Origin of the sequence: Phocaeicola sp. GP0067 (assembly GCF_031119655.1) — a bacterium.
GTDB classification, from domain to species: domain Bacteria; phylum Bacteroidota; class Bacteroidia; order Bacteroidales; family Bacteroidaceae; genus Phocaeicola; species Phocaeicola vulgatus.
The window spans coordinates 1-190,557 of record NZ_JAVHZY010000008.1; the positions used below are offsets into that span (position 1 = coordinate 1).

Annotated in this window: 163 protein-coding genes, 1 tRNA gene and 1 pseudogene; 86 read left to right on the forward strand and 79 right to left on the reverse strand. The window is 44.2% G+C overall.

Features of this window, described 5'->3' with window-relative positions:
• Positions 1–451 precede the first annotated feature (451 nt).
• Positions 452–524 (forward strand) — tRNA-Thr (locus RE317_RS08335).
• A 27-nt stretch (positions 525–551) separates the two neighbouring features.
• Here the strand turns inward: RE317_RS08335 and RE317_RS08340 are convergent.
• From RE317_RS08340 to gltB, 5 genes are all read right to left on the reverse strand, one after another.
• Positions 552–1,376 (reverse strand): carboxypeptidase-like regulatory domain-containing protein, encoded by an 825-nt coding sequence (locus RE317_RS08340; RefSeq protein ID WP_005851423.1) that lies wholly within the window; start codon positions 1,374–1,376, stop codon positions 552–554.
• A gap of 288 nt (positions 1,377–1,664) precedes the next feature.
• The gene (locus RE317_RS08345) at positions 1,665–1,907 is read right to left on the reverse strand and encodes an AAA family ATPase (protein WP_008671403.1); all 243 of its coding nucleotides are present in this window, start codon (positions 1,905–1,907) and stop codon (positions 1,665–1,667) included.
• A gap of 247 nt (positions 1,908–2,154) precedes the next feature.
• Positions 2,155–3,825 carry an asparagine synthase B gene (asnB, locus tag RE317_RS08350; RefSeq protein ID WP_008671402.1) on the reverse strand — a complete coding sequence of 557 codons (1,671 nt, stop codon included), beginning with the start codon at positions 3,823–3,825 and terminating at the stop codon, positions 2,155–2,157.
• A gap of 16 nt (positions 3,826–3,841) precedes the next feature.
• Positions 3,842–5,182, reverse strand: coding sequence for a glutamate synthase subunit beta (locus RE317_RS08355; protein WP_008671401.1), 1,341 nt, complete (start codon positions 5,180–5,182; stop codon positions 3,842–3,844).
• A gap of 24 nt (positions 5,183–5,206) precedes the next feature.
• On the reverse strand, positions 5,207–9,685 hold the full coding sequence (gltB, locus tag RE317_RS08360; protein ID WP_008671400.1) for a glutamate synthase large subunit: 4,479 nt from the start codon (positions 9,683–9,685) through the stop codon (positions 5,207–5,209).
• A 524-nt stretch (positions 9,686–10,209) separates the two neighbouring features.
• On the opposite strand from gltB, the gene dapF reads away from it, so the two are divergent.
• From dapF to RE317_RS08415, 11 genes are all read left to right on the forward strand, one after another.
• Entirely contained in the window at positions 10,210–11,052 is an 843-nt protein-coding gene (gene dapF, locus RE317_RS08365) for a diaminopimelate epimerase (RefSeq protein ID WP_008671398.1), read from the forward strand.
• 46 nt (positions 11,053–11,098) lie between these two features.
• Positions 11,099–12,328, forward strand: coding sequence for an LL-diaminopimelate aminotransferase (locus RE317_RS08370; protein ID WP_008671396.1), 1,230 nt, complete (start codon positions 11,099–11,101; stop codon positions 12,326–12,328).
• A 124-nt stretch (positions 12,329–12,452) separates the two neighbouring features.
• Positions 12,453–13,172: a hypothetical protein gene (locus RE317_RS08375; protein ID WP_008671394.1), complete on the forward strand. Its 720-nt coding sequence runs from the start codon at positions 12,453–12,455 to the stop codon at positions 13,170–13,172.
• Positions 13,173–13,289: 117 nt separating this feature from the next.
• On the forward strand, positions 13,290–13,646 hold the full coding sequence (locus RE317_RS08380; protein WP_005839640.1) for a P-II family nitrogen regulator: 357 nt from the start codon (positions 13,290–13,292) through the stop codon (positions 13,644–13,646).
• A gap of 75 nt (positions 13,647–13,721) precedes the next feature.
• Positions 13,722–15,080 carry an ammonium transporter gene (locus RE317_RS08385; RefSeq protein ID WP_008671393.1) on the forward strand — a complete coding sequence of 453 codons (1,359 nt, stop codon included), beginning with the start codon at positions 13,722–13,724 and terminating at the stop codon, positions 15,078–15,080.
• A 62-nt stretch (positions 15,081–15,142) separates the two neighbouring features.
• Complete coding sequence (locus tag RE317_RS08390) at positions 15,143–17,332, forward strand: glutamine synthetase III (protein ID WP_008671392.1); 2,190 nt, start codon at positions 15,143–15,145, stop codon at positions 17,330–17,332.
• A 313-nt stretch (positions 17,333–17,645) separates the two neighbouring features.
• Positions 17,646–19,490, forward strand: a complete 1,845-nt coding sequence (gene glmS / locus RE317_RS08395; RefSeq protein ID WP_008782209.1) for a glutamine--fructose-6-phosphate transaminase (isomerizing) — start codon at positions 17,646–17,648, stop codon at positions 19,488–19,490.
• A 162-nt stretch (positions 19,491–19,652) separates the two neighbouring features.
• Positions 19,653–21,536: an amidophosphoribosyltransferase gene (locus RE317_RS08400; protein WP_008671391.1), complete on the forward strand. Its 1,884-nt coding sequence runs from the start codon at positions 19,653–19,655 to the stop codon at positions 21,534–21,536.
• Positions 21,537–21,561: 25 nt separating this feature from the next.
• Positions 21,562–22,638: a glutamine-hydrolyzing carbamoyl-phosphate synthase small subunit gene (gene carA, locus RE317_RS08405; protein ID WP_008671390.1), complete on the forward strand. Its 1,077-nt coding sequence runs from the start codon at positions 21,562–21,564 to the stop codon at positions 22,636–22,638.
• Positions 22,639–22,661: 23 nt separating this feature from the next.
• Positions 22,662–25,886: a carbamoyl-phosphate synthase (glutamine-hydrolyzing) large subunit gene (gene carB / locus RE317_RS08410; RefSeq protein ID WP_008671389.1), complete on the forward strand. Its 3,225-nt coding sequence runs from the start codon at positions 22,662–22,664 to the stop codon at positions 25,884–25,886.
• Between the two features lie 214 nt (positions 25,887–26,100).
• The gene (locus RE317_RS08415) at positions 26,101–28,446 is read left to right on the forward strand and encodes a PAS domain-containing protein (RefSeq protein WP_008671387.1); all 2,346 of its coding nucleotides are present in this window, start codon (positions 26,101–26,103) and stop codon (positions 28,444–28,446) included.
• A gap of 217 nt (positions 28,447–28,663) precedes the next feature.
• Here the strand turns inward: RE317_RS08415 and RE317_RS08420 are convergent, their stop codons facing one another.
• From RE317_RS08420 to RE317_RS08430, 3 genes are all read right to left on the reverse strand, one after another.
• Complete coding sequence (locus RE317_RS08420; protein ID WP_005839658.1) at positions 28,664–29,107, reverse strand: Hsp20/alpha crystallin family protein; 444 nt, start codon at positions 29,105–29,107, stop codon at positions 28,664–28,666.
• Positions 29,108–29,371: 264 nt separating this feature from the next.
• A complete protein-coding gene (locus RE317_RS08425; RefSeq protein WP_008671383.1) occupies positions 29,372–29,830 on the reverse strand; it encodes a hypothetical protein in 459 nt (152 codons plus the stop codon).
• A gap of 234 nt (positions 29,831–30,064) precedes the next feature.
• Complete coding sequence (locus tag RE317_RS08430) at positions 30,065–31,123, reverse strand: linear amide C-N hydrolase (protein ID WP_008671381.1); 1,059 nt, start codon at positions 31,121–31,123, stop codon at positions 30,065–30,067.
• 500 nt (positions 31,124–31,623) lie between these two features.
• On the opposite strand from RE317_RS08430, the gene RE317_RS08435 reads away from it, so the two are divergent.
• Entirely contained in the window at positions 31,624–32,712 is a 1,089-nt protein-coding gene (locus RE317_RS08435; protein WP_008671379.1) for an HpaII family restriction endonuclease, read from the forward strand.
• 128 nt (positions 32,713–32,840) lie between these two features.
• Here the strand turns inward: RE317_RS08435 and RE317_RS08440 are convergent, their stop codons facing one another.
• The 4 genes from RE317_RS08440 to thiD all read right to left on the reverse strand — a co-directional run bounded on the left by RE317_RS08440 (position 32,841) and on the right by thiD (position 37,304).
• Entirely contained in the window at positions 32,841–34,538 is a 1,698-nt protein-coding gene (locus RE317_RS08440; protein WP_008671377.1) for an alpha-amylase family protein, read from the reverse strand.
• A 16-nt stretch (positions 34,539–34,554) separates the two neighbouring features.
• Complete coding sequence (locus RE317_RS08445) at positions 34,555–35,340, reverse strand: patatin-like phospholipase family protein (protein ID WP_005843112.1); 786 nt, start codon at positions 35,338–35,340, stop codon at positions 34,555–34,557.
• Positions 35,341–35,465: 125 nt separating this feature from the next.
• Positions 35,466–36,353, reverse strand: a complete 888-nt coding sequence (gene fabD / locus RE317_RS08450; protein WP_005843113.1) for an ACP S-malonyltransferase — start codon at positions 36,351–36,353, stop codon at positions 35,466–35,468.
• A 126-nt stretch (positions 36,354–36,479) separates the two neighbouring features.
• Positions 36,480–37,304 carry a bifunctional hydroxymethylpyrimidine kinase/phosphomethylpyrimidine kinase gene (gene thiD / locus RE317_RS08455; RefSeq protein WP_005843114.1) on the reverse strand — a complete coding sequence of 275 codons (825 nt, stop codon included), beginning with the start codon at positions 37,302–37,304 and terminating at the stop codon, positions 36,480–36,482.
• Positions 37,305–37,424: 120 nt separating this feature from the next.
• Here thiD and RE317_RS08460 point away from each other — a divergent pair, with 120 nt between their 5' ends.
• Together RE317_RS08460 and RE317_RS08465 are read left to right on the forward strand one after the other, a co-directional pair.
• Positions 37,425–38,363: a UDP-glucuronic acid decarboxylase family protein gene (locus RE317_RS08460; RefSeq protein ID WP_008671374.1), complete on the forward strand. Its 939-nt coding sequence runs from the start codon at positions 37,425–37,427 to the stop codon at positions 38,361–38,363.
• A gap of 9 nt (positions 38,364–38,372) precedes the next feature.
• Positions 38,373–39,512, forward strand: coding sequence for a response regulator (locus RE317_RS08465; RefSeq protein WP_008671373.1), 1,140 nt, complete (start codon positions 38,373–38,375; stop codon positions 39,510–39,512).
• A 4-nt stretch (positions 39,513–39,516) separates the two neighbouring features.
• On the opposite strand, the gene RE317_RS08470 is transcribed toward RE317_RS08465, so the two are convergent.
• Complete coding sequence (locus tag RE317_RS08470) at positions 39,517–40,578, reverse strand: endonuclease/exonuclease/phosphatase family protein (RefSeq protein WP_005843117.1); 1,062 nt, start codon at positions 40,576–40,578, stop codon at positions 39,517–39,519.
• 3 nt (positions 40,579–40,581) lie between these two features.
• Positions 40,582–42,432 carry an ATP-binding protein gene (locus tag RE317_RS08475; protein WP_008671372.1) on the reverse strand — a complete coding sequence of 617 codons (1,851 nt, stop codon included), beginning with the start codon at positions 42,430–42,432 and terminating at the stop codon, positions 40,582–40,584.
• Between the two features lie 143 nt (positions 42,433–42,575).
• Between RE317_RS08475 and RE317_RS08480 the strand changes: the two genes are divergently transcribed.
• Positions 42,576–42,932 carry a response regulator gene (locus tag RE317_RS08480; protein ID WP_005843119.1) on the forward strand — a complete coding sequence of 119 codons (357 nt, stop codon included), beginning with the start codon at positions 42,576–42,578 and terminating at the stop codon, positions 42,930–42,932.
• Positions 42,933–42,935: 3 nt separating this feature from the next.
• Here the strand turns inward: RE317_RS08480 and RE317_RS08485 are convergent, their stop codons facing one another.
• Genes RE317_RS08485 through RE317_RS08520 form a run of 8 tightly spaced genes read right to left on the reverse strand, consistent with a single transcriptional unit; the run spans position 42,936 to position 51,451 of the window.
• A complete protein-coding gene (locus RE317_RS08485) occupies positions 42,936–44,141 on the reverse strand; it encodes a glycosyltransferase family 2 protein (RefSeq protein ID WP_008671370.1) in 1,206 nt (401 codons plus the stop codon).
• The gene (locus tag RE317_RS08490) at positions 44,138–45,256 is read right to left on the reverse strand and encodes a glycosyltransferase family 1 protein (protein WP_008671368.1); all 1,119 of its coding nucleotides are present in this window, start codon (positions 45,254–45,256) and stop codon (positions 44,138–44,140) included. Before RE317_RS08490 ends, RE317_RS08485 begins: the two co-directional genes overlap by 4 nt.
• Positions 45,257–45,262: 6 nt before the next feature.
• Positions 45,263–46,105 (reverse strand): glycosyltransferase family 2 protein, encoded by an 843-nt coding sequence (locus RE317_RS08495; protein ID WP_008671367.1) that lies wholly within the window; start codon positions 46,103–46,105, stop codon positions 45,263–45,265.
• Positions 46,089–46,871, reverse strand: a complete 783-nt coding sequence (locus RE317_RS08500) for a class I SAM-dependent methyltransferase (protein WP_005843123.1) — start codon at positions 46,869–46,871, stop codon at positions 46,089–46,091. Before RE317_RS08500 ends, RE317_RS08495 begins: the two co-directional genes overlap by 17 nt.
• Positions 46,868–48,016 (reverse strand): glycosyltransferase family 4 protein, encoded by a 1,149-nt coding sequence (locus RE317_RS08505; RefSeq protein ID WP_008782216.1) that lies wholly within the window; start codon positions 48,014–48,016, stop codon positions 46,868–46,870. Before RE317_RS08505 ends, RE317_RS08500 begins: the two co-directional genes overlap by 4 nt.
• Before the next feature lie 11 nt (positions 48,017–48,027).
• The gene (locus RE317_RS08510; protein ID WP_117873285.1) at positions 48,028–49,161 is read right to left on the reverse strand and encodes a glycosyltransferase family 1 protein; all 1,134 of its coding nucleotides are present in this window, start codon (positions 49,159–49,161) and stop codon (positions 48,028–48,030) included.
• Positions 49,158–50,309, reverse strand: a complete 1,152-nt coding sequence (locus RE317_RS08515) for a glycosyltransferase family 4 protein (RefSeq protein WP_005843126.1) — start codon at positions 50,307–50,309, stop codon at positions 49,158–49,160. Before RE317_RS08515 ends, RE317_RS08510 begins: the two co-directional genes overlap by 4 nt.
• Positions 50,306–51,451 (reverse strand): glycosyltransferase family 4 protein, encoded by a 1,146-nt coding sequence (locus RE317_RS08520; protein ID WP_016270664.1) that lies wholly within the window; start codon positions 51,449–51,451, stop codon positions 50,306–50,308. The genes RE317_RS08515 and RE317_RS08520 overlap by 4 nt, the downstream gene beginning before the upstream one ends.
• Positions 51,452–51,679: 228 nt before the next feature.
• Here RE317_RS08520 and RE317_RS08525 point away from each other — a divergent pair, with 228 nt between their 5' ends.
• Positions 51,680–52,705 (forward strand): glycosyltransferase family 2 protein, encoded by a 1,026-nt coding sequence (locus RE317_RS08525; protein ID WP_012055968.1) that lies wholly within the window; start codon positions 51,680–51,682, stop codon positions 52,703–52,705.
• A 20-nt stretch (positions 52,706–52,725) separates the two neighbouring features.
• Here the strand turns inward: RE317_RS08525 and RE317_RS08530 are convergent, their stop codons facing one another.
• Complete coding sequence (locus tag RE317_RS08530) at positions 52,726–53,676, reverse strand: glycosyltransferase (protein WP_074783267.1); 951 nt, start codon at positions 53,674–53,676, stop codon at positions 52,726–52,728.
• A gap of 612 nt (positions 53,677–54,288) precedes the next feature.
• Here RE317_RS08530 and RE317_RS08535 point away from each other — a divergent pair.
• Genes RE317_RS08535 through RE317_RS08555 form a run of 5 tightly spaced genes read left to right on the forward strand, consistent with a single transcriptional unit; the run spans position 54,289 to position 59,374 of the window.
• Positions 54,289–55,470 (forward strand): glycosyltransferase, encoded by a 1,182-nt coding sequence (locus RE317_RS08535; protein WP_117889557.1) that lies wholly within the window; start codon positions 54,289–54,291, stop codon positions 55,468–55,470.
• Complete coding sequence (locus RE317_RS08540; protein WP_005843132.1) at positions 55,457–56,320, forward strand: ABC transporter permease; 864 nt, start codon at positions 55,457–55,459, stop codon at positions 56,318–56,320. The genes RE317_RS08535 and RE317_RS08540 overlap by 14 nt, the downstream gene beginning before the upstream one ends.
• Positions 56,321–56,333: 13 nt before the next feature.
• A complete protein-coding gene (locus tag RE317_RS08545) occupies positions 56,334–57,605 on the forward strand; it encodes an ABC transporter ATP-binding protein (protein ID WP_117873622.1) in 1,272 nt (423 codons plus the stop codon).
• 15 nt (positions 57,606–57,620) lie between these two features.
• A complete protein-coding gene (locus RE317_RS08550) occupies positions 57,621–58,538 on the forward strand; it encodes an O-fucosyltransferase family protein (protein ID WP_117873624.1) in 918 nt (305 codons plus the stop codon).
• A gap of 20 nt (positions 58,539–58,558) precedes the next feature.
• The gene (locus tag RE317_RS08555; RefSeq protein ID WP_117889569.1) at positions 58,559–59,374 is read left to right on the forward strand and encodes a glycosyltransferase family 2 protein; all 816 of its coding nucleotides are present in this window, start codon (positions 58,559–58,561) and stop codon (positions 59,372–59,374) included.
• Between the two features lie 17 nt (positions 59,375–59,391).
• On the opposite strand, the gene RE317_RS08560 is transcribed toward RE317_RS08555, so the two are convergent.
• Genes RE317_RS08560 through RE317_RS08610 form a run of 11 tightly spaced genes read right to left on the reverse strand, consistent with a single transcriptional unit; the run spans position 59,392 to position 71,007 of the window.
• Positions 59,392–60,339, reverse strand: a complete 948-nt coding sequence (locus RE317_RS08560; protein ID WP_005843136.1) for a glycosyltransferase — start codon at positions 60,337–60,339, stop codon at positions 59,392–59,394.
• 3 nt (positions 60,340–60,342) lie between these two features.
• Positions 60,343–61,167, reverse strand: a complete 825-nt coding sequence (locus RE317_RS08565) for a DUF4422 domain-containing protein (RefSeq protein WP_005843137.1) — start codon at positions 61,165–61,167, stop codon at positions 60,343–60,345.
• Complete coding sequence (locus RE317_RS08570) at positions 61,152–61,763, reverse strand: DapH/DapD/GlmU-related protein (protein ID WP_008671350.1); 612 nt, start codon at positions 61,761–61,763, stop codon at positions 61,152–61,154. The genes RE317_RS08565 and RE317_RS08570 overlap by 16 nt, the downstream gene beginning before the upstream one ends.
• A 4-nt stretch (positions 61,764–61,767) precedes the next feature.
• On the reverse strand, positions 61,768–62,928 hold the full coding sequence (locus RE317_RS08575; RefSeq protein WP_005843139.1) for a glycosyltransferase: 1,161 nt from the start codon (positions 62,926–62,928) through the stop codon (positions 61,768–61,770).
• A 7-nt stretch (positions 62,929–62,935) separates the two neighbouring features.
• Positions 62,936–64,060, reverse strand: coding sequence for a glycosyltransferase family 2 protein (locus RE317_RS08580; protein ID WP_005843140.1), 1,125 nt, complete (start codon positions 64,058–64,060; stop codon positions 62,936–62,938).
• Positions 64,057–64,962: a glycosyltransferase family 2 protein gene (locus RE317_RS08585; RefSeq protein ID WP_022508279.1), complete on the reverse strand. Its 906-nt coding sequence runs from the start codon at positions 64,960–64,962 to the stop codon at positions 64,057–64,059. Before RE317_RS08585 ends, RE317_RS08580 begins: the two co-directional genes overlap by 4 nt.
• The gene (locus tag RE317_RS08590; RefSeq protein ID WP_303266234.1) at positions 64,943–66,403 is read right to left on the reverse strand and encodes an O-antigen ligase; all 1,461 of its coding nucleotides are present in this window, start codon (positions 66,401–66,403) and stop codon (positions 64,943–64,945) included. Before RE317_RS08590 ends, RE317_RS08585 begins: the two co-directional genes overlap by 20 nt.
• A gap of 3 nt (positions 66,404–66,406) precedes the next feature.
• A complete protein-coding gene (locus tag RE317_RS08595) occupies positions 66,407–68,554 on the reverse strand; it encodes a hypothetical protein (protein ID WP_117873626.1) in 2,148 nt (715 codons plus the stop codon).
• Positions 68,555–68,559: 5 nt separating this feature from the next.
• Positions 68,560–69,423, reverse strand: a complete 864-nt coding sequence (locus tag RE317_RS08600; protein WP_005843145.1) for a TolC family protein — start codon at positions 69,421–69,423, stop codon at positions 68,560–68,562.
• 36 nt (positions 69,424–69,459) lie between these two features.
• Positions 69,460–70,635, reverse strand: a complete 1,176-nt coding sequence (locus tag RE317_RS08605; protein ID WP_005843146.1) for a sugar transferase — start codon at positions 70,633–70,635, stop codon at positions 69,460–69,462.
• Between the two features lie 6 nt (positions 70,636–70,641).
• Positions 70,642–71,007 (reverse strand): response regulator transcription factor, encoded by a 366-nt coding sequence (locus RE317_RS08610; RefSeq protein WP_005843147.1) that lies wholly within the window; start codon positions 71,005–71,007, stop codon positions 70,642–70,644.
• A gap of 355 nt (positions 71,008–71,362) precedes the next feature.
• On the opposite strand from RE317_RS08610, the gene RE317_RS08615 reads away from it, so the two are divergent.
• The 5 genes from RE317_RS08615 to RE317_RS08635 all read left to right on the forward strand — a co-directional run bounded on the left by RE317_RS08615 (position 71,363) and on the right by RE317_RS08635 (position 79,051).
• Complete coding sequence (locus RE317_RS08615; protein WP_005843148.1) at positions 71,363–72,097, forward strand: NUDIX domain-containing protein; 735 nt, start codon at positions 71,363–71,365, stop codon at positions 72,095–72,097.
• A 172-nt stretch (positions 72,098–72,269) separates the two neighbouring features.
• Positions 72,270–73,763 carry a xylulokinase gene (locus RE317_RS08620; RefSeq protein WP_005851484.1) on the forward strand — a complete coding sequence of 498 codons (1,494 nt, stop codon included), beginning with the start codon at positions 72,270–72,272 and terminating at the stop codon, positions 73,761–73,763.
• 91 nt (positions 73,764–73,854) lie between these two features.
• The gene (gene xylA, locus RE317_RS08625; protein ID WP_005851486.1) at positions 73,855–75,171 is read left to right on the forward strand and encodes a xylose isomerase; all 1,317 of its coding nucleotides are present in this window, start codon (positions 73,855–73,857) and stop codon (positions 75,169–75,171) included.
• A gap of 240 nt (positions 75,172–75,411) precedes the next feature.
• Positions 75,412–77,904 (forward strand): SLBB domain-containing protein, encoded by a 2,493-nt coding sequence (locus tag RE317_RS08630; protein WP_005851488.1) that lies wholly within the window; start codon positions 75,412–75,414, stop codon positions 77,902–77,904.
• A gap of 7 nt (positions 77,905–77,911) precedes the next feature.
• A complete protein-coding gene (locus RE317_RS08635; protein ID WP_117873630.1) occupies positions 77,912–79,051 on the forward strand; it encodes a Wzz/FepE/Etk N-terminal domain-containing protein in 1,140 nt (379 codons plus the stop codon).
• A 175-nt stretch (positions 79,052–79,226) separates the two neighbouring features.
• Here RE317_RS08635 and rfbC read toward each other — a convergent pair whose 3' ends face one another.
• From rfbC to RE317_RS08650, 3 genes are read right to left on the reverse strand one after another with little or no spacing between them, the layout of a single operon-like run.
• Complete coding sequence (rfbC, locus tag RE317_RS08640; protein ID WP_005851490.1) at positions 79,227–79,796, reverse strand: dTDP-4-dehydrorhamnose 3,5-epimerase; 570 nt, start codon at positions 79,794–79,796, stop codon at positions 79,227–79,229.
• Positions 79,796–80,683: a glucose-1-phosphate thymidylyltransferase RfbA gene (rfbA, locus tag RE317_RS08645; RefSeq protein ID WP_008671327.1), complete on the reverse strand. Its 888-nt coding sequence runs from the start codon at positions 80,681–80,683 to the stop codon at positions 79,796–79,798. The genes rfbC and rfbA overlap by 1 nt, the downstream gene beginning before the upstream one ends.
• 35 nt (positions 80,684–80,718) lie before the next feature.
• Positions 80,719–82,122 carry an undecaprenyl-phosphate glucose phosphotransferase gene (locus RE317_RS08650; RefSeq protein WP_005851494.1) on the reverse strand — a complete coding sequence of 468 codons (1,404 nt, stop codon included), beginning with the start codon at positions 82,120–82,122 and terminating at the stop codon, positions 80,719–80,721.
• A gap of 113 nt (positions 82,123–82,235) precedes the next feature.
• Here RE317_RS08650 and RE317_RS08655 point away from each other — a divergent pair, with 113 nt between their 5' ends.
• The 3 genes from RE317_RS08655 (at position 82,236) to RE317_RS08665 (ending at position 85,634) form a co-directional block, all read left to right on the forward strand.
• Positions 82,236–83,300, forward strand: coding sequence for a mannose-1-phosphate guanylyltransferase (locus RE317_RS08655; RefSeq protein WP_005851496.1), 1,065 nt, complete (start codon positions 82,236–82,238; stop codon positions 83,298–83,300).
• A 175-nt stretch (positions 83,301–83,475) separates the two neighbouring features.
• Positions 83,476–84,558, forward strand: coding sequence for a GDP-mannose 4,6-dehydratase (gene gmd, locus RE317_RS08660; RefSeq protein ID WP_005851498.1), 1,083 nt, complete (start codon positions 83,476–83,478; stop codon positions 84,556–84,558).
• Entirely contained in the window at positions 84,558–85,634 is a 1,077-nt protein-coding gene (locus tag RE317_RS08665) for a GDP-L-fucose synthase (RefSeq protein WP_005851500.1), read from the forward strand. Before gmd ends, RE317_RS08665 begins: the two co-directional genes overlap by 1 nt.
• A gap of 194 nt (positions 85,635–85,828) precedes the next feature.
• Here RE317_RS08665 and tpx read toward each other — a convergent pair whose 3' ends face one another.
• The 5 genes from tpx to RE317_RS08690 form a co-directional block, all read right to left on the reverse strand.
• Positions 85,829–86,332, reverse strand: coding sequence for a thiol peroxidase (tpx, locus tag RE317_RS08670; protein ID WP_005851502.1), 504 nt, complete (start codon positions 86,330–86,332; stop codon positions 85,829–85,831).
• Positions 86,333–86,400: 68 nt separating this feature from the next.
• Positions 86,401–87,027, reverse strand: coding sequence for a DedA family protein (locus RE317_RS08675; protein WP_005843160.1), 627 nt, complete (start codon positions 87,025–87,027; stop codon positions 86,401–86,403).
• A gap of 7 nt (positions 87,028–87,034) precedes the next feature.
• Positions 87,035–88,552 carry a lipopolysaccharide assembly protein LapB gene (locus RE317_RS08680; protein WP_012055959.1) on the reverse strand — a complete coding sequence of 506 codons (1,518 nt, stop codon included), beginning with the start codon at positions 88,550–88,552 and terminating at the stop codon, positions 87,035–87,037.
• A gap of 10 nt (positions 88,553–88,562) precedes the next feature.
• On the reverse strand, positions 88,563–90,302 hold the full coding sequence (locus RE317_RS08685) for a glutamine--tRNA ligase/YqeY domain fusion protein (protein ID WP_005843162.1): 1,740 nt from the start codon (positions 90,300–90,302) through the stop codon (positions 88,563–88,565).
• A 57-nt stretch (positions 90,303–90,359) separates the two neighbouring features.
• Complete coding sequence (locus RE317_RS08690) at positions 90,360–91,178, reverse strand: PstS family phosphate ABC transporter substrate-binding protein (protein ID WP_117873634.1); 819 nt, start codon at positions 91,176–91,178, stop codon at positions 90,360–90,362.
• A 267-nt stretch (positions 91,179–91,445) separates the two neighbouring features.
• Here RE317_RS08690 and pstC point away from each other — a divergent pair, with 267 nt between their 5' ends.
• The 22 genes and pseudogenes from pstC (at position 91,446) to RE317_RS08800 (ending at position 112,503) form a co-directional block, all read left to right on the forward strand.
• Positions 91,446–92,633 (forward strand): phosphate ABC transporter permease subunit PstC, encoded by a 1,188-nt coding sequence (gene pstC, locus RE317_RS08695; protein WP_005851512.1) that lies wholly within the window; start codon positions 91,446–91,448, stop codon positions 92,631–92,633.
• Positions 92,634–92,730: 97 nt separating this feature from the next.
• The gene (gene pstA, locus RE317_RS08700; RefSeq protein ID WP_117873636.1) at positions 92,731–93,618 is read left to right on the forward strand and encodes a phosphate ABC transporter permease PstA; all 888 of its coding nucleotides are present in this window, start codon (positions 92,731–92,733) and stop codon (positions 93,616–93,618) included.
• A 97-nt stretch (positions 93,619–93,715) separates the two neighbouring features.
• On the forward strand, positions 93,716–94,468 hold the full coding sequence (gene pstB / locus RE317_RS08705) for a phosphate ABC transporter ATP-binding protein PstB (RefSeq protein WP_005843167.1): 753 nt from the start codon (positions 93,716–93,718) through the stop codon (positions 94,466–94,468).
• A gap of 203 nt (positions 94,469–94,671) precedes the next feature.
• Positions 94,672–95,373 (forward strand): phosphate signaling complex protein PhoU, encoded by a 702-nt coding sequence (phoU, locus tag RE317_RS08710; RefSeq protein ID WP_008671309.1) that lies wholly within the window; start codon positions 94,672–94,674, stop codon positions 95,371–95,373.
• 401 nt (positions 95,374–95,774) lie between these two features.
• Positions 95,775–98,348 (forward strand): DUF5686 and carboxypeptidase-like regulatory domain-containing protein, encoded by a 2,574-nt coding sequence (locus RE317_RS08715; RefSeq protein ID WP_005851517.1) that lies wholly within the window; start codon positions 95,775–95,777, stop codon positions 98,346–98,348.
• Positions 98,349–98,456: 108 nt separating this feature from the next.
• A complete protein-coding gene (locus tag RE317_RS08720; protein WP_032938776.1) occupies positions 98,457–98,750 on the forward strand; it encodes a nucleotidyltransferase family protein in 294 nt (97 codons plus the stop codon).
• Positions 98,743–99,117 carry a DUF86 domain-containing protein gene (locus RE317_RS08725; RefSeq protein WP_005843171.1) on the forward strand — a complete coding sequence of 125 codons (375 nt, stop codon included), beginning with the start codon at positions 98,743–98,745 and terminating at the stop codon, positions 99,115–99,117. Before RE317_RS08720 ends, RE317_RS08725 begins: the two co-directional genes overlap by 8 nt.
• A gap of 359 nt (positions 99,118–99,476) precedes the next feature.
• Positions 99,477–100,574: a transcription termination/antitermination protein NusG gene (locus RE317_RS08730; protein ID WP_117889561.1), complete on the forward strand. Its 1,098-nt coding sequence runs from the start codon at positions 99,477–99,479 to the stop codon at positions 100,572–100,574.
• A 108-nt stretch (positions 100,575–100,682) separates the two neighbouring features.
• On the forward strand, positions 100,683–100,904 hold the full coding sequence (locus RE317_RS08735; protein WP_008671298.1) for a hypothetical protein: 222 nt from the start codon (positions 100,683–100,685) through the stop codon (positions 100,902–100,904).
• Complete coding sequence (locus RE317_RS08740) at positions 100,897–101,277, forward strand: putative toxin-antitoxin system toxin component, PIN family (RefSeq protein ID WP_181987486.1); 381 nt, start codon at positions 100,897–100,899, stop codon at positions 101,275–101,277. The genes RE317_RS08735 and RE317_RS08740 overlap by 8 nt, the downstream gene beginning before the upstream one ends.
• Positions 101,278–101,513: 236 nt before the next feature.
• Positions 101,514–102,959: a lipopolysaccharide biosynthesis protein gene (locus RE317_RS08745; protein WP_117873638.1), complete on the forward strand. Its 1,446-nt coding sequence runs from the start codon at positions 101,514–101,516 to the stop codon at positions 102,957–102,959.
• A gap of 40 nt (positions 102,960–102,999) precedes the next feature.
• Positions 103,000–103,815, forward strand: a pseudogene (locus tag RE317_RS08750) (family 6 glucosyltransferase); the annotation flags it as partial.
• Positions 103,816–103,850: 35 nt separating this feature from the next.
• A complete protein-coding gene (locus RE317_RS08755) occupies positions 103,851–104,750 on the forward strand; it encodes an alpha-1,2-fucosyltransferase (protein ID WP_117874113.1) in 900 nt (299 codons plus the stop codon).
• 11 nt (positions 104,751–104,761) lie between these two features.
• Positions 104,762–105,733: a glycosyltransferase family 2 protein gene (locus RE317_RS08760; protein WP_117874111.1), complete on the forward strand. Its 972-nt coding sequence runs from the start codon at positions 104,762–104,764 to the stop codon at positions 105,731–105,733.
• Positions 105,734–105,773: 40 nt separating this feature from the next.
• A complete protein-coding gene (locus tag RE317_RS08765; RefSeq protein ID WP_117889565.1) occupies positions 105,774–106,796 on the forward strand; it encodes a glycosyltransferase family 2 protein in 1,023 nt (340 codons plus the stop codon).
• Between the two features lie 55 nt (positions 106,797–106,851).
• Positions 106,852–108,072 (forward strand): hypothetical protein, encoded by a 1,221-nt coding sequence (locus tag RE317_RS08770; RefSeq protein WP_117889567.1) that lies wholly within the window; start codon positions 106,852–106,854, stop codon positions 108,070–108,072.
• 61 nt (positions 108,073–108,133) lie between these two features.
• Complete coding sequence (locus RE317_RS08775; RefSeq protein WP_005851553.1) at positions 108,134–109,153, forward strand: acyltransferase; 1,020 nt, start codon at positions 108,134–108,136, stop codon at positions 109,151–109,153.
• 293 nt (positions 109,154–109,446) lie between these two features.
• Entirely contained in the window at positions 109,447–110,577 is a 1,131-nt protein-coding gene (locus RE317_RS08780) for a DUF1972 domain-containing protein (RefSeq protein WP_117873439.1), read from the forward strand.
• A complete protein-coding gene (locus tag RE317_RS08785; protein WP_005851557.1) occupies positions 110,531–111,400 on the forward strand; it encodes a YjbH domain-containing protein in 870 nt (289 codons plus the stop codon). Before RE317_RS08780 ends, RE317_RS08785 begins: the two co-directional genes overlap by 47 nt.
• A 189-nt stretch (positions 111,401–111,589) precedes the next feature.
• A complete protein-coding gene (locus RE317_RS08790) occupies positions 111,590–111,805 on the forward strand; it encodes a hypothetical protein (RefSeq protein ID WP_005843196.1) in 216 nt (71 codons plus the stop codon).
• A 13-nt stretch (positions 111,806–111,818) separates the two neighbouring features.
• On the forward strand, positions 111,819–112,226 hold the full coding sequence (locus tag RE317_RS08795; RefSeq protein ID WP_032934818.1) for a putative toxin-antitoxin system toxin component, PIN family: 408 nt from the start codon (positions 111,819–111,821) through the stop codon (positions 112,224–112,226).
• A gap of 52 nt (positions 112,227–112,278) precedes the next feature.
• Positions 112,279–112,503 carry a hypothetical protein gene (locus RE317_RS08800; protein ID WP_258968769.1) on the forward strand — a complete coding sequence of 75 codons (225 nt, stop codon included), beginning with the start codon at positions 112,279–112,281 and terminating at the stop codon, positions 112,501–112,503.
• Positions 112,504–112,722: 219 nt separating this feature from the next.
• Here the strand turns inward: RE317_RS08800 and RE317_RS08805 are convergent, their stop codons facing one another.
• Positions 112,723–112,974: a hypothetical protein gene (locus RE317_RS08805; protein WP_117873443.1), complete on the reverse strand. Its 252-nt coding sequence runs from the start codon at positions 112,972–112,974 to the stop codon at positions 112,723–112,725.
• Positions 112,975–113,151: 177 nt separating this feature from the next.
• Between RE317_RS08805 and RE317_RS08810 the strand changes: the two genes are divergently transcribed.
• Positions 113,152–113,346, forward strand: a complete 195-nt coding sequence (locus RE317_RS08810) for a hypothetical protein (protein WP_258968768.1) — start codon at positions 113,152–113,154, stop codon at positions 113,344–113,346.
• Positions 113,347–113,513: 167 nt separating this feature from the next.
• Here the strand turns inward: RE317_RS08810 and RE317_RS08815 are convergent, their stop codons facing one another.
• A complete protein-coding gene (locus RE317_RS08815; RefSeq protein ID WP_008782394.1) occupies positions 113,514–113,693 on the reverse strand; it encodes a hypothetical protein in 180 nt (59 codons plus the stop codon).
• Positions 113,694–113,941: 248 nt separating this feature from the next.
• Between RE317_RS08815 and RE317_RS08820 the strand changes: the two genes are divergently transcribed.
• Both RE317_RS08820 and RE317_RS08825 read left to right on the forward strand, forming a co-directional pair.
• Positions 113,942–115,522, forward strand: a complete 1,581-nt coding sequence (locus tag RE317_RS08820) for a DUF4373 domain-containing protein (RefSeq protein WP_117889597.1) — start codon at positions 113,942–113,944, stop codon at positions 115,520–115,522.
• Positions 115,519–117,597 (forward strand): DnaB-like helicase C-terminal domain-containing protein, encoded by a 2,079-nt coding sequence (locus RE317_RS08825; RefSeq protein WP_181987487.1) that lies wholly within the window; start codon positions 115,519–115,521, stop codon positions 117,595–117,597. The genes RE317_RS08820 and RE317_RS08825 overlap by 4 nt, the downstream gene beginning before the upstream one ends.
• A gap of 381 nt (positions 117,598–117,978) precedes the next feature.
• Here the strand turns inward: RE317_RS08825 and RE317_RS08830 are convergent, their stop codons facing one another.
• Positions 117,979–118,293, reverse strand: a complete 315-nt coding sequence (locus tag RE317_RS08830; protein ID WP_005851565.1) for a hypothetical protein — start codon at positions 118,291–118,293, stop codon at positions 117,979–117,981.
• A gap of 32 nt (positions 118,294–118,325) precedes the next feature.
• Between RE317_RS08830 and RE317_RS08835 the strand changes: the two genes are divergently transcribed.
• Positions 118,326–118,481 (forward strand): hypothetical protein, encoded by a 156-nt coding sequence (locus RE317_RS08835; RefSeq protein ID WP_165859754.1) that lies wholly within the window; start codon positions 118,326–118,328, stop codon positions 118,479–118,481.
• Between the two features lie 140 nt (positions 118,482–118,621).
• Here the strand turns inward: RE317_RS08835 and RE317_RS08840 are convergent, their stop codons facing one another.
• The 3 genes from RE317_RS08840 to RE317_RS08845 form a co-directional block, all read right to left on the reverse strand.
• Positions 118,622–119,038, reverse strand: coding sequence for an N-acetylmuramoyl-L-alanine amidase (locus tag RE317_RS08840; RefSeq protein ID WP_007846495.1), 417 nt, complete (start codon positions 119,036–119,038; stop codon positions 118,622–118,624).
• Positions 119,038–119,142 carry a smalltalk protein gene (locus tag RE317_RS20975; protein ID WP_151848801.1) on the reverse strand — a complete coding sequence of 35 codons (105 nt, stop codon included), beginning with the start codon at positions 119,140–119,142 and terminating at the stop codon, positions 119,038–119,040. The genes RE317_RS08840 and RE317_RS20975 overlap by 1 nt, the downstream gene beginning before the upstream one ends.
• A 155-nt stretch (positions 119,143–119,297) precedes the next feature.
• Positions 119,298–119,786 (reverse strand): hypothetical protein, encoded by a 489-nt coding sequence (locus tag RE317_RS08845; protein WP_005851571.1) that lies wholly within the window; start codon positions 119,784–119,786, stop codon positions 119,298–119,300.
• A 351-nt stretch (positions 119,787–120,137) separates the two neighbouring features.
• Here RE317_RS08845 and RE317_RS08850 point away from each other — a divergent pair, with 351 nt between their 5' ends.
• Complete coding sequence (locus RE317_RS08850; RefSeq protein WP_032952811.1) at positions 120,138–120,356, forward strand: DUF4248 domain-containing protein; 219 nt, start codon at positions 120,138–120,140, stop codon at positions 120,354–120,356.
• Positions 120,357–120,579: 223 nt separating this feature from the next.
• Here the strand turns inward: RE317_RS08850 and RE317_RS08855 are convergent, their stop codons facing one another.
• Positions 120,580–121,656 (reverse strand): hypothetical protein, encoded by a 1,077-nt coding sequence (locus RE317_RS08855; RefSeq protein ID WP_005841454.1) that lies wholly within the window; start codon positions 121,654–121,656, stop codon positions 120,580–120,582.
• Between the two features lie 31 nt (positions 121,657–121,687).
• Positions 121,688–123,763, reverse strand: coding sequence for a hypothetical protein (locus RE317_RS08860; protein ID WP_120002700.1), 2,076 nt, complete (start codon positions 123,761–123,763; stop codon positions 121,688–121,690).
• A 239-nt stretch (positions 123,764–124,002) separates the two neighbouring features.
• Here RE317_RS08860 and RE317_RS08865 point away from each other — a divergent pair, with 239 nt between their 5' ends.
• The 8 genes from RE317_RS08865 (at position 124,003) to nhaA (ending at position 131,426) form a co-directional block, all read left to right on the forward strand.
• Positions 124,003–125,280 (forward strand): replication-associated recombination protein A, encoded by a 1,278-nt coding sequence (locus RE317_RS08865; RefSeq protein ID WP_005851579.1) that lies wholly within the window; start codon positions 124,003–124,005, stop codon positions 125,278–125,280.
• Between the two features lie 170 nt (positions 125,281–125,450).
• Positions 125,451–126,407 (forward strand): D-2-hydroxyacid dehydrogenase, encoded by a 957-nt coding sequence (locus RE317_RS08870; RefSeq protein WP_007846502.1) that lies wholly within the window; start codon positions 125,451–125,453, stop codon positions 126,405–126,407.
• 43 nt (positions 126,408–126,450) lie between these two features.
• Positions 126,451–126,945: a C-GCAxxG-C-C family protein gene (locus RE317_RS08875; protein WP_117694877.1), complete on the forward strand. Its 495-nt coding sequence runs from the start codon at positions 126,451–126,453 to the stop codon at positions 126,943–126,945.
• Between the two features lie 165 nt (positions 126,946–127,110).
• Positions 127,111–127,314 (forward strand): winged helix-turn-helix domain-containing protein, encoded by a 204-nt coding sequence (locus RE317_RS08880; RefSeq protein WP_005841464.1) that lies wholly within the window; start codon positions 127,111–127,113, stop codon positions 127,312–127,314.
• Between the two features lie 154 nt (positions 127,315–127,468).
• Positions 127,469–127,657 (forward strand): type II toxin-antitoxin system HicA family toxin, encoded by a 189-nt coding sequence (locus RE317_RS08885; protein WP_005851585.1) that lies wholly within the window; start codon positions 127,469–127,471, stop codon positions 127,655–127,657.
• 39 nt (positions 127,658–127,696) lie between these two features.
• Positions 127,697–128,089 (forward strand): type II toxin-antitoxin system HicB family antitoxin, encoded by a 393-nt coding sequence (locus RE317_RS08890; protein WP_005841468.1) that lies wholly within the window; start codon positions 127,697–127,699, stop codon positions 128,087–128,089.
• A gap of 83 nt (positions 128,090–128,172) precedes the next feature.
• Positions 128,173–129,954, forward strand: coding sequence for a translation elongation factor 4 (lepA, locus tag RE317_RS08895; RefSeq protein ID WP_005841470.1), 1,782 nt, complete (start codon positions 128,173–128,175; stop codon positions 129,952–129,954).
• A 131-nt stretch (positions 129,955–130,085) separates the two neighbouring features.
• Complete coding sequence (nhaA, locus tag RE317_RS08900; RefSeq protein WP_007846505.1) at positions 130,086–131,426, forward strand: Na+/H+ antiporter NhaA; 1,341 nt, start codon at positions 130,086–130,088, stop codon at positions 131,424–131,426.
• 2 nt (positions 131,427–131,428) lie between these two features.
• Here nhaA and RE317_RS08905 read toward each other — a convergent pair whose 3' ends face one another.
• Together RE317_RS08905 and gadC are read right to left on the reverse strand one after the other, a co-directional pair.
• Entirely contained in the window at positions 131,429–133,702 is a 2,274-nt protein-coding gene (locus RE317_RS08905; RefSeq protein ID WP_008671261.1) for a PAS domain-containing sensor histidine kinase, read from the reverse strand.
• 216 nt (positions 133,703–133,918) lie between these two features.
• Positions 133,919–135,496, reverse strand: coding sequence for a putative glutamine/gamma-aminobutyrate antiporter GadC (gene gadC, locus RE317_RS08910; protein ID WP_005841477.1), 1,578 nt, complete (start codon positions 135,494–135,496; stop codon positions 133,919–133,921).
• A gap of 166 nt (positions 135,497–135,662) precedes the next feature.
• Here gadC and RE317_RS08915 point away from each other — a divergent pair, with 166 nt between their 5' ends.
• Entirely contained in the window at positions 135,663–136,397 is a 735-nt protein-coding gene (locus tag RE317_RS08915) for a potassium channel family protein (RefSeq protein WP_005841479.1), read from the forward strand.
• An 81-nt stretch (positions 136,398–136,478) separates the two neighbouring features.
• Positions 136,479–139,142, forward strand: coding sequence for a transglutaminase domain-containing protein (locus RE317_RS08920; RefSeq protein WP_110506589.1), 2,664 nt, complete (start codon positions 136,479–136,481; stop codon positions 139,140–139,142).
• 94 nt (positions 139,143–139,236) lie between these two features.
• On the opposite strand, the gene RE317_RS08925 is transcribed toward RE317_RS08920, so the two are convergent.
• The 3 genes from RE317_RS08925 to RE317_RS08935 all read right to left on the reverse strand — a co-directional run bounded on the left by RE317_RS08925 (position 139,237) and on the right by RE317_RS08935 (position 142,877).
• Positions 139,237–140,100, reverse strand: coding sequence for a copper homeostasis protein CutC (locus RE317_RS08925; protein ID WP_005851598.1), 864 nt, complete (start codon positions 140,098–140,100; stop codon positions 139,237–139,239).
• 300 nt (positions 140,101–140,400) lie between these two features.
• Positions 140,401–141,363 carry a glutaminase A gene (gene glsA, locus RE317_RS08930; RefSeq protein ID WP_005841484.1) on the reverse strand — a complete coding sequence of 321 codons (963 nt, stop codon included), beginning with the start codon at positions 141,361–141,363 and terminating at the stop codon, positions 140,401–140,403.
• A gap of 65 nt (positions 141,364–141,428) precedes the next feature.
• Positions 141,429–142,877 (reverse strand): glutamate decarboxylase, encoded by a 1,449-nt coding sequence (locus RE317_RS08935; protein WP_005841486.1) that lies wholly within the window; start codon positions 142,875–142,877, stop codon positions 141,429–141,431.
• Between the two features lie 257 nt (positions 142,878–143,134).
• Between RE317_RS08935 and RE317_RS08940 the strand changes: the two genes are divergently transcribed.
• The 15 genes from RE317_RS08940 to RE317_RS09010 all read left to right on the forward strand — a co-directional run bounded on the left by RE317_RS08940 (position 143,135) and on the right by RE317_RS09010 (position 159,641).
• A complete protein-coding gene (locus RE317_RS08940) occupies positions 143,135–144,325 on the forward strand; it encodes an MFS transporter (protein ID WP_117873454.1) in 1,191 nt (396 codons plus the stop codon).
• 31 nt (positions 144,326–144,356) lie between these two features.
• The gene (locus RE317_RS08945; protein WP_008671251.1) at positions 144,357–145,271 is read left to right on the forward strand and encodes a DMT family transporter; all 915 of its coding nucleotides are present in this window, start codon (positions 144,357–144,359) and stop codon (positions 145,269–145,271) included.
• 196 nt (positions 145,272–145,467) lie between these two features.
• Positions 145,468–146,664: a threonine ammonia-lyase gene (ilvA, locus tag RE317_RS08950; protein ID WP_005841490.1), complete on the forward strand. Its 1,197-nt coding sequence runs from the start codon at positions 145,468–145,470 to the stop codon at positions 146,662–146,664.
• Positions 146,665–146,842: 178 nt separating this feature from the next.
• Positions 146,843–147,271, forward strand: coding sequence for a SoxR reducing system RseC family protein (locus RE317_RS08955; RefSeq protein WP_012055929.1), 429 nt, complete (start codon positions 146,843–146,845; stop codon positions 147,269–147,271).
• 20 nt (positions 147,272–147,291) lie between these two features.
• Complete coding sequence (locus tag RE317_RS08960) at positions 147,292–148,245, forward strand: Fe-S cluster domain-containing protein (protein WP_005841495.1); 954 nt, start codon at positions 147,292–147,294, stop codon at positions 148,243–148,245.
• Positions 148,246–148,284: 39 nt separating this feature from the next.
• Positions 148,285–149,622, forward strand: coding sequence for an electron transport complex subunit RsxC (rsxC, locus tag RE317_RS08965; protein ID WP_005841497.1), 1,338 nt, complete (start codon positions 148,285–148,287; stop codon positions 149,620–149,622).
• A gap of 14 nt (positions 149,623–149,636) precedes the next feature.
• Positions 149,637–150,626, forward strand: a complete 990-nt coding sequence (locus RE317_RS08970) for an RnfABCDGE type electron transport complex subunit D (protein ID WP_005841499.1) — start codon at positions 149,637–149,639, stop codon at positions 150,624–150,626.
• Positions 150,623–151,417, forward strand: coding sequence for an RnfABCDGE type electron transport complex subunit G (locus RE317_RS08975; RefSeq protein WP_117873456.1), 795 nt, complete (start codon positions 150,623–150,625; stop codon positions 151,415–151,417). Before RE317_RS08970 ends, RE317_RS08975 begins: the two co-directional genes overlap by 4 nt.
• A gap of 14 nt (positions 151,418–151,431) precedes the next feature.
• Positions 151,432–152,016 carry an RnfABCDGE type electron transport complex subunit E gene (locus RE317_RS08980; protein WP_005841504.1) on the forward strand — a complete coding sequence of 195 codons (585 nt, stop codon included), beginning with the start codon at positions 151,432–151,434 and terminating at the stop codon, positions 152,014–152,016.
• An 18-nt stretch (positions 152,017–152,034) separates the two neighbouring features.
• A complete protein-coding gene (rsxA, locus tag RE317_RS08985) occupies positions 152,035–152,637 on the forward strand; it encodes an electron transport complex subunit RsxA (protein ID WP_005841506.1) in 603 nt (200 codons plus the stop codon).
• A gap of 141 nt (positions 152,638–152,778) precedes the next feature.
• Entirely contained in the window at positions 152,779–153,675 is an 897-nt protein-coding gene (locus tag RE317_RS08990; RefSeq protein ID WP_005841508.1) for a hypothetical protein, read from the forward strand.
• 32 nt (positions 153,676–153,707) lie between these two features.
• A complete protein-coding gene (gene galE / locus RE317_RS08995; RefSeq protein ID WP_005841511.1) occupies positions 153,708–154,742 on the forward strand; it encodes a UDP-glucose 4-epimerase GalE in 1,035 nt (344 codons plus the stop codon).
• A gap of 293 nt (positions 154,743–155,035) precedes the next feature.
• On the forward strand, positions 155,036–156,913 hold the full coding sequence (locus tag RE317_RS09000; RefSeq protein WP_117889598.1) for an LruC domain-containing protein: 1,878 nt from the start codon (positions 155,036–155,038) through the stop codon (positions 156,911–156,913).
• A gap of 140 nt (positions 156,914–157,053) precedes the next feature.
• Entirely contained in the window at positions 157,054–157,944 is an 891-nt protein-coding gene (locus RE317_RS09005; protein WP_117873458.1) for a YitT family protein, read from the forward strand.
• Positions 157,945–158,207: 263 nt separating this feature from the next.
• Positions 158,208–159,641 carry an aspartate ammonia-lyase gene (locus RE317_RS09010; RefSeq protein WP_008671235.1) on the forward strand — a complete coding sequence of 478 codons (1,434 nt, stop codon included), beginning with the start codon at positions 158,208–158,210 and terminating at the stop codon, positions 159,639–159,641.
• A gap of 220 nt (positions 159,642–159,861) precedes the next feature.
• Here the strand turns inward: RE317_RS09010 and RE317_RS09015 are convergent, their stop codons facing one another.
• From RE317_RS09015 to RE317_RS09035, 5 genes are all read right to left on the reverse strand, one after another.
• Positions 159,862–160,242 carry a lipocalin-like domain-containing protein gene (locus tag RE317_RS09015; RefSeq protein WP_005851610.1) on the reverse strand — a complete coding sequence of 127 codons (381 nt, stop codon included), beginning with the start codon at positions 160,240–160,242 and terminating at the stop codon, positions 159,862–159,864.
• Between the two features lie 58 nt (positions 160,243–160,300).
• Positions 160,301–161,788 carry a capsule assembly Wzi family protein gene (locus RE317_RS09020; RefSeq protein WP_117873460.1) on the reverse strand — a complete coding sequence of 496 codons (1,488 nt, stop codon included), beginning with the start codon at positions 161,786–161,788 and terminating at the stop codon, positions 160,301–160,303.
• Positions 161,789–161,958: 170 nt separating this feature from the next.
• Positions 161,959–164,190, reverse strand: coding sequence for a S9 family peptidase (locus RE317_RS09025; protein ID WP_117873462.1), 2,232 nt, complete (start codon positions 164,188–164,190; stop codon positions 161,959–161,961).
• Positions 164,191–164,320: 130 nt separating this feature from the next.
• Positions 164,321–165,511 carry an aminopeptidase C gene (locus RE317_RS09030; RefSeq protein ID WP_005851616.1) on the reverse strand — a complete coding sequence of 397 codons (1,191 nt, stop codon included), beginning with the start codon at positions 165,509–165,511 and terminating at the stop codon, positions 164,321–164,323.
• 31 nt (positions 165,512–165,542) lie between these two features.
• Entirely contained in the window at positions 165,543–167,141 is a 1,599-nt protein-coding gene (locus RE317_RS09035; RefSeq protein ID WP_303266233.1) for a dipeptidase, read from the reverse strand.
• A gap of 142 nt (positions 167,142–167,283) precedes the next feature.
• Between RE317_RS09035 and RE317_RS09040 the strand changes: the two genes are divergently transcribed.
• A complete protein-coding gene (locus tag RE317_RS09040; protein WP_012055924.1) occupies positions 167,284–167,862 on the forward strand; it encodes a Crp/Fnr family transcriptional regulator in 579 nt (192 codons plus the stop codon).
• Here RE317_RS09040 and RE317_RS09045 read toward each other — a convergent pair.
• From RE317_RS09045 to RE317_RS09075, 7 genes are all read right to left on the reverse strand, one after another.
• Positions 167,859–169,331, reverse strand: a complete 1,473-nt coding sequence (locus RE317_RS09045) for a DUF3943 domain-containing protein (protein ID WP_117873464.1) — start codon at positions 169,329–169,331, stop codon at positions 167,859–167,861. The genes RE317_RS09040 and RE317_RS09045 overlap by 4 nt on opposite strands.
• A 38-nt stretch (positions 169,332–169,369) precedes the next feature.
• Positions 169,370–170,755 carry a hypothetical protein gene (locus tag RE317_RS09050; protein ID WP_005841530.1) on the reverse strand — a complete coding sequence of 462 codons (1,386 nt, stop codon included), beginning with the start codon at positions 170,753–170,755 and terminating at the stop codon, positions 169,370–169,372.
• Positions 170,756–171,008: 253 nt separating this feature from the next.
• Positions 171,009–172,667: an AMP-binding protein gene (locus RE317_RS09055; RefSeq protein WP_005851623.1), complete on the reverse strand. Its 1,659-nt coding sequence runs from the start codon at positions 172,665–172,667 to the stop codon at positions 171,009–171,011.
• A gap of 176 nt (positions 172,668–172,843) precedes the next feature.
• Positions 172,844–173,818, reverse strand: a complete 975-nt coding sequence (locus RE317_RS09060; RefSeq protein ID WP_057099291.1) for a dihydroorotate dehydrogenase-like protein — start codon at positions 173,816–173,818, stop codon at positions 172,844–172,846.
• A gap of 13 nt (positions 173,819–173,831) precedes the next feature.
• Entirely contained in the window at positions 173,832–174,500 is a 669-nt protein-coding gene (locus RE317_RS09065; protein WP_117873466.1) for a YggS family pyridoxal phosphate-dependent enzyme, read from the reverse strand.
• A 33-nt stretch (positions 174,501–174,533) separates the two neighbouring features.
• On the reverse strand, positions 174,534–175,016 hold the full coding sequence (locus tag RE317_RS09070) for a DUF4494 domain-containing protein (RefSeq protein WP_005841540.1): 483 nt from the start codon (positions 175,014–175,016) through the stop codon (positions 174,534–174,536).
• A 95-nt stretch (positions 175,017–175,111) separates the two neighbouring features.
• Positions 175,112–176,347: a fucose isomerase gene (locus RE317_RS09075; protein ID WP_005841541.1), complete on the reverse strand. Its 1,236-nt coding sequence runs from the start codon at positions 176,345–176,347 to the stop codon at positions 175,112–175,114.
• A 165-nt stretch (positions 176,348–176,512) separates the two neighbouring features.
• Here RE317_RS09075 and RE317_RS09080 point away from each other — a divergent pair, with 165 nt between their 5' ends.
• Together RE317_RS09080 and RE317_RS09085 are read left to right on the forward strand one after the other, a co-directional pair.
• Positions 176,513–177,715, forward strand: a complete 1,203-nt coding sequence (locus tag RE317_RS09080; protein WP_005851630.1) for a pyridoxal phosphate-dependent aminotransferase — start codon at positions 176,513–176,515, stop codon at positions 177,713–177,715.
• A gap of 1 nt (position 177,716) precedes the next feature.
• Entirely contained in the window at positions 177,717–178,961 is a 1,245-nt protein-coding gene (locus tag RE317_RS09085) for an ABC transporter permease (protein ID WP_117873467.1), read from the forward strand.
• A gap of 346 nt (positions 178,962–179,307) precedes the next feature.
• Here RE317_RS09085 and RE317_RS09090 read toward each other — a convergent pair whose 3' ends face one another.
• The 4 genes from RE317_RS09090 to RE317_RS09105 all read right to left on the reverse strand — a co-directional run bounded on the left by RE317_RS09090 (position 179,308) and on the right by RE317_RS09105 (position 182,243).
• The gene (locus RE317_RS09090) at positions 179,308–179,928 is read right to left on the reverse strand and encodes a lysine exporter LysO family protein (protein ID WP_008782404.1); all 621 of its coding nucleotides are present in this window, start codon (positions 179,926–179,928) and stop codon (positions 179,308–179,310) included.
• Positions 179,918–180,205: a LysO family transporter gene (locus tag RE317_RS09095; protein WP_008671218.1), complete on the reverse strand. Its 288-nt coding sequence runs from the start codon at positions 180,203–180,205 to the stop codon at positions 179,918–179,920. The genes RE317_RS09090 and RE317_RS09095 overlap by 11 nt, the downstream gene beginning before the upstream one ends.
• Before the next feature lie 556 nt (positions 180,206–180,761).
• Positions 180,762–181,037, reverse strand: a complete 276-nt coding sequence (locus tag RE317_RS09100) for a putative quinol monooxygenase (RefSeq protein ID WP_005851637.1) — start codon at positions 181,035–181,037, stop codon at positions 180,762–180,764.
• 48 nt (positions 181,038–181,085) lie between these two features.
• The gene (locus RE317_RS09105; protein ID WP_117873469.1) at positions 181,086–182,243 is read right to left on the reverse strand and encodes a glycosyltransferase; all 1,158 of its coding nucleotides are present in this window, start codon (positions 182,241–182,243) and stop codon (positions 181,086–181,088) included.
• Positions 182,244–182,447: 204 nt separating this feature from the next.
• On the opposite strand from RE317_RS09105, the gene RE317_RS09110 reads away from it, so the two are divergent.
• A complete protein-coding gene (locus RE317_RS09110) occupies positions 182,448–182,954 on the forward strand; it encodes a hypothetical protein (RefSeq protein WP_008671214.1) in 507 nt (168 codons plus the stop codon).
• Between the two features lie 66 nt (positions 182,955–183,020).
• Here the strand turns inward: RE317_RS09110 and lysA are convergent, their stop codons facing one another.
• The 8 genes from lysA to purU all read right to left on the reverse strand — a co-directional run bounded on the left by lysA (position 183,021) and on the right by purU (position 190,225).
• On the reverse strand, positions 183,021–184,181 hold the full coding sequence (lysA, locus tag RE317_RS09115) for a diaminopimelate decarboxylase (RefSeq protein ID WP_117873471.1): 1,161 nt from the start codon (positions 184,179–184,181) through the stop codon (positions 183,021–183,023).
• Positions 184,182–184,288: 107 nt separating this feature from the next.
• Entirely contained in the window at positions 184,289–185,608 is a 1,320-nt protein-coding gene (locus RE317_RS09120; protein ID WP_005841213.1) for an aspartate kinase, read from the reverse strand.
• Positions 185,609–185,715: 107 nt separating this feature from the next.
• On the reverse strand, positions 185,716–186,474 hold the full coding sequence (locus RE317_RS09125) for a cell division ATP-binding protein FtsE (protein WP_005841212.1): 759 nt from the start codon (positions 186,472–186,474) through the stop codon (positions 185,716–185,718).
• Position 186,475: 1 nt separating this feature from the next.
• The gene (gene hisIE / locus RE317_RS09130) at positions 186,476–187,087 is read right to left on the reverse strand and encodes a bifunctional phosphoribosyl-AMP cyclohydrolase/phosphoribosyl-ATP diphosphatase HisIE (RefSeq protein ID WP_007832614.1); all 612 of its coding nucleotides are present in this window, start codon (positions 187,085–187,087) and stop codon (positions 186,476–186,478) included.
• Between the two features lie 164 nt (positions 187,088–187,251).
• Positions 187,252–188,007 carry an imidazole glycerol phosphate synthase subunit HisF gene (gene hisF / locus RE317_RS09135; RefSeq protein WP_005841210.1) on the reverse strand — a complete coding sequence of 252 codons (756 nt, stop codon included), beginning with the start codon at positions 188,005–188,007 and terminating at the stop codon, positions 187,252–187,254.
• Between the two features lie 9 nt (positions 188,008–188,016).
• On the reverse strand, positions 188,017–188,736 hold the full coding sequence (hisA, locus tag RE317_RS09140) for a 1-(5-phosphoribosyl)-5-[(5-phosphoribosylamino)methylideneamino]imidazole-4-carboxamide isomerase (protein WP_005841209.1): 720 nt from the start codon (positions 188,734–188,736) through the stop codon (positions 188,017–188,019).
• A gap of 41 nt (positions 188,737–188,777) precedes the next feature.
• The gene (gene hisH, locus RE317_RS09145) at positions 188,778–189,368 is read right to left on the reverse strand and encodes an imidazole glycerol phosphate synthase subunit HisH (RefSeq protein WP_117829795.1); all 591 of its coding nucleotides are present in this window, start codon (positions 189,366–189,368) and stop codon (positions 188,778–188,780) included.
• The gene (purU, locus tag RE317_RS09150) at positions 189,368–190,225 is read right to left on the reverse strand and encodes a formyltetrahydrofolate deformylase (RefSeq protein ID WP_005841207.1); all 858 of its coding nucleotides are present in this window, start codon (positions 190,223–190,225) and stop codon (positions 189,368–189,370) included. The genes hisH and purU overlap by 1 nt, the downstream gene beginning before the upstream one ends.
• Positions 190,226–190,557: the final 332 nt, after the last annotated feature.

Genomic DNA, 190,557 nt, shown 5'->3' on the forward strand with positions numbered 1-190,557 from the left:
GAGGCCAGATATCAGAAGGTGGAGATAGAAAAGGATGGAACGGTGCATCTGACCATCATTCCGGGTAAGGTAAAGACTATCAAACTTTGACGGATATTGAATTGTTTGGGTATGGAGTGGGTAAATTTCAGTATATCACGGGTATTTGATGAGGAGAGCAATTAGTGTAAAATAGTTTTTACGCCTTGATGTTATAATCTTTACATAAAAGAAAACAATTCTATCGTTGAAGCTCTTACGTGGGATACCGCTTTCAAGAACATAAACGAACCAAGCGGATGGGCCATGAAAGGGATACATGAAGAAGCCTACCAATAAATCCGGCATCAATTGACATAACAAAATCGGATAACTGAAAAATTATCCGCTTTTAGTTTCTTTATTTCGAAAGAAAGATATATATTTGCAACGCTTTTTCAGAAAAGCACCCGATATTGCAGAAAAAACAGTTGCCGAAATGGCTCAGTTGGTAGAGCAATTCATTCGTAATGAATAGGTCCCGGGTTCGAGTCCCGGTTTCGGCTCAAGAAGCGGTAGAATACCGCTTCTTTTTATTTTATATAGTTCTCTTTTTCCATATAATAAAGCCCTTCTCCACGGTCACCATTCTCTAAATCAGTTAACTCTACTTTAAATATTCGGTAGGGGAGAATATTTTTTTGGTGTTTGGGCATATCCACGGTCAGCAGATAGGCATTGCCGTATTCGGTAGCATCGAAGTACTCTTTTATCTCTTGTTTCATCAGAACAGGTACTTCTTCTCCATCTATCCAAACGATAGCTTTTAGTTTGTCTGCCGATGGTGCCAGCAAAACGCCTTTGGCTTGTTTGCTTAAACCTGTTTGCTCAATCTTGCTAAGATCCTGTGCATGTACAAGTGAGGATTTTTCTTCTTTTTGCCATTGCAGGGTGCGGGTCAGACTCATGGGTCGAACATATATCTGATAGGTGGGCATGCCTCCAGGGATGTGGAAAATACGTAGTCCATAAACTTCCATACGATGATAGCGAATGTTGAGAGTGGTATCACGATCGGCAATGAAATTCCATGCCCAAAATTCGAGACGTTGGTCTTTTTCCGCTAGTCTGGGTTTTACGGTATGTGGGTAGGTAGACATATTGATAGCTCCCATACTTTGATATTTTCCTTTAGGAATACGGGTGGTGTAGTATCCGTTTTTGTCAGTGATGGCTTGTTTAATGTCATCAAAAGAAGGGCTCTGCCAAAAGATGGAACAACTGTCAATGGGTTGTCCGTTATAATCTGTTACTTGTCCGCGTATGGTTACTGAATCCCGTTGTTGTGCATATCCAGCAGAATAAAGAAAAAATAGGATAAAAAGGAGAATCAATTTAGGAATAAAAGGTGTTTTCATTATTTTATCTATTAATTGTGTTTTTAATGTGTATCTTTTTCACTTCTCACCACTTCCCATCCTTTGAACTGTATCAGGACTTTATGTAACGTGGTTCCTTGAGCCAGATACAGCACTTTTCTTCAAAATTATCATAATAAAAAGAAGCGTAATCCTTTATGAACACGTAGAGGACAACATTGCAATAAGTCTCAAAACATTTTTCCAGTCTTTCCAATGAAACCCCTGTCTTTGAGAAATCAAAATAAATCATCTGGAAACGGTTGCGCTGGTCGGTGGAATTCTTACCTATTCATAGTCCGCTGAATAACTTTCGAAACGGTCTTTTTGCAAAATGTCATAGTAGGCTTTCATTATGCTTAGGAAAAGGCTTTTTCCGAAACGGCGCGGATGTATCATAAAGATATAGCTGGCTGTATCTTCAATCAGGGGCAAATACATGGTCTTGTCCACATAATAATAATTTTCAGTCCGCATCCGCACAAAGTCCGAGATGCCGTAAGGGATTTGAGGCGCTTTTTTTGTTTCCATCTTTCTTCTTCTCTTTTTTATAGCTATACAAAGTTACACCATTTTTTTCTGATACCCGGCATGGAAAGGGCTGTTTTTTCCACTCTATTTCGAAAACGTTGGCAAAAGCACCGCGCAGCCTTCCTCTTTTCGAAGGCAAGGCCGCGCAAGATTTCGGGGTGCAAAGCATCTCTTCTTTGAATACATGCTGTAAGAGAAGCGGTAAAGATATGCATGAAATTGTTGGAATCAGACTCACGTTGCCATATTATGAATCATATGCTTCTTCGTGCACTCCCTTCACGGCCCGTCCGCTTGGTTCGTTCATGTTCTTGAAGGCGGCGTCCCACGCAAGGGCTTCGGCTGTAGAACATGCCACACTGGGCACGCTTGGCACGCTGCGGGCTGCGCTTTCACTGGGAAAGTGCTCCTGGAAGATGCTGCGATAGTAGTATTCTTCCTTGTTTTGCGGCGTATTGATAGGAAACCGTTCGGCTGCGTGCGCCATTTGCTCGTCACTGACGGCTTCGGCGGTAAGGGCTTTCAGTGTATCAATCCAACTATAGCCCACGCCGTCGCTGAACTGCTCTTTCTGTCGCCATGCTACACTGTCGGGCAACATGTCTGCAAAGGCTTTGCGGACGATTTTCTTTTCGATGGTGCTTCCGGGGCACATCTTTGCCTCGGGATTGAGGCGCATGGCTATGTCCAGAAAATCTTTGTCCAGGAAAGGCACTCGGCCTTCCACTCCCCATGCTGCGAGGGATTTATTGGCACGGAGGCAGTCATAGAGGTGGAGCTTGCCTAGTTTACGCACGGTCTCTTCATGAAAGGCTTGGGCCGTAGGAGCTTTGTGGAAATAGAGATAGCCGCCGAACACTTCATCAGCCCCTTCGCCACTCAGCACCATTTTGATTCCCATGCTTTTAATGACGCGTGCCAGCAAATACATCGGGGTAGAGGCGCGAACGGTGGTGACATCGTAAGTCTCGATATAGTAAATGACGTCGCGGATAGCGTCCAATCCTTCTTGGATGGTATAGTGGATTTCATGATGCACGGTTCCGATAAAGCGGGCCACTTCGCGGGCCTTTATCAGGTCGGGCGCACCTTCCAGACCGATGGCAAAGGAATGGAGCTGAGGCCACCAGGCATCTTTTTTATTGTCGGTTTCTACCCGTTTGCCTGCATATTTCTTGGCAATGGCAGAGATGACGGAACTGTCCAGACCGCCGGAAAGAAGTACGCCGTAGGGCACATCACTCATCAGTTGGCGTTTAACGGCCTCTTCCAGTCCGTCGTGTATGTCCTGGGAATAGGCATTGTTGTTTTTCACGGCTTCGTATTCAAACCAGTCGCGGACGTACCAACGGGTCATCTTGCCTTCTTTTCCCCAATAGTAATGGCCGGGAAGGAAGGGTTCGTATTCATCACAGAACCCTTCGAGGGCTTTCAACTCGCTGGCGCAGTATATTTTGCCGTCCTTATCCTTACCTATATATAAAGGTATGACTCCGATGGGGTCGCGGGCAATGAGGAAATCGTCTTTCTCCTCATCATAAAGGGCGAAGGCGAAGATGCCGTTCAGGTCTTCGAGGAAGTGAATACCTTTGTCACGGTAAAGGGCAAGGATGACTTCGCAGTCGCTTCCGGTTTGGAAATCATATTTTCCGGCGTACTTTGCACGAACATCCCGATGGTTGTAGATTTCTCCGTTCACGGCAAGGATTTGTTTCCGGTCGGGACTGTATAGGGGCTGCCCTCCGCTTTGAGGGTCTACGATGGAGAGGCGTTCATGGGCCAGGATGGCAGAGTCGCCTACGTAGATGCCGCTCCAGTCCGGCCCGCGGTGGCGGAGCTTTTGTGACATTTTCAATGCCTTCTGACGCAGTTCCTGCGTTTGTTGCTTTATCTTGAATATTCCTACGATTCCACACATAATTGTATTTGTTGATTTATTTATTGAGATAACTGTCTATGTCCGTTGCCGCTTTCCGTCCGCTGGCAATGGCGCGTACCACCAGGCTGGCTCCGCTTGCTGCATCGCCGGCTACGAATACGTTTTCGGCGAATTGGGGATGTTCGGGCTTTAGGAATCCCATTGCCAGAAGAACCAGGTCGGCTTCAATCACTTCCACCTTTCCGGTGGGCTTCATGACAGGGCGGCCGCCGTCAGGACCGGGAGTCCATTCCACCTGTTCCACTTCCACACCGCACACTTTACCGTTTTTGCCTAAAAACTTACGGGTGGCGAGAGACCATAGGCGGCTGCACCCTTCTTCGTGGGAAGAGGTGGTTTTCAGTACGATGGGGAATTGGGGCCATGGAGTGGCAGGATTCTGTCCTACGGGCGGCTGGGGCATGATTTCTATTTGGGTGACGCTTAGGGCACCTTGCCGGTTGCTGGTTCCTATGCAGTCGCTGCCGGTATCCCCTCCGCCGATGACCAGTACTTTTTTCCCTTTGGCAGTAACCAGTTGTTCTTTCGGGAACGTCATGCCGGCAAGGATACGGTTTTGTTGCGCCAGCATGTCCAGTGCCGGGTGGATGCCTTTCAGTTCGCGTCCGGGGACAGGGAGGTCACGGGCGGTCGGAGCTCCGGTGCAGATGCAGTAGGCGTCAAAACCTTCGGGGAGTTGCCGCACATCCATGTCGCTGTTCATTTTGAAGTGGATGCCTTCTTCTTCCATCACCCGGATACGGCGGTCGATGATGGGCTTGTGCAGCTTGAAGTTGGGGATGCCGTAACGTAGCAGGCCGCCGGGAGCCTCATTCTTGTCGAAGACGGTCACTGTGTACCCTTTTCCGTTGAGCTGGTTGGCGGCGGCCAGTCCGGCGGGCCCGGCGCCGATAATGGCTACTTTCCGTCCGTTGCGTTCAATGTTCCGGGGCTTGATGTAACCTTCGCGGAAGGCTGTTTCGGCAATGGCCGCTTCGTTCTCGCGGATGGTGACGGGAGAGTCCATGCTCAGTTTCAGCACGCAACTCTTTTCGCAGAGGGCGGGGCAGATGCGGCCGGTGAACTCAGGAAAATCGTTGGTTTCGTTCAATATCTTGTAGGCTTCCTCCCATTTGCCTTTGTAGAGGGCATCTTGAAATTCGGGCTGCTTGTTGCCCAGCGGACAAGCCCAGTGGCAGAAGGGAACGCCGCAGTCCATGCAGCGTGAGGCTTGAAGTTTCCGGTCACGGCTGTTCAGAGTCTGTTCTACCTCGCTATAATCTGATATCCGGTCGTGGATGGGACGGTAGCCCGCTTCCTGACGCGGTATAGTTAAAAATGCTTTTGGATTTCCCATATCTTTGTTGTATTTCTTTTGTCGTTAATAATCTCTTTGTACATCAGCTATTTTTTGCTGTAGCTTGCGCATTTGTTCTTCTTGCAATACTCGTTTATATTCGATAGGTACTATCTGGATAAATTCATCCACATAGTGATTCCAGTCATCTAACATTGTTCGTGCCAGTTTGGAACCGGTATAGAGGTAATGCTGACGGATCAGTTCATGCAGCTCCTTCCGGTAAGATGCCTCCTCGATAAGTGAGAGCTCCACCATCTCCATGTTGCAGAAATAATCGAAGTTGTGGTTCTTGTTCCACACGTAAGCCACGCCGCCACTCATTCCGGCAGCGAAATTCCGTCCGGTTTCCCCCAGTACCACGACCCGTCCTCCGGTCATGTATTCGCAACAGTGGTCGCCTACACCCTCTACCACGGCCGTCACACCGGAATTGCGGACGGCGAAGCGTTCGCCCACCCGTCCGTTGATATACACCTCGCCGTCAGTAGCGCCATACAGCAGGGTGTTTCCGGCGATGGTATTCTTTTCCGCATCGAAATTGCTGCGCACGGGGGGCAGTACCGCAATGCGTCCGCCGCTCAGTCCTTTTCCCAGATAGTCATTCGCTTCGCCTTCCAGCTTGAAACTGATGCCGTGGGTCAGGAACGCACCGAAACTTTGGCCTGCCGAACCTTTGAATTTGATGTGGATGGTCTGTTCCGGAAGTCCTGCCTGCCCGTATTTCTTGGCAACCGCTCCTGCCAGCATGGCGCCTACCGAACGGTCCGTATTGGCGATGGTGTATTCCAGGGAAATTTCTTTTCCGTTTTCTATGGCATCCCTGGCGGCGGCCAGTATGGTCACATCCTTCACATGGGCAATGTCGTGCTTCTGTTCCATGACATGGTGTATGGTAGCTCCGTTGTCCACCCGGTGTAGCAGTCTGCTGAAATCCAATAGTGAGGATTTCTTCTCACTTGGCGCTTGTTGTATTTCAATCAGGTCTGTCCGTCCAATGATATCCTCCAACCGGGTGAATCCCATTTCGGCCAAATATTCGCGTACTTCCTGTGCTAGGAAAGTGAAATAATTCACTACATATTCATAGTGTCCGCGGAAATGTTTGCGGAGTTCGGGGTCTTGGGTGGCCACGCCTACGGGACAGGTGTTGGTGTGGCACTTGCGCATCATGACGCATCCCAGTACAATCAATGCGGTGGTACCGAAACCGAATTCTTCCGCACCCAGCAAGGCCATGTTGATAATATCCCGTCCGGTTTTCAACTGTCCGTCCACTTGCAGTTTCACTTGTCCGCGGAGTCCGTTCAACACCAAGGTCTGTTGCGTCTCGCTCAGTCCTATTTCGGGCGAGATACCTGCATACCGCATACTCGATGCAGGCGACGCGCCGGTTCCTCCTTCCGCTCCCGAAATGACAATCAAGTCGGCTTTCGCTTTGGCCACTCCGGCGGCAATGGTTCCCACGCCGCTTTCGGCTACCAGTTTCACACTGATTCGTGCCTGTGGGTTTACGTTTTTCAGGTCGAATATCAACTGGGCCAAATCTTCGATGGAATAAATGTCATGGTGGGGTGGAGGGGAAATGAGCGAGATGCCCGGAATGGAGTGGCGGGTTTTGGCAATCACCTCATCTACCTTGAATCCCGGCAGTTGTCCTCCTTCTCCCGGCTTGGCGCCTTGGGCCACCTTTATCTGGATCTCTTCGGCATGGACCAGGTATTCGGCGGTGACTCCGAAGCGTCCCGATGCTATCTGCTTGGTCTTGCTGCAAAGTGAGATACCCTGGTAGGTGCCGGTAATGCGGTCGCTGTCCTCACCTCCTTCACCCGTATTGCTGCGTGCGCCCAGTTTGTTCATGGCCAGTGCCAGCGCCTCATGTGCCTCCTTGCTGATAGCGCCGAAGGACATGGCTCCTGTCACGAAATGTTTCACGATGTTTTCTACCGGCTCCACCTTTTCAATATCGATAGGGTTTCGTTTGTGCCCGAAGAAGTCGCGCAGGAAGAGGGGTGACTCTTTTCCATCTACCATGGAGGTGAATTCCTTGAACTTCTTATAGCTACCCAGCCGGGTGGCCAGTTGCAGGGTGGAGATGGTTTCCGGATTCCAAGCGTGCCGTTCTCCGTCTTTGCGGAAAGAGAACAGTCCGTTGTGCGGTAAAATGTCGCTCACTTCTTTTGCAGCGAATCCGGCATCGTGCAGGGCGATGGCGTCTCTGGCGACTTCTTCCAGACGGATGCCTCCGATGCTGGATGTCTGTGTGCCGAAATAGCTTCTCAACAATTCCTCGCTGACCCCTACGGCTTCAAAAATCTTTGCGCCCCGGTAGGAACGGATAGTCGAAATGCCCATCTTGCTCATAATCTTGAACAAGCCCTTGCGGATGGCCTTGATATAATTCTTCTCGGCCGTTTCGTAATTCATCTGCACATCGCCTTTCCTCACCAGTTCATCCAGTACGGCGAAGGCCATGTAGGGATTGATGGCACTGGCGCCATATCCCAGCAACAGGGCGGCGTGCATCACCTCGCGAATCTCGCCACTTTCTACAATCAATGCGGTTTGCACGCGTTTCTGAACGGAGATGAGGTGATGATGGACAGTGCTAACTGCCAGTAGCGACGGGATGGCGGCATGGGTGTCGTCCACGAAACGGTCGCTCAGAATGATATAGTTCACTCCGTCCGTAACGGATTGCTCGGCTTTTTTGCACAGGTCGTTCAGGGCCTCTTGCAATCCGGCTTTTCCCTTGCTCACCTCGAATACGATAGGGAGTTTCACGGTATTGAATCCTTTATACCGGATGTTGCAGAGGATGTCCAGTTGGGTGTTGTTCAGCACGGGATGGGGCAGGCGTACCATTTTGCAATGGCTTTCGCTGGGCACCAGTATATTCATTCCCACGGCCCCGATGTACTCGGTGAGCGACATGACTAACTCTTCACGGATAGGGTCGATGGCGGGATTGGTCACTTGGGCAAACTGTTGCCGGAAATAGTTGAACAGCAACTGCGGCCTGTCCGAAAGGACGGCCAGCGGCGTGTCGTTACCCATAGAGGCGATGGGCTCGGCCCCTGTGTTGCACATCGGCATGAGGGTGCGTTCTATATCCTCGCGCGAGAAGCCGAAAGTACGCAGCATACGGTCATAGCCGTCTATCCGGTTGTCTATCTTGCGTCCGCTTTTTAAGGTATCGAGCTCGATGCGGTTGGCAGACAGCCATGCGCGATAGGGGCGGGCCGACGCCAGTTGTTCTTTCAGTTCACCGTCATAATATATTTTACCTTGTTCGGTATCAATCATCAGTATTTTGCCCGGTTGCAGACGCCCTTTCTCTTTAATCTCTCCCGGTTCGAAATCCATCACGCCTACTTCACTGGCCACTACCATCATGTCATTATTGGTAATGAGGTAACGGGCAGGGCGCAGGCCGTTGCGGTCCAACATTCCTCCGGCAAACCGTCCGTCACTGAACAGCAGCGCGGCAGGCCCGTCCCAAGGTTCCATCAGGATGGAATGGTATTCGTAAAACGCTTTCAACTCTTCACTGATAGGGTTTTTGTCGTTGAACGATTCGGGTACCAGCATCGCCATGGCATGGGGCAGGCTCAGTCCCGACATTACAAAAAATTCCAGCACATTGTCCAGTGAGGCGCTGTCGCTCATGCCCGGCTGGATAATGGGACGGATGTCTTTGACATCCCCCAATGCCGGAGAGGAAAGGACACTTTCGCGCGCCTCCATCCAACCCCGGTTACCGCGGATGGTATTGATTTCGCCGTTGTGCGCTAACAAACGGAACGGTTGGGCGAGGCTCCATGTAGGAAATGTGTTGGTGCTGAAACGGGAGTGTACCAATGCCAATCCACTGGTAAAATAGGGTTGCGTCAGGTCCGGGAAGTACTCGCGCACTTGCATGGACGAGAGCATACCTTTATATATAATGTTTTTTGCCGATAGCGAAACGATGTAGAAGTCCGTGTGCCGCACGCGCTTTTCTATCTTCTTGCGGATGATGTAGAGGGTGCGTTCCAGGCTGTCCGCATCTGTCACTCCGGTGATGAATACCTGTTTGATGTCCGGTTCGGTGGCCCGTGCGTCCTTGCCCAGGCAGGCGGGGTTGGTGGGCACATTGCGCAGGTGCATCAAGGTAAGTCCTTCGCGTTCTATTTCTTCAATCATAATGCTCAGGATGCTGGCTTGCTCTTTTTCGTCTTTGGGCAGAAATACGAGTCCGGTTCCGTATTTTCCTTTTTCGGGTACGGGGATGCCTTGCAGGAGGATGAATTCGTGGGGAATCTGTAGCATGATTCCGGCTCCGTCGCCGGTTTTGTTATCGGCTCCTTCTGCGCCTCGGTGGCGCATGTTTTCCAATACCTTTAATGCGGAGTCTACCAATTCATGCGATTTGTTGCCATGAATGTTGACTACCATGCCTACGCCGCAAGCGTCATGTTCGTTGGTTGCGTCATAAAGACCTGTTTGCTCTGTTTTTGCCATTATTGCTGTCTTTGGTTTATAATAATGTTGGTTTGTATTTCATATTGTTCTGCAAAAGTAGGTAATTTATTTCTTTTTGATGAAGAGCTGATGCTTTCTTTTGATAAAAAGATGCAGTCTTGCGTCCTTGTCTTACAGTTTGTTGTGTATATGACGTGTTTATTTAATATTTGAAAGATATATTGTGAAAAATACTTTTAAATTGTAAGTTTGGGCATTTCTTTTATTCATATAGATTGTATTTAGGACGGCATCCCCCCTTTATAGTCAATCAACCGGAGTATAATAATAGGAATATTACATCCCTCAACCATATAACGACCTATTGACTTATAATTCAAAACTATCTTCCCTTGTTCTGATGTAATTTGAAAGATAAAACAAACATTTCGGTTTCTATTTGTTATTAGAGTGAAAATAAATAAGAAAATAGAAACGATTATATCTTATAAAATATCAAAAAGACATATATTTGCATATAATTAAAAGCAAAAGGAAACAACAATAAATAAGTATTAATCAAAATGGCAACAACTATCAAGTTCACCAAGATGCAAGGAACCGGCAATGATTATATCTATGTAAATACCTTGTCTTCTCCGCTGCAAGATCCGATAAAAGCCGCCAGAAAATGGAGCGCTTATCATACCGGTATCGGTGCAGACGGTCTGGTACTGATTGGAGTATCCGAAAAAGCGGATTTCAGTATGCGTATATTCAATGCAGACGGCTCCGAAGCCATGATGTGTGGAAACGCCTCGCGCTGCATAGGCAAATATGTATACGAGAAAGGATTGACGGATAAGGAGGTGATCACACTGGAAACCCTTTCGGGAATCAAAATCCTGAAACTTCATACAGGCAACGGGGTGGTGAAGGATGTAACCGTAGATATGGGTACGCCCCTGCTATCAAACCCCGGACAGATAGCTACGAAAACCGGCGGAATGCTGGCAGAAACTATCTTGGCCGATGGAAAAGAATACAAAGGAACATTCGTCTGCATGGGAAATCCGCATGTTGTCATTTTCGTAGATGATATAAAAGAGGTGGATTTGCCGGCGGTTGGTCCGAAACTGGAAAATCATCCGCTTTTTCCTGAGCGGACCAATGTGGAATTTGTAGAAATATTGCCGGACCAATCCTTACGGATGAGAGTGTGGGAAAGAGGTTCAGGCATCACAATGGCTTGTGGAACAGGGGCTTGCGCCACCGCCGTGGCGGCCGTACTGAACCATAAAGCCGGACGAAAATCGTGGGTAAGGATGGACGGAGGCGATCTCCACATCCACTGGGACGAGAAAGACGGACATGTATACATGACCGGTCCGGCCGGAAAGGTTTTCGAAGGCGAAATAGAGATGTGATAATGATTTTGAAAAACTTAAAACAACGATAAAAACAATAACAACGATGGCACTAGTAAACGAACATTTTTTAAAACTACCAAACAATTACTTGTTTTCGGACATTGCCAAAAAGGTAAATGCATTCAAAGTCTCTCATCCCAAAACGGACCTTATCCGCCTGGGTATCGGAGATGTAACCCGCCCGCTGCCTCAAGCTTCCATCGAAGCCATGCATAAGGCAGTAGACGAGCTGGCAAACAAAGAGACATTCCACGGTTACGGTCCCGAACAAGGTTATGATTTCCTGATAGATGCCGTCATCAGGAACGATTACGCTCCGCGCGGCGTCTATCTGGAACCCGGCGAAGTCTTTATCAGTGACGGCGCCAAGAGCGATACGGGAAATATCGGAGACATCCTTCGCCACGACAACAGCATCGGCGTGACAGACCCCATCTACCCCGTATACATCGATTCGAACGTAATGTGCGGCCGTGCCGGGATACTGGAAGACGGGCGATGGAGCAACGTGGTATACTTGCCTTGCCTGAGCGAGAATAATTTCGTGCCCGAAATTCCCGACCGCAGGATAGATATCCTATACCTCTGCTATCCCAATAACCCTACGGGGACGGTCATTAGCAAGGCCGAACTGAAAAAATGGGTGAACTATGCATTGGAAAATGATACCCTCATCCTTTACGATGCTGCCTACGAGGCCTACATACAAGACCCGGACATTCCTCACTCCATTTATGAGATAAAAGGAGCGAAGAAAGTAGCGATAGAATTTCGCAGTTTCTCGAAGACGGCCGGATTCACCGGGGTGCGTTGCGGATACACCGTCGTACCGAAAGAACTCACAGCCGCCACGCTGGAAGGAGAGCGCATTCCGCTGAACCGGATGTGGAACCGCCGCCAGTGCACCAAGTTCAACGGCACATCCTATATCACCCAGCGTGGTGCCGAAGCGATCTATACCCCCGAGGGCAAAAAGCAAGTGAAAGCCATCATACAGTATTATATGGCTAACGCCCGCATCATGAAAGAAGCGTTGGAAAGTACAGGACTCAAAGTTTTCGGCGGAGAGAACGCCCCCTACCTGTGGGTGAAGACACCGGGTGAGGTAAACTCGTGGAAATTCTTTGAACAGATGCTGTATGAAGCCAATGTAGTGGGCACGCCGGGAGTAGGCTTCGGCCCCAGTGGTGAAGGATATATCCGCTTGACCGCTTTCGGAGAGCGGGCGGATTGCGAAGAAGCCATGAAACGGATCAGAAAATGGTTGCTCTGAGCACAGTACATGACAACACCTTGAAGCACTTTGTGCTTGCATCGGACTTACATCAATCAAGCCAATAGGTATATAAAATATGACATACTCACTATTATTAATTAAAAGGTAAAAAGCTATGAAGATGAATTTTAAGGAAACGGCATTGCTATTAGGCCTGTCCATGACAGTGCCGGCAACGAGCATCGCTCAAGACAAGGTGGAAGCCAGCGTAGGAGCTGACTTGGTAAGCGGCTATATTTGGCGCGGACAGGATTTGGGAGGCGTAAGCATACAGCCGTCATTGTCCGTTGCCTACAAAGGATTTTCGCTCGGCGCATGGGGATCCGCAGGCATTGAGTCCGCTGATACGAAAGAACTGGACCTGACGCTGGGCTACAGCACCGGCGGTTTCAGCATTTCGGTGACAGACTACTGGTTCAATGGCGGCCCCGGCTATTTCCACTATGGCACGCACCATACCAGCCATGTATTCGAAGCGCAGATAGGTTACGATTTCGGTCCGCTGGCAGTGAACTGGTACACCAACTTTGCAGGTGCCGACGGGGTGAACAAGGACGGCGACCGGGCTTACTCCTCTTACATATCACTCGCCGCCCCCTTCAAACTGGCAGGCCTGGACTGGACGGCAGAAATAGGAGCCACGCCATGGGCCAATGACTTCTATAACGTGTCCGCAGATCCGGAATGCAGCGGTTCGGACGGGTTCGCCGTATGCGACATCAGCCTTGGGGTATCCAAGGAAATCAAGATTACAGACTCATTCTCAGTCCCCGCCTTCGCCAAGGTGACGGTGAATCCGCGCACCGAAGGGGCCTATTTCGTATTCGGACTGAGTTTCTGACAGGAAGTGCTGAAAATGCAGATACAATAACAAATTCAGACATAACGACAAAGTAGAGAGAGGTATCAGTTTTTAAAAAGGTAAAAAGATTGGAACATATAAATTACAAGTACAACAATGAAGAAAATTGAGGCTATTATCCGTAAGACCAAGTTCGAGGACGTAAAGGACGCGTTGCTCGAAGCCGACATCGAATGGTTTTCCTACTACGATGTAAGAGGCATTGGTAAAGCACGCCAGGGACGTATCTACCGTGGTGTGGTGTATGATACCAGTTCGATTGAAAGAATCCTGGTTTCCATCGTGGTGCGCGAAAAGAATGTGGAGAAAACAGTGCAAGCCATCATCAAGGCGGCGCACACCGGCGAGATAGGCGACGGACGTATTTTCGTCATCCCCATTGAAGACGCCGTCCGCATACGCACGGGCGAGCGGGGTGACATAGCCCTGTATAATGCAGAACAGGAAAAATAAGCGCAAGCTACTTCCCTTTACCGGCAAAAGTAAAGTCGGGAATAAAACAATACTACAACGTAAACGAGAAAAATTATGGATACTATACTCTTATTTATGCTCCCCGCCGGCCTTTGGGCGCAAGATGCAGGCGTGGCAGCCACCACCGCGGCGCCCGATGCAACCGCCGGGGCCCTAGGCGAACTTGCTACCGGACTCAACACCGTATGGATGCTACTTGCCGCCATGCTGGTATTCTTCATGCAACCGGGATTCGCACTGGTAGAAGCCGGGTTCATCCGTACCAAGAACACGGCCAACGTGCTGATGAAAAATCTGGTAGACTTCATGTTCGGCTCCATCCTGTTCTGGTTCATCGGCTTCGGGCTGATGTTCGGCATAGGCGGTTTTGTGGGTGCCCCCCATTTTTTCAACTTGGAGGCGATGGACAAAATCATCGACAACGGATTGCCCATCGAAGGCTTCCTGATTTTCCAGACTGTATTCTGCGCCACGGCGGCCACCATCGTGTCCGGAGCCATGGCGGAACGTACCAAGTTCTCCATGTATCTGGTCTATACTGTCTTTATCAGCGTACTCATTTATCCGGTTTCCGGCCACTGGACCTGGGGCGGCGGATGGCTGATGAACGGAGACGAAGGCTCCTTTATGATGAGGACGTTCGGCACTACTTTTCATGACTTTGCCGGTTCTACGGTGGTTCACTCCGTAGGCGGATGGATTGCCTTGGTGGGCGCCGCCATTCTGGGGCCGCGTATTGGCAAATACGGGAAAGACGGCAAATCAAGGGCCATCCCCGGTCATAGTTTGACGCTTGCCTGCCTGGGCGTGTTTATCCTTTGGTTCGGCTGGTTCGGGTTCAACCCCGGTTCGCAGTTGGCAGCGGCGACAAGTGGAGACCAGACGACCATTTCGCATGTGTTCCTCACCACCAACCTGGCAGCTTGTGCAGGAGGTTTCTTCGCACTGGTGGCGAGTTGGATGAAGTATGGCAAACCTTCCTTGTCCCTCACACTGAACGGTGTGCTGGCAGGACTGGTGGGCATCACGGCGGGATGTGACCTGGTATCGCCTTTCGGGTCTGTACTTATCGGTGCCATTTGCGGCGTGGTAATGATATTTGCAGTCGACTTTATCGACCATGTGCTGAAAATTGACGACCCCGTAGGCGCATCGTCCGTACACGGCGTTTGCGGTTGCCTGGGAACGATTCTTACAGGACTCTTCGCTACAGAAGAGGGGCTGTTCTATGGCGGCGGAAGCAGCTTCCTGCTGGCACAGCTCTTCGGCGCGGCCGTAGTAGGAGTGTGGGCGGCAGGCATGGGCTTCATTGTTTTTAAAGTGCTGGACAAGATACATGGCTTGCGTGTTCCGAAACGCATTGAAGAGGAAGGACTCGATATCTACGAGCATGGCGAGTCGGCATACAATTAAATTAATCACAAAAGTTTTTTCCATTCATTCTACTAATCAACAACTAAACAAATTTAGGTATTATGTCAAAATTAAGATTCAGAGTAGTCGAAACGGCTTTCAAGAAGAAAGCAGCAACGGTGGAGACACCAGCCGAAAGGCCCAGTGAATATTTCGCCAAATACGTTTTCAACCGCGAGAAAATGTTCAAGTATCTGCCCGGCGCCGTCTATGCCAAACTGACGGACGCCATGGACAACGGCGCCCCCCTGGAGCGTGCCATAGCCGACGAAGTGGCGGCAGGCATGAAACGCTGGGCAACCGAGCTAGGTGTAACCCACTACACCCACTGGTTCCAACCCCTGACGGAAGGCACAGCCGAAAAGCACGACGCCTTTGTGGAACACGACGGCAAGGGTGGAATGATGGAGGAATTTTCGGGCAAGCTCCTCGTACAGCAGGAGCCTGATGCTTCCAGCTTCCCCAACGGCGGCATCCGAAACACCTTCGAGGCACGCGGCTACAGTGCATGGGACCCCTCATCGCCTGTCTTCGTGGTGGACGACACCCTGTGCATCCCTACCGTTTTCATTGCTTACACCGGCGAGTCGCTGGACTACAAAACGCCACTGCTGAAAGCCTTGAGTGCTGTGGGCAAAGCCGCCGTGGACGTGTGCCGTTACTTCAACCCGGAAGTGAAGAAAGTGGTGGCCTACCTGGGCTGGGAACAGGAATACTTCTTGGTAGACGAAGGACTGTATGCCGCCCGTCCCGACCTGCTGCTGACCGGGCGCACCCTGATGGGACACGAAGCCAGCAAGAACCAGCAATTGGAAGACCATTACTTCGGAGCCATCCCCACGCGTGTGGCTGCCTTTATGAAAGACCTTGAAATACAGGCGCTGGAACTGGGCATACCCGTCAAGACCCGCCATAACGAAGTGGCTCCCAACCAATTTGAGCTGGCTCCCATTTTCGAAGAATGCAACCTGGCGGTAGACCATAACATGCTTCTCATGTCGCTCATGCGCAAGGTGGCGCGGAGCCACGGCTTCCGCCTGTTGCTGCACGAAAAACCCTTCAAAGGCGTCAACGGCTCGGGGAAGCATAACAACTGGTCACTGGGTACAGACACCGGCGTCCTGCTGATGGCTCCGGGCAAGACCGCCGAAGACAATCTGCGCTTCATTACCTTCATAGTCAACACCCTGATGGCGGTATACCACCACAACGGTTTGCTGAAAGCTTCTATCATGAGTGCCACCAACGCCCATCGCCTGGGAGCCAACGAAGCGCCGCCCGCCATCATTTCTTCTTTCCTGGGCAAACAGCTCACGCAAGTGCTGGACCATATAGAAGAAAGCGGTAACGACGACCTTGTCTCACTGGCAGGCAAACAGGGAATGAAGCTGGACATCCCGCAAATCCCCGAACTGCTGATTGACAATACCGACCGCAACCGCACCTCGCCGTTCGCCTTCACCGGCAATCGCTTCGAATTCCGCGCCGTAGGCTCGGAGGCAAACTGTGCCAGTGCCATGATTGCGCTCAACGCGGCCGTTGCCGAACAACTTGCCCGGTTCAAGCAGGACGTGGATGCGCTCATCGAAAAGGGTGAACCGAAAATCTCCGCCATCATTGAAATTATCCGCCGCTACATCAAGGAGTGCAAGCCTGTCCGTTTTGACGGCAACGGCTACTCGGACGAATGGAAGGCGGAGGCCGCCCACCGGGGTCTGGACTGCGAAACGAGCTGCCCGCTCATTTTCGACAACTACTTGAAGCCCGCGAGCATCGCCATGTTCGAATCCACCGGCGTGATGACCCGCAAGGAGCTGGAGGCGCGCAATGAAGTGAAATGGGAAACTTACACAAAGAAAATCCAGATCGAGGCGCGCGTGCTGGGCGACCTGGCGATGAACCACATCATCCCCGTAGCCACCGAATACCAAAGCAAGCTGATAGACAATGTGTATAAAATGAAAGAGCTCTTCCCGGCGGAAAAAGCATCCCAACTGTCGGCTGAGAACATGAAACTCATCGAAGAGATTGCCCGGCGAACCATTTTCATCACCGAGCATGTAAATGCCATGGTGGAGGCGCGAAAAGTGGCGAACAAAATAGAGAGCGAGCGCGAAAAGGCCATTGCCTATCACGATACCATCGCCCCGATGCTGGAAGAGATACGTTATCATATCGACAAGCTGGAGCTGATCGTAGACAACCAGATGTGGACATTACCTAAATATCGTGAATTGCTTTTTATTAGATAATCACTGCATAAAGGTTATCTATTTCTTTTGTTGGTTGTTTTAAGTTTGCGGAGAGGGGCGTCGGGATGACGGTCCTCTTTACACATTACCCTTCTTGCTTGCTTACTGTCTTTCAAATCGTAACTAAAACCACAACAGACAATATCATACTGTAAGTTTTCATATTTATTAAAAAAACGAATAAAATATTTCTTTTCGATTTTTATTCTTACTTTTTTATCGCTTTCGTCAATTATTTATGGTTTTTTATTGCATTTATGTTAATTGATATTTGTATCTTTGCAGTCGAATCAGAACATATACTTAGTAGATTATGTGTGGAATAGTAGGCTATATTGGAAAACGAGATGCTTACCCTGTTCTCATAAAAGGCCTGAAGCGGTTGGAATACCGGGGCTATGATAGCGCAGGAGTCGCATTGATAGACAAAAAAAGGAGGTTGAACGTTTATAAAACGAAAGGAAAGGTTTCAGACCTAGAGGCTTTTGTTTCCCAAAAAGACGTTTCCGGTACAATTGGTATTGCCCACACCCGATGGGCCACCCACGGAGAGCCTTGTCAGGCTAACGCTCATCCTCATTTTTCTTCTTCAAAGAATCTAGCTCTTATCCACAATGGTATTATTGAAAACTACGCTACCCTGAAAGAAAAGCTACAAAAAAAAGGGTTCATCTTTAAAAGTAGTACAGATACCGAAGTTCTCGTACAGTTAATTGAATTTTTCCAACTTTCCAACCATTTAGATTTACTTACTGCCGTTCAGTTGGCTCTGCATGAGGTGATTGGCGCATACGCTATAGCGGTGCTCGACAAGAATAATCCCGATGAGATTATTGCAGCACGCAAAAGCAGTCCGCTGGTGGTAGGGATAGGGAAGGATGAATTCTTTCTGGCTTCGGATGCTACTCCGATTGTAGAGTATACGGATAAAGTGGTGTATCTGCAAGATGGGGAGATAGCGGTGATTCGCAGAGACAAGACATTGGAAGTCGTCAATCTGGACAACGTGCTTCAAAATCCCGAAGTACGTACGGTGGAAATGAATCTGGGACAACTGGAGAAAGGGGGATACCCGCATTTCATGTTGAAGGAGATATTCGAACAACCCGATTGTATTAACGACTGTATGCGTGGACGCATCAATGCGGACGGTGATAAAGTAGTACTGTCGGCGGTTATTGATCATAAGGAACGTTTGCTCAAGGCCCGTCGCTTTGTAATTGTGGCTTGCGGAACTTCGTGGCATGCCGGATTGATAGGGAAACAACTGATAGAAAGTTTCTGCCGTATTCCGGTAGAAGTGGAATATGCCTCCGAGTTCCGCTATCGTGATCCGGTGATTCATGAAGACGATGTGGTAATAGCTATCTCGCAATCGGGTGAAACGGCCGATACATTGGCTGCCATAGAACTGGCGAAAGAGAAAGGAGCTTTTATCTATGGTATATGCAATGCGGTAGGTTCATCCATTCCGCGCATTACAGATACCGGTTCTTATATTCATGTAGGACCGGAGATAGGAGTGGCGTCCACCAAGGCATTTACCGGACAGGTAACCGTGCTTACCATGCTGGCGCTGACACTGGCAAAAGAGAAAGGGAGTATGGCAGATGAGAAATACCTGGAAGTGATCCGGGAATTGACTGTGATTCCGGCTAAAATAAAAAAGATATTGATCAGTAATCCTAAAATAGCGGAACTGTCGCGTATTTTCACCTATGCACATAATTTCCTCTATTTGGGGCGGGGGTACAGTTTCCCGGTAGCTTTGGAAGGCGCGTTAAAGTTGAAGGAGATATCTTATATTCACGCTGAAGGCTATCCCGCCGCTGAGATGAAACATGGACCTATCGCATTGATTGATGCCGAAATGCCTGTTGTGGTGGTAGCTACGCATAATGCGATGTATGAAAAGATAATGAGTAACATACAGGAAATCAAGGCGCGGAAGGGAAAAGTAATCGCTTTGGTCACAGAAGGAGATACGGTAATCAGTAAGTTGGCCGATGATTGCATTGAGTTGCCCGAAACATTAGAGTGCCTCGAACCGTTGATAGCTACGGTCCCCTTACAGTTATTGGCCTATCATGTAGCCATTTGCAAAGGGAAGAATGTGGATCAGCCACGAAATCTGGCGAAGTCGGTAACAGTAGAATAGAAGGCAATGCTGCCGGAGATTATGCAGGAAGTTTCCGGCATAATTCTTGAAAGATGTACCGTAAGTAAGTTTGGAAAAATGACAGAAGGTCTTGTCATACCTTTGGGATGTTTTTATAAGAATCTGAAAATGAACTATTAATTTAAGTAGTAAAGAGAGAGCATGGAACCGTTAAAGCATGAATGTGGAGTCGCTATGATACGACTGCTGAAACCGCTGGAATATTATCAGGAAAAGTATGGAACCTGGATGTATGGCTTGAACAAGCTGTATCTGCTGATGGAAAAACAACATAACCGCGGACAGGAAGGCGCCGGGCTGGCCTGTGTCAAACTGGAGGCCAATCCCGGTGAAGAATATATGTTCCGTGAAAGAGCTTTAGGTTCAGGGGCGATAACAGAGATATTCGGTACGGTGCAAAATCATTTCAAGGATTTGGCGCCTGAACAATTGCATGATGCCGGATACGCCAAGAAATGCCTTCCCTTTGCCGGAGAGGTATATATGGGGCATTTGCGTTATTCCACTACCGGAAAAAGCGGTATCTCCTACGTGCATCCGTTCTTGCGCCGTAACAACTGGCGTGCCAAGAATTTGGCGTTGTGCGGCAATTTCAACATGACCAATGTGGATGAGATTTTCGCACGTATCACTGCCGACGGCCAGCATCCGCGTAAATATGCCGACACATATATTATGCTGGAACAAGTGGGGCACCGTTTGGATCGCGAGGTGGAGCGCCTCTATGTGGAATGTGAGAAGGAAGGTCTGAAAGGCATGGATATCACTCACGCTATAGAAGACCGCATTGATCTGGGCAATGTCCTCAAGACTTCGAGCAAGGAGTGGGATGGAGGCTATGTGATCTGCGGTATGACCGGTAGCGGTGAGTCTTTTGCGGTGCGCGATCCGTGGGGCATTCGTCCGGCTTTCTGGTACATGGACGATGAAATCATGGTATTGGCATCCGAGCGCCCTGTCATTCAGACTGCCTTGAATGTATCTGCCGGAAGCATCAATGAATTGCAACCGGGACAGGCTATCCTTATAAGCAAGACTGGAAAGATGCGTCTGGCACAGATCAACCGGGCGAAAGAGAAGAAAGCCTGTTCCTTCGAACGTATCTATTTCAGCCGGGGAAGTGACATGGATATTTATAAGGAAAGAAAACAGCTGGGCGAAAAACTGGTGAATCCTATTTTGAAAGCGGTAGACTATGATGTGGAGCATACCGTATTCTCTTTTATACCCAATACGGCGGAAGTGGCTTTCTATGGACTGCTGGAAGGATTCGACAATTATCTGAATGAACTGAAAGTAAAGAAGATAGAGGCTTTGGGGCATCATCCCAATCACGAGGAACTGGAAAAAATCCTGTCCAGGCGTATCCGTAGCGAGAAAGTAGCCATCAAGGATATCAAGTTGCGTACCTTTATCGCCGAAGGCAACAGTCGGAATGATTTGGCTGCCCATGTGTATGATATCACTTATGGAAGCCTTGTGCCTCATGTGGATAATCTGGTGATTATTGATGACAGCATCGTCCGGGGAACTACGTTAAGACAGAGCATTATCGGCATCCTCGACCGCCTGCATCCGAAGAAAATCGTCATTGTTTCTTCTTCGCCACAGGTGCGTTATCCTGATTATTATGGTATTGATATGGCCAGTATGGATCAGTTTATCGCTTTCAAGGCTGCTATCGATTTATTGAAAGAACGGGATATGAAAGATGTGATAGCCCGTGCTTACAACAAATCGAAAGACCAGGTGGGGTTACCCAAAGAGCAGATGGTGAATTATGTGAAAGAAATTTATGCCCCTTTCACTAATGAGGAGATTGCGGCAAAAATGGTGGAACTTCTCACTCCGAAGGGTACGCAGGCGAAAGTGGAAATCGTTTATCAGACACTGGAAGGATTGCATGAAGCGTGTCCCAACCATACGGGCGACTGGTATTTCAGTGGGGATTATCCTACTCCGGGTGGAGTGAAGCTGGTGAACCAGGCGTTTATAGACTATATAGAAAAAGTTTATCAATTCTAAAGAACAACCATTCAAGATAGATTAGATGAGAAATGTAACATTGATCCTCGACGACGGGAGCCGTTTCCCGGGCAAGTCGTTCGGTTATGAGAAACCGGTAGCCGGCGAAGTGGTGTTTAATACCGCTATGACCGGTTATCCTGAGAGTTTGACAGACCCTTCATACGCGGGGCAGCTGATGACCTTAACTTATCCGTTGGTCGGTAACTACGGGGTACCTCCCTTTACTATCGAACCCAATGGCTTGGCTACTTTTATGGAAAGTGAACGTATCCATGCCGAAGCGATTATTGTAAGTGATTACAGTGAAGAATACAGTCACTGGAATGCGAAAGAAAGTCTGGCCGACTGGCTGAAGCGTGAGCAAGTGCCGGGCATTACAGGCATCGATACCCGTGAACTGACCAAAGTTCTTCGCGAACATGGGGTAATGATGGGGAAAATCGTATTTGATGATGAACCCGGCAATGTGCCCGAAGCAACGTATGCAGGTATCAATTATGTAGATAAAGTATCGTGTAAGGAAGTCATTCGTTATAATGAAGGTGCAGGTAAGAAAAAAGTGGTGTTGGTGGATTGTGGTGTAAAGACAAATATTATCCGTTGCTTACTGAAACGGGATGTGGAAGTGATCCGTGTTCCTTGGAACCATGACTTTACAGGGATGGAGTATGACGGATTGTTTATTTCGAACGGTCCGGGTGATCCGGATACTTGCGATGAGGCGGTACAGCATATCCGCAAGGCGATGAGCCTGAGCGACAAGCCTATCTTCGGCATTTGTATGGGGAATCAGTTGCTTTCCAAAGCAGGAGGCGCTACCATCTATAAATTGAAATACGGTCATCGCAGCCATAACCAACCGGTGCGCATGATAGGAACGGAACGTTGTTTCATTACCAGTCAGAACCACGGTTATGCGGTAGATAATAATACATTGGGAACCGATTGGGAACCGCTGTTCATCAATATGAATGACGGTTCCAACGAGGGTATCAGGCATAAAACCAAACCTTGGTTCTCGGCACAGTTCCATCCGGAAGCTGCATCGGGACCTACGGATACCGAGTTCCTGTTTGATGAGTTTGTGAAGTTGTTATAAACCGTGTATTAAAAAGAACAAGTATGAAAGACGAAATAAAGAAAGTATTGTTATTAGGTTCCGGTGCCTTGAAGATTGGCGAGGCCGGAGAGTTCGACTATTCGGGTTCGCAAGCATTGAAAGCCTTGAAGGAGGAAGGGATTGAAACGGTTCTGATCAACCCGAACATCGCTACCGTGCAGACCAGCGAAGGGGTGGCAGACCAGATTTATTTCCTGCCCGTTACTCCTTATTTTGTAGAGAAGGTGATAGAAAAGGAACGTCCGGACGGCGTGCTCCTGTCTTTCGGCGGACAGACTGCCTTGAACTGTGGGGTGGCACTGTACAAAGCAGGTATCTTCGAAAAATACAATGTCCGTGTGTTGGGTACTCCCGTGCAGGCCATCATGGATACTGAAGACCGTGAATTGTTTGTAGAAAAACTGAATGAAATCAATGTCAAGACCATCAAGAGCGAAGCGGTGGAAAATCTGGAAGATGCCCGTCGCGCCGCTAAAGAATTAGGTTATCCGGTCATTATCCGTGCCGCCTATGCATTGGGTGGTTTGGGCTCAGGTTTCTGTGACAATGAAGAGGAACTGAATGTTCTGGCTGAAAAGGCCTTCTCTTTCTCGCCGCAGGTATTGGTGGAAAAGAGTTTGAAAGGCTGGAAGGAGGTGGAGTATGAAGTGGTCCGTGACCGTTATGATAACTGCATCACTGTATGTAACATGGAGAACTTCGACCCGCTGGGTATCCATACCGGCGAGTCTATCGTGATCGCCCCTTCGCAGACACTGACCAATGCCGAGTATCATAAACTTCGTGAACTGGCTATCCGTATCATCCGCCATATCGGCATTGTGGGCGAATGCAATGTACAGTATGCCTTCGATCCCGAATCGGAAGATTACCGTGTCATTGAGGTCAACGCCCGTCTTTCGCGTTCGTCTGCATTGGCTTCCAAGGCTACCGGCTATCCGTTGGCTTTCGTTGCCGCCAAATTAGGCTTGGGATATGGGTTGTTCGACTTGAAAAACTCGGTGACAAAGACCACCAGTGCCTTCTTCGAGCCTGCACTGGACTATGTGGTGTGCAAGATTCCCCGTTGGGACTTGGGCAAGTTCCACGGTGTGGACTGTGAACTGGGCTCGTCCATGAAATCGGTGGGCGAGGTGATGGCTATCGGACGTACTTTCGAAGAAGCCATTCAGAAAGGTTTGCGCATGATTGGTCAGGGAATGCATGGTTTCGTAGAGAATAAGGAATTGGTTATAGAAGACGTGGACAAAGCCCTTCGTGAGCCGACGGACAAACGTATTTTCGTGATCAGCAAAGCCATGCGTGCAGGTTACACGGTAGACCAGATTCATGAGCTGACCAAGATTGACAAATGGTTCTTGCAGAAATTGCAGCACATCATGGACACTTCTAAAGAGATGCACGAATGGGGCAATAACCACAAGCAGATTACCGATATGCCGGACGAATTGCTCCGCAAGGCGAAAGTGCAGGGATTCTCCGATTTCCAGATAGCCCGTGCCATTGGCTACGAAGGAGATATGGAAGACGGTATTCTGTATGTGCGTAATCATCGCAAGCAGGTGGGAATCCTTCCGGTGGTGAAACAAATCGATACCTTGGCGGCCGAGTACCCTGCACAGACCAACTATCTGTATTTGACGTATAGCGGTGTGGCCAATGACGTAAAGTACTTAGGCGACCATAAATCCATCGTGGTACTGGGTTCAGGCGCTTACCGCATCGGTTCGTCGGTGGAATTTGACTGGTGTGGTGTGCAGGCTTTGCAGACTATCCGTAAGGAGGGTTACCGCAGTGTCATGATTAATTATAATCCCGAAACGGTTTCTACCGACTATGATATGTGCGACCGTCTGTACTTTGACGAGCTGACTTTCGAGCGTGTGATGGATATTCTCGAACTGGAGAATCCTCACGGAGTCATTGTATCTACCGGTGGCCAGATTCCTAACAATCTGGCTCTCCGTCTGGATGCGCAAAATGTAAATATCCTCGGTACCAGTGCCAAGAGCATTGACAATGCCGAAGACCGGGATAAATTCTCGGCCATGCTGGACCGCATCGGAGTGGATCAGCCCGAATGGAGCGCATTGACTTCTATGGAAGACATCCATGCCTTTATTGACAAGGTAGGCTTCCCTGTTTTGGTACGTCCCTCGTATGTGCTGAGTGGTGCGGCCATGAATGTCTGCTCCAATCAAGAAGAGTTGGAACGCTTCCTGAAACTGGCTGCCAATGTATCGAAAAAGCATCCGGTAGTGGTGAGCCAGTTCATCGAGCACGCCAAGGAAGTGGAAATGGACGCTGTGGCTCAGAATGGTGAGATTGTGGCATATGCTATCAGTGAGCACATTGAGTATGCCGGAGTGCATTCAGGCGATGCCACTATCCAGTTCCCACCGCAAAAGTTGTATGTGGAAACGGTGCGCCGCATCAAGCGCATCTCCCGTCAGATAGCCAAGGAATTGAATATCTCCGGTCCGTTCAATATCCAATATCTGGCAAAGGATAACGATATCAAGGTGATTGAATGTAACCTTCGTGCTTCACGCAGCTTCCCCTTTGTCAGCAAGGTGCTGAAAATCAATTTTATTGAACTGGCTACCAAAGTGATGCTCGGACTGCCGGTTGAGAAACCGAATAAGAATCTTTTCGAGTTGGATTATGTGGGTATTAAGGCCAGCCAGTTCTCTTTCAACCGTTTGCAGAAAGCCGATCCGGTATTGGGGGTAGACATGGCCTCTACCGGTGAAGTAGGCTGCATCGGTACGGATACTTCGTGTGCCGTATTGAAGGCGATGCTGTCTGTGGGGTATCGTATTCCGGAAAAGAGCGTGTTGCTTTCTACAGGTAATGCCAAGCAGAAAGCGGATACCTTGGAAGCGGCCCGTATGTTGCAGAAGAAAGGTTATAAACTTTATGCCACCGGAGGCTCATCCCACTTCCTGACCGAGAACGGGGTGGAAAATACCCGCGTGTATTGGCCCAGTGAGGAAGGGAAACCTCAGGCACTGGATATGTTGCACCGGAAAGAGATAGACATGGTAGTCAATATCCCGAAGAACCTGACAGCCGGGGAGTTGGACAATGGATACAAGATCCGTCGTGCCGCTATCGACCTGAATGTGCCCTTGATTACCAATGCTCGTCTGGCAAGTGCGTTTATCAATGCTTTCTGTACCATGACGATAAACGATATCGCTATCAAAAGCTGGTCGGAATACTAGTTATTAGATTAGTGGTTAGTGGTTAATGACCTTGCGGGATGATAGCGCAACTCATTAACTACTAACTATTAATCGCTAATCACTCATCATTCACTACTCACCACTAATCCCCCTCCTTCTTCTCATTATTAAAAAATAATTCACTATTCTTTCTTGATTCACAAAAAGTTTCTTAAATTTGTAAGATTAGGAATCCTAAAGATTTTCAATAAATATGGATTGTGAACACAAGCTTAAAATAGTGGAGCAAGAACTTGCCTCTTTGAGAGAGGAGAACAGGTTGTTGAAAGAAAAATTGTCCGCTTTGGAGCATGGCTCTGATAACATTAGTTTCAAAGAAAAATATGCAGTAAAGATCCTTGATTCGTTACCGGATATGTTGACGGTTTTCAATCATGAAGAAACGGGCATTGAGGTTGTTTCTAATGAGGAAACCAATCATGTAGGTGTTTCAAATGAAACCTTTAAAGGAATGTCCATGCGTGAGATGGTTCCTAAAGAGGCCTATCATAATATTCATAATAATCTTCTGAAAGTAATTACTACCGGTAGAGGATCTACGGCCCATCATGAACTGGATGTAAACGGAGAACATCATTATTATGAAAACCGTATTTTCCCATTGGATGATGAATATGTGCTGATAATGTGTCGTGATATTAGTGAAAGAGTTGCCACACAGCAGAACCTGGAAATATTTAAACGGGTACTGGATAAGGTCAGTGATAGTATTCTGGCTGTATCGGCTGACGGAACCTTAGTTTATGCCAACCGGCAGTTTATTGAGGAATATGGAGTGAAAGAGGAGCTGGGAACACAGAAGGTTTATGATTTATCTGTTTCTCTGAATACCAAAGAAATATTTGATAAACGTGTTCAAGAGATTCGTGATAATGGAGGTAATTTTGCTTATCGTGCCAAATATACCCGTGTGGGAGAAACAAAACTTCGTGTTCATCAGGTTTCGGCCTTTATGATTCAAAATCAGGGCGAGGAAATGATTTGGTTTTTTACACAGGATATAACGGATGTTATCAAGAACCGTGACGAATTGCGTGAACTGAATTATCTGATGGATGCCATACTGAATAATATTCCTGTTTATTTGTTTGTGAAGGACCCTGAAGATGATTTCCGATATCTTTATTGGAACAAGGCGTTTGCCAGCCACTCTAAAATTCCTGCTTCCAAAGCATTGGGCCATACTGATTTTGAAGTGTTTCCCGAACATGAGAATGCGGAGAAGTTTCATCGGGATGATTTGGAATTGATCCGTACCCGCGAGCGCATGGAAATGCAGGAAACGTATGTGACGGCTACAGGCGAGACCCGTATCGTGCAGACTTTAAAAACATTAGTTCCTCTGGAAGGGCGTGCACCGCTTATTATCGGCATTTCGTGGGATATTACCAATATGCAGAACATAGAGCAAGAACTGGTTCAGGCCCGTATCAAGGCTGAGCAGTCCGATAGGCTGAAAACAGCCTTTCTAGCCAATATGAGTCATGAAATCCGTACTCCTCTGAATGCAATAGTAGGTTTCTCCCGTTTGATGACTATAGCGGATAATGCAGAGGATGAAAAACTTTATTCGGACATCATCAACCAGAATTCGGAAATATTGTTGCAATTAATCAATGACATTCTTGATTTGGCAAAAATAGAGGCGGGTACATTGGAATACATCAGATATCCAATGGATTTGGGAGAATTGTGCCGTAATGTGTATGAGATGCATAAGGATCGGGTGCAGACTGGGGTTGTTTTGATATTAGACAATAAAGACACCAGTTTGATAATCAATGAAGATCAGAACCGAATTATGCAAGTTGTTACAAATTTGATAACCAATGCTATAAAATTTACTTTCAAAGGGGAAATCCGTTTTGGTTTTGAAGTGAGGGAGGAGTATATTGATTTTTATGTAAAAGATACGGGAATGGGTATCTCCGAGGAGAAGATTAAAATGATTTTTGAGCGTTTCGTGAAACTGAATACTTTTGTTCAGGGAACAGGTTTGGGGCTTGCGATTTGTAGGGTGATTGTAGAAAAATTAGGTGGAGAGATTACTGCGGAATCCAAACTGAATGAAGGTTCTACTTTTCGTTTTACGATTCCTTATAAGGCGGGTAAAAAATGTCCGGAATCCGAAAAGGCTACGAAGTGTCCGGAATCAGGGAGTACGGAACCGAGAAAAGTATTGCAAAGAAGAACAGTACTGGTGGCGGAAGATGTAGACAGCAACTTTTTGCTGTTAAAGACATTGTTAGGGAAAAGATGTAATCTGCTATGGGCTAAGAATGGAGAGGATGCGGTGAATCAATTTAAAGAACATCAGCCCGACTTGATTTTGATGGATATCAAGATGCCCCATATGGATGGGCTGGAGGCTACGCGCCTGATTCGTTCTTATTCAAAAGAAGTGCCTATTGTCGCTTTGACTGCCTTTGCTTTTGAGTCCGACAAAGACAGGGCTATAGAAGCCGGATGCGATGATTGCCTGACTAAGCCGGTTTCACAAAATGCCTTGGAAAAAGTGTTGGATAAATATGTTAAGTAGACATTGGCGAGGTATAGTGCGTAAAGAGAACAGGCAATATGGAACAGAACAGGGAAGGGAGGATGCAATGCGAAGATTATAGATCTTACAGGTGAAAGATTTATATCTTTGGGTTGTAAGATTACGATGAACTCATAGGGAATAGAAACGGACTTTTATAAAAACAAAAGAGGAACTGCCTCTGCGGCAATCCCTCTTTTCTGAATTTGAGAGCATGTTATTTAACTTCGATAACCTTGGCTGCTTTTTCTTTGTCTTCCGGCGTACGTTTCGGCAGCTCGATAGTTAATACACCATCGTTTACTTTTGCATCAATTTTATCTTTATCTACATCATCAGGCAGGATCAATGTCTGTTGGAATTTAGAATAAGAGAATTCGCGACGCAAGTAACGGCTTTCTTTCTTGCCTTCTTTATCACCTTCGGTACTTTCTGTTTTCTTTTCCATAGAGATAACCAAGTCGTTGTCTTCGTTGATATGAATCTTGAAGTCTTCTTTGGTCATTCCCGGAGCGGCGACTTCTACTTTGTAGTCTTTGTCACTTTCAATAACATTGATGGCGGGAGCTGTTGCATTGGCTTTTACCATCCAGTCGTTATCAAAGAAATCATTAAAAATACTTGGTAACCATGTTTGGTTTGATCTTCTTACTGGCATCATAATCTTAATCTCCTATAGGTTTTGGTTAAACATTTTGTTTATTTCTGAATTCCTTCACCTTTCGGCTTTGTCATTCACTATCCATAATGCAAACCGCATACCATTAGTTCGATGATATGCGGTTTATATTGCACTCTTTTAAACCTATAAAGGTTTTCTTAAAGATTAAAACCTTTGCATTAAAAGTTGGTAAGCCTCTTTAAACATTTGATTGTCAAGGCTACTGCCAATTTGTAATTTTAGGGGGACAGATTGACAGTTGTTCTATATCAGCTTGAACCGCATACGGAAGATTCCGTCTTTATAGTCGTGGCTTATAATTTTAAATGTACCTATTTCGGACGTATTTTCCACGTGTTGACCTATACAGAGGCATTCGTCGTAATCGCCGACTTTTACAATCCGTACGGTTTCGGAAGCTTTTTCCGGTAAACGTTTCATGTCAAAGCGCCCTATAGCTTCCTCTTGAGAGATAAATTCCATTGTAACGGGCAAATTTCTTCGCAATACTTCGTTTACGGTGTTTTCTATTCTTATAATATCCGCTTCTTCCGGACAGGTTTGCAGCGCAAAATCCAGCTTGCTTTTTTTGCGTTCTATATGGGCGGATATTGCCCGTCCGCATCCGAAAAGATTGACCATTGTCCTGTTTATGACATGCTCTGTAGTATGCATGGGAGGGTATTCCTGTTTATTATGGTCGTTGAGTGATGGTTGTTCCATAGTTATTTTATTTTTGTTCTGATTTTGATGGGATATTAAAATCCGTTCAAAGATAAATTATTCTTTTGTAATAAGGAAGCAGAGAGGAAATGATTGCTTTTGTATTATTATAAAACAACGAATTTTAAAAGATACTCAATGCCGGAAGGGAGTACTTTTGCAGAAAAGTATGACGTTCACGAGGCTCTTAACCGATTTTAATGAGGCATGAACGTCATATTGATTTTTACTGTTTTACATCACAGGGGTTTGGAATAAGAATACAAATGAGTCGCTGTCTTTTAAATCTTTTACAGCATCTCCTGCATAAATCTTTCCGTTGGTGAGGGTCAGTTTCTTGATTCCGGCTTTGGGACTGAAGTCGATTTTCTTCAAATCCAACCAAAACAGATTAGGAGTCATGACCGATTCAAAATAATATATTTTATTCTTCTGATCGGATACAGAACGCCAGCGGGTGGAAGATATATGAGGTTTGTCCGGTGTGGTAATTCCGAAAGGAACAGATACATTACGCATCACACTGAGCACACTGGGTACAGCTATTTTAGCATCCGGAGTCTGAGGGATTGCATGTATATAAAAAGAGGCACGCACAAAGCGGTCGCTGGAACGGTTCGTGCCCGGCAGCATTTGCAATCCTCCTACTTCTTTCCAGTAATTATTGATAGCCAACTGATAATCATATCGTGGAGAATTGGTCATCACTTGGAATTCTTTTCCTTCGTGTATGCTTAAATTCCCGTCCAGATATTCCAAAACCGCTGTATTTCCTGTTTCATCTGTAATAGCCAGGTGAAGAGTGGAAGCTGAACCGTTGGGCATGTGGGGAGCATCAATGCGGAATGATTCTTTTTTCAGCTCCTCGACAGCTTCATGTACGGTGGCAAAATTGTCCAGTACATATTGTGTCCATATGCTGATCCCCATGACAGGACGTGTATCTCCCGGGCGGTCAAAGACGGATTCTGGCAAAAATAACAGACTGGCAACCAATCCTTTTTCATTCATTCCGTCACACGTACCTATATCATATCCTGTTGCAATGACGCTGCCGTATTTTGAAGTCCATTTCACGGCATTTTCTTTATTATATCCTGCACGTTGTATTCCTCTGGGGAAAACATAGATATTACTCATAATATCTTCTTTCCAGTCCATTGTACGTCCGGTTACTACCATATGGTCCGGTCCGATATAGACGGCACGCGTGCATGCATCCGCTTTTTGTACGCTCATATAGAACATACCTGCCAATGTTAGTAATGCAATACTTCCTTTTTTTAATTTCATGATTCTATCATTTATAAAGATTGTCTTTGCCATTTAGAACAAACCGGATAAGGAACAGGTTTATGGAAATGCAGTGATTTGTGATACATTTGTTGATAAATGCTAATTCATCGGTTCGATTGGAACGTAAATCACATCCGCATTCCCTTCATAAATTTCTACCTGATTATCCTGTCGGAGGGATTCTGTTGAGAACGATTGAAGATAGGTCGAGGTTTCTGGATTAAAAGAAATACTTGTTTTATCGTAAAAGTAAGGGGGATAAAATAAAAAAGGAGCAACGCCTTGCTCCAACCTTTGTTAACCTTAAATCTAATACTATGAAAAACACATTGCAAAGGTACGGATTTTTTGGAAAATAGCAAATAATCAGACTTAAAAAGTATGCTATATAACATTGTTTAATATTTGCGTTTCTCGAAAACCTGTTTTTTAAGACTTCTTTTGCGTATCTTTGCAGCCGTTAAAAAATAGCAGACGATAGTAAAAAGAGAAAATATATGGCATTTGAAGCGACAAAGAGAGAGTGGGGCGAGCTTTACGCCTTTTTCCGCTTGTTAGCGGACGGATATGTGTATGCAGGTACGCCTGATGTGAAAAGGAATGAAGTGCAAAAGCTTCCTGTGGCGATGGTACAGCGTGAGGAACATGACGGGACACGCCGTTATATTCTGGAGGATGAGGCGACCGTACGTATTTGTGGGGAAAAGATAGATAAGCAGATACCTCGTGGGGATTTTGCGGCTGTGGCAGAGTTGGTTTTTGCTGCTGTCAAAGAGAGCCGAGAGAATGATGTGATGTCTCCCGACGGTGTGGAAGAATTTTTAGATGAAGTCGCCATTTATGACTTGGAAGCAAAGACGGATGACCGTACTGATTTCTATGTTGCTTTTTACAGTATAGAGGCCCCGTTGGTAGGTTTTTGCGTTCGTTCCCGTTTGGGAACTATGTTTCCGTTGTTGGATGGAGGGCGTGCCGCCAATTTGAAGTTCGAGCAGACTGGTGTTAAATTCGCTACTCCTACCGTAAACAAAATTAATGCTTTTGGTGAAGAAGATGATGTGGCAGGACGTATGTTGATGATAGAACGCTTGGGAGGAATCTTAAAATATAATGATGTGGCCGATAAGGTATTCCGTAGTAATCTTTGCATGATAGATCTTCATTTTCCCCGTATGTTGGGCGAGATGTTGCGTGTCATGCATTTGGATGGCATATCCAAAGTTAGTGACCTGACAGAAGCAATCAAACAAATCAATCCGTTGAAAATAAAGGATGAATTGATCCATAAGCATAGTTATTATGAATATAAGATGAAGCAGTTTCTTATGGCTTTGGCTTTAGGAATGCGTCCTGCCAAGATATTTAATGGGATAGATTCTGCCATATCCGGTTTTCTGTTTGTAAATGGTAATGGAGAGGTACTTTGTTATCAGAAGGCTGACCGTCAGGTATTTGCCGATTTCCTGTTTGTTAATTCCCGGTTTGAGAAAAGTTCTACTGAAAAAGATAAATACGGATATCTGGAACGTGAGAACGGAGTCTATTATTTTAAGCTGAACTTGAAAATCGGTCTGTTGAAGAGATAGGACAATGAAGGAATTTGTATTTTCCTAGAGTTAAAATGTTTTTTACCACAGATTACACAGATTGAAATACGATTTATTGCTTATTTCAATCTGTATCTGTGTTAATCTGAGTAATCTGTGGTGGGAAACTATAGCTTGAATTTCAGAATTTTTCCATTCATTCCATCTAGTAATACGGGAGTTGTTTTGTCCGGCATAAGAGTCAGCTTCTCTGTGTTTCCGGTCAGCAATTCGGTTGCCTCATATTCTCCATAACGATGGATGCCTAAATAATCAAACGCATGTTGCGGAATATTGACGGCTGAACGTGCCGGTATGGAGTCAAAGTTAACCATAATTAATATCAGTTCATCATCCTGTTTTCGTAAAAAGGCGTATTGTTTATGTTCGTTAAATACCCATCCGGCCAGATTGGCATAGGTTAAGTCAAAGAACACACCTTCCCGTATGGCTTTTTCACTGTTGCATATATTCAGCAGACGGGTATAGAATTGTTTCAATTGCTTTTCATCCTCATTCAGGAATTTATTGTCAAACTTGCCTCCATTGCGCCAGCGGCGTATGCTGTCCACACTCCAGTAATCAAAGATGGTAGTTCTTCCGTCACGCCCGCTGAAACCTTCCGTATCCATGCCATGTTCTCCCAATTCCTGCCCGAAGTAAATCATGACCGGATTGGTATTCATGCAAGCCGATACAATCATTGCGGGGATGGCTTTTGAGCCGTTTCCGGCAAAATAATCGGAAGCTATGCGCTGCTCGTCATGATTCTCCAGGAAATTGAGCATTCGTTTTTCAATACCTCCCAAGCTTTGCCAGCGTTGTGGAATAGCAGTTGCCGATTCCCATCCGCAGGTAATGGCACGTAGCGTATCATACAGACCTACTTTGTCATATAAATAGTCGAATTTGCCATTGAACAGATAATTCCTGTATTCTCCCGGATTATAGACCTCGGCGATAAAGATCAGTTTCGGATGTTCAGCTTTGATTTGCGGAATCACCCATCCCCAGAATTCTACAGGAACCATTTCTGCCATATCACAGCGGAATCCGTCAATGCCTTTGGCAGACCAGAACAGTAGGATGTCACGCATCTTCACCCATGTGTCCGGAATCGGTTCGAAGTGGCGGCTATGACCGTTCAAGTAGTCTATACCATAATTCAGTTTTACAGTTTCATACCAGTCATTGGAGTTGGGCCATGCGTCAAAACGGTCATTACCGGTTGCTTTTGCCGGAAACTCTATGTAAGGTTCCGCTGCGCCACGGTGCAGGTCAATATTGCCTTCCAGCTTTGTATCGGGAATATAATAGAAATTATTGTTGGGGCTGAAAGCTTTTGTCACATCATCTTTCTCACCCAAATCGGTTACTCCTTCAGGCTTGGCGTCTGAACCATATTGGCGGGCTACATGGTTGGGGACAAAATCAATGATGACCTTCAATCCGGCTTTGTGGCTTCGTGTTACCAGATTCTCGAACTCTTTCATACGGTCCGGGATACTGGTTGCCAAATCAGGGTCTACATCATAATAATCTTTGATGGCATACGGTGATCCGGCCTTTCCTTTTACTACTGCGGGATGATCGGGTTTGATGCCATAGCGGGTATAATTGGTTTGGGTAGCATGTTCAATGATACCTGTATACCAAATATGTGTGGCACCCAGTGTTCTGATCTCGTTTAAAGCCTTTGTCGTGAAATCGGCCATTTTTCCGCAACCGTTTTCCTCCAAAGAACCATTAGGCTTACAACGCAGGCTGTTGTTCCCGAATAAACGGGTGAATACCTGATAGATAATAATTTTTTCTTGTGTATCCATTTTATTCTTTTTTTGTTTATCTCCAAATTGTTCCATTCTCCAGGAGTAGTCTGTCCAGGAGTTCCGTTGCCGTATTGTATCCTTTTTCGAATATCTCTTCGGCTCTTTCCAGTTCTCTGTTGCTGTATTCTTCCAGTCCGTATGATTCGATCAGCAAATCTGCAATCCCTTTTTGAGGCAGTGTATTGGCTTGGAAAATAAAATGATAGGCTCTGAGTGCGATGCTTACCACATTCTTGCTATATTCATCTGCTACCAGCGGATCTACATTGAGTGCTATCACTTTCTCGCATTCTTTGCGAATGGGGCTGACCGGCAGGTTCATCAAGATTCCTCCATCTACATAATATGTATTGTTGATGCGTATGGGGGCAAACAAGATAGGCATACAGCAGGAAGCAGCCAGTCTTTCGGCTATTTTCCCTTTTTTAAAAGAAACGATGCGTCCGTGATCCAAATCGGTGGCGGTAATAATAGTGGGAATTTTTAGTTCTTCTATCGTTTTTGACTCCAAGTTGCTGTTTAAGAAATCGATAAAACTATCCAGTTTCAGCAGACCTTGTTTGTTGATAGAAAAAGTGGTCAGTTCTTTGAATGAATGGTGCTCAAAAAGTTCAACAATATGATAAGGCTCTTTGCCGTCGGCATAGAAGACAGCGGCAAGAGCACCTGCACTTACTCCGGAAAGTATTTCCGGCCTGATGCCATGTTCATGCAAAGCCTGCATAATCCCCAAATGGGCAAATCCTTTTATAAATCCTCCACTCAGGGCATAACCAATGTTATATTTAAATTCATTCATAGTCTGATCTCGTTTAGATACCGACAAACTTACGAATATTTTTGTGAAATGCCATAAAAAAAATACGGATTACTCAGCATATTCCGGTAATCCGTATGAAATTTATGATAACTGAATTTTGTTTATCAAGCAATACCGTGTGCGTTGACCGATCCATCAATTTTCTTGATCAGTCCTTGCAGTACAGCACCCGGTCCGCATTCGGTAAAGTCATCGGCACCATCGGCAACCATATTCTTCACTGTCTGGGTCCAGCGTACGGAAGCGGTGAGCTGAGCTACCAGGTTTGCCTTGATTTCAGCGGGATCTGTGTGAGGCAAAGCGTCCACGTTCTGATATACCGGGCATTTCGGAGTATGAATTTCAGTAGCGTTGATAGCAGCTTCCAGTTCCACTTTGGCGGGGTTCATCAGCGGAGAGTGGAAGGCGCCTCCCACTTTCAGCGGCAGGGCGCGTTTAGCACCGGCAGCTTTCATTTGCTCGCAAGCCTTGTTGATTCCTTCGATAGAACCTGAGATGACAATTTGTCCCGGGCAGTTATAATTGGCAGCCACTACCACTTCTCCTTCTTTAGAAATCGCTTCACAGATTTCCTCTACTTTTTCGTCAGGCAATGCTATGATGGCAGCCATCGTAGAGGGTTGTGCCTCACAAGCTTTCTGCATAGCCATAGCACGTGCATAAACCAGTTTCAGACCATCTTCGAAAGACAATGCTCCGGCTGCAACCAATGCGGAAAATTCGCCCAGCGAGTGTCCGGCAGTCATTTCAGGTTTGAAATCATCACCCATGCAAAGAGCGGAAATTACCGAGTGCAGAAAAACGGCAGGCTGAGTTACTTTAGTCTGGCGCAAGTCTTCGTCAGTACCTTCAAACATGATGTCTGTGATACGGTATCCTAAAATGTCGTTTGCTTTTTCAAAAAGTTCTTTGGCTAAAGCCGAGTTTTCGTACAGGTCTTTACCCATACCTACAAACTGTGCTCCCTGTCCGGGGAATACAAATGCTTTCATATTTTTCCTATTTTGGTTTAAAAACGTTGCAAAGTTAATTATTTCTTTCGGAACTACGGAATAATAATGAGGCAATTTGCTAATATGCTGCATTATGTACAGCATGGTAATTAGCATATTGACAAATTATTTCATTGTTTTCATCGGAACAGGTGCGTAAAAGTGATTCAGCGGACCGTGTCCTTCGCCTATATGCACGTCTTTCCCGGCGTGGATGCCTTTGGTGACATATGCTTTTGCATGTTCTACGGCCTGCGGCATATCATATCCCAGTGCCAGAAAAGTAGCAATGGCGGAAGAAAGAGTACATCCTGTTCCGTGTGTGTTTTTGCTTTCTATCTTATCTGAGATAAAGAGATGAGGCTTGTCTTCTCCAGCTGTTTGTAATACATCGCACATCTTGTCGCCCTCCAAATGTCCTCCTTTCAGTAAAACGGATCCGCAACCGAATTTTAATAATTCCGATGCGGCAGCTTTCATTGTGTCCACATTGCTTATGCAGTGTTCCGTCAATACTTCCGCCTCACTCAGATTGGGCGTAATCAGACTGGCCAGAGGCATCAGTTCCCGGGTCAGTGCACTGATGGCGTCCTCTTCTATCAGCCGGTGTCCGCTAGTCGATACCATGACCGGATCGAACACAACGAAACGGGGCCGGTATGTACGAAGGCAGGAGGCTATGGCCTCGACTATTTCCACATCATTAATCATACCTATTTTAACAGCATCCGGACGGATATCTTCCATTACGGCTTCTATCTGCCCACGTACATATACCGGTGGTACGGGATGTATGGCACGTACTCCCAAAGTGTTCTGTACGGTGATTGCAGTAATGGCTGTCGCAGCATAACCACCCAAGGCGGAGATGGTCTTCAGGTCAGCCTGTATGCCGGCTCCTCCGCTGCAATCGGATCCTGCTATACTTAATACACAAGGATATTTCTTCATATAAATCTCATTTTGACAAAGTATTTGCAAAGATAACGAATAATCTTGTTTTAAATGTTTGCACAAGTGAAGGGAATCAATTATTTTTGCTAAACATAAAATAAAGTAAAAATAAGGGGAATGAAAAGAATCCTAGTAACGGGAGGCGCAGGATTTATAGGGTCACATCTATGCACTCGTCTGATAGAGGAAGGTAATATTGTTATATGTTTAGACAACTTTTTCACGGGGAGTAAAGAGAATATAAGTTACCTGATCGGGCATCCGCGCTTTGAACTGATAGAACACGATATAATTAATCCGTTTTGGACGGATGTGAACGAGATATACAATCTGGCATGTCCCGCTTCTCCTATACATTATCAGCATGATGCTATCAAAACGGCGAAGACGGCTGTCTTCGGCACGTTTAATATGTTGGGACTGGCGAAGCGTAACAAAGCAAAAATACTTCAGGCTTCTACCAGTGAGGTGTATGGTGATCCGTTGTCGCATCCCCAAAGGGAGGGAGATTGGGGAAATGTGAATCCCATAGGCTACCGGTCTTGTTATGATGAAGGAAAACGTTGTGCCGAGACTTTGTGCATGGATTATTACCGTCAACATGGCGTCTTGGTAAAAATAATCCGCATATTCAATACGTATGGTCCTAATATGCTGACCGATGACGGACGTGTAATTTCCAATTTTGTGGTACAGGCATTGCTAGATAAAGATATAACCATTTATGGAGACGGAAAGCAGACACGTAGTTTTCAGTACATAGATGATCTGGTGGAAGGGATGATACGTATGATGGCTACGGAAGATCACTTCACAGGACCGGTGAATATCGGTAACCCTTGCGAATTTTCCATATTCGAACTGGCTCAGAAGATATTGGAACTGACCTGTTCTCATTCTAACATTATTTTCGAACCTTTACCTCATGATGACCCTCGTCAGCGCAGGCCGGATATTACTCTGGCAAGAGAAAAGCTGGATTGGGAGCCTCACATTCATCTGGAAGAGGGGCTGATGAAAGTGATTGATTATTTTAAAAGTGTTCTGGCTAAATAATATATACCTATGACACCGGATGTAAATGTTGTAATAAGTCATTCTGAGTACACTGTTTTGGTTGTGGATGATGTGGTTTCTAATGTCTTGTTGTTAAAAGTGTTGTTAACAAACGAGAAGTTTAAGGTGATAACTGCCGGTAATGGAAAGGAGGCATTATCCCAGGCGGTCAATGCCCGTCCCGATTTGATTTTGTTGGATGTCATGATGCCCGAGATGAATGGTTTTGAAGTTGCCGAACGATTGAAAGCCGATCCGGAAACACAACATATTCCTATTATATTTCTGACAGCTTTGAATACCACTGCCGATATAGTGAAGGGTTTCAAGGTAGGTGCGAATGATTTTATATCCAAACCTTTTAATAAGGAAGAGCTTGTGATCCGTGTTACCCATCAGATATCCCTGATTGCCGCCAAACGGATCATCATGAAGCAAACGGAAGAATTGCGTAAGATTATTATGGGGCGCGACAAGTTATATTCTGTTATCGCACATGACCTGCGTTCACCCATGGGATCCATTAAAATGGTGCTCAATATGTTGATACTCAGTCTTCCGTCCGAACAGATCGGTAAGGAAATGTTTGATATGCTGAGCATGGCCAATCAAAGTACGGAGGATGTTTTCTCTTTGCTGGATAATTTATTGAAATGGACTAAAAGCCAGATAGGCAAGCTGAATGTAGTTTATCAGGACTTTGATATTGTGGGGAATATTGCTTCGGTTATCGAAATTTTCAATCTGGTAGCCGGTATGAAGAATATAAAGGTGAACTTCCCGGTGCATGGAAAGATTGAGGTACATGCCGATATGGATATGATGAAAACCATCTTGCGTAATCTTCTCAGCAATGCAATTAAGTTCAGTTATAATGATTCCGAAATTCTGGTTAATGCCGAAATAGAGGGTGATAAAGTCATAGTCAGTGTAAAAGACACCGGAAAAGGCATGAGTGAGGAAGACCAAAAGAAATTGTTGAACACGGAAACTCATTTCAGCAAATACGGAACGAATAATGAGGAAGGTTCCGGATTAGGCTTGTTATTATGTCAGGATTTTGCTGTTAAGAATGGTGGGCATTTATGGTTTGAGTCTGAAGAGGGAAAAGGTTCCACTTTCTTCTTTTCGGTAGCTTTGAAGAAGTGATTTATCAAAGTCCCACCTCCAGATATACCGGGTTATGGTCACTCATATCATAAGGAATCACCTTATACTTTATACCTTCCAATAAGGTGGAATGGAACAAGTAGTCTATCCGTAGTAAATGGTGAAACCCCCGATAAGTGGCTCCGTACCCTTCTCCAGCGGTTTGAAATCCGTCTTTCAAGCCGTTTTTCAGAGTTTCATAAGTAAAAGTTCCCGGAGGGTCATTGAAGTCACCGCATACAATCAAGGGATATTCCGTGGCATTGATCAGCGAACTGATTTGTTCAGCCTGTCCGGCACGTCTGACAGTATTTTCCCGGAAGTTGTCAGAATAGCCCAGATAAATGCCTCTTTCCTGTTCCTCATCTTGTTCTCCCCGAGCCTGTGCTGCTTTGGAACGCATTCTGTCAAAGCTGGTAGTCTGCATGTGCACGTTGATGATGCGTATCGTCATACCTTTTACATCCAGGTCGGCCCAGATGGCTCCGTTGTTGGTATTCGGAAATTCTATTGTTTGTGACTGTCTGATGGGGTAGCGGCTGTAAATGGCCTGACTCAATCCTTCGGGGATAAACGAGTAAGGGAATATTTTAGCATACGTATTCTGTAAGTCTTGTTCCGTAAAGTCGCCATTGCCTCTATATTCCTGAAAACAAAGTACATCCGTTTCCTCCTTGTTCATCATCTCGGCAAACTCCTTGGCGGAGAATCCCGTAATTTCATTTCCAAATGAGTGGACATTGTAAGTCACTACTTTCAATCTGTTCTCGTTAGCATATTTGGTAGGGTTATAAATTTGGTACATGGAAGTGATGTATTCGTAATTTACTATCAGACCCGTCAATGGAATCCATAACCAATACCGTAGTCTGATGAGCCAGTAAATAAATAATATCGTATTGACAACCACCAGTATAGGTTTGCTTAAGGCAACGTATGCGGCGAACATATTCTCCACCGGATTTATTTTACCTGAAAAGTAAGCGAAGATGGAAAGTCCCAGAATGAAGATTGTGAACAGGATAGATAAAAAATAGGCAAATTTGTATACGGCTAATCTTCCCATAAATTACTTTTGTTTTAGATACTTGTTTATAGTCATTTTCAATAAGTCGGCAGATACCGGTTTGGTTAAAAACTCATTGCATCCGCTTTCTATGGCAGCTATTTTGTCTTTTTCATATGCGTATGCGCTTACAGCGATGACAGGTACGCTGGCAGACATTTCCCGGATGGCTTTGGTGGCGTCCAGACCATTGATGTTAGGCATTTTTATATCCATCAAAATCAAGTCGGGTTTGTATTGTTCATAGAATATGATAGCCTCCATACCGTCATGAGCATGCACCAGTTTGTACATTTTTCCGAGCATAGCCTCTATCAAGTCATAATTGCTTTGATAGTCTTCCGCCACTAGGATGGTCATTTCCTGGTGGGAAGTTCTATTGTTGTCTTTAATGGAAGCCGGTGTAAGTTTTTCCTCCCATTTCATATCTCCGTTTGCCGAAATGTAAGGCAATGTAAAAGTGAATGTGGTTCCGGTTTCCATTTTGGATTGTACAGCTATTTTTCCTCCTAACTTTTCTACAATGATTTTGCTGATGGAAAGCCCCAGTCCTGTGCCTTGCACTTGGTTGTTGGCCATGATGAAACGATCGAATATCTTGTCTATCTTGTCATCGGAAATACCGCTTCCGGTATCGGCTACATGAAAAACAATCTCTTTTTCCTTTAATTTATACCCGAAGCTGATAGAACCTTTGGCGGTGAATTTCGTAGCATTACCTATCAGATTGGAGAAAACCTGAAACAAGCGGTTCCTGTCTGTCGAGATAACCAGTGACGGATCGGACTCTTCGAAAACAAGCTCCACTCCGGGTTGACACCGGAAACTATACGTGTTTTTTACATCTTCACATAAAATATAAAGGGATACAGGCGCATAGTTGAACTCCATCATGCCCGATTCAATCTTCGACAGGTCCAAAATCTCGTTGATAAGTTCCTGCAGGCGCATGTTGTTTTTTTCTACAATATCGTAATACTGCAATCTTTCCTCGGCGTTTTCCGTTTCGGCTATAATGCGTGAGAATCCCAGAATGGCATTCAACGGCGTACGGATTTCATGGCTCATATTGGCAAGGAAGGCAGATTTCAGCTGGTTGGAGCGTTCTGCTTTCCAAACAATTTCGGATGTGTTCTGTATATATCCTTCCAATACGGTTCTTTGCATATATACCTCTTTGTGGTATGTTTTTATTCTCATATTGACGGTCTTTCCGTCAATAAGGAGTCTATAGTTTACGGTATTGGAAGCATCTTTCTCCTTCAGGTTTTCTTCCAGCCATTGACAGAAACGGTCCTTGTCATCAAGGTGCATATAGTTCATGTATTCATCTATGGAAATCTGTTTCTGTTCCTCATCGTTACAGAATATCCGGGTGTATCCCGAGTAAGTGAAGAGCCGTGTGGACGAATCGTATGCCCATAATCCTATTCTTGCGGCTTTTTCTACTTCGCACAAATCTTTTTGCTTTTTTTCCAGTTTCAGCCTGACGACACTCCGGCCTGTGATATCCCTGTATTGAAAAAGAAAATGCTCCTCATCATACTTGCTGATAATACATTTGTAGTATTTCACGTCATCTTCCAATATTAATTTGTAATTCCGTGCGGAAGGTTTGTCTCCTGCCCGTACTTTGATGAATTCCGCATACATCTCCCGTGCCGTTTCTACGGGGAAATAAGAGAATATATTTCTCCCTATAATATCTTGTTCTTTTATAAAGAAGTCCGTCGTATTAGCCTTGAAGTCTAAACAGGTGCCGTCTTTATATACGAAAAACATAGTATCAGCCGTAATTTCCAGAATTTTGTCTGCATACTGCTTATCGTGCAATATATTACTCGGAATTTTCATATTAATAGTATGATTCTCAATATACTGTTTCTCTTAGCGAATTTAGATGCGTGATATTTGTTACTGACAGCAAATATACAAAAAAAATATTGTTTATATCATTTTATATCGTAATTTTGCAAGGTAATCAATGAAAAGAAGAAATGAAAAAGATTTTGGTAGCTGAAGATACGGAAAGTAATTATCTCTTATTATCTATAATTTTAAGAAAGGAGTATGAAGTTCACCGTGCCCATGATGGGCAGGAGGCTATTGAGAAATTTGAGAGTTGCCGGCCCGATATGATTTTGATGGATATAAAGATGCCTGTTATGGACGGTTTGGAAGCTACCAGAAGAATTCGTCTGAAGGGAGGGACACTTCCCATCATAGCTCTTACCGCCAATGCATACGACAGTGACCGTGACAAGGCTTTTGAAGCCGGATGTGACGATTATATGGCCAAGCCGATCATGGCTCCCGCTTTGCGTGAGATGATAAAAAAGTATTTTGGTGAGTAAATATTATGCCCTGCGGGACTTTTCCCATGTTCCGCCGGCATGTCTCTTCAAATAGAAGAAACCTTTTATCACATTGATGTTCATGAACAGGAAATAGTAGGGAATATAAAGGAATTTGTTCTTTACGGACTTGGCAGACAAGAGGCTGCCATAAACTCCCCCGAGGTAGAATGCGGATTGCAGCAGAAGAAAAAGAAAATAAACCGGGAGGCTTTCACTACAGACAACCAGCAGGATATTCAAGGGAAAGAGCAGAAACAAGGCGACCGGGGTTACCGACCATCTCAGTACGCGATGGGAAACATATTGAAAACTGAGGATTCCATAACGTAGCGGATTCAGCAGTTCTTTCAAACGATAGACAGACTGCAATCCTCCTGCCGCGATACGTACTTTTCTTTTTTCCTCTTCTTTCATATCGGCCGATCCGCTTTCCAAGGCATATGCCGTATCACAATATGCTATCGTATACTGCTTCATGGCAATACGCAGGGACAACATAAAATCATCCAGTAGGGTATCTTCAGGCATTTCCTCATATAACGGGGTGCGGATGGCGAATAATTCTCCGGCAGCACCTATGGCGGAATAGAGCTGATAATCCATTTTTTTCAGCCATGATTCATATTTCCAGTACAATCCTTCTCCTCCGGAAACCGCTCCTTCGGTACTGTACATGTCCACCCGTTTTTCTCCTGCCACACATCCCACCTGCGGATGGTTAAAACATTTTACTATCTCGCGAACGGCCTGCGGATTAATAAATGTATTGGCGTCTGTGAATATGACCAAAGGTGTGGTGACAAATCCCATGCCCCGGTTCATAGCGGCTGTTTTTCCTTTTCTTTCGGGGACGAACAATAGGGTGACATCGGGATACGCTTTTAATTTTTCATTGGTTCGGTCATTGCTGCCGTCCGTTACCCATACGGTATGCAGTTTCTCTTTGGGATAATCCAGTTCTTGGCAGTTTTTCATCTTTCCGTCTACTACCTGTTCCTCATTATAGGCGGTGATGAACAGGGTGATTTCGGGTAGGTCGGTGTTGTTGCCGTTCCGGCAGGTTTCTTGCTTCGGTTCGTCCGTATCGTAGAAGGAAATAAAACTTTGTTTTATTTTTACCAATATCCACAACAGGATTCCGTATCCCACATAGGTGTAGAATACAATGAACAGGAGAACGAAGAAGAGGATTTCAAGAGTGTTCATGCTAGTATTTCTTTATATATATTCAATATTTCTCTGGCTGTGTTCTCCCATGAGAACCGACGGACTCTTTCTAGTCCATATGCAGTTTGTGACTGATAGAATTCTGCATTTTCTTCTAAATGAAGGAGGGCGGAAGCAATTTCCTCCGGTTCGAACGGATTGACCAGAATACCCTCCGGTCCTGCGATTTCGGGCATGGCGGAAGTGGTTGAGGTGATGACGGGAGTTCCACAGGCCATCGCCTCCAGAATGGGGATGCCGAAACTTTCGCGTAAAGACGTGTATATAAAGACGGATGCTCCACTATAAACAGCGGGTAGTTCTGTGTTTGGAATGTATCCGGGATGATACAGCATTTTTTTTATTTCTTGTAATCCTTCCCGGTTCAGATATTCGTCTATGATCTCTTCTTTCAGGTCGGCGATAAGCAAGGGAAGGGGCTGACTGGATTTTTTTAAATAAATGCGGTATGCCTGCAATACCCTTGCCGTATTCTTCTTGGGATCGGTATTTCCTAAAAAGAACAGGTAAGGATGGTTCTTTATGTATCGGGCAGTGATGGCCTGTGCGTTCCATATGGGTATGAAATGTTGTGAATAGCCGTTGTATACGGCGACAAGCAGTTGTTTGTCAATGTGCAGGAAATGACTGATGCGGTTGCATTCAAAATGAGAAACGGTAATGATTCTTTTGCATTTGGTAAGGATTTGGGGAACAATGATTTTTCGGTAGAAACGTCCCAGTCTTTGGTACATGGACTGGTTCTTGCCTTGTTTTTTTTCTAGAAAGATAATGTCGTGCAGTGTAAGCACCAGTGGAATGTTTCCATACACAGGGGCAGTGTTGCTTGTGCAGTGCAGCAGGTCGGGTTTGATTTTTTTTAAAGCCAACGGTAGTCCTATCTGTTCCCAAAGCGGATAGGATGGCCAATTAACGGTCACGATATGCATGTTGGCGGATTCCTGCAAACAAACATCATCTCCCGGGCTGACCAGTATGAAGTATTCGTTCTGTTGGTCTATCTTTTGCAGTTCCCGGATGGTTTCCAGAGCTACATAGTCCATGCCATGTTTCTCTTTTCTGAAGATGCGCTGGGCTTCTATTGCTATTTTCATCTGTCGTTACTTTATCAAGTTAGAATCTTCGTCCTCGTAATTGTTTTTGCTATAGAAAAGAGCCGTGAAGCTTCTTAAACCTTTTATGGCTCGTTTTTTGAAACTGCTGAACAGGGATCCGTCGGCCGAAATAGTGCCATAGCCGGTAAGGACACGGGCTTTGCGGGCGGTGACGAATCTTAATTTTCCGTATTTTTTCAATGCCAGTGCCAGGGAGCCGTCTTCTCCGCGGAGTATGTCTGTCCGGAATCCTTCTTTCCGGGCTGTCTCCGTGTGGAAGGCAAAAGCCATTCCACGTACATTGAGCTCCGGTCTGTTCAGATTTTGTATTTTCAAATAGAGATCACGTAGTGTCTCATAGAAGAAAAGTCCTAAATGATGTTCATTAGGAAGAAAACTCCACAGGGCGTATGCACCTGCCACTTCTTTGTCCTGTAAGACCTTTATCATGGTACTGATGTACTGGGGCGGATAAAGTGTATCGGCGTCTATGCAGAGATGATACTTCCCCCGGGCATGGTTCAGTCCGCATTGCCGGGCAAAACCGGGACCTTTCTGGTATTCATTGAAGTAGGTGACTCCTAATTCTTTTAGTACCTCTTCGGTGTGGTCGGTAGAATGATTATTGATGACTAGTATTTCTACAGGATAGTTATGTTGGTTTTCACATAAAGACCACAGGCAGCTCAATATCCTCTTTTCTTCATTATGGGCGATGGCGACCACCGAAACCAGCGGAGCATGAGTTGCAAGCTGCCGGATCTTGTCTTTCACTTGGTTGATAACCGCTTGTGGGGCTTGGGTGAAAGGCTTGTCATAGATGGATAAATAGTCAGCGTACCACTTCATGCGTTTTTATATATTCGGACAGTGTGACCGGATTCCGGTGATTACTGAATCGTGATTTGAATTTGTTTTTGAGGATATAGAACAGGGCTTGAATCATCTTCTTCATTTCCGTCAGGGCGGAACGGCGGGGATATAGTTTCTCCACCATTTCCCGGTTCCATTTGTTGAGGAAGAAAGAGGAGTAGTATTCATCTTCGGGATTGACTAGTATCTCCACTTCATCTTTCCACTCATAACGGTTCAAGGTTATATCTCCTTCCGTCAGCCACAGCAGTTTGTAGGGGAGGGATTGGAAAGGCAGATAATTCAGGAATAATTCTCCATAGTCGTTTTCATAGTTTCCCGGCATCTTGTTCTTTTCATAGAAGACCAGTTTGTTGTCTATATCCAATATAACCCATTTATGTGATTTTTTGGGAAACAAGTATTCGCCCAGCAGACTGGGAGTTTCTATGTATCCCCGTCGGGCTACCCTGCATAATTCCTTGACAAAAGCTTCGGGATGTTCCACGTGTTCCAATACCTGATTGCATATTACGTAGTCAAACTCCTTGTCTTTGAATGGCAGTTTTTCTCCATCGGCATGTACAAAGGTCTGATGCGGGTATATTTTCACGTCACCGCAGCGGTGGTAATTGGTGTCAATAAATTTTTCGACTATCACGTTGGAGCGATATGTCGGATTATGGCCCGGACCTATCTCCAGCACTTTGTCATTTTTATTTATATGGATGTCTCCTCTGTCGTAGGGGGAATCTGTTTTCATTGTTTTGTTCCGTTTAATAAGTTGTTGAATAGCTGAATCCACTGTTGCATTATTACATCTTCAGCAAAACGTTGTACATTGATGCGGGCTTTTTTCCCCATTTCTTTTCTTATTTGTTCGTTCTCAATCAGATAATTTATTTTTTCGGCCAGTTCTTCTGTTTTTCCATTTTCGACCAATAGTCCGTCTTCCCCGTCCCGGATGATGTCTTTAGGTCCGCACGGACAGGCGAATGACACGGCAGGTACTCCGCACGCCATTGCTTCCGCTATGACCATTCCGAATCCCTCAAATCTGGAACTTGATACAAAGATAGAACTTTCATGGTATTTACAGAGCATATCCGGGGTTGCATTTTCAAGAAAAAGGTTCTTTAATTTCCATTTTCCGGCCAGTACTTGATATGTAGTCTTGTCTCCTTTGCCATATATATGTAATTCCCAGTCCGGATGCCGGTTACAGACTTTGCTCCATGCTTCCAGTAACAAATCGAATCCTTTTTGATAAGTATATCTTCCGGCTGCGGTTATCCGTTTATTGTTCAAGTCGCTGAATGTTCCGGATTGAAAGGGTAGAGGGTTGCTGATAACTTTTACATTTTGCAGTTCGGGCCAGTTTGCTCTGTCTTCCTCACTCAGTACAACGAACTTGTCCAGCTTTTTTAAATGCCTCACCAGACTTTTCATCCATAATTTGGCAAAAAGTTCCTTGATGAAGTTGCTTTCGTTCTTTTCAAAGTTACGATAGTTTTTCCGGTTTACGTGTAGCTCCCCTATCTTTTTGCTTCCATCTTTGAGGGAAGTGATAAAGTTTATTTCCCGTCGTAGCAAAGAAACTGTGATGTCCGGTTTGAGGTGAGACAAGGCGGCAGAGAGCTTGCGTCGGTATATTCTTTGTTTTTTCAAATAAACCGGCACTTTTTTCCAAAGAGGGAGTTCCCATAATTCTTCAAAATCTATATCCAGTTGGATGATTTTTACTTTAGGCGATAAAGTATAGCAGGGAGGCTTGCCTTTTCCGTCAGTCAGCAAAATATATATGTCATAATTACCATTCTCCGCCAGATAATTGGCTTTGGTGGTCAGTACCCTTTCCACTCCTCCGGGGATATGGAGAGAGGGGGTACAATAGGCGATTCGGATCATAGGCGGGAGTATTACAGGTTGTTTATTACTTTCATCATCTGTTCTTTCCATGACAGGTTTTTAATGGAATCCCTTATTTTACGAGGAGACAGATCCAGTTCCATATAGAACCGGATAAGCCGGTGGATATCTATGGGACTTTCGTCGGCCGGAACTTTCAGTATATAAGGCATCTTGTCAAAGTCTTCATCTGTTTCTGAATATGCAAAAGGTATTCCCCGTGCTGCATATTCTCTGTTTTTTAATGTTTTGATTTTGTCGATGCCGCTGCGGTGGCGTGCCAGACTGCCGATGGCAAAGTCTGCTTCGTTGAATAATTCGTCTAGTTCCTCGTTCATTTTTTGTCCGTGGAAGATGACATATTTTTCTATATGATATTTGTTGATAAGTTCATAAAATCCGGGAGCGTGTTGTGAGTCATGCATTTCGGATTTCCATATACCTCCGGCGATGTGGAAAAATACGGTTGTGTTTGCCGGGTCTTGGTAATATTTGCCCAAACCCTCTATCAGGCGGTCGTAACCGTGCCAATAATGTACTTCGGCCACTCCTAGTAGATGAATGACGGAGGTATTTTTAGCAACCGTCTTTTTCAGCGGAATGGAATCAAAGTCAACTCCATTGGATATCTGAATGGTACGTTGGCCGAATATACAGTGATAGTCTGAGAAAGTGACGATGGCGTTCACGTGTTTTGCCAATGTCTTTCGGAATACTTTATCCACTTGTATCCCCAGGCGTGTGACCAGTGGGAAACCGGCGTATTCGCTGTCGTAAGGATAGGTAGGTATTTCCATCGCTATTTTAATTCCGGCTTTCCTCAGTTTGCTGAACAGCCGGATGGTGAACGGATTTGCATTATGGAAAGAGCGTACATAGATTAATTCCACTTGATGTGTTACAGCATAGCGGTATATGCATTGGTAGGAAACTCTTCTTTTCGCCGCAGCCGGTTTGCCTGTTCCGTAGTCTTCTATTATTTCATTGTTTATCATCCTTACCCGGTGGCCGTTGTCCGCTATGCTGTATGTGCATAAACTTACCCGGTGTCCACATGCTTCAAAGCCTTTAACCTGATGCAAGATCTTTTTACTGATGCCGCTGTAAGGGGATAGTCCGTGGAAAAGGAGGTAGATGATATTCATGGTCGGGCAGTTGTTAAGGTGTTGAATAGTTCATCCCACAGTTTCATCACTTCTTCGCGTGAATAACGTTGGATATTCTTTTGGGCCTGCTTTCCCATCCGTATGCGTTTGTCCGTATCCTCTATCAGCCGGCATATCGCGTCAGCCAGTTCGTCCGTGTTTCCGTTCTTCACCAGTATTCCGTCTTCTTCCGGAGTGATAATCTCGGCAGGTCCGTACGGGCAGTCGAATGAAATGCAGGGAACACCACATGCCATCGCTTCCAGAAGTGCCATCGGTAATCCTTCAAATCGTGAACTCATGACGTATATGGAACTTTCCAGATATTTTTCTTGAATGCTTTTTGTCGGAGGGCATAGTGAAAAACTGTTTTCTATATGATGCTTTTCAATAAGCTCTTGCAGGCTGTTCCTATCCTGTCCTTCTCCGTAAATGCGGATATGCCAGTCGGGATGCTTCCGATTGACTTTGATCCAGGCTTCAATCAGGCGGTCATACCCCTTCTGTTCGCTGTATCTTCCTATGCTGATGATTCTTTTCTCCAGGCAGGAACTCCCTTTTTCGGGTGAGAAAGGTAAGAAGTTCGGTATGACACAAGCCTTCTTCACTTCTTTCCAATTATCCGCATCATGTTGTGTCAGAACAACCAGCGCATCCAGTTTTTTTACAGCCTCCTCCTGTTTCTTTCTCCAATGCCGTGCGATTTGCTTGTATGGGAATCCCCGTTGTTCCATCAGATGCAGGTTACGAGTGTATGGTTTGGCTATATGGGATTCTCCTATTTTTACGCTTCCATCATCCAGTTGTGTCAGAAAATCCAATTCTCGGCCCAATGTGCTGATGACAATATCCGGTTTCAAGGTTTTCAGCCAATACTCCAGCTTCTTTCTGTACAGGTGCATCAGGGTAAAATAATAATATCCTCTTACTAACAGGTTGTGATGATATTGTCTGTCAAAATCAATTCCTATGTCAATGTGCCTGATTCTGGGAGATATCGGGAAAACGGGCGGGCGTTCTTTTTGTGAATCTGTGATAATAAATACATCCTGATGCATTTCGTCAGCCAGATAGTTCGCTTTTTGGATGATGCTCCGGTCTGCGCCTCCCACGGTGCATAGTGCTGTGTATAGATAAACGATGGTCATTTTTCAGTCAGTTTATGAAACAACATTTCCCATTGCGGCATGATGTTTCGGAGTGAGTAGCGTGTTATATTTTGTTTAGCTCTTTTGCCAAAAGCTTTTCTTTCTGCTTCATGTTCTATCAAGTGGCAAAGAGCGTTGGCAAATCCTTGTATATCTCCGTTTTTGACGAGGAGTCCGTCTTCCTGGTTTCTGATGATTTCCGATGGACCGAAAGGACAGTCGAAAGAAACACAAGGAACACCCAGACTCATGGCTTCGATCAAGACCAGTCCAAAACCTTCGTAATTGGAGCTTAGGGCCAGAATGGAACTGTTCAGGTATTCTTGCGTTATGTTTTGTGTAAAAGGATGAATTGTGATGGAGTGTTCCAGCTTTCTGTCTTTAATCTGCCGGGTTAAGCTATCCTTATAAAATCCTTCACCAAATATATCCAGTATCCAGTCGGGGTGGCGTTTCTGCACGATATTCCATGCGTTAATCAGTCTGTCGAATCCTTTTTGCCAGGTCAGTCTGCCTGCCGCTATTACACGGGGAGCCTCACAGGAGCTGATTGTTTGTATATCAATAGAGGTGGTGTTCGGAATGATATGTATATTCGGATGTTGTCCCCACATGGCGGCATCTCCTTGTGTCAGTGTGACTATGACATCGCTGTATCGTTTTACATCACGGAAACATTGGTAACTGACGTATCTGTCTTTTATATCTTTAAAAAAACTCTTTTTGCGGTTTGCAGGTATCCGGGTGTATATTTTGGCGCAATGCGATTCAATGATTTTCTTTGCCTTGCAGTCTAATTTACAGATCAAATCCGCTTTGAAACTGGTATTTCCTGATATGATATCGGGATTGATGAGCCTAATCTCTTTTTTAAATTTTTGTTCGAATTTATGGTTCAAAGTCCATCCCACTCTCAATTGTTCCAGAAGCGGATGCTGGTATTGCAAATGAAACTTTGTATCCAGATCGATATGTTCCACTTTGTGGGATAACGGGAAAGAAAAAGGATGATTGCCTTGGGAAGAAGTGATAAGATAGACCTCGTGCCCATAAATTTCGGCCAAGTAATTCATCTTATCCGTTAAAATCCGTTCCATGCCTCCTATACGGGCTATGGAGTCGTATACATATACTATTTTCATTCCCCTGGTTTGTTTTTCCGTAAAAATAGTGTATTCTTTTTATATATCCAATAAGAAGTTGTTGAAATTCCTGTCCATATCCGTTTTTTTATGGAATGTCGGCTGTATTCGGAGTAAAAAGTGGGTTTCAATGGATGAAGATGGGGCTATTTAGTAATTAAAGTCTTTGGAATGTTGTGAGTATCATTTGTTTTTGCGAATATTGCATTTTATAATGATTAGCAGATAATGATGAAAGAGATAACGGTGGTGATGCCGGTTTACAAGGTGGAAAAATACGTATCAGAATGTCTTGATTCCATAATCAACCAAACTTTTGATTGTTTTGAGTGTATCATCATTGATGATTGCTCTCCGGATAACAGTATGCGCCTGATAGAGGAAAAGCTGGCCGGATATAAAGGGAACATCAGTTTTAGGATCGTGAGAAATGAGAGGAATGAAGGAGTCTCTGCGGCAAGGAACAAGGGAATAGAACTATCCCGGGGTGGTTATCTTTTTTTTATAGATTCGGATGATATGCTTTATGAGAATTGTCTGGAGAAATTATGGGAGGAAACGAAAAGATATCCGGGGATTGACTTGGTGCAGGGGGATTCTTATTCAGAAGGGATGGAAAACAAAAACAGTGATTTGCAAAGATATACGGAAGGACGGATACGTATCAACAAGCTGTTTCTGGATTCGAAAATAACATCCACTCCGGTCAACAGATTGATCAGAAAGGAGGTGCTGACAGAGAATGCCATTTATTTCAGGACGGGCATTTTGTTTGAGGACTTTTTGTGGTGCTATTTTCTGTATAAAAAGGTGGAAACGTTTGCTTCCGTCAATTCTTTTACTTATTTCTACAGGCGTTCAAATCCTTTCTCAACCATGAATAAGGCGAAAACGGACTTTGACAAGCCGGCAAAGGATTTTATTTTTATCTTGACTGTTTTTAATGAGCACATGGAACAGGAATTGTATGCTGAAAATATCTGTTTCATTTTGAACAAGTTGATGCCGGTGGTGTATAATGCTGCTGTAATAGGGGTTACAAGGGAAAGTAATGATGCGATAGATAAGTTTAAAAGAAATCTGATAAGGAAGCATTGCAGAGAGTTCCGGCCTATGGAGGTTTTGTACGAATTGAATTTGTTCTATCCTTTTTCTCTGCTTTTGAATTGGGGGATTTACAGACATCACATATTGTATAAATACGCTAATCTGATCAAATTGTATTATAAGATATGGGGAAGGTTGTACCGTTGAATCTTCTTGTGTAATGAATATTATTCCCTTAGGTTGGTAGTCTTCTTGTTACATTGGTTGTCGGTTTCTTTTGTGGCCGGCTCATTCATATGTGACAGGATAGCGGAAAAAGCATAATATAATTCTTTGAATGCTTGCAGGCGGAAGAAAAACAGGTATTCAAAAAAGTATTTGGCGGGGAGCCATTCTTTTGTTTTTGCCGAAGGGATACACCACGGAAGTGGTGACAGGTAATAGTGGATTTTTTCTTGTCGCAACAGTCTGTTGCATTTCATGCTTGCGTTAAACCGTATGATTAAACTCTCGCGGTCTTGTTTGGACATAGCAAGGGACTGGCCGGATTCGGTACAATAATAAATGATTCTTCTGTCTGTGGTTGCTTTGGGGGCATATATACCGACAAGGCATGAAAAATACACATCGTTGGCTATTCTTGTTTCATCGAATTGAATGTGGAATGTTGACAGGAAGCTGCGCCTTATCATTTTGCCCCAAGGAACTTGAGATTGGTATCGCAGTTTGTTTTCCGGGTTTACATCATTGAAGAAGTTGGTATAGTAAGTTCCGCGTCGGCTTTCTTGGGACGGATTGTCGGACATGACAAAACGTACATTGAAATAGATGACTTCATGGGGGCTGTCCATGTATTCGTTTAAGATAGTAAAACAATCGGCTGTAAAGAAATCGTCTGCATCTGCAAAGATAATCCATTTGCCACGGGCGTGGGAGAGTCCTATGTTCCGTGCGTATCCTGCCCCTTTTCCCTCTTTAGTGAACAGGATTTCCGTATTTTTTCTGCCGTTTCCCGGAAAATGAGAAAAATCGACAGATTCGGAATTGCTGTTGTCATCAATGATAATGATTTGAATTTCATCCCAAGTGGGAATTGAGCACAGACAGCGTTCCAGAAGACGGGGGGTATTCTTGTGCGGAATAATGATGCTGTAATGGTAACTTGTGTTCTTTGTCATTCTTCTTCTTTTTGCAAAGATATTGATTTATATTCAGCATCATGCATTATCTTGATAATATCTCGATGAGTATGAGAATCTTTCACTGGAAATTCGGGGTGATAATGCCCTCATGCCCTCATTGTGTGCACAACTGGTTGTTTATGAACTATTTGTATAGTGATGGTAAAAAATGTAACTCTCACTTATGCTCTCATGCCCTCACTGTTTTTTGGAGCAGAATTTCATATAATCTATTTGTTATCAGTAATATATCCTTTTTTATAAGTTGTTCCGATTTAATATGAAGTAGGATGTTCTCAGGCTTTTTCTTTGCAAAAAGTGTGTCTGAAGGGGGGGGACCTCTATGGAATATGGCAAATTTCCGGTGGCAGTAAAAAGATCAGGAGGTTTTTAAAAAAGCTCGCCATCTTTTTAAAAAAGAACAAGGTCTTTTTTTTATTTGACCTGTTGTTTTTGGGGGAGCAGGATTTCACATATGTACGTGCCGCTCTATACGTATGTACGTGCCGCAGATACCTGCTTTGTATTATATGATATTCTTTCTTCATTCCGCATTTATTTTCATTTCTTTATTGTATCTTTGCGAAGAAAGAGTGTAATCTAAATTCCATGAGAATATTATTTTATTGTGATACTGTCTTCAGTTTCGGCGGAGTACAGCGTGTGTTGGCTGAAATAGCCAAGGCTTTGTCCGGAAAACATGAAGTCACGATACTGACCACGGATACTTGTACGGACTTGTCGATGTACGGATATGCCGAAAGTACCGTGCGGTTTGATTCTTTCTCTTATTCCGCCTCCTCTTTCATCGAGCGTTTGTTATGTAAAGGCTATAGTTTTTTATATAAACATGGGTTGCCTCATACCCGGCTGACTTCAGAATGGTATGCTGCCAGTTTTTTCCCTTCTTCTTATAAACGGACATTGGCAAGGAAAATAAATGCCCGGCAATGTGATGTAGTCATCGGGGTACATGCTTTTATGGCTCTGCACCTCTCTGCAGTAAAGAGCCGGATCCGGACAAAGACTGTTGGGTGGCTGCATAATTCTTATGAAGCATTCTTTGAGAAAGAAACTCCCTATTTGCCTGGATTGGATTGCTTTTTTCAAGTCCAGATGGGGAAATTGGACGAGAGGGTGGTTTTAAGTCATGCAGATGCCGGTTGTTTCTTTCGGAAAATGAACCTGTGCTGCGAGGTGATATACAATCCTCTGACTGTACTGCCTAAAGGTCGGGGAAAGAAGGAATATAGAAGGATTTTGGCGGTCGGTCGTTTTTCATTCGGACATAAAGGATTTGATATTTTAATAAAAGCTTTTTCTGTTTTTGTGAAAACTCATCCGGACTGGACACTGGAAATTGTGGGGGAGGGTCCTGAGGAAGCGCTTTACCGTTCATTGATCAATGAATATGAATTGGAAAAGAGCATCGCGCTGCATCCTTTCACGAAAGAGGTGCAGGAGTATTATGCACATTCCAGTATGTATGTGCTGAGTTCCCGTTGGGAGGGATTCGGCCTGGTGATGATAGAGGCTATGGCGCACGGGTTACCTGTTATTGCATCTGATTTACCGATAACGCGCGAGTTGTTGAAAGACAAAGATATGGCCGTTCTTTTTGAAACAGGGAATATAGCTCAGCTGGTCGGTTGTATGTCGTATATGGCTGATCGGACGGATTGGGAATGGATGGGAAATAAGGCGGTGGAGTATGCTGATACATTTCATATAGAGAAGGTATGTGACAGTTGGAATAATTTACTAAAAAAAGTAGTGTATGGTACAAGATGAACAGGAAAAATGGGATATTGTGATCAAGCCTCGGTCCGGTTTGTTCCGGTTGGATCTGGAAGAGGTATGGCTGTATAGGGATTTGCTGGTAATGTATATCAGACGGGATATCGTCACTTTTTATAAACAGACTGTTTTAGGACCGTTATGGTTTGTTATCCAGCCACTGCTTACTACCGTCATGTTCATGTTTGTTTTTGGCGGTATTGCCGGTATTCCTACCGACGGACTTCCCCAACCGCTGTTTTATATGGCGGGCTTACTTTGCTGGAATTATTTCTCGGAGTGTTTAAGCCGCTGTTCGGATACGTTCAACGCCAATCAGAATGTATTTGGAAAAGTATATTTCCCTCGTCTGGTGGTACCCTTGTCCATCGTTATATCTTGCATGATAAAGATGGGCATTCAGTTCGGATTGTTCGTTTTAATTTATATTTACTATTTGTGCAACGGATATTCGTTGATGGTCAACGGATATGCTTGGTTGGCTCCCTTGCTGCTGCTCATGTTGGCAGGACTTGGTTTGGGGTTCGGATTATTGATATCCTCCTTGACGACCAAGTACCGTGACTTGCGTTTCTTGATTACTTTCGGGGTACAGTTGTGGATGTATGCCACTCCGGTTATTTACCCTTTGTCCGTGATGAGGCAGAGTCATGAGCAGTATATGTGGATCATTGTGGCGAACCCGCTGACTTCCCTTATCGAAACATTTAAATTCGGATTCTTGGGGGTGGGGACTTTCAGTTGGTTCCACTTAGGCTACACGTTGGTGTTTACAGTGGTGATAATGCTTTGGGGGATGGTGACTTTTAATAGAGTGCAACGTAGTTTCATGGATGTGATTTAAAAGAAGGGACAGAATGGGAAAAATAGCGATAGAGTTTCAGAATATCAGCAAGCAATATGCATTGGGAAGCATCGGAACCGGCACGCTGAGCCGTGATTTGAATCGTTGGTGGGCGCGGATCCGTGGAAAGGAGGATCCGTATCTCAGAATCGGGGAAGAGAATGACCGTTCCAAGAAAGCGACGGGAGATTTTGTATGGGCGTTGAAAGATATTAATTTCCATGTGGAGGAAGGTGAAGTGCTGGGTATTATAGGTAAGAACGGTGCGGGAAAGTCCACTTTGTTGAAAATCCTTTCGCGGGTGACTTCTCCTACTGCCGGTTGTATCCGTGCACGGGGGCGTATTGCCTCTTTGCTGGAAGTGGGTACAGGCTTTCATCCCGAAATGACAGGACGGGAGAATATTTATATGAATGGTTCCATCATGGGGATGACCAAGGCGGAGATTACCCGCAAGTTGGATGAGATTGTGGCTTTCGCCGGTGTGGAGAAATATATCGATACTCCAGTGAAACGTTATTCTTCGGGTATGACCGTGCGGTTGGGATTTGCTATCGCCGCCCATCTGGAGCCGGAAATTCTGGTGGTGGACGAGGTGTTGGCAGTGGGCGATGCGGAATTCCAAAAGAAGGCTATTGGCAAGATGCAGGATGTGTCGAAAGGAGAGGGAAGGACAGTCTTGTTTGTCAGTCATAACATGGCAGCGGTAAGAAGTTTGTGTACAAAAGGAATATGCTTGGAAAATGGTACCGCGGTTTATCAGGGGACGGTTCATTCTGCCATCGATTATTACTTGAAAGAGAAAGGGACGGTCCGGAAAAGTAAAATTATAGATTATGTGGGTTGGACGAAAAATACGCTTCATATAGATTGCATTGAGATAAACGGAACGGAATGTGCCTCTTCCACTATTCATGGAGGTCAGAATTTTCTGACTGTGAAAATACAGGGATATTCTGAAGAGGATATAATGTATGATGTAATGCTGGTTTTGAAGAGCAGGACGGAAGTGCCTTATGCTACTTATGCTCCGGGACATTATTACGGGAGTATCAGTCATTTACCTAAAGGGGATTTTTGCATCGAGAGGCGTATAGGGCTTCCGCCTGTGCTGAGTAAAGGTGTCCTGCAGGCAGATTTGTTTATACATCATCCTATGGTGGAATATTATTTGAAAGCAGTTCGTTGCTGTTTGCTGGAATGTGAGGGGTTTCAAAGTGGATTCGGGCATGCACTGACACAAACTTCCAACGGCTTTATCGGATTGGAGGATATAAAAGTTTGATCATTATGTTCTACTATGGAGATGAAGAAAAAAAGAATCGTATATAGTTTGACTGGAAGAGGGTTGTTCTCAGAGTTGTCTAACCTTGCTTTGGCATTGGTCTATGCGGACTATAATCAGGAAGAGCTGACTGTCAATACAAGGAACTGGAATGCAAGGGTAGAGAAAGGCTGGAGTGATTATTTCGAATCGGTCTTGCCAGACTGTAACGGGGTGATGTGTTCGCAATATATTGTTTATAAAAAGGGGAAACCTTGGTGGGGAAATATCTATTATAATCCGTCCGCTTTTTTCCGGTATTATATTTTCTATATAATGAATAGGATATATCTGTTATTTCATCCGGAAACGGAACTAGGGAATGAGGTCTTTCTAAAAATGAGATCGGAGGATTTTCTGGAGAAACTGGAAGATATCAGAAATGATTATGGCTCTGCCTTGCGGAAAATATTAAAATTTAATGAAAAGACAACCGGCTATATAGAAAAAAGGAAAAGCGAGATGAATTTGCCGGTAGATTACATAGCGGTACATATAAGGCGGGGAGATAAGATAGTTTCCCGTGAGATGAAGGAACTTGGTTTGTCTCTTTATATTGATGCTGTTAAAGGGAAGAAGCATATCAGCCGTAATGTGTTTATAGCTACGGATGATGGTTCTGTGACGGATAAGTTGAAATCCGCACTGGTTGCCGAAGGATTTAATGTTTACTGGAACACAGCTGTGACACAAACAGGATTTGACGAGTCTTTGTTTAATACAAAGGATAAAAAAAGTAGATATATAGATACGTTGAATATGCTGTTGGATATGGATATTCTGATCCATTCTTCATTTTTTATCGGTACTTATACTTCGAATGTCAGCCGGATTGTGCCTTTGTATGTCGGATTCGAAAAATCGCTCAGTCTGGATGACGAATGGAAACTTTAGATTGTAAAAAGCGGAAAATTATGTCACAAAGAAAATTTTCGATTATAACCATTAATTATAATAATAAAGAAGGGTTGAGGAAAACCATAGGAAGTGTGGTCGGCCAGTCTTTTAGGGATTTTGAGTATATTATTATTGACGGAGGGTCTACGGATGGAAGTATTGAAGTGATAAAAGAGTATGCCGGTAAAGTGGACTATTGGGTATCGGAGCCGGACAAGGGTATTTATCATGCCATGAATAAAGGAGTTTTACAGGCGCATGGAGAGTATTTGAACTTTATGAATTCCGGTGATGAATTTTATAACAATGGTGTGTTGCAGGAGGTGGCACCTTCATTGGACAGCGATATTGTTGTTGGAAAAATAGTGCATGGCACAGAGGTGTGGGGATTTCATAAGGAGGATATAACGCTGATGGATTTGATTCGGGGAACTGTATTGCATCAGGCTTCATTCTTCCGTAAAGAACTTTTTGATGAAAACAGGTATGACGAGAGTTATAAGATTGTATCCGATTGGAAATTTTATATTCAGACCTTGATATTCAACAATGCGACGTTCCGCAATATTCGTTCCATCGTTTGTAGGTTTGTACCCGGAGGGGTCAGTGAAACGGATGCCGGAACAAGAGATATGGAAAGAAAGCGGGTGTATAAGGAACTGTTTCCGGATAGAATGATGAAGGATTATATAAGACTGGAAAAGGTGGAATCTCCTTTATTGGAACTGATTCCCGAACTGAATAAAACTGCGGGCCTTCATCAGATGGCATACAAATTGGTCTGTGCCTTGTTGTGGGTGCATGGAAAGATAAAACGGGTGCGTGTTAAGTAAGCAGTAAATTGGTCTTTTCACTTGAGCCATGCCCGCAGGATAAGTCTGATGCCATATAGCGCATACTTTATTTTTAGAGAAAGTGGAAGATGTATATAATTGTTTTTTCTGATTCTTAGCATTCTGTCCCATAATTCATTGAAGGGGATTTCCCGTGAGTGTTGGGTATAGAACAAGAACGAACTTTTTATGTAATCGGCCGACAAAGCACGTAGAATATAGGTGGGGAATGTAGCCGAAAGTGAAGTCATCAGGTCGAATGCATCCATGAAAGTGCACAGTTTGGGGGTGTAGTTTTTTTGCGACAGGTTCATGGCGCTTGATTTTCTTGTGACATAGTGATAATAGGGGGAAGTGGTGTATGCGGCTGATTGGCAGTGGCTCAGGTATTGAAAAATAAAGAGCCTGTCTTCATTATAATAAATATGTTCATTGAATTTTAGGTGATGTTTGTCAATGATTTCTTTATGATATAATTTATCCCATAAGTTTCCTTTGTATTTGTAATGCCTGTCGTTAAACAGGGAGTGAATGGCCTCCCACTGGGTTAATTTGCCGGATTTCACTTCGTTGATGTGGTAAATCGGACGACCATCTTCATTTTCAATGATATATCCGCAAGTAGCCAGACCGGCTTCGTTTGTCCGGATAAGTTGATAAAGAGTGGCTATCATATCCGTTTCTATCCAGTCATCGCTATCCATGAAAGCTATATATTCTCCTTTTGCGGTTTCCAGTCCTTGGTTTCGTGCATGGCTGACTCCTTGGTTCAGAGTGTGTATTACCTGTATTCGTTGGTCCTTGCAGGCGTATTCGTCACATATTTTCCCGCTTCCGTCCGTACTTCCGTCATTAACCAGCAGTACTTCAATGTCTGTCAGTGTCTGGTTTAAGACGCTGTTGATACACAAAGGCAGGAATTTTTCTGTATTGTATATAGGGATGATGACAGAAACCAACGGCATAACTTATAATTCTGTGAGTTTATAAATAAGATCATTCTTTAGTCGGCGAAGCGTATAAAGCAGGTTGCTCGGATTCTGAAACGTTTCTTCCAAGGGCATGATGACGGGAACATACTTTATCTTTAACCGGTGCCTTATGCAATAGACATTGATCAATCTTTCTGATAAATAGCCGAACAGACGTGCCTGATCCGGATAGGCGGACAGTTTTACCCGTTTTTCCAATTCAAACAATACGCTGAATAGCCACTGGGAGTATTCGTCAAAATGTTTCCGTCCGGTGATAAACATATTATATCCGGAATAGGCATTGCAGTGATACATGAATGTATGAAAAGCTTCAGCATATTCGGGTGTGAGGTGTTGAATGACTTCTTTCAGCAAATTGAGGTCATTGACTAGATGGAATATGGCGTATTGTGTAGCGACGTTATAGGGATAATGACGCTTGGGAGAGAGGATGATGTCATAATCATTTAATAAGGTTTCTAAATCAGGAAATCGGTAAGTTTCTTTTAGAAATGAATCTATGTTAATGAAACTCCTGTCTGGTGAAAAAGCCGGAAACGGGCGATGAAAATCAAAGAAGCGCCTGTAATGATTGAGCCCTATAATGTCACACTTTAGATTTTTCCAAGCCCAATAATGGGCGGTTAGTTCACAAAAGTGAGGATTCCTGTCGGATATATTATCTCCTGTGTTATCTAGTACAGGGAAGAATCGGGCACTGGTTAGGGAGGCCCCCACCTGTATGGGACAGAAGTACTCATGCTGTGGTAGCCGGCTGTCCTTATGGGCACATACTAATATTTTTATATTTTTTCCCATGTTTGTGATTGAGGGTTATAGCGTTTGATAATGCGTGCGGGATTTCCTACCGTGACACAATAGTCGGGTATGTTTTGGGTAACCACACACCCGGCACCGATAAAACAATGTTTGCCGATGGTGATTCCGGGCAGTACAATCACGTTGGCTCCTATGATGGTATGTTCTCCGATGTGGATAGGAGAAGTGGTGATACCTTGTTCGATGATGCCTTGAGTGATATCCTGGTAATTGTGATCTAATCCTATCAGGACTACGTTTTGTGAAATATTGACCCCGTTGTCTATCCGGATGGGACCGATGACCGTATTGCCGAGTCCTATCCGGCAATAATCACCGATTACGATGTCGCCTACGGCATTGTTCAAGCAGGAGAAATCTTCCACTACCGAATATTTTCCCATCTGGAACAGGTGGAACGGTGGAAGGTCTTTCCGTACACTGGAATAAATGACTGAGCCCCGGCCTTTTTTTATGTAGAAAGGCTGCCATACGCGTATCCACCAATAGGGGCGTGTCTTTACCGGATGCATGATGAAACCGTGTATCCGTTTTTTCCATTGCGGGTGTTGCTGTAAGTACTCTTTTATATTCATAATTCTATCCATGCTGTGTATGGTTGAACTTCTGTGCCATTCCTTTCAAGTGAAACAAGTTGAGAAGCATAATGATTACAAAATAAGGTGTCTGCCTGAGGATTCTGCTCATGTATTTATATCTCATATTGGACGGAATGGCCAGGTATAACGCACCGTTCAGCAAGATAAGCAAAATCCACCACTTTATGGAAGAAGCCGGAGAGAAAATGCAGAGAACACATGAAAAGAATCCGATGAGCGCCAACAGAATGCTGCGGGGGGCGATAAAGGCTTGGAGGGTTTTCAGCAGATAATCTCCGTTTCCGTTCAGTAAGGCTGTGGGGAGGTTACGTCCCATTTTTAATGCAAGGAAAAGCTGGGTGGCTATCCAGCGGCGGCGCTGGTTACGCAAGGCATCCGGTTGCCGGACTTTTTCGTCCAATGTTTCTAGGGTGTCTATATATTCAATGTGAATGCCTTGACGGAGCAGGAGTTCTTCCAGTTCTTTGTCTTCGCCCGTACTATGGGTATGGATGATGTTCCGGACAAACCATCGGAAATCGAAAGCCATTCCGGAGCCGGTAAGGGCAGATGAAAATCCCAGCCGGATGTGTCCCTTGCGGAAGATGGAATTGTTCATCTCTTCGATGGCGGCATCCAATAGGGCTATGTCTGTATTCATATTTTTGGCTTTGCGGTGTGTCTGTATGGCTTTTATACCCTGTGAAACTGCCTTATTCAGTTCTTGAAGATAACAGGGTGAGATCAGATTATCGGCATCCAGTATGAGGACATAATCGTATGGCTGGTCTGTGATGGTCTCTGCTGCAATGCGCAGGGCTTTTGCCTTGGAACTTTCCTTTTCATGCAGTTCTATCAAGCCGATGCGTTCTTTGCGCAGTGAGGCATTGGTTTCGGGACGCATGTGGTCGGATATGACTATCAGGTCGTAAAGCTCTGCCGGATAAGTTTGGCGCAGAACGGAAGTGACGCAGGCGTGAATGACCGCATCCTCTTTATAGGCGGGAACAAGGATGATAAAACGTTGCCGGACAGTAGTCGCGGGATATTTCTTTTGTTTGAAGAAATGAGAGGCGGCAGAAAACAGGACTATATACCCCACACTGACGGAAAGGTAGATATATAGCGTATATTCCATGATATGTATAATTTCCGATAGCATGGGGCTTTTATTTTTTCTTTCTTAAAAGCATATTGAATATCATGCCTGCCGCCAGAAAGGGGATAGCTTTCATGGCTTTGTTGAATTTGCTGTCCACCAAGTAGTTTGGAGTGGCTATTGCCATAGTCAATAAGAAAGTGAGTAATAATCCCCACCATTTTAGGCAGGCGCTCCAGTGGAAGTATACGGACAGGAAACTGAACAGGAGGAGGATACCTAGCAGGATGGTGCGAGGGAAAATGAACCATTGCAGAATACGGTCGGCATAATCAAATTTTCCACTTAAAATGGCGCCGGGCAGATTACCGATATTGGTGAACAGGGAATAATATTGGGTTTTAATCCAAGTGCTATGTTGGGTATAGAATTTTTTCTTTCCACTATTCTTCAAGGCATATACATGGGTATTATTTAAATATTCCACATATATCCGTTCGCGGAGCAGCAGGGATTCGATGACTTTTTCATCGTCATCGTCTTTTAAATGACGGATGTTTTCTTTGAACCAAGTGAAGTCTATTGCGGTTCCGGAGCCGTTCAGCGAAGCTGAAAGTCCCAAATTGACATGCCCCGCACGAAGAATGGAATTGTTTATCTCGTCGGTGATGGCATTCAATATGCTGACATTGCTGGGTCTTTCCTGATAGATGCGATGGGTTTGGATGGCATTGGAGCCGCTGGCATACGTATTGTTGACAACTTCAAGAAAGTTGGTGTCCACTACATTGTCCGCATTCATGATTAAAACGATATCGTATTGTCCTTCTTGTAATTGTGACATGGCAGCTTTGACAGATTTCATTTTTGAACTTTTCTTGAATCTGGCTTGCAACAGGGTGATGGGATATTGTGCCAGCTGTCTGTTTGTTTCCGGCTTCAGGTGGTCTGAAATGACGATAATGTCATAGCAGTCTATAGGATATTCTTGTTGCAGAAATGATTTGACGGTATAGGGTATGTAGTCATCGTCCTGATAGGCCGGTATCAGAATGGCGAAACGGTGTTTTACTCTTGATTCGGAATATTTGTCGGTGCGGTTGCCTGTTGCCGCTATGGCGTACACCAGCAGGTAAAAAACAGTAAAGGCACATATCGCGAAAAGTAGTAGTTCTATGTATGCTAGAAATATCATGGCTGTTTGTCTTTGTTTCTAAGTTTGAAAAATGCTTTTGTTCCCTCCCAATGTGCTTTGGCTATGGCTTTCTTTCCTTTTCCCAAGGCGGTCAGTATGTTTTTGGGACATACAATCATTGTCTGGTATAAGATGGAAACCGGAAGTTTCCAGTCAAAGAGATTGCGGTAGGCATATAATAATCTGTTTCTGCTCAGGTAATAGTATTTCAACGGACTTTCTTTTCCGGTGGAGTTGCTGTCCTTGTGCCATATTTCGCAAGCGGGATCGTACCATAGTTCGTAGCCTTCCCTATTGATATAGGTGCACCAGTCCAGTTCCTCATAATATAGAAAATATTCTTCGGGCATCAGGCTAAGCTTGTCTATTATTGTTTTTTTCAGTAACATGGCGGCACCATGCAGATAAGGCGTTTTTTGGGCGGGGTAGTGGTCTTTATTTATTTTCCCTTTGCCTATGGCTCTGTTTCTTAAGGTAATGGGCGAAAGTTGGGTGTATCCTGCAAATTGTATGGCGTGCGGTTCTGCATAATCACGGATTAACGGGGAGACACCTGCTATCTTGTCGGAGGACAGAAGGCGTTTTATCAACAAGGGTATGGCATCTTTGACCATACAAACATCATTGTTCAGCAAGAACAGGTATTTTCCTTTTGCAAGGTTTATACCCAGATTGTTACCTCCGGCGAATCCTAAGTTCCGCTCACTGCGTACGGCTTGGATAAAAGGATATGTTTTTTGTAGCAAGGCGGCTTCATTGGCAGTGGAACCATTGTCAATGACTATCATTTCATAACTGACAGAGAATACAGTGGCTGCCCACGAGTCAATGAATTCGCAGGTGTCGTGAAAACCGTTATAGTTCACGGTGATGACGGATAGGTCAGGCTGTCGGTAGTCCATGTATTTCTGAGTATTGTTTATCTAAATAAGGTCCTAAAAAAACAAAGGTGAAACAAGAATAAATCAAGATTCCGTTAGGAAACTGGAAATAAACCATATTGGCGTAAGAAGCTACCAGTATGCCTGCACAACCGCATAACATACCTGTCAGCGGTCCCCGGATTTCCGGATTTCGGATTTTGAATAAAAGGATGTAGGAGCCCGATAGAAATAGAATGGCATGCATACCCAAAAACACACACAGTCCCACTATTCCCATCTGTTTCCATACATCTACCAGACTGGAGTCTGAAGGACAGATGGAAACGAAATAATATTTGTTATGGGGAGGAACTACCCCGTCTATGGCTCCCATGCCTATGCCGAAGGGCATTTCATCCATGTAGGCATTCAGTGCTTTCTGGTTCTCGAAACGAGCCATCATCGATTGATCCTCTGTGTCAAAGACAGTACGCATACGACGGATCAACTTATTGTTCTCTCCGATCTTGGTGTATTTCAGCATTCCTATCCCTCCGGCAAGCAGGATAAAGGAGATGATGCCTATTTTCCAACTTTTAGACAGGAACAGAAAGAGCCCCAGCCCTGCAATGGGTACAGCTATGGCCGATCGGGTTCCCGATATTAACAGACCATAAAATCCTGCCATACCCACTATTAAATAGAAGAGTCTGAGAAATAGGTTCTTTGTATAGAAAAAAGTAAGCGTGAAAACAGTGCAGGATAATCCCATGCTGGCACCGAAAAGACCCGCGTCAGTGAAAAATGAGAAATAGCGGATGCCGGAATGGATAAAATGGGTACGTGCTCCGTAGGCCCACAACCAGCTTAGCTCGGTACTGTCAAAACCTTTGTTCTTTTGCCAATATCCTTTTGCGGCAGCCAGTAGGGTCATGATACCCCATAGTATTAAAAAGTAATGGATAAAAGTGTAGCGATTGCAGTGTATGGATAGAATAATACAGGTCAGAATAGGGTATAAGGCCCAGGGTCTTAAAATACGAAGCCATGCTTCCATGTAAAATTCACCGGTTATACCATTACCTATGTTGATGATACAATATAGCAGCCAGACCAATGTGATGCAGGTATAGACGTTTAGTATTTTCCTGAAATGATGATTGCTTTGCAACTGTTTCAGAAGAATAAGGGCCAACATGATGCCGTAGAGCAAATCAAAGATATTGGTAATGGCAATAGGGATGGAATGATATCTGTTAATTCCCATTATCAGGTAATTCAGCATAAAGGTGATGGCCAGCAGAATGACGGGTCTGTTTATGCATATGAAGATAAAAAGCGTGGCAAAAGGTATGAACCCTATTGCAACTCCTATGGAGGGCTTCATGTTGAGGGCTGTCCATAGGCATAAGCACAGTCCGATAATGAAGCTGGCCAGAATTAGACCTGTATGGGTTATATTTATTTCTTTTGCTATCATTATCTATTTTCCTTTGTATTCAATGGCGGTCAGTCCGAGTTGGAACAGCCTGTATTCCATATTCTTAAAGTTCGTGTAAGGAGGTAATTGTCCTGTAAAGTCTTCCACTGTATTTCTGTCTGCTTGTGTCAGATAGAAAAGGAGGGGTACTTCTTTTTGTTTAACTTGTAACAAATGCTCATACAGTGCCTGATCCGTATTTTTCCAAGTACGGTTGGCACGGACAACCAGCAGATTGATGGATGCTTCATTTAACAAAGTCGGAGGCAGAGGATTGCTTTTCAGGACCGGGTGTTCGATTAGAAGTATTTCATCCTTTTCCAGATCGGGACATAGTTCTTTCAAATTGTTTGCCTGTACATATTGGCTGTCTTCGCTTAGAAAATCTTCATCGTATGTAATGCGGCGGACGTTTAGGCCGATGCTGCTCCAATATTCCTCTATCAGGCGGGCGACATGGGTCTTTCCGTCTTTCTCTTCTGTACTTAACAGATTGATGACCCGCTGTTCCTGTGTATTTAGATGAGGCAGTAAAGCGGTGCTGAGTTGCCTGACGGCCATCTTGTTTATGGCTTTATTATAACGTCTGTATCTTAACTTGCTTTCTCTAGGATATGCGCCGATAACTGTTCCTCCGGTGATTCGTTCTGCACGTATTTTGTCTCTGAGGGTACGGTCCAGTATTTCTATAATCAGAAAATAGCCAATGATGAAAAGTAAAGTCCCCAGTATGGATGCAAGTATAATCATGCGTGCATTGGTGGGGGAGGAGGTCAGTGGAAACAGGGGCGGATTCATGATTTTTAATGAAGCTGAGGTCATTTCCAGGTTCTTTTGTCGCAAGATGGCTGCATTCAAGGCTCCCATGGTAGACATATAGTTGCTTTCCACAAAGCCGATATGCCTTTCTTTCCGGCCCAGGGTAGCGCCGATGGGGGAGAAATAAAGGAAATCTTTATTTAAATTCTCTCTCATTATATCTCGTGCTTCCATTTGGGCTTTAGTCTTTTCGGCAAGAACTACTTGGTCAAGCCATTGGCTGATGAGTGTCTCATAAGATACATTGTTTGTACTTGCGGCTTCGGCACTTAATTTCAGGGCAAGATTGTTGATGTTTTGTTCGGCACTACTTAACATGTTTTTTTGTTCTTCCAGCTTTTTCCGGTTCTTTTCGTCCGGAGTGATTTCCATGGTCGAGATCTGGGTGTTCAATTGGGACATTTGATGAAGTTTGTCCATAAACTCATTGTTGGTACGGATCAATTTGGCTACATCACCTAATTTATATTCATAGAAATCGATCAACGCCTTACTGGTGGAATAATTGACAAGCAAATCATTGTCCATCATCCGGTACGTAGCGTCCATGCTTGCCACCTGTTTGGTTTGTTCTCCATAGTTGATGATGCGGTTTTCTATATTGTACTCGATTAAAGAATCCTCGGCGGCAGTCAGCATTTTGCCCAATCTGGCCAGTTCTTCTTGAAAGAACTTGATCACATTGTTTGTTTCTCCATAGCGTAGTTCATGGTATTGTTTGACAAACTCTTCATTCAGAATCTCAAGTGTGTTATAAGCTATTCCCGGATCGTTGGCACTATAAGCAATCTCGATCATATCACTGTTTCCCAACCTGGCTACTTTTATATGTTGTGAGAGTAGAGGTACGCTGAAATAAGGGTGGGTATAATTGAGTAGTTGGTAGATGAAATTATTGATGGACGGGCGTTCAAAAGCTACCAGATTATGATAGGTCTTCTCTTCGTTTTGCTTGTCTATCAATGCCTGTAACTCTCGTGGAATACCGGAAACCAGCTGCTGGTAGTGTATGGCTGAAATATAACTGGTGTTTCTTTCGGCATCTCCATAGACCAGACAGCGGGCAAGCAGTTTCAGAGATACTATTTTCAGTGTGCGTTCCGTTGTAATGATATTCATTAAATTACTCATGTGCACGGTGGCGTTTCGGGTATCGGTGGCATCTACGTTGTATCCGGAGATGATTCCTGTAAAGATGGTGGTTTTCACATCATACGTTTTTTCCAGATTTCTGGTAAGAAACCATGCTATGATACCGGCTATACATGGAAATATAACCATCCACCAACGGATACGGTAGATAAACTTGACTATGTATTTAAATAATTCCATGCTTCTTATTCCTTTTTGTCTTTTTTCTTACTTTGCCTCTTGTTTTCTTCCTGTTCCTGTATCGTTGTTTCTTGAACGTCCTTTTCTCCTTGTATGGTCAGGATGGGGGTGTGGGAGATTATTTCAAGGGTCAGCAGCTGGTCGTTAATAGTAGAGCGTAGTAAGGCAAAGTCTTGATTAGCGGCAAATTCCTGTTCTTTAGTCTTGGCCACATCATGAATAGAGGTACGTCTGTTTCTATATTCCTGTTCTGCAACAGCCGATGCACCTTTATATAAAGCTATATTTTCAGCTGATCTTTGCAATGTTTCTATATTGGATAAAATCTGGACATATAAATGAGCTATTTGTATTTTAAGGGTTTCGTATGCTTCCTGTTTTCTTAACTCGGCAATATCCACCTGGATTCGCTGGCGCTTGATTCCTCCCCGGAGGTCGAACAGCTTTTCAAAAGGAATACTGATGCCGCCTCCCACATTCCACGAAGTCTGTTCTGTACCTACATACCTGTAAATAAGTGGGGTGTTGACATCCGTATTGCTGGCCACATTGTCTGCTATACCGTAAGAAGCACTTCCGCCGGCATGGATAAACCCCAGCCAGTTCCTTTTCTCTTTCGATAGTAGCTTTTTCTGTAACTGTTTCTCCTTCTCTAAAATCTGTAAGCTTGGAGTGCTGCGTGCATTCTCATAAAGGACACTTAACGGAGGCAGCTTTATCTTTGCATAATCCACATTCATATTCCCCAATATATCATCCTGTGTCACAAGAGGTTGTTGTACCGGTTGTGTTTGCTGCTCTTCCTGTTGTGCGCTTAAATGGTGGATAGAACAATACATACAGATGACAAAAAGACATACTTTACCCATATAATAAATCCCCTTTTTATTCCTAAAACAAATTATTTAAACATCTCCTTTTTGGACAAAAGCTGTCAAAGTCTTGAACAGGATTTTCATATCCAGGAAAAAGGAGAATTCTCTACCGTATTTCAAATCTAATTCTTTGCGTTCTTTAGCGGATAATTTTCCGGCATCCCCCCGTTTTTCCACCTGCCACAAGCCGGTCAGCCCGGCAGGCGCCATGAAGCGTTCGATACTTTCATCGTTTGTCAGGCGTTCGGCTTCATAGAGTGGAAGAGGACGGTTCCCCACCACAGACATGTCGCCTTTCAAGATGTTGACCAGTTGAGGTAACTCATCCAGACTGTATTTTCGTAAAACGCGTCCTACCTTGGTAACCCGCGGGTCTTTTTCTATTTTTATGAAAGGACTTTCATCCAGTGCGTTTTGTCTGGAAATAAACTCTTCTTCCGGAATGATGAAGTCATCGGAAACCAGCATTCCGCCATTATCTATAACACCGTCATCTCCAAACATCAGTCCTCCTAATTCTTCCATCGAGAAATCTTTGGCAATCTCCGGAGTGCCTTCCGGCTGGTACTGGTTCTGACCGGCAAGGTCTTTCAGCTTTTTATCGGCGTCCGTATACATGGAACGGAATTTCAGGAAATTAAAAATGGTATAATTCGTTCCTACCCGTTTGGATTTGTAAATAACAGGTCCTTTGCTTTCCATACGTATGGCTATGGCAATCAGCAGAAAGACTGGGGACAGGAAGACTAACGCTGCACCGGAGAAAAGGATATCGAAGCAGCGCTTCCATTGGGGAAGGATAAAATGCCTCACGTCTTTTTTCTTCCGGTTATGTGCATATAGCAGTTCCTGCCGTTTATTGATGATGTCTATTTTCTGCCTTAACCGGGCGGTGGTGATGTTCAAACTGACGGTATCGTTTATTCCGCTGTTCAGATAGACTTTGCTGGCTTCGGGAGTCAGCCTGTCCGTAATGAGTACGACATATGCCTGATAGAACTTTTTCCTGAAAGCACCGATCTGTTCAATATCTCCGTTCATCTCCCCTTGTTCGTGAAGGACAATGATGTTCTCACGTACTTTCAGTCTGATACAAATTGTAATGGCATCCTGGTAGTTTTGGGCATAAATCATCTGGACATTTTCGAGCTTGCTGAATTTGCGCAAAAAATCCTTGTTCTTTCCTATATAAAGCAGAAAGGTCATGCTGATTTACTCAATGATTTTCTTAATTCTTACTTTTAACTCCATGGGATTGAAAGGTTTGACAATATAGTCTTCCGCGCCTTCTTGTAACAGGCGGATGCGTTCTGTGGTACTGTCTTCGCTGCTTAGCATAACCACCGGAATGTGTTTGAATAACTGATTGGATTTTATCCATTCCAGAAACTCGTCTCCACGCATTTCGGGCATACGGATATCTGATATAATCAAATCTGGTATGTTACCTTCCTGAAGCCATTTTACCCCTTCGATGCCATTCGGTAACCAAATACAATCATAATCACTGGCCAGATAGATTGAAAGGACTTTTGCAATTGCTATTTTGTCGTCCAAGACCAAAATTTTCTTTCTCATAGAGTAATCTTTAGATTTTAATGGGCAAAAGTAAAGAAAATTATTGTGAATAAACAACTTTATTCTATTAATTTTTTGGCGTAAAGATTGCTTTTCCTTAACCAAGTGTCTGAAATAGGGGATTGAATGGAATAAAAGCCCTTTGGAAAAAGGGAAAAAAGAAGACGGGACAACTCCTGTACATTATATATTGTAGTGTATATGATAAGATTAAGATGTGATATTGTATGATAGATGATATTTATTATATTGAAAAATAGTGTTTTGGAACATAATAAAAATAAATATATTGTTTTGCGTAATTTGAAAAATAGTATTTATCTTTGCTGCCGGAAATGATAAAAGCCATATTACTATGTCGGAAATAAACCAGACGATTAATTTACATGTATCTGTGGACTGTGTGCTGATTGGGTTTGATGGAGAGCAGTTCCGTGTCCTGTTGGTAAGGCAGGTGGGGAAACAGTCCGAGGACGGATATAATAACATGAAGTTGCCGGGCAGCCTTATCTATGACGATGAGGATCTGGATGAGGCGGCCAAGCGGGTGTTGAATGAGTTGACGGGTCTGAAGAATGTGAAGCTTACCCAGTTTAAGGCGTATGGATCGAAAGACCGTACCCGTAATCCTAAGGATGTGCTGTGGCTGGAACGTTTTCATCGTTTGGACGAGAAGAAAATAGACCGCATTGTGACTATCGCTTACCTGACACTGGTGAAGATTGACAGACGGTTCGAACAGCTGTCTGATAAATACGATGCTTGCTGGACACCTGTGACGGAGGTGAAAAGCCTGGCGTTCGACCATTTCCAGATTTTGCAGGATGCATTGGTGCATATACGCCATTATGTGGAATATGCTCCTTCCGCAATGTTCGACTTGCTTCCCCGGAAGTTTACGGCGGCCCAGTTGCGGACTGTCTATCAGTTGATTTATGATAAGGTGTTTGACGTAAGGAACTTCCATAAGAAGATAGCGTTGATGCCATATGTAGTACCTTTGGAAGAAAAACAGGTAGGTGTATGCCACAGGGCGGCACGCTTCTATAAGTTCGACCGTTCAATATATAATAAGTCGGGAACGAAGTGATAACAGACAGATAACTTTAGCCTTGTTGTGATTGCTGTGAGAATACTCCGCCTGGTCGTTTCGGGGAATCGGTATATGTTTTGGGATTCTTCACCGGCCTTTCCTTGGAAGGATAATGCTGATAAGCATCGGGACAGAGACTATTATTTTAAAATTCTTAATTTTCAATTAAATGTACCTATTAGGTTATGATATTGGCAGTTCGTCGGTAAAGGCGAGTTTGGTAAATGCAGAGACCGGAAAGTGTGTTTCTTCTGCATTCTTCCCTAAAACAGAGGCTGCTATTATGGCTGCCCGCCCCGGATGGGCTGAGCAGGATCCGCAAAATTGGTGGGAAAATCTGAAATTGTCAACTCAGGCTGTCATGGCTGGGAGTGGGATCGGTCCGGATGGAATTGCCGCTATCGGTATCTCTTATCAGATGCACGGACTGGTTTGTGTGGATAAAGGGCAAAATGTATTACGTCCGGCTATTATATGGTGTGACTCACGGGCGGTTCCATACGGGCAGAAAGCGTTTGAGGCATTGGGGGAAACGCAATGTCTTTCTCATCTGCTGAACTCTCCGGGGAATTTTACCGCTTCCAAACTGGCATGGATTAAAGAGAATGAGCCTGCTGTGTACGAACGTATTTATAAAATAATGCTGCCCGGCGATTATATCGCTATGAAACTGACGGGGGATATTTGTACCACGGTGTCCGGTTTGTCCGAAGGGATGTTCTGGGATTTTCAGGCAAATGATGTCGCGGGCTTCCTGATGGATTATTATGGATTCGACCGTTCGCTGATAGCTGATATCAAACCGACTTTTGGCGAGCAGGGACGTGTAAATGCATGGGCTGCCAAAGAATTGGGCCTGAAAGAGGGAATTCCTGTAACCTATCGCGCCGGAGACCAGCCTAATAATGCTTTGTCGCTCAATGTGTTCAATCCGGGAGAGATTGCTTCTACGGCAGGAACATCGGGAGTGGTATATGGCGTGAACGGTGAGGTGAATTATGATCCGAAATCCCGGGTGAATACTTTTGCCCATGTAAATCATACTGCCGAGCAGACCCGTCTGGGAGTGTTGTTGTGTATCAATGGTACCGGTATATTGAATTCGTGGGTGAAACGTAATGTGGCTCCCGAAGGTATTTCTTACAGTGATATGAACAGGCTGGCGGCACAGGCTCCTGTCGGCAGTGCCGGAGTAAGTATTCTTCCTTTTGGCAACGGGGCGGAGCGTATGCTGGAAAATAAAGAGACAGGATGCTCTATATGTGGAGTTAATTTTAACCTGCATGGAAAGCAGCATATTGTTCGTGCCGCACAGGAAGGGATCGTGTTCTCGTTTAAATACGGCATTGATATCATGGAGCAGATGGGTATCCCTGTACAGAAGATTCATGCCGGACATGCCAATATGTTTCTCAGTCCTATCTTCCGCGAAACATTGGCGGGAGTGACAGGGGCTGTAATCGAACTGTATGACACGGATGGATCGGTGGGCGCCGCCAAGGGGGCCGGCATAGGCGCGGGTGTTTATAAAGATAACAACGAGGCATTTGCCACATTGGAAAAACTGGAGGTGATAGAGCCTGATGTGGCACAGCGTACTGCTTACGATGATGCGTATGCCCGCTGGAAATCCAATCTGGAGAGAGCGATGGCTGCCTTTTAAGGACCTTCGGATAAAGAAATGGCTATCCGCCTGCGTGTTGGAAAAAGATAGTAGATAAATTAGAACAAGTTATTAAAATAAGTAAAGAATTATGGCTACAAAAGAGTATTTTCCCGGTATAGGAAAGATTAAATTTGAAGGTAAGGAAAGTAAGAACCCGATGGCGTTCCGTTATTATGATGCTGAAAAGGTAATTAACGGAAAGAAGATGAAAGACTGGTTGAAGTTTGCTATGGCATGGTGGCATACGTTGTGTGCCGAGGGCGGTGACCAGTTTGGCGGCGGAACAAAGAAATTCCCTTGGAACGGCGATGCCGATAAGGTGCAGGCTGCCAAGAATAAGATGGATGCCGGCTTTGAATTCATGCAGAAAATGGGAATCGAATATTATTGTTTCCATGATGTGGACTTGTGTGAGGAAGCCGATACAATCGAGGAATATGAAGCGAATCTGAAAGAGATAGTTGCTTATGCCAAACAGAAACAGGCTGAAACCGGAATCAAATTGTTATGGGGTACGGCAAATGTTTTTGGTCATGCACGCTATATGAACGGGGCTGCTACAAACCCCGAATTTGATGTGGTTGCCCGCGCTGCTGTCCAGATAAAGAACGCTATTGACGCTACCATCGAACTGGGTGGCTCCAATTACGTATTCTGGGGTGGACGTGAAGGGTATATGTCTTTATTGAATACAGATCAGAAGCGTGAGAAAGAACATCTGGCTCAGATGTTGACCATCGCCCGCGATTATGCCCGGAGCAAAGGGTTTACAGGTACTTTCCTGATTGAACCCAAACCGATGGAGCCGACTAAGCATCAATATGATGTGGATACCGAAACTGTGGTAGGGTTCTTGAAAACTCACGGACTGGACAAGGATTTCAAGGTGAACATTGAAGTGAATCATGCTACGTTGGCTGGTCATACATTTGAACATGAACTGGCTGTTGCGGTAGATAACGGAATGTTGGGATCTATTGACGCTAACCGTGGCGATTATCAGAACGGATGGGATACAGACCAGTTCCCTATCGACAATTACGAACTGACCCAGGCCATGATGCAGATTATCCGCAACGGCGGCTTGGGTAATGGCGGTACCAACTTTGATGCCAAGACACGTCGTAACTCTACTGATCTGGAAGATATCTTTATCGCCCATATTGCAGGTATGGACGCTATGGCGCGTGCATTGGAAAGTGCTGCTGCTTTGCTTAATGAATCTCCTTACTGCAAGATGTTGTCAGACCGCTATGCTTCATTCGACAGTGGCAAAGGCAAGGAATTTGAAGAAGGCAAGCTGACACTGGAAGACGTAGTGGCTTATGCTAAGCAGAATGGTGAGCCCAAGCAAGTAAGCGGTAAACAGGAATTGTACGAAGCCATCGTAAATATGTATTGCTGATCCGGCCGGAATGGTATTGCACAAGTTTTACCCTTGCAGACCTTTTTTAAATATGGAGGGCTGTGCAATGAAGTCTGAATGAATTCTGCTAACGGATTATTAAAGAATAAACGGCTGTACACCGTCAGGTGGCAGCCGTTTTTATATTTGTTAGAGGGATATTTATGAAATAATACTCGCCTATATCGAAAATAATATCTACCTTTGCGGCTGCTAAATTACTAAGTTTATTGAATTTATATGATAAAAAAACTATTATCCGTACTGGTCTTAGTTTTTGCCCTCTCGGGTTCTGTGCTTGCACAGCAATCTATGAGTGACCAACAGGTGTTGGAATATGTGAAGACGGGCATGCAACAAGGAAAAGACCAACGTCAGATTGCTACAGAGTTAGCCCGTAGAGGAGTGACACAAGAACAGGCTAAGCGTGTAAAGAAACTTTATGAACAGCAAAATGGGTCTGCTGATAAAGATGCAAATGCAACGATGCAAAATCGGAACCGTTTGCGTGAAAAGACAAAGACGCAGGAAGATATCTATGTAACAGAGAATTTTACTTTCAACCAACGTCCGGCAGCGGACAGAGTGGTAGGGAAGAACTCGTCGGACAGTGTTTCTGCCAATCGCTATTACGAGGGGATGGGCATGGGCGATATGGAAGAAATGCAGAAGGATAAGGTGTACGGACGGGACATTTTTGAAACCAGAAACCTTACATTCGAGCCGAGTGTGAATCTGGCTACTCCTCCTAATTACCGTCTGGGGCCGGGTGATGAGGTAATCATTGATATCTGGGGTACAAACCAGGCCACCATCCGCGATAATGTATCTCCGGACGGATCTATCACGATCCCCGATTTGGGATTGATTTATCTGAACGGCATGACTATTGCCGAAGCCAACCAATATTTGCGTAAAGAACTGAATAAGATTTATGCAGGGCTTGATAATGAACAGAACCCGTCCTCACAAATCAAGGTTACTTTGGGAAACAGCCGGACGATCCAGGTGAACGTGATGGGGGAAGTGTTCCAACCGGGAACTTATGCATTGTCTTCTTTCTCTACCGTGTTTCATGCACTGTACCGTGCCGGTGGCGTGAGCGATATCGGTAGCTTGCGCAATATACAAGTAGTGCGCGGAGGACAGAAAATCGCTACCGTAGATGTGTACGATTTTATTATGAAAGGTAAAATCAATGATGATATCCGCTTGCAGGAAGGCGATGTGATCATCGTTCCTCCATACGAGGCGTTGGTTAGCATAGAGGGTAATGTGAAACGCCCCATGAAATACGAGATGAAAAACAACGAAAGTGTTGCCACGTTGTTGAAGTATGCCGGTGGATTTTCGGGGGATGCCTATACCCGTTCTCTCCGCATGATTCGTCAAAACGGAAAGGAGTATCAGATTTATACGATTGATGATATTGATTATTCCGTATTCCAGGTAAAAGATGGTGATGCGCTGACTGCTGAAGCTATTCTGGACCGTTTTGAGAACAAGCTTGAAATCAAAGGGGCTGTCTATCGTCCGGGCATTTATCAGTTCGGAGGAACCTTGAATACAGTCCGCCAACTGGTGGAAAAGGCTGAAGGCCTTATGGGTGATGCCTTTACAGGACGTGCGGTGTTGCATCGCGAGCGCGAGAATCTGAAGAAAGAGGTTATTCAAGTAGATATAAAAGGCATCATGGACGGTACTGCACCCGATGTACCTTTGCAGCGTAATGATGTGCTTTATATTCCCAGTATTCATGACTTGGAGGATGTGGGAAGCATCATGGTGTATGGTGAGGTTGCCCGTCCGGGTGAGTTCGCTTTTGCCGACAATACGACTTTGGAGGATATTATAATCCAGGCTGGCGGATTGATGGAATCGGCTTCTACCGTCCGTGTGGATGTTTCCCGCCGTATCAAGGATAGCAAAGGTACGGAAGCGGTTTCCACCATAGGACAAATGTACTCGTTTTCTCTGAAAGACGGTTTTGTGATAGACGGAGAACCGGGTTTTGTGTTGCAGCCATACGATCAGGTATATGTGCGTAAGAGCCCTGCTTATCAGGAACAGGTGAATGTGCAGGTGACCGGTGAGGTTTTGTATGAAGGTGATTATGCGCTGACAGAGAAGAGCGAACGTCTTTCCGATTTGATCAAGAAGGCAGGTGGAGTGACTCCGTTTGCTTATATCAAAGGGGCCCGTTTAAGCCGTCGTATCAATGCCGATGAACGCAAACGTATGGAAACGGTTCTGGATATGGCCAAGACTGGAAAGGACTCCATTGATGTCAACCGGCTGGATTTGGGAGATATCTATTATGTGGGTATCGATTTGGAAAAAGCGATGCTTAAACCCGGCTCCAGTGCGGATATTGTATTGCGTGAGGGGGATGTGATTGAAATTCCCGAATACAACAACACGGTACGTATCAGCGGGGCTGTGATGTATCCCAATACCGTTTCATTTGAAGATGGCAAGACGTTGAAATATTATATAGAGCAGGCCGGAGGTTACGGTTTCCGTGCGAAGAAGAGCAAGGCGTATATTGTATATATGAACGGTCAGGTGAAGAGAGCGAAGAAGGGTAGCCGTGAGCTGATCCAGCCGGGCTGTGAGGTGATTGTTCCGGTGAAGGAAAAGAGCAACTGGACTTTGCAGAACACTTTGTCCATAGCAACCACCAGTGCGTCGTTGGCTACTATGATTGCATCTATTGCTAATATCTTAAAATAGAAACAGTATGGCGGAAGATAAGAATTATACGAATAATACGGAAAGACCACGGGAAGACGAGGAGTTGGAAATTGATTTGATGGAGTATGTCCGTAAGTTGTGGGCTGCCCGAAAGATGCTGCTGAAGGTTGCAGGAATAGGTGCTATTGTAGGGGTGATTATCGCTCTGAGTATTCCCAAGCAATATACGGTGGAAGTGACATTGTCTCCCGAATCCGGTAAAAGCGGAGGGGGGAGCCTGTCGGGAATGGCTGCCATGCTGGGGATCGGAGGCATGAGTCTGGGCAGTGAGGCGGATGCGTTGAACGTATCTCTTTTCCCGGATATAGTAGCGTCTACTCCTTTCATTCTGGAACTGTTTAATGCACATGTCACCACGTTGGACGGTGAGGTGGATACTACTTTTGTAGCTTATCTCGATGAGCAGAAAGCTCCGTGGTGGGGTGCTATTATGGGATTGCCCGGGGCGGCTATAGGCGGGGTGAAATCTCTCTTCTCCGATAAGGAAGAGGAAGAAGGGAACAGGCTGGATCCTTTCCACCTGACAGAAGATCAGGCGAAGAAAGTGGAAGCCATGCGTAAGGCGATTACTGCTGATGTGGATAAGAAAACCGGCATCACCACAGTGACGGTGACTTTGCAGGACCCGATGGTTACGGCCGCCATTACAGACACGGTAGTGGTGAAGCTTCAGGAGTATATCACAGCGTACAGGGTCTCCAAAGCCCAGCAGGATTGTGCTTATCTGGAACAATTGTATAAGGAACGCCAGCAGGAGTATTATGTAGCCCAGCAGAATTATGCCAATTACATGGATGCCAACAAGGGGGTTGTCCTTCAAAGTGCTTTGACGGAGAGAGAACGGTTGCAGAATGATATGAATCTGGCATATCAGGTGTATAGCCAGGTGGCTACCCAATTGCAGGTGGCACGGGCCAAAGTACAGGAGGCCAAACCTGTATTTGCCGTTGTGGAACCTGCCAGTGTGCCGTTGCTGCCTTCGGGAACCAGCAAGAAGGTGATTCTTGTCGGATTTATTTTCCTGGCAGTGGCGGGCGCTTCCGCATGGATCTTGTTCGGACGTGAATTCTTTGAAAATCTGAAGGCAGGACTTAATGCTCCTCAGGAGGGGATGGAGAAGAAGTGATATAAAGATATTGACCTATAAAAACAGGGTGCATCTCTTTCGTAGGAGGTGCACCCTGTTTTTAGGTTCAATCTTCGGAAATGTTGCCCTGAACGTTACGATAGTCCGGTGTGCAGTTTTCGGTTTCTTTAATTTCACTGGCGAAAACCGGACAAACGCAGAATCAAAACAGCCTTTAATATAAACTTTGATTAAAGTCGAAATCCGTTTGATAGTCTTTCAATCTCGGATGTTTCTTGTCCTTGTCGGACAAAATAACCTTGTCGGCCGGAAGTCGCCAGTCTATGCCTAGATCGGGGTCGTCCCATGCGATTCCTCCTTCGCTTTGCGGAGCATAATAATGGTCACACTTGTATTGGAACAACACCTCGTCACTTAGTACCGCAAAGCCGTGTGCGAATCCGCGGGGGATAAAAAACTGCCGGTGATTCTCTCCGGTCAATTCTACAGCCACATGCTTTCCGAAAGTAGGAGAATCTTTCCGGATATCTACAGCCACATCCAGTACCGCTCCCTTGATCACACGCACCAGTTTGCTTTGTGTGAAAGGAGGTTTCTGGAAATGCAGGCCGCGTAATACACCATAAGTAGAGAAACTCTCATTATCCTGTACAAATGTAGTCCTGCATACTTTTTCTTCAAATTCACGTCCCGAGAAGCTTTCAAAGAAATACCCTCTTGCATCATTAAAAATACGGGGTTCCAAAATGAAAACCCCGTCTATTGCTGTTTTTATAACTTCCATTATTCTAATCCCAGTTCTTTTATAACTTTCAGTAAATATTGTCCGTATTGGTTTTTAAGCATCGGCTGGGCCAGTTCCTGCATCTTTTCCGGAGTAATCCAGCCTTTTCTCAAAGCTATGCCCTCAAGGCATGCCACTTTCAGCCCCTGGCGCTTTTCAATGACTTCGATGTAGGTGCTTGCCTCGGCCAGCGAGTCGTGAGTACCGGTATCCAGCCATGCGAAACCTCTGCCCAATGTCTGTACTTTCAATTCCTTGTCCTGAAGAAATTGCTGGTTTACGGTGGTGATTTCCAGTTCTCCCCGTGCCGAAGGCTTGATATTCTTGGCTACTTCCACCACCTTGTTGGGATAGAAATAGAGTCCCACCACGGCATAGTTGGACTTAGGTTGGGCAGGTTTTTCTTCAATAGAGAGGCAGTTGCCTTCTTTGTCAAATTCCGCTACGCCATATCTTTCGGGGTCACTGACCCAATAGCCGAATACCGTTGCTTTCTTGTCCTCTTCGGCAGCACGTACGGATTCTCTCAACATGGCGGACAGACCGTTGCCGTGGAATATGTTATCACCCAGTACAAGGCAGACGGAATCATTTCCGATGAATTTCTCGCCGATGATGAAAGCCTGAGCCAGTCCGTCGGGCGAAGGCTGTTCCGCATATTCAAAGCGTACTCCGAAATCGCTTCCGTCTCCTAACAGTCTTTTGAAGCTCGGTAAGTCGTATGGGGTGGAGATAATGAGTATTTCCCGTATGCCGGCCAGCATAAGTACCGATATAGGATAATAAATCATGGGTTTGTCGAAGACAGGCAGCAGCTGTTTGGATACTCCTTTGGTAATAGGATAGAGGCGCGTGCCCGAACCTCCGGCTAGTACAATACCTTTCATATCTTTTTATTTTTTATATGTCCCTACGATTTGGATTAATAGGCGTTTTTCTCGCCCCGGAACATGTTGGTTACTGTTTTTATCATGATGCGGATGTCGAGCAGGAAAGTCCAGTTCTCAATATACCACAAGTCTCTTCTTACCCTGCCTTCCATTTGGGAAAGTTCTTTGGTTTCTCCCCGGTAGCCGGTGACTTGCGCCCATCCGGTAATTCCGGGTTTGACAAGGTGGCGCATCATGTATTTGTTAATCAGTTGGGAATATTCCTCTGTATGTTTCAGCATATGGGGTCTGGGACCTACAATGGACATCTCTCCTTTGAATACATTAATGAATTGCGGCAGTTCGTCCAGATTGCTTTTGCGCAGGAAGTTGCCGAACTTGGTCTTGCGGGGATCATTCTTGGTAGCCTGCAATGAATCGGACAATGCGTTCACTTTCATGGAACGGAACTTATAGCATTTAAAGATTTTCCCGTTTTCCCCGTTTCTCTCCTGTTTGAAGAATATGGGACCAGGTGAGGTAATTTTAATAATAAGACCTACAATCAGGTACATAAATGGAAAAATTGTAAGTAAAAACAGAGAGGAAAATGTCAAATCAAATAACCGTTTTGCCAGTCTGTTTACCGGGTTCTGCAACGGCTCGGTACGGATGGATAAGACAGGAACTTCACCCAATAATTCCAACTGCAACTGGCGCTTTATATAGTTACGTACATGAGGTACGCTATAGAAGCGGATCAGATTGTTCTCGCAATAGTTCATGATGGCCAGAATATCATCCTTTCTGCTGGATGGCAGACCACAGTACAGTTCGTGCACGGTGTTATGGGATAACCATTCAAATAATTGGTTTACAGGACCTTTAAAGGGAATCCCTTCGGGGTAATTAGAATCCTTCTCATCATAGAAAATGCCTAAAACCCTGTATCCGTAAGTCAAATCGTTCAACGTATGGTACAGCTCCACCATATTGTCCCCGTCGCCTATCAGTACAGTGGTGTGCAGGTTCCTGCCACTGCGGCGGAACATTTTCACAAAGAACCGCAATGTCAGTCGCCATCCTATAGCTAAAGGTATGAAAGACAGATAGAAAGCAAGCAGATAGATGCGTGAGAAGTTATCTACCTTAATAATGGCCAGCACCGTGAGGAAGATGACTACATGCAAGCTGATTGTTCCTAACAGGCGGCCTACAATCTGTTCCGGACGCACTATGCGGTTGTGCAGTATGACCCCAAAGATGGATATGCAGGGAATATAGCACAGGTTGGAAGTCAGCAGGTAGGTTTTCAATGAAATATGGGCTATGGCCTGTGAATCTATTCCTTTCAGAATAAAAAACACAAGTATCATAGAAAGGTTCAACAAGGCAAAATCACCTAATATCGCTACTAGTTTAATTATATCAGAGTTTTCAGTTGTCGGTTGTTTCATGACAAAAAAAATGTTAGTCGTATGCAAATATAGGACATATAAATTAAAACGCAATACTTTTTTTAAAAAATAATACTTATCTTTGCGGTCATACAACGTAAAAAATGAATCATATGAACATCAAGAATAATCACCTCGTTATAATGGCCGGAGGTGTTGGAAGCCGTTTCTGGCCGATGAGTACTCCTGATTATCCTAAGCAATTTATTGATGTACTGGGTTGCGGCCGTACATTGATCCAACTTACGGCTGACCGTTTTCAGGGGATCTGTCCTCCGGAAAATATTTGGGTGGTGACATCAGAGAAGTATGCGGATACTGTAAAGGAGCAGTTGCCCGATATTGCTGATGATCATATCCTGCGTGAGCCTTGCCGTCGCAATACGGCTCCTTGTATAGCATACGTCAGTTGGAAAATAAAGGCACGTAATCCTAAGGCCAATATGGTGGTGACCCCCAGCGACCACATTGTGATGAATATCGCGGAGTTTCAGCGGGTGATTAATTCGGCGATGAATTTTACGGCCGATTCGGACGCTATCCTTACCCTGGGCATGAAACCTACTCGTCCTGAGACGGGCTACGGTTACATTGAAGCTGATCTCAGTGTACCTTCTACCGCCAATAAGGAGGTATTCCGGGTGTATTCTTTTAAAGAGAAACCCGATCTGGAAACAGCCCGGCGCTATATTCAAAAAAATAATTTCTTCTGGAATGCCGGTATTTTTGTGTGGAATGTAAATACGGTGGTGAACGCCCTGCGCGTATATCAGCCTGCCATTTCGAAGGTGTTCGAGCGTTTGCTTCCTTATTATTATACGGACAAGGAGCAGGAAATGATTGACCGGAATTTCCCTTTGTGCGAGAACATTTCGGTGGATTATGCCATTATGGAGAAGGCGGATGAGATTTTTGTCCTTCCTGCCAGCTTTGGGTGGAGTGATCTGGGTACTTGGGGATCATTGCACGAGAATTTGCCGAAAGATGCCCATAATAATACGCAGATAGGTGAGAATATAAAGTTGTATGAAACCCGTAACTGTGTGATTCACACTACACAGGAAAAGAGGGTGGTGGTACAGGGACTGGACGGATATATCGTTGCTGAGAAGAATAACACATTGCTGATCTGCCGGTTGAGCGAGGAACAGCGCATCAAAGAATTTTCGGCGGAGTAAATATTCTTTCTTGTATATATTTTATTTCTGCATACATGGAGTGTATGCTGTCTGTCATCTGCCGTTCTGTTTGGTCATTCCGCCCTTTGCCATGCCGAAAGGCAGATAGCAGTAGATAGCTATGTGATATGAAATAACCAAGAGGGCTTGCATAAGGCCATTTACAATAAACGAAATGAAAAAAGTAGCTTTAATTTCAGGTATTACAGGTCAGGACGGTTCATTCCTGGCAGAGTTTTTGATTGAAAAGGGATATGAGGTTCACGGTATTCTGCGCCGTTCTTCTTCATTCAATACCGGTCGTATCGAACATCTTTATCTGGACGAGTGGGTTCGTGATATGCAAAAGACCCGTCTGGTGAATCTGCATTGGGGGGATATGACCGACAGTAGTTCGCTGATACGTATCATTCAGGCTGTACAGCCCGATGAAATCTATAATCTGGCTGCTCAGAGCCATGTGAAAGTAAGTTTCGATGTACCCGAGTACACTGCGGAAGCGGATGCGGTAGGCACGCTGCGTATGTTGGAAGCGGTCCGTATTCTGGGCCTGGAAAAGAAGACCAAGATTTATCAGGCATCGACTTCCGAATTGTTCGGACTGGTACAGGAAGTGCCTCAGAAGGAAACGACTCCCTTCTATCCCCGTTCTCCGTATGGGGTGGCCAAGCAGTATGGTTTCTGGATTACCAAGAACTATCGTGAAAGTTACGGTATGTTTGCCGTGAACGGCATCCTGTTCAACCATGAGAGTGAACGCCGTGGTGAAAATTTCGTAACACGCAAGATTACTTTGGCTGCCGCACGTATAGCCCAGGGATATCAGGACAAGCTGTATCTGGGAAATCTGGATTCTTTGCGCGACTGGGGCTATGCCAAGGATTATGTGGAGTGTATGTGGATGATTCTTCAGCATGATACTCCCGAAGATTTTGTCATTGCGACCGGCGAATACCATACGGTGCGCGAGTTCTGTACCTTGGCCTTCAAGGAAGTGGGCATTGAATTGCGCTGGGAAGGCAAAGGGGTGGATGAAAGAGGTATCGATGTGGCGACGGGCAAGGAACTGGTTGCCGTCGATCCTAAGTATTTCCGTCCCGCCGAAGTGGAGCAGTTGTTGGGTGATCCCACTAAAGCCAAAACGTTGCTGGGCTGGAATCCCCGTAAGACTTCTTTCCCCGAACTGGTGAAAATCATGGTGAAGCATGATATGAAGTTCGTGAAGAAACTGTATTTAAAGGCTCAAATAGCAGAATAATGGAAAAAACAGCCAAGATATATGTAGCAGGCCACCACGGACTGGTGGGGTCTGCTATATGGAATAATTTGCAGCAAAAGGGATATACCAATCTGGTAGGCCGTTCTCACAAAGAACTGGATTTGCTGGACGGGCAGGCTGTGAAGAAGTTTTTTGATGAAGAGCAGCCCCAGTATGTCATTCTGGCAGCGGCACATGTGGGAGGCATCATGGCGAACAGTCTTTACCGTGCCGATTTTATTTATCAGAACTTGCAGATTCAGCAGAATGTGATAGGGGAGAGTTTCCGCCATGATGTAAAGAAACTCTTGTTTTTGGGAAGCACTTGCATTTATCCTCGTGATGCCGTACAACCCATGAAGGAAGATGTGTTACTGACTTCTCCCTTGGAGTATACCAACGAACCGTATGCTATTGCGAAGATTGCCGGGTTGAAGATGTGCGAAAGCTTTAACTTGCAATATGGAACCAATTACATAGCCGTGATGCCTACGAACCTTTACGGTCCCAATGATAATTTCCATTTGGAGAACAGCCATGTGCTGCCTGCCATGATTCGTAAGATTCATTTGGGAAAATGCCTGAATGAGGGGAACTGGGATGCGGTGCGTAAAGATATGAATCTTCGTCCCGTAGAGGGGATAGACGGTTCGCATACGGATGAGGAGATTCTCTCCATTCTGAAAAAGTATGGCATAACCGGGCAGGAAGTAACTTTGTGGGGAACAGGCAAGCCGTTGCGTGAGTTCTTATGGAGTGAGGAGATGGCTGATGCCAGTGTCTATATCATGGAGCATGTGGATTTTAAGGATACCTATGCTGCCGGCTCCAAGGATATCCGCAACTGTCATATCAATATCGGTACGGGGAAAGAAATCACCATTGCCCAACTGGCGGACAAGATTGTCAAGGAAGTGGGTTATCAGGGCAAACTGACTTTTGACGCTACGAAACCGGACGGCACTATGCGTAAGCTGACGGATGTAAGCAAATTGCACCGGCTGGGCTGGCAGCATAAGATTGATATAGAAGAAGGGGTACACAGAATGTACCAATGGTACTTGTCTAAAGGATGAAGATGTAAGATTATAGATCTTGCGGGCATAAGATTATAAATCTTTCACATGCAAGATTATAGATCTTTCAAGCATGACATATAAAAATTTCCGGCATAACTTTCAAGAAGCTATGCCGGAAACTGCCCTAAAAACTATGTAGATAGATTGTAAAAATCTTCTGCCGTTTTCTTTATTCTTTCGGGAAGCACTTTTTATTTTACCGCTTTCAGTGCGGCCTCATAATTCGGTTCCTGGGTTATTTCGGGAACAAGTTCGGTATAAACCACTTTTCCTTCCGGGTCAATCACTACAACCGAGCGTGCCAATAATCCAGCCAAAGGACCATCAGTCATCAATACACCATATTTTTCAGCGAAATCGGAAGTATAGCGATAATCAGACAAAGGAATAACGTTGGTGATGCCTTCAGTAGTGCAGAAGCGTCCCTGGGCGAATGGCAGGTCTTTAGAGATTGCCAACACCACCGTATTGGGCTGGTTTGCAGCCAGCTGGTTGAACTTGCGTACGGAAGTAGCGCACACGCCGGTATCCATACTGGGGAAAATGTTCAGAATCAGATATTTGCCCTTCCCGTCTTTTAATGTATAATTGCTCAAATCTCCTTTTACCAATGTAAATTCCGGAGCTGAAGTTCCTGCTTTCACAAATTCTCCGGCTAGTGTTACCGGTGTTCCTTTAAATGCTGTTTTTGCCATAATTTTATTATATTTTAGTTCGATACTGTAATGATAACAAATTTAAATGGAAAAAAGTTCATTCTTTTTTATTTTCTTCCTTTATAAATCAGGAAACCTACTATTAAAACGCCGATAGCTATAAAGCAATATCCTAACTCGTGGCTGTATTCGGTGACGGTACTCAATAACTGCTCTTCGGGAACCACTGATTGCAGATAGTAACCGATGGCTGCCAGGATGGCATTCCAGATACCTGCTCCCAGCGTTGTGTACAGCAGGAAAGTGGATAATTTCATCTTGGCCAGACCGGCAGGAATGGAGATAAGCTGGCGGACGGCAGGAATAAGACGTCCGATAAAGGTGGAGAGTGCCCCATGCTTGTCAAAGTAGTGTTCCGCGTTCTGAACCTTGGCTTCATCAATCAGGCACATGTGTCCGAAGCGGCTGTTCGCAAATTTATAAACCAGCGGACGGCCTACGAAATAGGCTATATAATAATTGATGATGGCTCCTATATTGGCTCCGATGGTCGCAAATATAACTACCAGAAATACATTCAGGTCACTGTTTCCTCCGGCAGCCTTATAGGCGGCGGGCGGCACTACCACTTCCGAGGGGAAAGGGATAAAAGAGCTTTCGATGGCCATTAATAACGTTATTGTCCAATAATTCAAGTGGTCCAGACACCACTGGATAAATGCAACTGATTCCATAAAATTATTATAAATATTTGTTTAAGTTAATCTTGCCTGTGCTGACATCTTCTTTAATGGCACGCAGCGCTTCATTGAAGTAGGTGTCGGTCATCAGTATGGTATCGCCGGTTCCCATGGTGGCGTACATATCCGGAATTTCTTTTCTGATTTTAGCCAGATAGTGCATGAACGAAGCGGATTCCTGCTGGTGGTAATAACCGTAAGCCAGAAAAAAGTAAGTGGCATCGGCATCCTCCGGAAATTCTTTGTTTATTAGTTCGAAGTACTGGTTGGCATATTCAAAATTATGTTCGTCAAAATATAGAGAGCCGATTTTGAACAGCACATCAAACCGTTCCTCCTTCGGAGTAAACTCCAATGCACGTGTGAATTGATGTTCCGCATTGCGGAGGTTGTTTTCTTGTTCCTCTTCGCTGATATCGCTTTTTTGAGCTTCTATTGTAAAGAAGCGTCCGGCTGCGATACGTATTTCGGCATCATGTTCGTTCAGCTCCAATGCTTGGTTGATATATTTGTATCCGTTTTCGGTATGTCCCAGATAGGCATGACAGAGCGCCGTGTCAGAATATAACTCGGCCAATTCGTAGTCGGTCAGGCCCGATTTCCGGTTTATCAGCTTTTCTATATAGCTGATGGCTGAAGCATGATCCCGCATCTCCAGATAGATTTGTGCCAGTGCCAGATAGGCTTTCGTCTTGTTCTTGCTCACATTGGCCAGACGGAGATAGTAGTCGCAGGATTCCTTTAAATTGCCTGCCTGGTGGTAACCAAATGCTTTCAAAGTCAATGAATCTGTATTTTCATCATCAATGGCTAATGCGAAATCCAAGGCTTCGTTCGCCTCTTCGTATTGGCATTGTTGCAGATGGCATTTCCCCAGTTCGTTCCAATGCTCGATGGAATAGGGATACTCGTTCAGGGTCATGTTCAGGTAGGGGATGGCCAAGTCGGGCTTGTTGAACGTGCTGTAATAATCGCACAGCACATCGCGGAGGCGTTGGTTGGTTTTGGGCAGGGTTTGCATGTCGGAATGAGCAAACAGGCAGTCTACCCATTGTCCGGCATATTCTTCCTGATTGGCGTTGGTATAGTCCTGGATGATATCCAGCAGCGTATCCACTTCGTACTCCTCGTCCATGACCAGTTGTTTGAATATCTCCTCGGCCTCTTCTATGCGGTCCTCCTCCATCAGCATGTCAGCTTGCAGGAACCTGCATTCACGGTCGGTGCTGTTGGCGATGAGTTGCGCTACCACTTTGGCTTCTTCCTTTTTGTTTTGCAGCATCAGGGAGCGTATCCGGAAAACCAGGGCGTCTGTGTTTTCGGGATGTAATTGGAGAGTGAGGTCTATGGCCTTGTCTGCATCTTTATGTCTTCCTTTTAAAGTGTAGTATTCGGCGATATCGATCAATTCATCAGCTTCAAAATAAGCGGGGGTATGGTTCTCCACCATACCCTCGTATTTTGCCAATGCTTCTTTAAATTCCGGGTCTTCAAAGTAAGAAGACATGTCGTAGTTCATAAGCTTGTTTTTATTTATTGATTTTGCTCCAGGTATCTTTTAAAGATACGGTGCGGTTGAACACCAGATGTTCCGGTGTAGAGTCTTTGTCTACATTGAAATAACCGATGCGCTGGAACTGCAAGTAATCCAGCGGTTTGGCATCGGCCAGATATTTCTCTACATAGCAGTTGGTTAATACATTCAACGAATCGGGGTTGATCATTTCTTTCATGGCTTCCAGTGCGTCGCAGTTCTTTGCTTCGCGGATGGCGGCCATCTCATCACGCGGGTTCTCCACTTTCCACAGGCGGTCGTACAGGCGTACTTCGGCAGGCAGACAGTGTGCGCAGCTTACCCAGTGGATGGTACCTTTGATTTTGCGGTTGCTGCCCGGCATACCTGTTTTGCTGTCGGGATCGTATTCGCAGTATACCTCTACCACATTGCCGTTGTCGTCTTTCTTGCAGCCTGTGCATTTCACGATGTATCCGCTTTTCAGACGCACTTCCTGTCCCGGAGTCATACGGAAATATTTCTTCGGGGCGTCTTCCATGAAGTCGTCGCGTTCTATCCACAGTTCGCGGCTGAATTCGATGGTGTGTGTGCCTGCCGACGGATCTTCCGGGTTGTTGACAGCTTCCATTTCCTCCACCTGTCCTTCGGGATAGTTGGTAATGATCAGTTTCACCGGATTGATGACTGCCGATACACGGGTGGCACGGCTGTTCAAGTCTTCGCGGACAGCGCTTTCCAGCAGGGCGAAGTCATTCAGGGCATCATAAGTGGTATAACCTATCTTGTCTACAAATTTGCGGATGGACTCAGGCGAGTAGCCGCGACGGCGGAAACCGCAGAGAGTCGGCATACGGGGGTCGTCCCAACCGTTTACCAGATGTTCTTTTACCAGAATCAGCAGGTTACGCTTGCTCATCAAGGTGTAGTTCAGGTTCAGTTTGTTGAACTCATACTGATGAGGACGGTTGTCGTCCAGATCTTTACCCTCTTTTACCCAGTCCACGAACAGGTCGTACAACGGACGGTGGGGTACGAACTCCAAGGTACACAGCGAATGGGTCACTCCTTCAAAATAGTCGCTCTGTCCGTGTGCGAAGTCATACATGGGGTATGCTTTCCAGGTTTCGCCTGTACGGTGGTGCGGAGTCTTTACCACACGATAAATAATAGGGTCGCGGAAGTGCATGTTGGGGCTTGCCATGTCTATTTTGGCACGGAGCACCATTTTGCCTTCTTCTATTTCACCGCTGTTCATTTTGTTGAACAGTTCCAGGCTTTCCTCGATGGGACGGTTGCGGTAAGGACTCTCGGTTCCGGGTTGGGTGGGAGTGCCTTTTTGTGCCGCGATTTGTTCGGAGTTCTGTTCGTCTATATAAGCCTTTCCTTCCTTTATCAGATTGACGGCGAAATCCCATAATTGCTGGAAGTAGTCGGATGCATAATATTCGTTTCCCCACTGGAATCCGAGCCATTGGATGTCCTCCTTGATGGCTTCCACGTATTCCATATCTTCTTTGGTCGGGTTGGTGTCGTCAAAACGCAGGTTACATACGCCACCATAGCGTGCAGCTATCCCGAAATCCAGACAGATGGCTTTGGCATGACCGATGTGCAGGTAGCCGTTCGGCTCGGGCGGAAAGCGGGTTTGTACTTTCCCTCCGTTTTTACCTTCTCTCAGGTCGTTCTCAACTGCCTGTTCAATGAAGTTCAGACTTTTCTTCTCTGTAGCTTCTGTAGCGTTCATTTCAGTCATTGTGATATCAATTTTACACTTTTGCTGCAAAAGTACGCATTCTTTTTGGGATATCCTTTATTTCACAGGAATATATCCACCGTTTTTTATAATATTTTGCCCCTGGGGCGACAGGATATAGTCGATGAACGGGGTTACTTTTTCCTTATTGGCTACGTTGTAATAGTAGTAAAGAGGGCGTACTACGGGGTAAAGTTTCTTCTTTCCGTTTTCAAGGCTGGGCAGTACATAGTGCTTGCCGTCGTCGTAGGAAACGGCGATGGCTTTCACCCGGGGGGACAAGTAGGCCAGTCCCACATAGCCGATAGCGCCTTTGGTCTGGCTTACAGACTGGATCACGGCTCCGGTGGCGGGCATGGACAAGCTGCTGCTCATGTAGTTCTTGTTCTTCAGGGCGCTTTCTTTGAAAAATTCGTAAGTTCCCGAAGAGGTTTCGCGGGAATAGACAATAATTTTCATATCGGGTCCTCCCAGTTGCTTCCAATTGGTTATCTTGCCGCGGAATATGGCTTCCAGTTGCTGGCGTGTCAGTTGGCTGACAGGGTTGGACGGGTTTACAATGACGGCCAGGGCATCATACGCTATGATTACCTCCTCCACTTCCTGTTTGGCGGCTTTCAGTTTCATCTTTTCGCTGAATTTGATGGGACGGGAAGCCATAGCGATATCTGTCGTGTTGTCCATCAGGGCGGAAATCCCCACTCCGGTTCCCCCGCCGGTGACGGTTACCCGCCGGTCGGGATCATCTTTCATGAAAATCTCGGCTGTTTCCTGTGACACAGGCAACACCGTGTCACTGCCTTTTATGCGTTGTGCGTTAATATTCAGACTACAAGCCAATAGAATAAAAAGAAATAGAGCTTTTAATTGATTCATAAGTTCTTATATTAATTCGTGTGCAAAAGAAACGTTTTCTTGTGTCATTTGTTTTACTGGTGTGTTACGATTCTGTTACGGGCAATATTCGCCGGCAAGGGTGGATTGGATCCGTCCTTGCGGGAAAATGGCAATAAGATCAGGATTGTCTTTGCTTGTAACAAGTTTGTAATATAATTGTAGCAAATACTTCAAGCTTCTTTCATATCACCTTAATATAAAGAGGCTTTTTTTGCATCGGTTATTAAAATAGAAGACTAAAACTGTATGAAACGAGTTTGGGAAAAGATTGTAGAAGGAATATTGACTTGCAGCGGTTTTGTAACGAGCATTACTATTTTGCTGATTGTCGTATTCTTGTTTGCGGAAGCTTTGGGACTTTTTAATAAAAAAGTCATAGAAGAGGGATATGTGCTGGCGGTGAATAAAGCCAATCCGGTGCAGGAACTGAGTGCGGCACAAATAAAAGACGTTTTTGACGAAGAGATTACCAACTGGAAAGAGCTGGGAGGACCGGACGCGGAGGTTAAAGTTTTCCGGTTGGAGGATATCACCTCCTATTTCTCGGAGGAAGAGTTGGGAGCCGGATACGAGAAAGCCCCCCGGTGCATCGGCGAGATCGTTGCCGGTAATCCAGGCATCATCGCCTTTGTTCCCTCCAAGTTTATAGAGAAGGATTTTCCGGGCCACCTGCTGAAAGACGAGTCTATTTCTTTTGACGAGGTTTTTGCCGGAAAGGAATGGTTCCCTACGGCTACTCCTGCCCCTCAGTTCGGATTCCTTCCTTTGATTACGGGTACGCTTTGGGTGAGTTTCTTTGCCATCCTGTTCGCTTTGCCTTTCGGCTTGTCGGTGGCGGTGTATATGTCCGAGGTGGCCGACCATCGGACCCGTAGTTTTCTGAAGCCGGTTATTGAATTGCTCAGTGGTATTCCGTCCGTGGTCTACGGTTTCTTTGGGTTGATAGTCATCGTACCGCTTATTCAGAAAGTCTTTAATCTGCCTGTGGGCGAGACCGGATTGGCCGGAAGTATTGTTTTGGCTATCATGGCACTCCCCACTATCATTACCGTAAGCGAGGATGCGATGCGGAATTGTCCCCGTGCCATGCGCGAAGCCAGTCTGGCATTGGGCGCTACCCGTTGGCAGACTATATATAAGGTGGTGATACCTTTCTCTGTTTCGGGAATCACTTCGGGCGTTGTCCTAGGCATCGGACGTGCCATAGGCGAGACGATGGCGGTGCTGATGGTTACAGGAAATGCGGCCGTGATACCCACCACTATTCTGGAGCCGCTCCGTACCATTCCGGCGACTATTGCAGCGGAACTGGGAGAGGCTCCAGCCGGCGGCGCGCACTATGAAGCCCTGTTCCTGTTGGGAGTAGTGTTGTTTTTCATCACGATGCTTATCAACTTTAGTGTAGAATATATTTCATCAAGAACAAATAAATAATGTACTGATTTGCCGGTGTGCTAATGATCATGCGGCACACAGCGTAGCCAATGGGTATATGGATAGATTGACAAATGATTAATTAAGTATTTAAGATATGAAGCAAGATGTTTTCCCTGTCGGGCAAGGGACGCGTAAAAGACGTTCGCAATGGCTGGCATTCGGCATTTTCAAACTGTTGAGTTATAGTATTGTCCTCATTCTGTTCGCCATTCTCGGTTTTATTATATATAAAGGTATAGGAGTAATCAGCTGGGAGTTTCTGACCACGGCGCCCAGTGACGGCATGACGGGTGGCGGTATATGGCCGGCCATTGTAGGTACTTTTTATCTGATGGCGGGCAGTGCGCTGTTCGCTTTTCCGGTGGGAGTGATGAGTGGCATTTATATGAACGAGTATGCGCCGAAAGGCAAGCTGGTCCGCTTTATCCGGATGATGACCAATAACCTGAGCGGTATTCCGTCCATTGTGTTCGGTTTGTTTGGTATGGCACTGTTTGTGAAATACATGGGGTTCGGCGACAGCATCCTGGCCGGTTCTTTGACGTTGGGATTGCTTTGTGTACCTTTGGTGATACGCACCACCGAAGAAGCCTTGAAGGCGATTCCCGACAGCTTCCGTGAAGGGAGTCTGGCTTTGGGCGCGACCAAGCTGCAAACCATCTGGCATGTGATTCTGCCTATGGGGATGCCCAACATCATTACCGGACTGATTCTGGCTTTGGGACGTGTATCGGGTGAAACGGCACCCATCTTGTTTACGTGTGCCGCTTACTTCCTGCCGCAACTGCCACACAGCATTCTGGACCAATGCATGGCATTGCCTTATCACCTTTATGTGATTTCTACCAGCGGAACGGATATGGAGTCACAGCTTCCTTTGGCATACGGTACGGCGTTGGTACTGATCCTTATTATTTTAATTATAAACCTGTTGGCAAATGCACTCCGCCGGTATTTTTCCAACAAAGTAAAAACGAATTAATAATTTGTCGGTGTGCCGATGGGTTGCGCTGTGTACCGCACGGACATTGGTACATTAGCACATAGACAAATCAGCAAATTATTAAAACATTAAGAATATGAATAAGATAGATGCAAAACATGTAAATTTTTTCTATGGTGATTTTCAGGCACTGAAAGATATAAGCATGACGATTGAAGAGAAATCGGTGGTGGCTTTCATAGGCCCGTCCGGTTGTGGCAAGTCCACCTTCCTCCGTCTGTTCAACCGCATGAACGACCTCATTCCCGGCTCTCGTCTGGAGGGGGAGATTTTGATTGACGGGAGAAATATATACGACAAGTCCGTGCAGGTGGACGAGTTGCGCAAGAGCGTAGGGATGGTCTTTCAGCGTCCCAACCCGTTCCCGAAAAGTATTTTCGAGAATGTGGCTTACGGGCTTCGGGTAAATGGGGTGAAAGATAATGAGTTTATCCGCCACAGGGTGGAGGAAACCTTGAAAGGAGCCGCATTGTGGGATGAGGTGAAGAATAAGTTGAAAGAGTCTGCGTTTGCCCTGTCCGGTGGTCAGCAGCAGCGGTTGTGCATAGCCCGTGCCATGGCCGTATCTCCTTCGGTTCTGCTTATGGATGAACCGGCTTCGGCACTGGACCCTATCTCTACAGCCAAGGTAGAAGAGTTGATTCATGAGCTGAAGAAAGAATATACCATCGTTATTGTCACCCACAACATGCAGCAGGCCGCGCGTGTCAGTGACAAGACAGCCTTCTTCTATATGGGCAATATGGTGGAATATGATGATACGAAGAAAATATTTACGAATCCGGGCAAGGAAGCGACCCAGAATTATATTACAGGGCGTTTCGGGTAAAGCATTCATCACAGCGTTGCACAGATGGGAGATAAGATAAAGCTGGAACTGATGTGCCACAACCCGATGCGGACTTGCTTGCTTTTCAGATCTAATGGTACGGATTTGTCTTTTTATTCTTCTGTCCGGAAAATTAAAATCAGTGTGAATCTGCGCAATCTGCGGTGAAAGAAATAATGATAAACAAAACAAGAATTAAGAATATGGTGAAATTTATAGAATCAGAACTTGTATCACTGAAGAAGGAAGTGAACGAGATGTGGACATTGGTTTACAATCAGCTGGACAGGGCAGGAGAGGCTGTGCTGACCTTTAACCGTGACCAGGCACAGCAAGTCATTGTCCGTGAGAAAAGGGTGAATGCGTTCGAGTTGAAAATAGACAGTGATGTAGAGGACACTATCGCTCTATACAATCCGGTAGCCATTGACCTGCGTTTTGTGCTGGCCATGTTCAAGATAAACAGTGATTTGGAGCGTTTGGGAGATTTTGCCGAAGGCATAGCCCGTTTTGTGGTGAGAAGCGAGGAAACCGTGCTGGATAGTGAACTGCTCCACAGCCTGCGTATAGAAGAGATGCTGAAACAAGTGCTCGGTATGCTCGAAATGACCAAGAACGCGTTGAATGAAGAAAATCTGGAGTTAGCCCTCAATGTATTCAGTAAAGATAATTTGCTGGACGAAATCAATGCGGCTGCTCCTGCCGTCCTTACAAAATATCTGGAAACACACCCCGATAATTTCCTGACTTGCCTGGAACTCGGCACCGTTATCCGTAAGCTGGAACGTGCCGGAGACCATATAACCAATATCGCCGAAGAAATTGTTTTCTTCATCGATGCAAAGGTGCTGAAACATCGCGATAAGGTAGATGGACATTTCTTGGGAAAAGAAAAAACTCATTAAAATGCTGTTTTAGTCTATATTTTTGCTACCTTTGTATATATAATGAGGCCGATAAAGAGCATTTTGAATAATAATCTGCCAAAAAAGACAGAAAAATCTAAAAACATGTTGTATGGCATAGTTTTTTATTTGGCTGGTTTAAAAAAAGGCTCGATATTTGCATCGTTATCCTGAAAACAATCTTTTTACCTTAAAAAAAAACTAATACCTATTGAAAACTTAAAAAGGGGGCTTTGTGAAAAGACCCCTTTTTTATTTGCTGCATAATGGTTCTTCCGGTGTTAAATTTCACCTATTTATTGGTCAATATGTAAGATTTCTGTATTTATTAGCTTATATTAGCAACTTTCTTTTAAGTTAATGCTTAACTTTGTTCCCTCATAAAAATAGCGGTGAAAAGAATGAAGACAAAATATATCAAGTCGTTTCTACTATTTTTGTTATTAGGATGCTGCATTTCGGTGTCAGCCCAAAATATACAAGGCGTTGTAACAGACTCATTGACGAATGAACCCATACCCTACTTGTCAGTCTTTTATGAAGGAAAAGGCGTAGGAAGTATTACCGATAATGATGGAAATTATAAGGTCGAAACCCGTAAAGGCTGGAATAAACTCACCTTTTCGGCGGTGGGATATGTAACAAAAGTGGTGAATATAATTCCCGGCGTCACCAAGAACCTGAATGTGAGGATGAGACCGGATGATATCATGCTGGACGAAGTGGTGGTGAAGCCCAAACGAGAGAAATACTCCCGTAAGAATAATCCGGCAGTGGAACTGATGAAGAAGGTGATCGCTCATAAAAAGAATAATAAGCTGAGCGAGAACGATTACTATCAGTACAATAAGTATCAGAAGATCACGATGTCACTGAATGATGTGACTCCCGAGATGCTGGAAAAAGGCATGTATAAAAAGATGCCTTTCCTGAAAGACCAGATCGAACTTTGTGAGGAAACCAATAAATTCATCCTTCCTATTTCGGTGGACGAGACCGCTTCGCAGAAAATTTACCGTAAACATCCCAAGAGTGAGAAGACCATTATCAAAGGAATGAGCTCTACGGGTGTGAACGAGCTGTTTGCAACGGGAGATATGCTGAGCACGGTGCTGAAGGATGTATTTACGGATGTGAATATTTACGACAATGATATCCGTCTGTTGCAGTATCCTTTCATCAGCCCTATTTCGTCCAGTGATGCCATCTCTTTTTATAAGTTTTACATTATGGACACCACATTCGTGGACAAGGACAAGTGCTTCCATCTCACCTTCGTTCCCAATAACTCGCAGGACTTCGGTTTTACGGGGCATCTTTACGTATTGGCCGATTCGTCTTATACGGTGAAGAAATGTACAATGAACCTGCCCAAGAAATCGGGGGTGAACTTTGTAGACAATATGGATATTATTCAGGAGTTCGAGCAATTGCCCAATGGGGAGTGGGTGTTGAAAACCGATGACATGATTGTGGAGATGACCTTGATGAAGATCATGCAAGGATTCCAGATACGAAGGACTACCCGTTACTCTGATTATGCCTTCGATGAGCTTCCGCAGCAACTTTTCAAGCGTAAGGGGGCCGAGATCAAAGAGGCGGACGCCATGATGCGCGGAGACGATTTCTGGAATCAATACCGGCCGGTTCCGCTTACGCAGACCGAGAGTTCTATGGATATGCTGGTAAAGCGTCTGGAGCAGATGCCGGGATTCAAATATGTGATTTTTGTATTGAAGGCGTTTATCGAGAACTTTGTGGAAACCGGGACCAAGGAGCATCCCAGCAAGGTAGATATCGGTCCGGTAAACACCATGATCTCCAATAACTATATCGACGGATTGCGTCTGCGTATGAGCGCGCAGACCACGGCCAACCTGAATCCGCATCTGTTCTTCAAGGGATATTACGCTTACGGATTCAAGGATCATCGTTCCAAGTATATGGGTGAGGTGGAATACTCTTTCAACAAGAAGGAATACCTGCCGCGCGAGTTCCCGAAGAACTCCATCACGTTCAGCTATCAGTATGATGTGATGTCTCCCACGGATAAGTTCCTGAAGACAGATAAAGACAACGTGTTCGTATCTTTCAAGACTTCTACGGTAGACCAGATGTCCTACGTGCGGAATATCGCCTTGAAGTACGAGAACGAGACACAGTTTGGCCTGAAGACCACGGTGGAAGTGAAACACAGCACAGACGAGCCTACCGGCGGCCTGGCCTATATAACCAATGATGACCAGAAAACGTTGGTTCCTGAGATTCAGACCATGGAAGCCTCCCTGGCCTTCCGTTACGCTCCGGGTGAGACATTTGTCAATACCAAGCAACGCCGTATTCCGGTTTCTTTTGACGCTCCGGTATTTACGCTGTCGCACACGGCCGGTTTCAAGGGCGTGCTGGGCGGAGAGTATAACTATAACTTGACAGAGATCGGGCTGTACAAGCGTTTCTGGTTCTCGTCATGGGGTAAGATTGACATGTTCGTGAAAGGCGGTGCGCAGTGGAACAAAGTTCCGTTCCCGTTGCTGATCATGCCGGCGGCCAACTTGTCCTATATCCTGCAACGCGAGACTTTCAACTTGATTAATAATATGGAGTTCCTGAACGACCGTTACGCCTCTCTGGATGTATCGTGGGATTTGAACGGTAAGATTTTCAACCGTATTCCTTTGCTGAAAAAACTGAAGTGGCGTGAGGCTATCGGCTTCAAGATGCTGTATGGTCATTTAACCGACAAGAACAATCCGATGAAGCATCCGGGTGACAGCGAGCTCTTCCTGTTCCCGACCCGTGACGGACGTCCTACCAGCTTTGTGATGGACCCGAAGACCCCGTACATGGAATGCTCTGTGGGTATTCATAATATTTTCAAGATATTGCACATAGACTATGTCCGCCGTCTGAATTATCTGGATCATCCCGATGCGAACAAATGGGGCGTGCGGTTTATGGTGATGATGACGTTCTGATGCAAGGAGAGCTCTGATGGTGTGTGAAATGAAGAAACCGAGGTAAGAACTTGTATCGTTCAAATAAAAGGTTTATCTTTGTTCCAGTACCTAAAGTTGGTGAAAAGTATGTTATGCTTAGATGAATGTAAGGCAAAGTTAGTTAGTTTCAAACAATGTTTTGGGCATGAGTTTGGAATTAAATCAATTGGTATCTTCGGTTCGGTTGCACGTCAAGAGAACAGGGAAGATAGTGATTTGGATATTGTTGTAGATATTGATAATCCTACTTTATCCACTATGTACACTTTGAAGACTGTTTTGACGGAAATGTTTCATTGTGAAATTGATTTAGTGCGTTTCCGTTCCTCACTGCCTCCATTTTTGAAACAGAATATTGAAAAAGAAGCCATTTATGTATAAAGGAGGACGACTAACCATTTGCGACAGGTTAACCCAGATAAAAGAATCCATTTACTATATACAGCAATGGAGTAAAGAAATAAATTGTGCTGATGATTTTTTAGCCTCCATGGATAAAGTGATGGTGTTCAATGCATGTGTTATGCGCCTTCAAGTAATAGGTGAACAGGTAGGAAAGTTGTTGTTTTTACAACCATCACCGCTTTCTGAATATAAGGAAATTCCTTGGTTGGCTATTTATGATATGCGCAATCTTATTTCGCATGAATATAGTAATGTAGACGAGCAGATAGTATTTACTACTATAAAGAATGACCTTATAGAATTGGATAAGGTTATTACAGTCCTATTGAATAAATATTTGTAAAACTTGAATCTTTTATTGTGATTACGAAATATACCCATCTCTTATTTTCTTATCAAAAGTAAGTTTTCCTATTTTTTAAGCGCTTTTATTGTGTAATACACAATTATAGTGTATCTTTGTGCCCTCAAAAAGTTTCTAAATTCCTTTTATATAAAGGGTAAAGAACCTTTTTTGAGGGTATAAACATGTCTATAAAAAGCAGACAGAAAAGACGTCTTCGGACGAAAGAAACAACAAATAAAAGATTTCAGAAATACAAAATGAAATCTGTATAAAAAGCTATTTATCAGCCAGTTATAAGCACTGCGCTGATATGGTCTTCCAGTATCGGTCAGCGTGGATTTCTGACGATAAACCTCATGAAAAAGCTATCCCATCAGTTTGATAAACCGAAGCGTTCTGTGGCATCTCCCGAAGCGTTGGAGGCTTTGCGGAATAACAATGCCGTGCGTTGGTATGTGTTGTCGCTTCCCGACTGTCATCGGGGAGGAGTGCGCGGTTTGCAACGGGAACAGGACCGGCGCATACAGGCAGGCGAGCCCTCATTCGGCTTTTTTGCTCCTTCCTATCAGGAAGTGAGGCGTATAGACGGCAAATTCGTCAATACCCAGCGTCCCTTACTCTTCAACTATGTATTTGTCCGTGCCTCCGAGCGTGATGTTTTCCAACTGATGCAACGTTTTCCTGTACTCAGTTTCCTGCCTCGGGTGAGGGAACGGAAGCGGGAGTATTTTCCCTACCTTTCCGATGCCGCAATGGAGAATTTGCAGTGGGTGGCCCGTTCTTATTCCAATACACTTCCTGTTTATATACCCCAGCCGGATGGTTTGCGCAAGGGCGACCGGATACGCATTACCGAGGGACGGTTTAAGGGGGTGGAGGCGACTGTTGTCATTCAGCCGGGAGCCGGTCGAAAGGATGTGATGGTATGTGTGGAGAACTGGATGTGGGTTCCGCTGCTGCGTGTGATGCCGGGTGAGTACGAGGTAATTGCCCTGAATGATGAGGACAAGCATGTATATACCCGTCTGGACAATGACTGTATGTTGAATGGTTTGCACAGTGCTCTTCAGCGTTATCACAGTGCGGAGGGGGTGAGTGAGGAAGATCGTTCCCTGGCTGCCAGGGCGTTGAAAGAATATGGCAATCTCCGGATGGATACGGATGTGATGCGTTGCAAGCTTTATGCCATTTTGCTGCCGGCTTATACTATATTGGGTATGGAAGAAGAGGCGGCAAAGCTGGTTGGCGTTATGCAGACTATGCTTCCTCTCGTCAAGGCGGAGCAGTCGCGTGCACTTGTTGTGGTTACACTTTATGGTTGTACGGATAGCAGTATCTATTATCATTTGGCGCACGAGGCGGTTGATCCGTGGAAGAAAGAGGAAAAGCCGAAAAAGAGTAAGCAGCAGCTGATCAGCCGGTTGGCTGATTATGATCGGTGGTTGAGGCATTGAAATGGCATTGTAGCTGGTAAGAACAATGTTGTGAATTAAAAACAGGTTGAATCGCTAGGATAAGTGAAATATAATTTGTTCTTTTGTTTGCAATAAAAACTAGAGAATATGAAATCAGAACCTTTTAACCCAGTCCAGTTACACTTGTTAAAGATGTTTTCTTATGCTAAAGACGAGCGTGCCTTAGAAGAAATACGTAAATCTTTGACAGCTTACTTTGCTCAAAGAGTAGAGGAGGATATGGATAAGTTGTGGGATGAAGGTTTGTGGGATCAGGATAAGAATGAGGCTATATTAAAAGAACATTTGAGAACACCTTATAATGATTAATATAGTACTGGATACTAATTGTCTGATTTCATCTTTTTCAAAAAGAGGAAATTACTTTAATGTGTGGAGAGGCTTGCACTCCGGTAAATATATTCTTTATGTTTCCAACGAAATATTGGAGGAGTATGAAGAAATAATAAGTATGAAGACAAATGCTTTGATAGTATACAATGTAATACAGGCATTGCTAAATTCTCCTTATGTGTCATTAATTGACCCTCATTATCATTTTCATTTAATACATGCAGACAAAGACGACAATAAGTTTGTAGATTGTGTTAATGCTGCCAAAGTTGATTATTTGGTTTCTAATGATGCGCATTTTAAGGTGTTGAGTACAGTATCTTTTCCTAAACTTTCAGTGATTGCCTAGCTACTTTTTCAGATTTGTTAGAAGGGCGTAAATTGTACAATACTAGCTCGTCAGATGATTTGATGGTAAATGAGGAAATGATTGAATATATTGGGGGAAAGCTGTTGTTATAGGGGTAGATATTTACTCAAAGGACTATTTATTATTTCATTATTGTTTTTTGGATATATAACTAATATTTTTCTGTAGGGGAATGTTTATAATTTCATTATGTACAAAGCTATAAAAATAATAATATGGTAAATTCTTCAAATAAGGTTGCTAATAGTGTAATTTGGAGTGGAATAGAGCGTTTGTCGGTTCAAGGTATCCAGTTTGTGCTAACTATCATTCTTGCTAGATTGGTGTTACCTTCTGATTATGGATTAATAGCTTTGTTAACAGTTTTTCTTGTTATGGCTCAGGTTTTTGTTGACAGCGGTTTTACTATGGCATTGATTCAAAAACAAAATCCTACAGAAAAAGATTTTTCAACAGCTTTTTATTTTAATATTGTAGTTGGTACTATAATATATTTACTTTTATATTTTTTAGCAAAGTATATTGCTTTATTTTTTCAAGAACCACAGTTGGAACTTATAGCAAAAGTTGTTTTTTTGAATATTATAATAAGTTCGTTTGCGGTTGTACAACGAGCCAAACTAACACTTGCGCTTAATTTTAAGTTACAGACGGTGGCTTCTCTGTTTGCTGTTGTTGTCAGTGGTGTGTGTGGTGTGTATTTAGCTTATAATGGATATAATGTATGGGCATTGGTTGTTCAAACTCTATTAAACAATTTATTGAATGTTGGCTGTTTATGGATTTTGGTAAAATGGCTTCCTATCTTTTCTTTTTCTTGGGAATCTTTTAAACAATTATTTTTTTTTGGCTCCAAACTATTATTGGCTGGAGTTATTTCTAGTTTGTATAGTCAGTTATATACTATTGTGATTGGTAAAACGTTTTCTACTACAAATTTGGGATATTATAATCGTGCAAGTTCTTTTGCTAGTTGGTTTTCGGTGAATTTGTCTGCGATAATAAATCGTGCTTTATTTCCGGTATTATGTTCCATAAAGGAGAATGAAGAGGAACTGGAGAAGAGGTTCTTGTTTTATATGAGAATGGCTTCATTTGCTATATTTCCTTTGATGTTAGGTATTGTTGCTCTTGCTGAGCCGATAGTAGCTTGCTTGTTTACAGAAAAATGGTTACCAATAGTTCCGCTTTTGAGAATTTTGTGTTTAGCTTATATGTGGGATCCTATAATGTTGATGAATAGTAATTTTTTGGCAGTAAAAGGTAGGACTGATATGCAGTTGAAAGGGGAATTGTGGAAAAAAATGATTGCTGTTGTTATTTTATTGGTGACTTTTCCTTTTGGATTGGAAATGGTTTGTTGGGGATTGGTTGTTTATTCTTTTGTAGATATCTATATAATGACTCATTTTGTGCGTAAAGTGTCTTGTTTGTCATTAATGAATGAGTTGAAATCAATCATGCCTATTTTTGCTTTATCTGTGGGAACTGCAATTATAACATGGGGGAGTGTGGAATTGTTGTGGCATTCGTATTTGGGAAAATTGATTGGAGGAGTTATAATTGGAGTTATAACTTATGTCACCTTTGCAGGACTTTTTTCATTTGAAGAAATGGATTCTGTAAAAAATATTTTAGGAAAAAATAAATTTTATAATTGATTTAATTTGGTGAGTATTTTGTGAATATGAATCTAAATATAAAACAAATAATATGAAGGTTGGAATTTTGTATATCTGTACAGGAAAATATATTGTATTTTGGGAGGAATTTTATAAAAGTTGTCAAAAATACTTTTTGAGTGATTCTGAATGCGTAAAACAATATTATGTATTTACAGATGTTGATAAAATATATCAAGAGGATGTAGATGTTAATATACATCGTTTTTATCAAGAAGCATTACCATGGCCTGATATTGCATTAAAACGTTATGAGATATTTCTTAAAATAAAGGATATTCTTATTAGAGATACTGATTATGTATTCTTTTTTAATGGTAATTCTTTATTCTTGGATTATATTGTTTGGCCTGAAATCGCACCTAATGAACAACAGGGATTTCTTTTGTCTTTGTCTTGGAATTGTTATGATGATAATCGAAAATTTCCTTATGATCGTAATATATATTCAACAGCGTGTATTCCTTATGGCAAAGGGAATATTTATTATCAGAGTGGAATAACAGGAGGGCGTACAAGAGAATATGTTAATCTTTTGCAGGAGTGTAAGGAGCAAACGGATATTGATTATTTTAATAAAGTAACTGCTGTTTATCATGACGAGTCTCATTTGAATAAATTTTTACTAGATCGTAAAATAAAGGTTCTGTCAACAAACTATGGACGTCCAGAAGAATGGGAAACTCCCCAATATCCTAAAATGATATTTCGTGATAAATATAAAATTTTTGGTGATGAAATTAATAAAATGAAAGGTATAAAGAGTAGGTGTTTATTTATTCGATTTATTGAGAAAATGAAGCGTGTGATTCAGCTTAATTTAATTTCAAAATAATTTTATAGATATACTTTGAGGAACTTAGTTTGAAAATGATAGAAATTGTTTTTTTACAAGGAGGATTAGGAAACCAAATGTTTCAATATGCCTTTTATTTATCTAAGAGGCATAGTAATATGAAGATACGTTGTGATTATTCCCTGCTGCAAGGACAAAATCGATCGCATAACGGTTTTGAATTAGATGATGTTTTTGGTATTGTAGATTGTAAAAGTAATATATTGAATAGATGGGTAGTTCGGGCATTGATTAAAATTAATCATTTGGATAAAAAATGGAAGTGTTATTTGTTTTTTATTTTTCGTTTGTTAAAAGTGAGATATGTAGAAGATGAAATACCTTCTAAATATGATAGATTGCGGTTGATTCCTGATGCAAAAGGTGGATGCTGTTATTTCTTAGGTTATTGGCAATCAGAAAAATATTTTAAGGGTATAGAAAGGGAAATTCGTGCAATTTTTAGATTTAAAGAAGATGAAATATCTGAATGTTCAAGATCTATATTGTACCAAATAAAAAAGACCCAAAGTGTTTCTGTTCATGTACGGAGAGGAGATTACTTGAATGTGCAAAATCAAAAGTTGTATGGTGGAATTTGTACTTTGCAATATTATTATAAAGCTATTTCTTATTTTACAACACTATATGGACAGGAAATTTTCTTTTTTATTTTTTCAAATGATGCAGAATGGGTTAAATGTAATTTTGATATTCCTAATATGATAATTGTTGATTGTAATCAAGGAGAGAATGCATGGCAAGATATGTTTCTTATGTCAAAATGTACTCATAATATTATAGCTAATAGTAGTTTTAGTTGGTGGGGGGCATGGCTTAATACAAATGATAACAAAAGAGTAATATCTCCTTCTCGTTTTATGAATATAGGAGATTCTAGTGATATAATCCCTTCAGATTGGATAGTTCTATAAGTAATAAATATATGTATAATAAAATTTCATTATTAATACCTGTATATGGAGTGGAGAAATATATCGAGCGCTGTGCAAGGTCATTGTTTGGTCAAACTTATCAAAATATAGAATATATTTTTGTTGATGATTGTACAAAAGATAGTAGTATAGCTGTTTTAAAAAAGGTTCTGGATGATTATCCATTTAGAAAGGAGCAGGTTACTATTATTCATCATAATTTTAATAAAGGTTTATCTGCTGCTAGAAATACAGCTTTTAATCATGCTACCGGTGATTATATAATACATGTTGATAGTGATGATTATTTAGAACTGGATGCAGTTCAGTTGTTATGCAAATGTATAGAGACCGAATATGCAGATGTTGTAGTTTTTGATAATTATTGTGTTTATGGAAATCGGATTGTTGAGAATCATCAGCATATACCGAATGATAAAACCTCTTATATTAAAAACTTAATTGAAAGGAAAAACCAATCTTCCATATGGGGGAAAATGTTTTTAAGAAAACTAGTTCTTGACTCAGGAGTTCAATCGGTTGAAAGTGTAAATTTTGGAGAAGATTATGCAGTAGTGCCTAGATTGATGTATTATGCAAAGAAAATAGTGAAACTTGATGAATGCTTATATTATTACGTCCGATATAATAAAGGGTCTTATACTAATAATATAGCATTACAATCAGTGAATGAATTATATTTAGCTAATAATGTGTTGGAGCATTTTTTTAGTGAGCAGGAAGATTGTTATTTGTATAATAATTCTATTTCCTTATCTAAATTGAGAATACAAGCATATTTATTAAAGATCTCGGATAGAACATTATGGGATTATATAAGGCAATTAAATATTGAGCCAATTCATGAACATTCTCATTTGCCGTTATTTGATAAAATTTTATTGAAGTTGCTAAGCGGAAAGAGATATAGGATTTTATCTTTTATCGTGTATATGTATAGGCGGATGATAAAATTGAAATAAGTTGGTAATTATTAATAGTTGAATTTTAGATAGATTAAAAATGAAAAAAATGTTTTCTGTTATCGTTCCGATATATAAGGTTGAAGCTTTTTTGGAAAAATGTATTGAAAGTATTTTGCAGCAGACTTATGAGAATTTTGAATTAATACTAGTTGATGACGGTTCTCCGGATAATTGTCCATTAATTTGTGATAGATATTCAAAAAAAGATGTACGCATTCGTACTATTCATAAGCTTAATGGTGGTTTGGTAAGTGCAAGAAATACAGGACTTTTATCTGCGGTCGGTGATTATATTTGCTATGTAGATGGAGACGATTGGTTAGTTCCGGATGCTTTACAAAAAGTAAAGGAGAATGCTATTGATAAGTATCATCCTGATATGATTATCTATAATATGATAAAGGAATTTGGTGATCATCAGCAAACAATACCTTATTATGTAGACAAAGGATTTTATTCAAAGGATAAACTTAAAGATATAATTTATCCATATATGATGTGGGATAGGCGGAAGTCTTTTTATAAAGGACTCGTCTTTCCATCAGCAGGTGGAAAAATTATAAAAAGATCTTTATTGATGAATCATTATTGTCAAAATGAGTCTATACGTATGGGAGAAGATAATGCTTATATATTTGAATGCTTGTATTTTGCAGATTCAGCGTTTTTTCTTCCTGATAATTTATATGTATATAATCAATTGAATCAAGGTTCTTTTCTTCATTCATATGATAAAAAGCGAATAAAAAATAATAGAATATTAGTTGATTATATAAAATCAAAATTGGGTGGTAAAGAAAAAAATATTGATGAACAGATTAATGCTTTTAATGCATATTGGCTCATTACAGCAATATTTCATGAAATAAAATGCAATAATTCTATTTTAGATTCAGCTAATTATTTAAGATCTGAGATTAGAGAGAATCATTCTTTACAAGACATAAATATTAATGTTTTACCTGTAATAGTGAAATTGTATTTGTATTTGATAAAAATGAATTTATATGTTCTAGCTTTATTAAGTGCTAAATTGATAAATAGGTTAAGAAGAAAATAGTAGTGCTTAGTAAGTCAAAATTAATGTTGGATTTCTATTTTCTTAAAAGGAAGAGATGATGAGAAAAGATGGTAAACTAGTAATAAAATTGAATAAATATTTCTTCTTGAATTTATCAATATTTATTATTACTTTGTCTGGCTCTTTGTTTATTGTTAACATGGAGATGCAGAATGCTTTGGAATTTTTAGGATATGGAATTTTCTTATCAATTATTTTTATTCATTATCGTAGAATATGCTACGGTTATAAAAAAAAATATCTAAATAGAACTGTCTTTATTCTTGGCATCTTATTTGCTCTTGGAATCTTGGTGCAATCTTTGACTTGGATGACAAAATTCTCTTTAATTTTTACAATGATTGTAATTGTCTTTTCTGCTATTATTTTTGAAGGGTTTCTTATTTCCTTTAAAGATATTAGAAATTTGTCTTATGCAATATTATATGGGGTGGTTATTTCTTTTGTTTTAGCAATATGCACGGGAATAGGTTTGTTTGATGGAAGTGAAGGTACTTTGGGATTTAATGGAGGTATTTTGTTTAAAAATTATTTTGGGTCTGATGTCTTAGCTGTATTTATAGGACTATTTTTAAATGCAAAATATGGATGTAAGTATAGGCTTGATAAATATGTTATGGCCGTTTGTGTTATACTTATTTTTTTATCTATGTCAAAAGGAGCTATTATGTTATTCTTTTTCTTCCTTTTTGCATTTAGCTTGGATAAAGTTAGAAAAATAAAAAGGGAACAACGGAATAAAATACTATTTATCATTGCGGTAGTTGTAATGATAAGCTCCGTTTTTTTTTATGTAAATTATGCAATGAATATAGATACATATATGTATAGAATTAGAGGGCTATTGAATTATTTGGATTATTATGAGGAGCATATATATTATATGGTATTTGGAAGTGCAGAAATGGCTTATGAAAAGGATGTGCCATACGTAGATGCAATTCGTAGTACAGTCGGGTGGGATGGAACACTTGAATTTGCGTGGTTGAATATTTTGATTAAAAATGGATTGTTGGGTGTCGTTGGATATATAATAATATTTATTCGTTCATATAATGTGATGTTTTTTAAAACAAATGATTGGTCTTTAAGAACTCCCTGTTTTGCAATAACTACAATTTGTATGTTGTCTTCTTTTGTTGAACCATATATTCAAAGTATTCATGCTGTATTTGGTGTTTATTGTTATTTGATTATGGCATCGTTATGTGGGATAATACATTGTTCTCGAACTTCTTTATTTGCTCGTTTATAAAATAAATGGTAGGTGAATAAAATTTTATAAACACTTTGAATTTAATTTTGAGAAAGTACTTATGAATAGATACAATAATCTGAATGGATTTCGTGCTTTTTGTGCTATTGGAATCGCTTTGATGCATATCCTTGCTAATATTTCTCCTACTCCTCATTTACACAATATAACTCCTGTTATTGAGTGGTTTACAAATTTTGTTTTTCTATTTTTTATTATAAGTAGTTTTTCTCTTTGCTGTGGTTATTATGAACGTATAAAAACAGGCAGTATAACATTGAACTGTTTTTATACGAAGCGATATTGGCGTATCTTGCCTTTCTTTGCATTCCTTAGTTTAATAGATATAATGATTGGATTTTCTAAAGGAAGTTTGTTTGAGGCATTTATGAATTGTACATTAGTTTTTGGACTTTTACCTAATAATAGTTTAGAGGTGATTGGGGTAGGATGGTTTTTAGGAACTGTATTTCTATTTTATATGTTATTTCCATTCTTTGTTTTTTTAATGAATAGTAAGAAGCGTGCGTGGTTTGTATTAGGTATAACAATAATCATAAATATACTTTGTCAAGAATATTTCTTTACGGAACAGTTTATTAATTTTAATCCAGGCAGACATAATATACTATATAGTGCACCTTATTTTGTTATAGGTGGACTACTTTATTTATATAGAAAGGAGATACATAATTGGATGAATATAATAGGAGGGTGGATGTTACTGTTTTGTTTAGTATTGAATATAGGGTATTTTTTATTACCAATATCAGATTTGTTAGGTCATTCTTTATTCCCATTGTTGATTGTCTTTACTGCATACCATATGTATGCCTTAGGCTCTGATAAAAAATGGTTGCATAATAAAATAATAGATTTTCTTAGTGGTATATCTATGGAAATCTACCTTTGTCATATGGTGATGTTTAGGGTAGTAGAGAGACTACATTTAGAAAATTATATATCAGATAGTAATCTAAATTATGTTGTAACTTCTGTTCTTACAATTTGTTTGGCTATATGCTTTGCGTATTGCGTACAAAGAGGGTTGGATAAATTGTTATTGAAGAAAATAGCATGAAATTTATTTTCAAAGTTAAATCTTTATTATAATTGAAAAGAAATTACTCTATTGGGTAATCGGAAAGTATTTGTTGTAACAATGAGAATGTCTTTCTGAATGTAGTTATGTACAATTTTTTGTATTAGAAAAACATTTGTACGAAAACGTAAAAATAACCGAGTTAAGATAAATTCTTTACTTTCTCTTTGGCATTTTTTCTGCACAAAAATAATAATCTTGTTTTTATATATTCTTTAGTACCAAAGTATGCTTGTCCATGTTTTGGTTAAACTTCATACATTTAATTTTCAATGAAAATAGCTTTTATTAGCACTCGTGGTATTCCCAACAACTACGGAGGTTTCGAACAATTTGCTGAATACATATCTGTAGGTTTAGCAAAAAGAGGTCATGAAGTGACCGTTTATTCTCCTCATTTCCATCCTTATAAGGAGAAAACTTATAAAGGAGTCCGTATTAAGCATATATATAGTCCTGAAACATGGATGGGGAGTTCTCTTGGGAGTTTTTTTTATGATTTTGCTTCACTGAGAGATGCACTGAAACGAGATAATTTTGATATCATCTATGAAGCTGGATATACTAGTATTGTGCCTGCTTATATTTGGTTTGATGTAAAGAATATTAAATGTCCCATATTCACAACGAATATGGACGGTTTGGAATATAAACGTACCAAATTTAATAAATGGGTACGGAAATTCGTCTTTTGGGAGGAACGGATGACAGTTAAGCATAGCCATTACTTGATAGCTGACAATATGGGGATTTATGATTACTATAAAGAAAAATATGGTAAAGAAAGTAAGTTCCTTGCTTATGGGGCGGATGTTCACGATGACTATAATTCGGAATATCTAAAAGAGTTTAATTTGATTCCGGACAGTTATTATCTGCTTGTGGCAAGATTGGAGCCTGAAAATAATATAGTAATGGCTATAGAAGGATATCTTGCTTCTAAAGAGAATGGATGTAAACCATTGGTCATTATAGGAAAGACCAATACTCCTCATGGCAAGGAATTGGTAGCACAGTATGGTAGAGAAAAATCTATACGTTTTATGGGGGGGATTTATGATTTCAAGAAATTGAATTCGATACGAAAGTTCTCTTTTGCCTATTTTCATGGTCATTCGGTGGGAGGAACAAACCCGTCGCTTTTAGAAGCTATGGCTTCAGATTGTTTTATTTTAGCGAATGATAATATATTCAATCGGGCTGTATTAAAAAACAATGCGGAATATTATCATACAGTTGCCGATGTGAGAGAGTTATTGAATGATATAGATGCTGTTGTAGCAAGGGATAAGGATAATTTTATAAATGGAAATTTAAAAGAGATTCGTACGGAATATTCTTGGGAACATTTAGTAGATGAGCATGAAAAATATTTTAAGTGGTTGCTTGCACAAAAACATTGATAGCATAGGAGGGGCTTGGATTGGAATTATTGTTTGGGGATTTTTGTGCGTTTGTACTAATAGCTATGGACAGGCATTGAGGGGAACAACAGGATTACTTCATGCTCCAACAGCGGATATGCAACAAGATAAAACTTTTATGTTTGGTGGGAATGTCTTGGATATCATACCATTGCATTATTATGATTTTGATGTAAAATATACTTTTAATTATTATATTAACATTACTATATTTCCATGGTTGGAAGTGGGGTATACTTGTACATTGAATTATGCCAATGAAGGTTCTACTTATTTCCCAGAGCAGTCATGGGGAAAGTATACAAATCAAGATCGATCGTTTAATTTTCGATTACGTGCATGGAAAGAAGGTTGGTGGAAGTCATGGACACCACAGATTGTAATAGGAGCTGACGATCCGGGTACTCATGATAGTTATGGTGGAGGGGGTATATCTAGTCGTGATCAAAATGGAGGAAATTGTTTTTTTAATCGTTATTACGTTGCTGCAACGAAACATGTTACTTTTAAAAATATAGGAATTTTAGGAGTGCATTTTTCTTTTGTATTAGATAGACCTGCCACTTGGAAGCATCACAATCGTCCTGCTATAGGAGCTAATTTCCAATGTAGATTTCCAAATCAGGAATCATTAATAGTGAAAGCTTTGAACGGCTTGGATCTGATGGCCGAATATGACGCCCGCACCGTGAACATCGGGGCGCACTACCAGCTTTGGAAAGACCACATCAACCTGATTGCCGAATTGAACAACGGGAAATACTTCTCTGGTGGCATTTACTTCAAAATCCATCTGAAATGATAAAAAAGATTATCCGATTAGGATCTCCGGAATAGATTTTACTCTACAACATTTTGAACATCGGGTGTAAGGGAGATATTGTTGCAAGATTTATCGAGTCATATTTCATAGGCGTTAATTAATGAGAAACATTTTGGATATTATCATTATAAATTCTATATTCGCATAGAATTTATAACCGATATAATTATGGAAACTACAGTATTCAACCCCATACAGAGGCATTTGTTGGAAATGTTTTCTTACGATAAATCTCAGGAAGGTCTGGAAGAATTGAAAGAGGTGCTCTTTCAATATTATTCCAAACGGATGAATACAAAGTTGGATGAACTTTGGGATAAGGGAATTCTTGACCAGAAAAAGCTGGATGAAATAGCTGAAATGGATATCCATTCATTAAAATAACGTCAATGGCTAGCTGGTTCTTGGTACGAATTGTCTTATTCAAAGCATTCCTCAAAGGAGTCGTTACCATGTCTTGTGGCAATCCTTTGTGGACGGAAAGAACAAGCTCTGTGTATCCAATGAAATATTGGAGGAATATATAGAAATTCTGCAAAGACTTACCGACAATGAAACGGCGGAATATGTGGTGAAAACCATATTGAACAGTCCGTTTGTTGAATTGATAACTCCATTCTATCACTTTAATCTGATTACAGTCGATCCTGATGACAATAAGTTTGTGGATTGTGCCATTTCGGCCAATGCGCACTACATTGTTACCAACGACCATCATTATGATGTGCTGAAAGATATAGATTTTCCCAAAGTGAATATTGTAAATATTCAACAATTCTGTATTTATCTGTCACAAGAAAAATAATTTTTTAGGTAAAAAAGGAGGATTTATAGTTAGAAATATAAGTATAACAGATATGTATATGAGTGTATTGTCTTTACTGAGTGTAGATGAAAAGCTGGATTTGATTGCAAAACTGACAAATTCTATCAGAAATACGTATACAAAGGAACAGGATATTGAAACAGAAGATCCTTTTGCTTGTTACGAAGGCGATTGGGGCGGAAATATGTCGGCTGAGGAATATGCAGATGATTTACGTAAATCACGTACCTTTACACGTACGATAGATACTTGGTAAATATGGATTTTCCAGCCATTTCTTGCCCGACTTGGCATAAAGCCATATAAGGAATGCTCCTGCCACTTTTAGCAACAATTGTAAAAGTCACACCATCTAACTGTGTCATAGATTACAGATTCTTTATCCACTTCTTCCCTGACGGTGTTTCGGTGTAAATCCAAAAAGCCGTTACCGGTATCGCTATTATTATTAGTCCTATCAATGCAACCATAATTATTATCTCTTTAAAATATTATTTCCAATCTTTGCAAATTCAAAAGCCACTAGTACTCCTACAACAACAAGTGCAATCATCAAATAGTTTGTATATAATTCATTCTGGAATAATGTAACCAGCAATCCTACGACCAGCACAGTATAAGTGACTTTACAAAGATCAAAGAAAAGACTGGCAAGTTTTTCACGCCTTACCTTATCTTTCTCTTTAACCTCTTTCTTTACTTCCTGTTGTTCACTCCAATTTCCCATAGCTTATATTCCATTAGCCTTTCCGCTTTACCGAAACCGGTAAAATTGGATGCCGGACTTTACGGAAAAGGTGATGCGGCAAAGTTACCGATAAGGGGGAGAACTTCCAAACATTTCGGTATTAAAATAACCTGTTGGCAGAATTAAATATGTGCTAATTTAATTCTGCCAACAGATATGTATATGAGTGTATTGTCTTCACTGAGTGTAGATGAAAAACTGGATTTAATTGCAAAACTGATAAATTCCATCAGAAATACGTATACAAAGGAACAGGATATTGAAACAGAAGATCCTTTTGCTTGTTACGAAGGCGATTGGGGCGGAAATATGTCAGCTGAGGAATATGCAGATGATTTACGTAAGCCCTAATTTGAGGGTTTGCCTTTCTTATATCCAACTGTTGCAAAGATAATAAAACAGCTATTCCGGGTGCAAAAACCGCCATAGAGGCAGTCTCCATACAGAGGCGCTCTATGGCGGTTTCCCGTTTCCCCACGTTTACCGGGGAAAATTCCCGTTTCCGGGAAGCCGGGAGGTTACTCTTCCATTTTGAGCTTGCCCAGTTCTTTCAGGATGTGCTCCATGGCTTCTTTGTAAACCTCCGGTTTCTCCTTTTCCATCCATTTCATCAGTTTGAAGTAAGAATTTGGAGTCACAATCTTTCCGTCTCGAATTTTGGTGGCGGTGGATCGGCCTATCGCACCTTTGTCGTTCAAGTTGCTGGGGTTTAAATCGCTTCTTCGCACGGCATTACTGATGCAAGTGCTGATGATCTCAAATTTTTTTCATGTTACTAAAAATTAAATTATTAAATAATAATTTGTAAATAGCATAATCATAGCTACTTACAAAATGTCTCGGCAAAGATAGGAAATATTTATTAACAATTGCCTGTTTTTGTGAGCAACGCCCTATTTATATTTTGCGTTCCTTTGCGTTATATTTATACTAACACACAAAAGAAATGGATTATACAGAGCAGTTTATCCGGCTGAATTGCAGCTTGATGTCGGATTACAAAATGATGAAGCTGAATGCCGACATGAAATGCATGGGGCTGGGGTTGTATCTTGAAACGATATTGTTTCTGCGAAAACAGCAGGAATACAAACATGATTTTAACGAACTGGATTTGCTGGCCGATCAGTGGGGAGCTACCGTGGAAAATCTGCAACATCTTATTAAGGACTTCGATTTGTTTCTCATTACAGAGGACGGGTATTTCCGATGTCTGTATCTGGACGAGGTGATGGGATATCAGAGCAAACTTTCCGAGCAACGTGCCGCTGCCGGCAGTAAGGGAGGGAGAAGCAGTAAGAAAAGTACGGTGAAAGCATCTGCAAAAGCAACTGCGTCTACAATAGGAAGGGGCAGAATCAACGAAGGGAAAAACGGTGATACGTCCTGCATGGATCGTAACGAGGAAATCTATACGAAAAGCGATGATACACCTTGCATGGATAATAACGGGGAAGCCTACATGAAAAGTGGTGATGTACCCTGCACGGATAATAACGGGGAAGTCTACATGAAAAGCGATGATACACCCTGCGTGGATAATAACGGGGAAATCTACATGAAAAGTGGTAATACACCCTGCATGGATAATAACGAGGAAATCTACCTGAAAAGCGATGATATATCTTGTGTGAATAATAACGGGGAAGTCTACCTGAAAAACGGTGATACACCTTGCATGGATAATAACAAGGAAGTCTACCTAAAAAGCAGTGGTGCACCCAGTATGGATAGCCAAGAGAGAATTTATATGGAAAGCAGGAATGTAGATAGTAACAAGACTGTCTGCATGGAGAGCAGCAAGCCAATCCATTCGGATTATAATAAGGAAATCTACAAGGAAAACAGCACGGAAAGCAACGTGAAAAGTAGTGCGGAAAGTATGAAAAATACGACTGCAAAAAATACAAATGAAAATTCAGTCAAAAATGTGATTCAAAGTGTTGATAATGAGTGTTATGGAAAGAACTTGCAAGCAAGCTTTAAGCAAAGCTTTATAAGAGAAGAAAAGAATAGAGGAGAGAAGAAAAACAACAATAACAAAGAAAAAGAAATAATTGCTGTTGCTGCTGTTGATAAACTTTCCCGATTTTCCGAATTGTCCGAAACGATGCCCCGATGGGAACAATGCATCAATGAAGCTTTCATTACTCAGAGTTGGCTGGAGGCTGTGGGGATGATGTCAGGTTTGAAAGAACTCTTTTTGAACAATCTTTCTTTTATTCGTGATCTGTTCAAGAAACATGTCGTGGCACAAGGAAACACAGGAGGAATCACTTCCGTGTCCGAAGCCGAAGCTTATTTCGCCAACTACATCCGCCGAGAAAGGCCCACCCGTCTTTTTCTGGAAGAAAAGCTGAAAGAAAGAAGCCGGATGCAGAATGAATCGACATCGCTCTCGCCCTACGAAACGTACAATCCGCTGACCGGTGAACGTTCGTATTGCGGAGTTCCTCTTCCTGCCGATGCACCCCCGCGCCCCAACGGACGTGCCACCTGGGATAACCTGAAACAGAGCTGGATATGACGCGCGAAGAACATGCAGACTATGTGCGGTGGCTGAAAAGCCTGCCGCGCAGAAAGGACCATTTCCGTATGCCTTGTCCCGAATGTTCCGCAACGCGAAGCAATCCCAAAGATCCTTCGTTCAGTGTGCATATCACCCGTGAAGGGGGATGGGCGAAATGCTTTCATTGTGATTTCGCCATAGCGTGGAACGAGGACGAGATGTGGAAAAGAGAACAGAAACAACAAGACCGGGAACGACAGAAACAGCAGAAGGATGCACCGCAGCACCGCAACACGTCGCAGCATCACGATACAGCATCGCAGCAACGCAACACGTCGCAGCACCATGATGCAGCACCGCAGCACCATAACACGTCGCAGCACCACGATGCAGCATCGCAGCACCGTAACACGTCGCAGCATCACGATGCAGCACCGCAGCACCGTAACACGGCGCAGCACCACGATGCAGCATCGCAGCACCATAACACGTCGCAACGCAAGCCGCACATCCCCCTGCAACCGCCTGTACATTACGTATGCCCGGTAATCAATAAAAACAAACAAATTATGAATGGAGAAATGATGGAATACATGGTCGGCAGACGAGGTATTCCGATGGACGTCCTGACAAGGATGAAGATAGAGGAACGCTTGGAATTCCTGCCGCAGACCGGCAAGGAAGAAGCCTGCATCTGCTTCCCTTACCTGGAGGACGGAGTAATGAAAAACATGAAATTCCGGGATGCCGCAAAGCATTTCAAGATGGTGAAAGGAGCCGAGCTGATTCCTTGGAACATAGACGCCATAAAAGGGAAGGAAAAGTGCTACATCACCGAAGGCGAGATAGATGCCCTCAGCCTGATAGCCGCAGGACTGGAAGAGGTGGTGTCCGTACCCAACGGAGCCGGAGGCGCGAACCTTCAGTGGCTGGACCGCTTCGTGGAGTCGCACTTCGATGACAAGACGGAAATCATCCTGGCCATGGATACCGACAGGCGCGGAGTGGAGTTGCGCGACGAACTGGTGCGCCGCCTGGGCATGGACCGCTGCAAGGTGGTGGCCTGGGGAGAAGGCTGCAAGGATGCCAACGAGTATCTGTTGAAGTACGATCTTCCGAGGCTCCGCCAGCAGGTGGAGCAGGCGGCGGAAATCCCGTTGGAAGGAGTCTTCTGCCCCATGGACGAATGGGATACGCTGATGGATATTTATTACAACGGAATGCCGGAGGGAGCCGATACGGGACTGGAGAATCTGGACCGGCTGATCAAGTTCGAGCGTGGTTTTGTGCTCACGGTTACAGGCGTTCCCGGCAGCGGAAAAAGCGAGTTTGTGGACGAAATTGCCATGCGCCTGCTCCTGCGCCACGATTGGAAGGTGGGCTATTTCAGTCCGGAGAATACCCCGCTGGCCTATCACTACCGCAAGCTGATACGCCGCGTGGTGGGCAAGCGTTTCGAACACAAGGGGATGCCGTTGCCGGAAGCCGGACAGGCCATCCGTTACCTGGCACAGAGTGTCTTTTCCATTATGCCGAAAGAGGACTTCTCGGTAGAGAGCGTGCTCCGCATTGCCGCCCAACTGGTGAGCCGGAAAGGAGTGAAGGTGCTGGTGGTGGACCCCTTCAACCGCTTCGAGCATCAGATTCCCGACTGGGAAACGGAAACGCAGTACATCAGCCGCATCTTCGACGAGTTCTCCAATTTTGCCGTGAAGCACAAGGTGTTGCTCATTCTGGTGGCGCATCCCACCAAGTTGCGCCGCGAACCGGGAAGCAAACGCTGGCCTGTGCCCACGCTGTATGATATCAACGGCTCGGCGGCCTTTTTCAACAAGACGGATTATGGAATGGTGGTAGACCGTAACGATGAACTGGGGCAGGTGCTGGTGCGTGTGGCCAAGGTACGTTTCGACCATCTGGGCGGACCGGGAGATGCTTTTTTCGCCTTCAGCACTTACAACGGACGCTACACGCCTACCGAGGAGAGGACCTTGGATCATAATCCGCCCGAACCGAAGTGGGAGCATACCAATTTCCTGACAGAGAAGCTGAAGCCCGAACAGCAGGGCCTGGGGTTTAATGAGGGGGAATGAAGTAGTTGAATGTTGCTGTTCCTGAATAACTTGGGGATAGGAGAAGGGAGATGTCAAAACAAAAAGGACAACCCCGAAAAGTTACAGATAGTAATTATAACACGTAAAAGGATCGTATCAAGCTCTGTATGGAGTAATGATACGACCCTTTCTTTAGTCTTTTAGGATGCTCAAATTTCAGATTGTAAGTTCATGTTTTCAAAAACTGAGTTTTGACATTCGCCTTTTAGGTCTTGTAGTTACAGTCTGTAACTTCTCGGAGTAGTTATTTTATTTTGACATACCCCCTTTAAAAGTTGCTTACAAGTAGATCATGCTGCCGGCAGGCTTTACTGATTACTGGTCATTCCTCAGTGATCACTGGTCATTCCTCATTAGTCATTAAAATCCTCTCCACCGTTCCCGTTTTATCTCCTCGCACTGCCGTCGCTGCCATGCGGGCATTATTTTCTCCAGCTCTTTCAGTTTCCATCCCTTCATAAAGCGTATCTCGTCCTTTTCCTGCTCCGTGCACAGGCTGATGCGCAGCAGTTCGGGATAGAGCACCTGTATATGGAAAATCTTGGCTCTCCACAGCAGCATGGACATCTGCCAGGGGGTGAGGGCTTGGATGCGGTTCAGGGTGAGCAGCATTTCCAGATAATGACGGTAGAAGGCTTTGTCCACGGTCATGAGTTGGTTTATCAGATAGTTCATTTTTATTATTGTTAAATGAAAAGATTAGTTGAATGAAGGGTCAGGAAATCAAAGCGGAGGAAAGGAACGCTATCTTTGGAGAAATCATCCTTGAATACAGTATCTTTGAAGAAGCCTCTTTGGAAACAAACGGTTCTCATTGGATACGCTATCTTTGGAGAAAGCCACCTTGGATACGTTATCTTTGAAGAAACCTCTTTGAAAACGAACGGTTCTCATTGGATACGCTATCTTTGGAGAAAGCCCCCTTGGATGCGTTATCTTTGAAGAAGCCTCTTTGAAAACAAACGGCTCTCATTGGAAACCCTATCTTTGGAGAAAGCTTCCCTTAAAAGCGGTATTCCTTCACAGCATCAAAACAAGGGCACGGCTTCACGGGATTCAAGTCATGATGCCCCACTATCAACGCTTTGGGGAACAGGAGGCGCAGCTCGCGCAACAGTGCCAGCATACTTCCCTTCTGCATCAGAGTACGCGTATCGGCAGGTGTGCAGTCCGCCGAGAGTCCTCCTTCATAGCAGATGCCGATAGAATGCCGGTTATGGTTCTTGCAATGCGCTCCCACCTTTTCCAGAGGTCGTCCGCGGTGAATCTCTCCGTCACGGGTGATATAGAAATGATATCCTATGTCCGTGAAGCCCCGGTGGCGGATGTGGTCCCGGCGGCAAGTCTCAAAATCCAGCCTCCGCCCCTCAGGGGTGGCGGAGCAGTGGATAATAATCAGGGTAATGGTTCTCATGATCATCAGATACAGGCGTTCAGACCGAGTGCGCCGGCAACAGCGGTGGCTACGGTGATAATTACTTTCAGAATCAGTGTCCAGGTGTTTTTCTTTGTTTTTGAACTCATTGGAATTTTGTTTTAGAGGTTGATAATAAATGAATTGTAATGGAAGCCAAGGGCTGAATGTACCCCAACGAAAACGGCTTGTCACAGGGGCACATTCAGCCCTTTAGCGTCGTGCCTTTAGCGTCGTGCCTTGCTTCCGTCGTACAGGGGTTCCGTCAGGCCTGTCCTCCGTTTTCCGGCTCCTTCGCCTCTCCGGTAAGATCCACACTGGTCTTTCCGGCTTTCAGCGCCTTCACCACCAGTCGGGCCGCCTTGCGCGTGGCCACCAGGTTGAACACGGCTTCCTCCTGCAAGTTCTGGAAACGTGTTCCGGCACTCCAGTTCACATTCAGCTTTCTGACGTGGATGGCAGGATTGTAGTCGGCAGCGCTTTCCGCTCCTATACTGTTGATGCTGATGGAGAAATCCCCCAAGTCGCCCAGCTGTATCTTCTGTCCTCCCAGAAGCTGTTCCCTCATGCAGTCCACCGCCATGGTGAGGATAGCCACGATGTCCGCACGCTTGTACACACAGCCGTGGCTGGCGATGTGCTCGGCAAAGCGGTTGATGTCCATCACTTCCGAATACTGTGCACTGGCGTAAGCCTTCTTGGCGGCATCCGCGTCCATCGGATTGCTACGCATAACGATACTGTAATTTACCATAGTCTGTTAAAATTAAAAGTTGATAATTGAGAATTAAGAAACACTGTTGCCGGGGAATGAAGCAAGTCAGACGTCAGTCACTGTCCATTAACCGTCAGCCACTGGTTGCCGACTGCTGAAAGAACCCTATCTTTCACGTGTAAGATCCTATATCTTACAGCTGTAAGATTATAGATCTTTCGCCTTCATCGTCCCGACATTACAAAGATACGATGTGCGGATTCCGGAAAGTTGATTCCGGTGGGTTGTAGTTGATAACAGTTGATTCTAGTTGATTATTGTTGGAAAAACATTCTTTCTTCTCGTCCGTTTTTCGTACTTTTATGGAAGTAAATAAAAAGTATGGAATGTATGGAGAATTTTGAGATACGCACGTATGGCCGCACCGAACTGGCCCTGTGTTATTTCCCGGATTTGAATCCGCAGGTGGCTTACCGTAAGTTGCAGTATTGGATTGACTATTATCCTCACCTCAGGGAGAAACTGGAGAAGATGGGCAGTGGCTTGAGCTGCCGTACCTATATGCCGGCTCAGGTACAGCTGATTGTGGGGGCGATAGGGGAGCCTTGAAAGGGGATTGTGATGGAGTGCGGCCAGATAAAAAGAATGGCTTCCCCGATTGCGTAATCGATATGGCAAGTGAACGACCGGCTCCTGTTGACAGTCGCATTGAAAGATTGGCAAGGTTGATATGTGTGAATGAAAATGACACGAATGACGCCAATCAGAGATATAAACCCAATTTGCGCCATTCGTGTCATTCGCATTCTGGATAAAGAACGGAATAGAACCTCTATTCCCGTATTTCTCCCTTATGCACCAGCATTTTCACCAGTGTCCGTTTGGAACTGTGCGTGTCCGAAACCCATAGCACAGAGTCGTTTTGCGCATAGATGCGGGCAGGCTGGGAAAAAGCATATCCTTTTACAGTTTTTATTTTCTTGCTCCATTCGTTGGACTGGCGTTCGTATATGTTGATGGCATCATTGTCGCCGGTAGCATACCAGCGGTCGCCGCACAACGCCAGTGTCTTGGGCTTGAAGCCGGGCGACAGGGAAAGGTCGTCCAGATCGATGGAAGCGTCGTTCGCCAGATCATCGTTGACCAGTGCCGGATCGAGCACCCGTATTTTCTTCCCTTCATAATCCGTGAGCAGCAGATGCCCTTCCGCATCGGGCTGCATGGAATGGCTGGCAAAGCCGTTGTTGCCCGGACTGCCGTTGCCGGATGCCCGGCGGTAGCGGTTCACCTTCTGGTAATTTTCCGGGGTGGCATCCTCCTCTTTGTAAATGCTGACCATTCCGTTCTTGTCGCGTGCGAAAATCAGCCCGTCCTTTACCGTCATGGCCTGTGCCTGGAATACGGGGCCGCTCCATTGCCCGTTGCCTATGCAGGTGAGGTAGGACAGTTCCGGCAACCGGAATACATGGATGCGCGACTGGCGTTCGGCCACATACAGCCGGTTGCCCGACGGCACGATGGCTTCTATCTGACTTCCGAAACTCTTCTCCCCGCCGTCGTGCTGCCAGCTCTGCAAGGTTCCCAGCCGTTCACCTTTCTTTATACTGAACAGCAACAGGCTGCTGCCTGCCTTTCCGATGTTTGCGATGAAAAGGGTATCCCCCAGATGAGCGACGGTATAAGGGGTGAAATCCTCGGCCGTTTCCATGCCCAGGGTTTCCGCATCAATCAGTTGCGCCGCCTCATACGAGTAATACCAGTAACTGTTATAATCCCCGTTTCCTTCTCCTTCCCCGTTTCCTCCGCCGGGAGCGGAGGGGTAGCCGCAGATTTCATCCAGGGTGACTTTGCTGCATTGTGCCGTCAGGACTCCGGACAGCACAATCAGGATATAAGCGTATATTTTCATGTTGTTCTTACTATATTATATAGGTATATATTTATTTCAGCTCACTCATGGGGATGGCGTAAACGCATGTCCCGTTTTTCACGCGGTCGGTGATGAACAGCGTGTGGCGGCGGATGCAGAACTTCTCGGGTGCTTGCAGGGTGATGCCGCCGATGGTGGTATGGTCCTTCACGATCTCTCCCGTCCGGGGATTGACCTCACAGAACTTTTCTGTGCCGTTGGAACTTACAAACAGCCTTCCTTCGTAGAAATCCAAGTCGTAGGGTACATTTTTATAAGCCAGTTGCCCGGTGCGTTTGGGTGAAACTCCTTCCCGTATCCCGTCGGGGGCGAACAGGTCTATGCGTTTGGCGGGATGGGTGGAGTAGAGCAGGCCGGTCTGTTCGTCCACCGCCATGCCGTAAGTGCCGTTTGTTTCGCCCAGATGTTCGGAACGTACATAAATCCGCGGAGTCACTCCGGACTGTATAGCCTGCTCTTCTACAAAGTTGACGTAGCGTTTGTCGTGTATCATGACCAGCCCTTTGTAGAGCAGCACATCGAAGGCATGTACGGTCTGCGTGGGCCCCGTTCCCCAGCTTCCATTGCCTATGCAGGTAAGGAACTGATGGCTCTTCGCATCAAAAATCTCGGTACGGCTTCCTTCGTGGGTGACATAAATCTTGTCGTGGGCACGGGTGATACCGTTCGGGCGGCCGCCGAATTTCCCGGTAGCTTCTCCGTGTTTCCATTCCTTGATGCTTCCCAAGTGCTTCTTGCCGCCGCCGGCAAGGCCGAACACCTCTACGCTGTACTGGTTGTCCGCATCGTTCACGGCATACAGGGTATCTCCGTACACATATACATCCTTGGGGCGGAAGGTGGTTCCCGTAGCGCCGGGCAAGTCGGTATAATCCAGCTTGAACGCCACCGGCTCCCCGTCGTTTCCTCCCCGGTCGGTCTCTCCGCGCAGGGGAGACAGGCCGCCGTCCAGCGCATCGAGTTCCGGGTCTTCGATAATGTGTTTCGAAGCCACGTATATATCATCAAAATAACGGTTCCTGCTCCAGCGGGTGTGCAGGAAGCGGCGGGAATAGACGGGCAGCTCCTTGTCCAGCGACAGCGCCACATATACGTTGTTGCACAGGGTGATCCACCCCGGTCCCGTCTGTTCGTAAGTCATGTTTCCCGCATGGCCGTAGCCCACACAGTGGGCAAACTCGTGGAATATGGTTTCGGTGATGCTTTTGTCATCGGCATAGTGTTCCAGATAACACACTTCATGCATGCCGAAGGTGGTTCCTCCGCCCAGTCCCATCACGCCGGTGGTATAGCCGAAGGTCAGTCCGCGGTGGTTGAGCACGTTGGCCAGCAGGGCGGTCTTGTCTATTTCCGCCTTGTCATTGTTGCTGTGCAGCGGGCCGAACTCGTACAGGGCGGTCTTGAACCGTTCCGACGAGAACATATACGCCATGTTCAGCGCGATGGCCACCGCCTCACGCGTGTGCGAAGCCTTCATCTTGTACTTCCAGCTGTCCTGGGTGTCGCTGTATCTGCCGAAGGCGATGTACCATTTGCACCGGATGGATTGCAGCCTTGCCCAGTACGGGTCGTCACACTCTACGGTGAAGGTCAGGTTTTCTTCCGTGAGGTAGGGGTTTGCCATGATCCGTATTTTCTTTCCGCTGCGGGTATAGGCGGTCAGGTCCTTGGTGGCGAACGGTATGTGTACCCGGAGTTGCTGGAAAGGCATGATCTTTTCCAGCGACATGAACTTGAATTCTTCCTCGTAACCGTCTATCCTGGCCCAGAAAGTCACGTTTTTCAAGGCTCTGGGACTATAGAAACGGAGTTGGAAACAGTGCTCGTCGTCCATTCCGAACTGAAGAGGCCGGCTGACGTAGAAGCTGCGCTGGCCGGAGTCGAAATAAACATCCTGGGATTCATTGTCATTCAGCAGGTAATACGTGTTGTCCGGGTTATAATCCGTTTCGGCCAGCCGGACGGGCAATTCGTTGTTTGCCACGTTTCCTTCTCCGGAAACCGGAAGTTCGTCCTCTTTGCAGCTACCCAGCAGTAAAAGCATACCTGCTAAAATCAACAGGCTGGTGGAAAAAAGTTTTTTCATCGTCTGTCTTTATTAGAATTACATTTAAATTTGAAATAATCACTCTTTTGGAAAAGGGTTGCAAAAATAATTGTTTTGGATCAGACGGACAAAGAACCTGTATTTCATTTTGTATGAGTCCTTGTTTTTTATGTTCTTTTGTTTTTCTGCCTCAAAAAAATAAATCCTATATTGTTGCCCTGGGCTTTGTTCATAGGAAAATATGCTGTATTTTTGTTATCCGAAATAAAGATGAAGATATGGCACAACCTTTAGCAGAACGTTTGCGTCCGAAGACATTGGACGATTATATAGGTCAGAAACACCTGGTGGGGCCGGGGGCTGTCTTGCGCAAGATGATCGACGCGGGACGCATCTCCTCCTTTATCCTCTGGGGGCCTCCGGGGGTGGGGAAGACCACGCTGGCGCAGATCATAGCCAACAAGCTGGAAACTCCTTTTTATACACTGAGTGCGGTCACTTCCGGTGTGAAGGATGTGCGCGATGTGATAGAGAAGGCGAGAAGCAACCGTTTTTTCTCGCAGGCCAGCCCCATCCTGTTCATTGATGAAATCCACCGGTTCAGCAAGTCCCAGCAGGATTCCCTGTTGGGGGCGGTGGAAACGGGAGTGGTGACCCTGATAGGCGCCACCACCGAGAATCCCTCGTTCGAGGTGATCCGGCCCTTGCTCTCCCGCTGCCAGCTGTATGTGCTGAAATCATTGGAGAAGGAGGATTTGCTGGAACTGCTGCATAATGCCATCGCAAAGGACGTGATACTGAAAGAGAAGAAGATAGAGCTGAAGGAGACGGATGCCATGCTCCGCTTTTCGGGAGGCGATGCCCGCAAGCTGCTGAACATACTGGAACTGGTGGTGGAGGCGGATGCGGATGCCGGACCCGTGGTGATTACGGATGAGAAGGTGACCGAGCGTTTGCAGCAGAATCCGTTGGCATATGACAAGGACGGGGAGATGCATTATGATATCATTTCCGCCTTTATCAAGTCCATCCGCGGAAGTGATCCGGACGGGGCGCTCTACTGGCTGGCGCGTATGGTGGAGGCCGGAGAGGACCCGGCTTTCATAGCCCGCAGACTGGTCATTTCGGCAGCCGAGGATATCGGTCTGGCCAATCCCAACGCATTGCTCCTGGCGAACGCCGCTTTTGATGCCGTGATGAAGATAGGATGGCCTGAGGGGCGTATCCCGCTGGCGGAAGCTACGGTGTATCTGGCCACCAGCCCTAAGAGCAACTCGGCATACGAGGGAATCAACAGTGCCCTGGAACTGGTGCGGCAGACGGGCAACCTGCCTGTTCCCTTGCATCTGCGCAACGCACCCACCAAGCTGATGAAACAGTTGGGCTATGGCAAGGATTACAAGTATGCACATGCCTATCAGGGCAATTTCGTGCAGCAGCAGTTCCTGCCGGACGAGGTGAAGGACAGCCGCATCTGGCATCCGCAGAACAATGCGCAGGAAGCGAAGATAAAGGAACGGATGCAGAGCCTCTGGGGGGAACGGTTCAAGGAATGAAAATGAATTGCATTGATCCTGTGCTATAAAATTAAAAATTGGAACGCAAATGACATAAATCCAACCTTCCGGCCGGTTTATATCCATGCTGTGCAGCTGTTAATTTGCGTCATTCGCGTTCCAATCTAACCGAATAAATGAACAAAACATGGAATTTAACTTTTGAGCATATGAAAATAGTAGTTTTAGACGGTTACGGATTGAATCCCGGTGATTTGTCATGGGAGGAGATGCGGGCGTTGGGCGAGCTGACGGTGTACGACCGCACGGCCCCTGCCGAGTTATTGGAGCGTTCTGCCGGAGCGGAAGTGCTGATTACAAATAAAACGGTGATTACGGCGGAGGATATGGCCGCTCTGCCTGCCTTGAAATACATCGGCGTGCTGGCTACGGGATATAATATTGTGGACATCCAGGCTGCGAAAGCGCGGGGCATCATTGTCACCAACATACCTGCCTACAGCACCGCTTCCGTTGCCCAGATGGTCTTTGCGCATATACTGAACATCACCCAGCGTGTAGGCCATTATGCCTATGCCAACCGTCACGGGCGTTGGGCGAACAATCCCGACTTCTGCTACTGGGATACCGACCTGGTGGAGCTGGACGGGAAGAAGCTGGGAATCATCGGCTTGGGAAACACCGGACAGGCGACGGCGCGCATCGCTGCCGCTTTCGGAATGCAGGTATGCGCCTATACTTCCAAGCCGCAGTCACAACTTCCCGGAGGAATCCGGAAAATGGAGCTGGATGAGCTGTTCCGCGAATGTGACGTGGTGAGCCTGCACTGCCCCCTTACACCCGATACCAAAGAGCTGGTCAATGCCGCCCGCCTGGCCCTTATGAAACCGACGGCCATTCTGATAAATACCGGCCGCGGTCCCTTGGTGAACGAGAAAGACCTGGCCGACGCACTGAACAAGGGTGTGATAGCGGCTGCCGGACTGGACGTGCTTTCTTCCGAGCCTCCCCAATATACCAACCCCCTGCTGACGGCGAAGAACTGCTTCATTACGCCGCATATCGCCTGGGCCACGAAAGAAGCCCGTGTCCGGCTGATGCGGATTGCGGTGGGGAACTTGAAAGGATTCATCAAGGGTGAGATTGTAAACAATGTGGCGGAATGAGAACAAAGGAAAAAGACGGAAAGAAAAGAAGGAGGTAAGAAAAATGGAAGAAGACAAGAATACGTTGGATTTGCATACGGAAGTTAGGGAAGAGGACAGGGTGGCAAAGGCCGTTGCCTTGTTCAAGGAAGGATATAACTGCTCCCAGTCCGTAGTGACGGCTTTTGCCGATCTGTATGGTTTCACCCGTGAACAGGCCCTGCACATGTCCGCCTCTTTCGGCGGCGGCATAGGGCGGATGCGTGAAACCTGCGGTGCTGCTTGCGGCATGTTCCTGCTGGCCGGGCTGGAGAAGTGCGCCATCGAGGGGAAAGACCGTGAGAGCAAGGCGGCGAATTACGCTCTGGTGCAGGAACTGGCCGAAGAATTCAAGAAGCGGAACGGCGCCCTGCGGTGTGCCGATTTGCTGGGATTGTCCGGAAAAGAGCCGGTAGTATCCACACCGGAAGCAAGGACGGAACGGTATTACGCCAAGCGTCCTTGTGCAAGAATGGTGGAGGAAGCGGCCCGGATTTGGAGCGAACACCTCGAAAAATAAAAAAAATAGGTTGAAAAATCGCTTTTTCTTATAGAAATACAAACTTTTTCGATGCAAAAGTGTTGAATAACATAATTTTGTGTATCTTTGCAAGCGATAAGAAACACAAACATTCACATCGGAATGTGTGGGTGCGGTTAACGTTTAACTAAAAGCAAATTGAAAATGTTGAAAGAAAAAGCAGGTGCTTTGGCCGGACAAATCTGGGAAGCATTGAATGGAACTGAAGGTTTGACACAAAAACAAATCAAGAAAGCAACCAAACTGAAAGCTGACAAGGATTTCTTCCTGGGGCTGGGCTGGCTGCTGAGAGAAGATAAGGTCGTTACTTCTGAAGTGGAAGGCGAGATCTTTGTAAAATTGGTGTAAGAAGAAGATTTTAAACTCATAAAAAAATGCGTTGGCACATCGTTTGGTATGTTGTCAACGCATTTTTTTTGTATTATAGTAATAATATGAATCATCTTTTTGAATAGTATTCATATTATTACTATATTTGCAGGGTAATTAAGTCCAAAACGTTATGAGTTACAAATCAGTGAAAGACGTTGTAACGATGTTGCTGGAAAACGGTTTTGTATTGAAGAGTCAGAAGGGTAGCCACATGAAATTTGAGAAGGATGGCATGATTGTTATCGTACCGGATCACAACAGCAAAGGCGTTGAGAAAGGCACTTATTACAGCATTCTGAGACAAGCGGGGTTAAAGTAGCCCCCCTTGTTCTCTTGATATTTTAGGACAGGAGGCAATATGAAAACAGTGGAAGTGATTGTAGAACACGCAGGAAAGAACTTGAGTGCTTATATCGAAGGTGCTCCCGTTATTACCGTAGGCAATGACATGAAGGAGATTGAGGATAACATGAAGGAGGCAATAGAGTTGTATCTGGAAGATAATCCGAATCCTTGTGAAGTCTTGTCGGGAGAGTTTGAATTGAAATTTAAGATAGATGCCGCTACTTTTATCAACTATTATAGCAGCATCTTCACCAAGGCTGCTTTGAGCCGGATTACCGGAATCAATGAACGCCAGTTGTGGCATTATGCAGCCGGAGTGCATAAACCTCGCAGGCGGCAGTTGGAAAAGATCCAGAAAGGCATACAGTCTTTGAGCAGGGAATTGTCTGCTATAAATTTATTGTAGTCTTTAAAATCTTGTTCTTTTTGCGTATCTTTGCGCCCGAAAAGCAAGAAACTTGTTTGTTTTTAAATAGATAGCTGTTAAAGATGAAGAATATCCGTAATTTTTGCATTATAGCACATATAGACCACGGGAAATCGACCTTGGCCGACCGTTTGTTGGAGTTTACAAAAACCATCCAGGTAACCGAAGGGCAGATGCTTGACGATATGGACCTGGAAAAGGAGAGAGGTATTACGATCAAGAGCCATGCCATCCAGATGGAGTACGAGTATGGGGGAGAGAAGTATGTACTGAATCTGATTGACACTCCGGGACACGTGGACTTTTCATACGAGGTATCCCGTTCCATAGCCGCCTGTGAAGGGGCGCTGCTCATTGTGGACGCTTCGCAGGGAGTGCAGGCGCAGACTATCTCGAATCTGTACATGGCGTTGGAGCATGACCTGGAAATCATTCCCGTGCTGAACAAATGTGATATGGCGAGTGCCATGCCCGATGAGGTGGAAGATGAAATCATCGACCTGCTGGGCTGCAAACATGAGGATATTATCCGTGCCTCCGGCAAGACCGGAATGGGTGTGGAGGAGATATTGAAGGCGGTGGTGGAACGTATCCCGCACCCGACGGGTGACGAGGAGGCGCCGCTACAGGCTTTGATTTTCGACTCGGTATTCAATTCTTTCCGTGGAATCATCGCGTATTTTAAAATAGAGAACGGTGTGATCCGCAAAGGGGACAAGGTGAAATTCTTCAATACCGGCAAGGAGTATGATGCAGATGAGATCGGTGTGCTGAAAATGGATATGATTCCCCGTGCGGAACTGCGCACAGGAGATGTGGGGTATATCATTTCGGGCATCAAGACCTCGCGCGAGGTGAAGGTGGGGGATACCATCACTCACATCGCCCGTCCGTGTGAAAAGGCGATTGCCGGATTCGAGGAAGTGAAGCCGATGGTGTTTGCCGGGGTTTATCCTATCGAGGCGGAAGATTACGAGAACCTCCGCGCTTCGCTGGAGAAACTTCAGCTGAATGATGCCTCGCTGACTTTCCAGCCGGAGTCCTCACTGGCTCTGGGATTCGGATTCCGTTGCGGTTTTCTGGGATTGCTTCACATGGAGATTGTTCAGGAACGTCTGGACCGCGAGTTTGATATGAATGTGATTACGACCGTGCCCAACGTGTCGTACATGGTGTATGACAAGCAGGGACATGCCAATGAGGTGCATAATCCCGGCGGTATGCCCGATCCGACGCTGATTGACCACATCGAGGAACCTTTCATTGATGCCACGATCATTACCGCCACCGATTACATCGGCCCTATCATGACACTGTGTCTGGGCAAGCGCGGTGAACTGGTGCGGCAGAATTATGTGTCGGGCAACCGGGTGGAGATTCACTACAAGATGCCGCTGGGTGAAATCGTGATTGACTTTTATGACAAGCTGAAGAGTATCTCGAAAGGATATGCTTCCTTTGACTACCATCAGTCGGGTTTCCGCCCTTCCAAACTGGTGAAGCTGGATATCTTGTTGAACGGTGAGCCGGTGGATGCGCTTTCTACCCTGACACATGTGGACAATGCCTATAACCTGGGCAAGCGTATGTGCGAGAAACTGAAAGAGCTGATTCCGCGCCAGCAGTTTGATATTGCCATTCAGGCAGCTATCGGGGCGAAGATTATCTCAAGGGAAACCATCAAGGCGGTGCGCAAGGATGTGACCGCGAAGTGTTATGGCGGTGACGTGAGCCGTAAGCGTAAATTGTTGGAAAAACAAAAAAGAGGTAAGAAACGAATGAAACAGATCGGTAATGTGGAAGTACCGCAAAAGGCGTTCCTGGCCGTTCTGAAGCTGGATTAATTCAAGAATAAACAAGCTCTGGGGAGCAAACAATAAGCGGGCTCTTTCTGTTAGTTGAAATTAAAAAGTCAATAACAGGAAGGGCTTGTGTTTTGATGGCAATTTATCACAAACTCTTAAATTCAATTGATATGGAAAAACTGAAAATTCTGAACTTGAACTTTTCCTTCCAGCGGGCGGCGCACTATCATATTAATGGAGGGATGTTGCTGATGGGGGTAGTCTTGCTGGCTATGTTCCTGGCCAATTCTCCGTGGGGGGATATTTATGCCTCCTTTTGGAATTACGAGGTGCATCTTCAGATAGGAGAATTTAATTTCTTCAGTCATAACGGGCATCACATGACCTTGATGACTTTTATCAACGATGCTTTGATGGCTGTCTTTTTCTTCAGTGTGGGGCTGGAGATAAAGCGTGAGATACTGGTGGGCGAGTTGTCCAGTTTCCGGCAGGCGCTTTTGCCCATCGTGGCGGCGTGCGGCGGTATGCTGGTTCCGGTGCTGATCTATTATTTCATGACGGCGGGAACTCCGGCCCAAAGTGGTCTGGCCATACCGATGGCTACGGATATCGCCTTTTCGCTGGGAGTGCTCAGCCTGTTCGGCAAGCGGGTTCCGCTGAGCTTGAAAGTCTTTCTGACCGCTTTCGCTGTGGTCGATGATATCGGCGGCATTCTGGTCATCGCCCTTTTTTACACCTCTCATCTGTCGGTGAACTACCTGATTGCTTCGGCGGGTATCCTGCTGATACTTTGCGGCGGGAATTTCTTCCGGGTGCACAACCGTTGGTTTTATATTTTCTGGGGAGTGATTATGTGGTATCTGTTTTTGCAGAGCGGCATCCACGCTACCATTGCGGGAGTTGTCGCAGCCTTCACGGTTCCCGCCACTCCTCATTACAAGATAGGTAAGTACATTAACCGCATCCGCGAGAACATTGCTGTCTTTCCTGCCAGTGACAAGGAAAGTGTTGTGTTAAGCAAGATGCAGATCAATGTGCTGAAAAGCATCGAGTCTTCCTCGGACCGTGTCATCTCTCCCTTGCAGTCATTGGAAGACAGTCTGCATGGAATGGTGAATTATATTATTCTTCCCTTGTTCGCCTTTGCCAATGCGGGTGTCTCGCTCACGGCGGATCATGGCGGTCTGGAAGTGGGGATGGCTACCTGGGCGGTGCTGGCGGGATTGCTGGCGGGTAAGTTTGCCGGCATTTATTTCTTTACCTGGCTGGTGATAAAGATGGGGTTCGCCGGACTGCTGAAAGGCATGACCTGGGTGAACCTGACAGGTATCTGTCTTTTGGGAGGTATCGGTTTTACGGTTTCTTTGTTCATAGCCAACCTCTCTTTCGGGGATTCGCCGGTGTTGCTGACGCAGGCAAAGATGGGTGTCATACTGGGAACGGTGCTGGCGGGTGTGCTGGCGTATCTGGTCTTGCAGTTCGCCCTGCCTAAACAGCCTGCACAGGAATAAAATTACAGATAGGGCAGTACGGCGGTGAAACGGCTGCCCTTGTTCACCTCGGATTGCACATCGATGTGTCCGTTCATTTTTTCTACAATGACCTTGCTGATGGCGAGTCCCAGCCCTACACCCTGTACAAACTCATTCCGCTTGTAGAACCGCTCGAATATCATTTGTAATTCTTCTTTAGGGATTCCCGCACCGGTATCTTCTACGAAGATATGGATTTCCTTTTTCTCTTTGTCGCAGAAATAACCCAGTTTGATGTGTCCTTGGGAGGTGAACTTCTTGGCGTTTCCCAAAAAGTTGGTGATGACTTGGGTGAGGCGCATACGGTCTATGTGTATGGTCACATCCTCGTCGGGAAATTCTTTGATGAATTCCACAGGAGGGAGAATAATTACCTGATGGGTCTGATAGACCGTTTCGGCGAAATGATGCGCGCTGCAATCCTCGCAATGAAAGGACATATTGCCGGATTCTATGCGGGATAGTTCCAGCACATCATTGACCAGCTTCAACAAGAGTCTGGTATTGTTGTCTATGATGGAGGCAAACTCTTTTTTCTCTTCTTCCGAGATGTTTTTCTCGGTAGTGAGCAGGTTGGAGAATCCCACGATGGCATTAAGCGGAGTACGGATTTCATGGCTCATGTTGGCCAGGAAGGATTGTTTCAGTTCCGCCTGTTCCGCCAGTTTGCGGGCGCGTATCAGTTCTTCTTCCTTGTCTTTGATCTCCTGAATGTTTACCAGAAGTCCGGTGATGATAGGATTTTGTTCATTATTCTGCAACACGCTGTATCTGAATTCCCACCATTGGTAACCGGTGTCGTTGAATTGGCAACGGTATTGGGCTGTTCTTCGTTGCCGGTGTAGTATGTTGGATACGTTTTTTCTGAACCGGGCTTGTTCGTCGGGGTGTACATAGTGGGCTATTTCCTCTATTCCCAACAGGTTTTGGGAACGGTTGGTCAGTTCGCAGAAAGCTTGGTCGAGCACGGCGGTCTTTCCGTCGAAACACCACGCGTAGGTATTTCCTCCCTCCAGTGCAAGCGTTAATGCTTCGTGTTCGAACCTGAGGTTGCGCAAGGCTTCTTTTTTGCGTCCTTTTTCCAGTGTATAGATATAAATAAGGTAGGCTATCCCCAAAAGGAGTGTGAAGACCAGGAGGCTTTCAAGAATCAGGATGGGGGTTGCGTATTTTTCCCTCCACGGCCTGTACATGATGGTATATTCCGGTGGAATGCTTTCAAGGGGGATCTGGTATCTCTTCATGGCCTGCCAGTTGACCAGGTACTGTTTGGCGATTTGTTTTACCGCCGGGACGGGTATCTTTCCTTGCAGTCTTTCTTTGATGCCGGCGGTCATGTCTCTTAGCTGTGTTTCGATGGGGGCGAAATAACCTCCCAGCATGTATTCCTTTATCCCGAATCCTTCGTTGATGGTTTCGAATCCGGGATTGTCGAACAGGCTGCCGATGCGCAGGGTGGTATAGTCCCGTTTGGTATACAGGAACAGGGAGTATTGGAAGACTCCGCTGGACAGCCACATCAGGTCGCGGGCAGCTACGGAATCACTGGACAGGCGGACTACGACGGTGGAGTCCAATTGGTTGTATTCGTTCAGCTTTTCGTACAGGGATTCATATTCGGTATCATCTTTGTCACTGATGGGGATATTCAGCTTGTCGGGCCGGGCCTCTTGTCTTTTCCATTGGTGGAGGGTGATTTCCGATCCTTTGCATTGTTCGCTCAGGTCTTTCCAGATAAGGCGGTCAAGCACGGTCCGCCCGTTCAGGATGTGGATGCGGACTTTGCCCATGATGCGTTCTATCATCCGGCAGGTGGTGAGGTAATCGGGTTTGTCTATGTAGCCCGTAATGTTGGGATATTGTGCCAGCAACTCTTGGTTGGGATAATTCACCCCGCTGAATACGACGGGAACCTGCCTGATATACGGGTTTCCGCAAGCCATGACAGAGTAGGTTGCCTGATCATCGAGCACGGCAATCAAATCCCCTCCCCATGAGCGGATGGAATCTGCAAACTCGGAAATCCGTCGCTCTTCTTCTACGGATTCGTATTTCTCGCAATCCAGATAAAAGGTGCGCAGCTGGAAGTCTATTTGCTGGTCTTTCAGTCCTTTGACAAACAGTTTGTTTACAATGCCGGCACCGCTGTACCCTTCCTGGTAGGAATGGATAAGGGCTATTTTATATTTTTGTGCATAAAGCGGACTCCCTATAAGAAGGGCTGTCATAAAAATGAAAAAGGCCTTATGCTTCATGTCAAACGTGATTATTAAGTGAACCGGGGGACAAAGATAGGAATGTTTCTTTAATTCCGGCTATGATTTACAGGAAATTATTGGAAGAGAGAGGGAAATAACCATCCCGGTTGGTGGAAAACAGCAATTCCGGCTTCTTGAAAAACATGCTTCTTGCTTTTCAAGGAACCGGAATTGCCTGTGATAAAAAGGAATGGGCCAACCCGTCAGCGGGGGTTATTTGTGTTGCTCCGGAGACGGGGTACTTTGAGAGGCCGGTCCGGCGGCAGCGTTTGTAGAGGCGCTTGAAGCGGAACTTTTAGCCGCGCCGGAAACCGGAGCCGCTGTCTGTGCCGTTGTGGCCTGTTCTTCCCAGTGGAACGGTTCGAACTGTGTATCCTTGTCTACCCATGACGGTTTGCGCGATGCGTAGATTATGAACGGAGCTGCGACTACCACGATGCAGCCGATAATCAAAACGGCAAACCATACGGTGTTGCTGCCTACCGCAATCTGGCTGGGCGGAATGAAGCTGAGCACGAATGCCAGTAGTGAACCACAGAAACCCAGACCGCCGATGAGCCACATCAGTCCGTTGCCTTTGCTGCCGATGCGGAACGGGCGCGGGGCCTTTTTCATATTGTAACGCAGATAAATGGCGCCGCTGAACATCAGCAGATACATGATAAGGTAAAGCAATACGGTGAGCTGTGACAGGATTTGGTAGAAACTCTGTACGGAAGGCATCACAACGAACAGCAGGCTGAGCAAGGTTACGGCAAGGCCTTGGATCAGCAGAATGTTTTTCTGTACGCCGTTGGCGTTGGTCTTCTGGAAGAAGGGAGGCAGATAACCTGCTTTGCCCACCGCGAAGATACCTTTGGACGGACCTGCCACCCAGGTCAACACGCCTGCCAGCACACCGAATGCCAAAGCCACGGCGATGATAGGCGACAACCACGAAGCATGGACATACTTGAAGTAATTATCAAAGCCTACCAGCAGACTCTGTGTCAGGTTGATGTCCTTTTCGGGAATGATGATCCCCAGTGCGAAGGTGCCGAGCACGAAGATGATCACGGTGATAGCCGCACCGATGAATACGGCTTTCGGATAGTTCTTGGCAGGATTTTCCATGTCTTTTACGTGGATACCGCCCATTTCCATACCGGCATAGAACAGGAAGATGCTGGAAGCCAGTACCAGGTTGTCGAAGTTGCTGAAGTCGGGGAAGAAGTTGCCGTCAAAGTTCATCTGGCTCTGTCCGCCGGAAGCAAGGTAAATCACCGCCAGCACCATCAGCAGGCCGGCAGGAATGATCGTACCTACCATACCGCCTACTTTGGCCACTTTGCCTACCCAGCCCATGCCTTTCAGCGAAATGAAGGTGGCCAGCCAGTAGATAATCAAGACCACCGCCAGTGAGTAATAGCGGTTGGATGCCAAGGCCATATCATGGGTGTCACTCATGCCGATAAATGCCAGTGCCACGGCTCCGAAAGTCAGGACGGTGGGATACCAGATGGTGCTTTCCACCCATTGCAGGAAGATGGCGAGGAAGCCGAATTTCTTTCCGTAGGCTTCACCCACCCATCGGAACACACCGCCTTGCTTGTCCTGGAACATGGCCGCCAGTTCCGCCGCTACCAACGAGGTAGGTATCAGGAAGACGATGGCCGCGAATAAATAATAAAATGCCGAACTCAGTCCGTATTCGGCTTCAGCAGGCAGCCCGCGCAGGGATACTACCGCAGTCACGTTCATAATAGCGAGGGTAAATACCCCTAGCTTGACTGATTTACTAATGTTTGCCATAAAGTTTAGGTTTTAAAAAATATATGTTTTTTGTTTACGGAGTTTATAACAACTCCCTGGAAATGATGTTTATCCGTTTAGGTTTATTAACCCGGAAGGTATCCGGAATGAAACAATCGCACCCGGAAGGGTGTTTCTAGAAAAAACAATATAATCAGTATAGTTTATGAAAACAGCTTTCTCCTCATTCATCTATTCCCGCAGGGGGATTTACGGGATCTTGCATATACTCATCCTGTTGATGTCCCTTTTTCTGGTTATCAGTATCTCGATAGATACTTTTCATAACATCCCTTTCCTGAATCAAGGTTCTTATCTGAAGATTCAGTTCTGGATATGTATGTTTTTCCTGTTCGATTTCCTGCTGGAGTTTTTCCTCTCGAAAGAAAAAGGAAGATACTTCACCAGCCATTTTATTTTCCTGCTGGTATCTATACCTTATTTAAATATCATTGATTTCTATCACATCACTTTCTCGCCCGAAATCAGTTATTTCCTGCGCTTTATCCCTTTGCTGAGGGGAGGGTATGCGCTGGCCATCGTGGTGGGCTGGCTGTCGGGCAGCAAGGCGTCCGGGCTGTTTACCTCGTACATCACCATGCTGATGGCCACCGTGTATTTTGCCAGCCTTATCTTCTTTGTGCTGGAACATAAGGTGAACCCTATGGTGACGGACTACTGGAGTGCGCTGTGGTGGGCGTTTATGGATGTCACTACCGTAGGGAGCAATATTTATGCCGTCACTCCTACGGGGAAAATACTGTCGGTGGTGCTGGCCGCCCTGGGAATGATGATGTTCCCCATTTTCACGGTATACGTCACCAGTCTGGTGCAGCAGGCCAACAAGCGGAAGGAGGAATATTATCAATCGCAACAATCGGAGCCGGCGGATACTAAATAATAGCTTGAACTTCGTCAAAAATAAGAAAAAAGTCTTATCTTCGTAGCCAATAACAAATTGCTAACCTAAATAAACAACAAGATGAAATTATTGGCTCTGTGTGCGGCGGGGATAGGCTTGATGCTGTGTGCCTCGTGTACAAACAACAAACATTTGATCAGTGATGAGGCTGAACGTGCCGCTGTTCAGCAGGATTTTGAGGCACGGCGTGATACGCTGGCCCAAGGTGACCTCTTCCAGGTATTCGAACAACCCATGAGCGATGAACAGAAGGAGGCGATGACTTTCCTTTACGCCTATATGCCTTTGGCGGATATAGCGGATCATCCCGGTGAATTCTATCTGGAAAACGTGGATTACGCTTTCAAGGCGCGTGAGGAGATGCCGTGGGGAAAAGTGGTTCCCGAACGCGAGTTCCGCCACTTTGTATTGCCCATCCGCGTAAACAACGAGAATCTGGACGACAGCCGTAAGGTATTCTACGAGGAACTGAAGGACAGAGTGAAAAACCTTTCTTTATATGATGCCGTGCTGGAAGTGAACCACTGGTGTCATGAGAAGGTGATTTATACTCCCTCTGATGCCCGTACCAGTAGTCCGCTGGCTTCCGTAAAGACAGCCTACGGACGTTGCGGCGAGGAATCTACGTTCACGGTAGCCGCCTTGCGTTCGGTAGGCATCCCTGCCCGCCAGGTATATACGCCGCGTTGGGCACATACCGATGACAATCATGCCTGGGTGGAAGCCTGGGTGGATGGCAAATGGTACTTCCTGGGTGCTTGCGAACCCGAACCGGTACTGAATCTGGGTTGGTTCAACGCTCCCGCTTCACGGGGTATGCTGATGCACACCAAGGTGTTCGGACGTTATAACGGACCGGAAGAAGTGATGTACCGCACTCCCCGGTATACGGAAATCAATGTGATTGACAACTATGCCCCTACGGCAAAAGCCGATGTGGCCATCGTGGATGCGGATGGCAAACCGGTGGCTGATGCCAAAGTGGAATTCAAGGTGTATAACTATGCCGAATTTTATACCGTAGCTTCCAAACAGACGGATGCGGACGGCAAGACGTTCCTGACAGCCGGAAAAGGGGATATGCTGGTATGGGCTTCCAAAGATGGAAAATTCGGTTACTCCAAACTGTCTTTCGGAAAAGACAATGCCTTGACCGTGAAACTGGACAAGACGGCCGGCGAGGCTTATACACTGGATATGGATATCATTCCTCCGGTGGAAGGCGCCAATATGCCCGAAGTGACTCCCGAACAACGTGCGGAGAACAATCGCCGCATGGCCTTGGAGGACTCTATCCGCAATGCCTACGTGGCTACGTTCATGACGGATGAATCGGCCCGTCATTTCGCTAAAGAGTATCAGTTGGATGAGGATGTTGTTGCCAAATTGCTGGTGGCATCACGTGGTAACCACGAAACCATCCGTGACTTTATGGCCCGTCTCCGTTCGGAGAAGTCAAAGAAGGGCGGCATTGACCTGCTTCAGCAGATTTCCGCCAAAGACCTTCGCGATGTAAGTTCCGAAGTGTTGATAGACCACATGATGAATTCACATCTGTGCGCCAATGCCGATTATTTCCGCAGATTTGTGCGTAATCCGCGTGTGAGCAACGAAATGATTACTCCGTACAAAGGATTCTTTGAGAAAGCAGTGCCCGAACAGGAGCGTGAGGCTTACCTTGCCGATCCGATGAAGCTGGTTGCATGGGTTGCCGAAAATATCCGTGTGGACAAGGATTGCAACCTGGGCGGTTCTCCGATTACTCCGGAGGGGGTGTGGAAGGCCCGTACAGCCGATGCGCACAGCCGTGATATCTTTTTTGTTTCCATGGCACGCAGCATGGGTATTCCTGCACGTATAGACGAAGTGACCGGAAAAGTGCAGTTGATGGGTGATGAAGGTGCTGTTGATGTGAACTTTGAGGCGATGGAACAGGCCAGTGCGCCTACCGGCAAGTTTATTGCCAGATATACGCCGATCAAGTCTTTGGCCGACCCGAAGTATTATTCTCATTTCTCTATTTCCAGACTGACTCCTGCCGGAACCTTGAAATTGCTGAATTATGATGAAGGCGATATTGATATGGGTGGCGGCGCTACTTGGGCTAATCTGTTGAAGAACGGAACGGCACTGGATGCCGGCAATTATGTGATGGTGACCGGTACTCGTCTGGCCAACGGCGGCGTATTGTCCCAGCTGACTTTCTTTACCATCAAGCCGGGAGAAACGACTACGGTGGACTTGGTGATGCGTGAAAGTAAGGATGATATTCAGGTAATCGGTAATTTCAACTCGGAATCTACTTATAAACCGATAGATAGCGATGAACTGAAGTCTATTCTTGCCACTACAGGACGTGGTTACTACATTGTAGCCGTACTGGGTGCCGGACAAGAACCTACGAACCATGCCTTGCGTGATATTGCGGCATTGGGTAAGGAGTTTGATGAATGGGGCAGAGGAATCGTGCTGTTGTTCCCCAACGAGGAGCAGTACAAGAAGTTCCGCCCGCAGGAATTCCCCGGATTACCGGCTACCATTACTTACGGTATTGATGTGGACGGTTCCATCCAGAAGCAGATTGCAGAAGGCATGAAGTTGTCTAACAAGACTATCCTGCCTATGTTTATCATTGGGGATACCTTTAACCGGGTGGTATTCGTGTCACAAGGATATACCATCGGACTGGGTGAGCAGCTGATGAAGGTGATACATAAGCTGTAGGATTCAGTATAAACAAAAAGTAACGCGGATATTCAAGTTTGCAAACTGAATATCCGCGTTAAATATATTGATAGCGTTTATGCTTACCTGTTGTTTACTTGTCATCATCCAAGTCATCGTCCTCATCGTCCCAGTCATCCTCTTTCTTTGATTTCTTGGGGTTGAGGCTTTTGTTTTTCTTTTCCAGTGCTTTGTCGTTTTCGTCTTTCATTGCCAGTTCGGACAAGGCGGCTTTTACTTTGTCAGGATCGGTAACGTCTTTCAGATACTCTTCTATCTTTACAGTACCTCCCATGGATACTTTTGAGTTACGATAAATCATGCCGCTGTCTACGCTGCTACGTCCGGAGAAATGAAATTCCGAAGTTCCGGTTTCTTCGGCAATCTTACGGATATTACCGGCATTCACACCGCATCCCGGCATGATGATGATCCGTCCGTCGGCCTGTTCCACCAATTCTTTCAGAAGAGGGATTCCCTTTTCGGCGGTAGCTTCCTGTCCGGAAGTAAGAACCCGGTCTATACCCAGTCCGATAATCTGTTCCAAGGCCTCTTTGGGATTGCTGCACATATCAAAAGCACGGTGGAAGGTGACACTCATCTCGCCTACCGCATTCATCAGTTTCTGCATCAGAGGCACATCGACATAGCCTTCTGCGGTAAGACAGCCGAATACCACACCGTCCGCACCCAGCTGGCGTGCCACTTTAATATCATGCAGCATGATTTCTTGTTCAATAGGAGAATATAGGAAATCTCCGCCACGGGGACGGATAATGACATGCAGTTTTGTTTGGTTCAATAATTGGCGTGCCATACGGATTTCACCAAAAGACGGGGTTGTTCCGCCTTCCGGAATACCTGCACATAGTTCTACACGATAAGCACCGGCTTGTTGTGCCTTCACAGCACTTTCCACGGAGTTGGCGCAAATCTCGATTTTTGATTTGTTACTCATAAAGTTATTTAATAGTTAATTCAATTCCATAATCAACGTCATCGGGCGCTTTGGGCTGTTCCAGCATTTCTCTTTCAAATATTCCGCCAAGGGAACTCCAATGGTTTCTCTGCGTGAGTTCGTCATTGGTCCGGTTCTTTACGGATGACTTTGTTCTTCATAATATGATGAATTTGTCAGTGCAAAGATAGGCATAATGTAAGAGTGTGAGAAATTTTAGCGGGAAAAATTTTTAATTAAAAAGCCGGTACTCCTCTCGGAGTGAGAGAAATACCGGTTTTCCTATGGGAACGAAATGGATTATTGCACGTGGATGCGATGGCCATTGAATACGTTCATGCCCAGTTTGTTCATAATATGCTTGATGGCAAGCTGTGCTTTCACGGAGTTGCCGGCGTCATCCAGAGGAGGCGCGAAGGCTGCAATGCCCATGACACCCGGCATTACGCCCATGACACCGCCTCCTACGCCTGTCTTGGCAGGAATTCCCGAAGTGTAAAGCCAGTCGCCTGTATGCTGATAGAAACCTACGGTAGCTATCATGGAGGTGATTTTCGGGGAGAGGGCTTTGTCGAACACTTGCTTGTTGGTGTTCGGGTTCAATCCTTCGTTGGCGATGGTGGCTCCACAGATGGACAACTGTTCTGCAGTGATGCCCATGGAACACTGGCGGGTGTAGAGGTCGAGCGACATATCGGGGTCATCGTAGATACGGTTATAATTTTTCAATAGCCAGGCGATGGAACGGTTGTTGAAATTTGTCGCCGACTCTGACCGGTACAGTTCGTCGATCAGTTGCGGGGTACTTCCGCATAGTTCGGTCATATTGTCTACGATGGCTTTCCACTTGGCATCGCTGTTTCCTACGGGTTGCACCATACTGTTGGCCGAGATGGCGCCGGCGTTTACCAATGGGGTGGACGGATGGTCGTTTTCCAACAAGATGGCCATGATGGAGTTGAACGGCAGTCCGGTAGCATCGGCGCCAATCATTTCGAGCACCTTGGGAGCACCGTATTGGCGGAGTACCAGGATGGCGGTCAGCACCTTGGAAACGGACTCGATACCGAAACGGTACTGAGAGTCACCCAGTTGGATGATTTCTCCGTTCATCAGGCAGATACTGATTCCGAACAGTTTGGGGTCAATATTTGCCAGATAAGGGATGTAGTCGGCGTTCTTACCGTCTGTATTGTCCTTGTACAGATTGTAAGCCTCCTGGGCAACATCCTTTATTTGCTGGATAGTTATAGTTCTTTCCATAAATTAATTTGATTGAAGTAACCATCTACCTTAACGGCGGATGGTTGCATTATTGTTATCTATGCTTATTTTTTAGCGGCGTTGCTATGGGCATTGTGAGTGAACACAGTACCTTTTACAGCGATATTCTTGTCTTGGGCGATGCGGGTAGGAGTGGGATATTCCAGTTTCTCGAACTCGCAGATGGCATTCTTGATGTCGTTCAACAACATATCCGCCATGTCACGGCTGAATCCCTGACGTACTACAACACGCATAACCACGTAATTCTGGATATTTTCCGGCAAGGTGTAGGCAGGAACCATCCAGCCGCTTTGCTGCAATTTAGCCTGCAAATCGTACAGAGTCCATTTGGCATTCTTTGCATATTCGGGTTTCATGTACCAGATGAACAAAGGATTTACTACGTCATCGCTGTAATTTACGAACGGAGCCATCTTGGCTATTTCGCTGTGGATGTACTTGGTGATTTCCATGGAATTGTATTGGATGGCTTTGTATCCTTGGAATCCCAGACGGATAAATTGGTAGTACTGTCCCAGAATCTGTGCGGCGGGACGGCTGAAGTTCAAACCAACCTGTGTGATGTTCGCACCCAGATAATTTACACTGAACGACATGGCATCCGGAAGGTATTTCTTGTCTTTCCATACTACCCATCCCAGTCCCGGATAAACCAGTCCGAACTTGTGCCCGGAAGTGCTGATGGAGAGAACCCATTTCAAGCGGAAGTCCCATTTTGTGTCGGGATTGAGGAACGGCAGGATGAAACCGCCGGTTGCAGCATCTACATGGATAGGAATATCATAGCCGGTTTTGGCGTTGTAGGCATCCAGTGCTTTGTCCAACGCTTCCACGTCATCGTTCAAACCTGTCCATGTCACACCTTGGATGGGGACGATGCAGATGGTGTTCTCGTCACACATCTTCAGTGCTTCTTCGGGGTCCAGAGTGGTTTTGTCCAAGGTGAGAGGTACTTGGCGCATTTCAATTTGCCAAAGTTGGGCGAACTTTTCCCAAACAACCTGAAAACCGCTTGAAATGACAAAGTTAGGCTTGTCAGTCGGTTTTCCCTGAGCTTTACGTCTGTCTTTCCAGCGTAACCAGGCGGCTACTCCTCCCAGCATACAAGCCTCGCTGGAGCCGATAGCCAGTGCGCCGGTTTTCCATTTTGCCTGTTCGGGCGAATTCCACAAATTAGCCATGATATTGATACATTTGGCATTCATCACTGCAATACGAGGATATTCTGTTTCATCAATGTAGTTGATGCTGATGGCTTCGTTCATCAGTTTGGTGGCATAGTCGTCCATGTAGGTGGTAACGAAAGTGGCCAGGTTAAGGCGTGGCTGGGTTTGGGCGAATGTTTCGTCTTTTACCATTTGATAAGCAATCTGTGGGGTGGTAGGTTCCATAGGGATGGTATCTACCGGGGCAGGCTGTAGCATTTCGTTTGAACCAAACACGGCTGTCTTTGCGTCACCGTCTCTCAAATCACAATTACATTCTTTCATTTTACTTAAAGTTTAGATTAGTAATACAATGGAAAACATGGGAGTTTCCCGCGTTTTTCTCCCTCAACAGGAGGTTTGGAGAAAAGTTTCTTGATTTTATGTTTTTTAATTTATGGGGGATAATGTGTCATGCGGAACATAGCGCAGCCAATTGGCATAGTAGCATATGGGCACATGATTGCATTGACCAATTATAAACCGGCTTTGAACCAATTCTTTTACACTTTGTTTCTATCACAATCTAAACCGATTTCATTATGAAAGTACAAACAGGGCAGGGGACCATTCCCCTCATTACGTTAGTAGGTATATTTTCCATCTCGGCACTCAATGCATTGCCGGGACTGGCGGTGTCGCCCATTTTGGGAGATTTGAATAAAATATTTCCCTCTGCTACAGATCTGGAGATCCAGATGTTGTCTTCGTTGCCGTCACTTCTTATCATACCCTTTATCTTGTTATCAGGTAAATTGACAGAGAAAGTGAAAAACCTTTTGTTGTTGCAGATAGGGCTGGCTCTTTTCGGGGCGAGTGGTATTCTTTATCTGCTTTCTGATAAAATGTGGCAGTTGATAGCCGTCAGCGCCATGTTGGGGATGGGGTCGGGATTGATTGTTCCGCTTTCTACCGGATTGATATCCCGTTATTTTGTGGGAAGTTACCGTACAAAGCAATTTGGTTACAGTTCTGCCATCACCAATATCACGCTGGTGCTTGCCACTACGCTGACAGGATATCTGGCAGAAGTGAACTGGCATTTGCCGTTTTTGGTCTATCTGTTTCCTTTTGTATCAGTTTTCCTTACTCGTTATCTGAAAAAAGATCTCTCCAATTATCATTCCTCTGATGATATTCCAGCCGATACTGCCAGGGGAATGGGTAAGCGGGGAATTAATGTCAAGGCTTTGGTCAAGCTGATGGCTTTTTACGGATTGGCTACTTATCTGGTGATTATTATTAGTTTCAATCTGCCTTTCCTGATGGAAGAATATGGACTGTCCAGTGGTAGGGCAGGCATCTTGATATCTTTGTTTTTTCTCGCTATTATGGCACCGGGTTTTGTCCTGAATAAGATAGTGCAGGTCTTGGACCGCCGTATCTATATGGTTTGTTTGTTGATGATAGCCTGCGGAATGGGGATTATTCTGCTTAGTCGTTCCGAAATACTGATTGCTTTGGGATGTATTCTGAACGGGCTTTCATACGGTATTATCCAACCGTTGATTTATGATAAGACTTCTGATGTGGCGGTTCCTCACAAAGTGACGTTAGCACTTGCTTTTGTCATGGCGATGAATTATGTGGCCATACTGCTTTGTCCGTTTATTGTGGATGCTTTTCAGAATCTGTTCCATTCTCATTCGCAAACCTTTGCCTTCTGGCTTAATCTGATGGTAGCCTTGATGGGGATGTTTATTGTGATGAAGCAGGAAAAACTGAGTTTATAAGAAAAATACCCACGTAATAACAGCATGAAGTATGAATAGACAAGTTGAAGCAAACCTTAGCATGGTTGTCTCCAAAGCGTTGGGAGGCCTTAATATGAACGCACTGAAGTATCTTTTACCTTTGTGGATAGCTCCTGTGACAGGGGTTACTTTCCGATTGGTATTTGGGGCCGCCGCTTTTTGGCTTATTGATATATTTTGCAAGCCCGAAAACTCCACTATCCGTCAGAAATGGCAGCTCTTTATTTTAGGGGCTTTAGGTATTTATGGATATATGTTTTTTTATTTGTTGGGTATCAGTAAGACTACTCCGGTTTCCAGTTCTATTTTTGTCAGTTTGGAGCCTATATGGGTATTCATTATCTCTGTATTGTTTTATAAGGAAAAAGTAACCTGGATGAAAGTGCTTGGCATTGGAATGGGATTGGGAGGAGCTGTTCTATGCATATCCACACAACCTAGTGACGATCTTGCCTCCAATGCTCCGTTAGGTAATTTGATGTGTTTGGCCAGTTCATTGGTTTATGCCGTCTATCTTGTTTTCAGTAACCGTCTGTTAAAAGGAGTGGGAGATATGACGATGTTAAAATATACTTTTTTAGGGGCGGCTGTTATGGCTGTTGTTGTCAATACAATTTATGGTTTTGATGCTCCTATACTGAAAATGTCACTTTTCTCTACGCCTATGTTGGTCTTGCTTTTTGTTTTGGTATTTCCTACCACCATTAGTTATTTATTACTTCCTCTCGGGCTGAAATATCTGAAAACGACATTAGTAGCCATTTACGGGTATTTAATATTGATTGTTGCTACGGTGACTTCTTTTGTTTTGGGGCAGGATCGCTTCTCATGGACACAGTTGGCGGCGATTGTTCTTATTTGTGCCAGTGTTTATCTGGTGGAAGTAGCCGAGAGCAATAAACAGATTACGTCGAAATTTAAATAAGACAGCAGATAAGGAGTGTCAAAATGAAAACGATAGTGCTGCCGGGGCTTTAACATATTTCCTTGAGTGTGAACTCTGTCGACAAGTGAAAAGGAGAACAAAGAGAAAAGAATACAATTTTACGTTGTATGTGAGTGTAAGGAATCAATTTTATTTGTAGCTTTGCACCCAATTTAAAAACAAGAGTGTTATACCTATGCTACAATTAGATGCAATATACAAAGCGGCTCATGTCCTGAAAGAGGTTGTCCGTCGCACTGATTTGATTTATGCTCCTCAGATAAATCCTGAGAGTACAGTTTATCTGAAGCCCGAAAACCTGCAACTCACAGGATCGTTTAAAGTGCGTGGTGCTTATTACAAGATTTCCCAATTGTCCGATGAAGAAAAGGCGAGAGGCGTGATAGCCTGTTCTGCCGGTAATCATGCGCAAGGGGTGGCATTGGCTGCCACTAAGTGCGGTATCAAGTCGTTGATTTGTCTTCCGGAAGGAGCGCCTATATCTAAAGTTGAGGCTACGAAGCATTATGGGGCGGAAGTTTGTTTGGTTCCGGGAGTCTATGATGATGCTTATCAGAAAGCCCTGCAATTGCGTGATGAAAAGGGATATACTTTTGTTCATCCCTTTGATGACGAGAACGTGATAGCCGGACAAGGTACTATCGGTTTGGAATTATTGGAGGAAATGCCGGATGTGGAGGTAGTCATTGTTCCCATTGGTGGGGGAGGACTGATTTCGGGAGTGGCTTATGCGTTGAAGGCTTTGAAACCATCTGTCAAGGTATATGGCGTACAGGCGTTGGGTGCGGCCAGTATGGCAAATTCTATTCTTCATTCGCGTATTGAGCGTCTTCACTCTGTTTCCACTTTTGCCGATGGAATCGCGGTGAAAGAGCCGGGAACAAATACTTTTGACTTGGTAAATCAGTATGTGGACGGAGTTGTAACTGTGACTGAGGACGAGATTGCCGCAGCTATTCTGGCATTGATAGAACGCCAGCGGATTGTTGCAGAGGGGGCGGGAGCTGTGTCCGTTGCTGCAGCCATGTTCAATAAAGTACCGGTAAAGGGTAAGAAAACTGTCTGCCTGGTGTCCGGAGGCAATATTGATGTGACGATATTGAGCCGTGTCATCAGTCGCGGTATGGCGAAGTCGGGACGTACCTATGCAGTAACTTTGGACTTGATAGACAAGCCGGGGCAGCTGTTGGGAGTCAGCAAAATTGTCGCAGAGCAGGGAGGAAATGTAATTTCTGTACATCATGAGCGAAATAGTGAGAGTGCAGATGTCACCGGATGTGCCCTTCGTGTCGTTATGGAAACCAGAAACGAGGAACATATAGCATCCATTCGTCAAAAACTGTTGGATGCAGGCTATGTGATAATGAAATAAATTATATACCTTACAAGTAGAAAGGAGGAAAATTAAATATTTCTTCCTTTTCTTGCTTCTAATTTTAATTTCTCCACACAAAAAATCGATTTTTATAGTGAAAATATCATTTTATACTTCTTAGAATCCAATTAAAGTCGTACATTTGTCGCAGTTTTGTAATGTAGAGTTTGCAAAAATGACCGATATAATCAAACATCGTGGTATTGTGGAAAACATTGAAGGTTCTCACGTGCGGGTGAGAATCGTACAAACTTCTGCCTGTTCGGCTTGTAGTGTGAAAGGGCATTGCAATGCATCTGAAAGTAAAGAGAAACTGATTGATGTTTTTGACATGAAGGCATCTTCTTACCGCATAGGTGAGGAGGTGATGATTTATGGTACTACTTCCATGGGGATGCAAGCCGTATTGCTGGCTTTTGGTATCCCTTTCTTGGTATTGCTGATTACTTTATTTATTTCCATGCGTCTTACGGGGGGGGATGAGTTAAGGTCGGCGCTTGTTGCTTTGTCAGCCTTGCTTCCGTATTACCTTATTATATATGTATGCAGGAATAAGTTGAGCAAGAAGTTTTCATTTACGCTTGAACCAATAAAAAATAATTAATAAATAACTAACTAAAATTTATGGATTTAATTCTGGTTGCAGTAATTTCGTTGGGAGCGATTGGCTTGATTGCCGCGGTAATCTTGTATGCCGCTTCTAAGAAGTTTGCTGTGTATGAAGATCCGCGGATTGCCAAGGTGAGCGAAGTGCTTCCTCAGGCGAATTGCGGCGGATGTGGTTATCCCGGTTGCTCTGGTTTTGCCGGTGCCTGCGTGAAGGCTGCCGATGCCGGTTCGCTGGAGGGTAAGTTATGTCCGGTTGGTGGTGCTCCGGTAATGGAGAAAGTAGCTGCCATTTTGGGATTGGAAGCCGTTGCTGCTGAACCGAAAGTTGCGGTGGTAAGATGTAACGGTAGTTGTGAAAATCGCCCTCGTACTGCTCTGTACGACGGAGCTAAATCGTGTGCCATCGCTCATGCCACTTCAGGTGGTGAGACGGGTTGTACATTCGGTTGTCTGGGTTGTGGTGATTGTGTGGAAGCGTGTCAGTTTGATGCTATTCACATGAATCCTGAAACCGGTCTTCCGGAAGTGGACGAAGAAAAATGTACAGCTTGTGGGGCTTGCAGCAAAGCTTGTCCGCGTAAGATCATTGAAATTCGTCCGAAAGGAAAGAACAACCGCCGCGTAGTGGTGATGTGTGTGAACAAGGATAAGGGAGCTGTTGCCAACAAAGCTTGCAAGGCTAGTTGTATTGGTTGTGGAAAGTGTGTGAAAGTGTGTCCGTTCGAAGCCATTACGTTGGAAAATAATTTGGCATACATTGATCCGGCTAAGTGTAAGTCTTGCCGTAAATGCGAATCGGAATGTCCGAAAGGGGCTATCCAAGCTATCAATTTCCCGCCACGTAAACCGAAAGTAGAAGTGCCGGCTGGTGAGGCTGCTGCAAAACCTGCTGTAAAAGTAGAGGCTTCAAAGGTGGAAACTCCGAAAGCGGAAGCGGTGAAAGCTGAGGCTCCGAAAACGGAAGCATAATCAAAATTCAAAGTAAGTAAAAATTAAAAAGATATAACAGTGAAGACATTTAGAATTGGTGGAGTACATCCAGCAGAAAATAAATTGTCAGCAGGCAAAGCCATTGAAACACTTGCACTTCCTAAGCAAGCGGTATTTCCTTTGTCACAGCATATCGGTGCTCCTGCTACTGCCATCGTGAAAAAAGGCGATGTGGTGAAGGTAGGTACGAAGATTGCTGAGGCGGGTGGCTTTGTTTCAGCAGCCATCTTCTCGTCTGTATCCGGTAAAGTGAACAAGGTAGACGCCGTAATCGATGCTAGCGGTTACCGCAAGCCGGCTATCTTTATCGATGTGGATGGTGACGAATGGGAAGAATCAATAGACCGCAGTTCGACATTGGTGAAAGAGTGTGCTCTCACACCCGAAGAAATCGTTGCTAAAGTGAAAAATGCAGGTGTAGTAGGTATGGGCGGTGCTTGTTTCCCTACTCATGTGAAACTTTCTCCTCCTCCGGGCTGCAAGGCGGAATGTGTAATTATCAATGCTGTAGAATGTGAGCCTTACCTTACTGCCGACCATCGTTTGATGCTGGAAAAGGCAGACGAGGTGCTGGTGGGTGTCAGTATTCTGATGAAAGCTGCGAAAGTGACTAAAGGATATATCGGCATTGAAAATAATAAACCGGATGCTATTAAGCTGATGACTGAAAAGGCTGCTCAATATCCCGGTATAGAGGTAGTTCCTTTGCAGGTGAAATATCCGCAAGGTGGTGAGAAACAGTTGATAGATGCTGTGATCGGTCGCCAGGTTCCTGCTCCTCCCGCTATTCCTATCAATGTGGGTGCGGTAGTTCAGAATGTAGGTACTGCATTTGCCGTTTATGAAGCCGTTCAGAAAAACAAACCTTTGTTTGAACGTATCGTGACTGTTACGGGTAAGTCTGTCAAGAACCCCTCCAACTTCCTCACCCGTATGGGTACCCCGATGAGCCAGCTGATTGATGCGGCTGGCGGTTTGCCCGAAGATACGGGAAAAGTGATTGGTGGCGGTCCGATGATGGGTAAAGCACTGGTTAATACGGAAGTTCCCATTTGTAAAGGTAGTTCGGGTGTGCTGATTATGAATGATAAGGAAGCTGCCCGTGCGGAAGCTCAGCCCTGTATCCGCTGTGCCAAGTGCGTCAGTGTGTGTCCTATGGGATTGGAGCCTTTCTTGTTGGCGACACTTTCAGCTCATAAGGACTGGGAGAGAGTAGAAAAAGAAGATGTAATGTCGTGCATCGAGTGCGGTTCGTGTCAGTTTACATGTCCGTCTCATCGTTATTTGCTGGACTATATCCGTTTGGGTAAGGGCACAGTAGGCGGTATCATTCGTGCACGTAATGCTAAAAAATAATTCGACAAAATAGTATGGCTAATAAATTAATAGTATCATTATCGCCTCACGTTCATAGCGGTGACAGCATACAGAAGAATATGTATGGTGTACTCATTGCGTTGATACCTGCGTTGCTGGTGTCATTTTATATGTTCGGACTGGGCGCCGTGGTGGTGACCTTGACCTCGGTTGCCGCCTGTGTATTCTTCGAATGGGCGATTACCAAGTTTATTTTGAAGAGAGAACGCTCTACCATCTGTGATGGTTCGGCTATTATAACCGGTGTGTTGCTGGCATTCAATCTGCCTTCCAACTTGCCGCTTTGGATTATTATCATCGGTGCGTTGGTGGCAATCGGTGTGGGCAAGATGACTTTCGGCGGATTGGGTTGTAATCCTTTCAATCCCGCGCTGGTAGGTCGTATCTTCCTGCTGATTTCTTTTCCTGTGCAGATGACTTCATGGCCGTTGGTTCAACAATGGGGAAGTTATACCGATGCTGAAACCGGTGCTACTCCGCTGGCATTGATGAAAATGGCTGTAAAGGGTGATGCAAATGCTTTAGGTCAGTTGCCCGATACATTAAGTCTGTTTCTGGGTAATAACCCGGGTTCACTAGGTGAGGTGAGTGCATTGGCTTTATTGCTTGGTCTGGGATATATGCTATGGAAAAAGATTATTTCCTGGCATATTCCTGTATCTATTCTGGTGACAGTATTTGTATTTGCCGGGCTGATGCATTTGGTTGATCCGGTTGCTTACGCATCTCCGTTGGCTCACTTGTTTACAGGTGGTTTGATGTTGGGAGCTATTTTCATGGCAACCGACTATGTTACTTCGCCTATGACTCATAAAGGTATGATTATTTACGGTGTGGCTATCGGCTTCCTGACGGTGGTTATCCGTTTGTTCGGTGCATATCCCGAAGGTATGTCTTTCGCTATATTCATTATGAACGCATTCACTCCGTTAATCAATACTTATTGTAAACCTAAAAGATTCGGGGAGGTCGTGAAGAAATGAAAAAACTAGAATCATCTTTGAAAAACATGGTTATCGTGCTGACAGGCGTAACCGTGGTAGCCGGAGCATTGCTGGGTTATGTGAATGAGTTGACAAAGGAACCCATTGCACAGGCTAATGCCAAGGCTTTGAGTGATGCCATTGCTATCGTAGTTCCGGGATTTGACAATAATCCTGCCGAAGCTCCTGAAACCATAGAATTGGAAGGCGTTACTTATAAGATATATAAAGCAACCAAAGGAGGAGAATTTATTGGTGCAGCCGTAGAGTCTTCTGCAAATGGTTTTGGTGGTGCGTTGAATGTATTGGTAGGTTTCGATAAAGAGGGCAATATTATAGACTATTCTTTGTTGAGTCATGCAGAAACTCCGGGACTGGGATCAAAGGCAGCCGATTGGTTTAAGAAAGGCGGCAAAGGCGATATTACTGGTATGAATCCGGGACAGAAAGCATTGGTTGTAAATAAAGATGGCGGTCAGATAGATGCAATCACTGCTTCTACTATCACGACACGTGCTTTTCTGAAAGCTGTGAATAATGCTTATGCGGCATATAGTGGCCAAAATGTGGATGGTTCCAGCGGTGCGACACAGCAGGTGTCTGAAACTGCTGCCGATGCCCCCAAAGCAGCTAAGGCACAATGTGAGGGAACTCAGGATTGTTGCGGACAAGCCTGTGACTCTGCTGCCTGCAAAGCTGCTTGTGGTGGTAAATGTGATCCTGCTAACTGCGACAAGGCGGACTGTAAAAAAGCAGAATGCCTAAAGCAAGATTGTAAAAACAAAAAATAAGGAAGGAGCAGACTATGAATAATTTTAAAGTATTGATGAACGGGATTGTCAAAGAGAATCCTACGTTTGTACTCCTTTTGGGTATGTGTCCTACATTGGGAACCACTTCTTCTGCCATCAATGGTATGGGTATGGGACTGGCAACCATGTTTGTGTTGATTTGTTCGAATGTGGTAATTTCATCTATCAAGAATCTGATTCCTGATATGGTGCGTATTCCTGCATTCATTGTGGTTATTGCATCATTTGTAACCTTGTTGCAGATGATTATGCAGGCATATGTGCCGGCGCTGTATGCTACTTTGGGATTGTTTATTCCGTTGATTGTGGTAAACTGTATCTTGCTGGGACGCGCCGAAGCGTTTGCCGCAAAGAACGGTCCTGTTCCTTCATTCTTTGACGGATTGGGTATGGGACTAGGATTTACACTTGCATTGACCATCCTTGGTGGTGTACGTGAGTTCCTTGGTACAGGTAAATTGTTTGATATCGCTATTATGCCGGAGCAATACGGAATGTTGATTTTCGTTCTCGCACCGGGAGCCTTCATTGCATTGGGTTACCTCATTGCGATTGTGAATAAACTGAAGAAAGCATAACCCGTAAAAAGTAAGAAAATGGAATATATATTGATATTTATCACCGCTATATTTGTGAACAACATTGTGTTGTCACAATTCTTGGGTATTTGTCCATTCCTCGGTGTATCCAAGAAAGTTGAGACAGCTACGGGTATGGGAGCGGCTGTTGCATTCGTGCTTACCATCGCTACCATTGTTACCTATCTTATCCAGAAATTCGTGCTCGATGCTTTCGGGTTGGAATATTTGCAGACCATTGCATTTATCCTTGTCATTGCAGCATTGGTACAGATGGTGGAAATCATTTTGAAGAAGGTATCTCCCGCCCTTTATCAGGCATTAGGAGTCTTTCTTCCGTTGATTACTACTAACTGCTGTATTCTGGGTGTGGCTATTTTGGTAATCCAGAAAGACTTTGATTTGTTGACGGGGGTGGTTTATGCCTTCTCTACAGCTCTTGGTTTTGCTTTGGCTATGGTGTTGTTTGCAGGTATCCGTGAACAATTAAGTTTGGTGAATATACCTAAAGGAATGCAGGGAATGGCTATCGCATTGGTTACTGCCGGTCTGCTGGCAATGGCATTCATGGGATTTTCAGGTGTAGACAAAGGCTTGGGTGTTTTGTTTGGAATAGAATAAATTCACTTCATCGTTAAAATAAACCGATTCAGAAGTCCGGAGCACAGCTTCGGACTTTTTTATTAGAAAGAAATCCATTGTTCTTGTCCGTAAATTCAATTTTTATGCTTATTTTTGCATTAGAATTAATAGAGAGATTAAATGGCTATGACCTTGATTGTACTCGCGGCCACTATGGGGAATAAATATGGTGGATTGAAACAGCTGGAGGGAATAGGTCCTAATGGCGAAACAATATTAGATTTTTCCATATATGATGCCGTAAGAGTCGGATTTAATAAGATCGTATTTGTCATAAGCAGACATTTTGAACAAGAATTCAAGAAACTGGTATCAGGCAAATACGAACATGTGGTAGAAGTGGAGTATGTTTATCAGGATGTGGAAACGATTCCTGAAGAAAAGCGTAATCCGAAGCGCAAAGCACTGTACGGTTCGGTAAGAGCTGTTCTGATGGGAGAAGAGTTGATTGACTCTCCATTCGGTGTGATAAATGCCGTGAACTTTTACCAAAGAGAAAGTTTTGAATTGTTATATAATAATCTGGTGATGTTGGGAGAAGCTGACTACCATAGTTTCAATATTTGCTACAGGCTGAGAAATGTATTGGCGGAAAGCGGAGGGGTTACCCGTGGTATTTGTGAAGTGGACGAAAAAGGATATCTGTTGTCCGTTACAGACCGTGTAGGAGTAGAACGGATAAGTGGAAATCCGATGTATCCTAATGAATTACATAAATGGGTGGCTTTGGATGACAACAGCTTGGTTTCAATGAATATGTGGGGATTTACTCCGCAGGTATTCGGTGAGATGAAGAAGGCGTTCGATAAGTTCATAGATGAGAATGGAATGGATATGAAAGCCCATTATTCTATTCCGGCTTTTATGAATGAGCGTATTGCTGACGGAGTCAGGGTGAAAGTGATTGAGACACCTGCCAGATGGATGGGATTGGTATCGCATGATGACAAGATACAAGTCCTGCTTCGTATCAATGATATGATACGAAAAGGGATCTACCCGTCGAAGTTGTTTTGAACCTATTAGAAAACGACAGAATATTAAGTATTATGAAAGAAAGAATTTTAGTAACAGGAGGAACCGGCTACATCGGTTCTCATACGGTAGTAGAGCTGCAAAATAGCGGTTACGACGTAGTGATTGTGGACAATTTGTCCAACTCAAGCGCCGATGTGGTAGATAATATAGAAAAGGTTTCAGGAATCCGTCCTGCATTTGAAAAGTTGGATTGCTTGGATCTTGAGGGAATGGATAAGCTGTTTACTAAATATCCGGGTATAAAAGGTATTATTCATTTTGCGGCTAGCAAGGCTGTGGGTGAATCGGTACAAAAACCGTTGTTGTATTATCGCAATAACTTGGTTTCATTGATTAACCTGTTGGAGTTAATGCCGAAACATGGAGTAGAAGGTATTATTTTTTCATCATCATGTACGGTGTATGGTCAGCCCGATGTTCTTCCTGTAACGGAAGAGGCTCCGATTAAGAAGGCTGAGTCTCCGTACGGTAATACAAAACAGATCAATGAAGAAATTATTCGTGATACAGTTGCTTCGGGATCGCCTATCAATGCTATTATGCTGCGTTACTTTAATCCTATTGGCGCACATCCCACTGCATTAATAGGTGAATTACCTAATGGGGTTCCACAAAATTTGCTACCTTATGTTACTCAGACAGCGATGGGTATTCGTGAAAAACTGAGTGTGTTCGGGGATGATTATGATACACCGGACGGTTCTTGCATCCGTGACTATATATATGTAGTGGATTTGGCGAAGGCTCACGTTATCGCAATGGATCGCATTTTGAATAACAAGCAGAAGGAGAAGGTGGAAGTCTTTAATATTGGAACGGGTAAAGGCGTTTCTGTATTGGAACTGATCAATACGTTTGAAAAAGCTACCGGTGTGAAACTTAATTATCAGATCGTGGGGCGTCGTGCCGGAGATATTGAGAAGGTATGGGCTAATCCTGATTTTGCTAATAAGGAGTTGGGATGGAAGGCAGAAGCCAATTTGGAGGACACTCTACGTTCGGCTTGGAACTGGCAGCTGAAACTAAGAGAAAGAGGAATTCAATAAGAATTAAGATATTTTTAGAAAGACCGATGAACAAAGGACGCTAGTGTGGCGTTTTATAGATGCAAATAACCTGAAACCCCTCTTGGATATGTGAATACCTGATTGGCGGTAGTTATGTTACTCAAAACATAGAGCAGGCTAAAAAATTGCATAGTAGTTTTGTCGTGTTTTATTTTGTGTTTGTGTTGTGGCTGTTCTCCGACGTGAGTCGGGGGACAGTTTTTTTTCTGACTATTTAGTTGTTTTTTAGTTATTTATGGCTATATTTGTCGAAAATAATCACGCACTACTTTATGAAAACAAAATTTTGGATCATCTGCTTATCAGTTTTCTTTGTGTCTTGCTTGCGTAATATGCATGATATATATACGGGGGGAGAGGAAGAAGAGGAGGAAAAAATCAATAAAGACGATTTTTTTGATTTTACTACTGTCCGTAATAGTCAACTTATCATTGATTATGGCATGAAAGTACAGACTGCTTTTTATCTGTATGATGAATATCCTATGGAATTAGTTGGAAATACTTGGGAATTAAAAGATATAAATCCCATTTATGCCGCTTCGACTGATATGAATGGTAGATTTTTTTCAAAAGTATCTTTGCCGGCTTATTTGAAAAAGGTATGGCTGGTAACTGATAATGTGTTGGTCGTATCACCTGTTGAATTGGAATTTCTATCTGACGGACTAACCTTTAATTATGTTGATTATAAGGCACAACTGTCTGCCAACGGGCATTCTAGAGCGGTAATGGGAGGAGTGAGTTATCCTGACGGATATGATGTATTGGGTAATTGGAATGAAAATGGGGTTCCTGATTATTTGTTGCCTGAAAAGTTGGATATACCCGGTGCTTTTTTAGAGAGATGCAGTAATTTAAGCCGTTCTATAGTAGTAGATAATCGTAATTTGTTGGAAAGGTTTCCGGAACTACGTACTTCAGGGAGTAATGATATGGTAATAACTAAATCTACAGGTTTGGTCGCGACTTATTTTGATTTCTCGTCTACTGCGTGGGAGGATATGGTTGCTTATTATACTTATAAAGAAGGAGAGTCTGTGGACATAGCTACCATAAAAAAGACCATCCTGATTCCACGTTCCAGTAGGAATGCTCCTAAATCTTTAGTCGGTGAGCAAATAAAACTAAAATATTGGAATAAGGAACAAAGCAAGTATGAAGATGAATTTCCCCAAGGCACTCATATTGGATGGATTTTATTGGGAATGGGATTTGGAAAAGAAAAGGGTGTTTTTCCTCGTTATTCTAATCCTGCATATAACGATAATAAAGAGCAACGTTCAGTTTTGTTAAGTGATCCGGAACTGGACAATTGTTTCTTTATGGCTATGGAAGATAATGTGGACATGCGTTTTAATGATGTACAGTTTGCTATTATGGCGTCTGCTTCTTCTTCTGTAGAACCTACTCCTAATATACCGGATGAAGTAAATAAGGGTGAAATTTCGTATGTAGTCAAAGGGTCTTTGGCTTATGAGGACAATTGGCCTGATAAGAATGATTACGATATGAATGATGTTGTGATATATTATTCCAGTACAGTTGTGAAAGATAAATCTTCTAACGCATTGGTGCGCACCACTACTACTTTTACTCCGATGAATGATGGTGCTACTTATACAAATGGGTTTGGTTTTCAGTTGGATTACGTAGGGAAGGAGCATATAGATTTGGTGCAGGTGAGTCAAGAAGGTAATGTGATCGGAAAAAACTTTGAGCCGGGAATAGAAAAGCCTGTATTAATACTTTTTTCTGATATAAAGCCTGTTCTCAAAAAGCCTGTGACTGTAGTGATCGGATTTAAAAAATATGATAAAGTAAGCGACATGGATGCTTATCCGCCTTACAATTCTTTCATTTTTGTGAATAAACGTTCTCATGAAGTACATTTGTCAGGCTATAAGCCGACAAGCGTAGCTGATGAGAGTTTACGTGGTACGGGTAGTGATTTGAGTCAAGACTCCAATGGTATCCCAATGTATTATATAGCAGAAGATAATATGCCTTTCGCTATAAATATCAGTAACAGTGAATTTAGATGGCCTTCAGAGAAGGTGTCTATTACTACCTATTATCCCGAGTTTAAACAGTGGAGAGATTCTTTTGGCGCGGATTATAAAGATTGGTATTTACATCCTAAAGAATAATAAAGGGTGAAAGGCACTGTTGTTTTTGATAAATCGGACTAACAGGACTTTTTACTTGAAAAAATGTCACCTTTTGAAGCCAAGTGATTCAATCTTTTTGTACTTTTGCGGACAATATGATTTTATAAAGGAAAACTCACATGGATTCAGTCTTTATTACGACGCGTAAGCAACGGATTATCAGAGAACTAAGGGATTATATGTTGATTGCTCTTGGTATGCTGATGTATGCTATTGGATGGACCGTCTTTTTGTTACCTAATGACCTTCCTTCGGGTGCGGTGCCAGGTATTGCTTCTATTGTTTATTGGGCTACCGATTTGCCGGTTCAGTACACCTATTTGGGAATAAACGGAGCATTGTTGATACTTTCTTTGGTTATTTTGGGATGGAAGTTTAGTGTGAAAACCATCTATGCTGTATTTGTGCTGAGTTCTATTCTGCCTATCATACAGGATTTGACCGGGGGAGAGTCTTTAATACATGACCAACCTTTCATGGCTTGTGTCTTGGGAGCCTTTTTCTGCGGAGGTGGTATTGGTGTCGCTTTTTCTGCCAATGGTAGCACAGGAGGTACGGATATTATAGCTGCTATTGTCAATAAGTATCGTGATATTACTTTGGGCCGGGTTATTTTGATGTGTGATTTGGTTATTATCTCTTCCAGTTATTTTGTATTGCATGATTGGGAGAAGGTGGTATATGGATATGTTGTCTTGTTTATATCCAGCTTTGTCTTGGATCAGGTAGTAAATAGTGCCCGTCAGTCAGTGCAATTCTTTATTATTTCTAAGAAGCATGAAGAAATAGGGCATCGCATAAATAAAGACCTTCATCGAGGAGTGACGTTCATTGACGGAGTAGGTTGTTATACCGGTGCGGGTGTGAAAATGATGTTTGTGCTGGCAAAAAAACGTGAGTCTACTACTATATTCCGTTTGATAAAAGATATAGATCCGAATGCATTTGTATCACAAAGTGCTGTCATTGGTGTATTTGGAGAAGGCTTTGATAGAATAAAGGTTAAATAAGAGTTCCGAAGTTAAAAAATAGAATAAGGGCGTTCTGAATGGACGCCTTTTTTTATGTCTGTTTTTTGAATGAACTTCAAAGGATATAAGACTTTGTTAACTGAATGAACTTTCATAATGTAAGTGTGTTATCCGTTTTATCTCGAAAAATAAGTATAAAATAATATTTTGAAATTATATCAGATTATATTTTGATATCAAAATGTTAGTTTATACCTTTGCTGTATAAAATAAGAAATGATAAACTAATAAATAACCTGATCATGGAAACAAAACTTACAGAAGAAACCCGAGTAGAAAGTGATTTAATTGGTGCCCGCGAAATTCCGGCCAGTGCATTGTATGGTGTGCAGACTCTAAGAGGCATAGAAAATTTCCCAATAAGTAAATTTCATCTAAATGAATATCCGTTGTTTATCAACGGTCTTGCCATTACGAAAATGGCAGCTGCAATGGCTAACTATGAGTTAGGTTTATTGACTAAAGAACAAAAAGATGCCATAGTGTTGGCGTGTCAGGAAATCTTAAATGGTGAGCATCATGAGCAATTCCCGGTAGACATGATTCAGGGAGGTGCCGGTACTTCTACCAATATGAATGCTAATGAAGTCATTGCTAACCGTGCTTTGGAGATTATGGGATACAAACGTGGCGAGTATCAATATTGCTCTCCTAATGACCATGTGAACTGCTCGCAATCAACGAATGATGCTTATCCCACTGCAATCCATATTGGCATGTATTATTCTCATCTTCGTTTTCTGCCTTATTTGGAATCGCTGATTGGTGCATTCCATAAGAAAGGAGAAGAGTTTGCGCATATCATCAAAATGGGGCGTACTCAGCTGGAAGATGCCGTTCCTATGACTTTAGGTCAGACATTCAATGGTTTTGCCAGTATATTGAGAGATGAAATTCGTCATTTGAATGAAGCTGCGGCAGACTTCCTGACAGTAAATATGGGTGCTACGGCTATTGGTACAGGCATTTGTGCGGAACCGGGATATGCGGAAAAATGTGTGAAAGCATTGTGTGAAATTACAGGTTTTGATTTCAAATTGTCGTCAGATTTGGTAGGAGCTACTTCAGATACTTCCTGCTTGGTAGGTTATGCTTCAGCTTTAAAAAGGATAGCCGTAAAGGTAAATAAAATATGTAATGATTTACGTTTGCTGGCTAGCGGACCGCGTTGTGGCTTAGGAGAATTCAACCTTCCGGCTATGCAACCGGGATCTTCTATAATGCCAGGTAAGGTGAATCCGGTGATTCCTGAAGTGATGAATCAGATTTGTTATAAGGTAATGGGTAACGAACTATGTGTGACTATGGCTGGCGAAGCTGCCCAAATGGAACTGAATGCTATGGAACCGGTGATGGCACAGTGTTGTTTTGAATCTGTAGATTTAATGATCAATGGTTTTGAAACCTTGCGTACACGTTGTGTAGAAGGTATTACTGCTAATGCGGAACGTTGCAAGATTGAAGTGCATAACAGTATTGGTGTAGTAACCGCATTGAATCCGATTATTGGTTATAAAAACTCTACAAAGATTGCAAAAGAAGCGTTGGAAACAGGTAGAAGTGTTTATGAACTGGTCTTGGAACATGGTATTTTAAATAAGGAAGAGTTGGATACAATCCTAAGTCCGGAAAACATGTTGAAGCCGGTAAAATTGGATATCAAGCCTAGAAGATAAATTTATTTCACCACAGACTACAGGAAGGTAAAGAACTTGTTTCATGAAGCCGGCTTCAATATTTGTAAAGCCGGCTCCATGAGTGGTGGCACCAGTTTTATTTCTGCTGATAAATTGATTTCTAGAAATCCGGTATAGTGGTTTGCCACTGCTATAGCGTATAAATTGTTTTGCCGATATTTTATCGGCAGACAGTTTGTATAGCCTGTGGTATATTTTTTTAGAACTTTCTGAATGTGAGGCGTGCATAATCAGATTTCAGAATTAGTTTCTTGCCTGTTGCTTTTTCCACCTTAAGATGATTAATAGCTTGATTAAGTCCGAAAGGTTTCAATTCATTCAGTGTCGTTAGTTTTTCTTCATCTCCCCGGTGGCGGAATTCACTCATGGTTACCTCATCTCCTTTATAAGAGAAACGTCCGATATGAGTGCCTCCATTTCCACCTTTGGCACTGATTTCCACCAAATGTAACTGGATACTATAATAAATGCGGTTACATTCTTCTATTTTCCCATTAGTATATTCTATAGTCATTAATTGCCATCTGCCATCTAATTTGCCGTTGATGGGAGCTTTGTCACAACTGCTGATTCCCAGCATAAAGAGTATGAATAATAATATTTGTTTCATATGTTGATTGGGTTGACAGTTAAAACTTCTATTTATTGCCCGATTTGATAATTCCTTGTTTGCGGATAACCAGCATTCCACCATAATTATTTCCAAGTATGTTGCCGCGATCCATAGCTCCGGATACAGTGAAACTCCATCCTTTCAGTTGTTGTGGAGCATAAGTTACTTCAAACAAAGAGTTGAATTGTTTCTTGATCTCATTCAGAGGATTATCATAAGTACCCCAATGGCGGGAGTAGGAGAGCAGCATACGATAACTTAGCGACTGACAGGGGGAACCGCAGAATCCTATGTGATGTGCCAGTACACGATTGCTGATAAAAGTAATCTGTCCGTTCTTGTTGTAAATAGGTCCGGGAAGTAAAGGATTACCTATTCCCATTCCCCAATGCTGCCATCCTTGATAGAGGTAGTGATTATAATAATTATCTTTAGCACTGATTTGCTCTTCAAATTCCCCCCAAAAGGAATCATACAGCATAGGTCCGGTTTGATCTTTTGTTCCTAATCCTTCGTATACAAAAGTATCAATGAAGCGGTTTTTGGGAAAAGTTATTTCCAGTCCGATGTGTCCGTCTTTCCAACGTCCGTATTGGAAAAACATTTGGGAGTGGTCGTCGAAATAATGTTCATAATAGATCTTTACCTTCCATCGGTTAAGATAAGCTGTTGCGGCAAAATTCCAGCTACCGACATGGTTTCCGTAGATGTTTACTTGTTCGCCTTCGGGTGTGGTATCATCTCCGGCCATAGGAACCAATACACGCATAAAGTCAACAAACCGGGTAGGCATATCTATTACAGGCTCTTTTTGTCCTGCAATATATTGGTCTCCGCCAAATTGGGCGGACATTTGTATTCCTCCTTCAAATTCTACCGGAAAATGTTCTTTGTTTCCTACTTTGGCGAAAAGCGATTTACTGTGGTAAAGTACATCAATGGTATATGGGTTGCCTATGGAGGTGAAATGTTCCTGCCATTTGTCATCAGTAAAACGTCCATAGGCTATGTGTCCTTTCAAATGAAGCCATTTATGGGTACCTGGTATGGCTACATAATCGGGAACTTCCAGGCGTATTTGGGGAATGGGGCGGGCATTATTTGATTCTACCATACCTCCACTGCTTAACTTGGAATTCTTTAATTCGGGCAAGCGTTCTTTGCTGCCGATACTCAGGTTCAACCATCGGTAACTGAGGTCTGCATAGGCTTGTTGGATGATGAAGGAGGAGGTGAAATTGTAGGCGGTTGCCAAATCCAGTCCTGCACTGAAGCCGAAATGTTGGTTTAATGGCATTGTATGTGCAATCCCTGCCCGTAAATAACCATTTTCGGTATTGGCAGAAGATAAACCTTGCCTGTTGGCAGTAAGCCACATCGGCGCGTAGGTTCCTTTACCCGATGTTCCTCCCATCTCAACGGTATATTCTGTTTTGACAGGGAGTTGGGCATTGGTGTGCTGCGTAATAGATATTAACAGAAATTGTAATAAGAATAGTTGTATTTTCTTCATTTAGTTTATGTGTTTAGTGCTAAGCTTGCTAAAACGAAATCGGTTTATTAGTCTGCCATCCCGAACTTTTGTGAAAAATTTGGACTCTAATCATTTTATGTATATGAAAAGTTTCACTAATGTTCAGAATGGCCGACTGTATAATCATATCAGCAGGAATTTTGGCATATTTATTTTCCTCCGGCAGGCAGGTTTTTCAGCCAGTAATCAGCCATTGTCTTTCGCAGATGCAAGCTGGTTCCCTCGCCTTCGTAAATTCCATGGGAACGCATCGGGTAAGAAATCTGTGAGAAGATTTTTCCGTGCCGTACCAGTTCATTGACCAACATTTCACAATTCTGATAATGGACATTGTCATCTCCTGTACCGTGAATTAACAGCAAGTTGCCTTTCAATCCTGCTGCATACGAGATGGGAGACCCTTTGCGGTAACCCTCCGGATTATTTTGAGGAGTATTCATATAACGTTCTTGATAAACCGTGTCATACAGACGCTGGTCGGCCACAAAAGCAATGGCAATACCTGTGTGGAAAACATCGGGATAACGGAACATACTGTTCAGCGTCTGGCTGCCTCCGCCACTCCAGCCGGTGATACCGATACGTGCGGTGTCAATGAAAGAGTATTGACGTGCCAAGTCTTGGATGCCTCTTGCCTGATCTTCACTGGCAAAGGTTCCGACTTCTCCATAAATACATTTGCGCCATTCGCGTCCACGGGGTGCATTGGCACCACGGTTCTCGATGCTGACTATGATATACCCCAGGTTTGCCAAGTACTGGTGCCATAAATTTCCTCCGCTCCATACATCCTGCACGGTGGCGTTGGCAGGTTCTCCATAGACATCAATTATGACCGGATATTTTTTGCTGGGATCAAAGTTTACGGGTTTGATCATCCATGCATCCAGTTCCAGTTCTCCTGAACGGGTTTTTACAAATTCTTTCGGTTGCAGCCCCAAGGCTTTGTATTGCTCCTTGGCTTTTGCATTGTCAGTAATCAGACGTATACTTTTATGGGCAGGGAAAGACACCATGTCGATTACAGGGGGAGTTTCCGAGTTACTGAATGTATGGACTGCCCATTTGCCGGACGGTGACATGATATAACGATGTTGCCCGCTTTGGTCAACAGGACTTAGCCGCTTTACCTCTCCATTGCCGAAAAGACGTGCCCGGTAGAGATAGCGCTGGGTGAAGTTGTCGGGAGAGGCGATAAAGTACACAAAACCTTTATCCATATCCGCACCTACTTCTTGAATATAATCAAAAGCTCCTTGGGTGATGGGCTTGATTTCTTTACCATCACGGCTTACACGATACAGGTGGCGCCATCCGTCACGTTCGCTTTCCCAAGTGAAATACTTGTTCCCTTTCAACCAACGCACATTGTCATTCGTTTCCAACCATGCGGCATCTTGATCGGTAAAGATATTGACGGGGGTATTTTCACCTATTTTCGCAATCCATACTTTATTGGTGTTTTGGGCACGGTTCATTTGCTGGATGAACAGTTCGTTGCAGCCCGGAATGAATTCCATACGTGGAATATAGTGGTTGCGTGCATCACCTGGAAGAGCCAGCCAAGTGGTGTTTCCACCGTCGGCTGATACATAGCCTACTTTTACAGCGGAGTTTGCTGTTCCGGCTTTAGGGTAGGGAAAACGTTGGATTTTAGGATAAATGGAATCTACATTATTGATGATATCAAACCATCCCGTACCTTGGGTATCGCTTTGCCAATAGGCTATGTATTGCCCGTCGGGACTCCAGCGGAAACCGTCGCGGCAGTTGAATTCTTCTTCGTATACCCAGTCGAATGTTCCGTTTACAATTTCATTATTTCCGTCTTGAGTTAGTTGGTTGATTTTCCCGTCAACCAGACTCTCTACATAAATGTTGTTTCTGGAGACATATGCTACCCGGCTGGCATCCGGCGAGAACTTGGCGAACATCAAGGTAGCTTCCGGCAAGCTTTTGCCCAATTGTTGCAGTTTGCCGTCTTTCAAATTAAGCACCCAGTAATCACCGCGGGTATCATAACGCCATACGCGACGGGTATTGGTATAGATCAATACTTTGGAGTTATCCTCGCTGAATACGAAATTGCGGACAGAGATAGGTTTTCCTGTTTGCGGATTCAAAAGCATATTGGCAGGGATCAGCACTTCTTTGGAATTGTCCTTTGCTTTGTAGGCAGTGACTTCGTATGCTCCCTCGGCATTTTTCTCTATTTTGGAATAACGTTCTCCATCTTTCATCCAGTTCACGTTACTTCCGCCTTCTGTCTTGATCAGTCCTCCGTATACGGCCTCCTCCAATGTGGGGATACGTTGCGCATGAGTTGTGGTTCCGAAACAGAATAAGCATAAGACTAATGTAAATAAGTTCTTTTTCGTCATAGTTATTATGAATCTTTTACTAAAAAATAGATGTCCATTTGAAAACACAAGTATGTATTGGGACTCCGGATATCTGTTTTCAAAAAACGGGCGTCTATTTTAGAAAAACGGACGCCTGCTCTTTTCTTTTTTATTTAATTCCTAATTTCTGTTTGATTGCAGCCGGAATAGCATCTTTATGCACCATGAGGAAAATAGTCTTGGCACGTACATAGCTTTCGGACATATTCAGATAACCGCCAAATGTATTGCGTTCTGTACCCCAAGAATTTTTGGTGATATAGTATTTGGTCCCGTTCTGGTCTTTGGTAATACCGGTAAGATGCATCAGGTGGTCATCTGTAGTGACAAATGCTTCATAACCTTCCTGACGGACTTCCGGAGTGACATTTACTTCGGGACACGGTTTTTCAAATTTGTAGGCTTCCGCCAGCATCTCTCTTTGTTCTTTAGGGTCCATTTTCTCAAAACGTGCACGGTCGGAACCCGAGAGATCTTCCGCTTTTTTCACTACCGGATTGATGGCTACACCATTTTTGAATGAAAAACCTTTTTCACTGACATCACCGTCCCAACATACGGTATATCCGTGGGTCAAAGCATAGTCGGCAACTTCCATCATTTCGTCCAGCGGAAGATTGTACATTTGTTCATTTTCCCAATTGTCGGGTACTTCCGGAGAGAATTTCTGGTAATACGGTTTGTGAGTGAAACTAGTCAGTTCGATATAATCGTCCATGTTCAAACCCAGACTTTCGGCAAAAGATTTCGGAGTGTACTCTTTTCCTTTGTAAGTGAACTTTTCAGGAAGTTCTCCTAGATAAGTATCGAAAAGGTTGTTGATCAGCTTGTAGTATTCCGGGCTGCGACGTTTCATCTTAACGGCTGTGTTTCCTAAAGCGTTGATATATCTCACCATTTCACCATGGTTATGTTTTTCTGAGTTATAGTTGATTCCGTGATATACTTCCTCGGGTACGATACCCACTTGGTTGAAAGCATTCTTCCATGTGTGTGAAAGGCTTCCTTGTCCTAAATTCCCGTTGCCTCCCCGGTAATAGTTGTCTTCCAATTGGTTCAAGTACTTTTGGCGTACAATGAACATTTCAGAAAGATCATATTCCCCTTTGCCCATACGGAGCAGTTCGGATTCCATGAACGAAGTGGTGGCAAAGCACCAGCAAGTTCCGGTAGAGGCCTGATTTTTGACTGGAGTTGCTTTCTGTGATGCAACAGTCGTGAATTTGTAACCACTTTCTTGTGCATACATGGCTGATGCACAGCATAGCAGTGCGGCTAGTGTGAATACTTTTGTCTTCATAAGTTTGTTTTTAATATGATAAGGTTAACAATTAAAAGCCGAAGCGTGACTCAATCCAATATTGGTTTGCCATTTCGTCCCAGCGAAGGATGGTGGCGCCTATAAAGTCTGCCGTGTAGTCTGTGAGATAAGCACGGGCTGCTTCTTCCCCTTTAGATTGAAGGATACTTTGGTATTGTGCTTCCACAAATGGAAGTTCCCGTTGTCCTTTTTCCTCGAAATGACGAATATTTTTTTCCATTACTTTGCGGGCAGTTCCCCATCTTACAGCAGCCAGTTTGTTGGCGCGGCGATAGTGCCATAAGGCGGCGTCGTCGCGATAGCGGTGGTTACCGCAGATTTTATACATAGCAGGGAAATCAGTAATGCCACAGAATACCGGAACGCGCGGGCTTTGTCCGGGGTTGTCCATAGAGAACCATACCACACCGCCTACTGCATCGGGCAGCCAGTTGCGCAATTGGATAACTGTAGAATAAGCACATTGCGGAACTGCGATATTGCGTACTGATTTCACAACTCCCTTTTTAATACCGTTCAGCATATTCAGTTCATCGCCACGCATCCACGGATTGGCTTTCGGGCTGATAATGGTGTCTACTTTTCCGGTTTTTCTATCTTTTACCGTAACTTTCAGATTCTGTGTCATATCCAGCGGCGTTCCTTCGTATGTTTCCCGGAGCAATGCCATAACATCGGTTACAGATACTTGCTTGTCGGGTTTTACACTGATAGGCAGTTCTTCTGCTTCATAATCAAGCTTTAATAACGGTGCCAGTGCATTCAGGATAAAGTGCTCGCGGGTGCTGAAGGATTTCAGTTGGCCGGAGTAATTCTTTCCGCTATAAGCTTTCCAAAATTTAAAAGGCTCTTTTCCATCCCAATATCCTAATTTTTTAGCCACGTCAAATACATTTTCGGAAGCCATATAGTGGTCGGGATCTTTCAGATTGAGGGTGCTGATTCGCGAGATGTTGGCAGATACGCCTACATGATCATCCGGAATACGGACTGCCGCCCATACTCCGCCAATGTTATCTTTTCCTTCTCCGAAGACTTCGAAGTGCCATACTTCATCAGGATCGGCAATGGTCAGACATTCGCCGCTGTCGCCATAACCGTATTGTTTTATGAGATCTCCCATCAGGCGGATAGCCTCACGGGCTGTTGTACAGCGTTGCAATGCCACACGTTGCAATTCTTCAATCATAAACATACCTTTGGGATTTTCCAGATCCCTGCGTCCGCTTACGGTAGTTTCACCTATCCCCAGCTGCTTTTCGTTGATGCAAGGGTAGGAGGTGTCCATGAAGGCATATGTTTTTCTAGCTTGTGGTATTTGCCCCTTGATTTTTACATTAGTCTGGTCGGCTACAAACTCGGTATGCATACGGCCATCGTAAATATTCATTACAGTATCCCTTTCATAACTTTCTGCCGGAACCATGTTTACCCAGGTTCGGTACCAGCTGTCGCATGTATGACTGGTTATAACTGATCCATCGGTAGTTGCTTTCTTTCCTACCATAATGCTAGTGCAGCTTTCCGGATCCTTTGTGTAATTCGTTTGGGCTGTGACACTTTGTGCCATGACTAAACCCAGGATTGTTAAAGAGGCTAGTAGTTTCATAAAGGTCGTTTTATTACTATTGCGTTTCAAAAGTATATAAAAAAAACTATTATTCAGAACTTTATCGGTTTAATTTTGTAATTTATGTCTAATAATCCAGCCTTTTTTGTATTTTTGCAGCAAATACAAAAATTGGGAGCACATGACAACTAGTATAGACATAGCTAGAAGGATAGCAGAAGTTAACCATCCTCTCAGTAGAGAAAGTGTTCACGCATTAGCCGAAATCTTAGTTTGTAGAAAATATCGTAAAGGGGAGATTGTTTTGCAGGCCGGTGAGGTTTGTAAATCGATGTTGTTTATAGAAAAAGGAATGCTCAGACAATTTTATTATAAATATGATAAAGATCTGACTGAGCATATCGGTTATGAGAACGGAATGATTATTTGCATAGAGAGTTATTTTAAACAGGAGCCCACCCGCTTGATGGTGGAAACTTTGGAAGCATCCGTGGTATGGGAGTTACCCCGTGTGGAAGTGGAGAAATTGATAGATCAATATCACGATATCGAACGTCTTTATCGCGGTTTTATCGAACATTCTTTGATAGAGTCACAGGTGAAGGCGGACACGCTTCGTTTTGAACCGGCTCATGAACGTTATAACAGATTGTTGCAGCTTCATCCCGAAATATTGAAGCGTGCGCCTCTTGTGTACATCGCTTCCTTATTACAGATGACTCCCGAAACCTTGAGCCGTGTCCGTTCTTCCTTGCTTTAGAATTGATAAATCAATCCTAGCCGGGTTTCAAAGGTCTTATATTTTATGTCCTCATGGTAGGAATAATGTGTGTGGCGGTAGTAATAGGACACTTCCATATTGGCTTTGAAGTGGGAGCTTAGATTCAGCTCGATAATCGGATTCACTACAGCGAGCATTACATTTCCTTTGTCTCCCTGCGCATTCAGATAGAGCGGATCTATTGTTTCCAAATCCTTGTGTTCGTATCCTTTCCAGGTAAAAATCTGGTAAAGATGCATATTCAGTGCGAACATGCCGTAACGGCCGAAGTCCAGAATGGTGTTGTTCTTTATGCTGTATCCGCTTCCCATATTGTAATTGCGGTCTATTACGTTGTAATAGTCGGTAAGGCTTCCACCCAGCAGGATGGCACTCAGGAACACACGCTGTTCCAAATTTACCAGGCTGTTCATTTGGGGGAATTTATAAATCATACCCGGTCCCACACTGGCAGCTTCCGAAATCTTGTAAGGGATACGCCCCGATCCGTCAATCACTTCCTCGGAATCAAAATAGTTGAAGTGCTGGAAGATACCGAACATCATTTCCATGCCGGTAGTGGTTTTCAGGGGAACACCCCATAGTTTGCCCATCAGGTTGATCTGGCTGATAAGAGGCTGGTTCCCGGAAAGACCGAAGGTGGCCCGCGCGGTGAAGTAATCGTATGGGCCGTCATTCACTTTATCGAAGGCATCTCCGTATTGTACCCGGAATTCAAGGTAGGGATTGTGCTCTCCACGGAACAGGTAATTGTCATCGGCCAGATAACGGTCACCGGCACCTATGGAAAAGTGTACCGGAATGCGGTCGTAATCGTGGTATTTGTAATGAGAGCGTTTTACTTTCCACATCTCGCCGGTTATCATTCGGTTCAATCCCCGCATGGGGCAGATCAAGGTTCCCAAAAACTCGCGGGTGAAACGTGAGAAACCACGCTTGGAGTCGTCCAGTACCAAAGAAGACATACGGTGCGTTACTTCTCCCAGGGCGATGCCGCCTAGGGTGGTTGCCATCAGGTCATTGATGGCGGGCGGCTCCACTTCTGCGGCTATTTCCCACATCAAACTACCAGCAAAGGCGTATGGAGCCGATTCCCAAAAGGTAAGTCCGTTGCTGCGTGCTGCATTGAAATAAAGATTTCCGTGATAGGGGTGGGCGAACAGGTTGGTAGAGAATTGGTCGTTATCCCATACAAAACCATGCTTGATATTGCGCCGTATGCTGCCGATACTGATTTTGGCAAAGTCTTCGTTCATTACATAACGGTCGAATGCCCATACTCCGACATTCATTCCGAAAGTTTCGGCAGCGGCACGCCAAGGGTGTTTTTTTTGCAGGCGAGGATCGGTGAATGTATACATGGAATCGGGGCGGTGGAGCATCTGGGCTGTGACGTTCCCGGCACTTAATGCCAGCAGGCAGACTAATGCGATATGCTGTAGTTTCATACTGTATGGATTAGTTTATACTAGGGTGACGGGGCTGCTTAAAACAAGATAACACCTGCTTCGAAAATAGGTTTTTTTTCGTAGAACTTATTTTTATCATAGTAGCGCGTCATGCCGTAACCACCCGATGCAAAGAAACTGATTCTGGATTTGAATTTATATTCCAGATTGATACGGGCTTGCAATGAATACATGCGTTCCGGTGTTTCCGCATCTTCATTTTCAAAGTTTTCTATATGGAAATAACCTAAGTCGCCACTTAGTTCCAGTTTGGAGGCGATGGGATAGTAAAGACCGGCACGGTAGAACACACAGCCCGAAAATTTGTCATTCAAATCCAGATAGTGTGTACCGATACCCAGCATGGTATAACTCCGGCGGTTTTTAAAACGCACGGCAGCATTCAGTTTGCTGGTGTTACCTGCAAACAGCATCATCTGGATACGGGTTTTGGGAGTGATATTCACCAAACCTAGTTTATGGGCGGTAGTATCCTTGCTATGGTTGATGATTCCTATTTGTATTCCTTTTACATTCCCGCCACACAGGTTGAGTAAACCGATTTGCGCGCCGCTTACTTCTCCGGCGTAGTTGCCGGGAGCGAACTGCACACCGCGTAACTTGCCTTGGCAAACATTGGTCAGTCCTGAGAATTGCAGGGCATTTTCCGTCTTGACGGCGATATTTACCGCACCGCAAAGCTGCAAGCCTCTGATTTCTCCGGCAGCGATATTGCTGATGGCGGAGAATTGCATACCATTCACGTTTACACCTACATTACCAATGGCTGAGACTTGAGCGCCTTTGGCTTTTCCGCCACTGATATTGAGCAGGGTGGAAACTTGTGCTCCGTTCAGTTTCTCGGCAGATACGTTCATCAGTCCGCCGATAGCGACGCCATTTTGTGATTTTCCGGCAATGTTGGCCAAGCCGGCTATCTGAACTCCTTGGGCTTTGTTGCCGGCCAGATTCATCAGACCGCCGATGGTAACTCCTCTTGATATGTTTCCGGCAATGTTGCCTAATCCGGAAATTTGGATACCGTTGGCTTTCCCTCCGGCAACATTCATCAGTCCGCTGAGCATGATGCCATTGGCATTGCCTCCGGCTACATTGGCAATACCTCCCAGTTGGAAACCGGAGGCGTGGCGTCCGGTAATGCTGGCAAGGCCGGAGATTTGGAAACCCGTCATATCGTTTTGTACAACACTGGATACAGCGTTGATACCGATTCCTTTCAGTTGATAGATATTTGTAAGCAGACCGATATTCAGATAAGTGGTTTTGACACTGTCTTTCTTCGCGGAAATGTTCAAGGAGATGTTGGGGCCTTTTTTAAGCTTGTCCTTTTTCTGGGCAAAAGCAGGAGTTGACATACCTGCACAATATCCTAAAAGGAGTATTGCTGCTATACGCATATTCATTTTCATACATTTTTAGTTTCTTGGGTGCAAATGTAATAAAAATGTAGATATAAGGGGGAATTATGGGGAGAATTGATCGGGGTGCAAGAGTAAAATTCTGTTTTGTATTGTCTCCTTTCACGCATCATGATCCAGGTGTCCATATATGCGGATGTATAACCTGTAACATCTATAATGTATAGCCTGCAACATCTATAATCTTCAGACTTATACATTATATATGTTGCAGGCAGGTTCTTTTTTCTGCCAGGTGTTATTTTACTTCCTGATATAAGAAACGTTTGATACTCTTTTTAGGAGTTTTCTCGAATTCTTCCGGATAGATTTTTACACGGGCTATTTGTGAATATGCAGGAAGTTCTGTATTCAAGTTGATACGGTTCTCTTCCATAGCCTGTGCTATCGCGTCATTATCCAGCCCATGAGCAAAGGCATCGTCGAAATCGGGATAAACCAAAGCCGCCAGTTTGCTGTCTGCCTGCTGTATGATAATGCTTTCTGAAACGAACGGCATGTTATTCAATTTATCTTCAATCTCTTCCGGATAAATATTCTGTCCCGATGGACCCAACAGCATGTTTTTGCTGCGTCCCTTGATGGTAACGTTGCCTTCCGCATCCATAACACCCAGGTCGCCGGTATGCAACCAGCCGTCCTTGTCTATCACCTCGGCGGTAGCTTCGGGATTCTTGTAATAGCCTAACATTACATTAGGTCCTTTGCATACTATCTCACCTACTATATTCTCAGGGTCGGGGCTCAATATTTTGACTTCCATACGGGGAGCCGCCTTTCCGCAGGAACCCGGCTTGAAATATTTCCAATCTTCATAACAGATAATCGGAGCACACTCAGTCATGCCATATCCCACGGTATAGGGGAAATCTATACTTTTCAGGAACTGCTCTATTTCTTGATTGAAGGCGGCACCTCCTACAATAATTTCATAGAAATTACCTCCGAAGGCATTTATCATCTGTTCGCGGACTGTGGCTTTGATTTTATCATTGATGATAGGAACTTTCAGTAAAATCTTCATAGCCGGGGTTTCCAGTTTGGGCAGTACATTCTTCTTGATGATTTTTTCGATAATCAATGGAACGGCTACTACTAGATTGGGTTTCACTTCGGAAAAGGCTTGGAAGATGATTTTCGGACTGGGGGTACGGGTCAGGAAATAAATATGGCATCCCACACAGAATTCATAAAGGAACTCGAAAGCCAGTCCGTACATGTGTGCCATAGGGAGCATGGAAACCAGCTTGTCACCCGGATTCATTTTCAAGACATCAAAAGCGAACTGGGTATTCGACCACAATGCGCGGTAAGGAATCATCACTCCTTTGGAATAACTGGTCGTGCCGGAAGTATAGTTGATCACAGCCAGTTCTTCCGGTGTATCCCGGCGGTAGCTGACATGTTCCCGGCGGAAATTGCGCGGATATTTCTTTCCGAACAGTTCGTTCAGATGATCGCGTGCATAGTCCAATTTGGAACTGCGGGAAACTAGCAGGGTATAGTCATTCATCAAGATAACCCCTTCTAACAACGGCATGGCATTTTCATTCAGATTTTCCCATACCATATCGCCCACCATCAACAGGCGTGCTTCCGAGTGATTGACTATATTATGAATATTGTCCGATTTGAATTCGTGAAGAATGGGAACAATCACTGCCCCGTATGTAACGGCAGCCAGGAAAGTAACTCCCCAATGAGAACTGTTGCGGCCACAGACAGCTATCTTGTCTCCTTGCTTGATGCCGCTTAATTCGAAGATGATGTGTAGCTTTTCTATTTTGCGGGCTACATCTTTATATTGTAATGTGGCACCTTTATAATCTGTAAGGGCATCCAAGTCCCAGTTTTTCTTTATACTGTCTTCCAGGAAGGCAATAAAACTCTGCTCCATTGTATATACTCTTTTGTTTATATTTTGCACAAACTTTAATCAAATGTGCAAATATAAGACTTTCTTTGGAGCATACAAATTAAACAGAAGGAAAAATAGTGATTAGTGGTTAGTGGTTAATGAGCTGCGCTGTGATGTCGCATGGATATGAACCACTAATCACTAACCACTGATTTTTATTCTTTGCTGCTGAAATACTTCATGAACTGTGTACGTTCAAACGGATTGCTGGCTCCGGTAGACAGTGCGTTCATCGAACTCTTGAATTCGCTGATGTCCTTGTAGCCTTGCCGGTTCATCCATTGGGTCATTTCATTTGTCATATCTGCAATGACCTGATTGCCTCTTTGGTAGATGACACTGCACAGTTCTACAGCGGAAGCGCCTGCCAGAATTGCTTTGACTATCGCTTTTCCATCGTGCACACCGCCCGAAATGGCATAGTCTGTCTGAGGAACTTGTGCCGAAGCGATAGCAGTCCAGCGCAGTCCGTTGGACAAGTCGGCAGGAGTACTGAATACATCGCCTGCAGAATATGTCATGGTGTCGATATTGATATCCGGCTGGTAGAATCGGTTGAACAATACCACAGCATTGGCTCCGTTGGCATAAAGTTGGTTGATCAGTGCGATGGGGTTGGTCAGATTGCTGCCCAGTTTCACAATGACGGGGATGGAAATCTGTTTCTTGATACTGCTTACGATATCGATATGACGCTGTTCGAAAGAACCGTATTGATATTCTTTTTCGGTCTGCAAGGAAAGGATGTTGATTTCCAGTGCGTCGGCTCCTGCTGCTTCCACGGTACGGGCAAAGTCTGTCCATTCTGAGTTGCTGAAGCAGTTGATGCTGGCAATGACAGGAATGGTGCAAAGCTTTTTAGTCTGTTCAATCAATGAAATATATTCGTTCAATGCATGAGAGCGTACATATGTGCTCAAGTAGTCATCTCCTTCGGGAGAGCCATAAGTAGCCATGTGATGTGCTTCCATCATGATCTGCTCTTCGAAAACTGATTTCAAAACAATGGCTCCGGCGCCTGCCAGCTCCAGTTTCTTGTTCTTTTCAGCGCTGTTTGTAAGGCTGGAACTGCTGATGATTATAGGATTGCGCAGTGACAACCCGGCAAAAGTGGTTTTTAATTGAGTCATATAAATAGTAGTTTTAATAGTTTCGTTCTCCAAAGATTTTGCTTCCTACCCTGACTAGTGTACTTCCGGCTTCCACTGCCAGCGGATAATCGTGTGACATACCCATGGAAATTTCTTTAAAGTATTCTGAATCAGAAAAATAGTTCTGCTTTATTTCTTTGAAGAATGTATTTAAGGAACAAAATTCTCTTTTGATTTGTTCGTCGTCATCCACATTGGTCGCCATACCCATCACTCCTGATAAGCGGACATTTTTCAAATCCTTCCATCCGCCTGTATCCAGCATTTTCCTGCATTCGTCAAAAGAGAAACCGAACTTCGTTTCCTCTTGGGCGATATGTATCTGCAATAAACAAGGGATGACGCGATGGACTTTGGAAGCTTGTTTATTGACTTCAACCAACAATTTATACGAGTCTATGGCATGTATCATAGCTACATAAGGGGCCATGTATTTGACTTTGTTTGTTTGCAGGTGGCCGATGAAATGCCATTCAATGTCTTTGGGCAGGGTTTCATATTTCTGAGTCATTTCCTGCACGTGGCTCTCACCGAAAATACGCTGGCCGGCAGCATACGCTTCTTCCAACGCCTCGTTGGGATGGAATTTGGATACGGCTACCAGGCGGACACCCGCAGGCAGTTCGGAAAGAACTTCTTTTAAATTTGCTTGAATGCTCATTATCTGTTATACTTTCTATTTTTTTATCAGGCTTTATTCGGTTTTTCCGGCATCCGGAAATTCAGGTTTCACATCCGGTTCGGCTTCGTATGGGTAGACATCCATGATGGCGGTTTCGGCTACGGACGCAATCACGTAGTCTGCCATTGTACCTTTCATTCCTTCGTCCAGTTTCTTTACAGCGTCGCGAAGGTCGGAAGCTTGTACCAGTACGGTAGTGGAGGTCTTTTTCTCTGCTCCGCTTTTTTCGTCCAGCGTGATGAAGAACAGCTTGCACTTAAACCAGCGGTCGGCTGCATCTTCTTCAGAGGGGAACAGTTCGCTGTAGTTGGCGCGTTTGATATCCGAAACAGTGAACTCACCGCTGATATACGGAGTGATTTCTTCAATAATACGGGCTTCTGCTTCAGTAAAGCTCAGCGCGTCAACCAAATAGGGTTCCGTTACTTTCTTGTTCATGCCGTTTTCCATGACTTTTTCGTAACGTATCTTACATTCAAACCAAGTATGCATCATAAAAGTTTATTGTTTTATTGAATATTAAATTGGATACAAAGATACAATTTATTTAATCTTCGTCTCCCATTTTACTTAATTTCTTCATGCTTTCCTTATTCCACTAGTTTGCAGCTGTTCAATTGCATGAATTCGTGAATCACTTTTTCATGATCGCCCATTAATATGATGTGATGGTTACCCAAAGGATTACGCATAAAATAGTCTACGGGTTTGTCCAGTTTGATTCTTGCCTGGGTGCGGCAGGCATTGATGTAGTTGGTATTTTCTATCAGTTGGCCTGTGGAAACGAAATACTCGTCCAGACACTCTCCCGCGCATTTTATCATCGTGATGCCTCCCGGATGCAGAATACCCTGTATGGCTATTCCGGTTTCTGTTTCAAAATGATTCCGGATGATAAACTGATCCACCATTTTGGTGGCAATCGTACAGTGAGCCATCACTATTTCGTTCAGGTCATCGTTGATGAATGCCGGATTCGCCATGAATCCTGCTTGGCCGGTCAGTGTCTTGGCGATGAGCAGAGTAAAGATGGATTGCAAGTCTCCTTCACATCCGGCCGGGATGCCTTCATCATTCAGCAGGGCAAGTGCCAGACATCCGGTAGTTCCTAATTTCTCAATCAACGAGAAGCAGGAAAGGGTTACCGCATCCAGCTTTTTCTTTTCGCAGATTATTTTCACGGCCTGATAAAGACGCATGGCTTTCAGCAAATCTTCCGGAGTCCCTTCCCGGCAGGCAATGGCACGGTTGGCAAATACGGACGCCTCATATCCTATATCATCATCCTTTATCTGATAAAACAGACAATACACTTCCTCCATGGGGATATCAATGAACTCTATTCCCCAGCGGCGTTTGGCAAGCAGGTAATCTACATTGCTGGCCACCAGCCACGGAGAAGAATATCCCACAACTCCGATTCGTTTTCCTCTTACCTCGCGCTGGGCGGCGAAAGCCTTGTGATGATCTATCAGTTGTTTCACCATATTGGGGATAGTGCCATGAATAATATGTACTTTCATTCCTTTGCTTCGTATCCATGTAGCTATTTCCAGGGAAGCAGCCAGTGAGTTCTGTTGTCCGTCGGTCAGCAGATGGATAGGATAGGGAAGTAGTTCGAAGTGTTGGGTGACCATTTTTTCTACCCCGCCCGAAGCGATGAAAGCCATCCGGTAGGCATCTGCCGGAATACTTGCAGCCTCTGTATATGGTACCAGATGAAGCGTGAAAAACTTCTCGATTTCCACAAATAAATCTTTATGGCAATCATATACAGATTCAATTCTGTTCAAGGAGGACTGGAAGGTTATCAGGTATAGATTCATTTGATATTTTGCTTTGTTTTACTGGAACAAACTTACATGTTTTTTTTTAATAACCCTAAAAAATGCGCATTAAGATAACAAAGATTTAAATTCTTAATTAATTGTTTGCTCGGTTGGTTGCGAAAGTCTATCTTTGCACTTCGATTAAATAATTTTTATAACATTATGCCAATAATATCCATCAGAGGAAACGAGATGCCCGCATCGCCAATTCGCAAATTGGCACCGCTGGCCGATGCTGCAAAACAGAGAGGAATTCATGTGTATCACCTGAATATCGGTCAGCCCGACCTGCCTACTCCGCGAGCGGCCCTTGATGCGATTCGTAATATTGACCGTACCGTTTTGGAATATAGTCCCAGCCAGGGATACCGCAGCTATCGCGAGAAACTGGTGGGTTATTATAAGAAATATGACATCAACTTGTCTGCCGATGATATCATCATCACTACCGGAGGTTCGGAAGCGGTGCTGTTTGCTTTTCTGAGTTGCTTGAATCCGGGAGATGAGATCATTGTGCCGGAACCTGCCTATGCCAACTATATGGCGTTTGCCATTTCGGCCGGAGCCGTGATCCGCACGGTGACGACTACCATCGAGGAAGGGTTCTCCCTGCCGAAAGTGGAGAAGTTCGAGGAGTTGATAAACGAACGCACAAAAGCTATTCTGATCTGTAACCCGAATAATCCGACCGGCTATTTGTATACCCGCCGCGAGATGAACCAGATTCGTGACATGGTGAAGAAGTATGATCTTTACCTGTTCTCGGATGAAGTGTACCGCGAGTTTATCTATACCGGTTCTCCTTATATCTCTGCCTGTCACTTGGAAGGCATTGAAGAAAATGTGGTACTGATAGACTCGGTGTCCAAGCGTTATTCCGAATGCGGTATCCGTATCGGTGCGTTGATTACCAAGAATAAGGAAGTGAGAAATGCCGTCATGAAGTTCTGCCAGGCACGTCTGAGTCCTCCTTTGATCGGTCAGATTGCTGCCGAGGCTTCATTGGATGCCCCCGAAGAGTACACACGCGAGACGTATGACGAATACGTGGAGCGCCGTAAGTGCCTGATTGACGGGCTGAACCGTATTCCGGGCGTTTATTCGCCCATACCGATGGGTGCATTCTATACGGTTGCCAAATTGCCGGTGGACGACAGCGAGAAGTTCTGTGCATGGTGTCTGTCGGAATTCAACTATGAAGGCGAGACGGTCATGATGGCTCCGGCTGCCGGATTCTATACCACTCCCGGTGCAGGCCGTAATGAGGTGCGTATTGCCTACGTGTTGAAGAAAGAGGATCTGGTCCGTGCGCTGTTCGTACTGCGTAAGGCATTGGAAGCATATCCCGGAAGGGTAGAAGACTGATATGGACTGGAAGCTCTTTATTGCCAGACGCATCTATCGCAGCAATGAGGGTGGAAAAGAGGTGTCCAAGCCTGCCGTCCGCATTGCTATGCTGGGCATAGCCATCGGGCTGGCCGTCATGATTGTGTCGGTAGCGGTGGTGATCGGTTTCAAACATGAGGTACGCGACAAGGTGGTAGGCTTGGGGTCTGATATCGTAATAACGAACTTCGACTCCCAGCAATCTTATCAGACGGTTCCCATCGTTGCCAACGACAGTTTGCTCCATCTGTTGAAAACACTGGAAGGAGTGAAGCACGTGCAGCGCTATTCCACCAAGCCGGGAATGATTATGACAGACGACAGCTTTCAGGGAATGGTACTGAAAGGTGTTTCTCATGAATACGACTGGAGGTTTTTAAAGAATCATTTGCAGGAAGGGGAGATTCCTGTATTCTCGGATACTGCCTCTACCAATAAGGTATTGGTGTCCCGCACTATTGCCGACAGACTATATCTGAAACTGGGTGATAAAATCTATACCTATTATATAGAGGACAATGTGCGTGCACGTCGTCTTACTGTCGCCGGCATCTATCAGACCAATTTTTCCGCATACGATGATTTGTTTCTGATAACCGACTTATATACGGTGAACCGTTTGAATGGCTGGCAGAAAGGGCAGGTGAGTGGTATGGAACTGGAAGTGAATGAGTATAGCCGGTTGGAGCCGGTGAAGGAGGAAATCCGTGCACGGGTGGATACGCAGGTGGATGCATACGGAGGTACTTACTATACTCAGACGGTGGAGGAAGTCAATCCTCAGATATTTGCATGGCTGGATTTGCTGGATATGAATGTGTGGGTTATCTTGTTTCTCATGACGGGGGTGGCCGGATTCACCATGATATCCGGTTTGCTGATTATCATTCTGGAGCGTACCAATATGATCGGGGTGCTGAAAGCATTGGGAGCTGATAATTTTGCTATCCGTAAGATATTCCTCAGTTTTTCTGTATTCTTGATAGGCAGGGGGATGCTATGGGGAAATATCATCGGGGTGGCATTATGCTTTATTCAATCTCAATTTCATCTTTTCAAACTGGACCCTGCCACTTATTATGTAGATCGTGTTCCTGTTGAATTCAACATTTGGATTTATTTGTTGCTGAATGTCTGTACTTTGCTGGTGTCGGTGCTGATGCTTGTCGGGCCGTCATTTCTGGTGACGCGTATTCATCCGGCAAAATCTATTCGGTTTGAATGAGAAGATTCTCTTTCTGCGTTTTCCGTATATCCGGTATTAATCCTTTTTTCCTATAATGCTAAGGTCTTTTTCCCTTATGATTAAGTCTTTTTATGCGGTAATGTACTACAGTCTCCTATAGTGAATCGTATAGTCCATTATAGTGGACTGTACGGTCTGATGTAATGGACTGTACAGTCTGTTGTGAAAGTCTGTAGTAGTTGATAGAAAGAAAAGACTTAATTGTTAGGAAGAAATGCTTTAGCCGGGCGGATGTGTTAGAACCAACCCTGCTGCGAATTCGTGACAGGGCCGGTTCTTTATAGAGAGAATGTAAAGTTACGTATAGTATGTCACTTCCTTCAGCTTACAGTTTGCAGAAGAAAGAAACGAAGAAAGGCATGCTTATGTTTATCAGTATGCCGTGGACGATGGCCACGGGTACGGCTTCCGGTCCGGAGCAGCGTGCGATGGCTGCCAGGGAAATGTCGGAAGAACCGATGCCTGCCGCCGAGATAGGCGCCAGATAACCGAAATATTTGCGGAAAAGGGGAGCTCCTATCAAGGCGGTCATTTCCCGGAAAATATTGGATAGTAGCGCGATGGTCCCCAATTCGGTAGCAAGCTGCACACCGATGGAGGGGGATTTGATCTGCGTGATAAGGATGGAGGAAACGGAATAATAGGAGAATCCGCTTCCGACAGCCATGCAGTCGAAAATACTCCAGCGGCTCAAGAGAAAGCCTCCGATGGCGGAAAACAGCAGAGTGCCGCTTACGGTGGCAAGGGGTACAAGCAGTGTTCTGAAATTGAGGGATAAGACAAACTGCCTGAGGTTGCGGTTGCTTCCAAGATTAATGCCGAGTAACAGCATCAGTACATATAGTACATATACAGAGGTTTGGTGTACGTCGAAGTCCACCGCATAGCTGACTCCGGCTACGCAGCCAAACAAGAAAAAGGCTAGAGTTACAAGACTACTTTTCACCGCTTGCCCCCTTTCCTTTGAAAAAGATGTGGTATACTGCAAGGGAGGCCATCATGCTGCCCAATATGCTTAATGAGGAGATGACGGCTGCCTGGCCGCAGAAGTAACCAAGATTGTCAATAATCAGTCTGTTAAGACCAATAGAGAGACCGAGTAAGAAAAGTAGCAGACAGACCACGATATGGATGAGAGGAGTGATCTTGCGTACTTGGGATTTGTGGCGTAAGGGATAGCCTATAAGGACTCCGACAGCCATTATAGAAATGAAAGTAAACATGAGATTCAACTGTTTTTCTGATTTTACAATATTACTTATAACACGCTTTTGGACAAACGCATTTACGGTATGTTGGTAAAGTTGAAAGAACGGATGGACCAGATTATTTTCATACTTATGCTTTCAATTTGAAACTTTTTGTTGTTTTTAAAACGGGTGCAAAAGTAGAATAATTGTCTTTAATATGCAAATAATATACATATTAAATCTTATTGAAGCAAAATATGATATAAAACAAACAATATTTGTGATATTTCGTTGTAAAACGAAGGTTTTAAATTGTTACATTTATAGTTTTACCGAATAATATTGCATGTGCATGGGTGGGTGAAAACAATGAAAAAGGGGCTGTTTGGGGTGTGTTAGAGAATATAAAGCGATAAAAGGTTTCAATTTGTTATGCTGGATAATGTGATACTCTTCTGTTTTTTCAGGCAGTGATTACATTGGTGGAAAAGTGTTTCTTGCATAACCTTTCTTGGCGGATAAAAACAAATCAGGGTTTGTATAAACAAGCCCTGATTTGTTTTTGTCGGATCAAGATGGATAGCCGGATTTAGAATTCAAATTTTTCTAATTTCATCTTGCCCAATTCTTGCAATTTAGGAACCAAGGTTATAAAATGTGCAGCTTTTTCGTGTGCATCCAGTGACTCAGCATCTTTCCATGTTTCGCAAATCATAAGGACATCTTTCCGTGTCGCGCTCTCAAAGATATCATAAGCGATGCAACCCTTGTCGTTTAAAGATTGCGCTACCAATTCCTTTGCTGTTTCTAAGACAGCATTGCGGTTACTCTCGTTTACTTGGATAAAAACATTTAATCTGATCATAATTCGTATTATTAAATTAAGAAATGTATAGTTGGTTTCATTCTCTTTTTATTTTCTCATAAACTCATTTTTCCGTCTGAATTTACGTTGTAATTTGAATACCCCATTCCATGCAGGTTGCAGAAAATCGAATAAGGGGAGTAGTGCACAGAACTTCCGTTCACCAAAAACTTTGGCGGTTTTTCTGAAAACAATCAGTTGCATCGTGAAGCGTGCTGACCATAGCAAAACAGCAATGCCTGCAATAGTCCATTGGTGGAGAAGAATACTGGTGGTTATAGTGGCGATGATGGCTGTATAGAACAAGAATCTGCTGCAAGTCTCAAATCCTATGAGATAACGGGCGGTTCCATGAAATAACCGGCTGGTAGCCGCATAGCTTATTTTCTCTTCACACCATATTCTTTTATATTTAGGCATGGCGATTCGCATCAGACTTTCAGGGCTGGCTTCAACTCGTGTATTGTGTGCACGGGCTGTTTCATTGATGAACAAATCATCTTCTCCACGTTGCAGATTCAGGTGGGAGGCAAATCCCTTCTGCTTGTAGTACAGTGTTTTCCGATAAGCCATATTCCGTCCTGTGCCCATGTAGGGATGTCCGGAAACAGCCATACCCAGATAACGCATAGAATTCAGCAACGTGTCGAAAGTGATTTTCTTATTAAACCATCCCGGTACTTTTTCGTAGTTGCTGTAGCCTAAAACGATTTCGGTGGCAGGTGTGAAATTACGTGCCATCTGTTTCAGCCATTGATTGCTTTGCGGACGGCAATCGGGTTCGGTAAATACCAGCCATTCATGGCGGCTGGCTTTAATTCCCATTGTTATTCCCAGTTTCTTGTGGCTGATGTAGCGTGCACTGTCGGGGATAAAGGTATGATAGAGATTGGGATATTTGTCTTCCAGTAATTTCAACGTATTGTCACAATCATCCGCCGGGCGGTCGTAAATCACAATCACTTCGAATTCCGGATAGTCCTGCTCTAAAATAAATGGGAGGTTTTCTTGTAATTCGTGGGCTGCGTCTTTTGCCACAATGATGACAGACAGTGGAGGATTTTGGGTATTTATATCAGTGGCATATGCTGTTTCTCTGCTGTGAGTGTATAGTTTGTTATATAGCCCCAGATAGTAAACGGCCTGCGTGGTGAATAAGGCTCCCGAAGCTATTGGTAAGATTGTATCTATGGTGAATGGTTCCATGTGTGATCTGTTTTAAAAACGTGCAAAAATACAGCAAATAATTGAATTGTAGCAGGATGAATATTCTTTATTTATTCAAAAGTTCAGATTTAATTATAATTTAATGTTAAAAGTGTGTTTCCGTGAATATTTTTCAAGTATAATTGCTATATTTAAGGAAGTTAGCTGAAACCTGTAACAAGTCCTGACCAACGGGCAATTATTATGAGAATACAATTTGAGATTAAAGAAAGTTTGATCAATATACTTGATCAGCTTATGCATTCCGACTTTTGGGCTACGGAAATCAAGGAAGATGAGTCAGGAAAGAAGATTATCAAGATTAAAGACTTGGCTTATAACTTAGAAGCCGTGGCCGAGGTGATGGGGAATGAAATTTTTATTAGAACTGCTTTGTCTAAGTACACGTATCGTATTTATGAGGTGAAGGGGGAGTGCTGGTGCGAGTATGTGGGGGCCTATCGCGGTTTTTTGGAACAGAAGCTCCTTCCAATAATTACTCCGAAGGAAAATCTGTTGGAATGTGAGGTGCTGGATAGTTCCATATTAGGAGGCAAACAGAAAACTTTGCGTGAGTATGCGGAAGATAATTTAAAGCTAAAGAAGTTCCGTGAACAGAATTTTGGTAATAATGGATTTTCAAAAGCGGATCATCCACGGCGTGTGTATGATGAATTTATAAAAGAAGATTTCATTCCGGAAGATAAATAAGAAACAGCGCCGCTTTGATGCAAAGCGGCGCTGTTTCTTATTTATCTTCCGGCAGTTGGAGTTGGTTTATACTAACTCTTCTGAGGTATATCCTTTGGGCAATGCACGACAATTGTAAGCCGATGCCATAATTTCACCATATGCTCCTGCTGAACGGAGAGCGAAAAGGTCGCCACGGTGTGCTTTGTTCAAATCAATAGCCTTGCCGAATACATCGGATGATTCGCAGATGGGGCCTACCACATCGTAAGTTTCCATAGGTTCTTCCGAAGTGATATTTTCTATTTTGTGGTATGCCTGATAAAGGGCAGGACGAATCAAGTCGGTCATGCCGGCATCTAATATGGCGAACTGTTTGTTGGTTCCTTGCTTTACATAAATCACTTTGCTGATAAGGCTGCCGCACTGTCCTACTACGGCGCGTCCCAGTTCGAAATGTAAAGTCTGCTGGGGGCGCAGTCTCAGATGCTTGTGATAAGTGGCAAAGTATTCCGTGAAGTTGGGGATGGCTTGACGGTTGGGGTGTGCATAATCAATTCCTAAGCCGCCGCCTACATTGATATGTTCTACTATGATTTGGCGGGCATAGAGTTTTTCCTGTAGTTCGTTTACACGGTTGCACAAGGCTACAAAATCACCCATATCCAGAATCTGAGAACCGATGTGGAAATGTAAGCCTACAAATTTTACATGAGGCAATGTTCCGGCCATATCAATCACTTTGTCCATATCTTCCATGCTGATCCCGAATTTGTTTTCTGCTAGTCCGGTGGTGATATTTGCATGGGTATGCGCACCTACATTCGGATTGATACGGAAAGCTACACGGGCTGTTTTGCCTTTGGCGGCAGCCAGTTCGTTAATGATTTCCAGTTCGGGTACAGACTCTACGTTGAAGCAGAAAATATCATAATCCAGACCCAGATTAATTTCCCAGTCTGTCTTGCCTACGCCAGCATAGACTATTTTGTTTGTCGGGAATCCGGCCTTAATGGCTGCGCGGATTTCTCCGCCACTTACACAGTCGGCTCCCAGACCGCTTTCGCGGATAATTGTCAGGACTTTGTGGTTAGCATTGGCCTTCACGGCGTAATGCACGCAGAAATTATTGTATTTGCCTGCTTCTTTGTTGATGCATGACAAGGTTTCTCGCAGCACATTGACATCGTAATAGTAGAAGGGAGTTTCCAACTCTCTGAACTTGTTTACGGGGAATGTTCCTTTCATATTGTATTTTGTTTTTATGAGCAGGGGCGAATTAAATTCGCCCGAAAACACCAACTTTGTAGAGTGGGATGTATTCGGGCGGATTCAATCCGCCCCTACAGTAGAAATTATTTATTGTTGAATAAATGATCGCTTAATGACTGCAATGCTTTCTTCTTGTCTTCTTCACGAATCAGGAAAGAAATATTGTAGTTGCTACCGCCGAATGAAATCATACGTACCGGTATGTCGCGCATGGCGTCCAACGCTTTGGCTTCAAAGCCTACGTTTTCCCATTCCAGGTCACCGACTACACAGATGATACACATATCCTGATCTACGGTTACTGTACCATATTTCTTCAAGTCGTCCAGAATTTCATTCAGATGTTTGGTGTTATCAATGGATACGGAAACACCGACCTCTGAAGTACAGATCATGTCGATAGAGGTCTGATAGCTTTCGAAGATTTCGAATACTTTGCGCAAGAAGCCGTGGGCCAGTAACATACGGCTTGATTTGATCTTGATGGCAGTGATGTTGTCTTTGGCTGCAACTGCCTTGATTTTGCCTTTTTCCGTATCATTGGAAATCAAAGTCCCCGGGGCTGTAGGTTCCATTGTATTAAGCAGACGGACGGGAATATTGGCATATTTGGCAGGCTGTACGCAAGTAGGATGCAGAATCTTCGCACCAAAGTAGGCCAATTCGGCAGCTTCTTCGAAGTGCAGGTGACGTACAGGAGAAGTCTTGTCTACGATGCGCGGGTCATTATCGTGCATACCGTCAATATCTGTCCATATCTGGATTTCGGAGGCGTTTACAGCGGCACCGATCAGTGATGCGGTATAGTCGCTTCCGCCACGTTGCAGATTATCTATCTCGCCATAGGCGTTGCGGCAGATAAAACCTTGTGTGATATAAATTTCAGCGTCCGGATGTATTTCCAGCTGTGCGGCCAATTTTTCTTTGATATATACAGGGTCGGGCTCCGAGTTCTTGTCCGTGCGCATGAATTCCAATGCCGGAAGTAAGATGGCGTTGACCCCTTGTTCCTGCAAATAGTTGGTAACCATGTTGGTGGAGATCAATTCGCCTTGTGCCAGGATTACTTTTTCTTCGAACAGTGTGAAAATATCTTTTGTATACGAACGAATATAATCGAACTGTGCTTTTATAAATTCCTGTGTTTTCTGCTTATACTCGTCAGTAGAATAAAGTTCATTAACATGCTGTTTATATTTAGCCTCCAGTCTGTTAATGATTTCATTCGCACCTTCGGGATTTTTCTTATACAGATAATCCGAAATTTCAACCAACGTGTTTGTTGTTCCAGACATGGCTGAAAGTACAACAATCTTCTGTTCACCGTCGGTAATTAATTTGGCTACTTCTTTCATTCTTTGTGCAGAACCTACCGAAGTACCTCCAAACTTTAAAACTTTCATTTTTCGTTTCGTATTTTAATTGTTCCTATATTGATAATTAGCGTGCAAATATACAAATAAGACTGCAAAAATCAGCATTTTAGTGATGATATTTATCATTCATCTACTTATTCTGCCGTTTCTTGGGGTGTAACTGTCGTTTTTTCTCCTTTTTCGGTCTCATTTTGACTTCTTTCCATCCGGCTGTATTCGTGAGTCACTTCTTTGATATGATGATTCTCAAAGCGGTAGACAACTCCCGGATATTCCGACAGGAGATGCAGATTATGGGTGGTCATCATGATGGCGGAGCCTGTAGCACAAATGGATTTCAGAAGTTCTACAATTTTGCGCCCTGTTTCCGTGTCCAGGTTACCCGTCGGCTCATCGGCCAGAATAATGTCCGGCCGGTTTAGGATGGCACGGGCAATAACAATGCGTTGTTGTTCGCCACCCGATAGTTCGTTGGGCATTTTGTATCCTTTACCGGTCATTCCCACTTGGTCCAGTACTTCTTCAATGCGTGCTTTGATGGTTGCTTTGTTTGTCCATCCGGTGGCGCGCAATACAAAACTGAGGTTTGCGTGTACGGTGCGGTCTGTCAGTAACTGAAAATCTTGAAAGACAATGCCTAAACGGCGGCGCAGTTCGGGAATATGCTTCCGCTTGATGTTAGTCATGTTGTAGCCTAGCACCTCGGCTTCTCCTGACTGTATATCCAGCTCACCGTAAATTGTTTTCAGTAATGAGGTCTTTCCGGAACCGACTTTCCCAATGAGGTAAACAAATTCACCCTTGTTCAGTTCCAGGTTTACATCTTCCAATACGCCTAATTCTTGTTGGTTGATATATACGTTTTTATATCGAATGAGAGCTTCGTCCATCATTTTAGTGTTTTTTCCACGTAGCGCTATGACGTTCTTTCAATTCACGGGCAAGGTCCTCGATGCGATAGCCTTTTGAGGTGAGCAGTACAATCATGTGGTATATCAGATCGGCTCCTTCGTAGATAAGGCGTTCGTCGGTTCCGTTACAAGCTTCGATAACCGTTTCCACGGCTTCTTCACCTACTTTCTGTGCCATTTTGTTGATACCGGATTCGAACAGGCTGGTGGTGTAAGAGCCTGCGGGCATTTCCTCATGACGTTTGTCAATGAAATCTTGTAATTCCTTTAGGAACATGATGTCTTCTTTGTTTTCTTCTCCCCAGCAAGTATCTGTTCCGGTGTGACATACAGGACCTGCCGGATTTACTTTGATCAGCAGGGTATCCTTGTCACAGTCTTCTTTTATAGAAACAACATTCAGGAAATTCCCGCTTTCTTCACCTTTTGTCCACAGGCGGTTCTTGGTACGGCTGAAGAAAGTTACTTTACCAGTTTCCATTGTTTTTCGGTATGCTTCTTCATTCATAAACCCTAACATCAGTACTTTGTTGGTGCTGTTGTCTTGTATGATGGCGGGGATCAACCCGTTCATTTTTTCAAAATTCAAATCCATTTTTCTATATTTTATTGTTATATTATCGGTGTTGTATAGAACTTGTTTAAAATTTCATCAGCATCGTCATTCAGAGTGGAATGAGGATCTGAAGGTCGTTTGCCAGTCTTTCATCCTGTTTGGGATGGTAGTGGAAACAGATTTAGATGCAATTAAAAACAGAGTTATAACCTCACATTAATTCCTTGCTCGCAAAGATACTGTTTTAATTCGGGAATTTTAATTTCTCCGAAATGAAAAACGCTGGCTGCTAATGCAGCATCTGCTTTCCCTTTTGCAAATGTATCGCGGAAATGTTCCATGCATCCGGCGCCTCCAGATGCGATGACGGGAATTGTCAGTAAATCGGCCAAGGTGGAGAGGGCTTCGTTGGCATATCCGTTTTTCACTCCGTCATGGTTCATGCTCGTGAAAAGAATTTCTCCTGCCCCGCGATTGTTCACCTCTTTAGCCCAGTCAAACAGGTACTTGTCGGTTTCAATCCGGCCGCCGTTCAGATAGCATTTCCACCCGGTTTCAGTCTGCTTGGCGTCAATGGCTACTACACAGACCTGTGAACCGAAATGTTTGGCAATCTTGTCTACCAAATCCGGATTGCGGATGGCTGATGAATTGATAGAAACTTTGTCAGCTCCTGCATTCAATAGCCGGTCTACGTCGCTCAGTTCGTTTATACCTCCTCCTACAGTAAAGGGGATATTGATATTGGCCGCTACCCGTTTTACCAAATCGGTAAAGGTTTTGCGCCCTTCATGGCTGGCAGTGATATCGAGAAAGACCAGTTCGTCAGCTCCCTGTTCACTGTAGGTACGCCCCAGTTCTACCGGATCACCTGCTTGACGTAAGTTTACGAAATTGGTTCCTTTTACGGTCTGCCCGTCTTTGATGTCCAGGCAAGGTATGATTCTTTTTGCTAACATGATTTGCTCTTACATGAAACGGTTTAAGTCTTTCAATGTAATTTTTCCCTCGTATAATGCCTTGCCGAAAACAACAGCCGGAACTTTGGCTATTTCCAGGTCGATAATGTCCTGTATACAGCTTACTCCTCCGCTGGCTATCAGATGCATATTCGGGAACTCCTTCAGGATTTGCTGGTATAGTTCCACGGAAGGCCCTTGCAACATTCCGTCACGGCTGATGTCGGTACATAACACCTTGAAAACTCCTTCTTTAGTATAATCTTTCAAAAAAGGGATCAACTGCTGCTGACTTTCCTCTTTCCAGCCATTGACAGAAATTTTATTCTCCTTTACATCAGCTCCCAGAATGATTTTCTCGTTTCCGTATTGTTCCAGCCATTTTTTGAAAAGCCCGGGATTTTTCACGGCTACGCTGCCCAGGGTTACCATTTGTGCGCCATTGTCGAAAGCGATGACTAGGTCCTCGTCTGTTTTTATCCCTCCTCCAAAATCAATGACCAGAGAAGTGCGGCTGGCGATTTGGTCCAGTACACGGTAATTCACAACATGGCGTGAAACTGCTCCATCCAGATCGACAATGTGCAGACGATGAATCCCATGGGCTTCAAATTCTTTGGCAACCTCAACCGGGTTTTCGTTATATACTTTCTGTGTGTTATAATCTCCTTGAGAAAGACGGACGCATTTGCCATCAATAATGTCGATGGCAGGAATTAACTCTATCATATCTATTTCTTCTTATACATTGTTATATATAATGTAATGGTTCACAATTCTAAAAAGTTCCTCAGGATTCGTTCGCCCACGGCTCCGCTCTTTTCGGGATGGAACTGTGTCGCATAGAAATTGTCTTTGTGCAAGGCCGAACTGTAGGGGAGGATATAATCTGTTTGTGCTGCCGTAAACTCGTTCAGAGGCACATAGAAGCTATGTACGAAGTATACAAATTCTTCTTTGGTGAATCCTTTGAACAGGTCGCTGCGTACATGAGCCAGGGTATTCCATCCCATATGGGGTACTTTGTCTTCATGCCGGGTGGGGCTGAACAACTTTACATCAGTATCAAAGATGCCCAAGCACTCGGCATTTCCTTCTTCGGAGTGCCGGCACATCAGCTGCATTCCCAGGCAGATACCTAGTACAGGTTGTTTTAAGTTTTTAATAACTTCATCCAACCGGTTTTTCCGGAGATGGCTCATGGTTGTTTCGGCTTCGCCCACACCGGGGAAGATAACTTTGTCGGCACTCATCAATACTTCCTTATCGGAAGTGATGGTTGCTTCTACTCCAAGGCGCTTCAGTGCATAGTCTACGGAGTAGATGTTTCCTGCATTATATTTTACGACAGCAATTTTCATCAGCTAAAGATAACTGTTTTATTTTTATAAGCCAATACTTTTCGTTCAATATGTTTCTGAACAGCACGAGAAAGGACTATTTTTTCCAAATCTTTACCTTTACTTACTAAATCCTGCACAGTGTCCTTGTGTGTGATGCGTACTACATCTTGCTCAATGATAGGACCGGCATCCAGTTCGGAGGTAACATAATGGCTGGTCGCACCAATGATTTTTACTCCTCGTTCAAACGCTGCATGATAAGGTTTTGCACCAACGAACGCAGGGAGGAAAGAGTGGTGTATGTTGATGATGCGGTTGGGATATGCTTCAATCATTTGTTCGGAAATTACTTGCATATAGCGTGCCAGTACAATGAAATTGATGTTATGTTTTTCCAACAGCTCCATTTCTGCTTTTTCCTGTTCCATTTTGTTCTCTTTAGTAATAGGGAAGAGATAGAACGGTATACCGAAACGTTCTGCCACATGCTGAAGGTCGGGATGGTTACTTATAATCAGCGGAATTTCCACATTCCATTCTCCGGCCGTGTAGCGTGCCAGCATATCGAACAAGCAATGGGACAGTTTGGAAACAAATATGGCCATTTTGGGTTTTACATCCGAGAAATAAAGACGGAATTTCATTTCATATTTTTGGGCATACAAGGTTTCAAAATAATCTTCTATTTTATTTTTAGGAATAAAGAAATCCTTTATTTCCCATTCTATACGCATGAAAAATATATTTTCTACATGGTCTACATATTGGTCTAAGTAGACAATATTACCTTTGTTAATTGTAATAAAGTTTGTGACTTCTGCCAAAATGCCTGGTTGGTCTGGGCAGTGCAACAATAATTTTGCAGTTGTATTCATCTTTTTCCCTAATTTTCGATTTTAATCTATTGAGTGCACAAAAATAGCGAATTATTGCCAATAAGCTAAATTTTATAACAAGAAGTTTGTTGAAAAGATTAAAATAATAACAATATCGTAATTTTTAGGGTGGGGAGGTGAAGGGAGTTGGAAAATATTTTTTTTATGGTTTTTGCCAAAACGCTTGCAGATTTAAAAATAATGCGTACCTTTGCACCCGCAATCGAGAGAGAAAGCGTCGGAAGAGAGACTATCAAAATTATTGGTGCGTTAGTTCAGTTGGTTAGAATACATGCCTGTCACGCATGGGGTCACGGGTTCGAGTCCCGTAC

Excerpts from the sequence above, each read along its gene's own strand:
- RE317_RS08340 (WP_005851423.1), bottom strand. The coding sequence starts at position 1,376 with ATGAAAACACCTTTTATTCCTAAATTGATTCTCCTTTTTATCCTATTT.
- RE317_RS08345 (WP_008671403.1), bottom strand. The coding sequence starts at position 1,907 with ATGGAAACAAAAAAAGCGCCTCAAATCCCTTACGGCATCTCGGACTTT.
- asnB (WP_008671402.1), bottom strand. The coding sequence starts at position 3,825 with ATGTGTGGAATCGTAGGAATATTCAAGATAAAGCAACAAACGCAGGAA.
- RE317_RS08355 (WP_008671401.1), bottom strand. The coding sequence starts at position 5,182 with ATGGGAAATCCAAAAGCATTTTTAACTATACCGCGTCAGGAAGCGGGC.
- gltB (WP_008671400.1), bottom strand. The coding sequence starts at position 9,685 with ATGGCAAAAACAGAGCAAACAGGTCTTTATGACGCAACCAACGAACAT.
- dapF (WP_008671398.1), top strand. The coding sequence starts at position 10,210 with ATGGCAACAACTATCAAGTTCACCAAGATGCAAGGAACCGGCAATGAT.
- RE317_RS08370 (WP_008671396.1), top strand. The coding sequence starts at position 11,099 with ATGGCACTAGTAAACGAACATTTTTTAAAACTACCAAACAATTACTTG.
- RE317_RS08375 (WP_008671394.1), top strand. The coding sequence starts at position 12,453 with ATGAATTTTAAGGAAACGGCATTGCTATTAGGCCTGTCCATGACAGTG.
- RE317_RS08380 (WP_005839640.1), top strand. The coding sequence starts at position 13,290 with ATGAAGAAAATTGAGGCTATTATCCGTAAGACCAAGTTCGAGGACGTA.
- RE317_RS08385 (WP_008671393.1), top strand. The coding sequence starts at position 13,722 with ATGGATACTATACTCTTATTTATGCTCCCCGCCGGCCTTTGGGCGCAA.
- RE317_RS08390 (WP_008671392.1), top strand. The coding sequence starts at position 15,143 with ATGTCAAAATTAAGATTCAGAGTAGTCGAAACGGCTTTCAAGAAGAAA.
- glmS (WP_008782209.1), top strand. The coding sequence starts at position 17,646 with ATGTGTGGAATAGTAGGCTATATTGGAAAACGAGATGCTTACCCTGTT.
- RE317_RS08400 (WP_008671391.1), top strand. The coding sequence starts at position 19,653 with ATGGAACCGTTAAAGCATGAATGTGGAGTCGCTATGATACGACTGCTG.
- carA (WP_008671390.1), top strand. The coding sequence starts at position 21,562 with ATGAGAAATGTAACATTGATCCTCGACGACGGGAGCCGTTTCCCGGGC.
- carB (WP_008671389.1), top strand. The coding sequence starts at position 22,662 with ATGAAAGACGAAATAAAGAAAGTATTGTTATTAGGTTCCGGTGCCTTG.
- RE317_RS08415 (WP_008671387.1), top strand. The coding sequence starts at position 26,101 with ATGGATTGTGAACACAAGCTTAAAATAGTGGAGCAAGAACTTGCCTCT.
- RE317_RS08420 (WP_005839658.1), bottom strand. The coding sequence starts at position 29,107 with ATGATGCCAGTAAGAAGATCAAACCAAACATGGTTACCAAGTATTTTT.
- RE317_RS08425 (WP_008671383.1), bottom strand. The coding sequence starts at position 29,830 with ATGGAACAACCATCACTCAACGACCATAATAAACAGGAATACCCTCCC.
- RE317_RS08430 (WP_008671381.1), bottom strand. The coding sequence starts at position 31,123 with ATGAAATTAAAAAAAGGAAGTATTGCATTACTAACATTGGCAGGTATG.
- RE317_RS08435 (WP_008671379.1), top strand. The coding sequence starts at position 31,624 with ATGGCATTTGAAGCGACAAAGAGAGAGTGGGGCGAGCTTTACGCCTTT.
- RE317_RS08440 (WP_008671377.1), bottom strand. The coding sequence starts at position 34,538 with ATGGATACACAAGAAAAAATTATTATCTATCAGGTATTCACCCGTTTA.
- RE317_RS08445 (WP_005843112.1), bottom strand. The coding sequence starts at position 35,340 with ATGAATGAATTTAAATATAACATTGGTTATGCCCTGAGTGGAGGATTT.
- fabD (WP_005843113.1), bottom strand. The coding sequence starts at position 36,353 with ATGAAAGCATTTGTATTCCCCGGACAGGGAGCACAGTTTGTAGGTATG.
- thiD (WP_005843114.1), bottom strand. The coding sequence starts at position 37,304 with ATGAAGAAATATCCTTGTGTATTAAGTATAGCAGGATCCGATTGCAGC.
- RE317_RS08460 (WP_008671374.1), top strand. The coding sequence starts at position 37,425 with ATGAAAAGAATCCTAGTAACGGGAGGCGCAGGATTTATAGGGTCACAT.
- RE317_RS08465 (WP_008671373.1), top strand. The coding sequence starts at position 38,373 with ATGACACCGGATGTAAATGTTGTAATAAGTCATTCTGAGTACACTGTT.
- RE317_RS08470 (WP_005843117.1), bottom strand. The coding sequence starts at position 40,578 with ATGGGAAGATTAGCCGTATACAAATTTGCCTATTTTTTATCTATCCTG.
- RE317_RS08475 (WP_008671372.1), bottom strand. The coding sequence starts at position 42,432 with ATGAAAATTCCGAGTAATATATTGCACGATAAGCAGTATGCAGACAAA.
- RE317_RS08480 (WP_005843119.1), top strand. The coding sequence starts at position 42,576 with ATGAAAAAGATTTTGGTAGCTGAAGATACGGAAAGTAATTATCTCTTA.
- RE317_RS08485 (WP_008671370.1), bottom strand. The coding sequence starts at position 44,141 with ATGAACACTCTTGAAATCCTCTTCTTCGTTCTCCTGTTCATTGTATTC.
- RE317_RS08490 (WP_008671368.1), bottom strand. The coding sequence starts at position 45,256 with ATGAAAATAGCAATAGAAGCCCAGCGCATCTTCAGAAAAGAGAAACAT.
- RE317_RS08495 (WP_008671367.1), bottom strand. The coding sequence starts at position 46,105 with ATGAAGTGGTACGCTGACTATTTATCCATCTATGACAAGCCTTTCACC.
- RE317_RS08500 (WP_005843123.1), bottom strand. The coding sequence starts at position 46,871 with ATGAAAACAGATTCCCCCTACGACAGAGGAGACATCCATATAAATAAA.
- RE317_RS08505 (WP_008782216.1), bottom strand. The coding sequence starts at position 48,016 with ATGATCCGAATCGCCTATTGTACCCCCTCTCTCCATATCCCCGGAGGA.
- RE317_RS08510 (WP_117873285.1), bottom strand. The coding sequence starts at position 49,161 with ATGAATATCATCTACCTCCTTTTCCACGGACTATCCCCTTACAGCGGC.
- RE317_RS08515 (WP_005843126.1), bottom strand. The coding sequence starts at position 50,309 with ATGACCATCGTTTATCTATACACAGCACTATGCACCGTGGGAGGCGCA.
- RE317_RS08520 (WP_016270664.1), bottom strand. The coding sequence starts at position 51,451 with ATGAAAATAGTATATGTATACGACTCCATAGCCCGTATAGGAGGCATG.
- RE317_RS08525 (WP_012055968.1), top strand. The coding sequence starts at position 51,680 with ATGATGAAAGAGATAACGGTGGTGATGCCGGTTTACAAGGTGGAAAAA.
- RE317_RS08530 (WP_074783267.1), bottom strand. The coding sequence starts at position 53,676 with ATGACAAAGAACACAAGTTACCATTACAGCATCATTATTCCGCACAAG.
- RE317_RS08535 (WP_117889557.1), top strand. The coding sequence starts at position 54,289 with ATGAGAATATTATTTTATTGTGATACTGTCTTCAGTTTCGGCGGAGTA.
- RE317_RS08540 (WP_005843132.1), top strand. The coding sequence starts at position 55,457 with ATGGTACAAGATGAACAGGAAAAATGGGATATTGTGATCAAGCCTCGG.
- RE317_RS08545 (WP_117873622.1), top strand. The coding sequence starts at position 56,334 with ATGGGAAAAATAGCGATAGAGTTTCAGAATATCAGCAAGCAATATGCA.
- RE317_RS08550 (WP_117873624.1), top strand. The coding sequence starts at position 57,621 with ATGGAGATGAAGAAAAAAAGAATCGTATATAGTTTGACTGGAAGAGGG.
- RE317_RS08555 (WP_117889569.1), top strand. The coding sequence starts at position 58,559 with ATGTCACAAAGAAAATTTTCGATTATAACCATTAATTATAATAATAAA.
- RE317_RS08560 (WP_005843136.1), bottom strand. The coding sequence starts at position 60,339 with ATGCCGTTGGTTTCTGTCATCATCCCTATATACAATACAGAAAAATTC.
- RE317_RS08565 (WP_005843137.1), bottom strand. The coding sequence starts at position 61,167 with ATGGGAAAAAATATAAAAATATTAGTATGTGCCCATAAGGACAGCCGG.
- RE317_RS08570 (WP_008671350.1), bottom strand. The coding sequence starts at position 61,763 with ATGAATATAAAAGAGTACTTACAGCAACACCCGCAATGGAAAAAACGG.
- RE317_RS08575 (WP_005843139.1), bottom strand. The coding sequence starts at position 62,928 with ATGCTATCGGAAATTATACATATCATGGAATATACGCTATATATCTAC.
- RE317_RS08580 (WP_005843140.1), bottom strand. The coding sequence starts at position 64,060 with ATGATATTTCTAGCATACATAGAACTACTACTTTTCGCGATATGTGCC.
- RE317_RS08585 (WP_022508279.1), bottom strand. The coding sequence starts at position 64,962 with ATGGACTACCGACAGCCTGACCTATCCGTCATCACCGTGAACTATAAC.
- RE317_RS08590 (WP_303266234.1), bottom strand. The coding sequence starts at position 66,403 with ATGATAGCAAAAGAAATAAATATAACCCATACAGGTCTAATTCTGGCC.
- RE317_RS08595 (WP_117873626.1), bottom strand. The coding sequence starts at position 68,554 with ATGGAATTATTTAAATACATAGTCAAGTTTATCTACCGTATCCGTTGG.
- RE317_RS08600 (WP_005843145.1), bottom strand. The coding sequence starts at position 69,423 with ATGGGTAAAGTATGTCTTTTTGTCATCTGTATGTATTGTTCTATCCAC.
- RE317_RS08605 (WP_005843146.1), bottom strand. The coding sequence starts at position 70,635 with ATGACCTTTCTGCTTTATATAGGAAAGAACAAGGATTTTTTGCGCAAA.
- RE317_RS08610 (WP_005843147.1), bottom strand. The coding sequence starts at position 71,007 with ATGAGAAAGAAAATTTTGGTCTTGGACGACAAAATAGCAATTGCAAAA.
- RE317_RS08615 (WP_005843148.1), top strand. The coding sequence starts at position 71,363 with ATGTCGGAAATAAACCAGACGATTAATTTACATGTATCTGTGGACTGT.
- RE317_RS08620 (WP_005851484.1), top strand. The coding sequence starts at position 72,270 with ATGTACCTATTAGGTTATGATATTGGCAGTTCGTCGGTAAAGGCGAGT.
- xylA (WP_005851486.1), top strand. The coding sequence starts at position 73,855 with ATGGCTACAAAAGAGTATTTTCCCGGTATAGGAAAGATTAAATTTGAA.
- RE317_RS08630 (WP_005851488.1), top strand. The coding sequence starts at position 75,412 with ATGATAAAAAAACTATTATCCGTACTGGTCTTAGTTTTTGCCCTCTCG.
- RE317_RS08635 (WP_117873630.1), top strand. The coding sequence starts at position 77,912 with ATGGCGGAAGATAAGAATTATACGAATAATACGGAAAGACCACGGGAA.
- rfbC (WP_005851490.1), bottom strand. The coding sequence starts at position 79,796 with ATGGAAGTTATAAAAACAGCAATAGACGGGGTTTTCATTTTGGAACCC.
- rfbA (WP_008671327.1), bottom strand. The coding sequence starts at position 80,683 with ATGAAAGGTATTGTACTAGCCGGAGGTTCGGGCACGCGCCTCTATCCT.
- RE317_RS08650 (WP_005851494.1), bottom strand. The coding sequence starts at position 82,122 with ATGAAACAACCGACAACTGAAAACTCTGATATAATTAAACTAGTAGCG.
- RE317_RS08655 (WP_005851496.1), top strand. The coding sequence starts at position 82,236 with ATGAACATCAAGAATAATCACCTCGTTATAATGGCCGGAGGTGTTGGA.
- gmd (WP_005851498.1), top strand. The coding sequence starts at position 83,476 with ATGAAAAAAGTAGCTTTAATTTCAGGTATTACAGGTCAGGACGGTTCA.
- RE317_RS08665 (WP_005851500.1), top strand. The coding sequence starts at position 84,558 with ATGGAAAAAACAGCCAAGATATATGTAGCAGGCCACCACGGACTGGTG.
- tpx (WP_005851502.1), bottom strand. The coding sequence starts at position 86,332 with ATGGCAAAAACAGCATTTAAAGGAACACCGGTAACACTAGCCGGAGAA.
- RE317_RS08675 (WP_005843160.1), bottom strand. The coding sequence starts at position 87,027 with ATGGAATCAGTTGCATTTATCCAGTGGTGTCTGGACCACTTGAATTAT.
- RE317_RS08680 (WP_012055959.1), bottom strand. The coding sequence starts at position 88,552 with ATGAACTACGACATGTCTTCTTACTTTGAAGACCCGGAATTTAAAGAA.
- RE317_RS08685 (WP_005843162.1), bottom strand. The coding sequence starts at position 90,302 with ATGACTGAAATGAACGCTACAGAAGCTACAGAGAAGAAAAGTCTGAAC.
- RE317_RS08690 (WP_117873634.1), bottom strand. The coding sequence starts at position 91,178 with ATGAATCAATTAAAAGCTCTATTTCTTTTTATTCTATTGGCTTGTAGT.
- pstC (WP_005851512.1), top strand. The coding sequence starts at position 91,446 with ATGAAACGAGTTTGGGAAAAGATTGTAGAAGGAATATTGACTTGCAGC.
- pstA (WP_117873636.1), top strand. The coding sequence starts at position 92,731 with ATGAAGCAAGATGTTTTCCCTGTCGGGCAAGGGACGCGTAAAAGACGT.
- pstB (WP_005843167.1), top strand. The coding sequence starts at position 93,716 with ATGAATAAGATAGATGCAAAACATGTAAATTTTTTCTATGGTGATTTT.
- phoU (WP_008671309.1), top strand. The coding sequence starts at position 94,672 with ATGGTGAAATTTATAGAATCAGAACTTGTATCACTGAAGAAGGAAGTG.
- RE317_RS08715 (WP_005851517.1), top strand. The coding sequence starts at position 95,775 with ATGAAGACAAAATATATCAAGTCGTTTCTACTATTTTTGTTATTAGGA.
- RE317_RS08720 (WP_032938776.1), top strand. The coding sequence starts at position 98,457 with ATGTTATGCTTAGATGAATGTAAGGCAAAGTTAGTTAGTTTCAAACAA.
- RE317_RS08725 (WP_005843171.1), top strand. The coding sequence starts at position 98,743 with ATGTATAAAGGAGGACGACTAACCATTTGCGACAGGTTAACCCAGATA.
- RE317_RS08730 (WP_117889561.1), top strand. The coding sequence starts at position 99,477 with ATGAAAAAGCTATCCCATCAGTTTGATAAACCGAAGCGTTCTGTGGCA.
- RE317_RS08735 (WP_008671298.1), top strand. The coding sequence starts at position 100,683 with ATGAAATCAGAACCTTTTAACCCAGTCCAGTTACACTTGTTAAAGATG.
- RE317_RS08740 (WP_181987486.1), top strand. The coding sequence starts at position 100,897 with ATGATTAATATAGTACTGGATACTAATTGTCTGATTTCATCTTTTTCA.
- RE317_RS08745 (WP_117873638.1), top strand. The coding sequence starts at position 101,514 with ATGGTAAATTCTTCAAATAAGGTTGCTAATAGTGTAATTTGGAGTGGA.
- RE317_RS08755 (WP_117874113.1), top strand. The coding sequence starts at position 103,851 with ATGATAGAAATTGTTTTTTTACAAGGAGGATTAGGAAACCAAATGTTT.
- RE317_RS08760 (WP_117874111.1), top strand. The coding sequence starts at position 104,762 with ATGTATAATAAAATTTCATTATTAATACCTGTATATGGAGTGGAGAAA.
- RE317_RS08765 (WP_117889565.1), top strand. The coding sequence starts at position 105,774 with ATGAAAAAAATGTTTTCTGTTATCGTTCCGATATATAAGGTTGAAGCT.
- RE317_RS08770 (WP_117889567.1), top strand. The coding sequence starts at position 106,852 with ATGATGAGAAAAGATGGTAAACTAGTAATAAAATTGAATAAATATTTC.
- RE317_RS08775 (WP_005851553.1), top strand. The coding sequence starts at position 108,134 with ATGAATAGATACAATAATCTGAATGGATTTCGTGCTTTTTGTGCTATT.
- RE317_RS08780 (WP_117873439.1), top strand. The coding sequence starts at position 109,447 with ATGAAAATAGCTTTTATTAGCACTCGTGGTATTCCCAACAACTACGGA.
- RE317_RS08785 (WP_005851557.1), top strand. The coding sequence starts at position 110,531 with ATGAGCATGAAAAATATTTTAAGTGGTTGCTTGCACAAAAACATTGAT.
- RE317_RS08790 (WP_005843196.1), top strand. The coding sequence starts at position 111,590 with ATGGAAACTACAGTATTCAACCCCATACAGAGGCATTTGTTGGAAATG.
- RE317_RS08800 (WP_258968769.1), top strand. The coding sequence starts at position 112,279 with ATGTATATGAGTGTATTGTCTTTACTGAGTGTAGATGAAAAGCTGGAT.
- RE317_RS08805 (WP_117873443.1), bottom strand. The coding sequence starts at position 112,974 with ATGGGAAATTGGAGTGAACAACAGGAAGTAAAGAAAGAGGTTAAAGAG.
- RE317_RS08810 (WP_258968768.1), top strand. The coding sequence starts at position 113,152 with ATGTATATGAGTGTATTGTCTTCACTGAGTGTAGATGAAAAACTGGAT.
- RE317_RS08820 (WP_117889597.1), top strand. The coding sequence starts at position 113,942 with ATGGATTATACAGAGCAGTTTATCCGGCTGAATTGCAGCTTGATGTCG.
- RE317_RS08825 (WP_181987487.1), top strand. The coding sequence starts at position 115,519 with ATGACGCGCGAAGAACATGCAGACTATGTGCGGTGGCTGAAAAGCCTG.
- RE317_RS08830 (WP_005851565.1), bottom strand. The coding sequence starts at position 118,293 with ATGAACTATCTGATAAACCAACTCATGACCGTGGACAAAGCCTTCTAC.
- RE317_RS08835 (WP_165859754.1), top strand. The coding sequence starts at position 118,326 with ATGAAGGGTCAGGAAATCAAAGCGGAGGAAAGGAACGCTATCTTTGGA.
- RE317_RS08840 (WP_007846495.1), bottom strand. The coding sequence starts at position 119,038 with ATGATCATGAGAACCATTACCCTGATTATTATCCACTGCTCCGCCACC.
- RE317_RS20975 (WP_151848801.1), bottom strand. The coding sequence starts at position 119,142 with ATGAGTTCAAAAACAAAGAAAAACACCTGGACACTGATTCTGAAAGTA.
- RE317_RS08845 (WP_005851571.1), bottom strand. The coding sequence starts at position 119,786 with ATGGTAAATTACAGTATCGTTATGCGTAGCAATCCGATGGACGCGGAT.
- RE317_RS08850 (WP_032952811.1), top strand. The coding sequence starts at position 120,138 with ATGGAGAATTTTGAGATACGCACGTATGGCCGCACCGAACTGGCCCTG.
- RE317_RS08855 (WP_005841454.1), bottom strand. The coding sequence starts at position 121,656 with ATGAAAATATACGCTTATATCCTGATTGTGCTGTCCGGAGTCCTGACG.
- RE317_RS08860 (WP_120002700.1), bottom strand. The coding sequence starts at position 123,763 with ATGAAAAAACTTTTTTCCACCAGCCTGTTGATTTTAGCAGGTATGCTT.
- RE317_RS08865 (WP_005851579.1), top strand. The coding sequence starts at position 124,003 with ATGGCACAACCTTTAGCAGAACGTTTGCGTCCGAAGACATTGGACGAT.
- RE317_RS08870 (WP_007846502.1), top strand. The coding sequence starts at position 125,451 with ATGAAAATAGTAGTTTTAGACGGTTACGGATTGAATCCCGGTGATTTG.
- RE317_RS08875 (WP_117694877.1), top strand. The coding sequence starts at position 126,451 with ATGGAAGAAGACAAGAATACGTTGGATTTGCATACGGAAGTTAGGGAA.
- RE317_RS08880 (WP_005841464.1), top strand. The coding sequence starts at position 127,111 with ATGTTGAAAGAAAAAGCAGGTGCTTTGGCCGGACAAATCTGGGAAGCA.
- RE317_RS08885 (WP_005851585.1), top strand. The coding sequence starts at position 127,469 with ATGAGTTACAAATCAGTGAAAGACGTTGTAACGATGTTGCTGGAAAAC.
- RE317_RS08890 (WP_005841468.1), top strand. The coding sequence starts at position 127,697 with ATGAAAACAGTGGAAGTGATTGTAGAACACGCAGGAAAGAACTTGAGT.
- lepA (WP_005841470.1), top strand. The coding sequence starts at position 128,173 with ATGAAGAATATCCGTAATTTTTGCATTATAGCACATATAGACCACGGG.
- nhaA (WP_007846505.1), top strand. The coding sequence starts at position 130,086 with ATGGAAAAACTGAAAATTCTGAACTTGAACTTTTCCTTCCAGCGGGCG.
- RE317_RS08905 (WP_008671261.1), bottom strand. The coding sequence starts at position 133,702 with ATGAAGCATAAGGCCTTTTTCATTTTTATGACAGCCCTTCTTATAGGG.
- gadC (WP_005841477.1), bottom strand. The coding sequence starts at position 135,496 with ATGGCAAACATTAGTAAATCAGTCAAGCTAGGGGTATTTACCCTCGCT.
- RE317_RS08915 (WP_005841479.1), top strand. The coding sequence starts at position 135,663 with ATGAAAACAGCTTTCTCCTCATTCATCTATTCCCGCAGGGGGATTTAC.
- RE317_RS08920 (WP_110506589.1), top strand. The coding sequence starts at position 136,479 with ATGAAATTATTGGCTCTGTGTGCGGCGGGGATAGGCTTGATGCTGTGT.
- RE317_RS08925 (WP_005851598.1), bottom strand. The coding sequence starts at position 140,100 with ATGAGTAACAAATCAAAAATCGAGATTTGCGCCAACTCCGTGGAAAGT.
- glsA (WP_005841484.1), bottom strand. The coding sequence starts at position 141,363 with ATGGAAAGAACTATAACTATCCAGCAAATAAAGGATGTTGCCCAGGAG.
- RE317_RS08935 (WP_005841486.1), bottom strand. The coding sequence starts at position 142,877 with ATGAAAGAATGTAATTGTGATTTGAGAGACGGTGACGCAAAGACAGCC.
- RE317_RS08940 (WP_117873454.1), top strand. The coding sequence starts at position 143,135 with ATGAAAGTACAAACAGGGCAGGGGACCATTCCCCTCATTACGTTAGTA.
- RE317_RS08945 (WP_008671251.1), top strand. The coding sequence starts at position 144,357 with ATGAATAGACAAGTTGAAGCAAACCTTAGCATGGTTGTCTCCAAAGCG.
- ilvA (WP_005841490.1), top strand. The coding sequence starts at position 145,468 with ATGCTACAATTAGATGCAATATACAAAGCGGCTCATGTCCTGAAAGAG.
- RE317_RS08955 (WP_012055929.1), top strand. The coding sequence starts at position 146,843 with ATGACCGATATAATCAAACATCGTGGTATTGTGGAAAACATTGAAGGT.
- RE317_RS08960 (WP_005841495.1), top strand. The coding sequence starts at position 147,292 with ATGGATTTAATTCTGGTTGCAGTAATTTCGTTGGGAGCGATTGGCTTG.
- RE317_RS08970 (WP_005841499.1), top strand. The coding sequence starts at position 149,637 with ATGGCTAATAAATTAATAGTATCATTATCGCCTCACGTTCATAGCGGT.
- RE317_RS08975 (WP_117873456.1), top strand. The coding sequence starts at position 150,623 with ATGAAAAAACTAGAATCATCTTTGAAAAACATGGTTATCGTGCTGACA.
- RE317_RS08980 (WP_005841504.1), top strand. The coding sequence starts at position 151,432 with ATGAATAATTTTAAAGTATTGATGAACGGGATTGTCAAAGAGAATCCT.
- rsxA (WP_005841506.1), top strand. The coding sequence starts at position 152,035 with ATGGAATATATATTGATATTTATCACCGCTATATTTGTGAACAACATT.
- RE317_RS08990 (WP_005841508.1), top strand. The coding sequence starts at position 152,779 with ATGGCTATGACCTTGATTGTACTCGCGGCCACTATGGGGAATAAATAT.
- galE (WP_005841511.1), top strand. The coding sequence starts at position 153,708 with ATGAAAGAAAGAATTTTAGTAACAGGAGGAACCGGCTACATCGGTTCT.
- RE317_RS09000 (WP_117889598.1), top strand. The coding sequence starts at position 155,036 with ATGAAAACAAAATTTTGGATCATCTGCTTATCAGTTTTCTTTGTGTCT.
- RE317_RS09005 (WP_117873458.1), top strand. The coding sequence starts at position 157,054 with ATGGATTCAGTCTTTATTACGACGCGTAAGCAACGGATTATCAGAGAA.
- RE317_RS09010 (WP_008671235.1), top strand. The coding sequence starts at position 158,208 with ATGGAAACAAAACTTACAGAAGAAACCCGAGTAGAAAGTGATTTAATT.
- RE317_RS09015 (WP_005851610.1), bottom strand. The coding sequence starts at position 160,242 with ATGCTGGGAATCAGCAGTTGTGACAAAGCTCCCATCAACGGCAAATTA.
- RE317_RS09020 (WP_117873460.1), bottom strand. The coding sequence starts at position 161,788 with ATGAAGAAAATACAACTATTCTTATTACAATTTCTGTTAATATCTATT.
- RE317_RS09025 (WP_117873462.1), bottom strand. The coding sequence starts at position 164,190 with ATGACGAAAAAGAACTTATTTACATTAGTCTTATGCTTATTCTGTTTC.
- RE317_RS09030 (WP_005851616.1), bottom strand. The coding sequence starts at position 165,511 with ATGAAGACAAAAGTATTCACACTAGCCGCACTGCTATGCTGTGCATCA.
- RE317_RS09035 (WP_303266233.1), bottom strand. The coding sequence starts at position 167,141 with ATGAAACTACTAGCCTCTTTAACAATCCTGGGTTTAGTCATGGCACAA.
- RE317_RS09040 (WP_012055924.1), top strand. The coding sequence starts at position 167,284 with ATGACAACTAGTATAGACATAGCTAGAAGGATAGCAGAAGTTAACCAT.
- RE317_RS09045 (WP_117873464.1), bottom strand. The coding sequence starts at position 169,331 with ATGAAACTACAGCATATCGCATTAGTCTGCCTGCTGGCATTAAGTGCC.
- RE317_RS09050 (WP_005841530.1), bottom strand. The coding sequence starts at position 170,755 with ATGAATATGCGTATAGCAGCAATACTCCTTTTAGGATATTGTGCAGGT.
- RE317_RS09055 (WP_005851623.1), bottom strand. The coding sequence starts at position 172,667 with ATGGAGCAGAGTTTTATTGCCTTCCTGGAAGACAGTATAAAGAAAAAC.
- RE317_RS09060 (WP_057099291.1), bottom strand. The coding sequence starts at position 173,818 with ATGACTCAATTAAAAACCACTTTTGCCGGGTTGTCACTGCGCAATCCT.
- RE317_RS09065 (WP_117873466.1), bottom strand. The coding sequence starts at position 174,500 with ATGAGCATTCAAGCAAATTTAAAAGAAGTTCTTTCCGAACTGCCTGCG.
- RE317_RS09070 (WP_005841540.1), bottom strand. The coding sequence starts at position 175,016 with ATGATGCATACTTGGTTTGAATGTAAGATACGTTACGAAAAAGTCATG.
- RE317_RS09075 (WP_005841541.1), bottom strand. The coding sequence starts at position 176,347 with ATGAATCTATACCTGATAACCTTCCAGTCCTCCTTGAACAGAATTGAA.
- RE317_RS09080 (WP_005851630.1), top strand. The coding sequence starts at position 176,513 with ATGCCAATAATATCCATCAGAGGAAACGAGATGCCCGCATCGCCAATT.
- RE317_RS09085 (WP_117873467.1), top strand. The coding sequence starts at position 177,717 with ATGGACTGGAAGCTCTTTATTGCCAGACGCATCTATCGCAGCAATGAG.
- RE317_RS09095 (WP_008671218.1), bottom strand. The coding sequence starts at position 180,205 with ATGTTTACTTTCATTTCTATAATGGCTGTCGGAGTCCTTATAGGCTAT.
- RE317_RS09100 (WP_005851637.1), bottom strand. The coding sequence starts at position 181,037 with ATGATCAGATTAAATGTTTTTATCCAAGTAAACGAGAGTAACCGCAAT.
- RE317_RS09105 (WP_117873469.1), bottom strand. The coding sequence starts at position 182,243 with ATGGAACCATTCACCATAGATACAATCTTACCAATAGCTTCGGGAGCC.
- RE317_RS09110 (WP_008671214.1), top strand. The coding sequence starts at position 182,448 with ATGAGAATACAATTTGAGATTAAAGAAAGTTTGATCAATATACTTGAT.
- lysA (WP_117873471.1), bottom strand. The coding sequence starts at position 184,181 with ATGAAAGGAACATTCCCCGTAAACAAGTTCAGAGAGTTGGAAACTCCC.
- RE317_RS09120 (WP_005841213.1), bottom strand. The coding sequence starts at position 185,608 with ATGAAAGTTTTAAAGTTTGGAGGTACTTCGGTAGGTTCTGCACAAAGA.
- RE317_RS09125 (WP_005841212.1), bottom strand. The coding sequence starts at position 186,474 with ATGATGGACGAAGCTCTCATTCGATATAAAAACGTATATATCAACCAA.
- hisIE (WP_007832614.1), bottom strand. The coding sequence starts at position 187,087 with ATGGATTTGAATTTTGAAAAAATGAACGGGTTGATCCCCGCCATCATA.
- hisF (WP_005841210.1), bottom strand. The coding sequence starts at position 188,007 with ATGTTAGCAAAAAGAATCATACCTTGCCTGGACATCAAAGACGGGCAG.
- hisA (WP_005841209.1), bottom strand. The coding sequence starts at position 188,736 with ATGATAGAGTTAATTCCTGCCATCGACATTATTGATGGCAAATGCGTC.
- hisH (WP_117829795.1), bottom strand. The coding sequence starts at position 189,368 with ATGAAAATTGCTGTCGTAAAATATAATGCAGGAAACATCTACTCCGTA.
- purU (WP_005841207.1), bottom strand. The coding sequence starts at position 190,225 with ATGAATACAACTGCAAAATTATTGTTGCACTGCCCAGACCAACCAGGC.